This is a genomic window from Burkholderia cepacia (assembly GCF_001718835.1).
Taxonomy (GTDB): Bacteria; Pseudomonadota; Gammaproteobacteria; order Burkholderiales; family Burkholderiaceae; genus Burkholderia; species Burkholderia cepacia_F.
Genome location: NZ_CP013443.1, coordinates 1,245,596 through 1,473,572 on the forward strand (window position 1 = coordinate 1,245,596; position 227,977 = coordinate 1,473,572).

General features: G+C 67.5%; 197 protein-coding genes, 2 tRNA genes, 11 pseudogenes and 1 riboswitch (2 of these 211 cut by a window edge). Of the genes and pseudogenes, 138 read left to right on the top strand and 72 right to left on the bottom strand.

All coding sequences use genetic code 11. The annotated features are described in order from the left end of the window. The 12 genes and pseudogenes from WT26_RS09195 to WT26_RS09250 form a co-directional block, all read left to right on the top strand. Window positions 1-255, top strand: a pseudogene (locus tag WT26_RS09195) (hypothetical protein) (it extends 302 nt beyond the left edge of the window). Between the two features lie 270 nt (window positions 256-525). Continuing rightward, a complete protein-coding gene (locus WT26_RS09200) occupies window positions 526-1,215 on the top strand; it encodes an ABC transporter permease (RefSeq protein WP_021163190.1) in 690 nt (229 codons plus the stop codon). Next, the gene (locus WT26_RS09205) at window positions 1,212-1,925 is read left to right on the top strand and encodes an ABC transporter permease (RefSeq protein ID WP_011351456.1); all 714 of its coding nucleotides are present in this window, start codon (window positions 1,212-1,214) and stop codon (window positions 1,923-1,925) included. The genes WT26_RS09200 and WT26_RS09205 overlap by 4 nt, the downstream gene beginning before the upstream one ends. Before the next feature lie 19 nt (window positions 1,926-1,944). Then, entirely contained in the window at window positions 1,945-2,745 is an 801-nt protein-coding gene (locus tag WT26_RS09210; RefSeq protein WP_006488736.1) for an ABC transporter ATP-binding protein, read from the top strand. A 22-nt stretch (window positions 2,746-2,767) separates the two neighbouring features. After that, window positions 2,768-3,811 (top strand): GlxA family transcriptional regulator, encoded by a 1,044-nt coding sequence (locus tag WT26_RS09215; RefSeq protein ID WP_069272679.1) that lies wholly within the window; start codon window positions 2,768-2,770, stop codon window positions 3,809-3,811. An 814-nt stretch (window positions 3,812-4,625) separates the two neighbouring features. Next, window positions 4,626-5,858, top strand: a complete 1,233-nt coding sequence (locus WT26_RS09220) for an aspartate aminotransferase family protein (RefSeq protein WP_059527497.1) — start codon at window positions 4,626-4,628, stop codon at window positions 5,856-5,858. A 30-nt stretch (window positions 5,859-5,888) separates the two neighbouring features. Continuing rightward, a complete protein-coding gene (gene aruF / locus WT26_RS09225; protein ID WP_059498074.1) occupies window positions 5,889-6,941 on the top strand; it encodes an arginine/ornithine succinyltransferase subunit alpha in 1,053 nt (350 codons plus the stop codon). Further along, window positions 6,938-7,969: an arginine N-succinyltransferase gene (gene astA / locus WT26_RS09230; RefSeq protein ID WP_059527492.1), complete on the top strand. Its 1,032-nt coding sequence runs from the start codon at window positions 6,938-6,940 to the stop codon at window positions 7,967-7,969. Before aruF ends, astA begins: the two co-directional genes overlap by 4 nt. Before the next feature lie 7 nt (window positions 7,970-7,976). Beyond that, a complete protein-coding gene (astD, locus tag WT26_RS09235) occupies window positions 7,977-9,440 on the top strand; it encodes a succinylglutamate-semialdehyde dehydrogenase (RefSeq protein ID WP_059527490.1) in 1,464 nt (487 codons plus the stop codon). Between the two features lie 14 nt (window positions 9,441-9,454). Continuing rightward, window positions 9,455-10,795 carry an N-succinylarginine dihydrolase gene (gene astB, locus WT26_RS09240; RefSeq protein ID WP_059527487.1) on the top strand — a complete coding sequence of 447 codons (1,341 nt, stop codon included), beginning with the start codon at window positions 9,455-9,457 and terminating at the stop codon, window positions 10,793-10,795. A 7-nt stretch (window positions 10,796-10,802) separates the two neighbouring features. Further along, entirely contained in the window at window positions 10,803-11,846 is a 1,044-nt protein-coding gene (gene astE / locus WT26_RS09245; protein WP_196774795.1) for a succinylglutamate desuccinylase, read from the top strand. A gap of 264 nt (window positions 11,847-12,110) precedes the next feature. Further along, complete coding sequence (locus WT26_RS09250; RefSeq protein WP_059527482.1) at window positions 12,111-12,905, top strand: ABC transporter substrate-binding protein; 795 nt, start codon at window positions 12,111-12,113, stop codon at window positions 12,903-12,905. Window positions 12,906-13,001: 96 nt separating this feature from the next. On the opposite strand, the gene WT26_RS09255 is transcribed toward WT26_RS09250, so the two are convergent. Both WT26_RS09255 and cdpA read right to left on the bottom strand, forming a co-directional pair. Further along, the gene (locus WT26_RS09255) at window positions 13,002-14,486 is read right to left on the bottom strand and encodes an HDOD domain-containing protein (protein WP_069272681.1); all 1,485 of its coding nucleotides are present in this window, start codon (window positions 14,484-14,486) and stop codon (window positions 13,002-13,004) included. A 23-nt stretch (window positions 14,487-14,509) separates the two neighbouring features. Continuing rightward, entirely contained in the window at window positions 14,510-16,252 is a 1,743-nt protein-coding gene (gene cdpA / locus WT26_RS09260; RefSeq protein WP_196485520.1) for a cyclic di-GMP phosphodiesterase CdpA, read from the bottom strand. Window positions 16,253-16,533: 281 nt separating this feature from the next. Here cdpA and WT26_RS09265 point away from each other — a divergent pair, with 281 nt between their 5' ends. After that, window positions 16,534-17,088, top strand: coding sequence for a peroxiredoxin (locus WT26_RS09265; RefSeq protein ID WP_069273721.1), 555 nt, complete (start codon window positions 16,534-16,536; stop codon window positions 17,086-17,088). A gap of 39 nt (window positions 17,089-17,127) precedes the next feature. Here WT26_RS09265 and WT26_RS09270 read toward each other — a convergent pair. Further along, a pseudogene (locus tag WT26_RS09270) lies at window positions 17,128-17,755 on the bottom strand (NAD(P)H-binding protein). 219 nt (window positions 17,756-17,974) lie between these two features. Between WT26_RS09270 and WT26_RS09275 the strand changes: the two are divergent. After that, a complete protein-coding gene (locus WT26_RS09275) occupies window positions 17,975-19,456 on the top strand; it encodes an NYN domain-containing protein (protein WP_069272682.1) in 1,482 nt (493 codons plus the stop codon). A 48-nt stretch (window positions 19,457-19,504) separates the two neighbouring features. On the opposite strand, the gene WT26_RS09280 is transcribed toward WT26_RS09275, so the two are convergent. The 6 genes and pseudogenes from WT26_RS09280 to WT26_RS09305 all read right to left on the bottom strand — a co-directional run bounded on the left by WT26_RS09280 (window position 19,505) and on the right by WT26_RS09305 (window position 29,858). Continuing rightward, a complete protein-coding gene (locus WT26_RS09280) occupies window positions 19,505-19,888 on the bottom strand; it encodes a VOC family protein (RefSeq protein ID WP_069272683.1) in 384 nt (127 codons plus the stop codon). Window positions 19,889-19,970: 82 nt separating this feature from the next. Further along, entirely contained in the window at window positions 19,971-23,276 is a 3,306-nt protein-coding gene (locus WT26_RS09285; RefSeq protein WP_069272684.1) for an efflux RND transporter permease subunit, read from the bottom strand. A gap of 3 nt (window positions 23,277-23,279) precedes the next feature. After that, window positions 23,280-26,395: pseudogene (locus tag WT26_RS09290) on the bottom strand (MdtB/MuxB family multidrug efflux RND transporter permease subunit). Window positions 26,396-26,410: 15 nt separating this feature from the next. Beyond that, window positions 26,411-27,772: an MdtA/MuxA family multidrug efflux RND transporter periplasmic adaptor subunit gene (locus tag WT26_RS09295; protein WP_069272685.1), complete on the bottom strand. Its 1,362-nt coding sequence runs from the start codon at window positions 27,770-27,772 to the stop codon at window positions 26,411-26,413. Between the two features lie 247 nt (window positions 27,773-28,019). Then, the gene (locus tag WT26_RS09300) at window positions 28,020-28,844 is read right to left on the bottom strand and encodes an IclR family transcriptional regulator (RefSeq protein WP_069272686.1); all 825 of its coding nucleotides are present in this window, start codon (window positions 28,842-28,844) and stop codon (window positions 28,020-28,022) included. A 429-nt stretch (window positions 28,845-29,273) separates the two neighbouring features. Continuing rightward, window positions 29,274-29,858: a TetR/AcrR family transcriptional regulator gene (locus WT26_RS09305; RefSeq protein ID WP_060088455.1), complete on the bottom strand. Its 585-nt coding sequence runs from the start codon at window positions 29,856-29,858 to the stop codon at window positions 29,274-29,276. A 242-nt stretch (window positions 29,859-30,100) separates the two neighbouring features. Between WT26_RS09305 and WT26_RS09310 the strand changes: the two genes are divergently transcribed. The 3 genes from WT26_RS09310 (at window position 30,101) to WT26_RS09320 (ending at window position 32,755) form a co-directional block, all read left to right on the top strand. Further along, window positions 30,101-30,763, top strand: coding sequence for a DUF3313 domain-containing protein (locus tag WT26_RS09310; protein WP_069270022.1), 663 nt, complete (start codon window positions 30,101-30,103; stop codon window positions 30,761-30,763). Window positions 30,764-30,892: 129 nt separating this feature from the next. Continuing rightward, a complete protein-coding gene (locus WT26_RS09315; RefSeq protein WP_059624746.1) occupies window positions 30,893-31,111 on the top strand; it encodes a hypothetical protein in 219 nt (72 codons plus the stop codon). A 288-nt stretch (window positions 31,112-31,399) separates the two neighbouring features. Beyond that, a complete protein-coding gene (locus WT26_RS09320) occupies window positions 31,400-32,755 on the top strand; it encodes an intermembrane transport protein PqiB (RefSeq protein WP_080485692.1) in 1,356 nt (451 codons plus the stop codon). A gap of 60 nt (window positions 32,756-32,815) precedes the next feature. Here the strand turns inward: WT26_RS09320 and WT26_RS09325 are convergent, their stop codons facing one another. The 3 genes from WT26_RS09325 to WT26_RS09335 all read right to left on the bottom strand — a co-directional run bounded on the left by WT26_RS09325 (window position 32,816) and on the right by WT26_RS09335 (window position 36,705). Then, the gene (locus tag WT26_RS09325; RefSeq protein WP_069272687.1) at window positions 32,816-34,774 is read right to left on the bottom strand and encodes a PhoX family protein; all 1,959 of its coding nucleotides are present in this window, start codon (window positions 34,772-34,774) and stop codon (window positions 32,816-32,818) included. A gap of 159 nt (window positions 34,775-34,933) precedes the next feature. Beyond that, a complete protein-coding gene (locus WT26_RS09330; protein ID WP_059664755.1) occupies window positions 34,934-36,127 on the bottom strand; it encodes an ammonium transporter in 1,194 nt (397 codons plus the stop codon). A 242-nt stretch (window positions 36,128-36,369) separates the two neighbouring features. Further along, entirely contained in the window at window positions 36,370-36,705 is a 336-nt protein-coding gene (locus WT26_RS09335) for a hypothetical protein (RefSeq protein WP_069272688.1), read from the bottom strand. Between the two features lie 191 nt (window positions 36,706-36,896). On the opposite strand from WT26_RS09335, the gene WT26_RS09340 reads away from it, so the two are divergent. The 5 genes from WT26_RS09340 to WT26_RS09360 all read left to right on the top strand — a co-directional run bounded on the left by WT26_RS09340 (window position 36,897) and on the right by WT26_RS09360 (window position 41,877). Further along, window positions 36,897-37,301, top strand: a complete 405-nt coding sequence (locus tag WT26_RS09340; RefSeq protein ID WP_069272689.1) for a hypothetical protein — start codon at window positions 36,897-36,899, stop codon at window positions 37,299-37,301. A gap of 93 nt (window positions 37,302-37,394) precedes the next feature. Continuing rightward, entirely contained in the window at window positions 37,395-37,850 is a 456-nt protein-coding gene (locus WT26_RS09345; RefSeq protein ID WP_069272690.1) for an Rrf2 family transcriptional regulator, read from the top strand. A gap of 125 nt (window positions 37,851-37,975) precedes the next feature. After that, window positions 37,976-38,617 (top strand): NAD(P)-dependent oxidoreductase, encoded by a 642-nt coding sequence (locus WT26_RS09350; RefSeq protein WP_069272691.1) that lies wholly within the window; start codon window positions 37,976-37,978, stop codon window positions 38,615-38,617. Between the two features lie 205 nt (window positions 38,618-38,822). Next, the gene (locus WT26_RS09355; RefSeq protein ID WP_418220247.1) at window positions 38,823-41,237 is read left to right on the top strand and encodes a mechanosensitive ion channel family protein; all 2,415 of its coding nucleotides are present in this window, start codon (window positions 38,823-38,825) and stop codon (window positions 41,235-41,237) included. A 172-nt stretch (window positions 41,238-41,409) separates the two neighbouring features. Further along, entirely contained in the window at window positions 41,410-41,877 is a 468-nt protein-coding gene (locus tag WT26_RS09360) for an Lrp/AsnC family transcriptional regulator (protein WP_069272692.1), read from the top strand. Window positions 41,878-41,945: 68 nt separating this feature from the next. Here the strand turns inward: WT26_RS09360 and WT26_RS09365 are convergent, their stop codons facing one another. Genes WT26_RS09365 through WT26_RS09375 form a run of 3 tightly spaced genes read right to left on the bottom strand, consistent with a single transcriptional unit; the run spans window position 41,946 to window position 45,445 of the window. Beyond that, on the bottom strand, window positions 41,946-42,719 hold the full coding sequence (locus WT26_RS09365) for an ABC transporter ATP-binding protein (protein WP_069272693.1): 774 nt from the start codon (window positions 42,717-42,719) through the stop codon (window positions 41,946-41,948). Window positions 42,720-42,723: 4 nt separating this feature from the next. Next, window positions 42,724-44,412, bottom strand: coding sequence for an ABC transporter permease (locus WT26_RS09370; protein WP_059664760.1), 1,689 nt, complete (start codon window positions 44,410-44,412; stop codon window positions 42,724-42,726). Continuing rightward, window positions 44,402-45,445 carry a Fe(3+) ABC transporter substrate-binding protein gene (locus tag WT26_RS09375; RefSeq protein WP_069272694.1) on the bottom strand — a complete coding sequence of 348 codons (1,044 nt, stop codon included), beginning with the start codon at window positions 45,443-45,445 and terminating at the stop codon, window positions 44,402-44,404. The genes WT26_RS09370 and WT26_RS09375 overlap by 11 nt, the downstream gene beginning before the upstream one ends. A gap of 240 nt (window positions 45,446-45,685) precedes the next feature. On the opposite strand from WT26_RS09375, the gene WT26_RS37230 reads away from it, so the two are divergent. Continuing rightward, window positions 45,686-45,850 (top strand): hypothetical protein, encoded by a 165-nt coding sequence (locus WT26_RS37230; protein ID WP_155774640.1) that lies wholly within the window; start codon window positions 45,686-45,688, stop codon window positions 45,848-45,850. Between the two features lie 65 nt (window positions 45,851-45,915). Here the strand turns inward: WT26_RS37230 and WT26_RS09380 are convergent, their stop codons facing one another. Together WT26_RS09380 and WT26_RS09385 are read right to left on the bottom strand one after the other, a co-directional pair. Beyond that, a complete protein-coding gene (locus WT26_RS09380) occupies window positions 45,916-47,283 on the bottom strand; it encodes an amino acid permease (protein ID WP_069272695.1) in 1,368 nt (455 codons plus the stop codon). A gap of 241 nt (window positions 47,284-47,524) precedes the next feature. Next, the gene (locus WT26_RS09385) at window positions 47,525-49,816 is read right to left on the bottom strand and encodes an FUSC family protein (RefSeq protein WP_069272696.1); all 2,292 of its coding nucleotides are present in this window, start codon (window positions 49,814-49,816) and stop codon (window positions 47,525-47,527) included. Window positions 49,817-49,997: 181 nt separating this feature from the next. Here WT26_RS09385 and recC point away from each other — a divergent pair, with 181 nt between their 5' ends. From recC to arfB, 4 genes are read left to right on the top strand one after another with little or no spacing between them, the layout of a single operon-like run. Beyond that, window positions 49,998-53,348: an exodeoxyribonuclease V subunit gamma gene (gene recC / locus WT26_RS09390; RefSeq protein WP_069272697.1), complete on the top strand. Its 3,351-nt coding sequence runs from the start codon at window positions 49,998-50,000 to the stop codon at window positions 53,346-53,348. Continuing rightward, window positions 53,345-57,052 (top strand): exodeoxyribonuclease V subunit beta, encoded by a 3,708-nt coding sequence (gene recB, locus WT26_RS09395; protein WP_069272698.1) that lies wholly within the window; start codon window positions 53,345-53,347, stop codon window positions 57,050-57,052. Before recC ends, recB begins: the two co-directional genes overlap by 4 nt. Then, on the top strand, window positions 57,049-59,265 hold the full coding sequence (locus tag WT26_RS09400) for an AAA family ATPase (RefSeq protein ID WP_069272699.1): 2,217 nt from the start codon (window positions 57,049-57,051) through the stop codon (window positions 59,263-59,265). Before recB ends, WT26_RS09400 begins: the two co-directional genes overlap by 4 nt. After that, entirely contained in the window at window positions 59,262-59,666 is a 405-nt protein-coding gene (gene arfB / locus WT26_RS09405; protein ID WP_069272700.1) for an alternative ribosome rescue aminoacyl-tRNA hydrolase ArfB, read from the top strand. The genes WT26_RS09400 and arfB overlap by 4 nt, the downstream gene beginning before the upstream one ends. 9 nt (window positions 59,667-59,675) lie before the next feature. Here the strand turns inward: arfB and WT26_RS09410 are convergent, their stop codons facing one another. From WT26_RS09410 to thiC, 5 genes and pseudogenes are all read right to left on the bottom strand, one after another. Continuing rightward, a complete protein-coding gene (locus WT26_RS09410) occupies window positions 59,676-60,956 on the bottom strand; it encodes an EAL domain-containing protein (protein ID WP_069272701.1) in 1,281 nt (426 codons plus the stop codon). Window positions 60,957-61,294: 338 nt separating this feature from the next. Continuing rightward, the gene (locus tag WT26_RS09415) at window positions 61,295-62,209 is read right to left on the bottom strand and encodes a DMT family transporter (protein WP_069272702.1); all 915 of its coding nucleotides are present in this window, start codon (window positions 62,207-62,209) and stop codon (window positions 61,295-61,297) included. Between the two features lie 131 nt (window positions 62,210-62,340). After that, window positions 62,341-62,592, bottom strand: coding sequence for a hypothetical protein (locus WT26_RS09420; RefSeq protein WP_069272703.1), 252 nt, complete (start codon window positions 62,590-62,592; stop codon window positions 62,341-62,343). Window positions 62,593-62,879: 287 nt separating this feature from the next. Beyond that, complete coding sequence (locus WT26_RS09425) at window positions 62,880-63,092, bottom strand: glycine zipper 2TM domain-containing protein (RefSeq protein WP_011545020.1); 213 nt, start codon at window positions 63,090-63,092, stop codon at window positions 62,880-62,882. Between the two features lie 238 nt (window positions 63,093-63,330). Beyond that, window positions 63,331-65,264: pseudogene (thiC, locus tag WT26_RS09430) on the bottom strand (phosphomethylpyrimidine synthase ThiC). Between the two features lie 125 nt (window positions 65,265-65,389). After that, a riboswitch (TPP riboswitch) is annotated at window positions 65,390-65,506 on the bottom strand. Between the two features lie 257 nt (window positions 65,507-65,763). Between thiC and WT26_RS09435 the strand changes: the two are divergent. From WT26_RS09435 to WT26_RS09445, 3 genes are all read left to right on the top strand, one after another. After that, window positions 65,764-66,030 (top strand): pentapeptide MXKDX repeat protein, encoded by a 267-nt coding sequence (locus tag WT26_RS09435; protein WP_069272704.1) that lies wholly within the window; start codon window positions 65,764-65,766, stop codon window positions 66,028-66,030. Between the two features lie 105 nt (window positions 66,031-66,135). Further along, complete coding sequence (locus tag WT26_RS09440) at window positions 66,136-66,768, top strand: cytochrome b/b6 domain-containing protein (protein ID WP_069272705.1); 633 nt, start codon at window positions 66,136-66,138, stop codon at window positions 66,766-66,768. A 27-nt stretch (window positions 66,769-66,795) separates the two neighbouring features. Then, entirely contained in the window at window positions 66,796-67,584 is a 789-nt protein-coding gene (locus WT26_RS09445; protein ID WP_069272706.1) for a molybdopterin-dependent oxidoreductase, read from the top strand. A gap of 44 nt (window positions 67,585-67,628) precedes the next feature. Here the strand turns inward: WT26_RS09445 and WT26_RS09450 are convergent, their stop codons facing one another. The 3 genes from WT26_RS09450 to WT26_RS09460 form a co-directional block, all read right to left on the bottom strand. Then, window positions 67,629-69,350 carry a methyl-accepting chemotaxis protein gene (locus WT26_RS09450; RefSeq protein WP_069272707.1) on the bottom strand — a complete coding sequence of 574 codons (1,722 nt, stop codon included), beginning with the start codon at window positions 69,348-69,350 and terminating at the stop codon, window positions 67,629-67,631. Window positions 69,351-69,643: 293 nt separating this feature from the next. After that, the gene (locus WT26_RS09455) at window positions 69,644-69,925 is read right to left on the bottom strand and encodes a helix-turn-helix domain-containing protein (RefSeq protein WP_069272708.1); all 282 of its coding nucleotides are present in this window, start codon (window positions 69,923-69,925) and stop codon (window positions 69,644-69,646) included. Then, window positions 69,922-70,275 (bottom strand): type II toxin-antitoxin system RelE/ParE family toxin, encoded by a 354-nt coding sequence (locus tag WT26_RS09460; RefSeq protein WP_069272709.1) that lies wholly within the window; start codon window positions 70,273-70,275, stop codon window positions 69,922-69,924. The genes WT26_RS09455 and WT26_RS09460 overlap by 4 nt, the downstream gene beginning before the upstream one ends. Before the next feature lie 513 nt (window positions 70,276-70,788). Here WT26_RS09460 and WT26_RS09465 point away from each other — a divergent pair. Next, entirely contained in the window at window positions 70,789-71,952 is a 1,164-nt protein-coding gene (locus WT26_RS09465; protein ID WP_069272710.1) for an EamA family transporter, read from the top strand. 22 nt (window positions 71,953-71,974) lie between these two features. On the opposite strand, the gene WT26_RS09470 is transcribed toward WT26_RS09465, so the two are convergent. The 7 genes from WT26_RS09470 to WT26_RS09500 all read right to left on the bottom strand — a co-directional run bounded on the left by WT26_RS09470 (window position 71,975) and on the right by WT26_RS09500 (window position 79,199). Then, on the bottom strand, window positions 71,975-73,177 hold the full coding sequence (locus tag WT26_RS09470) for an MFS transporter (RefSeq protein ID WP_069272711.1): 1,203 nt from the start codon (window positions 73,175-73,177) through the stop codon (window positions 71,975-71,977). A 220-nt stretch (window positions 73,178-73,397) separates the two neighbouring features. Continuing rightward, window positions 73,398-74,222 (bottom strand): phosphodiesterase, encoded by an 825-nt coding sequence (locus tag WT26_RS09475; RefSeq protein ID WP_069272712.1) that lies wholly within the window; start codon window positions 74,220-74,222, stop codon window positions 73,398-73,400. A gap of 41 nt (window positions 74,223-74,263) precedes the next feature. After that, window positions 74,264-75,295, bottom strand: a complete 1,032-nt coding sequence (locus WT26_RS09480) for an ABC transporter ATP-binding protein (RefSeq protein WP_069272713.1) — start codon at window positions 75,293-75,295, stop codon at window positions 74,264-74,266. Window positions 75,296-75,317: 22 nt separating this feature from the next. Next, a complete protein-coding gene (locus WT26_RS09485; RefSeq protein ID WP_059900240.1) occupies window positions 75,318-76,208 on the bottom strand; it encodes an ABC transporter permease in 891 nt (296 codons plus the stop codon). A 10-nt stretch (window positions 76,209-76,218) separates the two neighbouring features. Further along, on the bottom strand, window positions 76,219-77,043 hold the full coding sequence (locus WT26_RS09490; protein WP_069272714.1) for an ABC transporter permease: 825 nt from the start codon (window positions 77,041-77,043) through the stop codon (window positions 76,219-76,221). A gap of 18 nt (window positions 77,044-77,061) precedes the next feature. Further along, window positions 77,062-78,099, bottom strand: coding sequence for an ABC transporter substrate-binding protein (locus tag WT26_RS09495; RefSeq protein WP_069272715.1), 1,038 nt, complete (start codon window positions 78,097-78,099; stop codon window positions 77,062-77,064). A 71-nt stretch (window positions 78,100-78,170) separates the two neighbouring features. After that, window positions 78,171-79,199: a substrate-binding domain-containing protein gene (locus tag WT26_RS09500; RefSeq protein WP_069272716.1), complete on the bottom strand. Its 1,029-nt coding sequence runs from the start codon at window positions 79,197-79,199 to the stop codon at window positions 78,171-78,173. Between the two features lie 860 nt (window positions 79,200-80,059). Between WT26_RS09500 and WT26_RS37235 the strand changes: the two genes are divergently transcribed. The 4 genes from WT26_RS37235 to WT26_RS09515 all read left to right on the top strand — a co-directional run bounded on the left by WT26_RS37235 (window position 80,060) and on the right by WT26_RS09515 (window position 82,419). Continuing rightward, window positions 80,060-80,233, top strand: coding sequence for a hypothetical protein (locus WT26_RS37235; RefSeq protein ID WP_155123089.1), 174 nt, complete (start codon window positions 80,060-80,062; stop codon window positions 80,231-80,233). 74 nt (window positions 80,234-80,307) lie between these two features. Further along, window positions 80,308-81,153 carry a M48 family metallopeptidase gene (locus WT26_RS09505; protein ID WP_059911556.1) on the top strand — a complete coding sequence of 282 codons (846 nt, stop codon included), beginning with the start codon at window positions 80,308-80,310 and terminating at the stop codon, window positions 81,151-81,153. A 217-nt stretch (window positions 81,154-81,370) separates the two neighbouring features. Then, on the top strand, window positions 81,371-81,835 hold the full coding sequence (locus WT26_RS09510) for a hypothetical protein (protein ID WP_059647270.1): 465 nt from the start codon (window positions 81,371-81,373) through the stop codon (window positions 81,833-81,835). 341 nt (window positions 81,836-82,176) lie between these two features. Further along, complete coding sequence (locus WT26_RS09515; RefSeq protein WP_080405967.1) at window positions 82,177-82,419, top strand: hypothetical protein; 243 nt, start codon at window positions 82,177-82,179, stop codon at window positions 82,417-82,419. A gap of 358 nt (window positions 82,420-82,777) precedes the next feature. Here WT26_RS09515 and WT26_RS09520 read toward each other — a convergent pair whose 3' ends face one another. Together WT26_RS09520 and WT26_RS09525 are read right to left on the bottom strand one after the other, a co-directional pair. Further along, window positions 82,778-83,419, bottom strand: a complete 642-nt coding sequence (locus WT26_RS09520; RefSeq protein ID WP_069273722.1) for an ankyrin repeat domain-containing protein — start codon at window positions 83,417-83,419, stop codon at window positions 82,778-82,780. A 97-nt stretch (window positions 83,420-83,516) separates the two neighbouring features. Continuing rightward, on the bottom strand, window positions 83,517-85,052 hold the full coding sequence (locus WT26_RS09525; RefSeq protein WP_069272717.1) for a catalase: 1,536 nt from the start codon (window positions 85,050-85,052) through the stop codon (window positions 83,517-83,519). Between the two features lie 275 nt (window positions 85,053-85,327). Here WT26_RS09525 and WT26_RS09530 point away from each other — a divergent pair, with 275 nt between their 5' ends. Further along, complete coding sequence (locus WT26_RS09530; protein WP_069270668.1) at window positions 85,328-86,896, top strand: methyl-accepting chemotaxis protein; 1,569 nt, start codon at window positions 85,328-85,330, stop codon at window positions 86,894-86,896. A gap of 60 nt (window positions 86,897-86,956) precedes the next feature. Here the strand turns inward: WT26_RS09530 and WT26_RS09535 are convergent, their stop codons facing one another. After that, window positions 86,957-87,874 (bottom strand): LysR family transcriptional regulator, encoded by a 918-nt coding sequence (locus WT26_RS09535; protein WP_069272718.1) that lies wholly within the window; start codon window positions 87,872-87,874, stop codon window positions 86,957-86,959. Between the two features lie 129 nt (window positions 87,875-88,003). On the opposite strand from WT26_RS09535, the pseudogene speB reads away from it, so the two are divergent. The 3 genes and pseudogenes from speB to WT26_RS09550 all read left to right on the top strand — a co-directional run bounded on the left by speB (window position 88,004) and on the right by WT26_RS09550 (window position 91,478). After that, window positions 88,004-88,962: pseudogene (speB, locus tag WT26_RS09540) on the top strand (agmatinase). Window positions 88,963-89,107: 145 nt separating this feature from the next. Beyond that, entirely contained in the window at window positions 89,108-89,770 is a 663-nt protein-coding gene (locus WT26_RS09545; protein WP_069272719.1) for an SOS response-associated peptidase family protein, read from the top strand. A 277-nt stretch (window positions 89,771-90,047) separates the two neighbouring features. After that, entirely contained in the window at window positions 90,048-91,478 is a 1,431-nt protein-coding gene (locus WT26_RS09550) for a purine-cytosine permease family protein (RefSeq protein ID WP_069272720.1), read from the top strand. 60 nt (window positions 91,479-91,538) lie between these two features. On the opposite strand, the gene WT26_RS09555 is transcribed toward WT26_RS09550, so the two are convergent. After that, window positions 91,539-92,744: an MFS transporter gene (locus WT26_RS09555; protein ID WP_155774641.1), complete on the bottom strand. Its 1,206-nt coding sequence runs from the start codon at window positions 92,742-92,744 to the stop codon at window positions 91,539-91,541. A 1,013-nt stretch (window positions 92,745-93,757) separates the two neighbouring features. On the opposite strand from WT26_RS09555, the gene WT26_RS38000 reads away from it, so the two are divergent. After that, a complete protein-coding gene (locus tag WT26_RS38000) occupies window positions 93,758-93,895 on the top strand; it encodes a hypothetical protein (RefSeq protein ID WP_010092727.1) in 138 nt (45 codons plus the stop codon). A 79-nt stretch (window positions 93,896-93,974) separates the two neighbouring features. Here the strand turns inward: WT26_RS38000 and WT26_RS09560 are convergent, their stop codons facing one another. Beyond that, window positions 93,975-94,874 (bottom strand): LysR family transcriptional regulator, encoded by a 900-nt coding sequence (locus WT26_RS09560; protein ID WP_059715611.1) that lies wholly within the window; start codon window positions 94,872-94,874, stop codon window positions 93,975-93,977. Window positions 94,875-95,001: 127 nt separating this feature from the next. Between WT26_RS09560 and WT26_RS09565 the strand changes: the two genes are divergently transcribed. Beyond that, window positions 95,002-95,940, top strand: a complete 939-nt coding sequence (locus WT26_RS09565; RefSeq protein ID WP_069270035.1) for a pyridoxal-phosphate dependent enzyme — start codon at window positions 95,002-95,004, stop codon at window positions 95,938-95,940. A gap of 60 nt (window positions 95,941-96,000) precedes the next feature. Here WT26_RS09565 and WT26_RS09570 read toward each other — a convergent pair whose 3' ends face one another. Both WT26_RS09570 and WT26_RS09575 read right to left on the bottom strand, forming a co-directional pair. Beyond that, entirely contained in the window at window positions 96,001-97,146 is a 1,146-nt protein-coding gene (locus WT26_RS09570; protein ID WP_069273723.1) for a DUF2242 domain-containing protein, read from the bottom strand. 174 nt (window positions 97,147-97,320) lie between these two features. Then, window positions 97,321-98,211: a LysR family transcriptional regulator gene (locus WT26_RS09575; protein WP_069272722.1), complete on the bottom strand. Its 891-nt coding sequence runs from the start codon at window positions 98,209-98,211 to the stop codon at window positions 97,321-97,323. 108 nt (window positions 98,212-98,319) lie between these two features. Here WT26_RS09575 and WT26_RS09580 point away from each other — a divergent pair, with 108 nt between their 5' ends. Both WT26_RS09580 and WT26_RS09585 read left to right on the top strand, forming a co-directional pair. Further along, a complete protein-coding gene (locus tag WT26_RS09580) occupies window positions 98,320-99,078 on the top strand; it encodes a TerC family protein (protein WP_069272723.1) in 759 nt (252 codons plus the stop codon). Window positions 99,079-99,126: 48 nt separating this feature from the next. Beyond that, window positions 99,127-99,408: a zf-TFIIB domain-containing protein gene (locus tag WT26_RS09585; RefSeq protein ID WP_069270037.1), complete on the top strand. Its 282-nt coding sequence runs from the start codon at window positions 99,127-99,129 to the stop codon at window positions 99,406-99,408. A gap of 84 nt (window positions 99,409-99,492) precedes the next feature. On the opposite strand, the gene WT26_RS09590 is transcribed toward WT26_RS09585, so the two are convergent. After that, complete coding sequence (locus WT26_RS09590; protein WP_069272724.1) at window positions 99,493-99,906, bottom strand: Hsp20/alpha crystallin family protein; 414 nt, start codon at window positions 99,904-99,906, stop codon at window positions 99,493-99,495. A gap of 16 nt (window positions 99,907-99,922) precedes the next feature. Then, window positions 99,923-100,363, bottom strand: coding sequence for an Hsp20/alpha crystallin family protein (locus WT26_RS09595; protein WP_069272725.1), 441 nt, complete (start codon window positions 100,361-100,363; stop codon window positions 99,923-99,925). A gap of 187 nt (window positions 100,364-100,550) precedes the next feature. Between WT26_RS09595 and WT26_RS09600 the strand changes: the two genes are divergently transcribed. Next, window positions 100,551-101,474, top strand: coding sequence for a 3-hydroxyacyl-CoA dehydrogenase NAD-binding domain-containing protein (locus tag WT26_RS09600; RefSeq protein WP_069272726.1), 924 nt, complete (start codon window positions 100,551-100,553; stop codon window positions 101,472-101,474). 21 nt (window positions 101,475-101,495) lie between these two features. Here WT26_RS09600 and WT26_RS09605 read toward each other — a convergent pair whose 3' ends face one another. Both WT26_RS09605 and WT26_RS09610 read right to left on the bottom strand, forming a co-directional pair. Further along, window positions 101,496-101,765 carry a DUF4148 domain-containing protein gene (locus tag WT26_RS09605; protein ID WP_069272727.1) on the bottom strand — a complete coding sequence of 90 codons (270 nt, stop codon included), beginning with the start codon at window positions 101,763-101,765 and terminating at the stop codon, window positions 101,496-101,498. Window positions 101,766-101,939: 174 nt separating this feature from the next. Then, window positions 101,940-102,788: a LysR substrate-binding domain-containing protein gene (locus WT26_RS09610; RefSeq protein WP_069272728.1), complete on the bottom strand. Its 849-nt coding sequence runs from the start codon at window positions 102,786-102,788 to the stop codon at window positions 101,940-101,942. Between the two features lie 328 nt (window positions 102,789-103,116). Between WT26_RS09610 and madL the strand changes: the two genes are divergently transcribed. From madL to WT26_RS09665, 11 genes are all read left to right on the top strand, one after another. Continuing rightward, a complete protein-coding gene (gene madL / locus WT26_RS09615; protein ID WP_034186756.1) occupies window positions 103,117-103,512 on the top strand; it encodes a malonate transporter subunit MadL in 396 nt (131 codons plus the stop codon). An 11-nt stretch (window positions 103,513-103,523) separates the two neighbouring features. Next, window positions 103,524-104,291, top strand: coding sequence for a malonate transporter subunit MadM (madM, locus tag WT26_RS09620; protein ID WP_059527278.1), 768 nt, complete (start codon window positions 103,524-103,526; stop codon window positions 104,289-104,291). A 141-nt stretch (window positions 104,292-104,432) separates the two neighbouring features. Next, a complete protein-coding gene (mdcA, locus tag WT26_RS09625; protein ID WP_231130468.1) occupies window positions 104,433-106,073 on the top strand; it encodes a malonate decarboxylase subunit alpha in 1,641 nt (546 codons plus the stop codon). A 9-nt stretch (window positions 106,074-106,082) separates the two neighbouring features. After that, entirely contained in the window at window positions 106,083-106,397 is a 315-nt protein-coding gene (mdcC, locus tag WT26_RS09630) for a malonate decarboxylase acyl carrier protein (RefSeq protein ID WP_059527272.1), read from the top strand. Continuing rightward, window positions 106,394-107,329 carry a biotin-independent malonate decarboxylase subunit beta gene (locus WT26_RS09635; RefSeq protein WP_069272729.1) on the top strand — a complete coding sequence of 312 codons (936 nt, stop codon included), beginning with the start codon at window positions 106,394-106,396 and terminating at the stop codon, window positions 107,327-107,329. Before mdcC ends, WT26_RS09635 begins: the two co-directional genes overlap by 4 nt. Next, window positions 107,316-108,023, top strand: a complete 708-nt coding sequence (gene mdcE, locus WT26_RS09640) for a biotin-independent malonate decarboxylase subunit gamma (protein WP_069272730.1) — start codon at window positions 107,316-107,318, stop codon at window positions 108,021-108,023. The genes WT26_RS09635 and mdcE overlap by 14 nt, the downstream gene beginning before the upstream one ends. Then, window positions 108,010-108,681 (top strand): malonate decarboxylase holo-[acyl-carrier-protein] synthase, encoded by a 672-nt coding sequence (gene mdcG, locus WT26_RS09645; RefSeq protein ID WP_069273724.1) that lies wholly within the window; start codon window positions 108,010-108,012, stop codon window positions 108,679-108,681. Before mdcE ends, mdcG begins: the two co-directional genes overlap by 14 nt. Further along, window positions 108,678-109,550, top strand: a complete 873-nt coding sequence (gene mdcB, locus WT26_RS09650) for a triphosphoribosyl-dephospho-CoA synthase MdcB (RefSeq protein WP_069272731.1) — start codon at window positions 108,678-108,680, stop codon at window positions 109,548-109,550. Before mdcG ends, mdcB begins: the two co-directional genes overlap by 4 nt. Then, complete coding sequence (mdcH, locus tag WT26_RS09655) at window positions 109,547-110,479, top strand: malonate decarboxylase subunit epsilon (protein WP_069272732.1); 933 nt, start codon at window positions 109,547-109,549, stop codon at window positions 110,477-110,479. Before mdcB ends, mdcH begins: the two co-directional genes overlap by 4 nt. A 93-nt stretch (window positions 110,480-110,572) precedes the next feature. Then, complete coding sequence (locus tag WT26_RS09660; protein ID WP_069272733.1) at window positions 110,573-111,094, top strand: hypothetical protein; 522 nt, start codon at window positions 110,573-110,575, stop codon at window positions 111,092-111,094. A 133-nt stretch (window positions 111,095-111,227) separates the two neighbouring features. After that, a complete protein-coding gene (locus WT26_RS09665; RefSeq protein ID WP_196774789.1) occupies window positions 111,228-111,896 on the top strand; it encodes a phosphoribosyltransferase in 669 nt (222 codons plus the stop codon). A 51-nt stretch (window positions 111,897-111,947) separates the two neighbouring features. On the opposite strand, the gene WT26_RS09670 is transcribed toward WT26_RS09665, so the two are convergent. Next, the gene (locus tag WT26_RS09670) at window positions 111,948-113,153 is read right to left on the bottom strand and encodes an esterase (protein ID WP_069272734.1); all 1,206 of its coding nucleotides are present in this window, start codon (window positions 113,151-113,153) and stop codon (window positions 111,948-111,950) included. Between the two features lie 168 nt (window positions 113,154-113,321). On the opposite strand from WT26_RS09670, the gene WT26_RS09675 reads away from it, so the two are divergent. Both WT26_RS09675 and WT26_RS09680 read left to right on the top strand, forming a co-directional pair. Beyond that, complete coding sequence (locus WT26_RS09675) at window positions 113,322-113,951, top strand: glutathione S-transferase family protein (RefSeq protein ID WP_069272735.1); 630 nt, start codon at window positions 113,322-113,324, stop codon at window positions 113,949-113,951. A 161-nt stretch (window positions 113,952-114,112) separates the two neighbouring features. Then, complete coding sequence (locus tag WT26_RS09680) at window positions 114,113-114,319, top strand: hypothetical protein (protein ID WP_069272736.1); 207 nt, start codon at window positions 114,113-114,115, stop codon at window positions 114,317-114,319. Between the two features lie 124 nt (window positions 114,320-114,443). Here the strand turns inward: WT26_RS09680 and proP are convergent, their stop codons facing one another. Then, window positions 114,444-115,934 (bottom strand): glycine betaine/L-proline transporter ProP, encoded by a 1,491-nt coding sequence (gene proP / locus WT26_RS09685; RefSeq protein ID WP_069272737.1) that lies wholly within the window; start codon window positions 115,932-115,934, stop codon window positions 114,444-114,446. A gap of 539 nt (window positions 115,935-116,473) precedes the next feature. On the opposite strand from proP, the gene WT26_RS09690 reads away from it, so the two are divergent. Further along, on the top strand, window positions 116,474-116,806 hold the full coding sequence (locus tag WT26_RS09690; RefSeq protein WP_059527239.1) for a YnfA family protein: 333 nt from the start codon (window positions 116,474-116,476) through the stop codon (window positions 116,804-116,806). A 33-nt stretch (window positions 116,807-116,839) separates the two neighbouring features. On the opposite strand, the gene dnaQ is transcribed toward WT26_RS09690, so the two are convergent. The 3 genes and pseudogenes from dnaQ to WT26_RS09705 form a co-directional block, all read right to left on the bottom strand. Further along, window positions 116,840-117,574, bottom strand: a complete 735-nt coding sequence (gene dnaQ, locus WT26_RS09695; protein WP_059527236.1) for a DNA polymerase III subunit epsilon — start codon at window positions 117,572-117,574, stop codon at window positions 116,840-116,842. A gap of 37 nt (window positions 117,575-117,611) precedes the next feature. Next, window positions 117,612-118,057: pseudogene (gene rnhA / locus WT26_RS09700) on the bottom strand (ribonuclease HI). Then, window positions 118,054-118,866, bottom strand: a complete 813-nt coding sequence (locus WT26_RS09705) for a class I SAM-dependent methyltransferase (RefSeq protein WP_027787882.1) — start codon at window positions 118,864-118,866, stop codon at window positions 118,054-118,056. The pseudogene rnhA and the gene WT26_RS09705 overlap by 4 nt, the downstream one beginning before the upstream one ends. A gap of 18 nt (window positions 118,867-118,884) precedes the next feature. Between WT26_RS09705 and gloB the strand changes: the two genes are divergently transcribed. From gloB to WT26_RS09745, 8 genes are all read left to right on the top strand, one after another. After that, on the top strand, window positions 118,885-119,706 hold the full coding sequence (gloB, locus tag WT26_RS09710) for a hydroxyacylglutathione hydrolase (RefSeq protein ID WP_069272738.1): 822 nt from the start codon (window positions 118,885-118,887) through the stop codon (window positions 119,704-119,706). Window positions 119,707-119,857: 151 nt separating this feature from the next. Continuing rightward, window positions 119,858-121,426, top strand: a complete 1,569-nt coding sequence (locus WT26_RS09715; protein WP_069272739.1) for a transglycosylase SLT domain-containing protein — start codon at window positions 119,858-119,860, stop codon at window positions 121,424-121,426. Between the two features lie 157 nt (window positions 121,427-121,583). Then, complete coding sequence (locus WT26_RS09720) at window positions 121,584-122,807, top strand: MFS transporter (RefSeq protein WP_069272740.1); 1,224 nt, start codon at window positions 121,584-121,586, stop codon at window positions 122,805-122,807. A gap of 419 nt (window positions 122,808-123,226) precedes the next feature. Beyond that, window positions 123,227-124,372 carry a glutamine-hydrolyzing carbamoyl-phosphate synthase small subunit gene (carA, locus tag WT26_RS09725; RefSeq protein WP_027787879.1) on the top strand — a complete coding sequence of 382 codons (1,146 nt, stop codon included), beginning with the start codon at window positions 123,227-123,229 and terminating at the stop codon, window positions 124,370-124,372. 36 nt (window positions 124,373-124,408) lie between these two features. Beyond that, window positions 124,409-125,071 carry a leucine efflux protein LeuE gene (leuE, locus tag WT26_RS09730; protein WP_069272741.1) on the top strand — a complete coding sequence of 221 codons (663 nt, stop codon included), beginning with the start codon at window positions 124,409-124,411 and terminating at the stop codon, window positions 125,069-125,071. A 49-nt stretch (window positions 125,072-125,120) separates the two neighbouring features. After that, window positions 125,121-128,375, top strand: coding sequence for a carbamoyl-phosphate synthase large subunit (carB, locus tag WT26_RS09735; protein ID WP_059527220.1), 3,255 nt, complete (start codon window positions 125,121-125,123; stop codon window positions 128,373-128,375). 118 nt (window positions 128,376-128,493) lie between these two features. Further along, the gene (gene greA, locus WT26_RS09740) at window positions 128,494-128,970 is read left to right on the top strand and encodes a transcription elongation factor GreA (RefSeq protein WP_021163362.1); all 477 of its coding nucleotides are present in this window, start codon (window positions 128,494-128,496) and stop codon (window positions 128,968-128,970) included. 14 nt (window positions 128,971-128,984) lie between these two features. Further along, complete coding sequence (locus tag WT26_RS09745; RefSeq protein WP_059527218.1) at window positions 128,985-129,443, top strand: DUF4149 domain-containing protein; 459 nt, start codon at window positions 128,985-128,987, stop codon at window positions 129,441-129,443. Between the two features lie 28 nt (window positions 129,444-129,471). On the opposite strand, the gene WT26_RS09750 is transcribed toward WT26_RS09745, so the two are convergent. Then, window positions 129,472-129,999, bottom strand: a complete 528-nt coding sequence (locus tag WT26_RS09750) for a YhbY family RNA-binding protein (RefSeq protein WP_059527215.1) — start codon at window positions 129,997-129,999, stop codon at window positions 129,472-129,474. 194 nt (window positions 130,000-130,193) lie between these two features. On the opposite strand from WT26_RS09750, the gene WT26_RS09755 reads away from it, so the two are divergent. The 11 genes from WT26_RS09755 (at window position 130,194) to phoR (ending at window position 142,420) form a co-directional block, all read left to right on the top strand. Beyond that, window positions 130,194-130,856, top strand: a complete 663-nt coding sequence (locus WT26_RS09755; protein ID WP_046545366.1) for an RlmE family RNA methyltransferase — start codon at window positions 130,194-130,196, stop codon at window positions 130,854-130,856. A gap of 166 nt (window positions 130,857-131,022) precedes the next feature. Further along, window positions 131,023-132,918, top strand: a complete 1,896-nt coding sequence (gene ftsH, locus WT26_RS09760) for an ATP-dependent zinc metalloprotease FtsH (RefSeq protein ID WP_069272742.1) — start codon at window positions 131,023-131,025, stop codon at window positions 132,916-132,918. A 68-nt stretch (window positions 132,919-132,986) separates the two neighbouring features. Further along, window positions 132,987-133,889: a dihydropteroate synthase gene (folP, locus tag WT26_RS09765; RefSeq protein WP_420480935.1), complete on the top strand. Its 903-nt coding sequence runs from the start codon at window positions 132,987-132,989 to the stop codon at window positions 133,887-133,889. A 24-nt stretch (window positions 133,890-133,913) separates the two neighbouring features. After that, window positions 133,914-135,269, top strand: a complete 1,356-nt coding sequence (gene glmM / locus WT26_RS09770; protein ID WP_069272743.1) for a phosphoglucosamine mutase — start codon at window positions 133,914-133,916, stop codon at window positions 135,267-135,269. Window positions 135,270-135,716: 447 nt separating this feature from the next. Next, the gene (pstS, locus tag WT26_RS09775; protein ID WP_059527204.1) at window positions 135,717-136,751 is read left to right on the top strand and encodes a phosphate ABC transporter substrate-binding protein PstS; all 1,035 of its coding nucleotides are present in this window, start codon (window positions 135,717-135,719) and stop codon (window positions 136,749-136,751) included. A 94-nt stretch (window positions 136,752-136,845) separates the two neighbouring features. Next, entirely contained in the window at window positions 136,846-137,832 is a 987-nt protein-coding gene (gene pstC, locus WT26_RS09780) for a phosphate ABC transporter permease PstC (protein WP_059527201.1), read from the top strand. After that, entirely contained in the window at window positions 137,829-138,722 is an 894-nt protein-coding gene (gene pstA, locus WT26_RS09785) for a phosphate ABC transporter permease PstA (protein WP_027787872.1), read from the top strand. Before pstC ends, pstA begins: the two co-directional genes overlap by 4 nt. A 15-nt stretch (window positions 138,723-138,737) precedes the next feature. After that, window positions 138,738-139,586, top strand: coding sequence for a phosphate ABC transporter ATP-binding protein PstB (pstB, locus tag WT26_RS09790; protein WP_059527199.1), 849 nt, complete (start codon window positions 138,738-138,740; stop codon window positions 139,584-139,586). Window positions 139,587-139,604: 18 nt separating this feature from the next. Further along, entirely contained in the window at window positions 139,605-140,309 is a 705-nt protein-coding gene (gene phoU / locus WT26_RS09795) for a phosphate signaling complex protein PhoU (protein WP_021157276.1), read from the top strand. Window positions 140,310-140,341: 32 nt separating this feature from the next. Continuing rightward, window positions 140,342-141,043 carry a phosphate regulon transcriptional regulator PhoB gene (gene phoB, locus WT26_RS09800; RefSeq protein ID WP_027787869.1) on the top strand — a complete coding sequence of 234 codons (702 nt, stop codon included), beginning with the start codon at window positions 140,342-140,344 and terminating at the stop codon, window positions 141,041-141,043. A gap of 57 nt (window positions 141,044-141,100) precedes the next feature. Beyond that, window positions 141,101-142,420 carry a phosphate regulon sensor histidine kinase PhoR gene (gene phoR, locus WT26_RS09805; protein WP_069272744.1) on the top strand — a complete coding sequence of 440 codons (1,320 nt, stop codon included), beginning with the start codon at window positions 141,101-141,103 and terminating at the stop codon, window positions 142,418-142,420. 85 nt (window positions 142,421-142,505) lie between these two features. On the opposite strand, the pseudogene ppk1 reads toward phoR, so the two are convergent. Then, window positions 142,506-144,568 (bottom strand): annotated as a pseudogene (ppk1, locus tag WT26_RS09810) (polyphosphate kinase 1). 273 nt (window positions 144,569-144,841) lie between these two features. Between ppk1 and ppx the strand changes: the two are divergent. Continuing rightward, window positions 144,842-146,356 (top strand): exopolyphosphatase, encoded by a 1,515-nt coding sequence (gene ppx / locus WT26_RS09815; RefSeq protein WP_027787866.1) that lies wholly within the window; start codon window positions 144,842-144,844, stop codon window positions 146,354-146,356. Window positions 146,357-146,395: 39 nt separating this feature from the next. Here the strand turns inward: ppx and WT26_RS09820 are convergent, their stop codons facing one another. Next, window positions 146,396-146,827 carry a hypothetical protein gene (locus WT26_RS09820; protein ID WP_069272745.1) on the bottom strand — a complete coding sequence of 144 codons (432 nt, stop codon included), beginning with the start codon at window positions 146,825-146,827 and terminating at the stop codon, window positions 146,396-146,398. A gap of 678 nt (window positions 146,828-147,505) precedes the next feature. On the opposite strand from WT26_RS09820, the gene WT26_RS09825 reads away from it, so the two are divergent. Genes WT26_RS09825 through WT26_RS09905 form a run of 17 tightly spaced genes read left to right on the top strand, consistent with a single transcriptional unit; the run spans window position 147,506 to window position 163,967 of the window. Next, window positions 147,506-148,213, top strand: a complete 708-nt coding sequence (locus tag WT26_RS09825; protein WP_069270043.1) for a beta-ketoacyl synthase chain length factor — start codon at window positions 147,506-147,508, stop codon at window positions 148,211-148,213. After that, window positions 148,197-148,991, top strand: a complete 795-nt coding sequence (locus tag WT26_RS09830) for a lysophospholipid acyltransferase family protein (protein ID WP_059715587.1) — start codon at window positions 148,197-148,199, stop codon at window positions 148,989-148,991. Before WT26_RS09825 ends, WT26_RS09830 begins: the two co-directional genes overlap by 17 nt. Next, window positions 148,966-149,265: a phosphopantetheine-binding protein gene (locus tag WT26_RS09835; RefSeq protein ID WP_029226589.1), complete on the top strand. Its 300-nt coding sequence runs from the start codon at window positions 148,966-148,968 to the stop codon at window positions 149,263-149,265. The genes WT26_RS09830 and WT26_RS09835 overlap by 26 nt, the downstream gene beginning before the upstream one ends. A gap of 3 nt (window positions 149,266-149,268) precedes the next feature. Further along, window positions 149,269-149,520 carry an acyl carrier protein gene (locus tag WT26_RS09840; RefSeq protein ID WP_010092650.1) on the top strand — a complete coding sequence of 84 codons (252 nt, stop codon included), beginning with the start codon at window positions 149,269-149,271 and terminating at the stop codon, window positions 149,518-149,520. Beyond that, on the top strand, window positions 149,517-150,152 hold the full coding sequence (locus WT26_RS09845) for a hypothetical protein (RefSeq protein WP_069270044.1): 636 nt from the start codon (window positions 149,517-149,519) through the stop codon (window positions 150,150-150,152). Before WT26_RS09840 ends, WT26_RS09845 begins: the two co-directional genes overlap by 4 nt. Then, window positions 150,149-151,858: an AMP-binding protein gene (locus tag WT26_RS09850; RefSeq protein ID WP_069270045.1), complete on the top strand. Its 1,710-nt coding sequence runs from the start codon at window positions 150,149-150,151 to the stop codon at window positions 151,856-151,858. Before WT26_RS09845 ends, WT26_RS09850 begins: the two co-directional genes overlap by 4 nt. Beyond that, entirely contained in the window at window positions 151,858-153,564 is a 1,707-nt protein-coding gene (locus WT26_RS09855; protein WP_069270046.1) for a glycosyltransferase family 2 protein, read from the top strand. Before WT26_RS09850 ends, WT26_RS09855 begins: the two co-directional genes overlap by 1 nt. Then, complete coding sequence (locus WT26_RS09860) at window positions 153,539-155,137, top strand: HAL/PAL/TAL family ammonia-lyase (RefSeq protein ID WP_415872698.1); 1,599 nt, start codon at window positions 153,539-153,541, stop codon at window positions 155,135-155,137. Before WT26_RS09855 ends, WT26_RS09860 begins: the two co-directional genes overlap by 26 nt. Next, complete coding sequence (locus tag WT26_RS09865; RefSeq protein WP_029226949.1) at window positions 155,134-155,562, top strand: acyl-CoA thioesterase; 429 nt, start codon at window positions 155,134-155,136, stop codon at window positions 155,560-155,562. Before WT26_RS09860 ends, WT26_RS09865 begins: the two co-directional genes overlap by 4 nt. Further along, window positions 155,559-156,230, top strand: coding sequence for a LolA family protein (locus WT26_RS09870; protein WP_418220169.1), 672 nt, complete (start codon window positions 155,559-155,561; stop codon window positions 156,228-156,230). Before WT26_RS09865 ends, WT26_RS09870 begins: the two co-directional genes overlap by 4 nt. Continuing rightward, window positions 156,230-158,635, top strand: coding sequence for an MMPL family transporter (locus WT26_RS09875; RefSeq protein ID WP_069270048.1), 2,406 nt, complete (start codon window positions 156,230-156,232; stop codon window positions 158,633-158,635). Before WT26_RS09870 ends, WT26_RS09875 begins: the two co-directional genes overlap by 1 nt. Further along, window positions 158,632-159,813, top strand: a complete 1,182-nt coding sequence (locus WT26_RS09880; protein ID WP_069270049.1) for a beta-ketoacyl-[acyl-carrier-protein] synthase family protein — start codon at window positions 158,632-158,634, stop codon at window positions 159,811-159,813. Before WT26_RS09875 ends, WT26_RS09880 begins: the two co-directional genes overlap by 4 nt. 1 nt (window position 159,814) lies before the next feature. Beyond that, window positions 159,815-160,318 carry a hotdog family protein gene (locus WT26_RS09885; RefSeq protein ID WP_042583623.1) on the top strand — a complete coding sequence of 168 codons (504 nt, stop codon included), beginning with the start codon at window positions 159,815-159,817 and terminating at the stop codon, window positions 160,316-160,318. Continuing rightward, complete coding sequence (locus WT26_RS09890) at window positions 160,315-161,040, top strand: 3-ketoacyl-ACP reductase FabG2 (RefSeq protein ID WP_042583624.1); 726 nt, start codon at window positions 160,315-160,317, stop codon at window positions 161,038-161,040. The genes WT26_RS09885 and WT26_RS09890 overlap by 4 nt, the downstream gene beginning before the upstream one ends. Then, a complete protein-coding gene (locus WT26_RS09895) occupies window positions 161,040-162,269 on the top strand; it encodes a beta-ketoacyl-ACP synthase (RefSeq protein ID WP_069270050.1) in 1,230 nt (409 codons plus the stop codon). Before WT26_RS09890 ends, WT26_RS09895 begins: the two co-directional genes overlap by 1 nt. Before the next feature lie 14 nt (window positions 162,270-162,283). Further along, complete coding sequence (locus tag WT26_RS09900; protein ID WP_069270051.1) at window positions 162,284-163,504, top strand: beta-ketoacyl synthase N-terminal-like domain-containing protein; 1,221 nt, start codon at window positions 162,284-162,286, stop codon at window positions 163,502-163,504. 34 nt (window positions 163,505-163,538) lie between these two features. Continuing rightward, complete coding sequence (locus WT26_RS09905; RefSeq protein WP_059953625.1) at window positions 163,539-163,967, top strand: hypothetical protein; 429 nt, start codon at window positions 163,539-163,541, stop codon at window positions 163,965-163,967. Window positions 163,968-164,035: 68 nt separating this feature from the next. Here WT26_RS09905 and WT26_RS09910 read toward each other — a convergent pair whose 3' ends face one another. Then, window positions 164,036-164,755, bottom strand: a complete 720-nt coding sequence (locus tag WT26_RS09910; protein WP_059537453.1) for a class I SAM-dependent methyltransferase — start codon at window positions 164,753-164,755, stop codon at window positions 164,036-164,038. A gap of 108 nt (window positions 164,756-164,863) precedes the next feature. On the opposite strand from WT26_RS09910, the gene WT26_RS09915 reads away from it, so the two are divergent. The 3 genes from WT26_RS09915 (at window position 164,864) to WT26_RS09925 (ending at window position 167,799) form a co-directional block, all read left to right on the top strand. Beyond that, on the top strand, window positions 164,864-166,129 hold the full coding sequence (locus WT26_RS09915) for an NAD(P)/FAD-dependent oxidoreductase (RefSeq protein ID WP_069270052.1): 1,266 nt from the start codon (window positions 164,864-164,866) through the stop codon (window positions 166,127-166,129). 65 nt (window positions 166,130-166,194) lie between these two features. Continuing rightward, window positions 166,195-167,112, top strand: a complete 918-nt coding sequence (locus tag WT26_RS38375; protein WP_231130469.1) for a hypothetical protein — start codon at window positions 166,195-166,197, stop codon at window positions 167,110-167,112. Between the two features lie 78 nt (window positions 167,113-167,190). Beyond that, entirely contained in the window at window positions 167,191-167,799 is a 609-nt protein-coding gene (locus WT26_RS09925; protein WP_060118661.1) for a hypothetical protein, read from the top strand. Between the two features lie 20 nt (window positions 167,800-167,819). Here the strand turns inward: WT26_RS09925 and WT26_RS09930 are convergent. Then, a tRNA-Pro gene (locus WT26_RS09930) sits at window positions 167,820-167,896 on the bottom strand. A gap of 103 nt (window positions 167,897-167,999) precedes the next feature. Here WT26_RS09930 and sixA point away from each other — a divergent pair. Continuing rightward, window positions 168,000-168,461, top strand: coding sequence for a phosphohistidine phosphatase SixA (sixA, locus tag WT26_RS09935; RefSeq protein ID WP_059527172.1), 462 nt, complete (start codon window positions 168,000-168,002; stop codon window positions 168,459-168,461). A 149-nt stretch (window positions 168,462-168,610) separates the two neighbouring features. Next, the gene (locus tag WT26_RS09940) at window positions 168,611-169,417 is read left to right on the top strand and encodes a GNAT family N-acetyltransferase (RefSeq protein WP_069272746.1); all 807 of its coding nucleotides are present in this window, start codon (window positions 168,611-168,613) and stop codon (window positions 169,415-169,417) included. 223 nt (window positions 169,418-169,640) lie between these two features. Here WT26_RS09940 and WT26_RS38005 read toward each other — a convergent pair whose 3' ends face one another. Continuing rightward, the gene (locus WT26_RS38005) at window positions 169,641-169,811 is read right to left on the bottom strand and encodes a hypothetical protein (RefSeq protein ID WP_196485517.1); all 171 of its coding nucleotides are present in this window, start codon (window positions 169,809-169,811) and stop codon (window positions 169,641-169,643) included. Window positions 169,812-169,949: 138 nt separating this feature from the next. Here WT26_RS38005 and WT26_RS38010 point away from each other — a divergent pair, with 138 nt between their 5' ends. Continuing rightward, entirely contained in the window at window positions 169,950-170,123 is a 174-nt protein-coding gene (locus tag WT26_RS38010; protein WP_196774790.1) for a hypothetical protein, read from the top strand. Window positions 170,124-170,126: 3 nt separating this feature from the next. Here WT26_RS38010 and WT26_RS09950 read toward each other — a convergent pair whose 3' ends face one another. From WT26_RS09950 to WT26_RS09960, 3 genes are read right to left on the bottom strand one after another with little or no spacing between them, the layout of a single operon-like run. Then, a complete protein-coding gene (locus tag WT26_RS09950; protein WP_069272747.1) occupies window positions 170,127-171,506 on the bottom strand; it encodes an MATE family efflux transporter in 1,380 nt (459 codons plus the stop codon). 10 nt (window positions 171,507-171,516) lie between these two features. Continuing rightward, window positions 171,517-171,840: a DUF2288 domain-containing protein gene (locus tag WT26_RS09955; protein ID WP_069272748.1), complete on the bottom strand. Its 324-nt coding sequence runs from the start codon at window positions 171,838-171,840 to the stop codon at window positions 171,517-171,519. Window positions 171,841-171,893: 53 nt separating this feature from the next. Next, window positions 171,894-173,513: an acyl-CoA synthetase gene (locus WT26_RS09960; protein WP_069272749.1), complete on the bottom strand. Its 1,620-nt coding sequence runs from the start codon at window positions 173,511-173,513 to the stop codon at window positions 171,894-171,896. Between the two features lie 171 nt (window positions 173,514-173,684). On the opposite strand from WT26_RS09960, the gene WT26_RS37240 reads away from it, so the two are divergent. Beyond that, window positions 173,685-173,822, top strand: coding sequence for a hypothetical protein (locus tag WT26_RS37240; protein WP_155774643.1), 138 nt, complete (start codon window positions 173,685-173,687; stop codon window positions 173,820-173,822). Window positions 173,823-173,890: 68 nt separating this feature from the next. Here WT26_RS37240 and WT26_RS09965 read toward each other — a convergent pair whose 3' ends face one another. Beyond that, on the bottom strand, window positions 173,891-174,598 hold the full coding sequence (locus WT26_RS09965; protein WP_069272750.1) for a peptidoglycan DD-metalloendopeptidase family protein: 708 nt from the start codon (window positions 174,596-174,598) through the stop codon (window positions 173,891-173,893). Window positions 174,599-174,719: 121 nt separating this feature from the next. Further along, complete coding sequence (locus tag WT26_RS09970) at window positions 174,720-175,631, bottom strand: aldose epimerase (RefSeq protein ID WP_069272751.1); 912 nt, start codon at window positions 175,629-175,631, stop codon at window positions 174,720-174,722. 496 nt (window positions 175,632-176,127) lie between these two features. Here WT26_RS09970 and WT26_RS09975 point away from each other — a divergent pair, with 496 nt between their 5' ends. The 8 genes from WT26_RS09975 (at window position 176,128) to WT26_RS10010 (ending at window position 185,069) form a co-directional block, all read left to right on the top strand. Further along, window positions 176,128-176,958 carry an undecaprenyl-diphosphate phosphatase gene (locus tag WT26_RS09975; RefSeq protein WP_021157259.1) on the top strand — a complete coding sequence of 277 codons (831 nt, stop codon included), beginning with the start codon at window positions 176,128-176,130 and terminating at the stop codon, window positions 176,956-176,958. 146 nt (window positions 176,959-177,104) lie between these two features. Continuing rightward, a tRNA-Arg gene (locus WT26_RS09980) sits at window positions 177,105-177,181 on the top strand. 944 nt (window positions 177,182-178,125) lie between these two features. Continuing rightward, window positions 178,126-178,506, top strand: coding sequence for a surface-adhesin E family protein (locus WT26_RS37245; protein WP_059624659.1), 381 nt, complete (start codon window positions 178,126-178,128; stop codon window positions 178,504-178,506). Then, entirely contained in the window at window positions 178,481-180,760 is a 2,280-nt protein-coding gene (locus WT26_RS09990) for a diguanylate cyclase domain-containing protein (RefSeq protein WP_196222151.1), read from the top strand. The genes WT26_RS37245 and WT26_RS09990 overlap by 26 nt, the downstream gene beginning before the upstream one ends. 11 nt (window positions 180,761-180,771) lie before the next feature. Then, window positions 180,772-181,788 carry a helix-turn-helix transcriptional regulator gene (locus WT26_RS09995; RefSeq protein WP_059954791.1) on the top strand — a complete coding sequence of 339 codons (1,017 nt, stop codon included), beginning with the start codon at window positions 180,772-180,774 and terminating at the stop codon, window positions 181,786-181,788. 144 nt (window positions 181,789-181,932) lie between these two features. Beyond that, window positions 181,933-182,973, top strand: coding sequence for a TRAP transporter substrate-binding protein DctP (gene dctP, locus WT26_RS10000; RefSeq protein WP_059954789.1), 1,041 nt, complete (start codon window positions 181,933-181,935; stop codon window positions 182,971-182,973). A 219-nt stretch (window positions 182,974-183,192) separates the two neighbouring features. Then, entirely contained in the window at window positions 183,193-183,936 is a 744-nt protein-coding gene (gene pxpA / locus WT26_RS10005) for a 5-oxoprolinase subunit PxpA (protein WP_059954799.1), read from the top strand. 827 nt (window positions 183,937-184,763) lie between these two features. Continuing rightward, entirely contained in the window at window positions 184,764-185,069 is a 306-nt protein-coding gene (locus WT26_RS10010; RefSeq protein WP_059856114.1) for an H-NS histone family protein, read from the top strand. Between the two features lie 733 nt (window positions 185,070-185,802). Here the strand turns inward: WT26_RS10010 and WT26_RS10015 are convergent. Together WT26_RS10015 and WT26_RS10020 are read right to left on the bottom strand one after the other, a co-directional pair. Then, window positions 185,803-186,072: pseudogene (locus WT26_RS10015) on the bottom strand (AraC family transcriptional regulator ligand-binding domain-containing protein); the annotation flags it as partial. Between the two features lie 16 nt (window positions 186,073-186,088). Further along, a complete protein-coding gene (locus WT26_RS10020; protein ID WP_069272753.1) occupies window positions 186,089-186,541 on the bottom strand; it encodes a GNAT family N-acetyltransferase in 453 nt (150 codons plus the stop codon). 451 nt (window positions 186,542-186,992) lie between these two features. On the opposite strand from WT26_RS10020, the gene WT26_RS10025 reads away from it, so the two are divergent. From WT26_RS10025 to WT26_RS39025, 4 genes and pseudogenes are all read left to right on the top strand, one after another. Further along, window positions 186,993-187,862 carry an ABC transporter permease gene (locus tag WT26_RS10025; RefSeq protein WP_069272754.1) on the top strand — a complete coding sequence of 290 codons (870 nt, stop codon included), beginning with the start codon at window positions 186,993-186,995 and terminating at the stop codon, window positions 187,860-187,862. After that, entirely contained in the window at window positions 187,849-188,700 is an 852-nt protein-coding gene (locus tag WT26_RS10030; RefSeq protein ID WP_069272755.1) for an ABC transporter permease, read from the top strand. Before WT26_RS10025 ends, WT26_RS10030 begins: the two co-directional genes overlap by 14 nt. Further along, the gene (locus tag WT26_RS10035; protein WP_059903165.1) at window positions 188,697-189,728 is read left to right on the top strand and encodes an extracellular solute-binding protein; all 1,032 of its coding nucleotides are present in this window, start codon (window positions 188,697-188,699) and stop codon (window positions 189,726-189,728) included. The genes WT26_RS10030 and WT26_RS10035 overlap by 4 nt, the downstream gene beginning before the upstream one ends. 96 nt (window positions 189,729-189,824) lie before the next feature. After that, window positions 189,825-189,896: pseudogene (locus tag WT26_RS39025) on the top strand (H-NS family nucleoid-associated regulatory protein); the annotation flags it as partial. 45 nt (window positions 189,897-189,941) lie between these two features. On the opposite strand, the gene WT26_RS10040 reads toward WT26_RS39025, so the two are convergent. Next, window positions 189,942-190,862, bottom strand: a complete 921-nt coding sequence (locus WT26_RS10040; protein ID WP_059716118.1) for a LysR family transcriptional regulator — start codon at window positions 190,860-190,862, stop codon at window positions 189,942-189,944. 164 nt (window positions 190,863-191,026) lie between these two features. Between WT26_RS10040 and WT26_RS10045 the strand changes: the two genes are divergently transcribed. The 4 genes from WT26_RS10045 (at window position 191,027) to WT26_RS10060 (ending at window position 194,981) form a co-directional block, all read left to right on the top strand. After that, window positions 191,027-192,328 carry an MFS transporter gene (locus tag WT26_RS10045; RefSeq protein WP_059950806.1) on the top strand — a complete coding sequence of 434 codons (1,302 nt, stop codon included), beginning with the start codon at window positions 191,027-191,029 and terminating at the stop codon, window positions 192,326-192,328. Continuing rightward, window positions 192,325-193,803, top strand: coding sequence for a M81 family metallopeptidase (locus WT26_RS10050; RefSeq protein WP_069270060.1), 1,479 nt, complete (start codon window positions 192,325-192,327; stop codon window positions 193,801-193,803). The genes WT26_RS10045 and WT26_RS10050 overlap by 4 nt, the downstream gene beginning before the upstream one ends. 131 nt (window positions 193,804-193,934) lie before the next feature. Then, window positions 193,935-194,240 (top strand): H-NS histone family protein, encoded by a 306-nt coding sequence (locus WT26_RS10055; RefSeq protein ID WP_059982841.1) that lies wholly within the window; start codon window positions 193,935-193,937, stop codon window positions 194,238-194,240. 135 nt (window positions 194,241-194,375) lie between these two features. Further along, complete coding sequence (locus tag WT26_RS10060) at window positions 194,376-194,981, top strand: hypothetical protein (protein WP_059954776.1); 606 nt, start codon at window positions 194,376-194,378, stop codon at window positions 194,979-194,981. Between the two features lie 281 nt (window positions 194,982-195,262). On the opposite strand, the gene WT26_RS10065 is transcribed toward WT26_RS10060, so the two are convergent. Then, a complete protein-coding gene (locus WT26_RS10065; protein ID WP_059954774.1) occupies window positions 195,263-195,907 on the bottom strand; it encodes an SGNH/GDSL hydrolase family protein in 645 nt (214 codons plus the stop codon). A 59-nt stretch (window positions 195,908-195,966) separates the two neighbouring features. Then, a complete protein-coding gene (locus tag WT26_RS10070; RefSeq protein ID WP_155774644.1) occupies window positions 195,967-196,503 on the bottom strand; it encodes a PadR family transcriptional regulator in 537 nt (178 codons plus the stop codon). Window positions 196,504-196,666: 163 nt separating this feature from the next. Between WT26_RS10070 and WT26_RS10075 the strand changes: the two genes are divergently transcribed. Both WT26_RS10075 and WT26_RS10080 read left to right on the top strand, forming a co-directional pair. Then, the gene (locus tag WT26_RS10075; protein ID WP_069272758.1) at window positions 196,667-198,688 is read left to right on the top strand and encodes an FAD-dependent oxidoreductase; all 2,022 of its coding nucleotides are present in this window, start codon (window positions 196,667-196,669) and stop codon (window positions 198,686-198,688) included. Window positions 198,689-198,736: 48 nt separating this feature from the next. Beyond that, entirely contained in the window at window positions 198,737-199,177 is a 441-nt protein-coding gene (locus WT26_RS10080) for a nuclear transport factor 2 family protein (protein ID WP_069272759.1), read from the top strand. A 90-nt stretch (window positions 199,178-199,267) separates the two neighbouring features. Here the strand turns inward: WT26_RS10080 and WT26_RS10085 are convergent. Beyond that, window positions 199,268-200,595, bottom strand: a pseudogene (locus tag WT26_RS10085) (ATP-binding protein). Then, window positions 200,596-201,321 carry a response regulator gene (locus tag WT26_RS10090; RefSeq protein ID WP_069272760.1) on the bottom strand — a complete coding sequence of 242 codons (726 nt, stop codon included), beginning with the start codon at window positions 201,319-201,321 and terminating at the stop codon, window positions 200,596-200,598. A gap of 204 nt (window positions 201,322-201,525) precedes the next feature. Between WT26_RS10090 and WT26_RS10095 the strand changes: the two genes are divergently transcribed. The 3 genes from WT26_RS10095 to WT26_RS10105 all read left to right on the top strand — a co-directional run bounded on the left by WT26_RS10095 (window position 201,526) and on the right by WT26_RS10105 (window position 203,533). Beyond that, the gene (locus tag WT26_RS10095; protein ID WP_069272761.1) at window positions 201,526-202,269 is read left to right on the top strand and encodes a MipA/OmpV family protein; all 744 of its coding nucleotides are present in this window, start codon (window positions 201,526-201,528) and stop codon (window positions 202,267-202,269) included. 263 nt (window positions 202,270-202,532) lie between these two features. Continuing rightward, complete coding sequence (locus WT26_RS10100) at window positions 202,533-202,856, top strand: hypothetical protein (protein ID WP_069270062.1); 324 nt, start codon at window positions 202,533-202,535, stop codon at window positions 202,854-202,856. Between the two features lie 191 nt (window positions 202,857-203,047). Further along, complete coding sequence (locus WT26_RS10105) at window positions 203,048-203,533, top strand: DUF3304 domain-containing protein (protein WP_069273727.1); 486 nt, start codon at window positions 203,048-203,050, stop codon at window positions 203,531-203,533. Window positions 203,534-203,667: 134 nt separating this feature from the next. On the opposite strand, the gene WT26_RS10110 is transcribed toward WT26_RS10105, so the two are convergent. Beyond that, window positions 203,668-204,822 (bottom strand): transglycosylase SLT domain-containing protein, encoded by a 1,155-nt coding sequence (locus tag WT26_RS10110; RefSeq protein WP_069272762.1) that lies wholly within the window; start codon window positions 204,820-204,822, stop codon window positions 203,668-203,670. Window positions 204,823-205,046: 224 nt separating this feature from the next. On the opposite strand from WT26_RS10110, the gene WT26_RS10115 reads away from it, so the two are divergent. The 5 genes from WT26_RS10115 to WT26_RS10135 all read left to right on the top strand — a co-directional run bounded on the left by WT26_RS10115 (window position 205,047) and on the right by WT26_RS10135 (window position 210,742). Further along, window positions 205,047-205,556 (top strand): sigma-70 family RNA polymerase sigma factor, encoded by a 510-nt coding sequence (locus tag WT26_RS10115; RefSeq protein ID WP_059527033.1) that lies wholly within the window; start codon window positions 205,047-205,049, stop codon window positions 205,554-205,556. A gap of 3 nt (window positions 205,557-205,559) precedes the next feature. Then, window positions 205,560-206,555 (top strand): FecR domain-containing protein, encoded by a 996-nt coding sequence (locus WT26_RS10120; protein WP_069272763.1) that lies wholly within the window; start codon window positions 205,560-205,562, stop codon window positions 206,553-206,555. A gap of 68 nt (window positions 206,556-206,623) precedes the next feature. Continuing rightward, window positions 206,624-209,215, top strand: coding sequence for a TonB-dependent siderophore receptor (locus WT26_RS10125; RefSeq protein ID WP_069272764.1), 2,592 nt, complete (start codon window positions 206,624-206,626; stop codon window positions 209,213-209,215). 62 nt (window positions 209,216-209,277) lie between these two features. Next, window positions 209,278-210,060, top strand: a complete 783-nt coding sequence (locus WT26_RS10130) for a hypothetical protein (protein WP_069272765.1) — start codon at window positions 209,278-209,280, stop codon at window positions 210,058-210,060. Between the two features lie 103 nt (window positions 210,061-210,163). Next, window positions 210,164-210,742, top strand: a complete 579-nt coding sequence (locus WT26_RS10135; protein WP_069272766.1) for a flavin reductase family protein — start codon at window positions 210,164-210,166, stop codon at window positions 210,740-210,742. 36 nt (window positions 210,743-210,778) lie between these two features. Here WT26_RS10135 and WT26_RS10140 read toward each other — a convergent pair. After that, window positions 210,779-210,958 (bottom strand): annotated as a pseudogene (locus WT26_RS10140) (LysR substrate-binding domain-containing protein); the annotation flags it as partial. Window positions 210,959-211,146: 188 nt separating this feature from the next. On the opposite strand from WT26_RS10140, the gene WT26_RS10145 reads away from it, so the two are divergent. Both WT26_RS10145 and WT26_RS10150 read left to right on the top strand, forming a co-directional pair. Beyond that, on the top strand, window positions 211,147-211,656 hold the full coding sequence (locus WT26_RS10145; protein ID WP_010100391.1) for a membrane protein: 510 nt from the start codon (window positions 211,147-211,149) through the stop codon (window positions 211,654-211,656). A 268-nt stretch (window positions 211,657-211,924) separates the two neighbouring features. Beyond that, window positions 211,925-212,728 carry a topoisomerase IV gene (locus WT26_RS10150; protein WP_069272767.1) on the top strand — a complete coding sequence of 268 codons (804 nt, stop codon included), beginning with the start codon at window positions 211,925-211,927 and terminating at the stop codon, window positions 212,726-212,728. 47 nt (window positions 212,729-212,775) lie between these two features. Here the strand turns inward: WT26_RS10150 and WT26_RS10155 are convergent, their stop codons facing one another. The 3 genes from WT26_RS10155 to WT26_RS35540 are packed head-to-tail and all read right to left on the bottom strand — an operon-like array spanning window position 212,776 to window position 214,710. Next, the gene (locus tag WT26_RS10155) at window positions 212,776-213,705 is read right to left on the bottom strand and encodes a phosphatidate cytidylyltransferase (RefSeq protein WP_059526992.1); all 930 of its coding nucleotides are present in this window, start codon (window positions 213,703-213,705) and stop codon (window positions 212,776-212,778) included. Window positions 213,706-213,742: 37 nt separating this feature from the next. After that, a complete protein-coding gene (locus WT26_RS10160) occupies window positions 213,743-214,375 on the bottom strand; it encodes a lysophospholipid acyltransferase family protein (protein WP_069272768.1) in 633 nt (210 codons plus the stop codon). Next, complete coding sequence (locus WT26_RS35540; protein ID WP_231130470.1) at window positions 214,372-214,710, bottom strand: hypothetical protein; 339 nt, start codon at window positions 214,708-214,710, stop codon at window positions 214,372-214,374. Before WT26_RS35540 ends, WT26_RS10160 begins: the two co-directional genes overlap by 4 nt. A gap of 101 nt (window positions 214,711-214,811) precedes the next feature. Here WT26_RS35540 and WT26_RS10165 point away from each other — a divergent pair, with 101 nt between their 5' ends. From WT26_RS10165 to WT26_RS10180, 4 genes are all read left to right on the top strand, one after another. Further along, a complete protein-coding gene (locus tag WT26_RS10165; RefSeq protein WP_069272769.1) occupies window positions 214,812-215,417 on the top strand; it encodes a CDP-alcohol phosphatidyltransferase family protein in 606 nt (201 codons plus the stop codon). 74 nt (window positions 215,418-215,491) lie between these two features. Next, on the top strand, window positions 215,492-217,261 hold the full coding sequence (locus tag WT26_RS10170) for a bifunctional alpha/beta hydrolase/class I SAM-dependent methyltransferase (RefSeq protein WP_059526983.1): 1,770 nt from the start codon (window positions 215,492-215,494) through the stop codon (window positions 217,259-217,261). Then, window positions 217,258-218,682: a phosphatase PAP2/dual specificity phosphatase family protein gene (locus WT26_RS10175; protein WP_069272770.1), complete on the top strand. Its 1,425-nt coding sequence runs from the start codon at window positions 217,258-217,260 to the stop codon at window positions 218,680-218,682. The genes WT26_RS10170 and WT26_RS10175 overlap by 4 nt, the downstream gene beginning before the upstream one ends. After that, window positions 218,682-219,158, top strand: a complete 477-nt coding sequence (locus tag WT26_RS10180) for a hypothetical protein (RefSeq protein ID WP_069273728.1) — start codon at window positions 218,682-218,684, stop codon at window positions 219,156-219,158. The genes WT26_RS10175 and WT26_RS10180 overlap by 1 nt, the downstream gene beginning before the upstream one ends. A 25-nt stretch (window positions 219,159-219,183) precedes the next feature. Here the strand turns inward: WT26_RS10180 and WT26_RS38385 are convergent, their stop codons facing one another. Next, a complete protein-coding gene (locus WT26_RS38385; RefSeq protein WP_069272771.1) occupies window positions 219,184-219,510 on the bottom strand; it encodes a diguanylate cyclase domain-containing protein in 327 nt (108 codons plus the stop codon). 505 nt (window positions 219,511-220,015) lie between these two features. On the opposite strand from WT26_RS38385, the gene bcsB reads away from it, so the two are divergent. The 4 genes in view from bcsB to bcsE are tightly spaced (at most 16 nt apart) and all read left to right on the top strand, a layout consistent with a single transcriptional unit that may run on beyond the window. Further along, window positions 220,016-222,322 carry a cellulose biosynthesis cyclic di-GMP-binding regulatory protein BcsB gene (gene bcsB / locus WT26_RS10190; RefSeq protein WP_069272772.1) on the top strand — a complete coding sequence of 769 codons (2,307 nt, stop codon included), beginning with the start codon at window positions 220,016-220,018 and terminating at the stop codon, window positions 222,320-222,322. A gap of 3 nt (window positions 222,323-222,325) precedes the next feature. After that, window positions 222,326-223,543 carry a cellulose synthase complex periplasmic endoglucanase BcsZ gene (gene bcsZ / locus WT26_RS10195; RefSeq protein WP_069272773.1) on the top strand — a complete coding sequence of 406 codons (1,218 nt, stop codon included), beginning with the start codon at window positions 222,326-222,328 and terminating at the stop codon, window positions 223,541-223,543. Next, the gene (locus WT26_RS10200; protein WP_069272774.1) at window positions 223,528-227,403 is read left to right on the top strand and encodes a cellulose synthase subunit BcsC-related outer membrane protein; all 3,876 of its coding nucleotides are present in this window, start codon (window positions 223,528-223,530) and stop codon (window positions 227,401-227,403) included. The genes bcsZ and WT26_RS10200 overlap by 16 nt, the downstream gene beginning before the upstream one ends. Window positions 227,404-227,419: 16 nt before the next feature. Beyond that, on the top strand, window positions 227,420-227,977 hold the beginning of the coding sequence (gene bcsE, locus WT26_RS10205; RefSeq protein WP_069272775.1) for a cellulose biosynthesis protein BcsE. 1,380 nt of this gene lie beyond the right edge of the window; only the first 558 of its 1,938 coding nucleotides appear in the window; it begins with the start codon at window positions 227,420-227,422; its stop codon lies off the right edge, out of view.

Here is a 227,977-nt window from a genome sequence, read left to right on the forward strand (position 1 = left end):
CCGCTACACGGGCGCGACGCAGGTGCTGACCGCCGAGAATTTCGCGAAGGTCGCCCGGGGATGAACGAGGACGAGGTGCGGCGCCTGCTCGGCAAGCCCGGCGACATCGCGCAGTATCCGCTCAAGCCCGAGACGGTCTGGAGCTGGCGCTGGCTCGAGGACGGCGTCAACACCGACGCGTTCTTCAACGTCCATTTCGGCCCGGACGGGCTCGTCTATACGACTTCGCGCTCCGACATCCTGAAAGGGCGGTAAGCGCAGCCGTCTTCGGCGCTATATCGAAAAAGCGACCGGAAAATTGCAAAAAGTCCGCTTCCCCGGCCGTTATCCGGTTGTCAGGGAGCGGCTTTTTTCCTTTTGAAACAGCGGTGTAGGCCGCGGTTGAAAATGATGGGGCGGATTGTTGCGACGCAGCAATCGTGTGCCGGGTGATTTGAGGCAATCAATTTCGCTTGCGACTATCCGCGTCAGCCCGGCGCGGGACAGGCATACGCGTCGGCATCCATTCCAACTCTGGAGACGCGCGTGTTCCTTTACGGCTTTGGCCCTGTCCTCTGGGCCGGCACCGTGCAGACCATCGAGCTGTCGGTGCTGTCGCTTGCCACTGCGGTGGCGCTGGGGCTGATCGGCGCGGTGGCGAAGCTGTCGCACAACCGGGTGCTGCGAGCGATCGCGACCGGTTATACGACGCTGATCCGCTCGGTGCCCGATCTCGTCCTGATGCTGCTGCTGTTCTACAGCATCCAGATCTGGCTGAACCAGTTCACCGACTTCGTCGGCTGGGACCAGATCGACATCGACCCGTTCGTCGCCGGCGTGCTGACGCTCGGCTTCATCTACGGCGCGTACTTCACCGAGACGTTCCGCGGCGCGTTCCTGTCGGTGCCGCGCGGCCAGCTCGAAGCCGGCGCGGCTTACGGGATGAGCGGGATGCGCGTGTTCGTGCGGATCATGTTTCCGCAGATGATGCGTTTTGCGCTGCCGGGCATCGGCAACAACTGGCAGGTGCTCGTGAAGGCCACCGCGCTGGTATCGATCATCGGCCTCGCGGACGTCGTGAAGGCCGCGCAGGACGCCGGCAAGAGCACGTTCAACATGTTCTTCTTCATCCTCGTCGCGGCGCTGATCTATCTCGCGATCACGACCGTTTCCAACCTCGTGCTGATCCAGCTCGAGAAGCGTTATTCCATGGGCGTGCGGCACGCAGAACTATGATCGAGATCCTCCAGGAATTCGGCCAGGCGTTCCTTTACTGGGACGGCCAGCGCCTCTCCGGCCTCGCGGTGACGCTGTGGCTGCTCGTCGCGTCGATTTCGCTCGGCTTCGTGTGCGCGGTGCCGCTCGCGGTCGCGCGCGTGTCGAAGAACAAGTGGGTGTCGACGCCGGTGCGGTTCTACACGTACGTGTTTCGCGGCACGCCGCTCTACGTGCAGTTGCTGCTGCTGTACACAGGCATGTACAGCCTCGAGTTCGTGCGTTCGCACTCGCTGCTCGACGCATTTTTCCGCAGCGGCTTCAACTGCGCGATTCTCGCGTTCGCGCTGAACACCTGCGCGTACACGACCGAGATCTTCGCGGGTGCGATCCGCGCGATCCCGCATGGCGAGGTCGAGGCGGCGCGTGCTTACGGGATGTCGCCGTTCACGATGTACCGCCGGGTGATCCTGCCGTCGGCGCTGCGCCGCGCGCTGCCGCTGTACAGCAACGAGGTGATCCTGATGCTGCACGCGACCACCGTCGCGTTCACGGCGACCGTGCCGGACATCCTGAAGGTCGCGCGCGATGCGAATTCCGCGACCTACATGGCGTTCCAGTCGTTCGGAATCGCCGCGCTGATCTATCTTGCGGTATCGTTCGCACTCGTCGCGGCGTTTCGCCGCGCGGAGCGCCACTGGCTCGCGTATCTCGCGGCCGCCCGTCATTGATCACTTCGAGGAGAGCCAGTTGGCCGAGATCACTCAAACGAGCGCGTCCGCTTCCGTCAAGCTTGCCGCGGTCGACATTCACAAGCGCTACGGCGACAACGAGGTGCTCAAGGGCGTATCGCTGAACGCGAAGGCCGGCGACGTCATCAGCATCATCGGCGCGAGCGGCTCGGGCAAGAGCACGTTCCTGCGTTGCATCAATTTTCTCGAGCGGCCGAATGCGGGGCAGATCGTCGTCGACGGCGAGGCCGTGCGCACGAAGACCGACCGCGCCGGTGCGCTCGAAGTCGCCGATCACAAGCAGCTTCAGCGCATCCGCACGAAGCTCGCGATGGTGTTCCAGCACTTCAACCTCTGGGCGCACATGAACGTGCTCGAGAACGTGATGGAAGCGCCGGTGCACGTGCTCGGCATTTCGAAGAAGGAAGCCGAGGAGCGCGCGCGCGAGTACCTGGAAAAGGTCGGCTTGCCGCCGCGCGTCGAGAAGCAGTATCCGTCGCATCTTTCCGGCGGCCAGCAGCAGCGCGTGGCGATTGCCCGCGCGCTGGCGATGCATCCGGACGTGATGCTGTTCGACGAGCCGACGTCGGCGCTCGACCCGGAGCTCGTGGGCGAAGTGCTGAAGGTGATGCAGAAGCTCGCCGAGGAAGGCCGCACGATGATCGTCGTCACGCACGAGATGGGTTTCGCGCGCAACGTATCGAACCACGTGATGTTCCTGCATCAGGGGCGGACCGAGGAAGAGGGCGATCCGAAGGAAGTGCTGGTACGCCCGCAGAGCGAGCGGCTGAAGCAGTTCCTGTCGGGCAGTCTCAAGTAACGCGACAGGGCGGGTTTCATACGTGGTACCGGTGTCTCGTCCCGCAGGCGCCACCCGCACGATGCAGGTGGCGATCGTTGCATTGCCGCCCGTGTCGATGTCGGGCGTGGGTCCGATCGTCGATGCGCTGAACCTCGCGAACGAGATCGACGGGCGGCTGCTGTATCGCTGGCAGGTGTGTTCGTGGGACGGGCGGCCGGTGCCGCTTGCCGGCGGAGCGCAGTGGCATGCCGATGCGGCGTTCAACGATGCTGTCGCGTGCGACTGGGTCATCGTCGTGTCGGAGCGGTTTCAGCAGTTTGCCGACTACCGGTTGTTTCTCGCGAGTCTCGCGCGGGTCGGGCAGCGCACGCCGCTCGTGACCGGGATTCATCATGGCGTGTGGTGGCTTGCGATGGCCGGGCAGCTTTCCGGGTATCGGGTGAGCGTGAACTGGGAGACCTATCAGCAGTTCGCCGAACAGTTCGAGCGGTCGATCGTCACGCAGCAGATCTTCGAGATCGATCGTGACCGCGCGACCTGTGCCGGCGGGCAGGCTACCGTGGATTTCATGCTGGCCATGATCGGCCGGGAGCACGGGCCGGAGCTGGCTGAAAGGATTGCCGATGCGCTTGGCGCGGGCACTTTGCGGAGCGGCGAAGAGCGGCAGCGGATTCCTTTTGTGACTGCGCCGGGCGAGCGGCATCCCCGGTTGAACGATGCGTTGCTGCTCATGGAAGCCAATGTCGAGGATCCGTTGACGACCGATGAGATCGCCGGGTTGGTCGGCGTGTCGCGCCGACAATTGGAGAGGCTCTTTCGACAGTATCTCGGGGCGATGCCCTCGAAGTATTACCTCAACCTCCGGTTGCTCAAGGCCCGGACTCAGCTGCAGCGGACCAGCAAGTCGGTCGTGCAGGTCAGCCTCGCCTGCGGGTTTTCTTCTGCTGCGCATTTTTCCAACGCGTACCGCGAAAGGTTCGGGGTCACGCCTCGGGAAGATCGGCGAGCGTGGCTCGAAAAGCAGACCGGCGGGGGCAGTGAACCGCGGGGTGGGGCGCTCGTCGAGCGCGTGAACAAGGACTGAGTTTGTTGGGTGGTCTGCCTGGGCTTTTCGTGAATTGCCTGTAATGCTTTCGGTCTATTAGCGTCGCCCCTGCGCGGGGCGGCGGTTACTTTTCTTTGTCTTGCCAAAGAAAAGTAACCAAAAGAAAGGCGCTCGAAATGCCCCGGGTTCCGTGCGATCGTCGTCGGAGTGGACCGCACAAAAGTGTCCGCGCCAGTCAGGAGACCGGAGTGGTTCGAGCAATGGTTCTGACGCGCCGCACCACGGAGCAGAGCGGTATACCGCCCGCAAGCTCCGCCCTCGCTTCGCTCGGCCGACAGGTCCACACCTGCTGAACAGATGATTGGTTGATTGGTTGATTGGCGTTGGCTATCGCGGGCGATGCATGTGCAGTGCGACCATGAAGTGCCCTGCAGCCGAGCGAAGCGAGGATGGAACTGATGAGTGGTATACCACTCTGCTTGGTGGTGCGACGTGTCAGAACCATTGCTCGAACCACTCCGTGTTCCTGACTGGCGCGGACACTTAGGTGCGAACCACTCTGACAACCACGGCACCGGGAAGTCATGCGTTCTCACAGCGCCTTTCTTTTGGTTACTTTTCTTTGGCAAGACAAAGAAAAGTAACCGCCGCCCCGCGCAGGGGCGACGCTAATAGACCGCAAACAAAACGGGACAGGCGAAACCCGAAGCGCACCGAAGGTAAAAAACCCCGGAACCTGCCGCAAGGCACAAAAAACATCCCGATAGAACCCGTCGCAATTCCGCAAGACGCTTGCGTCACCCTTACCTAAACTTGAACCTATTGTTCAAGACCTCTACCGAAAGGAACGACCATGACGACCTCGACCGTGACCCGCCAGACATTCGATGAAGTGATGGTGCCGGTATTTTCTCCCGCGCCGTTCGTGCCGGATCGCGCAGAGGGCTCCCGCGTGTGGGACACGGCCGGCCGCGAGTACATCGATTTCGCGTGCGGCATCGCCGTGACGTCGCTCGGCCACGGCCACCCGGAACTGCTGAAAGTCCTGGACGAACAAAGCCGCAAGCTCTGGCACATCGGCAACGGCTATACGAACGAGCCGGTGCTGCGCCTCGCAAAGCGCCTCGAATCGCTGACCTTCGCCGACCGCGCGTTCTTCGCGAACTCGGGCGCCGAAGCGAACGAAGCCGCCCTGAAACTCGCACGCCGCGTCGCGTTCGACCGCCACGGCGCCGATAAAGCAGAAATCATCTCGTTCGTGCAGTCGTTCCATGGCCGCACGTTCTTCACGGTCAGTGTCGGCGGCCAGCCGAAATACTCGGAAGGCTTCGGCCCCGTGCCGGCCGGCATCAAGCACCTGCCGTACAACGACATCGAAGCCGCAAAGGCCGCGATCGGCCCGCAAACCTGCGCCGTGATCGTCGAGCCCGTGCAAGGCGAAGGCGGCGTGATCCCGGCCGATCCGGCCTTCCTGAAGGCGCTGCGCGAAGCGTGCGACGCGAACAACGCACTGCTGATCTTCGACGAAGTGCAAACGGGCGTCGGCCGCACGGGCCAGTTCTACGCGTACATGGACACGGGCGTCACGCCGGACATCCTCACGACCGCCAAGGCGCTCGGCAACGGCTTCCCGATCGGCGCGATGCTGACGACCAACGAACTGGCCGCGCACTTCAAGGTCGGCGTGCACGGCACGACGTACGGCGGCAACCCGCTCGCATCGGCGATCGCAGACAAGGTCGTCGAACTGATCGGCGACCCGGCACTGCTCGAAGGCGTGCGCGAACGCAGCGTGCGCCTGAAGGGCGCGCTCGAGCGCATCAACGCACGCTTCGGCATCTTCAAGGACGTGCGCGGCAAGGGCCTGCTCGTCGGCGCGGAACTCACGGCCGCATTCGACGGCCGCGCGAAGGACTTCGTCACCGCAGCAGCGGAAAACGGCCTGATCATGCTGATCGCCGGCCCGAACGTGCTGCGCTTCGTCCCGTCGCTGGTGATCCCGTTCGACCTGCTCGACGAAGGCGTCAAGCGCTTCGAGAAGGCCGTCGAACAAGTGCTCGCCGCCCAGGAAGCCACCGCGCGCTGATCGGCGCCCCCATCGCAGACAGGAACGACGATGCTATTTGTTCGCCCCGGCAAACTCACGGATCTCGATGCGCTCGCGCACATGGCGCGCACCGCGCAGCCGGTCCTGCACTCGCTGCCGCACGACCGCGCGGCGCTCGAAGCGCGCGTGGCGCTCTCCGAGGATTCGTTTCGCGCGGACGTCGACTTCGCCGGCGAGGAGTTCTACCTCTTCGTGCTCGAGGATTCGTCGACGGGCAAGCTGCTCGGCACGGCGAGCATCGTGGCCGCGGCCGGCTACTCGGAACCGTTCTACGCGTTTCGCAACGACGCGTTGATCCACGCGTCGCGCGAGCTGCACGTGAACCGCAAGATCCACGCGCTCACGATGTCGCACGAGCTGACCGGCAAGAGCCGGCTCGCGGGCTTCTACGTCGATCCGTCGCTGCGCGGCGACGCGGCCGCGCACCTGATCTCGCGCGCCCGGATGATGTACATCGCCGCGAACCGCCGCCGCTTCACGCCGGAAGTGTTCACGCTGCTGCTCGGCGTGAGCGACGACACGGGCGCGTCGCCGTTCTGGGAAGCGGTGGGCCGCAAGTTCTTCGGCCGCAACTTCACCGACGTCGACATCGCGTCAGGCGGCCGCAGCCGCACCTTCATCGCGGAAGTGATGCCGGCGTATCCGCTCTACGTGCCGCTGCTGCCGGAAGCCGCGCAGCGCGTGCTCGGCGAGCCGAACGAATCGGCACTGCTCGCCTACGACATCCATCTCGAGGAAGGCTTCGAGCCCGACCGCTTCGTCGACATCTTCGACGCGGGCCCGGTGCTCACCGCGCAGGTCGACCGTACCGCATGCGTGAAGCACGGCACGGAGCGCGTCGTGCGCGAGGCCGCGCACCAGCAGGGCGACGTCGCGTACATGGTGTCGACGGGCAGCGGCGAATCGTTCCGCTGCGTGCTGGCCGACCTGCCGGGCGATGCGGCTGACGCACCGCTTGCCGGCGACGTGCGCGCGGCACTCGATGTGAAGGATGGCGATGTCGTGCGCTGCGTGCCGCTGCACCGCCGCGACGATGAAGATTTGAAGGGAGACGCAGCATGATCGTCGTTCGGGTCGTACAAACGGGCGACGTCGACGCGCTCGTGTCGCTCGCGAAGGAAACCGGGCCGGGCCTGACCACGTTCAAGCCCGACCGCGACGCGCTCGCCGCGCGCATCGAGCGCACGCGCCGCACGCTCGCGGGCGAGGCCGCGGCCGGCGAGGCCGGTTACTTCTTCGTGATGGAAGAGTCGAAGACGGGCGACATCGCGGGCGTATGCGGGATCGAATCGCAGGTCGGCCTCGAACAGCCGTTCTACAACTACCGCGTGAGCACGGTCGTGCACGCGAGCCAGGAGCTCGGCGTGTGGACGCGCATGCACGCGCTGAACATCTCGCATGACCTGACGGGCTACGCGGAAGTGTGCTCGCTGTTCCTGAGCCCGCGTTATCGCACGGGCGGCGTCGGCGGCCTGCTGTCGCGCTCGCGCTTCATGTTCATCGCACAGTTCCGCGAGCGTTTCCCGGAACGCATCTGCGCGGAACTGCGCGGCCACTTCGACGAAGACGGCACGTCGCCGTTCTGGCGCGCCGTCGGTTCGCACTTCTACCAGATCGATTTCAACGCGGCCGACTACCTGAGCTCGCACGGCCGCAAGTCGTTCCTCGCGGAACTGATGCCGCGCTACCCGGTGTACGTCGACCTGCTGCCGCAGGACGCGCAGGACGCGGTCGGCCTCACGCACCGCGACACGCTGCCGGCCCGCAAGATGCTCGAGGCGGAAGGGCTGCGCTACCAGAACCACGTCGACATCTTCGACGCGGGCCCGGTGCTCGAATGCCACGTCAACGACCTGCGCACGGTGCGCGAAAGCGTCGTCGTGCCGGTCGCGATCGGCGTGCCCGATGCACGGGACGACGCCCCCAGGTCGCTCGTGTCGAACACGTCGCTTACCGATTTCCGCGTCGGCGTCGCGCCGGGCGTGGTCGCGAACGGCTCGTTCGTGCTGTCGGCCGACGATGCCGCCGCGCTCGACGTGAAGGCCGGCGATCCGGTCCGCGTGCTGCCGCTCAAAGTCAAACAGGGATAAACGAATCATGACGGAACTCTTCATCGACGGCGCCTGGGTCGCAGGCTCGGGCCCCGTGTTCGCTTCGCGCAACCCGGGCACCGACGAGATCGCGTGGCAGGGCGAAAGCGCGTCGGCGGCCGACGTCGACCGCGCGGTCGCGAGCGCGCGTCGCGCATTCGCCGGCTGGTCGGCGCTCGACTTCGAATCGCGCTGCGCGATCGTCAAGCGTTTCGCCGCATTGCTCAACGAACGCAAGGAAGCGATCGCCACCGCGATCGGCCGCGAGACGGGCAAGCCGCTGTGGGAAGCGCGCACCGAAGTCGCGTCGATGGCCGCGAAGGTCGGCATCTCGATCCAGGCGTACCAGGAACGCACCGGCGAAAAGCGCCAGGACATGGCCGACGGCGTCGCGGTGCTGCGCCACCGCCCGCACGGCGTCGTCGCGGTGTTCGGCCCGTACAACTTCCCCGGCCACTTGCCGAACGGCCATATCGTGCCGGCGCTGATCGCGGGCAACACGGTCGTGTTCAAGCCGTCGGAACTCGCGCCGGGCGTCGCGCGCGCGACGGTCGAGGTGTGGCGGGAAGCCGGGCTGCCCGCCGGCGTGCTGAACCTCGTGCAGGGCGAAAAGGATACCGGCATCGCGCTCGCGAACCACCGCCAGATCGACGGCCTGTTCTTCACCGGCAGCTCGGACACCGGCACGCTGCTGCACCGGCAGTTCGGCGGCCGTCCGGAAATCGTGCTCGCGCTCGAGATGGGCGGCAACAATCCGCTCGTGATCGGCGAAGTCGAGGACATCGACGCGGCCGTCCATCACACGATCCAGTCGGCGTTCCTGTCGGCCGGGCAGCGCTGCACGTGCGCGCGCCGCATCTTCGTGCCGCAGGGCGCGTTCGGCGACCGCTTCCTTGCGCGTTTCGCCGACGTGACGTCGAAGATCACGGCCGACGTGTTCGACGCCGATCCGCAACCGTTCATGGGCGCGGTGATCTCGGCGCGCGCGGCCGCGAAGCTCGTCGACGCGCAGTCGCGCCTGATCGAGCAGGGCGCGAAGCCGGTCATCGCGATGACGCAGCGCGATCCGCGCCTCGGCTTCGTGAACGCGGCGATCGTCGACGTGACGGGCGTGGCGAACCTGCCCGACGAAGAACACTTCGGCCCGCTCGCGCAGATCGTCCGCTACGCGACGTTCGACGAAGCGATCGAGCGCGCGAACGACACCGCATTCGGCCTGTCCGCCGGGCTGCTCGCCGACGACGCGAAGGCATGGGAGCACTTCCGCCGCACGATTCGCGCCGGCATCGTCAACTGGAACCGTCCGACCAACGGCGCATCGTCCGCCGCGCCGTTCGGCGGCACCGGCCGCTCGGGCAACCATCGCCCGAGCGCGTACTACGCGGCCGACTATTGCGCGTATCCGATGGCGTCGGTGGAAAGCACGCAACTGACCTTGCCCGCGAGCCTGTCGCCGGGCCTGCACTTCTGATCGAGGGAACGACGATGAACGCACAAGAAGCCAATTTCGACGGGCTCGTCGGCCCGACCCACAACTACGCCGGCCTGTCGTTCGGCAACGTGGCGTCGCTCAACAACGAGAAGTCGGCCGCGAACCCGAAGGCCGCCGCGAAGCAGGGGCTGCGCAAGATGAAGCAGCTCGCGGATCTCGGCTTCGCTCAAGGCGTGCTGCCGCCGCAGGAGCGGCCGTCGCTGCGCCTGTTGCGCGAGCTCGGCTTCTCGGGCAAGGACGCGGACGTGATCGCGAAGGCCGCGAAGCAGGCGCCCGAACTGCTCGCTGCCGCGAGCTCGGCATCGGCGATGTGGACCGCGAACGCGGCCACCGTCAGCCCGTCGGCGGACACGAGCGACGGCCGCGTGCACTTCACGCCGGCGAACCTCTGCAGCAAGCTGCATCGCGCGATCGAACACGAAGCGACGCGCCGCACGCTGTCGACGCTGTTCGCCGATCCCGCGCACTTCGCGGTGCATGAAGCGCTGACCGGCACACCGGCGCTCGGCGACGAGGGCGCGGCGAACCACACGCGCTTCTGTGCCGAATACGGCAAGCCGGGCATCGAGTTCTTCGTGTACGGCCGCGCGGAATATCGCCGCGGCCCCGAGCCGAAGCGTTTCCCGGCACGCCAGACGTTCGAGGCGAGCCGCGCGGTCGCCCATCGCCACGGGCTCGCCGAAGAGGCGACGGTGTATGCGCAGCAGGACCCGGACGTGATCGACGCGGGTGTGTTCCACAACGACGTGATCTCGGTCGGCAACCGCGACACGCTGTTCACGCACGAGCGCGCGTTCGTCAACAAGCAGGCGATCTACGACACGCTGACCGCCGCGCTCGACGCACGCGGCGCGCGCCTGAACGTGATCGAGGTGCCCGAGGCGGCCGTGAGCGTGAACGACGCGGTCACGTCGTATCTGTTCAACAGCCAGCTGCTGTCGCGCGCGGACGGTTCGCAGGTGCTCGTCGTGCCGCAGGAATGCCGCGAGAACGGGAACGTCGCGGCTTATCTCGACGAACTCGCGGCCGGCAACGGCCCGATTCACGACGTGCTCGTGTTCGACCTGCGCGAAAGCATGAAGAACGGCGGTGGCCCCGCCTGCCTGCGTCTTCGCGTCGTGCTGAACGAAGCGGAACGCGCGGCCGTCACGTCGAACGTATGGATCAACGACACGCTGTTCACGTCGCTCGACACGTGGATCGACCGGCACTATCGCGATCGCCTCGCACCGGAAGACCTCGCCGATCCGGCGCTGCTCGACGAATCGCGCACGGCGCTCGACGAGCTCACGCAGATCCTGCGCGTCGGGTCGCTGTATGACTTCCAGCGCTGAGGCACGGATGCCGGCCAACGCGCTGCTCGACGACTTCCTCGCGTTCACGCTGGCCGGCGGCGCGCCGGCCGTGCGCGACGGCGTCTGCGCCGGCGGCGCGGTGCGCTGGCAGTGGCAGGGCGAGGGGCTGCTCGCGCTCGAGCCGGGTGCGGCGGACGTGGCATCGAGCCGTAGTGTGCTGGTATCTGCCGGCGTGCACGGCGACGAGACGGCGCCGATCGAGCTGCTGTCGATGCTCGTGCGCGATCTCGCATCGGGCGCGCTGCCGCTCGCGTGCCGGCTGCTCGTCGTGCTCGGCAACGTGCCGGCGATGCGGGCCGGCGAACGCTATCTCGACGACGACCTGAACCGCCTGTTCAGCGGTCGTCACGCGCAGGTGCCCGCCAGCCGCGAAGCGCCGCGCGCCGCGCAGCTCGAAGCGGCCGCCGCCGCGTTCTTCGCGGACGCGCCGGCCGGCGCCGCGCGCTGGCACATCGACATGCACACGGCGATCCGCGCGTCGGTGTTCGAGCAGTTCGCACTGCTGCCGCACACGGGCACGCCGCCGACGCGCACGATGTTCGAATGGCTCGGCGACGCGCGGATCGCGGCCGTGCTGCTGCATACCGCGAAGGGCAATACGTATTCGCATTTCACGGCCGAGCACTGCGGCGCGCTCGCATGCACGCTGGAACTCGGCAAGGTGCGCCCGTTCGGCCAGAACGACCTGACGCGCTTCGCTCCGGCCGATCGCGCGGTGCGCAAGCTCGTGTCGGGCGCGGGGGGCGCTGCCGACGCGCAGGGCGATCGTCCGCCGCTGCCGCGCGTGTTCACGGTGATCGACCAGATCACGAAGCAGAGCGATGCGCTCGAGCTGTTCGTCGCGGCCGACGTCGCGAACTTCACCGCGTTCGCACGCGGCACGGTGCTCGCGCAGGACGGCGATTACCGCTACACGGTCACGCACGACGAGGAACGGATCGTCTTTCCGAACCCGACCGTGAAGCCGGGCCTGCGCGCGGGCCTGCTCGTCGTCGACACGACCCGCGAGACGATCGCGGCGCTCGTCTGACCCGCCGGCGCGGCGGCGCCTTGCGTATTTGCGACATCGTCTTGCAAGTTCGGCGGCCGGCCCGGCCGTGCGTCGTGTGCGCACCGCAGCATCGCGCACCGACGGCTGCTTTGCCATATCGGGCCGCGCGGATTGGTACAATCGCGGCCTTGCGGCTGTTGCGCCGCATCACGACGCGGCGGCACCGTTGTCGAGGTCATTTGACCCTGCAATGATGCACGCGCCCGTCGTTCCGGAACATTCGAGTATCGAGGAGAACACCTGATGAAGTTGGATTGGCTTAAAGTGGCCGCGCATGCGGTGGTGGCGGCATCGGCCGTGGCGGCAGGCAGCACGTTTGCCGCGGATCTGAAAGAGATCCGTTTCGGCGTCGAAGCCTCGTACGCGCCGTTCGAATACAAGACGCCCGACGGCAAGCTGACCGGCTTCGACATCGACATCGGCAACGCAGTGTGCGCGAAGCTGAAGACGAAGTGCGTGTGGGTCGAGAACGACTTCGACGGCCTGATCCCGGCGCTGCAGGCGCGCAAGTTCGACGCGATCAACTCGGACATGACGATCACCGACCAGCGCAAGCATGCGATCGCGTTCACCGATCCGATCTACACGATCCCGAACCAGCTGATCGCGAAGCAGGGCAGCGGCCTGCTGCCGACCCCGCAATCGCTGAAGGGCAAGCGCGTCGGCGTGCTGCAGGGCACGATCCAGGAAGCGTACGCGAAGAAGAAGTGGGCGCCGGCGGGCGTTGAAGTCGTGCCGTACCAGACGCAGGATCTCGCCTACGCCGACCTGAAGTCGGGCCGTCTCGACGCGACGTTCCAGGACGCGGAAGCCGGTTCGAAGGGCTTCCTGACGAAGCCGCAAGGCCAGGGCTTCGCGTTCGCGGGCGGTACCGTGAGCGACGCCGAGATCCTCGGTTCGGGCGTCGGTTTCGGCCTGCGCAAGAACGACGCGGCGCTGAAGACCGCGCTCGATCAGGCGCTGAAGGACCTGAAGGCCGACGGCACGATCGACAACCTCGCGAAGAAGTACTTCAGCGTGCCCGTGACGCTCAAGTAAGCGCGCGGTCCGATCCGTCGCACAATGCAAGCCGGCCGCTGATGCGGCCGGTTTGCTTTTGGGGGAGGGGGGTTCGGTGGCGGCCCGCCGGGCCGCTCAGTGCTTGAAGAACCGCGCCAGTTCCCGTGCCATCTCGTTGAGCACGCCCATCTCCTGCTGCGTGATCTTGCGCGCGGGCTGCGCGCCGGCCCAGTCGCCGTACAGCAGCGCGACGGTCGTCGTGCCGACCCGCACGGGCAGCAGCACGAACGCGCGCGTGTCGTCGAATGCGTCGAGATACCACGCGGGCAGGCGCTTGAGCATCTTCGGCTCCTGCGCCTGCTCGATGAAGATGCCGACCGAGTTCGAGATCGCGAGATGAAACACGTCCGGCTCGAAGCGCTCGTCGAAGCGCAGCCGGTCGAGCATCGTATCGACGCCGGGGCCGAAGCCGAGGCGCGCGGCGAACATGCCGTCGTCGTGACGCACGAACATCACGGTGCGCGTGAACGCCAGGCCGGCCAGCAGGCTTTCCGACGCGAGCGCGAGTACCGGCGTCAGCACGTGCTCGGACGGCAGCGCGCGCAGGTCCGCGAGGCCGGCTTCGAGGCACGCCTCGGGCTCGGCCTGCGCGCGCGCGATCGCATCGGCGTTCGCGCGCAGCTCGACGATCTCGCGCATCATGGTGTCGCTCGCTTCCTCGCGCGCGAGCCGCTCGGCGATCTCGACGAGCGCGTCGGGTTCCATGCCGAGTTCCGTGCCGTAGTGCTGCGCGAGCGCCGCGATGCGCGCGTCGCGCTGCGGGCTCGCGGGCATCACGAGCGCGCCCGCGACGTCGGTCGAGCAGCGGCTCACCGCGCGCAGCCACGCGATTTCGCTGGCCGGGCTGTCGTCGTCGGCCGTGTCGCGCGCTTCGCCGTCGACTTCCACGAGGTCGTGGCCGTCGTCGTCGGTCATGCTCGCGCGGATCACGTCGGGCAGCCGCCAGCGCGCGGCCGCCTCGAGCCCGATCTCGTCGAAGCCGACGCCGAGCACGTCGATGCAGGCGGCCGCTTCGTCGCCGTTCAGTTCGGCCGCGCGGCGGCGGATCCGGTCCCATTCGCTGTCGAGATAGCAGACCACGAGCAGCTTGCCGACCTGGCGCATCAGCGTGCAGACGACGGCTTCCTCGCCCGCGCGCAGCTCGGCGCGTTCGGTAAGCTTGCGCGCGACGCAGCCGGACAGCAGCGCGCGGTTCAGTTCGAGCTTCGCGTCGATGCGTCGCGGCGTACTGTGGTGGAAATGGTCGACGAGCTTGAGCCCGACGACCAGGTGGCCGACGGCATCCATGCCGAGCACCATCAGTGCGCGGGTCACGGTCGTGATGTTGCCGCCGAACGCCATGTACATCGCGGAGTTCGCGAGCCGCAGCACTTTCTGCGTGAGGGCGAAGTCCGACAGCACGACGCGCACGAGCGCGGTGAAGTCGAGATCGTCGTTCTTCATCGCGGCCATCGTCGCGCGCAGCGATTCCGACAGCAGCGGGAAATCGCCCCGTTCGTTCATCCGGGCCCACAGCTTGTCGAGCAACGCGGTGCGGGGCAGGTGTTCGGTGATTGACATACATCTGTCCGGTTCGCCGCGCGTCAGGCGGCGGCGTGCAGGTGCAGCTGCTGGGCCTCGAAGCGCCGCGCAAGCTCCTCGGACGGCAGCGCCTGGCAGACGAGCCAGCCCTGGATATGGTTGCAGCCCATCTCCGTCAGCAGTTCGCGCTGCGCCTCGGTCTCGACGCCTTCCGCGACGAGCTCGAGATCGAGCGTCTGCGCGAGGCCGACCACGGCCGACACGATCGCGCGGTCGTTGCGCGAGGTCAGCAGGTTCTCGACGAAACTGCGATCGATCTTCAGCTTCGCGAGCGGGAAGCGCTGCAGATACGCGAGGCTCGAATAACCGGTACCGAAATCGTCGATCGCGAAGCGGATGCCGAGATCGGTCAGCTCCTCGAGCAGCCCCTTCGCCTGCGCGGGATCGTGCATCAGCAGGCTTTCGGTGATCTCGAGCACGATGCGGCGCGGGTCGATGCCCGTCAGCGCGATCGCCTCGCGCACGCTCTGCGTGAAGCGCGGGTCGCGGAACTGCTGCGGCGACACGTTGACCGCCACGTACTGCAGCGCGAGCCCCTGGCGATCCCACGCGACGAGCTGCATGCAAGCGGCCTTGAGCACCCAGTTGCCGAGGTAGTTGATCAGGCCGATCGATTCGGCGAGCGGAATGAAGGTCGCCGGCGGCACGAGGCCGTGCACCGGGTGGCGCCAGCGGATCAGCGCCTCGACGCCGACCACCGCGCCCGACTGGCTGCGCGTGATCGGCTGGAAATGGAGCGAAAACTCGCCGTTGCGCACGCCGTCGTACAGGTCGGCCTCGAGCTTCAGCCGTTCGGCGTCCGCCGGGTCATCGACGGGCGCGTGGAACGCGAGCGCGTTGCCGCCCGACGCCTTCGCCTGCGCGAGCGCGTGGTCGGCACGCCGCAGCAGCGGGCTGTGGTGCTGCGCGCGATGCGGTGCGGCGCGCTCGTCAGGGTAGAGCGCGATGCCGATGCTCGCGGACAGGTGCACGGTCTGCCCCTGGTACACGTAGGGCTGGCGCACCGCGGCCTGCAGCCGGCGTGCGAGTGCATCGGCGGCATTGCTCGCCTGCGTGCGGTCCGGCGCACTGAGCACGACCGCGAACTTGTCGCTCGCGACGCGCGCGAGCTGTTCGTTCGGCGTGACGAGTGCCTTCAGCCGCTGCGCGGTTTCGCGCAGCAGCGTGTCGCCCGCGTCGTAGCCGAGCGCGCGGTTGATCCGCTGGTAGTCGTCGAGGTCGAGCAGCAGCAGCGCCGCGCAGGTGCCGCCCTCGTCGGCGGCCTGCTGCGCGCGCATCAGTGCGGGCACGAGCGCGGACAGGTTGTCGAGGCCCGTCATCGGGTCGTGGTGCATCTCGTAGGTCAGGCGCGCCTCGAGCGCGCGCCACGACGACACGTCGAACGCCGCGATCGCGAACCCGTCGACCCCGTGGTGGCGGCTCTTGAACGCGCGGATCTCGACGTCCAGCGGGTAGGTCAGCGATTTCACGATGCACATCGTCGCCTTCTCGACCTGGCCGGAACGCGCGGCGCGCGCAAGCAGGCCTTCGAGCGCCGCGGTATCCTGTTCGGCGATCAGGTCGCGCAGCGTCAGCGTGTGCAGGTAGTCACGGTGGTAGCCGATGAAGCGCAGGCTTGCGTCCGACACGTACAGAAAGCGCAGTTCGCGGTCGACATGGGCGAGGAAATCCACCGTGCCAACCGTCTGTTCCAGCCAGTTGCGTACGGAGTCGTCGCGGCGCGGTGCGCCGGCGCGCGCGGGCATCAGCGCGCCGCCCGACCAGGCGAAGCGGCGCAGCGTATGCAAGGCGCTGCGCCAGGAGCCCTTGCGTGACGTCTGTTTCCTGTTGGCTTCCATGTTTCTCGCTGACGTGAAGGGCTGGAACCGGTTGTCCGCAACAAATAACGGCAAATCACGCGGAATCTTTAATTCATGCGCGGTCCGCATGGAAGCGGTTCCGCGCGACCGGATCAAGTGCAGATGTTCATCGGGCGAACATTTGCGAACACGTATCGAGGCTGACTTTATAAGAAATGAGGATGCAGATGAAGCGAAAACTGTTGCTGGGCGCCGCCGTGGCGGCGCTGGTGGCCGGTCATGCGCTGACGGCGCAGGCGGAACTGAAGCCGGGCGCCGCGGCCCCGGATTTCACGACGCAGGCGTCGCTGGGCGGCAAGACCTACACGTACGCGCTCGCGGACGCGCTGAAGCAGGGGCCGGTCGTGCTCTATTTCTACCCGGCCGCGTTCACGAAGGGCTGCACGATCGAGGCGCACGCGTTCGCGGACGCAGTCGACCGTTACAAGGCTTACGGTGCGACGGTGATCGGCGTATCGGCCGACAGGATCGACACGCTGACGAAGTTCTCGGTGAGCGAGTGCCGGAGCAAGTTCCCGGTCGCGGCCGATCCGGACGCGAAGATCATCCGGGAATACGACGCGAAACTGCCGGCAATCGACCGCGCGAACCGCGTGTCCTACGTGATTTCGCCGGAAGGGAAGATTCTCTACGAATACACGAGCATGTCGCCCGACAAGCACGTCGAGAACACGCTCGCCGCCGTGAAGGCGTGGGCGGACGCGCACCCGAAGAAGCAGTAACGACGGCGACGGCGGCCGCCGGGGCCGTGCCGACGGGCGTCACGCGCGCAGCGCCTGCTCGATCGGCACGCTGCCGCCGACGAAGCCGACGATCTTGCGCGAGATGCCGAGCTTGATCGCCTCGATCGCGGCCCACGCGACATCCTGGCGTGACACCGGCGGCGCCGTCGAACCACGCGTCGGTCAGCGCGATCTTGCCGACGCCCGGGTCGTCCGTGAGCGGGCCGGGGCGCAGGATCGCGTAGTCGACGCCCGACGCGATCACGCGATCGTCGCCTTCGCGCTTCATCTGCGAATAGTGGCGCAGCGCGTCCGGGCCGAGCTCGGGCCGGTACGCGGACAGCGAGCTGATCACCACGAGCTTCTGCGCGTTGTAGGCGAGCGCATATTCGGCCGCACGGGCGACCGCGTCGCGGTCGACCTGCTCCTCTTCGGCCGCGCCTTCCGATTCGGCCGAGCCGGCTGCATAGATCACGTGCGTGATGCCCTGGAATGCGTGCGAGAAATCGTTCGTCAGATCGGCCTCGACCACCCGCGCGCCCGCCAGCGCATAGCCGTGCCGGCGCACGAGCGCCGTGACCTCGAACTCCGGCTGCTTGAGCAGCAGATCCGCGCAGGCCTGGCCCGTTCGGCCGGTCGCGCCAATCAGCAGTACCTTCGTCGTCATGAAACCGCTCCTTGCTCGATGCGTCGTCCTCCCAGATAGGGACGGACGACCGATAACTCAAGTGTATGTCGAATTGGCCCGGCAGCGGGCGGGGAAATGGGGGCATACCGGCGTGGGCATACCGGCTTCTGCGGAAGCGACTCGCGAACCGGCTATCATGTGCGCGATGCATTGTTCGCCGCAACGCGACGACGCGTCGGCCCACCGGTTGGAGTACACATGGCATTACCCCTGGACAACGTCAGCATGGCCGTGTTCTGCGACTTCGAGAACGTCGCGCTCGGCGTGCGCGACGCGAAGTACGAGAAGTTCGACATCAAGCCCGTGCTGGAGCGCCTGCTGCTGAAGGGCAGCATCGTCGTGAAGAAGGCCTATTGCGACTGGGATCGCTACAAGGGCTTCAAGGCGTCGATGCACGAGGCGAGCTTCGAGCTGATCGAGATTCCGCACGTGCGCCAGTCGGGCAAGAATTCGGCCGACATCCGGCTCGTCGTGGACGCGCTCGACCTCTGCTACACGAAATCGCACGTCGATACGTTCGTGATCATCAGCGGCGACTCGGATTTTTCGCCGCTGGTGTCGAAGCTGCGCGAGAACGCGAAGAAGGTGATCGGCGTCGGCGTGAAGAAATCGACGTCGGACCTGCTGGTCGCGAACTGCGACGAATTCATCTTCTACGACGATCTGGTGCGCGAGCAGCAGCGCGCGCTCGCGAAGCGCGAACAGCAGCAGCGCGCCGGCAACGGCGGCGCGAAGCGGCCGGACGAGCCGTCCCGCAAGCCGGAGCTCGAAGCGCGCCGGACCGAGGCGATCGCGCTGGCCGTGGAGACGTTCGACGCGCTCGCGTCGGAGCGGGACGACGTCGGCAAGATCTGGGCGTCGGTGTTGAAGAGCGCGATCAAGCGTCGCAAGCCGGACTTCAACGAGTCGTACTACGGATTCCGCGCGTTCGGCAACCTGCTCGACGAGGCGCAGGCGCGCGGCCTGCTCGAAGTGGGGCGTGACGACAAGTCGGGCGCGTTCGTGTCGCGGGCACGCCAGTCGGCGGCCGCGGAGCCGGCGGCGCCCGTCGATGCGCCGGCGGCACAGGACGATGCACGGGCGGCCGAACCGGCGCGCGCCGAACGCGAGCGCCGCCACGGGCGGCACGGCGCGGCGCACGCGCAGGAAGCGGCGGCGCCGGTCGTGGCCGAAGCGGTCGAGCGCGACATGGCGGACGCCGCCGCGCCGGAAGCGGCGGGGCACGCGGACGCGGGCGGCCCGGCCGGTCCGGGCGAGGCGAACGACGAGAAGAAGGATGGCCGCAAGCGTGCGCGCAAGAGCGCGGCGAAGAAGACCGGCGCGAAGAAGGGCGACGCAAAGAAGGCTGACGCGAAGCCAGCCGACGTGCGGAACGGCGACGAGCAACACGGTGACGCGAAGCATGCCGACGCGAAGCACGGCGACGCGAAGCACGGCGACGGGAAGCATGCGGAGCGGACCCACGCGGATGCGCCGCAGGTCGAGATGAACTTCGTCGACAGCGCGCATGCCGACGCGACGTCGGCAGGCACGAAGGCGGCTGACGTCGCCGTCGTGGAGCCGCAACCCGAAGCGGCCGCGCCGGCCGAAGCGGTCGCCGAAGCCAAGCCGAAGAAACCGGCCCGCAAGGCGGCACCGCGCGCGCGGCGTCCGCGCAAGACCGCGCCGGCCGCCGAGTAAGCGCCGGCTGACGTGCGCCGCCGCGCACGCCGGATGCGGCGGCGCGGCCTAGCCGCCCAGCGAGTAAGGCTGCGTCATCACTTCGAGGAAGTGGCCGTCCGGATCGTCGAAATACACGCCGCAGCCGCCGTTGTGGCGGTAGATGTCATCGGGTTGCCGCTTCGCGGGATCGGCCCAGTGCGGCAGCCCGCGCTCGCGGATGCGCGTCAGCACGCGATCGAAGCCGGCTTCGTCGAGCAGGAACGCGTAGTGCTGACTCCTGATCGCGCCGTCCTGCTCGTAGAAATCGAGCGACACGCCGTTGTCGAGCGGCACGACCAGCATCGCGCCGAACGGCGTCGGCGGCGGCAGTTCCAGAAGCTCGGTGAGGAAGCGGCTCGACGCGTGCTTGTCGCGGCACCAGACGATCGTATGGTTGAGCTGGACGTTCATGGCGTGTCCCCGTGACACGCGCGCGCAAGCGCGCATGCCCACACGATAGTCGATGCTCGCCCGCGTGCAAGGCCGGGCGCCGTCAATTGCCCGCGACCGTCGCGCCGCCCGACGAACCCCGGCCGCGGCGCTTCTCGGCCCAGACGCGGAAACGGTCCATGTACAGGTAGACGACCGGCGTCGTATAGAGCGTCAGCACCTGCGACACGATCAGGCCGCCGGCGATCGCGATCCCGAGCGGCGCGCGCAGCTCGGCGCCGTCGCCGCTGCCGAACGCGAGCGGCAGCGCGCCGAACAGCGCGGCCATCGTCGTCATCATGATCGGGCGGAAGCGCAGCAGGCACGCCTCGTGGATCGCGTCGAGCGACGATTTGCCGTAGTTGCGCGTCTGGTCGATCGCGAAGTCGACCATCATGATCGCGTTCTTCTTCACGATACCGATCAGCAGGATCACGCCGATCAGCGCGATGATGCTGAACTCGGTCTTGAACAGCAGCAGCGCGAGCAGCGCACCGACGCCGGCCGACGGCAGCGTCGACAGGATCGTGATCGGGTGGATGTAGCTCTCGTACAGGATCCCGAGCACGATGTAGACGGCCAGCAGCGCCGCGAGGATCAGGATCGGCTGGTCGTTCAGCGACTGCTGGAACGCCTGCGCGGTGCCCTGGAAGCTGCCGACGATCGTCGGCGGCACGCCGACCTGCGCCATCGTCTGATAGATCACCTGCGTCGCCTGCGACAGCGATACGCCGGGCGGCAGGTTGAACGAGATCGTCGTCGCGACGAACAGCCCCTGGTGGTTGACCGACAGCGGTGTCGTGCTCGGCCCGAACGTCGCGATCGCCGACAGCGGGATCATCGTCGACTTCGACGTCGACACCGACGCCCCCGACGACGCGCTCGACTTGCCGCTCGCCGCGATCGCGTTGAGCGCCTGGTTGCGCGCGGAATCGGACGCGATCGCCGCCGCGCTCTGCGCGGCCGTGCCGGCGCTCGACGTGCCGGCCGACGTCGCGACGTAGGTGCCGGCAGCCGCGTTGGTGGTCTGCGAGCCGTTCGCGCTGCCGCCCGACGTGCTGACCCACACCTGGTTCAGCATCTCGGGGCTCTGCCAGTATTTCGGCGCGACTTCCATCACCACGTGGTACTGGTTCAGCGGGTTGTAGATCGTCGAGACCTGGCGCTGGCCGAATGCGTCGTACAGCGTATTGTCGATCTGCGCGGGCTTGATGCCGAAGCGCGCGGCCGTCGCGCGGTCGATCGTCACCATCGCCTCGAGGCCGCCTTGCTGCTGGTCCGAGTTCACGTCGGTCAGCTCGGGGCGCTTCTGCAGCGCCTCGGTCAGGATCGGCCCCCACTTGTACAGGTCGGCGCTCGAATCGCCGAGCAGCGTGAACTGGTACTGCGCGTTGCTCTGCCGGCCGCCGACGCGGATGTCCTGTGCCGCCTGCAGGAACGTGCGCGCGCCCGCGACGTTCGCCAGCGGCGGGCGCAGTTGCTGGATCACCTGGTCGGCCGACAGCTTGCGCTCGGTACGGTCCTTCAGCGTGACGAACATGAAGCCCGAGTTGGTCTGCGTGCCGCCGGTGAAGCCCGCGACGCTCTTCACGTTCGGGTTGGCCTGCACGATCCGCATCATCTCGGAGAACTTCAGCTTCATCGCCTGGAACGACGTCGACTGGTCGGCCTGGATGCCGCCGATCATCAGCCCGGTGTCCTGCTGCGGGAAGAAGCCCTTCGGCACGACGATGTACAGGTAGACGTTCAGCCCGATCGTCGCGACGAGCGTCAGCAGGATCAGCAGCGGCCGGCGCAGCGCCCACGACAGCGAGCGTTCGTAACCGCGCTGCATGCGGCTGAAACAGCGTTCCAGGAATCGCGCGAAGCGGCCTTCGCCCTGCGGTTCGTGCGACTCGGGCAGCAGGCGCGCGCACATCATCGGTGTCACGGTGAGCGATACCGCGAGCGATACCGCGATCGCGAGCGACAGCGTCAGCGCGAACTCGCGGAACAGGCGCCCGACGATGCCGCCCATCAGCAGGATCGGCAGGAACACCGCGACGAGCGAAATGCTCATCGACAGCACCGTGAAGCCGACCTCGCGCGCGCCGTCGAACGCGGCCTGCATCCGCGACTTGCCGTTCTCGATATGCCGCGAGATGTTCTCGAGCACGACGATCGCATCGTCGACGACGAAGCCGGTCGCGACGATCAGCGCCATCAGCGACAGGTTGTCGATCGAGAAGCCGAGCAGGTACATCGCGCCGAACGTGCCCACGATCGAGATCGGCACCGCGACGCTCGGGATCAGCGTCGCGCGCCAGTTGCGCAGGAACAGGAACACGACCATCACGACGAGGCTGACCGCGATCAGCAGCGTGTGCTCGGTGTCCTTCAGCGACGCGCGAATGGTGGTCGAGCGGTCGAGCACGGGCGTGACCGTGATGTCGGCCGGCAGCGATGCGGTGAGCTGCGGCAGCGCCGCGCGCACGCGGTCGATCGTATCGATGATGTTCGCGCCGGGCGAGCGGTAGAGGATCACGAGCACCGCGCGCTTGCCGTTCGACAGGCCGAGGTTGCGGAGATCCTCGACCGAATCGACGACGTCGGACAGGTCGGACAGCCGCACGGCCGCGCCGTTGCGATACGCGACGACGAGGTCGCGGTATTGCGACGCCTCGGACGCCTGGTCGTTCGTATAGAGCTGGTAGCGCTGCGGGCCGAACTCGATCGCGCCTTTCGGCGCGTTGGCGTTCGCGGAGGCGAGCGCCGCGCGCACGTCCTCGAGGCCGATCCCGTAGTGGAACAGCGCCTGCGGCTCGAGCTCGACGCGCACGGCCGGGTTCGCGGAGCCGCTCACCGACACCTGGCCGATCCCGTCGATCTGCGACAGCGACTGCTGCAGCACCGTCGACGCGGCGTCGTACAGCTTCGCGGGCGACGAGGTTTCCGACGTCAGCGACACGATCATGATCGGCGAGTCGGCCGGGTTGACCTTGCGGTAGGTCGGGTTGCTCTTCAGCGCGGCGGGCAGGTCGGCGCGCGCCGCGTTGATCGCGGCCTGCACGTCGCGGGCGGCGCCGTCGATGTCGCGGTTCAGCCCGAACTGCAGGATGATCCGGGCATTGCCGACCGTGCTCGTCGACGTCATTTCGGAGACGTCGGCGATCGAGCCGAGGTGCCGCTCCAGCGGGCTCGTCACGCTGGTCGCGACGGTCTCGGGGCTCGCGCCGGGCAGCGACGCCTGCACCGAGATGGTGGGGAAGTCGACCTGCGGCAGCGGCGACACCGGCAGCTTGACGAACGCGAACAGGCCCGCGAGCGCGACGCCGATCGCGAGCAGCGTCGTCGCGACGGGGCGGGTGATGAAGGGGCGCGACAGGTTCATCGGTCAGGCATCCGTGCGCGGGCCGGCGGCGGGGCCGTGGCGTTCGAACCAGCCGCGCACGCGGCGCGCGAGCGAGTCGAAGCCGAGGTAGATCACCGGTGTCGTGAACAGCGTCAGCACCTGCGACACGATCAGGCCGCCCGCGATCGCGACCCCGAGCGGCTGGCGCAGCTCGGAGCCCGCGCCGGCGCCGACGATCAGCGGCACCGCGCCGAGCAGCGCGGCGAGCGTCGTCATCAGGATCGGCCGGAAGCGCAGCAGGCACGCCTGGTAGATCGCCTCGCGCGGCGGCTTGCCTTCGACGCGCTCGGCCTCGAGCGCGAAGTCGATCATCATGATCGCGTTCTTCTTCACGATGCCGATCAGCAGCACGATGCCGATGATCCCGATGATGTCGAGGTCGTGCCCGGTGATCATCAGCGCGAGCAACGCGCCGACGCCGGCCGACGGCAGCGTCGACAGGATCGTGATCGGGTGGATGTAGCTCTCGTACAGCACGCCGAGCACGATGTACATCGTGACGACCGCCGCGAGGATCAGGAACAGCTGGTTCGACAGCGATGCCTGGAACGCAAGCGCCGCACCCTGGAAGCGCGTCTGGAACGACGCGGGCAGGTTGATGTCCTTCTCGGCCGCCTCGATCGCCTTGACCGCCTCTCCGAGCGACGCGCCCGCCGCGAGGTTGAACGAGACGGTGGTCGACGGGAACTGCGACAGGTGCGCGACCAGGAGCGGCGACGGCCGTTCGTGGAACGACGCGATCGACGACAGCGGTACCTGGCCGCCGCCCGCCGACGGCAGGTAGATGTCGTTCAGCGATTGCGCGTAGTGCTGCTCCTTCGGCTCGGACTCGAGAATCACGCGGTACTGGTTCGACTGCGTGAAGATCGTCGACACGATGCGCTGGCCGAATGCGTCGTACAGCGCATTGTCGACGGTCGCCGGCGTGATGCCGAAGCGCGCGGCGCTCGCGCGGTCGATCTCGATGTAGACGGACTGGCCGTTGCTCTGCAGGTCGGTCGCGACGTCGGCGAGCGACGGCTCCTGCTGCAGCCGCGCGACGAGCTTCGGCACCCAGGTCGCGAACTCTTCCGAGTTCGGGCTCGTCAGCATGAACTGGTACTGCGTCGGGCTGACGGTCGAGTCGATCGTCAGATCCTGCACCGGCTGCATGAAGAGCGAGATGCCCGGCACGTGCGACACGCGCTGGCGCAGGTCGCGGATGATTTCCGCCGCCGTCTCCTTGCGTTGGTCGCGCGCCTTCAGGTTGATCAGCATCCGGCCGCTGTTCAGCGTGATGTTGCTGCCGTCGACGCCGATGAACGACGTGAGGCTCACGACGTTCGGATCCTTCAGGATCTCGGCCGCGAGCGTCTGCTGCCGCTCGGCCATCGCGCCGTACGAGATCGACTGCGGCGCCTGCGTGATCGCCTGGATCACGCCGGTATCCTGCGCGGGGAAGAAGCCCTTCGGTATGTAGATGTACAGCAGGCCCGTCAGCGCGAGCGTCAGCAGCGCGACGACGAGCGTCGAGCGCTGGCGGTTCAGCACCCATTCGAGCGCGACCGCGTAGCGCGCGATCACCCAGTCGATCGCCTGGTGCACGCGCGCCTCGAAGCGATGGCTCTCGGGCGGTGGCGAATGGCGCAGCAGCTTCGCGCACATCATCGGCACGAGCGTGAGCGACACGATCGCCGAGATCACGATCGTCACCGCGAGCGTGATCGCGAATTCATGGAAGAGGCGCCCGACCACGTCGCCCATGAACAGCAGCGGGATCAGCACCGCGATCAGCGAGACCGTCAGCGAGATGATCGTGAAGCCGATCTGCTTCGAGCCCTTCAGCGCGGCATCGAGCCCCGATTCGCCTTCCTCGACGTAGCGCGCGATGTTCTCGATCATCACGATCGCGTCGTCGACGACGAAGCCGGTCGCGATCGTGAGCGCCATCAACGACAGGTTGTTCAGCGAGAAGCCGGCCATGTACATCACCGCGAGCGTGCCGATCAGCGACAGCGGCACCGACAGGCTCGGGATGATCGTCGCGTAGATGTTCGCGAGGAACAGGTACATCACCAGCACGACGAGCGCGACCGCGACCAGCAGTTCGAACTGCACGTCGCGCACGGCGGCGCGGATCATCGTCGTACGGTCGGTGACGATCTGCACGTCGAGCGCGGCCGGCAGCGTTTCCTGCAGCTTCGGCAGCTGCGCCTTGATCGCGTCGACCGTCTGGATCACGTTCGCGCCCGGCTGGCGCTGCACGTTCAGGATGATCGCGGGCTCCGAATTCACCCACGCGCCGAGCTTGGTGTTCTCCGAGCCGGCGACGACCGTCGCGACGTCGGTGAGCATCACCGGGCGGCCGCCCTTGTACGCGACGACCGCGCTGTTTTGTATTGATCGGCGCTCGTGAGCTGGTCGTTCGCGTTGATCGTGTACGCGCGCGTCGGGCCGTCGAAGTTGCCCTTCGGCGTGTTCACGTTCAGGTTCGAGATCGTCGTGCGCAGGTCGTCGAGGTTCATCCCGTACTGCGCGAGCGCGGTCGGGTTCGCCTGGATCCGCACGGCCGGCCGGTTGCCGCCCGACAGGCTGACGAGGCCGACGCCCGCGATCTGCGAGATCTTCATCGCGAGGCGCGTGTCGGCGAGGTCCTGCACCTGCGTGAGCGGCAGCGTCTTCGACGTGACGGCGAGCGTGATCACCGGCGCGTCGGCCGGGTTGACCTTCGCATAGATCGGCGGGGCAGGGAGGTCGGACGGCAGCAGGTTGCCGGCCGCGTTGATCGCGGCCTGCACTTCCTGTTCGGCGATGTCGAGCGGCAGGTCGAGCGAGAACTGCAGCGTGATCACGGACGAGCCGGCCGAACTCTGCGACGACATCTGGTTCAGCGACGGCATCTGCCCGAACTGCCGTTCGAGCGGCGCAGTGACCGACGAGGTCATCACTTCCGGGCTCGCGCCCGGATAGAAGGTCTGGACCTGGATCGTCGGATAGTCGACTTCCGGCAGCGCGGCGAGCGGCAGGAAGCGCAGTGCGACGAGACCGGCCAGCATGATCGCCGCCATCAGGAGGGCGGTGCCGACCGGCCGGAGAATGAAAAGGCGGGATGGATTCATCGAGCGGCCCGCGCGTTACCGTGCCGGCGCCTGCGATGCGCCGCCGCGATGCTGGCCGCGGTGTCCGCCCGTCGTGCCGGATGCGCCGGCGGCCGCGCTCGCGCCGTGCGCGCCGGATGTTCCCGACGCGCCTTTCGGCTTGTCGGCCGGGATCGAGATCTTCGCGCCTTCGCGCAGGCGGTCGGAGCCGTCGGTCACCACGCGCTCGCCGAGCGACACGCCGCTGACGATGCTCGTGCGTTCGCCGTCGACCGGGCCGATCGTGACCTTGCGCACCGTCACCGTGTTGTCGGGCTTCACGACGTAGACGAACTGGCCGATCGAGCCGGTCAGGACCGCGGAGGTCGGTACGATGATCGCGTTGCGCATCACGTCGACGAGCAGGCGCGTGTTCACGAACTGATTCGGGAACAGCATGCCTTCCTTGTTATCGAAATTCGCGCGCAGCTTGACCGTGCCCGTGCTCGTGTCGATCTGGTTGTCGAGCGTCGCGAGCGAGCCCGTCTCGAGCGGCACCGTGTTGTTGCGGTTGTACGCGGTGACCGACAGCTTCTGGCCCGCGTTCACCTGCTTGAGGATCTGCGGCAGGTTGTCTTCCGACGTCGTGAAGATCACGCTCATCGGCTGCAACTGCGTGATCACGACGATGCCGTTGGTATCGCCCGGCGTCACGTAGTTGCCGGGGTCGACCTGGCGCAGGCCGACGCGGCCCGACACCGGCGCGGTGATGCGCGCATACGTGAGGTTCAGCTTCGCGGAATCGATCGCGGCCTGGTCGGTTTTCACCGCGCCTTCGTATTGCTTGACGAGTGAAGCCTGCGTATCGACCGTCTGCGACGCGATCGAATCCTGCGACAGCAGCGTCTGGTAGCGCTTCAGGTCGAGGCGGGCCGTCGCGAGCAGCGCCGAGTCGCGCGCGTGCGTGCCTTCGGCGTTCTCGAGCGACACCTGGTACGGGCGAGGGTCGATCTGCGCGAGCACGTCGCCTTTCCTGACGATCTGGCCTTCCTGGAACGAGACCGACTGCAGGTAGCCCGACAGCTGCGTCTTGACCGTCACGTTCGCGAGCGGCGTGACGGTGCCGAGCGCGGACAGCACGATCGGCATTTCGCCCTGCGTCGCGGTCGCGACCTGCACGGGCTGCGGAATGTTCGCCATCGCGGCGGGGCCGCCTCGGCCGTGGCGGCCGCTGCCCGCGCTCGCGCCCGTGCCGGACTTGCCGGCGGGGTCGCCGCTCCACGGGTGCCACCACAGCAGGCCGCCGATGACGGCGACCGCGAGCGCCCCGGCCATCAGCGTGCGGCGCGGGCGCCGTGCGGCGGAGGAGGCGGGCGCAGGGTCGTGCGCGGGGGGCGTGGGCTTTTGTTGGTTGTCCATCGGTTCGGTCTGAAAGACGGCGTGCCGCGAGGCGGGCAGCGCATGTGCATGCGGCGTCAGGGGGAGCCGGCCGGGCTCCGTCCTGCGCGGGAAAAGAGCGGTGCGCACCGCGAAGGCGGCGCGACGATGGGCATGATCCTACGTCCCGTCCCCGTTACAGTCCAGTGGTCTATCTTTCAACGGGTTACGGTCGTTACAGACGGCGACGGACGGCGCTCGCGCGCATGACGTGCACGCGGCATGCACGTCAAGCGACGCGGCGCCGGGCCGGTGCGCCGCCGATCTCGCGGGTGATTTTCGCGATGCATTCGTGCAGCGCGGGCACCACGTGTTCGTGCAGCCATTCGGGCGGGCACTGGTGCGACGCGCCGCCGCAATTCACCGAATAGCGCTGGCCCGACGGGCCGACGAAACCGGCCGCGACGGCATTCAGGCCCTCGCGCCATTCGCCGATCGCGATCGCGTGGCCGTCGCGCATGGCGTCGTCGAGCGCGGGGGTCAGGCGCGCGGACACGTGCGGCCAGTCGTCGCCCGCCGCTGCCCGCAGCGCGTCGATCAGCCCGCGGCGTTCGTCGTCCTCGAGTGCGGCGAGATACGCACGGCCTACCGCGGTGCGCGCGATGTCCATCCGCGAGCCGATCTCGAGGCGCGTGACGAGCACGGCCGAGCGCGGCCGGATCACGTCGATCGCGACCATGTCGAGCCGGTCGCGCACCGCGAGGTGCACGGACAGCGACGTGCGTTCGGCCAGCTCGATCATGAACGGCCGCGAACGCGCGCGGATGTCGAAGTTGCGCAGGAAGCCGTGGCTCAGTTCGAGCACCGACGCGGTGAGCACGAAGCGCTCGCTGTCGGGCAACTGGAACAGGAAGCCGGCGCTGACGAGCGTCGCGGTGATGCGCGAGACGGTCGGCTTCGGGATGCCGGTCAGTTCGGTCAGCTCGCGGTTGCTGACGGGCGCGTCGGCTGCCGCGATGCGACGCAGCACGGCGAGGCCGCGGGCGAGGGCGGTGATCTCGTCGGGCGAGGATTCGCGTTCGCGGGAAGCAGGAGGATTCACGGGTGTCGACACGAGGGATTCTCTCTATTTCCGAAACTCGATTTCAATTTTGTTGGTATTGTAGGACTATTGTCAAAGGATGCATGTTCCGTAGGTGAACCGGTCATTGGATGAGATTTTACGGGTTCACCCTTGGTTTATTAGGAAAACTCCTGATCCTGTATCGCGAAAAACCGCATCGTTGGATGCAAATACCGCTTGACTTGTCGGGCGGAAACGGAAAGAATGTCTCACGTTTTCGAAACATCGTTTCAAGAGTTTAACCGGCAACGATGTTTCGCGCAGTCTCTCAGGTTCTAGCACGGCCCTCGGAATGGCTAGAACTTTTTTAGCGCCACGGTCTCCGTGGCGCTTTTTTTTTGTGCGCCCGGCAGGGCGCACTCACTTTCGACCGGCTCGATGGCAGTCACGTCGCTCGCCGGCAGAATGCCGCGCGATATCTCATTTCCGCGCCTTCCGCTTGGTGGCGGGACTCTTCCAGCTTTCGTCATCAAGCAGGCGAGCAAAAAGTCGACCCTGCATGGCGCCGCTCAGCGGCGTCAAGCCAAGCAGCACGTTGAACGCAATGCCACTTGCCGCGAAATACCGTAGCAGCGAAAGCTCGATGTCGTCCGATTCTTTCTCCAATGTCTTCAGCTTGTCGGCAGTGGCCGCTTTCCTGTCTTCCAGCAAGTCCGGACTTTCGATGATCGCCGCCAGCACAGCTCGTGCAACCGAATTCGGCTGGTTGATGGCCTCGCGATAGATGGCGATCTGTGAAGAAAGCGTCGGTTCGGCCTTCGACGCGCCCTCGTTGGCGAGGTAAGCGTGTGCGATCTCCTCGAATCGCTGCTGCTGGAACTCGAGCAATGCCTTGAGCACGCCTTGTTTGGTGCGGAATTGGTGCAGCAGGCCGCCCTTGCTGATGCCGCTTTCGCGTGACAGCGAGTCGAATGTCAGGCCGCCGACACCGTCGCGGGCAAGGATGCCGAGTGCGGCGTCAATCGCCTTCTTGCGGGAAATCTCTGAACGGGTCTGGTTGTCCATGTACTGATCGTGATGGCGTCGCGGTCTGGCCTAGACGCGCCGTGACGGTGGCAGGAGGGCGGGGCGAGCCCACCGGCGAGGCCGCGGGCTGCAGACCGCGGATTGTACCTTGCCGGTCATCTGATAAAAACAAACCGGGTAGACGGTTTACATATGAGAGGTGCAGTGCTACGCTTCGGCCACGTCAAATCTTTCGACATTTCACGACTGGTGACGCCAGGCGCCTTCTCAAGGAACCAGACATGTTCAGCACCCGATTCATTCCTTTTCTCGTATCGAGCGCCACGGCGCTCGCGTTGACGGCGTGCGCCGGCGTGCAGCCCGTTGCGTATTCCGGTCTTGCGTCGTCCTCGCAACTCACGCAGAACCGGACCAGCGATGCTGCACAGGTGCCGTACCGGTACGCGGCGCAGGTGGACTGGTCGAAATATCGGCAGGTCATTGTCGATCCGGTCGACATCTACACTGGCCGGGACAATCAGTTCGGCGACTTGAAAGCGGAGGACAAGGCCGCGCTTGCGGACTACATGCGCAAGACGTTCACTGAAAAGCTCGCAACGCGCTTTCAGATTGCACCGCAACCGTCGCCTGCTGCGCTGCGCGTCCGACTCACCCTCACCGGCGCGGAAAAGACGACGGCAGTGGTCGGGCAAGCAATGCACTTCGACATCGCCGGCAATCTCTATAACGGCGTGCAGGCAATTCGAGGGGGGAAGGGGGCGTTCAGCGGCTCGGTTTCATATGCAGTCGAGGTGTACGACAGCTCGAACGGCCGGCTTCTGACTGCATACGTGACGAAGCAATACCCGAACGCGATGAACCTGCCTGCCGCATTCGGCTCGCTAAGCGCGGCCAGGACTGGAATCGACAAGGGCGCGGATGCCCTCGTCAGTCAGTTGCAGTGACCGCCTGAGGCGTAACTTGCTCGGTGCATCAACGCACGGGGCTGCGACGCATGTCATGCAACAGACGATTCGTCATTCAGCAGGATCGTCAAGCCGGTCGCAACCGTCAACTGCCGTGGAGCCGGAAACATGCGGGAAATTGCACATCTTGTTCTGAACACGCCGCCCCCGCTCATGGTTTCGATCGTGTTCGCCGTTGCCTATCTGGTGATCGGGATTCCCGCTCACATCATCCGGGGTGCAATTGCACGGGATGTGTTCGGCACCATGGCCGGCGTGTTTGCTGCGCTCTTCTATCTGACCATCGTGCTGGGGTTCCAGGCCGATATTCGAGACTTGTCCCAATGAATTCGCGAGCTACTTCGACAAATGCATGCAAGCGATGGGAATTGCGCGTTCGGAATGGTGCCGATCACGGTGCCGTTATTTTGCGACGTGCGGTCATGACGCCACGCATCGCGGGGGGCGTGGCGGCATGACGAGCGGCATCTTGCGCCGGCTGAGGCAGCATTTGATTCGTGCCGTCAGGGTCGGGAAAGGCATTCGCGACCTCGTCACCGGGAAACTGTAGTGTGGCGCGCGTGCGGGTTGCTGGCCGCATGCTGTGCTCCGCTTGCAGCGCTGCTCGTATTCCTGATGACCGAAACAGGGACGCCGTCGGAAGCGGATGTGACAGTCAGTTTCGCCAGTGCCGAGGGGCTCGTGCCCGGCAAGACCCTCGTGCGCTACCGGGGCGTCGAAATCGGCAGACTGACTGCTCTGAACATGTCGACCGACCGGACGCGAGTGCTCGCCACCGTCCTGCTCGACATCGCTGCGGCTCGCTTCACGACTTGCGACGCGCGCTTCTGGATCGTTCGCCCGAGCGTTGAACTGACCGGCATGTCACGTCTCGACACCGCATTCTCCGGTTCGTATATCGGCGTCGACATAGGGCGCGCGTCCCGGCAATGTCGCGTCTTTGACGGACATGAGACAGCACCCGTCGTACCGTATGGCTCCAGTGGGACGCGATTCGTTCTTCACGCTGCTTCAATGGGATCGTTGGCCGCGGGATCGCCTGTCTACTTCAAGCAGATGCGAGTCGGGAGCGTGCTCGACGCCTCGCTGTCTGCACGAGGAGACGGCGTAGACCTCAGTGCCTGGATCGGCTCGCCGTTTGACCGCTATGTCACGGCGAACACGCGTTGGTGGCATGCGAGCGGCATCGACGCACGGCTCGGTTCCGGCGGCATCAGGATGGACATCGCGTCGCCGTCGGCAGTCTGGTCGGGCGGTATTGCGTTCGAGACTCCGGTTCCGTCAGGCGAGCTGTCCCACAGGTTGCCGGACCGCGAACCGTTCACGCTGTTCGCTACCCGAGCCGATGCCCTTCGCCGAGCAGATGATGGCCCCGCCGCATCGGTTCGCATGCGGTTTGCGGCGTCGGCTCAAGGTTTGTCCGTCGGCGCCCCCGTCGATTTTCATGGCGTTGAAATTGGCGAGGTCACTGCGGTCGCGGTCGAATTAGATAGGGCTCTTCAGCGCACCGACATGATCGTTACGCTCGATCTGTACCCTGCACGACTGGGCGAAACCTACCGGCGTGCATTGGGTGGCGGTGACAGTGCGGCGGGCCGGAATCTGTTGCACCAACTGGTTGCACAAGGGTTGCGCGGCCAATTGCGCATCGGAAACCAGCTGACCGCGCAGCGCTACATCGCACTCGAATTCTTTCCGCACGCGGCGCCGGCCAATGTCGACACCAGCCATGTCCTGGTCGAACTGCCCACCGTACCGAATGCACTGGAGACATTGCGGGAGCAGGTTGTCGACATCGGCGACAGGATCGGCCGCATCCCGCTTGCCGAGATCGGGCGTCGTGTCGACGAGACATCGCGGTCGGCCGACTCTTTTTTTCGGCAGGTCAATGACGAGTTGGCGCCGGCGCTCAAAAAAGGCGCGATGCCCGCCAAGGCATCGCGCGAAGGACGGCGTGGAGCCGACGAATGAACGTGATGAAGCAGGAGTCCGTGAGCGTCAAGACCGGCCGTTCCGGTCCTGACGCGGCGCTCAGGCCTTCGCGAGCTTGATGCTGGTCTGCTCGGCCGTCAGGTAACCGACGCTCGCGCCGAAGCGGTCCTTGAAGTTCGCGCGCACGAGCGGGTCGAGCGTCGGCTTGACCTTGTCGTGCAGCGGCGATTCCCAGTCGCCCGCGTGCTGGAAGTTGCTCATGATGTACGTCCAGCCGTTGATCTCGTCGACCGCGTGCAGGCCCGTCGATTCCGCGCCGGCCGGGCACGACAGCACGCGCGCGAGCGATTTCGTGTCGACGTTGTAGGCCCACAGGAAGTTGTTCACGTGCATGCCCGAGTCTTCGCCGATGAAGAGCGTGCGCAGCTTTTCGGAGAACTTCAGGTTGTCCGGGTTCGCGATCTTGTCCGGGTTCGCGAGGTTGCCGAGCCCGTCGGCCGCGGCGAGATCCTCGCCGACGAGCGCCGCCGGCGCGCCCATGTCGACCGGCACCCATTCGCTGTCGATCGCGCTGCCCGTCGTGTCGCGCTGGCTGCCCTTCAGGTTCAGCGCATAGACGGCGCCCGCGGCGATCTTCTTGTCGACCGCGACGTCGCGCGACACCGCATTGCCCTTGACCATCGACGTCTCGATCCGCGACATCGCCGTGTAGACGATCTTGTCCTTCGCGTTCACGGTCGTGCCTTCGAGCTTCGTGAAGCCCATGCTGCCGCCGAGCAGCGCCGCATAGCGGTGCGTCTCGAGGAACGCGGCCGCCTTTTCCATCCCCGGCTTCACGCGCATCCAGTTGAACTTGCCGCCGAAGTGGATCTTCGTGTAGCTCGCATCGTTCGGGTCGGTGGTCGCCAGGTCCATGATGTCCGACGCCTTCAACGTGTTCGCGAGCGCTTCGATCTCGCTGCTCGTCGCATGGCCGATCCTGATCCACGTGAGCGTCGCGGTGCCGGCGCCGGCCGACGACGTCTGCGTCCACTTCGCGACGTACAGCGTGCCGGCCGACAGGTCGGCGGCCTTGTCGGCGACGAACATGAACAGGCCGCCGTTGGTCGCGTCGTCGCCCATCATCACGGTGCGCTGGTCCGGCATCACCTGGATCAGCTCGTGCGAGATGCGGCCGAGGCAATAGTGCTTCTTCACCGTGCCCGTGCCGTCAGGATTCACGGTGATCTCGGGCAGGTGGCCGTAGTGGTAGGGGTTCGCCTTCGTCTCGTCGCCGAACGTGTTCTTGCTGAACGCCTTGAACTGCGCGTCGGTCGCGACCCTGGTCGCGTCCGGCTCGTACTCCTCGCTCGACAGGTGCGTGCCCCACGGCGACAGGCTCGCGCCGCACGTGATCCACAGGCCGTGCGCCTTCGACGTGTCGACGTTGTGGTACTTGACGACCTTCAGCGCGCCGCTGGCCGGATCCTGGTCGAGCGTCAGCACCGCGATCGGCGACGGCAGCTGGCCGTACTGCGATGCGCTCGCCTGATCGCGCGTCGTGTATTCGAATTGCACGACGGCGAACACCGTGTTGCCTTTCACGCCGGGCACGTTCGCGTTCTTCAGCGTCAGCAGCGAGCTGCCGTCCGGGCAGTCGGAGTAGAACTGGCGCTCCTTGCCGGCAACCGAGCGGTCGATGATCGGCTGGTTGTTGATGTCGTAGTAGCCGCCCGCGAGCGTCGTGCCGCCCTTGCCGTCCGGCACCATGTCGCCCGTCACGAAGAACGGCCGGTACGCCAGCTTGAAGTTGCGCGCCGAGCCGTCCGAGAACGCCACCGACAGCGTCGAGCCGACCGTCGTCGTGGCCATCGCGGCCGCGTTGTCGAGCGTGGGCGCCGCCATCGATGCGAAGCTCGCCGCGGCGAATGCCGCGGCGGCCGGTGTCGCGGCCGGATTGTCGTCGCCGCCGCAACCCGTCAGCAGGGCCGGCAGTGCGAGACCGGAAAGGGGAAGCATCGGCGCGCCGGCGAGGATCTTCAGGGCCTGACGACGGGAAGCATTGGGCAACGCGGGCATGTGGAGTCCAGTTTCAGTTGTTGGAAGCGTCGTCGCCTTCGCGTGGCTTGCGATCGCAAGCTGTACGAAGGCAAATTGAAAACTGGACGGAAGTGTAAGGACGCTCGATGAAAGTTTTTTGAATCGAAGTTGTAGGGTGGTCGAACGTTCGCTCGAATCTCAGTCGCGTTCGGGCGTCGCCGAGATGCGGTGGATCGACAGGTCCGCGCCGTCGAACTCGGCTTCGCGGTCGAGGCGCAGCCCGACGGTCGCCTTCAGCGCACCGTACACGAGCGTGCCGCCCGCGGTCGCGATCGCGATGCCGCCGAGCGTGCCGACGAGCTGCGACATGAACGACACGCCGCCGAGGCCACCGAGCGCGGGCAGGCCGAACACGCCGGCCGCGAGGCCGCCGAGCGCGCCGCACATGCCGTGCAGCGGCCACACGCCGAGCACGTCGTCGATGCGCCACTTGTTCTGCACGCAGGTGAACATCGCGACGAACAGTGCGCCGGCAGCGGCGCCCGTGACGAGTGCGCCGATCGGGTGCATCACGTCGGAGCCCGCGCACACCGCGACGAGGCCCGCGAGCGGCCCGTTGTACGTGAAGCCCGGGTCGTTGCGGCCGGCCATCCACGCGGCGAGCGTGCCGCCGACCATCGCCATCAGCGAGTTCACGGCGACGAGGCCGCTGATCTTGTCGAGCGTCTGCGCGCTCATCACGTTGAAGCCGAACCAGCCGACCGCGAGCACCCACGCACCGAGCGCGAGGAACGGGATGTTCGACGGCGGGTGCGCGGCGATCCGGCCGTCCTTCGCATAACGGCCGTGGCGCGCGCCGAGCAGCAGTACGGCCGGCAGCGCGACCCAGCCGCCGAACGCGTGCACGACGACGGAGCCCGCGAAATCGTGGAACGGCGCGCCGAACGCGTGCGTGAGCCAGGCCTGCACGCCGAAGCGTTCGTTCCACGCGATCCCTTCGAAGAACGGATAGATGAAGCCGACGATGATCAGCGTCGCGACCAGCTGCGGATTGAACTTCGCGCGCTCGGCGATACCGCCGGACACGATCGCGGGAATCGCCGCCGCGAAGGTCAGCAGAAAGAAGAAGCGTACGAGCGCGTAGCCGCTGTGCTGCGACAGCGTGCCGATGTCGTCGAAGAACTCGACGCCGTACGCGATCGTGTAGCCGATGAAGAAATATGCGAGCGTCGACACCGAGAAGTCGACCAGGATTTTCACGAGCGCGTTGACCTGGTTCTTCTTGCGGACCGTGCCGAGTTCGAGAAATGCAAAGCCCGCGTGCATCGCGAGCACCATGACGGCGCCGATCAACAGGAACAGTGAGTCGACGCCGGATTTCAGACCATCCATGCCGTGGCTTCCTTGCGCAAAAAAAGGGCGAGGAACGCAAAAATCGAGCCAAGCTGGTGAACGGCTGCGTGGAATTGGTGCGGTGCGCGCTGCCGGATGGGGCGCCGGCGCGACGTGCGCGCATCGGGGGAGCGACGGCTGCCCAGCGGGGCGCCGTCGAGCGCACGGACGTGGTGCGTGGCGTTCCGATCTGGTGCGGACGAGGTGCGCGATCGTGCGGCATCGCGCACCGGCCTGGCGCGTCAGGAGCGCCGGAAGGACAGGCGCGGGCGGCGCAGCCGCACGGCGCACGCGCACCAGTACGCCGCGACGGCCGCGAGCCCGAGCGCGGCGAACGCGAGCGCCGCGAAGCCGGCCGGGGACGCGTCGGCGCTGTCGGCGGTCAGCATTTCGCGCGCGACGATCAGCGCGGCCGTCCAGAAGCCGAGAATCCCTTGGGTGAGCAGGCGCGCGGATTCGATGCGGCGTGCGCGGCCGATTTCCGGCGGGTGGCGCGAGCACCGCGCGCGCAGACACAGGAACCAGGCGACGGCCAGCAGGGCCGCCAGGATGATGAGCCAGTCGACGAGGAAATCCATGAATTGCGGATCGCGGGCGATGCGGGTCGGAGGGACTTCACTTTAGGGCGATCGCTCGCACGATTGAATCAGACGAATCCGAAATTGAAAGCTGTTTTTAACCCGGAGTGAGCGAAATGCGGCTCGCATCGGCGGTATCATCGACGTCGGTTCAACCACGAGGCCGCGCCACGCGCGGCCGGAGATTGCAGATGAAGGTAAGTGAATGGCGAGTGAGCGGGCGCGGGCCCGCGCTGGCGGTTGTCGCCGCGTGCGCGGCGCTGCTGCTCGGCGGATGCGAGAAGTCCGGTGCGCCGGTCACGCAACCCGATACGGCCGCGAGCGCGGCCGCCGATGCCGCGAAGCACGCGACGCAGGCGATCGACCAGGTGACGAGCGCGGCGAAGGCCGGCATCGCGTCCGCGGCGTCGGCCGTGCCGCCGCTGTCCGCGAGCGGCCTCGCCTCCGCCGCGCAGGCGCAGATCGACGCGGCTGCTTCCGCGGTCGTCGCGCATGCGGCTTCCGAAGCCGGCGCGAAGATCGCCGAAGCCGGGCGCAAGCTCCAGCAATGGAGCCAGCAGGGCGCGTCCGCCACCAAGCCTGCCAGCGGCCAGTGAGCGGACGCTTGCATGATCCGCAAAATGTAATTATGATGGTTACACATGTCGCCGGCAGCCGGTTCGGGCCGGCGGCGCTCGAGTGGGCGAGGAATGAATACCAGCAGCCGCTTCGCGTTTGCCGTCCACGTGCTTGCCTTGCTGTCGATGCAGGAAGGCGTGCCGCTGTCGTCCGACATCATCGCGGGCAGCGTGAACACGAACCCGGCGCTGATCCGCCGCTTGCTGTCGATGCTGGCGGCCGCCGGGCTGACCACGTCGCAGCTGGGCGCGGGCGGCGGTGCGCTGCTGGCGCGCGAGCCCGGCGCGATCACGCTGCTCGACGTGTATCGCGCGGTCGACGATGCGCAACTGTTCGCGCTGCACCGCGAGGCGCCGAATCCCGCGTGTCTCGTCGGGCGGCACATCCAGGGCGCGCTGACCGACTACATCGGCGACGCGCAGCGCGCGATGGAAGCATCGCTTGCCACCCGCACGCTGGCCGACGTCACGGCCGACGTGCTGAATTCCGAGCAGCTTCGGCTCGATCGGGCCGGCGCCGGCGGATGAGCGAATGGTGGAGCAGTGAGCCGGCCGCGCCGCGCGTGGCCGGTGCAACGGGGTGGACCACCCCATTTTTTTCGGTCTTATCTGTAATTAACTTTGTTACATATTTTGCTTACTGGAGAATCGACATGACGCAACGCACCCTGAATATCGCGCTGTTCGGCGCCACCGGCATGATCGGCTCGCGCATCGCCGCGGAAGCCGCACGACGCGGCCATCGCGTGACCGCGCTGTCGCGCCATCCCGGCGCGGCCGGCGACGGCATCACCGCGAAGGCGGCCGACCTGTTCGACGCGGCCAGCATCGCGGCCGCGCTGCCGGGCCATGACGTCGTCGCGAGCGCGTACGGCCCGAAGCAGGACGATGCGGCGAAGGTCGTCGCGGCCGCGAAAGCGCTGGTTGCCGGCACGCGCCAGGCGGGCCTGAAGCGGCTCGTGGTGGTGGGCGGCGCCGGTTCGCTGGAAGTCGCACCCGGCAAGCAGCTCGTCGACAGCGAAGGTTTCCCGGAAGCGTACAAGGCGGTCGCGCTCGCGCACCGCGATGCGCTCACGTACCTGCGCAGCGTCGGCGATCTCGACTGGACGTTCTTCGCGCCGGCCGCGATGATCGCCCCGGGCGAGCGCACGGGCACGTTCCGCACGGGCGTCGGCAAGCTGATCGTGGATGCGCAGGGCAACAGCAAGATCTCGGCGGAAGACTACGCGGTCGCGTTCGTCGATGCGCTCGAGCAAGGCAGCTTCGTGCGCGAGATCGCGACGGTCGCGTATTGAGCGGCAGACGGCGGCGCAGCCCGTTTTGGCGGGGGCGCCGCCGGTTGACGCTACACTAGGCGATCCGTGCTTCCCCAGACAGGATCGCAATTTGCTTTCGTTATCCTTGCAATTTCTGGGCTGGGCAGTAACGGCCTGTTGCGTCGTTTTGCTGTCCTGCCTTGTCACAGTGCGCCGGCCGGTCCGGCCCCTTGTTGCGGCCCATATTGCGCCCCGTCTCACGACGGGCGCCGCCGCGCTCGGTCTCGTGTTCGGGGTCGGGTTCGCTCAGCCCGCGCCGGCCGCGACCGTGCCCGGGCTCGCGACGTTCCAAAAGCTGATCGCGCCCGCGGTTGCCGAGGCGCCCGCGTCGGCGGCCTCCGGCGCGGCGGCCGCGTCGGGCGCCGCGGCGGCTTCCGCGCCGTCGCCGGCGAGCGCCGCCGAGATCGCCCAGTCGTTCAATTCCGTGATCCGCATGCTCGACAACGATCGGCAGCGGACCGCGCTCGTGTCGCAGCTCAAGGCGTTGCGCGACGTCGCGCAGACCGCGCAGGCGGCTTCCGCCGCATCGGCCCCGTCGGCGGCGAACGCCGGCCTGTGGGGCGCGATCGCGTCCGGGATGGCGTCCGTCGAATCGAGCATGAAGCAGGGCGATTCGCCGCTGCACTACTGGGCGGGGCGCTTCACGGCGGCCGGCAACGAGTTCTATACGATCGTGAGCGGCCACGGCCCCGAATCGTTCGGCATGACCCTGCTCGATTGCGTGCTGCTGCTGGTCGGCTGGGGGGCGTGCGCGGTCGCGCTGATTGCCGTGCAGCAGCGGCTCGCCGCGCGCCTGGGCGTGGCCGTCAGGCTGAATCCGAACCCGAGCGCGCACGAGATGCTGATGTTCGCGCTGCGCCGGGTCGGCCCGTGGATCATCGCGTTCGTGCTCGTGCTGTCGATCGCGCGCAACCTGCCGGAATCGCTCGGCCGCACCGTCGCGCTCGTGATCGCGTATGCGATCGTGGCGGGCTCGGTGTTCGCGGCGCTGTGCCTGATCATGTTCGCGCTGTTCAGCGCCGGCCACCGCCGCGCGGCGGGGCGCGTGCTGATCGAGCGATCGTGGCGCCTGCTGCGCGTGATCGGCGCGTTCGGCGCGCTCGGCGACGCGGCGCTCAACTACGACGTCGCGCATCTGCTCGGCACCAATCTCGCGGGCCTGATCGCGACGGTCGCGAACATGATCGCGGCCACGCTGTGCGCGTATTTCGCGCTCGCGTTCCGGCGCCCGGTCGCGCACCTGATCCGCAACCGCAGCTACGCGCTGCGCACCGGCCATCGCGCGACGACCGAGATGGCCGAATTCGCCGCGTGGATCTGGCCGGTGCCGGTGCTGCTGCTCGCGTTCGCCGCGGTATTCGGCACGCTGGCGGGCAGCCGCACGTCGTCGAACCTGCTGCAGACGTCGATCGTCACCGCGCTCCTGCTGGTGCTCGCGTTTTTCCTGTCGGCGGTCGTGCTGCGCGTCACGCGTCCGAACCCCGCGCACCGCCGCGTGCGGCGCAACCAGTCCGCGTACGTCGCGCGGCTCGTGCGCTTCGCCGGCTCGCTGATGACGCTGTTCGTCTGGCTCGGCTACGTCGAGCTGACGTCGCGGCTGTGGGGCATCTCGATCGCGCGCGTCGTCGAGCACAGCGTGGCGGCGCGCGGCATCGCGCAGGCGATGTCCGCGATCATTATCACGTGGTTCGTGTCGTGGCTCACGTGGATCATCGTCGATACGGCGATCCTCGAGGCGCTCAATTCGGCGGCCGCGCGCCGCGGTCGCAATCCGAGCGTGCGCGCACGCACGATGCTGCCGCTCGTGCGCAACGTGGTGTTCGTCACGATCCTCACGATTGCCGCGGTCGTCACCGCGGCGAACCTCGGCATCAACGTCACGCCGCTGCTCGCGGGCGCCGGCGTGATCGGCCTCGCGGTCGGCTTCGGCGCGCAGTCGCTCGTGTCCGACCTGATCACCGGGCTCTTCATCATCGTCGAGGACACGATCTCGGTCGGCGACTGGATCGACGTCGACGGCGGCCACGCGGGCACCGTCGAGCACCTGTCGATCCGCACCGTGCGGCTGCGCGACGGGCAGGGCGCGCTGCACGCGATTCCGTTCTCGCAGATCAAGATCGTCAAGAACCTGTCGCGCGACTTCGGCTATGCGGTGTTCGAGGTGCGCGCGCCGCTGTCCGCCGATGTCGACGAGATCACGCACCTGATCCGCGACGCGGGCGCCGACCTGTGGAGCGACTTCACGGTGCGGCGCCTGATGCTCGGCGGCGTCGAGGTGTGGGGGCTCGACCGCTTCGAGCCGAACTGGCTGATCTTCAAGGGGCAGATCCGCACGCAGCCGCTGCAGCAGTCGACCGTGATGCGCGCGTTCAACGCGCGCGTGAAGGCGCGGATGGAAGCGGCAGGCATCGCGATTCCGGTGCCGCAGATGCAGGTGGTGTCGTCGTCGCCGCACGGCACGGCGGAAGACGGGACGGTCGAAGGGCCGGTCGTCGGGGCTGGCGAGGCCGGGGCGGCCAATGAACCGTTGGCGTCCGGGCCGGCAACGGCAGCGGCAACGGCAGCGGCGCGGGCCGCGCGCGACGGCGGCGGCGTGTGAGCCGCCGCGATGGGCGGGTGACTCCCGCTACGCCCTGACCGGGATTCGCGTGTACGCGCGCCGCACACGCATGTCGGTATTTATACCGGTCGACGCGGCGAGGCGGTTTTCATATTGTTCCCCCGAACGAAGTGTGCATAGAATAAATTTCTATCGACGAGGGACTGGAGAAATGGACGCCATCGATCGCAAGCTGCTGGAGCTGTTGCAGGCGGATGCCACGCTGCCGATCGCGGAACTGGCGCAGCGCGTGAACCTGTCGCAGACGCCGTGCTGGAAGCGCGTGCAGCGGCTCAAGGAAACCGGCGCGATTCGCGCGCAGGTTGCGCTGTGCGATCCGCGCAAGCTTGGGGTCGGCACGACCGTGTTCGTCGCGATCCGGACGAACCAGCACACCGAGGAATGGGCGCAGCGTTTCACGCAGGCCGTGCGCGACATGCCGGAAGTGGTCGAGGTGTACCGGATGAGCGGCGAGACCGACTACCTGCTGCGCGTCGTGGTGGCCGGCATCGACGATTATGACCGCGTGTACAAGCAGCTGATTCGTACGGTGCCGCTATTCGACGTCAGCTCGTCGTTCGCGATGGAGCAGATCAAGTATTCGACCGCGCTGCCCGTGCGTGCGGACGACGGCGCTTAGCCGCTCGCGCTGACGGCCGCGCGGGCCGCCGTGGCCCGTTGCTTCTGCGCGATCGGCCGGGCGGCGCGTCAGCAGCCGCGCGCGAGCGCGCGCCGGCGCTCGTCGGCGAGCGCGTCGTCGCGCACGAACGACGCGACGAACGCGTCGGCCGGCTCGTGACGCAGCGCATACGGCGTATCCCATTGCGCGAGCCGGCCATCCTTCATCACGCCGATCCGGTCGGCGATCGCGAACGCTTCCGCCTGGTTGTGCGTGACGAGGATCGCGGTGTGGCCCGTGCGTTTCAGGATGTCGCGCAGCTCGAACGCGAGCCGCTCGCGTGTATCGACGTCGAGGTTCGAGAACGGCTCGTCGAGCAGCAGCAGTTCCGGTGACGGCGCGAGCGCACGGGCGAGCGCGACACGCTGCTGCTGGCCGCCCGACAACTCGTGCGGATAGGCGCTGCCGGAATCGGCGAGGCCGACGAGATCGAGCATCTGCGCGACGCGCGCGCGCCGCGCGGCCTTCGGCTGCCGCCGCAGGCCGAACGCGACGTTGTCGGCCGCGCTCAGGTGCGGGAACAGCGCGTAATCCTGGAACATCATGCCGATGCGCCGCCGCTCGGGCGGCACGTCGAGCGACGGCGCCGCGACGGGCGCGCCGTCCAGCACGATGCGCCCCATGCGCACAGGTTCGAAGCCGGCGATCGCGCGCAGCACGGTGGTCTTGCCGCAGCCCGACGCGCCGAGCAGGCAGCCGATGTCGCCGCGCGGCAGCGCGAGGCTCAGGCCGTCGACCACCGTGCGGCGGCCGTGCGGCGTGTCGTAGGCGAGGCAGAGGTCATCGAGTTCGAGCAGGTTCACGGTGTCAGGCTCCGATCTTGTGGCGGGTGCGGGCGAGCAGGATCACGGGCACGAGCCCGGCCAGCACGATCGCGAGGGCGGCGACCGCGCCTTCCTCATAGGTGCCGCGCGCGGCTTCCGCATACAGCCAGGTGGCGAGCGTGTCGAAGTTCAGCGGACGCAGCAGCAGCGTCGCCGGCAATTCCTTCATGGCGTCGACGAACACCAGCAGTGCGCTCGTGGTGAGCGCGGGCCGCAGCAGCGGCAGGTGCACGCGGCGCAGCGTGCCGCCGGCCGTTTCGCCGAGCGAACGCGCCGCCTGTTCCAGCGACGGCGGGATGCGCGCGAGGCCGGCTTCGATGCTGCCGGCCGGGATCGCGAGAAAGCGCACGGTATAGGCAATCACGAGCGCGGCCGCCGAACCCATCAGCAGCAGCCCGTCGCGGCCGAGCGCCGCGCCGAACAGCCGGTCGGCCGCCGCGAACGGGATCAGCAGGCCGATCGCGAGCACGGTGCCCGGCACCGCATAACCGAGGCTCGCGATTCTCGCGCACACGCGGGCCGGGCCCGCACGTGCGCTGTCGCGTTGCGCGCGCGCGGCCCATGCGACGACGAGCCCGCACGCGAGTGTCGCGACGGTGGCGGCGGTGGCGATCGTCAGCGTGTTCGCGAGCCCCGTCATCAGTTGCGCGGACACGCCGCCGACGAGATGCAGCCGCTTGGCCGTCTCGACCGCGAGATACGCGGCCGGCGCGCCGAAGCCGAGCAGCACGGGCAGCCAGCCGAGCGCGGCGGCGCCCCATGCGGCCGTGCCCGTCAGGCGGCGCGGCGCGATCGGCCGCATGCGCCGGCCATGCGCATAGCGCTGGCGGCGGCGCCCGCAGCGTTCGAGCACGATCATGCCGACGACGATCGCGAGCATCGCGAGCGCGATCTGTGCGGCGCCGGCAAGATCGGACCGCGTGATCCATGTCGTGTAGACGGATACCGTCAGCGTCTGCACGCCGAGGAATTCCGATGCGCCGATATCGTTCAGCGTTTCGAGCAGCGCGAGGCTCACGCCGACCGCGATCGCGGGCCGCGCGAGCGGCACGACGACGCGCCAGAACGTGGCGATGCGTCCCGCGCCGAGCGTGCGCGCGGCTTCGAGCAGGCTCGCGGACTGCGTGACGAACATCGCGCGCGTGCTCAGGTAGACATAGGGATACAGCACGAAGCCGAGCACGAAGATCGCGCCGGGCAGCGAGCGCAGGTCGGGCAGGCGGAACTGGCGCGGGCCGTCGAAGCCGAGCAGCCAGCGGATCGCGCCCTGGACGGGGCCGATCGGGTGCAGCAGGTCGAGATACGCGAACGCGACGATGTAGGTGGGAACCGCGAGCGGCAGCAGCAGCGCCCACGTGAGCACGCGGCGGCCGGGAAAGTCGTATGCGGTGACGAGCCACGCGCAGCCGGTGCCGACGACCGATACGATCGTGCCGACGCCCGCGAGCAGCAGCAGCGTATTGACGAGCGCCCGCGGCAGCACGAATTCGGCGAGATGCCGCCAGTGTGCGAGATCGGCGTCGAACGCGGCGGCCACGAGCACCGCGAGCGGCGCCGCGACCGCCGCGGCGATCGCCAGCGCCGCGATCAGCCACAGGCTGCCCGCGCGTGGCTGCAGGCGCGGCCGGCCCGCCGTGCGGCGGGTGCCGGCGGTGGTTGCGTCAGTTGTCAAAACCGACCTTGTCGACGAGCTGGCTCGCCTGCTTGCGATGCTTCGCGATGTCCGTCAGCGGCAGCGGGTCGATCTTCAGCATGCCGAAGCCGGCAATCACCGGATCGAGTTTCACGTTCGCGCGCACCGGGTATTCGTAGTTCGCCTGCGCATACAGCGCCTGCGCTTCCGGCGACACGAGGTATTCGAGCAGTTTCACCGCGTTGGCCTTGTGCGGCGCGTGCTTCGCGACCGACGCGCCGCTGATGTTGACGTGCGTGCCGCCGCTCTTCGCGTTCGCGAACGTCGGCCGCACGACCTTGATCGCGTCGCCCCACTTGCGCGCGTCGCTGCCGGGCTCCGCATTCTTCATGTGGCCGACGTAGTAAGCATTCGCGAGGCCGACGTCGCAGATGCCGCCGAGGATGTCGCGTGCGACGTCGCGGTCGCCGCCGGTCGCCTTGCGCGCGAGGTTCGCCTTCACGCCGCGCAGCCACTTCTCGGTCGCGGCTTCGCCGTCGTGCGCGATCATCGCCGCGACGAGCGCCGTGTTGTACGGATGCTGGCCCGAGCGGATGCAGACCTTGCCCTTCCATTTCGGATCGGCGAGATCCTCGTAGCGGAACGCATCGACCTTCAGGTCCTTCTCGACGTACAGCACGCGATCGCGCAGCGACAGCGCGTACCAGTCGCCGTTCGCGCCGCGTAGGTTCGCGGGAATCGCGTCGTCGAGCGTCTTCGAGCGCACCGGCTGCGTGAGCCCGCCGTCGACGAGATCGAGCAGGTTGCCGACGTCGACCGTCATCAGCACGTCGGCCGGCGACTGCGCGCCTTCCGCCTTCACGCGCTCGAGCAGGCCGTCCTTCACGAACACCGTATTGACCTTGACGCCGCTCTGCTTCGTGAACGCTTCGATGAGCGGCTGGATCAGCTTCGGTTCGCGGGTGGTGTACAGGCTGACTTCCTCGGTCGCGTGGGCCAGCGGTGCGAACGCGGCGGCGGCGAAGGCGATGGCGCCGGCGAGCGGCAGCAGGCGGGTGCGCGAGTGCGACATGGGAGCTCCGTGAGGCAGGCGGACGAAGAGGGCGCGCCGGGCCGCGCCTGCCGTTCGATCGGCCCGGAATATTACAAAATGAAAGACTCGGGATTCTAGATCGAAATGGGAACCGTTATCAAATGGAAGCTTGGGCGGGGGCGGAGAAGGGAGGGCGGCGGGAGTGGGGAAATGCGCGGCAACGCGCGCGCAAGCGCGTAGAATGCCCGCTTCGACGAATTTGACGGAGTTGCCCCGACCATGAACGATCAGCGCAAGAAGAACCCAGTCCGCAACGTGAGCATCCTGATCGTCGTGGCCGTGCTGCTCGTGATCGGGACGATCCTGTACAACGCGATTTCGCAGAAGCGCGCGTACGACGACGCGCACCCGGCCGTCGCGTCGAGCGCATCGGCCGCGCACTGACGCGGCGCGGGCGCCCGCCGAAGCAGGGCGCCGCGTGTGTGCGTCAACCGTGCATCAACCGTGCGTCAACGTGACGCAGGCGCGAATTTCGGGCGGAGCCGCGTGAAGAAGACCGCCGCGAGCAGCGCGAGCCAGGCGGCGCCGACCACCAACGCGATGCGGGTGTCCTCGAACCAGCCGAGCATCACGATCACGAAGCCCATGAACGCGATCGTCAGGGCCGGCGCGACCGGCCACAACGGCACCTTGAACTTCAGCGCGGCGACTTCGGCGTTCGACAGCCGGCGGCGCATCGCAACCTGCGACAGCAGGATCATCAGCCAGACCCACACGGTCGCGAACGTCGCGATTGCCGCGACCATCAGGAACACGTCCTTCGGCATCAGGTAGTTGAGCAGCACGCCGACGAGCAGCGCGACCGCCATCACGAGCACCGTGACCCACGGCACGCCGTGCCGCGACGTCGTCATCAGCACGCGCGGTGCCTGGCCCTGGCGCGCCATCCCGAACATCATCCGGCCCGCGCCGAAGATGTCGCTGTTGATCGCGGAGATCGCCGCGCTGATCACGACCAGGTTGAGGATCGTCGCGGCCGACTTCACGCCGAGCGCCGAGAAGATCTGCACGAACGGGCTGCCGTCGCTGCCGACACCCGTCCACGGGCTGATCGACATCAGCACGACCATCGTCAGCACGTAGAACAGCAGGATGCGCGCGGGCACCGCGTTGATCGCGCGCGGAATCACGCGCTCCGGATCCTTGGCCTCGCCGGCGCTCATCCCGATCACCTCGATCCCGCCGTACGCGAAGATCACGACCGACAGCGACGCGATCAGCCCGCCGACGCCGTTCGGCAGGAAGCCGCCATGGTTCCACAGGTTCGCGAACGTCGGCACGTCGGCCGAATGGCCGAAGTGCATGCCGGTCAGCAGGATCGCCGCGCCGCCGCCGATCATCGCGACGATCGCGCCGACCTTGATGATCGACAACCAGAACTCGAGTTCGCCGAACACCTTCACGTGGCACAGGTTCAGCCCGCAGATGATCGCGACGACGCCGAGCACCCAGATCCACTGCGGGACGTCCGGAAACCAGAAGCCCATGTAGATACCGAACGCGGTGATGTCGGCGATCGCGACGATCACCATTTCGAGCGTGTAGGTCCAGCCGGTGACGAAGCCGGCAAACGGGCCGAGGTTCTCGGTCGCATAGTGGCCGAACGAGCCGGCGACGGGTTCGCGCACGGCCATCTCGCCGAGCGCGCGCATCACCATGTAGACGGCCGCGCCGCCCAGGATGTACGCCAGGATCACGGCCGGGCCCGCGAGCTGGATCGCGGACGCCGAACCGTAGAACAGGCCCGTGCCGATCGCCGAACCCAGCGCGAGAAAGCGGATGTGCCGCGCGCTCAGGTGGCGCTGCAAGTTTTTCATCGTGTCTCCGATATCGTTATGCGACGGACCGGGCGAGCGGGGCCGGTCCGGTTGCCTCAAGTTGTATATACAACTTGAATGTGAACGAATGATAACAAGCCGGGCCGGGTGACCGGAATCGGGTATTCCCTGACTGGCGTGCCGGACGGAACGGCGTGCGGCGTGCGCGCGGGGCGGGCAGGTCATGCGTGGGGCTTCGCTTTATCGGGAAACGCCGCGGGCCGGCCCGCGGCGGCAAACGTCATGCGGGCAGACGGATCACGCTCGCATCCTTGCGGATCAGCAGCGACGACGCGAGCATCTGCTTGCACTGGTGTGCGAGTACCTTCAGGTCGTGCGTGAGCTCGGCACCCACCGCATCGGATTTCTCCGCGGACACGACCATCGCGTCGAGGTCGCGCGTGATCTGCTTCGACGCGTCGAGCTGATCGGCGGGCGGCGGCTCGCCGGCCTCGGCCTTCTCGAGGTTGTCGAGGATCGCGGTGAGCCCGCGTTCGAGCGTGTCGCCGTGGCTTGCGCCCGGCCCGGCCGCGCACGCGTTGCGGATCAGCGGCGCGGCGGCCGTGATCTGCGCGCCGAGCACGTGGGTCTGCACGAGCAGGTCGTTCAGTTCCGGCACGAAGCGCTGGTGCGCCTTCGGCTCGATCATCATCCGCTGGAACGCCTGCCCGAGATTCGCGAACGCGATGTGCACGTCCTTGCGCGCGAGGCGGTAACGGTAGTCGTCGTCGAGGGTCGTGGCCGGCGCCTCGACGGCCGCGGCGACGACCGGTACGACGGCCGCGCCGTCGGCGGCCGGCACGGGCGGCGGCGACACGCCGCGCCCGGCCCGCCACACGGCCTCGAAATACTTGCGGGTCGCGGTGAGCATGTCGGCCACCTGCTTGCCCATCAGCCGGTATTCCCAGTACGGGAACAGCCGGCTCGCGGCGATCGCGATCATGCAGCCGACCACGGTGTCGATCGCGCGCTCGCCGATGATCCGCATGCTGCCCGGCGCGAGCAGGTGGAACATCAGCAGCACGTACGACGACGTGAACACGACGCTCGCCGCGTAGTTGAACAGCAGCAGGCTGTAGCTCATCACCATCGACCCGAACATGATCGCGATCAGCAGGTGAGGCTCCTTCACCGTGTAGATCAGCGCGATGCTGGCCGCGCAGCCGATCAGCGTGCCGATGATCCGCTGTGCGTTGCGCTGCTTCGTGAGCGAGTAGCCGGGCTTCAGGATGATGATGGTCGTCATCACGATCCAGTACGCGTTCGTGAGCGGCAGCAGCCGGCCGAGCCAGAACCCGACCGCCACCGCGATCGTCACGCGCAGCGCGTGGCGGAAGCTCGGCGAGCGCATGTTCAGGTTCGAGAAGATCAGGAGGGGCGACATCCGGCGGCGCTGCAGGAAGCGCGTGAGCGCCTTGTCGATCTTCAGTTCGGTTTGCTGCGGATCGGCGTGGCCCGACAGGTTGCGGCGCATCCGGTCGATCAGGCGCGTCGCGCTCCAGATGCGCCGGAACGTGGCGAGCACGGCCGCATACGCCTCCGCGTTGGTGGCCGGGAAGTTCTTCTTGCGCATCAGCTCGATCTCGTACTCGATCGCGCGCAGCTCGGCCTTCACGCTGATCCGCGAATGCGGGGCGCGGTTTTCGAGCACCGCGAGGCCGATCTCCTCGAGATCGGCGGCCGCCTTGCGGATCAGGTCGCGATAGAAGATGATCAGGTCCGAGCCGCCGAACGTGTTGCGCACCAGCGGGTAATCGGTGTGCGCGCCGACGAACAGCTCGTGCAGGTCGACGCTGTTGATGAACAGGTTGTACATCGTCGTGCGGCCGGGATCGAGCTTGCCGCGGCGCAGTTTCGGCAGGTTGCGCAGCACGATGTCGCGCGCGGTTTCCTGGGTTTCGACCGCGGTGATCTGCTTGGCGACGAGATTGCGGTAGCACTCGTCGAGATCGGCATCGAGGTCGTAGAACTGCGCGCGCGCGAGCAGGTAGTCGGCGCAGGCGAACAGGCTCTCGGCCAGCGCCTGCTGCTCGATCCGGCGTGCCTGCCATCGCGACACGAGCGTGGCCCAGTACGTGTACCAGAGGCCGCCCGCGAGAATCCAGCCGGCGTTGATGAACGCCTGCAGCGGCGTGAACTTCTCCTCGAGCGTCATCACCATCATGAACAGCGTCGCGAAGCTGATCTGCGGCCAGCGGTTGCCGTAGACGACGATCAGCGACAGCACGAAGGTGAGCGGCACGATGGTGAGCCAGAGCACGAAGATGTTCGGTGTGGCAAGGCCGGTCGCGAGCGCGGCCAGGAAGCCGATCACGCTGCACGCGAGCATTTCGTTGTGCTTGTACTTGAGCGGGCCCGGCATGTCGACGACGCAGGCGCCGAGCGCGCCGGTCGAGATCGTGAAGCCGAGCTCGCGGTTGTGAAACACGATCAGGCACAGCACGGCCGGCAGCGAGACGCCGACCGCGATCCGCAGGCCGCCGAAAAAGTACTGGCTGTAGAAAAACTTTCTGATTTCGACCGAATAGCGCATCGATGGGCTGAATGGCAGACGAAGACGCCCGGGGCGGCGTATTGACTGGCGACGAGTCTATCGTATTTCGCGGCCCGCAAAACCTGGCTTTCCGGCCGAGGTTCGCGGAGGCGGTCCATTTGCTATCCTTGGTGATCCTGTTCGCCCGGCCCTGCCGGCGCGAGGTTCCGACGCCTGCTTCATGCTCCATCTCTTCTATTCGAACCGTCACGAAACGCTGGCCGACGCGCTGCTCGAGGATCTGGCGGCGTTCCCGGCCCGCAACGGCCCGTGGGCGCCGCAACAGGTCATCGTGCCGAGCGCGGCGCTGCGCCGTCGCCTCGAGCTCGACATCGCCGCGCGCAACGGCGTCTGCGCGAACGTCGAGTTCACGTATCTCGCGCAGTGGCTGTGGGCGCAGATCGGCCGCGTGCTGACGGTGCCCGCGCGTTCGCCGTTCGCGCCCGACCGCCTCGTGTGGCGCTGCTACCGGCTGTTCGCGCAGGCGTCCGACGGTGCGCCGTGGCTCGCGTCGCCGCGGCTGGCCGCGTATCTGTCCGCGTCCGACGACGCGATGCGCTACGAGCTTGCCCACCGCGTCGCGGCCGTGCTCGACCATTACCTGACCTATCGTCCCGAGTGGCTCGCCGCATGGCAGGCCGGCGAGTCCGTGCTCGCGGGCGACGGCGCGCCGCGCGGGATCAGCGACGCCGCACGCGACGACGAGCGCTGGCAGGCCGCGCTGTGGCGCGTGCTGCTTGCCGAGCTGAGCGACAGCGGCACGCCGCCGGCGCACCGTTTCCTCGTCGAGGCGCGCCACCTCGATCCCGAAACCGTCGCGCGCGCGCGCACGCGCACGCACTGGCCGGAATCGGTCAGCGTGTTCGCGCTGCCGACGATGCCGCCGCTGCACGTCGCCTTGCTGCGCGAGCTGTCGCGCTGGATCGACGTGCGCGTCTATGCGCTGAACCCGTGCCGCGAATTCTGGTTCGACATCGTGACCGCCGCGCATGCCGAGGCGCTCGACGCGGCCGGGCGCCTCGACTACCAGGAAGTCGGCCATCCGCTGCTCGCCGAATGGGGCAGGCAGACCCAGGCACAGCTGCACATGCTGCACGAACTGACCGAAAGCGCCGCGTCGGGCGACGCGTCGCGTTTCGTCGAGAATCCCGCGCCGACGTGGCTCGCGCGCGTGCAGAACGCGATCCTCGAACTGCGGCCCGAGGCCGAAGCCGGCGATGCCCCGGCCGAGCGGGGCATCGAGGTGCACGTGTGCCACAGCCTCGCGCGCCAGCTCGAGGTGCTGCACGACCGGCTGCTCGCGTGGTTCGACGCCGACGCGAGCCTGCAACCGTCCGACGTGCTCGTCGCGGTCGCCGATCTCGCGGCGGCCGGGCCGCTGATCGATGCGGTGTTCGGCACGGCCGGCAGTGGCGGCGCACGGGTGCCTTACCGCATCACCGGCCTGCCGCCTTCGCAGGCGAACCCGGTCGCGCGCGTGCTGCTCGACTGGCTCGCGTTGCCGGAGCGGCAGGTCGGTGCGCCTGAGCTGGTCGAATGGCTGCGCGTCGACGCGGTGGCGGCACGCTACGGCATCGATGCGACGGCGCTCGAGACGGTGCAGACCTGGCTCGCGGCCGCCGGCGCGCGGCGCGGGCTGTCGCCGCTCGCGAGCGACGATGCGGCCGTGCCGTCGCCGCGTCATACGTTCTCCGATGCGCTCGCGCGGCTCTTTCTCGGTTATGCGATGCCGGAAGGCGCGGCACCGGTCGGCGCGTGGCTGCCGATCGAGGCGGCCACCGGCAGCGAGGCCGAGCTGCTCGGCCGGCTCGCACGCTTTACCGACGATCTCGACGGCTTCGCGCGGCGGCTGGCCGAATCGCATACGCCGCATGGCTGGAGCGAACTGTTCGCCGACACGCTCGCGCGTTTCTTCGATTCGGGCGCCGCGTATGCGGATGCGCTCGCGGGTGTGCGCGACGCGCTCGACGCAATGCTGGCCGCAATGACGGAGGGGGCGCCCGACGAAGCGCTGCCGGCGGCCGTCGTCCGGGCCGGGCTCGCCGCCGCACTCGACGATCCGGCGCGCGGCGGGGTGCCGTGGGGCGGCGTCACGTTCTCGTCGCTGACGAGCCTGCGCGGGCTGCCGTATCGCGTCGTCTGCCTGCTCGGGATGGACGACGGCGTGCTGCCGAGCCTCGCGCGCGCGGACGAATTCGACCTGATGGCCGTGTTGCCGAAGCTCGGCGACCGGCAGCGCCGCGACGACGAGCGCAACCTCTTTCTCGACCTGCTGCTCGCCGCACGCGACCGGTTGCTGATCGCGTACACGGGCCGCAGCATTCGTGACAACGCGCCGTTGCCGCCTGCGGCGCTCGTCGACGAGTTGCTCGATCATCTGGCGATCGTCACGGCCGGGCCCGACGCTGCACCTGGCGAGGTCGATGCCGCGCGGCGCGCGTTCATCGTCGAGCATCCGCTGCAACCGTTCGCGGCCGCGTATTTCCGGCCGGACGGGCCGCTGTTTTCCTATGACGCAGAGCGGGCGACGCTCGCGTCGCTGCTCGCCGCCGAAGCGTCGCGCGACGGCCCGCGCGAATTGCCGTTCTTCGCGCAGCCGCTGCCGGCCGAACCGGTCGAGCCTGTCGCATTCAGCGAGTTCGAACGCTTCTGGCGCCATCCGGCGCGCGCGTTGCTGCGCGGCCGGCTCGGCATCGTGCTTGCCGACGCGCAGGCCGAACTGCTCGACACCGAGCCGTTCGCGCTCGACTTCGCCGGCAGCGATGCGCTCGCCGAACGCGTGCTGCCGCTGCTGATCGAATCGGACGAGGGCGGCGTGCACGATCATGCGCTGCGCATCGCGGACGCGAGCCCCGAACTGCCGGGCGGCGCGACAGGCGCCGTGTGGCGCGACCAGGCGCTCGGCTCGATGACGCAGCTGGCATCGAACGTGCGGCAGGCGCTCGCCGACGGCGCCGAACGCCTGCCGTTCTCGATCGAGGTCGCGCCGGCGTGGCCCGCAGCGGAGCAGGCGCTGTTCGGCGCGCACGATGCGATGCTGTCGGGCGACGCGGCGAGCGCGCCGCTCGAACTGCACGGCACGCTGAATCGCGTGACGGCCGCGGGGCAGATCATCTACCGTTATGCGAGGCCGAGTGCGCGCGACTACCTGTCCGCGTGGCTTGCGCATCTCGTCTACTGCGCGATCGAGCCTGACGGCCCGCGCCGTACGCTGTGGTTCGGCAGCGGCGGCGCGTTCGAGCTGACGCCCGTCGCGGCGCCGCTCGAGCAGCTCGCGCCGCTTGCCGCGCTGTTTCGCGCGGGGCGGCGGATGCCGCTGCGGTTTTTTCCGCGCAGCGCATGGGCGCGGGTGTCCGACGGCGAGGCCAAGGCCGCGAGCGTGTGGATCAACGAGCGGGTCGTGAGCGAAGCCGACGATCCGGCCATCGCGATCGCGTGGCGCGGCGCGCACGCGTCGCTCGACGAGCCGTTCGCCACACTCGCGCGGCTCGTGTTCGATCCGCTCGTCGAGCATCTGAAGGAGGTCGCATGAGCGCCGTGTCGCAGCCGCAGCAGGCGCTCGAGCTCGACGTGTTCGCGTGTCCGCTCGATGGCGTCAACCAGATCGAGGCATCGGCCGGCACCGGCAAGACCTGGAACATCTGCGCGCTCTATGTGCGCCTGCTGCTGGAAAAGGATCTCGGTGCGGACGAGATCCTCGTCGTGACCTTCACGAAAGCGGCGACCGCGGAGCTGCACGAGCGGATTCGCGGCCGGCTCGCGCAGCTTGCGCATGCGCTCGACACGGGCGACGACGGCGGCGATCCGTTCATCGAGCGCCTGCTCGAGACGACGCTCGGCGAAGGTGGCGAGCTCGATCCCGAAACGGCCGCGAAACGGATCCGGCGCGCGCTGCGCGCGTTCGACCAGGCGGCCATCCATACGATCCACGCGTTCTGCCAGCGCGCGCTGCAGGAAGCGCCGTTCGCGGCCGCGATGCCGTTCGCGTTCGACATGGAGGCCGACGACGCGTCGCTGCGCTTCGAACTCGCGGCGGATTTCTGGCGCACGCGGGTCGAACCGGCGGCCGCGCGCTGGCCGGGTTTCGCGGCCTGGCTCGTCGAATCGGGCGCCGGCCCGGCCGCGCTCGATGCGCAGCTTGCGCGCCGGCTGAAGAAGCCGCTCGCCGCGCTGCGCTGGGACGGCGTGAGCGAGCCCGACGAATCGGCCGACGCCGCCGCGGCCGAATGCTTCGCCGAGGCCGGGCGGATGTGGGCGGCCGAGCGCGAAGCGATCGATGCGTTGCTGCGCACCGCCCAGCCCGCGCTCAACCAGCGTTCGCACAAACCCGAAGCGGTTGCCGATGCGCTCGCCGCATGGGCCGCGCATTTCGCACAGGGCAACGCAACGGCTGCACTGCCGAAGGCCGCGCTGAAGCTCACGCGCACCGCGCTCGTGAAGGCGACGAAAAAAGGCGGCGCGACGCCCGAGCATGCGTTCTTCGACGTGGCCGACGCGCTCGAGGCGGCCGTGGCGGCGGCTGAAGCCGCGCAGCGCGCGCGCTGGCTCGTGCTGATCGCCGAATGGCTCGACATGGCGCCGGGCGAGCTGGCCGAGCGCAAGCGCACGCGTCGCGTCGTGTCGTTCGACGATCTGCTGGCGAACCTGTATCACGCGCTGCATGCGCATCCGTGGCTCGCCGAGACGCTGCGCGCACGCTATCCGGCCGCGCTGATCGACGAGTTCCAGGATACCGACCCGCTGCAGTTCGCGATCTTCGACCGGATCTTCGCGCCGGGCGGCCCGCTATTCCTCGTCGGCGATCCGAAGCAGGCGATCTACAGCTTCCGCGCGGCCGATCTGCATACCTATCTGACGGCGCGCGCGCGGGCGAGCGCGTGCTACACGCTCGCGGTCAACCAGCGCTCGACGCCCGCGATCGTCGATGCGTGCAACCGCTTCTTCATGTCGAATCCGCGCGCGTTCGTGCTCGACGGGCTCGACTATTACGCGGTGCGTGCGGGCACGCGCGTGCGTGCGCCGTTCGTCGACGAGACCGATCCGGGCCCGGCCGGCGACTTCCGGGTGTGGGCGTTGCCTGGCGGTGAAGGCACGTTGCTCAAGCGCGATGCGCAGGCACAGGCCGCGCAGGCCTGTGCCGCCGAGATTGCCCGGCTGATGCGCGGCGCGCGCGAAGGGCGCGTGCGGCTCGGCGAGTCGCCGCTGTCGCCGGGCGATATCGCGGTGCTCGTGCAGACGCACCGGCAGGGCAGTCTCGTGAAGCGCGTGCTGGCCGCGTGGGGTATCGGCAGCGTGGAACTGGCGCAGGCGTCGGTGTTCTCGACCGGCGACGCGGAGCAGCTTGAACGCGTGCTGGCGGCGACCGATGCGCCGGGCGACCTGCGGCGTCTGCGCGCGGCGCTCGCATCCGACTGGTTCGGCCTCGATGCCGGCGCACTGTGGCGGATGGAGCAGGGCGACGGTGATGCGTCACGTGAAGCGTCCGCGGCCGACAGCGTCGACGCGATGAGCTGGGTCGAGCGCTTCTCGCGATACCGGCTGCTGTGGCGCGAACGCGGTTTCGCGGTGATGTGGCGCACGTTCACGCGCGAATTGCGGATCGCCGAGCGGCTGATGGCCGGCGCGGACGGCGAGCGTCGCGTGACCGACATCAACCATCTGGCCGAACTGACGCAGGCACGCGCATCCGCGCAGCCGGGCATCGCGCCGACGCTGCGCTGGCTGGCCGCGCAACGGCTCGACGGCGGCGGCGAGGAAGCGCAGTTGCGGCTCGAATCCGATCGCAACCTCGTGCAGATCGTCACCGTGCACAAGTCGAAAGGCCTCGAATACGCGATCGTGTTCTGTCCGTTCCTGAACGACGGCGGGTTGCGCGAGCCGCCCGCGTCGGCGTTGCCCGATGCGCGCGAATACCACGACGATGCGGGCGACGCGGTGCTGCATTACGGGTGCGACGACGAGGCGGCCGCGCATGCGGCGCGGCAGGCGCTGCGCGAGCAGGCCGCGGAGCGCGCGCGGCTCGTCTACGTGGCGCTCACGCGTGCGGTCTATCGCTGCTACGTCGTCGCCGGGCCGTACCTGTCGTCGCGCTCGACGCGCGAGGCGCGGCGCAGCGTGCTCAACTGGCTCGTCGCCGGCGCCGGCCAGTCGTTCGATGCATGGCTCGACGAGCCGCCCGACGAAGCCGCGCTCGATACGGCGTGGCATGCGCTCGCGGGCGGCCCCGTGAGCGTCGCGCCGCTGCCGGCGCCTGCGCGCCCCGAGCGTCTGGCGGCCGGGCACGACGCGAACGAGGCGCTGGCGGCGCGCCATGCGACGCGCGTGCTGCGCGATGCCTGGCGGATGGCCAGCTTCAGTTCGCTGACCGCGTCGATGGCGCGCGAGGAGGCGGGCGTGGCGGCCGTGCCCGATGACGAACTGCGGCCCGACCACGATGCGCTTGCCGCGCTCGCGCCGGATGACGATCCGGGCGATGCGTGGCCGGAGGCCGCGCCGCCGGACGACGACATCCTCGTGTTCCCGCGCGGCGCGGCGGCCGGCGAGTGCCTGCACCGCCTGTTCGAGCTGAGCGATTTCACCGATCCGGGATCGTGGCACGCGGCCGCGCTCGGTGCGCTGCACGACCGGCCGGTCGAGGCCGGGCCCGAACTCGCGGCACGTCTGCCGGCGATGATGGTGCAACTGGTCGATGACGTCGTGCGCACCGAGCTCGTGCCGGGCATGCGGCTCGCCGATCTCGATCCCGCGAAGCGGCTCGACGAAATGGGTTTCCTGTTCCCGGCGCCGTCGCTCGACCTGATGGCGCTACGCCGCCTGCTGGTCGCGCACGGCTACCCGGACGTTGCACTGGAGGCGGGCATGCTCGCCGGTTTCATCAAGGGTTTCATCGACATGATCGTCGAACACGACGGCCGCTTCTGGATCGTCGACTGGAAGTCGAACCATCTCGGCACGACGCCGGACGCCTATGGCCCGCGCGCGCTCGACGTCGCGATGGCCGACCACGCGTATCACCTGCAGGCGCTGCTCTATACGGTCGCGCTGCATCGCTACCTGCGCGGGCGGCTGCCCGGTTACGACTACGACACGCATGTCGCGGGCTACCTGTACCTGTTCGTGCGGGGTGTGCGGCCCGGCTGGCGCAGCGGCGGCGAGCCGGCCGGCGTGCATGCGCGGCGGCCGGCTCGCGCGCTTGTCGACGCACTCGACCGGATGATGGAAGGGGGCCGCGCATGAACGTGCAGGACGATCCGCTCGAATTCACCGGCGGCCTCGTCGCGCGGCTGCCCGAGCCCGCCGATTTCGGCATCGCGCTCGCGGAAGGTTTCGCGCGGCGAATCGGCGATCTCGCTCGCCGCGCCGGCGCGCCGGCCGCGGCCGCGCGCTGGGCGGCGCGCGCGGCGTTCGCGACGAGTCGTGCGACCGCGGGCGGCCACGTGTGCGTCGCGCTCGGCGCGCTCGCGCAGCGCTACGAAGCACCGCTCGACGAGGTTCACGCGGCGCTCGCCGCGAGCGGCGTGGTCGCGTTCGGCACGCTCGCGCGTGGCGACGAGCGGCCGCTGATCGTCGACCGCCACGATCACCTGTACCTGTCGCGCTATTTCGACTACGAACGGCGGCTCGCCGATGCGCTCGTCGCGCAGGCCGGTGCGAGCGTGCCGGACGAAGGTCTTGCGCCCGACCGGCTGCGCGACAGTCTCGCGCGCTACTTCGGGCCGGCGAACGGTGAAGTCGACTGGCAGCGCGTCGCGGCGATCGTCGCGCTGACCGGCCGCGTGACGATCGTCAGCGGTGGCCCGGGCACGGGCAAGACGACGACCGTCGTCGGCGTGCTGGCCTGTCTGCTCGATGCGCACCCGGGGCTGCGCGTCGCGCTGGCCGCGCCGACCGGCAAGGCCGCGCAGCGGATGCAGGAGGCACTGCATGCGCGGGCCGGCGACCTGCCGCAGGAACTCGCGGCGCGCCTGCCCGATACGTCGTACACGCTGCACCGGCTGCTGGGCGGCGGCGGGGCGGCCGGTTTCCGGCATCATCGCGACAATCCGCTGCCGTACGACCTGATCGTCGTCGACGAGGCATCGATGATCGACGTCGCGCTCGCCGCGCATCTGCTCGATGCGCTCGCGCCGGGCGCACGGCTCGTGCTGCTCGGCGACAAGGATCAGCTGGCCGCGGTCGAGGCGGGTGCCGTATTTGCGGAGCTGAGCGCGCGACCGGCGTTTACCGCCGCGGCGCGCACGCGCATCGCGCAGGCGCTCGGCATCGACGAGGCGGCATTCGTCGCGGCGCTGCCGACGCCGGCCGATGCGGAGCCTGACGCAGCCGCGGCGGCGGCTGCGATCGGGCGCACGCCGGTCGCGCCGCCCCCGGCCGGCCCCCGCCAGGCGTCGCTGTTCGACGATGAGCCACCCGCGGCCGTGGCGACGGACGACGAAGCCGCAGGCGACGCCGACGACGCTGACGACGCGCCCGCATGGATCGAGGCCGACGAACTGGCGTGGCTCGACGCGGCCGCGTTGCCGCCGCTCGATGCCGGGGCCGCGCAGCGCGTCGCGGCGATGATTCCCGTTGCTCCGGAGGACGTCGAGGCCGCTGAAGCGGCCACCCCGGCACCGCTCGCGGATTGCGTCGTCTGGCTCGAACGCAACTACCGCTTCGGTCTCGATTCGCCGATCGGACGGCTGTCGCTCGCGATCCGCAGCGGCGACGTGCAGGCCGCGCTCGACGCGCTGCCGGCGAGCGACGCGGCCGCCGCGTCGTTCCACGAGGATGCCGGCGACGCGCTCGCCGCGACGACCGTCGAACGGCTCGCGCGGCGCTTTTCCGCTTATCTGGACGCGTTGCGGGATGCGCTCGCCGCCGCCGTGCCGGACCCGCTGCCGCTGTTCGATGCGCTCAACCGGTTCCGGATCCTGTGCGCGACCCGCAGCGGCTTGCGCGGCGCGGAGCACGTCAATGCGCTCGTGGCCGCGCACGTGCGCCACGCGGCGCGCGTGCCGCTGGCGGTCGGCGCGCACTGGTTCACGGGGCGGCCGATCATGGTGACGCGCAACGACTATGCGCTCGGGCTGTTCAACGGCGATATCGGCATTGCGCTGCCCGACGCGCACGGCGTGCTGCGCGCGTGGTTCCGGCGTGCGGACGGCACCGCACGCGCGGTGTCGCCGGCCGCGCTGCCGCCGCACGAAACCGCATTCGCGCTGACGGTCCACAAATCGCAGGGCTCGGAATTCGACGAAGCCGCGCTCGTGCTGCCGGCATCGTTCGGCCGTGTGCTCACGCGCGAGCTCGTCTATACGGCCGTCACGCGCGCCCGCACGCGCGTGCAGGTGATCGGGCCGCGGCGCGTGCTGGCACAGGCGGTCGCGACGCGCACGCAGCGCGATTCGGGGCTCGCGGCACGCGTCGACGAGGCGCTGGCACGGCGTCGCATGGAGGCGTCGCGATGATGATCCGCAATATGCTCGATCCGGCCGAGGTCGAATGGACGGCCGTGCGCGCGCAAGGCGCCGGCGGGCAGAACGTGAACAAGGTGTCGAGTGCGATCCACCTGCGCTTCGACATCCGTGCGTCGTCGTTGCCGCCCGTCATCAAGGAGCGGCTTCTCGCGCTGTCCGACCAGCGCATCACGCGCGACGGCATCGTCGTGATCAAGTCGCAGGAATACCGCACCCAGGAGAAAAACCGCGAGGCCGCGCTGGCGCGCCTCGATGCATTGATCGCCGGCGTTGCGTTCACGCCGCGCGCACGGGTCGCCACGCGGCCGACGCGCGCGTCGAAGGAGCGGCGGCTCGAGCACAAGTCGCGCCGCAGCGTCGTGAAGTCCGGGCGGGGGAAGATCGTGGATTGACGCGCGTCGTCAGCGCATGATCGTGCCCGCGCTGTCGAGTACGAAGTCGACGCAGAACACGACGAGCCGGCTTTGCGCGCGGATCGCGACGGCGGCCGTATAGCAGTCGCGGCCTTCCGTCAGCGAGAAATGCGGGCCCATCAGCGCGACGCGTCCGGGCGCGGCGATCGCGCGCTGGAAATACGGGCGCCGCGACCAGTTGCTGTGGGTCTCCGGAAAGAGCGGCGCAAGGCGTGTAGTGGCCGGATTGCGCTCATCGGGCTGCGCGCTGATCGACGGCAGGAACTGCTCGCCGGTTTCGTCGGTGACGAACACGCGGCGGGCGGCCGGCACCGCGAACACGCGTTGCGCGGCGTCCTGCAGGTTGCCGCTCGCGGAAAACGCGGCCGCGCCGGTCAGCACGAGCCGCTCGATCGCGTCGAAGCCCGGCTGCTCGGCGCTCGTCTGCGCGTGGCGGCGGGCGATGAAGCGTTGCCACGCGGCGTCGAGCATCGCGGGTGCTGCCGCGCTGGCATGGGCGATCGATGCGTCGGGCTGGCCGAACTGGAAACCCTGCACGAAATCGATGTCGGCTTCCATCAGCGCCTGCAGCGAGTCGTCGTTCTCGACGCCCTCGGCGAGCACCATCGCGCCGGCCTGGTGCAGCATCGACACGAGGTGATGCATGATGCGGCGGTCGTCGGCCGAACCGGTCGAGCGTTCGACGAGCGAGCGATCGAGCTTGACGATGTCCGGGCGCGCACGCCACACGCGGTCGAAGTTCGAGAAGCCGGTGCCGAAATCGTCGATCGCGATCAGGAAGTCGCGATGCTGGATCATGTCGATCGTGCGGGCCAGCGCGGCTTCGTCGCGCGACGGTTGTTCGACGACTTCCAGCACGATGCGGTTCGGCGGCAGCGCGAAATGGCGGCACAGCGCCTCGACGAATTCGCGCTGCACGAGGCCCGAGTCGAGCACGCGCGGCGTGACGTTCAGGAACAGCCAGCCGTCGCCGATGCCCTGCGCGACGAAGTTGGCCGTATGCAGGCAGCGCGCGAGCCGGTCGAGCAGCAGCGCGTCGGCGTCGCCGTGCGCCTTGTCGAACAGGACGCCGGGCGACAGCGTCTCGCCGTTCGCGTCGACGACGCGCAGCAGCGCCTCGTAACCGACGACCCGCTTGTGCGTGATCGACAGCACGGGCTGGAACACGCTGCGCAGCGTCACGCCGCGATAGTCGGTCACCCAGCCGCCGGGCGTCGGTGTGAGACGGTCGAGCAGGGAGTCGAGTGAAAGGCCACGGGTCTGCGGCATGTCAGCGGCGCCCCGGGACGAGTGGCAGCGCAGTGTCGCGGCGAGCCGCCGAAGCGGCCGCGCGCGCAGGCGGGCGCGGTAGAACGAGGTCCATCTTGGCCGCCTTCTGCGGGTAAGTGTTCGGAGTGTAACGGGATACGCCCGGTTGGCGTATCAGGGTAACTCCACACGCTCTGCGCGTACAACCCGGTCCGGCGGGAAGGCGCGCGGCGGCATCGACATGGATCAGCGAAAGCCGTGATGCGGGAGCGGCGGCGCGGACGCAAAAAACGCGCCCATGCGGGCGCGTCCGGTTCGCATCCGGGCGGGCATCGCGCCCGTCGACGCCCGCGCGTTCGTCAGGTCGCCGGCCGCATGCCCGGCAGCCGCTTGATCACGCCGGTCGCGAGCGCGGTGCCGACGAGCACGATCGCGCAGCCTTCGATCATCACGGCCGACACGTGTTCGCCGAGGAACAGCGCGCCCCACAGCAGGCCGAACACCGGAATCACGAACGTCACGGTGATCGCGCGGGCGGGGCCGACATGCGCGATCAGGTAGAAGAAGATGAAATACGCGATGCCCGTGCAGGCGATACCGAGCGCGAGCACCGAGCCCCATGCGTGCGCGCTGACCGGCGCGGCCGGCCAGGTGGCGATCGCGAACGGCAGCAGCAGGACGGTCGAGCCGATCATGCTGCCGGTCGCGTTGACGAGCGGATCGACGCCGGTCAACTTGCGCTTCGTGTAATTGGCCGCGATGCCGTACAGCAGCGTCGCGCCGAGTGCCGCGGCGGCGGCGAGCGCGGTCGCGGCGGCGCCCGCTTCGCCATGCGCATTCGCGATCTGGTTCCACACGAGCGTGAGCACGCCGGCGAACCCGATCACGAGGCCGAGCGCACGCGGCAGCGACAGCTTGTCCTTCAGCCACAGGTAGGCCACGAGCGCGCCCCAGAGCGGCGTCGTCGCGTTGATCACCGACGTCAGGCCGGCCGACAGCGTCAGCTCGGCGAACGCGAACAGGCAGAACGGGATGCCCGAGTTCAGTGCGCCGACGACGAACAACGGCCATGCATGGCGGCGCAGTTGCGCGCCGAGCGTGGCGGGCGCAATGCGCGTCAGCGCGAGCCCGAGCAGGAACAGTGCGCCGATACCGACCCGCAACGCCATCAGCGGCGCCACGCCGAGATCGACGACGCCGATCCGGATAAACAGGAACGACGCCCCCCACAGGGCGGCGAGCACGGTCAGCAGGCAGGCATTTTTAGGTGACATCGGTCGTGACGCGCAGGGCAGGGAAGGGGAGTTGCATCTTACACCGCGCTTCCCGGCCGACGTTTCACGATCGGACGAAATGACAAGAAACGGTAGATCGGCGGCGGCTCGCGAGCCGTCGCGCGCGGCCGTCAGTGGTGATGATGCCAGCCGCCGCGTCCGCCGAAGCCGAAATTGAGCGATAGCGCCGGTCCCCAATAACCGCCCCATGCAGGCGCATAGGCCGGTGCCGGATAGTAATAGGCGGGCGCGGGCTCGACATACACCGGTGCGGTCTGGACGGGCGCCGCCGCGTAATAGCCGGACGGATAATAGCCGTACGGGTAGTAGCAGCCGGCGAGCGTCACGCAGGCGAGCGCCGCGGCGACGAGGGTCCTGTTCATGATGTCTCTCCGGCGAGGCAGGCGAAGCGCCGATGCTTCAGCTTACGCTGCGTGTGCGTGACAGGGTATGCAAAACGGTAACGGATCATTTCGCGTACCGGTACGGAAACCGCTGCGGGAACCGCCGCGGACATCGCATTGCGCAATGCACAAGATGCTACGTACTCCACATCGCACCGTCATCCATGCGGTCCACGCCGCCGGCGCGCATGCGAAAACGGCGCTTCCGCAAGCGGGTAGCGCCGTCCGGTCCGGCTCAGCCTGCGCGCCGCGAGGGCGCGGCGGGCTTACTTGCCGACCTGGTTGCCGATGATGCCGCCGGCCGCCGCGCCGCCGAGCGTCGACAGCGCGTTGCCGCCGATCGCCGCGCCGGCGACGCCGCCGACACCTGCACCGATTGCCGTATCGCGCTGGCGTCGCGACATCGAATCGCAGGCCGACAGGCTGGCCACCGTCGCGACGAGAAGAGCGCATACCCCAAAACGCCGAATCGAGTTCATGATCGTTGTCCTTGTGGTAGTGAACGGAGGTCGCGCGACCGATCGGTGGCCGCGCTTGAAACCAATCTACGCGCCGTCCCGTGGGGCTGCTGTAAGGACTTGTTAGAGCGTTCGCGCTTTCGTAATGATTTGTTTCCCGGATGCCGGCGGGTACGCAACGTGCGCAAAAAAGCCCGCTCGAAAGCGGGCTCGTGCAGCGCGGAGCGATCCGGCGCTTATTGGACGCTCATTGGGACGCTCATTGCCGGTGATAGATCTCGGCGCCGGTCTTGACGAACTCGACCGCCTTGACTTCCATCCCCTTCTTCAGCGCTTCGGTTTCCGACACGCCCTGCTGCGCCGCGAACTCGCGCACGTCCTGCGTGATCTTCATCGAGCAGAAGTGCGGGCCGCACATCGAGCAGAAATGCGCGACCTTCGCGGAATCCTTCGGCAGCGTTTCGTCGTGGAATTCGCGGGCCTTGTCCGGATCGAGACCGATGTTGAACTGGTCTTCCCAACGGAACTCGAAGCGCGCCTTCGACAGCGCGTTGTCGCGCACCTGCGCGCCCGGGTGGCCCTTCGCCAGATCGGCCGCGTGCGCGGCGAGCTTGTACGTGATGATCCCTTCCTTCACGTCGTCCTTGTTCGGCAGCCCGAGGTGTTCCTTCGGCGTCACGTAGCACAGCATCGCGGTGCCGAACCAGCCGATCATCGCGGCACCGATGCCGGACGTGATGTGGTCGTAGCCCGGCGCGATGTCGGTGGTCAGCGGCCCGAGCGTGTAGAACGGCGCTTCCTTGCACCAGTCGAGCTGGAGATCCATGTTCTCCTTGATCAGCTGCATCGGCACGTGGCCGGGGCCTTCGATCATCACCTGCACGTCGTGCTTCCACGCGATCTGCGTGAGTTCGCCGAGCGTCTTCAGCTCGCCGAGCTGCGCTTCGTCGTTCGCGTCGTAGATCGAGCCGGGGCGCAGGCCGTCGCCGAGCGAGAAGCTCACGTCGTACGCCTTCATGATTTCGCAGATCTCTTCGAAGTGTTCGTACAGGAAGCTTTCCTTGTGATGCGCGAGGCACCACTTCGCCATGATCGAGCCGCCGCGCGACACGATGCCCGTCATCCGGTTCGCGGTGAGCGGCACGTACTGCAGGCGCACGCCCGCGTGGATCGTGAAGTAGTCGACGCCTTGCTCGGCCTGCTCGATCAGCGTGTCGCGGAAGATTTCCCAGGTGAGATCCTCGGCCTTGCCGTTGACCTTTTCCAGCGCCTGGTAGATCGGCACCGTGCCGATCGGCACCGGGCTGTTGCGGATGATCCACTCGCGCGTTTCATGGATGTGCTTGCCGGTCGACAGGTCCATCACCGTGTCGCCGCCCCAGCGGATCGCCCACGTCATCTTGTCGACTTCCTCGCCGATCGACGACGTGACGGCCGAGTTGCCGATGTTCGCGTTGATCTTCACGAGGAAGTTGCGGCCGATGATCATCGGCTCGGATTCCGGGTGGTTGATGTTCGCGGGAATGATCGCGCGGCCGCACGCCACTTCCGAGCGCACGAACTCCGGCGTGATCTCGGCCGGTGCGTTCGCGCCGAAGGCCGCTGCGCCGAACGCCTGGCCCGGGTGCTGGCGGCCCATCATCGCCGCGAGCTTCGCGCCGTTCGGGCCGCTCGCCTTCAGGCTCTCGAGGTACTCGGCGCGGCGCTGGTTCTCGCGGATCGCGATGTATTCCATTTCCGGCGTGATGATGCCCTGGCGCGCGTAGTGCATCTGCGTGACGTTCTTGCCGGCCTGTGCGCGGCGCGGGTTGCGGTGCAGGCCCGGGAACCGCAGGTCGGCGGTGGCCGGGTCGGCCGCGCGCTCGAGGCCGTACTGGCTCGACAGGCCGCGCCGAGCACCTCGGTGTCGCCGCGTGCCTCGATCCAGCCCTGGCGCAGCGCGGCCAGGCCCGCGCGGATGTCGATCTTCGCGTCCGGATCGGTATAGGGGCCCGACGTGTCGTACACGTAGATCGGCGGATTCTTTTCGCCGCCGAAGCCGGTCGGCGTATCGGCCTGCGTGATTTCGCGCATCGGCACGCGGATGTCGGGCTGCGAGCCGGTTACATAAACCTTGCGCGAATTGGGCAGCGGGGCGACAGCGGCGGCGTCGACGTGGGCGTCGGCGGACAGAAACTTCGGATTGGCGTTCATGCAATCTCCTGTACGAGCGCCGGACAGGCGCTTCGGCGCTTGCCCGGAGCCCTTGACGAATGTGGGGCTCGAGCTAAGCAGGAGACGAGGGCTTGGTGAGGCGGCGGATTTCGTCAGAAGGATGGCGGCGAAATCCGTACGCTTCCCTGCGCTGGCATTATCCAGATCAGGTTCAAAGGGTATTTCTCACCCGCAATGCCGGTTGTTTGACCGAGCGCATTGCAGGACCCCCGCGTTAGCAGCGCACACGATACACTGGCTTCGCGGCGGTTTCAACCGGGGACAGATCCGTGCCGGATGCACGGCCGCAGCATCGCGCGGCGCGTGGCGGCGGCACGGCGCGCGCCGAGCAAGGGGGCGGCGGCCGCGCGGACACGACAGCGCAGCGCAGCATCACGCGGCTGCGCGCGTCGCAAAAAAAAATTTCGCGACGGCCTGTCATATGGCGCCGCGTCGTCCGTCTATTCGGCTCCTTAAACCCATGTTTTGGAGAGATGTCATGAAAAAAGCACTGATGGCAGCCTGCGTCGCCGGCCTTGCGTTCGCGGTGACGGGCGCTTATGCGCAGAACGATGCGATGTCGAAGGACCAGGCGCCGATGTCGAAGGACGCGATGGGCCACGACGCGATGTCGAAGGACGAAGGGATGCAGAAGGACGGCATGAAGAAGCACGCGATGAAGAAAGATGCGATGAAGAAGGACGCGATGTCGCACGACCAGATGGGCAAGCCGAAGCAGGACGACAAGATGAGCCCGTCCAACTGACGGGATGGTTCGCGCGCGGCACGTGCCGCCCGCCCGGTCATGCGTTCGCGACAGCGGGCGCCGCCCGGCCGGCGCGGCAGCCGCGCCACTGGAGGAGTCTTCACCATGCAAACCGCTCCCGCTACCGGCCGCGCGACCGCCACGCCGCCCGCGCGCCCGATTCATCCGCTGTGGGTGCGCGCGAGCCACTGGCTCAATGCGCTCGCGGCGATCCTGATGGTGCTGTCCGGCTGGCGCATCTACGACGCGTCGCCGATCTATCCGCCGTTCGTGTTTCCGCACGGCATCACGCTGGGCGGCTGGCTCGGCGGCGCGCTGCAATGGCATTTCGCGGCAATGTGGCTGCTGGTCGGCAACGGGCTGTTCTACCTCGCGATGTCGATCGCGACGGGGCGCCTCGCGCGCAAGATGCTGCCGGTCACGCCGGCGTCGATATGGCGCGACGTGCGCGCCGCGCTGGGCGGACGGCTGTCGCACGACGACCTGAGCGTCTACAACGCGGTGCAGCGTGCCGCTTACCTGACCGCGATCGTCGATCTCGTCGTGCTGGTGCTGTCGGGGCTCACGATCTGGAAATCCGTGCAATTCCCGCTGCTGCGCGAATTGTTCGGCGGCTACGACAACGCGCGTGTCGTGCACTTCTGGGCGATGTCGCTGCTCGTCGCATTCGTTGTCGTTCACGTCGCGATGGCGCTGCTGGTGCCGCGCTCGCTGCTCGCGATGCTGCGCGGTCGCTGAGCGGCCCGCGCGACCAAGGAGATCATCATGTCCGAACCCGAAGACACGCGCGCGCGAGCGCGCTGGACGCTCGACCGGAAGTCGCTCGAACTCGACGTGCGCCGCGAGCTCGAGATGCCGTCGCGGCGCCTCTTCAACCGGCGCATCCTGACGCTCGGCGGCCTGACGATGCTGACCGGCTGCACGTTGCAGGACGACGCGTCGGTCAACACGTTCCTCGAGACGGTGTCGCGCATGAACGACCGCGTGCAGGCCTGGCTGTTCAGCGGCGAACGGCTCGCACCGACCTATACCGAAGCCGACATCACGCGACCGTTCCCGTTCAACGCGTACTACGGGATCGACGACGTGCCGCACGTCGATGCGTCGACGTACCGGCTCGTGCTGTCAGGACGCGTGACGGGCAAGCGCGTGTGGACGCTCGACGAACTGTATGCGCTGCCGCACGCGGAGCAGATCACGCGACATATCTGCGTGGAAGGGTGGAGCGCGATCGGCCGCTGGGGCGGCACGCCGTTCGGCGCGTTTCTCGCACGGGCCGGCGCCGATACAAGGGCGAAGTACGTGGGCTTCAAGTGCGCGGACGATTACTACGAGAGCATCGACATGCCGACCGCGCTGCATCCGCAGACGCTGCTCGCGTTCGACTACGACGGCCGCCGGCTGCCGCCGGAATTCGGCTTCCCGATGAAGCTGCGGATGCCGACCAAGCTCGGCTACAAGAACCCGAAGCACATCATGGAGATCTTCGTGACCGATACGTATCCGGGCGGCTACTGGGTCGATCAGGGGTACAACTGGTTCGGCGGGTCGTAAGCGCCGCGCGGCGCACGGCGTGTGCCGCGCGCCACGTGCGCCGGTCAGAAGGTTTCCCAGTCGTCCGCGCCGCCTGCCGTGGCAAGCGCCGGTGCGGCTGACGAAGCCGCGGGTGCCGGCGCCGGACGGGCGGCGACGCGCCGCGCGACCGGACGCGCAGCCGCTGCGCGCGGTGCGGGAGCGTGCGCCTTGAGTGCCGCGGCCGGCGCGGCCGCGCCGCTGTCGGCGAGCTTGAACACCGCTATCGCGCGCTTCTGCTGCCCGGCCTGCTGTTCGAGCGATTGCGCGGCGGCGGACGCCTGTTCGACGAGTGCCGCGTTCTGCTGCGTGACTTCGTCCATCTGGCCGACCGCGATGTTGACCTGCTCGATCCCGCGGCTCTGCTCGTCGGACGCGGCCGAGATCTCCGCGTTGATGTCGGCGACGCGGCGAATCGCCTGCTGCACGTCGCCCATCGTGCGGCCGACCGCTTCCGCCTGCGCCGAGCCGTCGCGGACCGTCTCGACCGAGCGCTGGATCAGTTCCTTGATTTCCTTTGCCGCCGTCGACGAGCGTTGCGCGAGACTGCGCACCTCGCTCGCCACGACCGCGAAGCCGCGGCCCTGTTCGCCGGCGCGCGCGGCCTCGACCGCGGCGTTCAGCGCGAGGATGTTGGTCTGGAATGCGATGCTTTCGATCAGCCCCGTGATGTCGGCGATCTTCGACGAGCTCGCGCTGATTTCGGTCATCGTCACGAGCATTCGCTGCACGACCTCGCTGCCGTTGTCGGCGACCTCGGACGCATTGGTCGCGAGCGTCGTCGCCTGGCGCGCGTTGTCCGAGTTCTGCTTGACCGTCGCCGTCAGCTCTTCCATGCTCGCGGCGGTTTCCTGCAGCGACGCGGCCTGTTCCTCGGTGCGCGACGACAGGTCCATGTTGCCGGCCGCGATCTCGCTCGACGCGACCGAGATCGATTCGCTCGACGCCTTGATCCCGCGCACGATCTCCGCGAGATGCGTGTCCATCTGGCGCAGCGCGACCAGCAGGCGGCCGAATTCGTCGTTCGTGCGGATCTCGATCGCGTTCTCGAGATGGCCTTCGGCGATGCGCTGCGCGGTGTTCATCGCGATGCCGAGCGGTTGCGTGATCGCGCGCTGCAGGTACTGCCATGCGCCGATCGCGGCAGCCACGCCGATCGCGACGATGCCGAGCAACGCCCACAGAAGCGTGTGGAACGTGTCGTTGCCCTGGTCGGCCGAATCCTTGACCTGCTTCGCGTTGATCGCGATGTCCTCGTCGATGCTGTCGGTGACCGCGGTGCCGAGCGGGCGGATCTTGTCGATCGCCGCCGCCGTTGCGTCGGCGTTGCCCGATTCTGCCGCGCCGAGTATGGTCGACGCGAGCGCGCGGAAATCGCCGAGTTGCCCGGCGATGCGGTCCGCGAGCTTGCGCTCGTCGGCGGCCGTCACCTTCGCCGGGTAGTAGTCGTTCCACGCGGCCAGCATCTTTTTCTCGCGCTCGCGGATGCGGTCGGCGAGGTTCTTCACCTCGGCCGCGTCACGCGTCGTGACCAGCTGCGCCAAGCCGAGGCGCATCTGCAGCGCGCCCGCCTGGGTGGTCGCCAGGTCCTCGATCGGCACGGTGCTGTCGGTGTACATCGCACTCATGTCGGAACTCAGCGTGGCGAGCCCCCGTATTCCTCCTAGTCCGATTGCGATCATCACGATCACGCAAGCGCCGAATGCGATCGCGATCTTGAGCTTGATGGTGCCTGTCAGCTTGTTCATACCCAGCTACCCATGTGAGAAAAACCTGTTGCTTCCCGAGCCCGCATCGACGCATTCGTCAGGTTATTGAGCTGAAATCTCAACATGTGGGCGGGATTGATGGTCGGGTATACGGCAACGCGAATCGGTTCATTAGGAAAAGTGAACCAACAGGATCAAATATTCGATGCCGTGAGCAAACGTCAGTCAACAGCCTTTCAAAGACTGTCGAAATTACTTTCGAATGTGTAATGTCATGTCTTGGCGCACATTCGATCGAGTAAGCTGTCGACCCGGAACGCGCGCGCCGCGCGTCAAGCCGATTCGCGCACGTGCATTTCGACGCGCAGGCCGACCGCCGCCGCCATGTTGACGAGCGCGTCGAGCCCGAACAGGTTGATCTTGCCGCGCAGCAGGTCGGAGACGCGCGGCTGTGTGATGCCGAACAGCTTCGCGGCCTGTGCCTGGCTGATTTCCATCCGCGTGATGTGGTGCTTGAGTGCGATCATCAGTTCGGAGCGCAGCTTCATGTTCTCGGCTTCGGCCGGGGTGTCCTCGATCGCGTCCCAGACGCTGGAAAAGTGTTGCTTGGTCATCGCTTCAACTCCATCAACATGTCGCGGTAACGCCGGGTGGCCAATGCCACGTCTGCGTGGCGGGTTCGCTCCGTTTTCTTCTGGAAGCAGTGAAGCACATAGACGGCGTCGGCGAAGGTCGCGACGTAAATGATCCGGAATGCACCGCTCGCATCGCGCAGGCGAATCTCGCGCGCGCCGCGGCCCACCGTGGTCATCGGCTTCCAGTCGTCCGGCGCCAGGCCGCGCTGCACCTGGTCGATCTGGTGGCCGGCTTCGCGTCGCGCGGCCAATGGAAAGGCACGCAAGTCGTCGAGGGCGCTGCCGAGAAAGACGACGGGCCTGGGAGCAGGCATGAGTGGATTATACAAAATTTTGTATTGATTGAAAGCGTGGAACGAGTCGGATGAATGCCGCTCCGTCCTGAAGCAGCATCGGCGTGCGTGCGACGCGCGAGCGCACCGCATCGTGACGATAGCCTCGGCGCAGTCGATAAAGTGCGTTGTTGGCCGAAGGGGAGAGGGGCGGGTTCGACGCCCGCATCCGGCCGCCGGACGTGGCGATTCCGGCCGCAGGGGCGCCGGACGACGGTGCGTCGCGACCGAAAAAACTGTCGCGCCGAAACGTCAGTCGATTGCCTTTCAGACAGGTCCGACGATGCTTTCGAATCCTTGATGCCATAATGCCGAGCATGCGCTACCGCTGCGGTGGCGCGCGTTTTCTGTCCCTCTGCCGCCGGCCCCGCCGGCTTACTTCGTCGCCGTTCGCATCGTCATGTCGTTCCGCACGTTCGCTCTGCCTTCCCGGTCCCGCCAGGGCCGTTTGCCGGCATCGCCGGCGTCTTTCAGCGGAGCACGCGGCGCGACGTGCGGGCAGGCTGCGCAATGACGCCGCTCGACCGTCTCCTCGATTTCCTCGCCCGTTTCTCCTTCCGGATCCGCCTGCCGCAAAGCCGCGGCGGCCGCGTCGCGCTGGCGCTCGTCTTCATCTATTTCGTCTGGGGTTCGACCTACAGCGGCCTGCATTTCGCGCTGCAGTCGTTCCCGCCGCTGCTGCTGTCGGGGCTGCGCAACCTGCTCGGCGGGATCGGCCTGTTCATCTTCGCGCTGCGGCGCAAGCCCGAATGGCCGACGCCGCTCGAAATCCGCAATGCGGGGATCGTCGGCACGATGCTCGTCGCGCTGTCGTCCGGCACGATCGCGCTCGGGATCAGTTCGGTCAGCAGCGGCTCGGCCGCGGTGATGGTGGCCACGGTGCCGCTGTTCGCGACCGTGATCGCGGCGGTCGCCGGGCGGCCGGTCACAAAGGGCGAGTGGGCGGCCGTCGCGCTCGGGATGGTCGGCATCGTCGTGCTGAATTCGGGCGGTGCGGCCGCGCAGAATTCGGCGCTCGGCACGATCTGCGTGCTGGCCGGCGCGCTGTTCTGGGCCGGCGGCGCGCATCTCGCGACGCGGCTCAAGCTGCCGTCCGACCTGTTCCTGTCCACGTCGCTGCAGATCGGCCTGGGCGGCATGATTTCGACGCTCGTCGCCTGGCTGATCGGCGAGCGCATCGAGCACGTGATGGTGGGGCCGGTGTTCGCGTTCCTGTACCTGATGGTGTTCTGCACGATGGCCGCGTACGTTGCGTACGGCTACCTGATCCGCCACACGAGCCCGATCATCGCGAGCAGCTGCATGTACGTGAACCCGATCGTCGCGGTCGCGCTCGGTGCGCTGCTGCTGGGCGAGCCGGTGACGATGGCGACCGTGGTCGCGACCGTCGCGATCCTCGGCAGCGTCGGGTTGTCGTTCGTGTTCGATCCGGCGCGGCGGCGCGTGTCGCAGACGGCGTCGGCGAGCGTCTCGACGCCCGTGACCGCGTCCACCGCATCCGCACCAGAGCCCGCCACGGCGCCGGCGCCTGTAACGACGTCGACTTCAGCGCCTGCACCGACGCAGCCGACGATGCCGGCGTCCGCACCCGAGCCGACGCCGGCGGCGACCTATGCGTCAGCGCCCGCGTCGAGCATCAAGCCGGTGCCCGGCGCCCCGGCGGCCGACGCATGACGGCGACACGCGCGGCTGCGGCTTAGCCGCCGCGCTTGCCGCCCCGATGATGGCTCGCGCCGGCCAGCGCGGTGAACACCAGCCCGGTCGCGCACAGGCCGATCCAGCCGAACGCGTGCCATGCGGCCACACCGGCCGACGAGCCGAGCGCGCCGCCGATGAAATAGCACACCATGTACACCGTGTTCACGCGGCTGCGCGCCTCGGGCTTCAGCGCATAGATGCGCGACTGGTTCGAGATCTGCGCGGCCTGCACGCCGACGTCCAGCACGATCACGCCGATCACGAGCCCGACGAGGCTCGAGCCCGACAGCGCGAAGATCACGAACGACAGCGCGAGCAGCGCGATCGCGAGCGAGATGATCGCGCGCGGGCCGCGCTTGTCCGCGAAGCGGCCCGCGTAGGGCGCCGCGAGCGCGCCCGCCGCCCCGACGATCCCGAACAGGCCGGCTGCCTGCGGGCCGAGATGGAACGGCGCGCCGGCGAGCAGCAGCGTGAGCACGGGCCAGAACGCGCTGAATGCCGCGAACAGCGCGGCGCCCGTCAGGGACGCTTCGCGCAGCCCGCGCAGTTCGACCGCCAGATGCCACATCGAGCCGAGCAGCTTGCCGTACGACAGCGTCGACGTCGGCGAACTGCGCGGCAGCCGCAGCACGATCACGGCGGCGAGCGCGACGAGCGCCGCGACCGACGCGGCGAACACCGCGCGCCAGCCGAAATATTCGGCGACGAAACCGGCGGCGGTGCGCGCGAGCAGGATCCCGAGCAGCAGGCCGCTCATCACGGTGCCGACCGCGTGCCCGCGTTCGGCCGGCGGCGCGATCTCGGCGGCGAACGGCACGGCCTGTTGCGCGATCGTCGCGAGGATGCCGATCGCGAGGCTCGCGACGGCAAGCACGGCCAGCGACGGCGCGGCGGCCGCGACGATCAGCGCGACCGACAGGCCGGCGATCTGCATCAGGATCAGCCGGCGGCGGTCGAAGCGGTCGCCGAGCGGCGCGAGCAGGAACATGCCGGCCGCATAGCCGAGCTGCGTCGCGGTCGGCACCGCGCCGATCCACGAAGCGCCGTCGGGAAACGCGGAGCGGAAGCTGTCGAGCAGCGGCTGGTTGTAGTAGATGTTCGCGACGGATACGCCCGCGATCGTCGCGAGCAGCAACAGCAGGCTGCGCGAATAGTGGGGCGAGGCGGCGTCGGTCGGATGGTCGGGGGCTACGGAAGACATGGCGATACGGGGCGCTCGGGTATGACGTGACCCGCGCGGGCGCGGCGGCTGGCGCCGGCGCGCGCCGGGCATCGGTCGGGGCAGCCGATGATACCGGAGCCGTGCGAAACGTGCCGGCCGCGGCTTTGCGCGGCCGAGCGCGCGTCGGCAGGGCGGAGCGGGTGGAGTGCGAGCGGCGGTCGGGGTTGCCGCGGCACCCGAACGGCTGCCGCGGCCGTGCTCAGTCGACCAGCTCGCCCGTCGGCTCGTAGAACGGATAAGGCCCGGCGCCTTCATCGACATATACGTGATGCGTGATCACGCCGGCATCCGGCGTATGGCGATGCACGGCGAACGCCGGCGGCTCGAGCCGGAATGCGGACGGCGCGTCGGTCCGCAGGTCGAAGGCGACCTGATGCGCGGGCGACGGCACCGCGGCCGCGAGCGTGCCGCCGAAGCGCGTGAACATCGTGCGATGCACGTGGCCGCACAGTACGCGCTCGACGTTCGGATGCGCGCGCAGCAGCGCGTCGAGTTTCGCGGCGGCGGCGGGCGCGAGGCGCAGCTTGTCCATGTGGCCGATCCCCGCCGAGAACGGCGGGTGATGCAGCGCGACGATCACGGGCCGGTCGCGCGCGGCGTCGAGCTGCGCGGCGAGCCATGCGAGCCGGGCGTCGCACAGGTCGCCGTGGCTTGCACCGGGCACCTGCGAATCGAGCGCGAGCACGCGCACCGCGCCGACGTCGAACGCGTACTGCACGAATTCGCCCTCCTGCAGCTCGGCGCGATCGGCAAACGCGCGGCGCAGCCCGGCGCGGTCGTCGTGATTGCCGATCATCAGGTAGTACGGAATCTCGAGCGGTGCGAGCAGGTCGCGCAACTGCGCGTATTCGTCGTCGCGGCCGAAATCGACGAGGTCGCCGGTGACGAGCACGGCGTCGGGGCGCGGCACGAGCGCGTTCAGTCTGTCGATGCAGCGCGCGAGCGCGGCCGCCGTGTCGACGCGCCGGTACGCGAGCTGGCCCGGACGCTTGATGTGGAGATCGCTGATTTGAGCAAGCAGCATCGTCGTTCCTCGGATCGTGTTTTTGTCGTAAGTGGGGTGCGTCACGCGCCTAGCGCGATCAGCCCGTCGGCCGCGATCGCGATGCCGACGGCCGTGCCGCGCGCAAGCTCGATGCGGCCCGGCACGTCGATCACGAGGGCATCGGGGGCCGCGTGCTCGATCGTGAGCCGCGTGCGCTCGCCGAGGAACGCGCATGCGCCGACCGCGCCGCGCAGCGGCGCATGCGCGGGATCGGCGAGTTGCGCATCCTCGGGGCGGAAGAACCATTCGTCGGCCGCGTGCGGCGTGGCGAGCGCGCCGCCCGTGGTCACGAGCGCACCATTTTTCCATTCTCCCGCAATACGGTTCAGCGTGCCGATGAACTGCGCGACCGCGCGGTTCGCGGGCCGGTAGTAGATGTCGCGCGGCGTGCCGATCTGCTCGATGCGGCCCGCGCCCATCACGACGATCCGGTCGCCGAGCTCCATCGCTTCGGCCTGGTCGTGCGTCACGTAGACGGTCGTCACGCCCAGCTCGCGCAGCAGCGCGTTCATCTCGCGGCGCAGCGCGTCGCGCAGCTTCGCATCGAGCGCGGTCAGCGGCTCGTCGAGCAGCAGCACGCGCGGCCGCACTGCCAGCGCGCGGGCCAGCGCGACGCGCTGGCGCTGGCCGCCCGACAGCTGGTCGACCGGCTTCTCCGCGTGCGCGTCGAGCCGCATCATCGCGAGCAGGTCGTCGACGCGCTCGCGCAGCACGCGCGGCTCGGTCTTGCGAATCCTGAGTCCGTAGCCGACGTTGCCGCGCACCGTCAGGTTCGGAAACAGCGCGTAGTTCTGGAACACCATGCCGACCTGGCGGCGCTCGATCGGCAGCCGGGTGACGTCGTCGCCGCCGAACAGGATCGCGCCGCCCGCGTCCGGCGTGTCGAGGCCGGCGATCAGGCGCAGCGTCGTGGTCTTGCCGCAACCGGAGGGCCCGAGCAGGACGAGCGTCTCGCCCGCGCCGATCGACAGGTCGAGCGGCTCGAGCACGCGGGTGCCGCGGAAGGTCTTCGCGCAGCGGGTCAGGGTGATCGGGATCGAATCGAGTTTCATATGGGCCACGGGTTCAGCCGGTTCAACGTTTCGCGCGCTTGACCGCGCGCGTGCCGGACGGATCGACGCCGAGCCACTGCATCGCGACGAGGAGCGGCAGCGTCATCAGCAGGAACAGGATCGTGTACGCGCTGCCGATTTCGAGGCGCAGCGACGCGTAGGTGTCGGCGAGCCCGACCGGCAGCGTCTTGGTATCGGGCGTGTGCAGCATCCACGTGAGGTTGAACTCGCCGATCGACAGCGTGAGCACCGCGAGCGCGCCCGCGACGATGCCGGGCCGCAGGTTCGGCAGCACGATCGTGACGAAGCGCGTGACGAACGACGCGCCGAGACTCGCCGCGCCTTCCTCGAGCGTGCGCAGGTCGGCGCCCGCCGCGACGGCCGCGACCGCGCGCACCATGAATGGCAGCGTGAACACGACGTGGCCGGCGACGATGAACCACAGGCTCATCCGGAACGCGGTGAAGCCGCCGTAGACGACGAGCAGCGCGAGCGCGGACGCGAGCCCCGGCAGCGCGACCGGCAGCACGAGCGCTTCCTCGATCACGCGCGCGAAGCGGCCCTTGCTGCGCGCGAGCGCGTAGCCGGCCGGCACGCCGACGGCGAGCACGATCGCGAGCGTCGCGAACGCGACGACGAGCGACAGCACGACCGACCCGTGATACTGCTGCCACACCTGTTCGAGCCAGCGCAGCGTGAGGCCGCTCGACAGGCCGCGGAAGTAGTTCACGGTCAGCCCCGCGAGCACCGACATCACGACGGGGACGATCAGGAATGCGCCCAGCAGCAGCGTGACGAGCCATTGCAGCGCGGCGATCGCGCGTGCGCCGGACACGCGCGGCGCGCGCCGCGCGGCGCCGTTCGCGCGGGTGGGGGCGGGCGACGGTGCGGAGGAATCGGAAAGCGAATGCATCGAATGGACCTCAGGCGGCCGCGGCCGCGGTGTGGCCGGTGAACTGGCGCGCGAGCGCGAGCACGGCCCACGTGACGACGCCGAGCACGATCGACAGGCCGGCCGCCGTCGCGATGTTCGCGTTCAGCGTGAACTCGGTATAGATCGTCATCGGCAGCACGTTCAGGTCGGTGGCGAGCGTGAACGCCGTGCCGAACGCGCCCATCGCGGTCGCGAAGCAGATCGCGCCGGCCGCGATCAGGCCCGGCGCGAGCGCCGGCAGCACGATGTCGCACAGGATGCGCCACGGCGACGCGCCGAGCGAGCGCGCCGCTTCCTCGAGCGACGGATCGAGCTTCGACGCCGCGGCGATCACGGTGACGATCACGCGCGGAATCGAGAAGTACAGGTAGCCGACGAACAGGCCGGCGACCGAGTACGCGAACACCCACTTGTCGCCGGTGAGCTTCGCGGACAGCATGCCGATCAGCCCCTGCCGGCCGGCGAGCATGATCACCATGAAGCCGACCACGACGCCCGGAAACGCGAGCGGGAAGGTGAGCAGCGCGAGCAGCACGCGCTTGCCGGCGAACTCGCGGCGCGCGAGCAAGAGGCCTACGATCGTCGACAGCGCGAGCGTCGCGAGCGTGACGGCCGCCGACAGCGCGACCGTCTCGCCGAGACTCCTCATGTAGCGCGCGTTGCCGAGCAGCGCCGCGTATTGCGTGAAGAACGCGCCGTTGGCCGACACCTGCGCGAGCGACGCCATCGGCAGCAGCCAGAACGCGGCGAACACCGCCAGCGCCGGCGCGACGAGCGCGACGCGCCAGCGCAGCGGGAAAGTCAGGTCGAGCATCGGTTGCGTCCTGCCGCTTTACTGCATCACCTGCAGGTACTGCTGGCCGAATGCCTGCTGGCCGGCGGCCATCTTGCCGAAGTCGACGGCCTTCGCGCGCGCATAGTCGCTCGCCGGCAGGAACTTCGACGCGACGTCGGCGCTCATCGCCTGCGCGCGCACCGGGCGCAGATAGGCGTTCGCCCACAGCTTCTGGCCTTCGTCGGACAGCACGAAATCGAGCACCTTCCTGCCGTTCGCGTCGTGCGGTGCGCCCTTCACGAGACTCATCACGTACGGCACCGCGATCGTGCCTTCCTGCGGAATCACGAACTCGACGTTCGCGTGATCCTTGTACTTCGCGCGGTATGCGTCGAAGTCGTAGTCGAGCAGGATCGGGATCTCGCCCGACAGCACGCGCGCGTACGCGGTCTGCTTCGGTACGATCGGCGCGTTCGCCTTCAGCTTCCTGAACCAGTCGAGCGCCGGCTTGAAGTTGTCGAGGCTGCCGCCGAGCGCCTGGTTGACGGCGACTGCGCCCGCGTAGCCGACGAACGCACTCGACGGATCGAGATAGCCGACCATGCCCTTGTATTCCGGCTTCAGCAGGTCGGCCCACGAGCGCGGCACCGGCTTGCCGTCGAGCGCGTCCTTGTTCACGAAGAAGCCGAGCGTGCCCGAGTGGATCGCGAACCAGTAGCCTTGCGGGTCCTTCAGGTTCGCGGGAATGTCGTTCCAGTGCGCGGGCTTGTACGGCGCGATCACGCCCTTGTCCTTCGCCTGGAACGCCGACGACACGCCGAGGTAGACGACGTCGGCGACCGGGCTCTTCTGCTCGGCGATCAGCTGCGCGATCGACTGGCCCGAGTTCTTGTTGTCGAACGGCACGCGGATGCCGGTCTTCTGCTTGATCGCCGCGATCTGCGCGGCCCAGTCGGCCCATTCGGGCGGGCAGTTGTAGCAGATCGCCGTTTCGTCGGCGTGGGCGGCGGGCGCGCCGGCGATGAGCGCGGCGCAGGCGAGCGGCGCAAGCGGTTTGATCAGCGCGCGCAGCAGGGACGTCAGTCGAAATGTCACGGTGTGGTCTCCGGGTGAGCGGGTGGGGCGCGGCGGGGGCGCGTGTCGTGTGGTCGGTGCGGTCAGTGCAATCAGGCTTCGCGTGCGCGCAGGTCGGCCGGCGTGATCGTCGCGACCGTCGCGCCGTCGCGCACCACGTGCGGCAGGATCAGCGACGTACGATCGATTGCCGTGCCGCCGATGCATTCGACGAGGCGTTGCCATGCGTGGCGGCCGATGTCGCGGTTCGGCGTCGCGACGCTCGCGAGCGGCGGCGCGAGCAATTCGCCGATCGCGATCCCGTCGAAGCCGAGCACCGACAGGTCGTCGGGGATCGAGAAGCCCGCACGGCGCAGGCCGCGCATCACGACCATCGCGAGCAGGTCGTTGCTGCAGAAGAGGGCGGTCGGGCGCGTCGCATGTGCGGTGAGATGCGCGAGCACCGCGTCGGGCAGCTCGGGCGCGTTGAAGTCGACTTCGACCGGCGGCAGCGTGGCAACGCCGCTTTCCTCGAGTGCCTGCGCATAGCCGAGATGGCGCTGGCGTGCGCGATCCGACGCGGCGAGCGAGCCGGCCAGCATCAGCACGCGGCGGTGGCCGCGCGCGGTCAGCAGCCGCACGCCGTCATAGGCGGCGCTGCGGTTGTCGACCGACACCGACGGGCGGCGCTGCGTGTCGTTGTGCATCAGCACGTAGTGCGGGCCTTCGTGGTCGAGCATGTCGAGCAGCGGGTGCGTGTCCGCGTCGGCGACGGTGAGGATCAGCCCTTCGACGCGCTGCTCGCGCAGCGTCTCGATCGCGTGACGCTCGCGCGCCGCATCGTATTCGGTCGTCATCAGGATCAGCTTGAAGCCGGCCGCGGTCGCGAGCGCGTCGATGCCTTGCAGGCAGTCGGCGAACACGGGATTTGACAGCGTCGGCACGACGACGCCGACGAGCCGCGTGCGCTCGCCGCGCAGTTGCCGGCCGAGCGGGCTCGGGCGGAATTGCAGCGTGTCGATCGCGGTGCGGATGGTCTGCAGCGTGGCGGGGCTGACGGTATGCGGTGCGTTGATCGCGCGCGAGACGGTGGCGATCGAGAAGCCCGCGAGGGCAGCGACATCCTTGATGGTCGAGGTCATGAAATAACGCGATGTAAACGTTTTCGGCCGGAAAATTATCGAAAACGTTTATGACCGTCCGATGACGCATGATTGGGGGCGAATCGGCGGGCGCGCGTGCGCAATCGTGTGAAGGATGCGGCGTGGGGCAGCGCACGTATTGTATCGGCGGATGGCGTTGTTCGCGCTGGAGCGGATGCACTCGACGGGGTCAAATGCGGACCGCGCGCGCGAGCAGTGGTAGAATCGCGTCCGCCCTCTTGCCGGGGTGATGAAATTGGTAAACATAGCGGACTTAAACGATTGAGTGCCCGGCCGGAAACGGTCGGTGCAGAACCCTTCAAATTCGGCGAAACCCCTGATGCACGCATCGAGGCAACGCCGAGCCAAGCCTCGCGGCATCCGCGAGGAAGGTGTAGAGACTAGACGGGGGGCGCCTAAGGCGCACGGGCAGCAGGCACGCCCGCGCGCGACGGTGAAGGCATAGTCCAGCGCACGAACGGCATCGCGTCCGCGACGCCGGCTTTGAAAGAAGCAGTGTGACGAAAATCCGCCGCCTTAACTGGCTTGCCGGTTCGAGTCCGGTCCCCGGCACCACAGATTTATCTCGCTGCATCTCGTGCAATCTCAGAACCCCGCTCAGAACCTTGTCCTGGCGGGGTTTTTCGTTTCATGGCGTTTCGTTGGTGCGCATTGCATCCCGACGTCGACAAGGGCGAATGGCGGTATCTCGTCACGAAAACGAGGACTGGGCATCGGGTGCCGCATCTCGAGGCAAGCGATCGCAATCTTGCGCGAGCTACACGCGCTGCTTGATCTGCTGGAACACCTTGCGGCGGACTCGGCAATCTTTATGAAACCGTCTCTAAAGGAGATGAGCGATGAAGCCGAGTAGAATAACGGACGCCCTGCATCTGTTGGCGTGGGGTGTTGTCTTTATGCGTGCAAGTTGTCTTTACGCCGCGGAAATTCCCGAAGAGGCGCAATCGCTCGTGCAGTCGAAAACCGACGCGCGGCACACGTTGATGCCGCCGATCATCAACACTGATATATGAGCATGTGTGTGCGGCTGAAAATCGAGCATCAATAAAGTCTGAAAACGAAACGTCAAAAAAAGGGGGGCGGGTTCATGAACGTTAGAGAGCTTCAAAACAAAAAGGAGCGTGTGTATCACTGGCTCATGGTTGTAATTGGAGTCGTTCTCTGGGTGGTGATTGCGAAATTGGTGGGGGACTACTGGGAGCACCCGAAATTCGGCGGGACGATTCATATGTACGTTGGATACGCTGTCGCGTTTATAGCGTTCCGTTGGATTGCCGGGGTGATGTACCGCGCGATCGCATTTGGAAACATGGTGCTGCTTGGCCCGTCCCAGTTTCCTCAGATCCATGCGATGGTGGTGGCCGCAGCGAAGGAGGTTGGTCTCAGTGAGCCGCCGAAAACGTTCATATACAACTCAAATGGGTTGTTCAATGCATTTGCCCGACGTATCTTGGGTGGTCGCTATGTCTTTCTGACATCGGCGCTCGTCCAGGCAAATAACGATGCCCAGGTGCGTTTCGTGATCGGGCACGAAATTGGGCATCATGCAGCCGGGCATCTGAACCCATGGATGAATTTCGTCAAACTCCCGGCGCACATCGTTCCATTTTTGGGCAAGGCGTACTCGCGGGCGAGAGAGTACACCTGCGACAGCATCGGGGCGTACCTGTCGAAAGATGCCCATGCATCCCGAAGTGCGTTGCAAATGCTTGGATGCGGGTGTCAAAGGCTGAATGAATCCATGAATTGCGAGGTGTTCGCTGCGCAAGAGGACAGCGTACCTCCGATTTCCGGATTTCTTGTCGAGATTTGCAGGACTCATCCGCGTCTGACGCGACGTGTTTCGGCAATCGATGCGTGGTCAAGATATGCGGGTGACGTGGGCGATGGAGAGCCGACCTTCAATTTGGAAAAACCCGCAATTCAGCAGTAGTTGCAGGCGTTTGAGCTCGAGAAAGCCTCGACCGAGCTTGTTGACGACTTGTTGAAGCGTGCATGAAACCCGCGAACGGTCGACGTCTCGCGGGTTTTTTGTTTTTGTGGCGTTTCACCGTTCAAACGTTCTTCCCGTAACGGGAAGCGGACGTCTGCCTCATTCATCGGATCGCGGCCGTGCCTTAGCCTTGGTGCTCACACCAACGGAGGCAATCATGACCGCTGCAGAAGAAGCTTCAAAGGAACTCCTGTTCATCCTCAAGGCGCTCGGTTCAAGAAGTTGTACCGTCATGGACGCCGATGACATTCCCGAAATCAAGGGGGCCGGCGCATATACGCTTTGGCTCCGGCTCAATTCCGGCGGCGAGATGGTGCCGACATACGTCGGATGTACCACCCGATCGATCGGCCAGCGATTGAACGAGCACGTGTCGTTCGAAAAAGGCAAAATCCGTGAGCTGTTATCCGGCGTCACGTTGGAGCATGGCTTCCCCAAGGGCGCAAAGAGCCTGGATGGCGTTCACGTCGAGTACATCGAGACAGATCGACTGGCCGCGGCGATGGTCGAAGCCATCCTGCTCGACTCGTTCGATTTTGCCCAGAATACCGCCGGAAATGGACCGAGTCGCGTCATCGGGGATTTCTGCATTTCGTTGGATGGTGCGGTGGGGCGTCATTAGGCTTTCCCCGCACGTTCCCGGCGACCCGCCGGCCGATGAGGCCATCCCGCGCTTCTGCTTTTGAGCAGACCGCCAGATCATCACGTCGTTTCATCTATCTGCTCAATCGACGCCGCCGGTAACGTTTTCAGTTCAGGGCATCTACCTAGGACGCGACGCACCATATTCATTACTCGCGAGATAGAATATTTATTCCGCGCCTGCATTGAGTTTCCGTGAGAGATAGTCGGAATCTGCCCGATTTGCGCGGATGGCGTCGATCTGGGCGGCGGTGTGTGGATGTTGCGATTTGTCGTATTGCTGCAAACACGGAAACGTAGGAGTGCGATGCGTCAGCGCAAATGCAAATGTCCAGGCTGTTTCAATGCAAGGATCCTGTGCTCACCATGCTAAGTCCGCACGAAATCACCACATTGTTGATGGTCAGGAATGCGCCGGACCAGATCGGCTCCGACCGTGAGGAGCTTCTGACGCTACTGGAGCGTCAACTGATCGCCATCGATCCGATGGATTCGAATATTCGGCGGATTCAGGTGACCGCCGAGGGGCACGCAGTCCTGAACGCGGTCTCGCGAATTCGCTAGGCGAAGCGGGCAGTTCGGCAAGGCCGGCTTCGGTTATTCGAGGAGGTGAGCGTCGATCGTCGCCTGGATTGGACGCAATGACGGAGGCAACCATGGACGGATCATGGGTCGGGATTGTGGTCGGAACGTTCGTGCTGGCTCTCGTGGCGAGTGCCGCGGCGAACCACTATCGCCGCGCGCATCGTCGCGCGGAATTGCTCAGGAATCTGGATCACCACGACTGGTGCCGATGGACACACGCCCATCGGGGGAGTTCAAGGGCAGTGAAACGATGAAGCGGTAGACGCTCGCCACAGGATTCAACGCGTAAAAGCCCCCGCACGATCGCGCGGCGGGCGCAGCACGCATGCGCCGGCCATCAAGGCCGCATCCGCAACGTCACGTCGGCGTTCGGTGTCGCGCCAACCTTTTCCAGTGCGGCAACCGCGGCATCGTTGCCTTGCAGGATCGCGTTCTGCAGCGCGGTGCGGCCGAGCGCGTCGACGTGATCCGGGTTCGCGCCGTGTGCGACGAGCACCGGCAGCATGTCGAGGCGGCCGAACAGCGCGGCGAACGACAGCGCCGTTTCGCCGGCGTGATTGGTCTGGTCGATCGGGCAGCGCGTATCGGCCAGCCGCTTCGCGATCGCGGTCTCGCCCTTGAACAGCGCGCCCATCAGGGCCGTGTTGCCGTGACGATCGCCGATACACGGGTTCGCGCCGTTGCGCAGCAGGTAGTCGAGCGTCTGCGGCTGGTCGCGATAGGCGGCGAGGATGACCGCCGTATAGCCTTCGCGTGTCGTCGCGTCGATCGGATAGCGCGCGTCGACGAGCGCCTGCAGGATGTCGACGCGGCCGAGGCGTGCGGCGGCGAACCATGCGTCGTCGTAGCGGCGCAGGTCGGCGTGCGCGTCGGGGTGCGGCACGGCCGCGGGCGGCGCGGTCTGCGCGCACGCGGCGAGCACGGCGGTGCACGCGATCGCGAGCGCGCGGGAGAGGGCGGTTCGGAGTCGATTCTTCATCAGCAGTCGGCGCCGCGTGTCGCCACGCGGCGCGATCGGACGGATTGGAAAGCGAAGGCCGCATTGCGGCCCTCGCTGCTTCACGTCGATCAGTCGATCAGTTCTCGACGAGTTTGTCGGCGAGCGATTTCACGCGGGCCGGGTCGGCGTGCGTGGCGCGCGCCAGGCGCGTCCCGTAGTCCGCATCGGCCTTGTAGAAGTACGACAGCATCGCGTACTTGTTCGCGTCGTTCGTCACGTGGTTCAGGTCACCAGACAACGCGGTCACGAGGTCCTGCCGCGCTTGCGCGGGCAGCATGCGGTAATACTCGCCCGCTTGCCGGAAGTTCAGCGTCTTGCGGATCGCGGCTTGTTGCGTCGTGCCGGCAAGCGGCGTCTGGACCGACTTGTCACGCGGGTTCTGCGCGAGTTCGTTCAGCGTCGACGGCTCGTAGTTCACTTCACCCTTGCGGTCGCCGAAGTTCATCGCGCCGTCCTGGTTGTTGTTCGTGACGGGCACGCGCGGACGGTTGATCGGCAGCTGGTTGAAGTTCGCGCCGAGGCGGTACATCTGCGTATCGGCGTACGAGAACATCCGGCCCTGCAGCATCCGGTCTTCCGACGGCTCGATGCCCGGCACCATCCGCGACGGTGCAAAGGCGGATTCTTCGGTCGACTCGAAGTAGTTGTCCGGCACACGGTTCAGCGTCAGCGTGCCGATCTTGCGCTCCGCAACACCGGCCCACACCTTCGTATCGTCGAGCGGGTTGAAGTCGAACGCGTCGAGTTCGGACGGCTTCAACACCTGAATGTAGAGGTCCCACTTCGGCGCGTCGCCGGCCTTCAGTGCGCCATACAGATCGTTCGTCATCAGGTTCCAGTCGGCGCCGATCGAACCGGGAATGTCCTTCGGACGCAGCCCGTGCATCCCTTGTGCGCTCTTCCAGTGGAACTTCACGTACGTGTACTTGCCGTCGGCGTTGACGAACTTGAATGCGTGCACGCCGTAGCCGTCCATGTGCCGGTACGAATCGGGCATGCCTTCGATCGAGTACAGCCGGGTCAGCATGCTGGTTGCTTCGGGCGCGTGCGCGAAGAAATCGAACGCGAGGTTCGCGTCCTGCACGCCGGTGACGGCGCTGGGCTTGTTCGCATGAACGAAGTCGGGGAACTTGATCGCGTCGCGGATGAAGAAGATCGGCAGGTTGATTCCGACCAGATCCCAGTTGCCTTGTTCGGTGTAGAACTTCACGGCGAAACCGCGCGGATCGCGTGCCTGCTCGGGCGAGCCGCGATAACCCATCACCGTCGAGAAGCGAACGAACACGGGCGTCTTCGTGCCGGGCGTGAAGACCTTGGCCGTCGTCAGGTCGCTGATGTCGGCGCTCGGCACGAATTCGCCGAACGCGCCGGTGCCGCGGGCATGCACGACACGCTCGGGGATGCGTTCGCGATCGAAGCGCTGGAGTTTTTCGATGAGATGCGAGTCTTGCAGGAGCACCGGGCCGTTCGGCCCGGCTGTCTGCGAATTCTGGTTGTCGCCGACGGGCGAGCCGTTGTCGCGCGTCAGTTCGGCGGCGTACGGGGAGGCGCTCAGCGCGACGCAGGTCGCGGCGATCACGCCATGCAGAAGCCGGTTCGCGGTGTGTGACATGTCGTTGATGTTCCTTGACTGGGGTGGGTTGCGAAGCAACGCCGCCAATGTAAAAGGTTCGTCAGACGATTCGCCAATTGAATCTCGTTAAGGACGCGATAGGCAAAAGTCGCAATCGGGCAGAACGGCGTCGCATCCGCAATGCAGGCACGCGACCAGACGACCGATAGCCCTGTTGACGGCGTGCCTTGGCACGACCGGTCATCGAGTCTGTTCCGATTCCTCTTGAGACGCTTCGCGCGCGCCGATGCCGCGCGCGAGCCTGATTGGCGAACATGTTCAGAAACGTCACGATTCGCGGCGGACTCGCCGCCACCATTGCCGGCTGCACGTTCCTGCTGATGTCGGTCATTGCGGCAGCCGTGCTGGCGCTCGTCACCAGCAACGCGGCGATCGACGCGATGTACCGCGACGACACGGCCGCCGTCGTGCACCTGAAGACGAGCTCCGAGCGCTTGCTGATGTTCCGGGTGGGCATGGCCGACGTCGAGCAGCTGATCAGCGCGGGCAAGCCGGCCGCCGCCGAGATCAAGCGGCTCCACGCGCTGCTCGACGCGAGCAACCGCGAGCTGGCGGCATACCGGTCGCTTCACGAGCCGGACGCGCCGGAGCGCGAGCTGCTCGATGCGCTGGCCGGCAAGCGCGACCGGCTGTTGTCGCAGGCGTTCGCGAAAGGCCTCGGGCAGCTCGACAACGAGAACCTCGTCGATTTCCTGAGCACCCAGCGCGAGATGCCGGCCGCGTGGTTCGACGAGTATCAGCAGGCCCTGACCGCGCTCGAGGAATTCCAGGTGCAGCGCCAGCGCGCGCGTTTCGAGCACGCGGCCGATCGGTTTCACATGACGCTGTGGGCGTTCGGCGCGGCCGGGCTGATCGCGCTGGTCGCGGGCATCTTCGCCCATCGCGCGCTGACGCGGGCGATCGTGACGCCGATCGATGCCGCCGTCGCGTCGTTCGCGAAGATCGCGGCGGGCGATCTCACCGGGCGGGCCGCGGCCGGGGGCGGCAACGAGATGGATCGCCTGCTCGATGCGCTGAACGAGATGCGGCAGGGACTCGTGGCGGTGGTGCGTCAGGTCAGGACCGGAACCGACGCGATCAGGCTCGATGCGCGCGCGATCGCGCACGGCAACCGCGACCTGTCGATGCGCGCCGGCGATCAGGCCGAGTCGTTGCAGCAGGCCGCCGCGAGCATCGAGCAACTGACGGCGACCGTGCGCCAGAACGCGGACAACGCGCACGATGCGACCACGCTGGCGACGCGCGCGTCGGACATCGCGACGCGCGGCGGCGACGTCGTGCGTCAGGTTATCCGGACGATGGACGCGATCGCCGACAGCTCGATGCGCGTCGTCGGCATCGTCGGCGTGATCGAGAGCATCGCGTTCCAGACCAACATCCTGGCGCTGAATGCGGCGGTGGAAGCCGCCCGCGCGGGCGAGGAGGGCAGGGGCTTCGCGGTGGTCGCGAGCGAAGTGCGGCTGCTCGCGCAGCGCTCGGCCGCCGCGGCGAAGGAAATCAAGGAGCTGATCGCCGCGTCGACCCGCAATGTCCACGACGGAAGCGAACTGGTCGTGCGCGCCGGCACGACGATGGACGAGATCCTGAAAGCGGTGGCCAGCGTGAACGCGATCATGGCCGACATCAGTCTCGCGTCGCGCGAGCAGACGACCGGCATCGAACTGGTGAACGCGAGCGTCACGCAGATGGAGGCGACGACCCATCACAATGCCGCGCTCGTCGAGTCGGCGTCGACGGCGGCCGCGTCGCTCGAAACGCAAAGCGAGCGCCTGTACGCGGCCGTGTCGCTGTTCCGCGTCGATGACGCCGTGCCCGCCGGCTGACGGCGACCGTCGTCGACGAATGGGGCAGGCTGAGCGACTCGATGCGTGCCGGCGCGTGCGCTATCTCGACGCCCGCCTCGCCGGCGTCCGGAACTGATCGGCCAGCTCGCGCCGGAACACGTCGAGCACCTCGTTGTCGTCGGCATTCTTCGACGTCGCGAGCTGGAACTCGATCGCGTAGCTCATCCTGTTCGCGAGCAGCCTGCGCATCTTTCCGGCCGCCTCCCACGGCGCCGCGATATGGTCGGGAAGAAAGCCGAGATGCGCGCCGGACAGCACGAACACGACGTCGGCGTCGACGTTCTCCGAGAACGCGGTGGGCGGCCGCCCGCGCAGCCGCGAGGCCGGCGTGCTCATCCGGTACAGGCGCGCGACGGTGCTCGCCTGTGCGATGTCGTCGATGCCGACCGTCGGCTTCGTGAAGAGCGGATGCGCGGCGCCGCAGAACAGCGCCTGCTGCTCGGCGAACAGCGGCGCGTAGTTCAGCCCGGCGTGGCGTCCCGAGAAATAGCCGATCGCGAGCTGGACCTCGTCCTTGACCAGCTTGCCTTCGAGCTCGTCGGGCGGTACCGCGACCATCTCGATCAGCACGTCCGGCGCCCGCTCGCGAAAGCGGCCGACGCCGGCCGCGATCGATTCGACGATGTCCGGCGCCAGTCGCTCGGACAGCCCGATGCGCAACTCGCCGAGCAGCGTGTCGGACACCTCCTGCGTATCGCGCGTGAAGGTGTCCAGCGCCTGCAGGAGCCGCCGCGTCGACTGCAGCACGCGTTCGCCCTTCGGCGTCAGCCGGAAGCCGCGCTTGCCGCGATCGCACAGCCGGAACCCGAGACGCGTCTCGAGCTTCGCCATCTGCGTGCTGATCGTCGAAGGCGCCATGCCGAGCGTGCCCTGCGCGGCGCTGAAGCCGCCGCTTTCGGCGATCGTCACGAACAGCCTGAGCAACTGCAGGTCCATGTCTCTCAATTGGGTGAGCATGGTGATACATCGCGATTCGTTAAAGTCAACTTATGATAGTTCATGTTTTTCGTTGGATGGCGGCGCTGCAGAATCCGGGTTGACGTCGCATGCGCGACCCGCCTCCGTCTGATGAAAGGAACCCGCCCGATGAGCAGCAACGATCTCGCCTTTACCCGTTCGAGCCTGTACGGCACCCAGGTCGAAGCCAATTTCGCGGGCGCGACGAGCTTCATGCGCCGGCGATTCAGCCGCGATCTCGACGGCGTCGACCTCGCAATCACGGGCGTGCCGTTCGATTCCGCCGCATCGCACCGGCCCGGCACGCGCTTTGGCCCGCGCGGGTTGCGGATCGCGTCGACGGGCATCGCGTGGGAGCGCCCGTGGCCGTGGTCGTTCGATCCGTTCGACGTGCTGGCCGCGGTCGACTACGGCGATTGCGCGTTCGATCTCGGCCAGCCCGAATCGGTGCCGGGCGCGATCGAGCGGCATGCCGACGGGATCCTCGCGCGCGGCTGCGCGATGCTGACGCTCGGCGGCGATCACTTCATCACGTATCCGCTGCTGAAGGCGCATGCGAGAGTGCACGGGCCGCTGTCGCTCGTGCACTTCGATGCGCATACCGACACGTGGCCCGATCGCGACGTCAAGCGCATCGATCACGGGACGATGTTCTTCCACGCGGCCAACGAGGGCCTGGTGGTGCCCGGACGGTCGGCGCAGGTCGGCATCCGGACGACCAACGACGCGCCGATGGGCTTCGACATCCAGGATGCGCGCCACGTGCATGCGCGACGCCCGCCGCGGTCGCCGCGCGCATTCGCGAACGGGTCGGCGATCATCCCGTCTACCTGACGTTCGACATCGACTGCCTCGATCCGGCGTTCGCGCCGGGCACGGGCACGCCGGTCTCCGGCGGGCTGTCGAGCCATCAGGCGTTCGAGATCCTGCGTCACCTGGAGGGCATCAACCTGGTCGGCATGGATGTGGTCGAAGTGTCGCCGCCGTACGATCATGCGGAAATCACGTCGCTGGCCGGCGCGACGATCGCGCTGGAGATGGTGTGTCTCCATGCGTGGCGGCATCGGCACGCGCGACCGCAAGGTTGAGGGCTGAGGCAATCCGGACAGGCGGCCCGGGATGTCCCGGGCCGCGCTTCCTGAAGCAGGCCGCATATGACGAAAGACGGGGCGCGACGGCCGGCGCGCGGCGTCCTAAGATGAATGCATTCCCCTTCCGCGACAGGCCCCTTCCGTGTGCACCCACTACCGCGCTCCCGATGAAGACCCGGGCATCAGCGAGCTGAAGATCGGAATCGGCGACCTGTTCCGCCGTGACCCCTGGGCAGCCGACGTGTATCCCGACTACGCGGCGCCGGTCGCGCGCGCCGATGGCGACGGCCTCGAGGTCGTCGCGGCCGTGTTCGGTTTCTGGCCGAAATTCATGCAGCCCGAGCGGGTCGACGACGACGGCCGCAAGCAGAAGAAGCTCGATACGGTGAACGCACGGGCGGAAACGGTCGGCTCGTCGCGGCTCTACGGCACGGCGTGGCGCAACGGCCAGCGCTGCCTGATTCCGGCGCGCTGGATCGTCGAGCCGTGTTACGAAACCGGCCGCAACGTGTGGCACCGGATCGGCGTCGGCGGCTGGCAACCGTGCTGCGTCGCCGGCATCTGGCGGCGCTATGCGCGCGACGACGGCCAGCCGGTGATCGGCATGGCGATGCTCACGGTCAACGCCGACGCGCACCCGCTGTTCGCACGGATGCATCGGCCCGGCGAAGAGAAGCGGGGCGTCGTGATCCTGCGCCGCGACGATTACGACGAATGGCTGCACACGACGAACGCCGACGCCGCGCGCCTGATGCTGCAACTGCTGCCGGCCGGCGAGATGGCGGCGGAGCCGAATCCGAAATAGCGGCGGCGTTCTCGAGGTCCGTTCGGACGATTTCGATATTTGGCCGATCTCGGGTAATTCCTGATTCCCCACGAGTTGTATATACAAGATCATCCGCTGGCAATATCGGCACGCGTGCGTGTCGACGCGCCAGCGTGCTGACCGTGCGTGCGTGGCGCATGCCGGCGATCCACGGCGTTCGACCAAGTTCCACCGCGACGAGTCGTTAAGGGCGGCTCGGCAGGTGCGTTGTTTAGATGGATGTGTTTGCGATCCTGAGCAATTTGGAGATAACTCCGTGTCAACCCATTCCAGCGGGAAAGCCGGCGGCCTGATCGAAGTCCGTTCGATCGACTTCATTCCCGACGCCGAGCGCCACGGCGGCCTGCTGAGCCAGTTCACCCTGTGGCTGTCGGCCAACCTGCAGATCACGGCCATCGTCACGGGCGCGCTCGCCGTCGTGCTCGGCGGCGACGTGTTCTGGTCGCTGGTCGCGCTGCTGCTCGGCCAGTTCATCGGCGGCGCGGTGATGGCGCTGCATGGCGCGCAGGGGCCGCAGCTCGGGTTGCCGCAGATGATCTCGAGCCGTGTGCAGTTCGGCGTCTATGGCGCGATGATCCCGATCGTGCTCGTGTGCCTGATGTACATCGGCTTTTCCGCCAGCGGCTCGGTGCTGGCCGGGCAGGCCGTCGCGCAGCTGCTGCACGTCGACGACGCGGCCGGCATCCTGCTGTTCGCGGCCGTGATCGTCGTGCTGACCGTGTTCGGCTATCGCGCGATCCACGCCGTCGGCCGGGTCGCGAGCGTGATCGGCATCGCCGCGTTCGTCTACATGTTCACGCAGCTGTTCGCGAACCACGACATCGGCACGCTGCTCGCGAACCGGCATTTCTCGCTCGCGAGCTTCCTGCTGTCGATGTCGCTGTCCGCGTCGTGGCAGATCGCGTTCGGTCCGTACGTCGCCGACTATTCGCGCTACCTGCCGCGCTCGACGTCGTCGGTCGCGACGTTTCTCGCGGTCGGCCTGGGCTCGGTGATCGGCGCGCAGGCGGCGATGGTGTTCGGCGTGTTCGCGGCCGCACTGGCCGGCAGCCAGTTCGCGCACCACGAGGTGGCGTATATCGTCGGCCTCGGCTCGACCGGCGCCGTGGCCGCACTGCTGTACTTCAGCATCGCGTTCGGCAAGGTGACGGTGACGGCGCTCAACGCCTACGGCAGCTTCATGTCGATGGCGACGATCATCAGCGGCTTTCGCGGCAAGGGCGCCGTGTCGTCTAAGAGCCGCCTCGTCTACATCTTCGGGATGATCTGCGTATCCACGCTCATCGCGCTCGCGGGCCGCCATGCGTTCCTGAAGGAATTCACCGCGTTCATCCTGTTCCTGCTCGCGTTCTTCACGCCGTGGAGCGCGATCAACCTGGTCGACTACTACTGCTTCACGCGCTCGCGCTACGACGTGCCGGCGCTGTCCGATCCGGACGGCCGCTACGGCCGCTGGAACGTGATGGCGATCACGATCTACGTGGTCGGCATCCTCGTGCAGTTGCCGTTCATGTCGACGCACATCTACACGGGCCCGCTGGTCGATGCGCTCGGCGGCACCGACATCTCGTGGATCCTCGGCCTGATCGTGCCGGCCGTGCTGTATTACATCGGCGCGCGCGCGTCGCGCCGCAGCATTCCCGAGCGCCTGATCCTGCCGCTCGAACGCGGCGAGATCCAGCACTGATTGGGAAGGGGAAGGGCGTCCGGCCGGGACGGAGCCGGGCGCTGCGATGCGTGTTGCGTGTTACGCGTTCGTCGCGAGCGACGCGCGCCGACGTTGCACGACCTGCAGCGCGACGAGCGCAAGCCCGGCGAGCGCGATCAGCGAGCCGGCCACCGGCACGGCCGCATACCCGAAGCCCGCCGAGATCGCCGCGCCGCCGGCGGCCGCGCCGAGTGCGTTGCCGAGGTTGAACGCGCCGATGTTGACGGCCGACGCAAGGCCCGGCGCCTCGTGGGCCGCCCGCATCACGCGCATCTGCAGCGGCGGCACGACCGCGAACGTCGCGATCCCCCACACGAGCAGCGTGACGGCGGCGCCGGCATGCGTGCTGGCGAGTACCGGGAACGCGACCATCGTGGCGATCAGCAGCAGCAGGAAACCGATCAGCGTGCCGTCGAGCGAACGGTCCGCCAGACGCCCGCCCGCGATGTTGCCGACCGAGAAGCCGACGCCGATCAGCACCAGCATCGCGGTCACGAAGCCGGGCGTGGCACCGGTCAGGTGCTCGAGCGTCGGTGCGACATACGTGTAGAGCGTGAACATCGCGCCGGCGCCGAGCACGGTCGTCCCGAGCGCGCCGAGCACGACGGGGCGCGTCAGCACCGAGAGTTCGGCACGCAGGTCGGGCATCTTGCCGGCTTCGCCCTTCGGCAGCGCGGCGAACAGCCCGGCGATCGCGATCAGGCCGAGGCCCGCGGTCGCCGCGAACGACATGCGCCAGCCGATGATCTGGCCGAGCCAGGTCGCGGCCGGCACGCCGCCGACGTTCGCGATCGTGAGACCCATGAACATCGTCGCGACCGCGCTGGCCTGCTTTTCGCGCGGCACGAGGCTGGCTGCGACCACCGAGCCGAGCCCGAAGAAGGCGCCGTGGTTGAGGCTCGTCACGAGGCGGGCGAGCAGCAGCGTCGTATAGCCGGGCGCGAACGCCGACAGCAGGTTGCCGATCGTGAAGATCGACATCAGCGCGATCAGCGCCGAGCGGCGCGACCAGCGCGCGAGCAGCAGCGTCATCAGCGGCGCGCCGACCATCACGCCGATCGCGTAGGCGCTGATCAGCATGCCGGCTTGCGGAATCGATACGTGCACGCCGTCGGCGATCACGGGCAGCAGGCCCATCGGCGAGAACTCGGTCGTGCCGATGCCGAACGCACCGGCGGCGAGTGCCAGCAGCGGCAGCGCGGCGCTGCCGGACGTGCGTGACGTAGAGGAGGTTGGGGGATTCACGTAAGGGGCTCCGGGGGGGCGGGCGGCAGCGGGGGCGGGCATCGCCGGGGCCGGCCGGCCGTTGATGGCAGGACGGAGTGTGCCCGTTTTACTTTTGCGGAAAAAGCCGCGTTCGATCGAAATTGTTTTGATTCTGAATCAACAATGAAGGCCGGGCCCGCGCCCATAAAAAAGCCTCGGAAACGGGCGGACCGTGACCGAGGCGTCAAGGCATCCTCTCTTTGGCACGAGGGTTGGATGCGCGCGAAGTATATTTCGAGATATAACAATTGGAAATAGCGCGCGATGGCCGATTTTCGAGGAATATTTCAAATTCCCGACAACCCGGTTGCCGGCGTCGTGAAACTGCAAATCGGACGATATCGCGGCGGCCGTCGCCTGACCGGATCGATCCGCGTCGAGTAGGTTCCGGACGACCAGGCCGGATGGTGCCAACTCGGCATGCGACGCGCCCGCCGCGCCTGCGCGTTTCGTTTTTGAAACATTCCGGCGGCGCAGCGGGCGGTTGGCAGCACTGCGCCGAACCGTAGGAAAAATGTCGGCTTCGTCGGCTTGGCGCGGTGCCAGGCCGGGCGGGACGAACGCGCGACGCGGACGGCAGCGTGGCGTCTTTTTCGCCTCTTTCGAGCGTGCGCCTGTTTCATCCCCGTAACCGATCGTATGGGCCGCCTGCGCACGGCGGCGCTGTGCGCGTCCACGGCGCATGCGGCATGCGGTTGCCGATCCGGTGGCATGGAATGTGCTCCCTCATCGAGCGTAACGACAGGTACCGAACGGAGGACCGCAACGGATCGGCATCCCGGCGACGACCGGCTTCCGGCGACGCGAACACGGAGGCAGGCGAACGACGGGCGCGAACATGAACGGGGTGCCGTCGGAACGGCCATCCGCCCGCGAGAGGCGATGCCGTGCGACGGCGGGTGATCGATCAACGCGCAATTCCTGCGCTCGGGGCGGGTGCGGCGGCGACGTGCTGTCGTGCAGCGCGTCGTCCGGCCGGTGGGAGAAAAACAATGAGGGATTTCGTGGTCGCAGTGCTGTGGCTTGGCCCGTTGTCGGTGCTGCTTTACCTGTCGGACGTCGACGTCCGGCAGGTCGTTGCGCAGATCCCGGACTACCTGCGTCATCTGGTGGCGATGTTCTTCAGCTGACGAAGGGCCGGACGGATCGGCCGTGGGCCGGACGGTGCCGCGGCGCACGGGTGGTCCGCGCGCCGCGGCACCGTTGCGTTCACGCGCCGGCCGTCGCATGCAGCGCCGCGAGGAACTGCCGCACGACCGGCGAGACCGCATGGCCGTCGTACACGAATTCGACGTCGAAGCGCTCGGCGAGCGTGTCGAGCGCGACCAGCCGCACGGTGCCCGGGCACGACGGAGCCGCGCTCTCCGGCACGAACGCGCAGCCCATCCCGGCCGCGACGAGCCCGATCAGCGTCGGGACGTCGCTGCCGACCTGCGCGATCCGCGGTGTGAAGCCCGCCCGCCGGCACCGTTCGATCAGGAACCGGTGATGCGCGGCGGACCGTTGCGGATCGAACCACACAAACGGCGCGTCGGCGAGCTCGGCCAGCCGGGCAGGCGCGCGCACGCGGCGCCCCGGCGTGGACGGCATCGCGAGCACGAACCGGTCGCTCAGCAGCCGCACGCCCGCCAGTTGCGGCGCTTCGTCCCGGCGCCACGCCATGATCCCGCCGTCGAGCTCGCCGCGCGCGATCGCGGCCGCCTGTTCGGCCGACAGCATCGGCGCGATCGACAGCTTCACGTGCGGGCATGCATCCCGGAACGCCTTGAGCACGTTCGACACCACCGGCAGCGGGAAATAGTTCGGCAGCACGCCGAGCCGCAGCTCGCCGAGTTCGCCGGCCGCGCTGCGCAGCGCGCGCTCGCGGCTGTCGCGCAGGTCGGCGAGCAGGCGCGTCGCATCCCGCAGAAAACTTGCGCCGGCCGCCGTGAGCGAGACGCCGGTCGCGCGGCGGACCAGCAGCGGGGTGCCGATCGCGTCCTCGAGCTCGCGGATCTGCCGGGACAGCGCGGGCTGCACGATCCCGACCGCGCGGGCGCCCGCCATCACGCTGCCGGCTTCCGCGACCGCGACGAAGTAGCGGAGATGGCGTAATTCGACTTGTCGCATGCGGCTCCTGTCCGTCGATGAAGATATGCCTGCCAAGCATAGCAGTCGGCATTCGATGGTATTGGAAAGCATGATGCGCGCGACGTAGCATGGACGGCGTCATTTCACTCGTGCGCGCCTCATTCCCATGCCGCTTCATGTCCAGACCCCCTATCTTCGATCGCATGCCGCATCCCGCCGGCTCGGCAAGGACGTGCTGCTCAAGATCGAGGCGATGCAGCCGTGCGGCTCGTTCAAGCTGCGCGGCGTCGGCGCGGTCTGCGACGCGCGGCGTGCCGCCGGCGCCCGGCGGTTCGTGTCGTCGTCGGGCGGTAACGCAGGCATCGCGGTCGCGTATGCGGGCCGCGAACTCGGCGTGTCCGTGCTCGTGGTGGTGCCGGAAAGCACGTCCGCGCGCGCACGCGAGCTGATCCGCGTCGAAGGCGCGGAGCTGGTCGTGCGCGGTGCGTCCTGGGCGGAGGCGAATGCGTTCGCGCAGTCCGTGCTCGGCCCGCACGACGCGTTCGTGCACCCGTTCGACGATCCGGTGCTGTGGCAGGGCCACGCGACGATGATCGACGAGATGGCCGCGGCCGGGCCGAAGCCCGACGCGGTCGTGCTGGCGGTCGGCGGCGGCGGGCTGCTGTGCGGCGTGCTGGAGGGGCTCGCGCGCAACGGCTGGGGCGACGTGCCGGTCGTCGCGGTTCAGACCGAAGGCGCGGACTGCTATGCGCGCTCGGTTGCGCTGGGGCGGCCCGTCGAATTGCCGGAAATCACCAGCGTCGCGACGTCGCTCGGCGCGAAGCGGCCCTGCGACGCCGCGCTCGCGTGGGCGGCGCGGCATGCGATCGACACCGTCGTCGTGTCCGATGCGGCAGCGGTGGCCGCGTCGCTACGGTTCCTCGACGAGCACCGGATCGTGGTGGAGCCGGCTTGCGGCGCCGCGCTGGCCGCGCTCGACACGGCAACGCCCGCGCTGGTCGCCGCGTCGCGCATCGCGGTGATCGTCTGCGGCGGGGTGACGGCGACGGTCGAGCACCTGCACGTGTTGAACAGCCGGGGGCGCGAAACGGAAAGGGGGCGGTGAAGGGCGTTTGCGTGACGCCGCGCCGCACGTGCGGCGGCGCGGGCGTCGACCGGACGTGACTCAGCTTGCGCGGCGCGCGCTCGACGACACCGGCGCAGCGGCCTCGATGGTCATGACGGGCGAGGGGGCGGGCGCCTTGTCGGCCGGCGTGGTCGAGACCGGCGCGGGGACGGGGGCCCGAGCGGGCGCCGAGGTGGGAGCGGACGCAGGAGCGGCAGCCGATGCCGGAGCCGGAGCTGGCGTGGACGCCGGTGCGGCCGCGGATGCGGGAGCCGGCGCGGACGCTGGTGCGGAAGCCGGCTTGGACGCAGACGTGGCCGCCGATGCGGAAGAGGAGGCCGACGCGGGCACGGCCGTCGCCGCCGGTGCGGAAACCGGGGCCGACGCGGGCGAGCCGGCAGAGGCCGGCGCGACTGCCGAAGCCGCCGCGGCCGCCGCACCGGATGCCTGCCCCGGAGCGGCCGCCCGCATCGCCGGAACCGCCGCCGCGGCACCCGGCGCGCCGGACGCCGGCGCGGCAGCGGACGCCGGCACCGGCGCCGCGGGCGGCGTCGGCACGGCCGGGGTCGTCATCTTCATCGGCTCGCCCTGCGGCGTCGGCGCGGGTTCGGGCAGCGGCGTGACGGGTTCCTTCTCGGCGGCCTTGACGGTCGCGCGGTCGCGGCGGGCCGGGTCGATCTTCAGGAAATGCTCGACGAGATTGAAGAAGCGCTCATAGAACACGCCGGCGGGAATCGTCTCGCTGGCGGTCTTGACGAGCGCGTCGTCGCTCGACCCGATCGGCAGCGACAGCGAGCCGAACACGCTGAGCCCGACGCTGGCCGACGTATTCGACTTCTTCAGCGTGTAACGATCCTGCACCGCGTTGACGTACGCGATGCTCGACGAGCCGTCCGCGTTCGCGTCCGCGCACACGACGTGAAACTCGATCACGACGTGCATGTCGTTGTTCGGCTGGAAATTCTTGCTGCCGTCGACCGCATCGTTGCGCGACGACGACACCACATAACCCTGGCTCAGCAGCGCGCGCCGCGCGGCCTCGCAGGCCGCGTCGGATTTCGAATGGAACGTATGCGCATACGGGCTGCTCGTCGCGTCGAACTGTTCCTGCTGGTAGATCGGCTTGGGCGGCGACGAGCACGCCGCCAGCACGGTCGCGGCCGCGAGCGCGCACGAAACGGTAAACAGGCGAAATCGGTTGTGCATGGCGTCTTTCAGAAGGCTCGGCCGGTTGCCGCGCCGGGACTGCGCGCGCATGGCGCGAAGGTCGGATGGTTGCCGGGCGCGCTGGTGCGCAGCCGGCAGAAGCTGTCAGGCAGGCGCGCGGCAATCTCGTAAGGCCGGGGCGCCATTATAGTTTCGTTTGATGTCGCGCTTGCGTCAGGGCCGCGCATCGCGCGCAACGGCCAGCAATTGCGACGTCAGCGGATGGTGTTCGCCGCGCCGCGAGCGGATCGCGTGGATCTCCTCGGTCACGTCGCCCGCGCGCCCGAGCCGCCGCAACCCGCGCAGCAGCGACGCATCGTTCGCGCCGAGTTCGCTCAGCGGAAACACGCCGAGGCCGCGCGCCGCGAACACGGCCATCAGCGCGCTGTCCTCGAATTCCCCGGCCACGCGGGGCACGATCCGCTCACCTTCCAGCCACAGGTCGAGGCGCGCGCGCAGCGCCGAATGCGCGGTCGGCAGCAGCACGGGCAGCTCGGCGAGGCACTGCGGAAAGTGCTCCCGTGCGGCCGGCGTGACGAGTGCCGCGGAGCCGTACCAGTCGACCGGCGACGCGACGAGCCGCTCGCTCGTCACACGCAGGTTCGAACCGGACGGCGCGCCCTGGCCGGCCAGCACGAGATCGAGATGATGCAGCGCGAGCTCCGCGAGCAGCGCGTCGTGCTCGCCCTCGTGGCACAGCAGCCGCAGCGTGGGCGTATCCAGCACGGGTGCCAGGATCGCGTGCGCGGCAAGCTTGGAGATGCCGTCCGCGAGGCCGACCGCGAGCCGCACGGTCGGCCGGCTGGCTGCCGCACGCACTTCGTCGGGGATCAGCCGTCCCATCTCGAAGATCGCCTCCGCGCGCGCAAACGCGGCCTGGCCGGCGTCGGTCATCGCGACGCCGCGCCCGGCCGGGCGCAGCAACTGGTGCCCGAGCGCTTTCTCGAGTTCGCGCACCTGCGCACTGATGGTCTGCACGGCCATGTCGAGCCGACCGGCCGCGCGCGCAAAGCCGCCTTCCTTCACGACGACCCAGAAGTAGTACAGATGTCGGAAATTGAGCATCGGATCGTAATTTCGGAAAAACCGAACCAAAAATCAGATTCTCTCTGATTTTTCCGAAGCATGCGGATGCCGATAATCGGGTTTTCCACCTTCGTTTTCCTGAACCTCATGGACTACCTGCTGACGCTTGCCGCCGACCCTGCCGTCTGGGCGGCGCTTCTGACGCTCGTCGTGATGGAAGTCGTGCTCGGCATCGACAACCTGATCTTCATCTCGATCCTCAGCAACAAGCTGCCCGAGGCGCAGCGCGCCCGCACGCAGCGCCTCGGCATCGCGCTCGCGCTGGTGATGCGCCTCGCGCTGCTCGGCAGCGTCGCGTGGATCGCGAGCCTCACCGAACCGGTGTTCACGCTGTTCGACCATGCGTTCTCGTGGCGCGACATGATCCTGCTGTCGGGCGGCCTGTTCCTCGTCTGGAAGGCGACCACCGAGATCCATCACCACGTGTCGCACGACGGTGACGGCGCCGCCGGCGCGTCGAACGGCGCGCCCGGCCTGACGATGTGGGCCGCGATCGGCCAGATCGTGATGCTCGACATCGTGTTCTCGATCGACAGCATCGTGACCGCGATCGGCATGACCGAACACGTGCCGATCATGTTCGTCGCGGTGATCGTCGCCGTCGCCGTGATGCTGTTCGCTGCGCAGCCGCTCGCACGCTTCATCGACCGCAACCCGACCATCGTGATGCTCGCGCTGTCGTTCCTGGTGGTGATCGGCATGACGCTGATCGCCGAAGGTTTCGGCTCGCATGTGCCGAAGGGTTACATCTACGCGGCGATGGCGTTCTCGGCTTTCGTCGAGGGCATGAACATGCTGGCGCGGCGCGCGAAGGCGAAGCGCGCGGCGCAGGCGTCCGGGCGCTGAGCGCGCGGCGCCATCCCGATTCCTCACCCGTCCGACAGGAGACGCATCGTGAAATGCCCGGTCTGCAAGACACCCGACCTGCTGATTGCCGAACGCCAGTCGATCGAGATCGACTATTGCCCCGCATGCCGTGGCGTGTGGCTCGATCGCGGCGAGCTCGACAAGCTGATCGCGCGCGGCGACGGCGACGCGCCCGTGCACCGCGACGCACGCGCGCAGCGCGACCACGACGATGCGTGGCGCCGCGACCGGCGAGCGCGCGACGACGACCGCCGCCACGAGCCGCACCGTCGCAAGAAATCGGTGTTCGACATCTTCGATTTCGATTGAGCGCGCGCCGGCCCCGCGATGAAAAAAATGCCCCGTCAGGCCGTGTGCCTGACGGGGCATGTCACATGCGGGCCGCGTGCGGCGTCACGCGTTGCCGGCCGTCACGTCGATGCGGCGCGGACGCGTTTCCTCGCGGCGCGGAATCGTCAGCGTCAGCACGCCGTCGCGCAGGTTCGCGTCGATCCTCGACGTGTCGAGGTCGGGGCTCAGCGTGAACGCGCGCGCAAAGCGCGGCGCACGCAGTTCGGCGTGCCGGACCCGCAGCTCGGTGGGCAGATCGATGTGCACCTGCGCGTCGATCGTCAGCGTGTTGTCGTGCACCTTCACGTCGAGGTTCTCGCGCGGCACGCCGGGCAGGTCGGCCCGCAGCGTGACGCCGAGATGATTCTCGACGATGTCGACGGCCGGCGTGATCGCGGGCGCACGCGCGGCCGTGGCCGCGGCTCCGGGTTGGGCGTTGGCCGATTGACGTTCGGTGACGGGCTGGCTGATGTTCATTTCGCTCTCCTCGTGATCAGTGGACCGCGATCGCGCGCGGCTTCGATGCCTCGCGCCGGCCGACGCGAATCAGCAGGCAGCCGTTTTCATAGCGGGCGCTGACCTGGTCGGGATCCGCATCACGCGGCAGCTCGACGACGCGGCGGAACGCACCGTGAAAGCGCTCCTGCGCATAGGTGCGCAGGTCGTCGCCTGCGCCGCCTGGCGCCGGCTTGCGCTCGCCGCTGATCGTCAGCAGGTCCTTGTCGATCGATACGTCGAAGTCGGCCGCGGCCATGCCTGGCGCGAACGCGACGATCTCGATCGCGCTGTCGGTCGCACCGACGTTGAGCGCGGGGAACGCGCCTTGCCGCGCCGCGCGGATGCTGGACGGCGATTCGCCGAACAGGTCCGTCATCTGGCGCTGCATGCGGGCCAGTTCATTGAAGATGTCGTTGCCGAATGGGAAACCGCTCATGTTCGTGTCCTCCGTAACAGACGGGCTTCATGCCTTCGAAATGCGCCGCGCAGGGTGCGCGATTGCGCTCACGGCACGTAATTAGTGGCCGCCACAGCGCATTTCAAGTGGCCGGCGTCAGGTGCGCGCGCACGATTCGATGCGACAATCGCCGCGCCATCCAACGAGACAAAGGGGCCGAAGCAACATGAACAAGAACATCGGACGCATCGCGATCGTCGGCGCCGGCGTGATCGGCGCCAGCTGGGCCGCTTTCTACCTGACGCAGGGCTTCGACGTCGTCGCGACCGATCCGGCGCCGCAAGCCGACGCGCGGCTGCGCGACGCACTGGCCGCGTTTCTCGGCGACGAGGCCGCAGCGCTGACGCAGCGGCTCACGTTCGACGCGGACCTGGCGCGCGCGCTCGACGGCGTCGACTTCGTGCAGGAGAACGGCCCGGAGCGGCTCGACCTGAAGCGTGCGCTGTACCGGCAGATGGACGACGTGCTGCCCGCGCGCGTGCCGATCGCGTCGAGTTCGTCGGGCCTGAAAATGTCGGACATCCAGACCGCGTGCGAAAAGCATCCGGAACGGTGCCTGATCGCGCATCCGTTCAATCCGCCGCACCTGATTCCGCTCGTCGAGCTGGTCGGCGGCGAGGCCACCGGCCAGGACGTGATCGCGCGCGTGAAGGCTTTCTACGATGCGCTCGGCAAGCAGACGATCGTCCTCAACAAGGAGATGACCGGCCACGTCGCGAACCGGCTCGCGGCCGCGCTGTTCCGCGAGGTGTATCACCTCGTCGGCGAAGGCGTCGTGAGCGTTGCCGATGCGGACAAGGCCGTCGCATGGGGGCCCGGCCTGCGCTGGGGGCTGATGGGGCAGTGCCTGACCTATCACCTCGGTGGCGGCGCGGGCGGAATCGCGCACTTTCTCGAACACCTGTCGGGGCCGATCACGAGCTGGTGGGACGACCTCGGCACGCCGTCGTTCGACCCGGACGTCGATCGCAAGCTGAACGACGAATTGCGCGCGATCCAGGGCGAGCGCTCGATGCAGGAACTGGCGGCCGAACGCGACCGCCTGCTCGTCGAGCTGATCGACGCGCGCCGCCGCAGCTTCCTGCCCTGAGCGGTTGCCGCGCGCGCGGCGCTACTGCTGCGACGCCGGCTGCTGCGCCTGCATCGCCCACGCGGGCCGCACCGCGTCGAGCCGTTCGCGGTTGCGCGCGCGCGTCGCGGCGCTCGGCGGGTAGTTGCCGTCGTTCGTCGGCAGTTCGCCGTCGAGATAGGCCTGCTTGAGCTGGGCGATGACTTCCGCGCGTGTCAGGCCCGGTGCGGGCGCGGCGGCATCGGTCTGGGCGAAGGCGGGGGAAAGCAGGGCGGCGGCGGCGGTCGCGACGGCGAATCGCATGAGGTTCATGGGGCGCTCCGAAAGAGGGGACGGGACAACGGACGGGCGGCGCGGGGCCGTGCGTTCCGATGGGTTCCATTGTCGTGAGCGGGTGCTGCGCGGACGATGACGTGTTCCGGGCAGGATTGTCAGCGGGCGGCGGACGTGGAGCGGGCCGCCCGGCCGGCGCGTTGCGCCCCTGCGTTACAGCCCGGCCGCGGCGGCGACCAGCGTTGCCTCGAGCGCGAGCGTGGATCGCGACGCGGCCGCCGGGCGGTCGATCACGTATTCGAGTTCGCCGAGTTCGGGCAGCCCCGCGTCGAGCCGCGCGAGCCCGGCCGGGATCACGTAGCCCGCGAACGCGCTGACGCCGAGCCCCGCGCTCGCAGCGGCGCGCAGCACCGCGACGCTGCTGCTGACTACCGCGATCCGGTACGGCCGCCCGACGGCTTCGAGCGATTCGAGCACGCGGCGGCGCGACACGCTCGGCTCCGGATGCATCGCGAGCGGCAGCACGGTCTCGTGGCCGGTGATCCGCGAATCGGGGCCCGTGCACCAGTACAGCGGCTCGCTGCGGATCACGCGGCCGCGCCGGCTGCCCGCGATGCGCTTCGCGAACACGAGATCGTGCCGCCCTTCGTCGAGCGCGTCGAACAGGTCGCCCGACAGCCCGGTCGAGATCGCGAGCTCGACTTCCGGATTGCGCTGCACGAAGCTCGCGAGCGCGGCCGTCAGGTGCGCCGACGCGAAATCCTCCGACATCGCGAGCCGCACCTTGCCCGACAGCGGCGGCCCGCACACCGACGTGACGGCTTCGTCCATCAGTTCGAGGATGCGCACCGCGTAGCGGAACAGCGCGTCGCCGTGCTGCGACAGGTGCACGTTGCGCGTGTCGCGCTCGAACAGCGGCCGGTCGAGCAGCTCCTCGAGGCGGCGGATATGCTGGCTGACGGTCGACTGCGACAGGCTCACGCGCTCGGACGCGGCGGTGAAGCTGCCGGACTGGGCGACGGCGACGAAGCTGCGCAGCAGTTCGGGCGGTAACGGGCGCATTGCTAAATCCACTGAATCGGTTTCGACAACTTCATAAATGGCCGGATATTGCGGCGCTAGTATCGGATCACGCGCCGGTGCGTGCCCGCAACGGGATGCACCGGACGCGCAGCCCGCGTCGTGCCGGCGGCTGCATCGGTCAGTCTACGGCATCCGGCGTCCGGCCCGAAACCGCATCATCCCATCGACCGCCCGAGAACGCGCCCGCACGACGGGCCGCCGGGCCGCGGCGCACCGCCGCAGGAGACGAGTCCGCGCACGGGATCGGCGTGCGGGGCCGGTTCCTGCATGCGTCCGGCGCCCGTCACGAAGAGACTGGAGACGACTCATGATCATCTACGGAACCGCGCTGCTGGCGTTCTGCCACCTGGCCGGACTGTTCCTCGGCGACCTGCTCGGCAGCGCGATCGGCGTGAAGACCAACGTCGGCGGCGTCGGCATCGCGATGCTGCTGCTGATCTGCCTGCGCCTGTGGCTGCACCGGCGCGGCTGGCTGCCGAAGGAAACCGAGGCCGGCGTCGGTTTCTGGGGCGCGATGTACATCCCCGTCGTCGTCGCGATGGCCGCGAACCAGAACGTCGTCGCCGCGCTGAAGGGCGGGCCCGTCGCGCTGCTGGCCGCCGTCGGCGCGGTCGCGATCTGCGCATGCTGCATCGCGGTGCTCGTGCGCACCGGGCGCGACGACACGGCCTTCGCGGGCGTGCCGCAATTCGAAGAACAGTGACGGAGGCCGCCATGCTGCAGATGCTCGAAAAAACCGTCGCCCACAACGGGCTCGTCGCGTCGTTCGCGCTGGTCGGCCTGATCATGTGGCTGTCGTCGATCGCGTCGCGCAAGCTCACGTTCGGCCGCGTGCACGGCTCGGCGATCGCGATCGTCATCGGTCTCGTGCTGGCCTATGTCGGCGGCGCGTTTACCGGCGGTGAGAAGGGGCTGGCCGACGTCAAGCTGTTCGCCGGCATCGGCCTGATGGGCGGCGCGATGCTGCGCGATTTCGCGATCGTCGCGACCGCGTTCGAAGTGCAGCCGACCGAGGCACGCAAGGCCGGGCTCGTCGGCGTCGTGTCGCTGCTGCTCGGCACCGTGCTGCCGTTCATCGTCGGCGCGTGCATCGCGCGCGCATTCGGCTACACCGACGCGGTCAGCATGACGACCATCGGCGCGGGCGCCGTCACCTACATCGTCGGCCCCGTGACGGGCGCGGCGATCGGCGCGAGTTCCGACGTGATCGCGCTGAGCATCGCGACGGGGCTCGTGAAGGCGATCATCGTGATGGTCGGCACGCCGGTCGCGGCCGGCTTCATGGGCCTGAAGACGCCGCGTTCCGCGATGATCTTCGGCGGCCTGGCCGGCACCGTCAGCGGCGTGAGCGCGGGGCTCGCCGCGACCGACCGCCGGCTCGTCCCGTACGGCGCGCTGGTCGCGACTTTCCATACGGGCGTCGGCTGCCTGCTCGGGCCCTCGGTGCTGTTCTTCACGACGCGCGCGCTGGTCGGCGCATAGGCCGCACGATGGGCGGCCCGTGCGCGGGCCGCACCCATCGCGGCGCCCTCTGAGTCGCATTCGTCAACATCATCAATCGGCGGCGGCGCCAGGCTTAGAATGCCGCTGAACCATCGAAGCGGGAGAACTGTTCATGACGGGATGGAATCACGCGCGGCAGGCGCGCGATGCACGCCTCGCGGCCGGCGCGGCTTATACGCGCAGGGCAAGCGGGTCGACGCGCGCGACACCGTCGCGTTGCTCGAAGCGGTGCTGCGGCCCGGCGACCGAGTCTGCCTCGAAGGCGACAACCAGAAGCAGGCCGACCTGCTCGCGACGGCGCTCGCCGACGTCGACAGCGCGAAGATCCACGACCTGCACATGGTGCAGTCGGGCGTCGTGCTGCCCGAGCATCTCGACGTGTTCGAGCGCGGCATCGCGAAGCGTCTCGACTTCGCGTATTCGGGCCCGCAGTCGCAGCGCATCGCGAAGCTGCTGTTCGGCGGCAAGATCGCGCTCGGCGCGGTGCACACGTATCTCGAGCTGTTCGCCCGCTACTTCATCGACCTCACGCCGCAGGTCGCGCTGATCGCGGCCGTGAGCGCCGATCGCGACGGCAACCTGTACACCGGCCCGAACACCGAGGACACGCCGACCGTCGTCGAGGCCACCGCGTTCAAGGACGGCATCGTGATCGCGCAGGTCGACCGCATCGTCGACAAGGTGCCGCGCGTCGACATCCCCGGCGACCGCGTGCATTTCGTCGTCGAGGCCGGCCGGCCGTTCTACGTCGAACCGCTGTTCACGCGCGATCCGGCCGCGATCACCGAAACCCAGATCCTGACCGCGATGCTCGCGATCAAGGGCATCTACGAACCGTACGGGATCAAGCGCCTGAACCACGGGATCGGCTTCAACACGGCCGCGATCGAACTGCTGCTGCCGACCTACGGCGAGAAGCTCGGGCTGAAGGGCAAGGTCTGCTCGCACTGGGCGCTCAATCCGCACCCGACGCTGATTCCCGCGATCGAATCGGGCTGGGTCGAGCAGATCCACTGCTTCGGCTCGGAGGTCGGGATGGACGACTACATCCGCGCGCGTTCCGACATATGGTTCACCGGCCCCGACGGGTCGCTGCGCTCGAACCGCGCGTTCTGCCAGACGGCCGGCCTCTACGCGTGCGACATGTTCATCGGCTCGACGCTGCAGATCGACCTGTCCGGCCATTCGTCGACGGTCACCGCCGAGCGCATCGCCGGTTTCGGCGGCGCGCCGAACATGGGCAGCGACGCGCGCGGCCGGCGTCACCCGAGCGAGCCGTGGCTGAAGGCCGGCGCGGAAGCCGACCCGGACACGCCGGCGGCACTCAGGCGCGGCCGCAAGCTCGTCGTGCAGATCGGCGAGACGTTCGGCGACAAGAACGTGCCGATGTTCGTCGAGAAACTCGACGCGCTGAAGCTCGCCGACAAGCTGCAGCTCGACCTCGCGCCGATCATGGTCTACGGCGACGACGTCACGCACATCGTCACCGAGGAAGGGATCGCGAACCTGCTGATGTGCCGTGACAAGGACGAACGCGAGCATGCGATCCGCGGCGTCGCCGGCTATACGGAGATCGGCCGCGGCCGCGACCGGAAGATGGTCGAGCGGCTGCGCGAGCGCGGCGTGATCCGCCGTCCGGAGGATCTCGGCATCGATCCGCTCGACGCCGATCGCCGCTGGCTCGCCGCGCGCTCGATCAAGGATCTCGTGCACTGGTCGGGCGGGCTCTATGCGCCGCCGGCCCGGTTCCGCAACTGGTGAGGAAGAGGGCTGGAACAGTTGAACTATCGCTTCACCGCGCGCGAGCGCGCGAAGGGCGAGCAGGCCGCGGCGCTCGTCGGCGTGGTCGCATCCGGCAATCTCGAAGTGCTCGTCGAGCGCGTGCTGCCGGGCAACGAATGCGAGATCGACATCCGCACCGCGGCGGTCGGTTTCGGCGCGGTGTGGCAGGCCGTCGTCGCGGATTTCGTCGAGCGGCGCACGCCGGGCGGCCTGAAGCTGTCGGTCAACGACGGCGGCGCGCGGCCCGACATGGTGTCGCTGCGGCTCGCGCAGGCCGTGCGCGCGATCGAGGGGGACGCATGACGAACGACGCGATCCACGACACGCCCGCGTTCGTCGCGAATGAGGCGAGCTGGTACGAAGCGTCGGCGCGGCAGCGCGTCGACGGGCTGCTCGACGCGGGCAGCTTCAGCGAATTCCTCGGGCCGGCCGAACGCGTGACGAGCCCGCACTTGCCGCTGTTCGACCTGCCGCAGCAGTTCGACGACGGAATGGTGGTCGGCCACGGCCGGCTCGACGGGCAGCCGGTGTTCGTCGCCGCGCAGGAAGGCCGCTTCATGGGCGGTGCGTTCGGCGAAGTGCACGGCGCGAAGCTCACCGGGCTGCTGCGCGCCGCGCGCGAAGTCGGCAAGCCGGTGCTGATCCTGTTCGATACGGGCGGCGTGCGGCTGCAGGAGGCGAACGCGGGCGAACTCGCGATTGCCGAGATCATGCGCGCGCTCGTCGAAGCGCGTGCGGCCGGCGTGCCGGTGATCGGGCTGATCGGCGGGCGCGCGGGCTGCTATGGCGGCGGCGGGTTGCTCGCCGCGTGCTGTTCGGCGCTCGCGGTGTCGGAGCAGGGCCGTATCAGCGTGTCGGGCCCCGAGGTGATCGAAACCAATCGCGGCGTCGAGGCGTTCGACGCGAAGGACCGCGCGCTGATCTGGCGCACGATGGGCGGCAAGCACCGGCGGCTGATCGGCGGCGCGGATCGCTACGTGGCCGACACGCCGGCCGCATTCCGCGCGGCGGCGCTCGAGCTGATCGGGCGTGCGCCGACATTCGATGCGGCGATGCTGCGTGCCGAGCAGGCGCGTCTCGAGGCGCGTGTCGAACGGTTCGGCGCATGCGACGATGCGCTCGACGTTTGGCGCACGCTCGGCGCGAGCGCGCCGGAGGACATTCCGGGCATGCCGGACGACGCGTTCGCCGCGCTTGCCGACCAACTCCAGGAGCCCTCGCATGACGCTCGATGAAGTCCTCATGTCGCTGTTTCCGCACGGTCACGCGATCGTGCGCGACGGCGGCCTGCTGTCCGGCCACGCGGAACTGGCCGGCACACGCGTCGACGTGATCGGCGTCGCCGACCGTCTGCCGTTCGGCATCGACGAGGCGCTGACGCTCGCGGCGCGCGTGCTCGACACGATCGCGCGCGGCGGCGACACGCCGATCCTCGTGCTCGTCGACAGCGACAGCCAGCGGATGAGCAAGCGCGACGAACTGCTCGGCCTGAACGAGGGGCTGTCGCATCTCGCGAAGTGCCTGATGCACGCGGAGCTCGCCGGGCACCGGACGATCGGCGTGCTGTACGGCCACACGGCCGCCGGCGCGTTCATCGCGACCGCGCTCGCGACGCGCACGCTGCTTGCGGTGCCGGGCGCCGAGCCGGAAGTGATGGACCTGCCGTCGATGTCGCGCGTGACCAAGCTGCCGATCGACGTGCTGAAGGAGATGGCGCGCTCGACGCCGGTGTTCGCGCCGGGGCTCGACAATCTCGTGAAGATGGGCGCCGTCGACGCCGTGCTCGATCCGGCCCGCGCGCTCGACGCGCAGGTCGGCGAATGGCTCGGCAAGCCGGCCGAGCGCGTCGACGGGCGCGCCGCGCGCGGCCGGCCGGTGGCCGCCGATGTCGCGCGGCGCGTCGAGGCGCTCGCGCGTGCCGCGCAGTGACGCGCCGCTGCGCCGCCACACGCTCGTCACGTTGACGGCGGCGGGGTGGGCGGCGCTGTTCGCGCGCGACGCGGCGCTCGCCGCCGACGCGCCCGTGCGCCGATGGGCGGAACGCGGCTGGCCGCTCGTCGTGCGTCGCGCGCTGCCCGGTGAGACGCGTGAATTCGGCGTGCCGCTCGGCCTGCCGCTGCCGCCGTCCGCGGGCAAGCGGCGCATTGCGGTCAGCGTCGGCGCGGATGCGCTCGCATCGGTCGGCGCGCCGCCGGCGATTGCGGCGGTGCTCGGCGCCGCGCCCGCCGCGTGGCGGCAGCCGCTGCTCGACCTGGAGGCGCTCGGCGCGCGCTGCGGCGTGCAGGGCCGCGTGTTCGGCAGCCTCGCATGGCAGGCGCTGACGGGCGAGCCGTACCTGACCGGCGCATCGGATCTCGACGTGTTCTTCCCGCTGCCGGGCGCCGCGCACGCCGCGACGCTGCTCGACGGCCTCGCGGCGATCGACGCGCGCGCGCCGATGCGCATCGACGGCGAATTGCTGCGCGACGACGGCGCGGGCGCCAACTGGCGCGAACTGCACGCCGGCTTGCCGGACGTCGCGATCAAGACGGCCGGCGGCGTTATGCTCGGTCCGGCCGCCGCCTTCCTCGCCGGGAGCGCGCAATGAGCGCCGTGGCGCTGCCGCGCACGCTGCCGGGGGCGCAATCCGATGCCGAGCGCATCGCGGCGCTCGCCGAGCGCAGCCTCGTGCTCGAGATCGAGACCTATCCGAAGCCAGGGCTCGTCAGTCACGTCGATGCCGGCAGCCATGCGGACATGGACGCGTCGACGTTCGCCCGCAGCGCCGCCGTGCTGCGGCCTTACTTCGCGGAACTGGCCGATGCAGGCGCGCGCGACGCGGACATGGCCGTGCTGCGCAAGATCGGCCTGCGTGCCGAGCACGCGATGCTCGCCGCGACGGGCGGCGTCAACACGCATCGCGGCGCGATCTTCGGGCTCGGGCTGCTGTGTGCGGCGGCGGGCCGTCGCGGCCGGCGGGGCGCCGCGCCGCTGGGCCTGACGCTCGGCGCGTCGGTCGCGCGCCGCTGGGGCGCGGATATCCTCGGCGGCCCGCGCCTGCCCGACAGCCACGGCGAACGCGCGAGCCGCCGCTACGGCGTCGGCGGCGCGCGCCGCGAGGCGGCCGGCGGGTTCGACAGCGTGTATCGCGTCGGGCTGCCCGCGCTGCGCCGTGCGCAGCGCGACCTGCCCGGCGACCCGGAGGCGGCGCGCGTCGACGCGTGCTTCGCGCTGATCGCCGCACTCGACGATACGAACCTGCTGCACCGGGGCGGGCAGGACGGCCTCGAATTCGCGCAAGCGGCCGCACGCGCGTTCGTCGCACGCGGCGGCGTGCGGGCGCGCGACTGGCGGCTGCGCGCGGCCGCCGCGCATCGTGCGTTCGTCGCGCGCCGGCTCAGCCCGGGCGGCGCGGCCGACCTGCTCGCGATGAGCGTCTTCGTCGATGCGCTGGAGCGCGACGAGGCGGCGCGATGACGCTCGCGATCCTGTGTTCCGGGCAAGGCGGCCAGCGCGCCGACATGTTCGACCTGACCGGCACCGCGCCGCAGGCCGACGCGCTGTTCGCGCACGCCGGCCGGCTGCTCGGCGACGATCCGCGCGCGTGGGTGCGCGACGCCGCCCCGTTTGCGCTGCACGAAAACCGTGCCGCGCAGATCCTCTGCACGGTCCAGGCGCTCGCGGCCGCCGCGTTGCTCGACGCGGTGTGGCCGCGCCGGCGCTGCGTCGCCGGCTACAGCGTCGGCGAAGTCGCGTCGTGGAGCGTCGCGGGGATGATCGAGCCGGACGCCGCGCTCGACCTGGCCGATGCGCGTGCGCGTGCAATGGATGCCGCGAGCGGCGGCGACGAGCGGATGGTGTTCGTGCGCGGCCTGACGCGCGACCATCTCGCGCGCTTGTGCGCGGACCACCGCGCGGCGATCGCGATCGCGAACCCGGGCGACGCGTTCGTGGTCGCCGGCCGGCGCGACGACGTCGATGCGGCGGCCGCGGATGCGCTGCGCGACGGTGCACTGCGCGTCGCGCCCGTCTGCGTGCGGATCGCGTCGCACACGCGCCGGCTCGCGGCGGCCGTGCCGGTGTTTCGCGCGTCGCTCGCCGCGGCTCGCGTGCGGCGGCCGCTGCCCGGCACGCGGCTCTTGTCGGGCATCGACGGCGCGTCGGTGCTCGACGTCGACGCGGGGCTCGACAAGCTGGCCCGGCAGATCGCGGAGCCGGTCGAATGGGCGGCCTGTCTCGCCGCGTGCGTGGAGGCCGGTGCGACCGCGTTCCTCGAGCTCGGCCCCGGCCGCGCGCTGGCCGAGATGGCCGGTAGCGCATATCCCGCGCTGCCGGCGCGCAGCCTTGCGGATTTCCGTTCCGTCGACGGCGTGGCGAGCTGGCTTTCGCGCGTCGCGGCGGGCTGAGCGCGCCTGCGCGCGCCCGCTCACGGCGGGCCGTGTTGCGCCGGCGCAGCAGCCTTGCAGCCGGCGCTTGCCACACGAATTGGCGTCGCTAAAATGGCGCCCGCCATGAGACCAGCCGCCTTCCTTCTCGCCGCGCTCTGCTGCGCGGCGAGCGCCCACGCCAGCCAGATTCCGTCCGACGCCGCATCGGTCGGCACATACTTTTCGTATGACAATGCGGCGGCCGACGCGACCGTCGACCTGATCGCGCAGGCGCAGCGCCGCGTGTTGCTGGCCGGTTACGCGTACGTGCCGCCTGCGGTGGCCGGCGCGTTGCACGACGCGCGCGGGCGCGGGATCGAGGTGCGTGTCGTGCTCGTGCGCTCGCCGCGTGCGGGCCGGTACAGCGGCGCGGGCTTCCTGAAGGGCGCGGGCATCGACGTCGCGATCGACATGCGGCGCGACGCGCCGGCGCCGCGCTTCGTGATCGTCGACGACAGCGTCGCGCTGACGACGCTGTCCGAAGGGGCGGCTGCGCACGCGGAAACGGTGAACGTGTTCCAGCGCGCGCCCGAGCTCGCGCAATCCTACGCGCAGTCGTTCTGGCGGCTGTACCGGCGCGCGGGCGGGCTCTGACACGGCGCCGCCGCGTATCCCCGTCGGCGCGCTTGAATTGGCGGATCGCATGCACCATGCTCATTGACGTAACGTCGGTGTGATCACTGCGCATGCGCGACCGGGCGCCGGCGAACGAAAGGGGCGGATCGTGATGGATCGTTTTCTCGATCGCGCCGATGCCGGCTGCCAGCTGGCCGGCGCATTGCGCGATTACGCGGGGCGCAGCAATGTCGTCGTGCTCGCGTTGCCGCGCGGCGGCGTGCCCGTCGCGTATCCGGTCGCCTGCGCGCTGCACGCGCCGCTCGACGTGCTGGTCGTACGCAAGCTCGGCGTGCCGTCCGATCCCGAGCTCGCGATGGGCGCGATCGCGACGGGCGGTGCGATTCATCTGCAGCGTTCGGTGCTCCGCTCGATGAGCGTGTCCGGCGCGCAGCTCGCCGAAGTGATCGCGCGCGAGACGGTCGAACTGCATCGCCGCGAGGCGCTGTATCGCGGTGCCGCGCCGCCGCTGCCGGTCGAGGGGCGCATCGCGATCGTCGTCGACGACGGCGTCGCGACCGGCGCGTCGATGCGCGTCGCGCTGCAGACGCTGCGCGAGCGCCACCCGGCGCGCATCGTCGCGGCTGCGCCGGTCGCGCCGGCCGGCGTGCAGCGCAAGTTCGACGATCTGGCCGACGCGTTCGTCACGGTGTTGCAGCCGCTGCCGTTCTTCGGGATCAGCCAGTTCTACGCGCGCTTCGAGCAGACGAGCGACGACGAGGTACGCGCGTTGCTCGACGCGGCGCGCCGCGCGCCGGAAGGCGGGGTGGCGTCTGATTGATGTCGGCTTGGTGCCCGCTTGGTGCGGGCTCAGTGCCGGCTCAGTGCCGGCTCAGTGCCGCGTCGCGCGCGGCTTCTCGGCCTGCGCGAACACGGCCTGCAGCGCCGGATGCACATCGTCGAGCCAGCGCGCGCCCGTGAACAGCCCGTAGTGATCGCATCCGTCGACGTCGAGCCGATGCCGCTCGCCCGGCGCGAGACTTCGGCAGAGCGCATGCGCGGCATGCGTCTGGCCGGCGCCCGTGACCGCGTCGCGGGTGCCTTCGACCGTCAGCAGCGTCGTGGCGCGCAGCGCGGCCGGGTCAACGGGGACGTCGTGCACGCGCCAGGTGCGCTGCGCGAGGCACGCGCGCTGGAACACGATGTCGACCGTATCGAGGAAGTACTCGGCCGGCATGTCGAGCAGCGCCGTGTATTCGAGCAGCGCGCGCCTCGCTTCCGTCATCGCGCGCACATCCAGGCGCCACGCCGCCTGCGTGTAGCGGTCGAGCAGCGACAGGAAGCGCTGCGGGTACACGAGCGCGATCTCGCCCTGCTGCAGATAGGTGGGAAACACGTGGCGGCCATGCCCCGCGAAACCCGGCGGCACGACGTCGATCAGGTGACGGCGGCACCAGCCCAGCGAATGGGCCGCGGCGGCGGTGCCGAGCGCACTCGGATTCCGGCGCGCGTCGAGCGGGCCGCCGATCAGCGTGACGCTCGCGGGCGGCGCGAGACCGCGCTGCGCGCGCAGCGCGAGCGCGCCGAGCACCGGCACGGTTGCCTGGCACACGGCGACGACATGCAGCGGCCGGTCGTCGTGCGTGAGCCCGTCGACGAACGCATCGAGCATCGCCACGTATTCGTCGAGCCCGAAGCGGCCCGCCGCGAGCGGCACGTCGCGCGCATTGCGCCAGTCGGTCACGCAGACGTCGCCGTCCGCGAGCAGCGTCTCGACGGTTTCCCGCATCATCACCGCCGCATGCCCGGCAAGCGGCGCGCACAGCAGCACGGCGCGCGCCGCCTGCCGGTCGTGCGAAAAGCGGCGCAGGCCGCAGAACGGCGTCTGGGCGACGAGGCGCTCGGCGACGTCGCCCGCCCCGAAAGCGAATGGCGGCGGTTCGGCCGGCGGCCCGAGCAGCGGCTCGAACAGGTCGTCGTAGCACGACGATGCGGCGTGCGGCAGCGTCGCCGCGGGCCACGCGTCGAACGCATGCCGCGTGGCCGCGCGCCAGGCGCGCATCCATTCCCGCTGCTGCTCGACGAGGGCGTACCACATGGCGAACCTTCCGGTGGCGATGGGCGAATCTGCATTATGGTCACTGTTCGCGCGCCGCGGGGGGCGCGTTTGTACCGGGTTCGCGTTGCACGGCCGGCGCCGGCCTATGCGCATGCACCGCACGCTGCTACAGTCGTTGATCCCATTCCCTCAAGCGGAGCGTTTGCGATGAAGCTGATCGGCATGCTGGATTCCCCGTTCGTGCGCCGTGTCGCCATTTCGGCGAAGCTGCTCGACCTCCCGTTCGAACACGAGTCGATCTCGGTGTTCAGGCAATTCGACACGTTCAAGACGATCAACCCGGTCGTCAAGGCGCCGACGCTCGTGACCGACGACGGTGCGACGCTGATGGATTCGTCGCTGATCGTCGATTATCTCGATCATCGGGTCGCGCCCGGGCGGCGGCTGCTGCCCGAGGCGCCCGACGCGCGGCTGCGCGCGCTCGTGCCCGTCGGTTTCGCGCTGGCGGCCGCCGAGAAGACCGTGCAGGTCGTCTACGAGCAGGCGCTGCGTCCGGCCGACAAGCAGCACGCGCCGTGGCTCGACCGCGTGCTCGGCCAGCTCGAGGCGGCGTACGGCGAGCTCGAAAAGCAGGTCGCGAGCGTGGGCGGCTGGTTCGGCGGCGCGCGCCTGCTGCAGTCCGACGTGACGGTGGCGGTCGCGTGGCGCTTCACGCAATTCATGGCTGGCGACTATCCGGTGCTCGCGCGGATCGATCCGGCCCGTTATCCGGCGCTCGCCGCGCATTCCGCGCGGGCGGAAGCGCTGCCGGCATTCGTCGAAACGCCGCTCGCCTAGTGCGCGCATGTTGGGGGGAGCATGGTTCCCCCGCCGCGCGGCTGATCCGGCGATGGTCACGCCGATTGTTTCCCGCAGCCGACAAGTGACTTCGTTTTCAGGCGATTTATCCGGACCTCGGCCGTCCCTAGAATTCACTCCATCCGATGCCGCATTGCCTGATGGAGTTGACGATGAAAGCCCTGATCGAATCGAGCCTGTACCACCCGTCCGTCGTGTTGCCGCTTGCCGCGCTGACGCAGTTGATGGTCGAGCGCGATTTCAATCTCGGTCAGGTCGGGCTGATCGTCGCGACGCGCGGCGCACAGGCGGCTGTGGCGCGGTCGCGCGCGCTGCTGTTCTGCCGTCATTGCGACGCGCACGCATGAGCGCGGCGGCGCGGCAAGCATGAAAAAGCCCGGCCGGCGCAAGCCGGTCGGGCGTTCGGGCCGGGCGACCGGCCGTTCGATCGGGCCCCGGCAATGCCGGGGCCCGTCGTTTTGGGCAACGCGCTTACGCGCGGGCGGTGGCGGCCACGCTGTACAGGCCCGCGTCGTCTTCGTCCTCGCGCATCTGGCGCACGAGCTGGTGGGCTTCGCGGCGCGTCGCGACGGCCGGCGGCGAGCCCTTGAGCGGCTGGCGCGCGGTTTCGGCGAGCGCGACGACCGACACGATGCCGATCACCGCGGCGCCCATCATGTAGTACGCGGGCATCATCAGGTTGCCGGTGACGTCGACGAGCCACGCGGTGACGAGCGGCGTCGTGCCGCCGAACAGCGACACCGACACGTTGAAGCCGATCGCGAGCGCGCCGTAGCGGATCTCGGTCGGGAACAGCGCCGGCAGCGCCGACGGCATCACGCCGGTAAAGCACGACAGCAGCACGCCGAGGATCAGCAGGCCGCCGAACACCGATGCGGTGGTGCCGGCATGGATCAGCATCATCGACGGGATCGACAGCGCGAGCAGGCCGACGCAGCCGGCGAGCATCACGGGCTTGCGGCCGATCCGGTCGGACAGGCGGCCGGCGGCGAGCGTCATCGGCATCATCAGCACCATCACGAGCAGCACGAGCACCAGGCTGTGCGATTCGTCGAAATGCAGCGTCGACGACATGAAGCTCGGCAGGTACGACAGCACCATGTAGTCGGTCACGTTGAAGATCAGCACGAGGCCGACGCACAGCAGCAGCGCACGCCAGTTGCGCATCAGCGTCTCGCGGAAGCGCGCCTTCGGCACGGCCTTGTCCTGCGCTTCGCGCTCCTCGGCCTGGCGCTTGAACGCCGGCGTTTCCTCGAGCTTCATCCGGATGTAGAGGCCGATCAGGCCGAGCGGGCCGGCGATCAGGAACGGCACGCGCCAGCCCCACGACAGCAGCGCCTCCTGCGACAGCGACGCGGTGAGCAGCGCGACGACACCGGCACCCATCACATAGCCGATCAGCGTGCCGAATTCGAGGAAGCTGCCCATGAAGCCGCGGCGCTTGTCGGTCGAGAACTCGGCGATGAAGGTGGCCGCGCCGCCGTATTCGCCGCCGGTCGAGAAACCCTGCACGAGGCGCGCGACGAGCAGCAGCACGGGGGCCATGATGCCGATCGACGCGTAGCTGGGGATCAGGCCGATCGCGAAGGTGCCGACGGCCATCATGATCATCGTGGCGGCGAGCACGCGCTGGCGGCCGATGCGGTCGCCGAGCGGGCCGAACACCATGCCGCCGAGCGGGCGCACGAGGAACGCGGCCGCGAACGTGCCGAAGGTCGCGAGCAGCTGCGCGGACGGGCTGCTGGACGGGAAGAACACCTTGCCGAGCGTGACGGCGATGTAGCTGTAGACGCCGAAGTCGAACCATTCCATCGCGTTGCCGATGGCCATCGCGCTGACGGCGCGCTTGAGCAGGCTCTGGTCGACGACGGTGATGTCGTCCGCGACGAGCGGGGCTTCGCCGGACGACGAAGCGGAGGAAGAAGCAGCGGTCGGGCTGACGTGTGTTGCGGTCAAGGTCATGCACTCCTTTGACTGCGCCGAACGGGCGGGCCGTCCGACACGGTTTGCCGGCGAGCGCGGTGTCGTGTGCGGCGCGTCGGGGCAGGCCATTAAGCATTTACTGCACAAGCGGCGGTAAAGGGCCGTAAGGGGCTGCTTCGACGCGGGCCCGATGGGCCGTCGCGACAGTGCGCTCATGAAGAATGGGCCGCGTGATGCAGGCGGCAGATGCCGGTGCGGACGATGTCCGGCGTTCCGGCAAGCGCCCCGGAGGGGCAACGAAACGAGAAAAGCGGGCCTGTCGGGCGGGCTTTCCTGTGGGTGCAATTTCGGTCGAAGGGCCGGCCCGCAACGCGCGGACGGACTTCTCTCGAAATCGAATAGACAGAGATTGAATGTTGAAACAGGCGACATGATAGCACGATGACGGATGATCGTGCAAATTGCCGGGAAGCGCCCGTCTGGCGGGGCGTCCGGCTGGGGCGGCTCGGGTATGATCGGCGGCGCGCGGCGGGGCCGTGCCGCCTTCCGGTGACGGGGGCGAATTCGCGAGGAACCGGATGACCGAACTGATGAGGATCGCGGCGCTGTTCGCCGCCACCGCGCTGGCCGAAATCGTCGGCTGTTACCTGCCGTGGCTCGTGCTGAAGGAGGGGCGGCCGGTGTGGCTGCTGCTGCCGGCCGCGTTGTCGCTCGCGTTGTTCGCGTGGCTGCTGACGCTGCACCCGAGTGCGGCGGGGCGCACCTATGCCGCGTACGGCGGCGTGTACATCGCGGTGGCGCTGGTCTGGCTGCGGGTGGTCGACGGCGTCGCACTGACCCGCTGGGACGTGGCCGGCGCGGCGCTCGCGCTCGGCGGAATGGCGGTCATCGCGCTGCAGCCGCGCGCGTGAGCGCGGCCGCGGCGCGTGCCGTGTGCCGCTGTTTCAGGCCGCTTCGGCGGCACCCGCGTCGGCGGACTTGCGCCATACGCAGGTGCCCTTGACCGACTTGTCGAGCTCGTCGAGCTGCGCCTGGTGCGCGGCGAGCTCGTCGTCGCTCGCGGCCACCACGACCAGGTCGAGCGCGGCGAGCGACACGCGCTGGCCGTTTGCCGCGCCGCCGTCGGCGCCCGCGTCGTCGAGCATGTCGATCACGAGGCTGTCCTGGCCGCGCGTCATCGCGAGATAGACCTCGGCGAGCAGTTCCGAGTCGAGCAGTGCGCCGTGCAGCGTACGGTGCGCGTTGCTGATGCCGAAGCGGTCGCACAGCGCGTCGAGCGAGTTGCGCTTGCCGGGGAACATCTGCTTGGCCTGCACCAGCGTGTCGATCACGCCGCCGCAGTGCTCGGTGAACGGCGGCAGGCCGAGCCGCGCGAATTCGGCATCGAGGAAGCCAAGGTCGAACGGTGCGTTGTGGATGATCAGCTCGGCGTCCTTCACGAAGTCGCGAATCTGGTCGGCGACTTCCGCGAATTTCGGCTTGTCGCTGAGGAATTCGGTCGTGAGGCCGTGCACCGCCAGCGCGCCCGGATCGCTGTCGCGCTCGGGGTTCACGTAGAAGTGCAGGTTGTTGCCGGTGAGCCGCCGGTTCAGCAGCTCGACGCAGCCGATTTCGATGAGGCGGTCGCCCGTGCGGGCGTTCAGGCCGGTGGTTTCGGTATCGAGAATGATCTGGCGCATGTCGGGGAAAACGTAGGAAACAGGGGGCGGCCCGCGTTCAGGCCATGAGCGATTCGACGCCGCGATTCGCGAGCGCGTCCGCGCGCTCGTTTTCGGGATGGCCCGCGTGGCCCTTGACCCAGCGCCACTCGACCTCGTGCTGCGCGACGAGCGCGTCGAGCCGCTTCCACAGGTCGGCGTTCTTCACGGGCGTCTTCGCCGCGGTGACCCAGCCTTTCTTCTTCCAGCCGTGGATCCACTCGCTGATGCCTTTCTGCACGTATTGCGAATCGGTGTGCACGATCACCTGGCACGGCGCCGCTTCAGCGCTTCGAGCGCGGCGATCACGCCCATCAGCTCCATGCGGTTGTTGGTCGTGTTCGGCTCGCCGCCGAACAGCTCCTTTTCCTTGTCGCCATAGCGCATCAATGCGCCCCAGCCGCCGGGGCCGGGGTTGCCCTTGCAGGCGCCGTCGGTATAGATGTCGATCGTATCGATTGTCATGAATGTTCTTGATGGGTGGTCGGGGAGGCCGCCGGCGTCAGGCCCGGTGCGAGCACGGGTTTCTTCATCCGGATCTGGCCGACGAGGCGCATGCCGCGCACGCGCTTGACGGCCGTCACCATGTAGACGGCGCCGAAGATCGGCCACCAGCGGTCGCCGGCGGCTTCCATGAAGCCGTAGCGGGCCAGCCACTTGTCGGTGACGAGCGGCGGCCGGTAGCAGCCGAAGCGGCCGCGTTCGAGGTCGAAGCCGAGCAGCTTGATCCAGTCCTTGAGCCGGATGAACGCGATCTGGTCGCGCGTGGCCGGCACGAACGGACGGTTCGCCATGCGCCCGAACGATTGCCGCATGCCCCACAGGCTGAGCGAATTGAAGCCGGTGATCACGAGCTGGCCTTCCGGCATCAGCACGCGCTCGGCCTCGCGCAGCAGGCGGTGCGGATCGGACGTGAATTCGAGCGTGTGCGGCATCACGATCAGGTCGACGCTCTGCGACTCGAACGGCAGGTCGAGCAGGTCGCACCAGGTCGTGCTGCGATCGGCGGGCGCATGCTCGGGCGAATGGGCTTCGCGGGCCCACGGATATTGATAGGGCGCGCTCGCGCCGCTCGCCGGATCGAGCACGAGGCCGCGATACGGCATGCGGTTCTCGCGCAGCGCGTCGAGCTGCGGCAGGCCGAGCTGCAGCGCGTGGAACCCGAAGACGTCGGACACGATCCGGTCGAGCTGCGCTTGCTCCCAGCCCAGCACGTAGCGGCCGGGAGGCGAGTCGGTCCAGGCGGGCCAGTCTATAATTTGACGGTCAGACATAACGATGATTGCGCGCCCATGAACGAGCTGGAATACGTGCCGGTTCCGGCATTCGATGACAACTATATCTGGCTCGTCTCGGACGGCCGCGATGCGATCGCCGTCGATCCGGGTGAAGCCGCGCCGGTGCGCCGGGTTCTTGCCGAACGAGGCTGGCGGTTGACCGCTATTTTACTCACGCACCATCACGCCGACCACGTCGGCGGTGTCACCGACCTGATCGGTGGCCGGCCGGACGATGCGCCGCTTGCCGTTTACGGCCCGGCCGGCGAGGAAATCGGCGTCGTCACGCACCCGCTGCGCGGCGGCGATCGCGTGACGCTCGACGCGCCGGCCGTCGCATTCGACGTGCTCGACGTGCCCGGCCACACGCGCGGCCACATCGCCTATTTCCAGCAGGCAGGGAAAGGCGCGGCCGGCCAAGGTGCTGCGGCGCCGCACGTGTTCTGCGGCGACACGCTGTTCTCGTGCGGCTGCGGCCGCCTGTTCGAGGGCACGCCCGCGCAGATGCTCGCGTCGCTCGACGCGCTCGCCGCGCTGCCGGGCGACACGCGCGTGCATTGTGCACACGAATACACGCTGTCCAATATCCGCTTCGCGCTCGCGTGCGAGCCCGGCAACGCGGCGCTCGCCGCGTGGCGCGACGAAGCGCAGGCGCTGCGCGCGCGCGGCGTGCCGACGCTGCCGACTACGATTGCTCACGAGCGTGCCGTTAACCCGTTCATGCGGGCGGACAGCGCGGCGATTCATGCGACGCTCGAAGCGCAGCTGCATGAAACGGTGCCGGATCGTCTGACGGCGTTCACGCTGATGCGCGAATGGAAAAACCGGTTCCGATGACGATTTCCGGAGGACTCCAAAGCTCAAGCGGTGTCTGTAAAAATTGCTCCAAATGTAGGATTTCGCTGAGTTTTCGGTGTTTTTATTGACGTGAAGCACGCACTTCCGTAGTATCGCCTGCAATTTCCAGCCGTCGGAAGCCGAGATTTTCATGCGACTTATATTGAGTGCGATGGTGGTCCTGCTGCTCGCCGCGTGTGCGAGCCAGGCGCCTGTCGCCAACAACGCCGCCGATTCGCAGGCGACGTCCAACTACCTCCGTAAATCAGCCACCGCCAAAGAAACTGTCGACGTCGACAAGCAATCCGTCGGCGACCTGACCAGCGCAGACTCCGATCTCTGGGGGCGCATCCGCCGCGGTTTCCAGATGCCCGACCTGCAGAGCGACCTCGTCGACATGCAGACGACCTGGTATACGCAGCGGCCCGACTACGTGCAGCGCATGACCGAGCGCTCGCAGAAGTACCTGTATCACATCGTCGAGGAGCTCGAGGCGCGTCACATGCCGACCGAGCTCGCGCTGCTGCCGTTCATCGAGTCCGCGTACAACCCGCAGGCGCTGTCGGTCGCGAAGGCGGCCGGCATGTGGCAGTTCATGCCCGGCACGGGCCGTACCTACAACCTGAAGCGCAACATGTGGCAGGACGAGCGCCGCGACGTGCTCGCGTCGACGAGCGCCGCGCTCGACTACCTGTCGCGCCTGCATGACATGTTCGGCGACTGGTATCTCGCGCTGGCCGCGTACAACTGGGGCGAGGGCAACGTGCAGCGCGCGATCGCGCGCAACCAGGCGGCCGGCCTGCCGACCGACTACCAGAGCCTGCGGATGCCGAACGAGACGCGCAACTACGTGCCGAAGCTGCAGGCGGTGAAGAACATCATCGCGAGCCCGCAGCAGTATGGCCTGACGCTGCCGGACATCCCGAACCACCCGTATTTCGTGACGGTCACGACGTCGCGCGACATCGACGTGGCGGTGGCCGCGAAGCTCGCGAACCTGTCGCTCGACGAATTCCGCTCGCTGAACCCGTCGTTCTCGAAGCCGGTGATCCTCGGCGCGACCGAGCCGCAGATCCTGCTGCCGTTCGACAATGCGTCGGCGTTCGAGAAGAACCTGAAAGCCTACAGCGGCCAGCTTTCGTCGTGGACCACCTACACGGTCAGCGAACGCGCACGGCCGGCCGCGATCGCCGAGAAGATCGGCGTGGACGCCGATACGCTGATGTCGATCAACAAGATTCCGGCCGGCATGCGCCTGAAGCCGGGCTCGACGATCGTCGTGCCGCGCGGCGACGACGACGACGAGGACATCAGCGCCGACGTCGCCGAAAACGGCGCGCTCGCGATGGAACCGGACGTACCCGACACGCGCAAGATGCTGATCCGCGTGCGCCGCAAGCAGTCGATGGCGGCGATCGCCGGCCGCTACGGCGTGTCGGTCGGCCAGCTCAAGGCGTGGAACCGCACGCACCGCGATCTCGTGATGCCGGGCCAGGCGCTCGTGCTGCACGTGCCGGTCGGCCGTTCGGTGCCGGCGGAGCCCGGTCCGGAGCGGATCGCGACGTCGGCCGCCGGTGCGCACATCGAGCGCGCGAGCCTGGCGGTGGGCAGCAAGTCGCACGGCGCGAAGCGCGGCGCGGCGAAGCCGACGGCCAAATCGGCGAAAGCGGCGAAAGCGGCGCCGGCCAAGGCCGCAGCGCACAAGGGCAAGAAGAAGTAACGCCGTCGCGAGCGCATCGCGCGGCCGGCCCGGTTCGTGCGATTGCGTTATCATCCGACGAAATGCGACGAAACGCCGTCACCGAGGTGACGGCGTTTTCGTTTGTGCGCGGCGCGGGGGTGCCGCCTCGAATGCCTTCATATGACAAGGGGGAGCGATGTCGTCGGTGCAGGTGAGGGTGCTCGCGCTGTTTTCGGTCGGGTATTTCGTGTCGTATGTGTTTCGCGGCGTCAATCTGGGCTTCGCGCCGTTCGTCACGCACGAGCTCGGGTTGTCGGCCGCCGATCTCGGCCTGCTCACCAGTCTCTATTTCCTCGGCTTCGCGGGCGCGCAGATCCCGGCCGGCGTGATGCTCGATCACTTCGGCCCGCGCCGCGTGACGGCCGGCATGCTGCTGTTCGCGGCCGCCGGTGCGGCCGTGTTCGGCGCCGCGCACGGCCTCGGCACGATGATGGTCGGCCGGCTGCTGATCGGCGTCGGCGTGTCGGTGTGTCTCGGCGCGGCGTTCAAGGCGCTCGCGCAGCATTTCCCGGTCGGCCGGCTGCCGCTCGTGAACGGTCTCGTGATGGCCGTGGGCGGCCTCGGCGGCGTGATGGTCGGCTCGCCGCTGACCTGGCTGCTCGGCTGGACGAGCTGGCGCGCGATCTGTTTCGGCCTCGCGGTGCTGACGGTGGCCGTCGCGGCGTCGATCGGCCTGGGCGCGCCGGAGGCGAAGCAGGTGCGTCACCAGGGCGGGCTCGTCAGCCAGTTCAAGGGCGCGTGGCATATCCTGAGCAGCCGTGCGTTCTGGAAGATCTCGTCGTTCTCCGTCGTCACGCAGGGCGTGTTCTATGCGATGCAGTCGCTGTGGGTCGGGCCGTACCTGCGCGACGTCGCGGGGTTCGATGCGCCGCATGCGGCGCGCCTCGTGTCGGTGCTCGGCTTCGCGATGATGGCCGGCTGCGTTGGCTTCGGCGCCGCGGCGCGCGTGCTCGAGCGGCGCGGGGTGTCCGTGTACGCGTTCTGCGGCATCGGCATGGCCTTGTTCGTCGCGACGCAGGCTGCGATCGTGGTGCGCGCGCCGTTGCCGCCGGCCGTTCTGTGGGGCGCGTACGGGATGTTCGGCGGCGTCGGCATCCTGACCTATGCGGTGATGGCCGGGCATTTTCCCGCGCATCTGATCGGCCGCGCGAACACGACGCTCACGCTCGTGATCTTCCTGCTGATCTTTGCGTTCCAGATCGGTGTCGGCGCGGTGCTGTCGCACTGGCCGGCGGTCGACGGACGTTATCCTGCCGCCGCGCACTTCACCGCATGGGGTGTGCTGCTCGCGCTGCAGCTCGCGAGCGCAGTCTGGTACGTATGGCCCGCACCGATCGCCTCTGGTCAAGCGAGCCGATAGAGGGGTACGCTGGAGCGTGGCGCGGTTCCGCAATCGGGGCCGCAGCGCGCGTGACGGGCGCCGGAGGCCCGGGCCATTGAAAAAGAAAAAGGGCGCGTGATCGGTCCGCCGAGCCGCATTGCGGATTGCCATGCCATGGAATCGGCGGCCAGCGGCGTTGAAAACAGGTCCATTTTCAGGCTATAATTTGAAAGTTTGTGCTGATCAACCTCGCACCCTAGCGCCTACCTCATTCATCCCGTTCATCCGCCGCACGCCGCCTGCCGGGCGATGCCGCGAAGCCTCGTGCGCTGCGCGCCGGTTTCGCGACTCGACACCGCCGGGTGCGTGATGCAAGCCAACGCGCGCGCCCACGCAGCGCGGCGCTCGCGCGGCAGGGTAAACAGGTCGGCAGCAGGGTGTTCCCCAAGGAGCCTCCCGTGTTGCCGTCTTTTACTCCCGCCTTGCTTGCACTCGCCGACGGCACGGTCTTTCGTGGTTATTCGATCGGGGCCGAAGGCCACACGATCGGCGAAGTCGTGTTCAATACCGCGATCACCGGCTATCAGGAAATCCTGACCGATCCGAGCTACTCGCGCCAGATCGTCACGCTCACCTATCCGCATATCGGCAACGTCGGCGTGAACGCCGAAGACGTCGAAGCCACGAAAGTCCATGCCGCCGGCCTGATCATCCGTGATCTGCCCACGCTCGCATCGAACTTCCGCATGGACCGCACGCTCGGCGACTACCTGCGCGACGAAGGCGTCGTCGCGATCGCCGGCATCGACACCCGCAAGCTGACCCGCATCCTGCGCGACAAGGGCGCGCAGAACGGCTGCATCCTGACGGGTTCGGACGACGAAGCGAAGGCGATCGAGCTCGCGCGCTCGTTCCCGGGCCTCGCGGGCATGGATCTCGCGAAGGTCGTGTCGACCACGAAGCCGTTCGAGTGGAAGCAGACCGAATGGCGCCTCGAAGGCGGCTACGGCATGCAGGAAGCGCCGAAGTACCGTGTCGTCGCGTACGATTTCGGCGTCAAGTACAACATCCTGCGCATGCTCGCGGAACGCGGCTGCCACGTGACGGTGCTGCCGGCCGAGGCGAGCGCGGAAGATGCGCTCGCGCTGAATCCGGACGGCATCTTCCTGTCGAACGGCCCCGGCGATCCGGAGCCGTGCGACTACGCGATCGCGGCCACGAAGCAATTCATCGAGCGCGGCGTGCCGACCTTCGGCATCTGCCTCGGCCACCAGATCATGGGCCTCGCGGTCGGCGCGAAGACACTGAAGATGAAGACGGGGCACCACGGCGCGAACCACCCGGTGAAGGATCTCGGCGACGGCCGCGTGGTGATCACGTCGCAGAACCACGGCTTCGCCGTCGATGCGGATTCGCTGCCGGCCAACGCGCGCGTGACGCACGTGTCGCTGTTCGACGGCACGCTGCAGGGCTTCGAGCTGACCGACAAGCCGGCATTCTGCTTCCAGGGCCACCCGGAAGCGTCGCCCGGCCCGCACGACATCGGCTATCTGTTCGACCGCTTCACCGCGCTGATGGACGCGGCGAAGCAGCGCAACGCCTGAGTCACTGACGCAACCGAAGAACGGGAGATTCGCATCATGTTCGGCCACGCACTCGGCATCACGGATATCTGGACCTACGTGTTCGGCGTGATCTTCATCATCCTGCTGCCGGGGCCGAACTCGATGTACGTGCTGTCGCTCGCGGCGCAGCGCGGCGTGAAGGCCGGCTATCGCGCGGCCTGCGGCGTGTTCGTCGGCGACACGGTGCTGATGGTGCTGTCCGCCGCGGGCGTCGCGTCGCTGCTGAAGGCGAACCCGCTGCTGTTCTCCGTCGTCAAGTACGGCGGCGCCGCGTATCTGCTCTACATCGGCTCCGGCATGCTGCGCAGCGCGTGGCAGAAGCTGCGCGCGCGCGCCGATGCGCCGGCCGATGCGCCGCCCGCGGTCGACGGCGAGCGTCGTCCGTTCCGCAAGGCGCTGATCGTGAGCCTGCTGAATCCGAAGGCGATCCTGTTCTTCATCTCGTTCTTCATCCAGTTCGTCGACCCGGCATTCCCGCATCCCGCGCTGTCGTTCGTCGTGCTCGGGGCGATCGCGCAATGCGCGAGCTTCCTGTACCTGAGCACGCTGATCTTCGCGGGGGCGCGGCTCGCCGAGCACTTCCGCCGCCGCCGCAAGCTTGCAGCAGGCGCGGCGAGCAGCGTGGGCGGCCTGTTCATCGGTTTCTCGGTGAAGCTCGCGCTCGCCACGATGAGCTGAGCGCAGCCGGCCGACCCACGACAACGATTACTTATTGAATTCACAAGCCATGCCAAAACGCACAGACATCAAGAGCATCCTCATCATCGGCGCCGGCCCGATCATCATCGGCCAGGCGTGCGAGTTCGACTATTCGGGCGCGCAGGCTTGCAAGGCGTTGCGTGAGGAGGGCTACAAGGTCGTTCTCGTCAACAGCAACCCGGCGACGATCATGACCGACCCGAACACGGCCGACGTGACCTACATCGAGCCGATCACGTGGGAAGTCGTCGCGCGCATCATCGAGAAGGAGCGCCCGGACGCGATCCTGCCGACGATGGGCGGCCAGACCGCGCTGAACTGCGCGCTCGACCTGCACCACCACGGCGTGCTCGAGAAGTTCGGCGTGGAACTGATCGGCGCGTCGCCGGAAGCGATCGACAAGGCGGAAGACCGCCAGAAGTTCAAGGAAGCGATGACCAAGATCGGTCTCGGTTCCGCGAAGTCGGGCATCGCGCACTCGATGGAAGAAGCGACCCAGGTGCACGCCGAGATCATGGCCGGCACCGGCGGCAGCGGCTATCCGGTCGTGATCCGTCCGTCGTTCACGCTCGGCGGCTCGGGCGGCGGCATCGCGTACAACCGCGAGGAGTTCGAGGAGATCTGCAAGCGCGGCCTCGATCTCTCGCCCACGCGCGAGCTGCTGATCGAAGAGTCGCTGCTCGGCTGGAAGGAATACGAGATGGAAGTCGTGCGCGACCGCGCCGACAACTGCATCATCGTCTGCTCGATCGAGAACCTCGACCCGATGGGCGTGCACACCGGCGATTCGATCACGGTCGCGCCGGCGCAGACGCTCACCGACAAGGAATACCAGATCCTGCGTAACGCATCGCTCGCGGTGCTGCGCGAGATCGGCGTCGACACGGGCGGCTCGAACGTGCAGTTCTCGATCAACCCGAAGGACGGCCGCATGGTCGTCATCGAAATGAACCCGCGCGTGTCGCGTTCGTCGGCGCTCGCATCGAAGGCGACCGGCTTCCCGATCGCGAAGGTCGCGGCGAAGCTGGCCGTCGGCTACACGCTCGACGAGCTGAAGAACGAAATCACCGGCGGCCAGACGCCGGCGTCGTTCGAGCCGACGATCGACTACGTCGTCACGAAGATCCCGCGTTTCGCGTTCGAGAAGTTCCGTGAGGCCGATTCGCGCCTGACCACGCAGATGAAGTCGGTCGGCGAAGTGATGGCGATCGGCCGCACGTTCCAGGAATCGTTCCAGAAGGCGCTGCGCGGCCTCGAAGTCGGCGTCGACGGTCTCGACGAGAAGTCGACCGACCGCGACGAGATCGCGATCGAGATCCACGAGCCGGGCCCGGACCGCATCTGGTACGTCGGCGATGCGTTCCGCATCGGCATGACGGCCGAGGAAATCTTCGCGGAAACCGCGATCGACCCGTGGTTCCTCGAACAGATCGAGCAGATCATCCTGAAGGAAAAGGCGCTCGCGGGCCGCACGCTCGCGTCGCTGACGTTCGACGAGCTGCGCTACCTGAAGCAGAGTGGCTTCTCCGACCGCCGCCTCGCGAAGCTGCTCGGCGCGACGCCGGAAGATGTCCGCAAGCGCCGCATCGAACTCAACGTGCGCCCGGTCTACAAGCGCGTCGACACGTGCGCGGCCGAGTTCGCGACGAAAACCGCGTACATGTACTCGACCTACGAGGAAGAGTGCGAGGCGCAGCCGACCACCAACAAGAAGATCATGGTGCTGGGCGGCGGCCCGAACCGGATCGGCCAGGGTATCGAGTTCGACTATTGCTGCGTGCACGCGGCGCTCGCGATGCGCGAGGACGGCTACGAAACGATCATGGTCAACTGCAACCCGGAAACGGTGTCGACCGACTACGACACGTCCGACCGCCTGTACTTCGAGCCGCTGACGCTGGAAGACGTGCTCGAGATCGTCGACAAGGAAAAGCCGGTCGGCGTGATCGTCCAGTACGGCGGCCAGACGCCGCTGAAGCTCGCGCTCGACCTCGAGGCGCACGGCGTGCCGATCGTCGGCACGTCGCCGGACATGATCGACGCGGCCGAAGACCGCGAACGCTTCCAGAAGCTGCTGCAGGACCTCGGCCTGCGCCAGCCGCCGAACCGCACCGCGCGCGCCGAAGACGAAGCGCTCGCGCTGGCGGCCGAAATCGGCTACCCGCTGGTCGTGCGCCCGTCGTACGTGCTCGGCGGCCGCGCGATGGAAATCGTCCACGAGCCGCGCGACCTCGAGCGCTACATGCGCGAGGCCGTGAAGGTGTCGAACGATTCGCCGGTGCTGCTCGACCGCTTCCTGAACGATGCGATCGAGTGCGACGTCGACTGCATCTGCGACGGCGATGCGGTGTTCATCGGCGGCGTGATGGAGCACATCGAGCAGGCGGGTGTCCACTCGGGCGACTCGGCATGCTCGCTGCCGCCGTACTCGCTGTCGAAGGAAACCGTGGCCGAGCTGAAGCGCCAGACGGGCGCGATGGCGAAGGCGCTGAACGTGGTCGGCCTGATGAACGTGCAGTTCGCGATCCAGCAGGTGCCGCAGGCGGACGGTTCGAAGCAGGACATCATCTACGTGCTGGAAGTGAACCCGCGCGCATCGCGCACGGTGCCGTACGTGTCGAAGGCGACCAGCCTGCCGCTCGCGAAGATCGCGGCGCGCGCGATGGTCGGCCAGACGCTCGCGCAGCAGGGCGTGACGAAGGAAGTCGAGCCGCCGTACTTCAGCGTGAAGGAAGCGGTGTTCCCGTTCGTCAAGTTCCCGACCGTCGATCCGGTTCTCGGGCCTGAAATGCGCTCGACCGGCGAAGTGATGGGCGTCGGCCAGACGTTCGGCGAAGCGCTGTTCAAGTCGCAGCTCGCGGCCGGTTCGCGCCTGCCGGAGTCAGGCACGGTGCTGCTGACCGTGATGGATGCGGACAAGCCGAAGGCGGTCGAAGTCGCGCGCATGCTGCACGACCTCGGCTACCCGATCGTCGCGACGAAGGGCACGGCTGCCGCGATCGAAGCGGCCGGCGTGCCGGTGAAGGTCGTGAACAAGGTGAAGGACGGCCGTCCGCACATCGTCGACATGATCAAGAACGGCGAGATCGCACTCGTGTTCACGACGGTCGACGAAACGCGCCAGGCGATCGCCGATTCGCGTTCGATCCGCATGAGTGCGCAGGCGCACAAGGTCACGTACTACACGACGATGTCGGGCGCGCGCGCGGCGGTCGAAGGCTTGCGCTACCTGAAGGATCTGGAAGTCTATGATTTACAAGGTCTTCACGCTCGCCTAAACTAAGCAGTCAGTTACCTGTCGAAGCAACACGTGCCGCGATTAGGCGGTGTTTCCAGTGCATCGGAAACGCGCTTAATCGCGGTGATTTTTTTTATAGCCGTTTTTAGCGATTGAGCCGTTTATGAGCACCATTCCGTTGACAAAGCGTGGCGCAGAGCAACTGCGCGATGAATTGCAGCGCCTCAAGTCCGTCGAGCGGCCGGCCGTGATCAACGCGATCGCGGAGGCCCGCGCACAGGGCGACCTGTCCGAAAACGCCGAATACGATGCCGCGAAGGAAAAGCAGGGCTTCATCGAGGGTCGTATCGCGGAAATCGAATCGAAACTGTCGGCCGCGCAGGTCATCGATCCGACCGTGCTCGACGCCGAAGGCCGCGTGGTTTTCGCATCGACCGTCGAACTCGAGGATCTCGAGTCGGGCGACACCGTCAAGTACCAGATCGTCGGTGACGACGAAGCCGATATCGATCACGGCCTGATCTCGGTCAGCTCGCCGATCGCGCGTGCACTGATCGGCAAGTCCGAAGGCGACGTCGCGGCCGTGCAGGCGCCGAGCGGCGTGCGCGAGTACGAAATCATCTCGGTCAGCTACATCTGAAGCGGGGCGACACGATGCCGCATCGCGTGTTCCGTCTGCTGTCGGCCGTGTGGGTCGGCAGCCTGCTGACGATCGGGTATGCGGTCGCGCCCGTGCTGTTCAGGACGCTGGAGCGGATGACGGCCGGTTCGGTCGCCGCCCAGCTGTTCCGTATCGAGGCGATCCTCGGTGTCGTGTGCGGCGTGCTGCTGCTCGCGCTGTCGAACCAGCAGGTTCGGCGCGGCAGCAGCGAATATCGCCGCGTGCGCTGGGTCGTCGCCGCGATGGTCGTATGCGTGCTGGTCGGGTATTTTGCGCTGCAGCCGTTCATGAACGCGCTGCGGGTCGCCGCGATGGACGCGGGCACCGATATCGCGAATTCGCCGTATGCGAGCCGCTTCGGGATGCTGCACGGCGTCTCGAGCGTGTTCTACCTCGTCGAGAGCGTGCTGGGGCTGATGCTGATCTGGCGTCTGCCGGCGCGCGACGCGTAAGCGTCGCGGGCCGGGCGCCCGGGCGGGCTTACTTGTCCTGGAACGGACGCTTCGTGCTGGCCTGACGCTTCTTGGCGCGCTTCACGCTACCGCCCGCCGTCACGCGCTCGTTGCCGCGCACCGTGACCTTCACCGGTCGCGGACGGCGCACAGGGCTCGCGTTCGGCGACACCTTGACGACCTTGACGGTGCGCGGTGCACGGCCTTTCTTGTCGTCGACGGCTTCGGCCGCGCTCGGCAGCGTGCCGGCACGACGGCCGCGGGCCGGGGCCGCTACGGCGGCTTCGGGCTTCCAGATCACCAGCAGCTTGCCGATGTGCTGGATCGGCGCCGCGCTCAGGCGATCGCAGATCTCGTCGTAGATCGCGATGCGTTCGTCGCGCTCGTCGCCGAACACGCGGATCTTGATCAGCTGGTGCGCGTCGAGGTGCACCTTGATTTCCTTCAGCACGGCGTCGGTCAGCCCTTCGGCGCCGATCAGCACGACGGGCTTGAGCGCATGGGCCTGGGAGCGCAGCGCGGAGCGCTCGGCGGGAGAAAGCGAAAGGGCGGGCATGGAAATGTCGAAATCTAAATAAGGGCGCGCTGACTGAAAAGCGATCGCGGGTAGTTACCGCGTCAGCCGTGCGCCGAAACCACGTAAAATCGCGGCTTGGGCCCGAAAAAGGGGCCGCAGCCGCGCGAAGAAGACGCGTATTATCCGCTAAAAGCGCGGCTTCACGAAGCAATTGGCAGCAATCTCTCTTTCGAATGGCAAAAAACCGCTTCAACCAGCACTGGCTGCACGACCACATCAACGACCCGTACGTCAAAATGGCGCAGCGGGAGGGCTATCGCGCGCGCGCCGCGTACAAGCTGAAGGAAATCGACGAGCAGGACAAGCTGATCCGTCCGGGCCAGGTGATCGTCGATCTCGGCGCGACGCCGGGCAGCTGGAGCCAGTATGCCCGCAACAAGCTCGCGCAGGGCAAGAAGCGTGACGCGGAGCGCGAAGGCGGCATCGACGGCACGATCGTCGCGCTCGACATCCTGCCGATGGAGCCGATCGCCGACGTCCATTTCCTCCAGGGCGACTTCCGCGAGGATGAAGTCCTTCACCAGCTCGAAGAAGTGCTCGAAGGCCGCGCGGTCGACCTTGTTATTTCCGACATGGCCCCCAACCTCTCGGGCGTGGCCTCGGCGGACGCGGCGCGCATCGAGCATCTCTGCGATCTGGCGCTCGAATTCGCGCAGAACCATCTGAAGCCGGATGGTGCGTTGCTCGTGAAATGTTTTCACGGCAGCGGCTACAGCCAGATCGTCGAGAAATTCAAACAGCAGTTTAAGACCGTCGCGCCGCGCAAGCCGAAGGCGTCCCGCGACAAATCGTCCGAAACGTTCATTTTGGGTCGGCATCTGAAACGTCCGCGCTGATGCGCGGCGGGGTGCCGCAAACGGGCTCCGGCCCTTGCCAGACAAGCGAAGCGCTATCGCGGCGGTTGTCAATGCTTATGGCGAGGGTGGTCGGACTGGATTAGAATGACCGAGGGGCGCCGCAAGGAAAATGTAGGCGCTCGTCTACGAGTGAAGGAGTGGTGCTTTGAACAACAATATGTTTTCGAAGGCAGCGGTGTGGCTGGTGATCGCACTGGTGCTGTTTACGGTGTTCAAGCAGTTCGACAAGCCCCGCGTCCAGGAAGGCGTGTCCTATTCGCAGTTCATGGACGACGCCAAGAACGGCAAGGTCAAGAACGTCATCGTTCAGGGGCGCAACCTCACCGTCACTCCGGCTGATGGCCAGAAATACCAGATCGTGTCGCCCGGCGACATCTGGATGGTTGGCGATCTGATGAAGTACGGCGTGCAGGTCAGCGGCAAGGCCGACGACGAGCCGAACGCGCTGATGTCCGCGCTGTACTACCTCGGGCCGACGATCCTGATCATCGTGTTCTGGTTCTACATGATGCGGCAGATGCAGGGAGGCGGCAAAGGCGGCGCGTTCTCGTTCGGCAAATCCCGCGCGCGGCTGATCGACGAGAACAACAACGCGGTGAACTTCTCCGACGTCGCGGGCTGCGACGAAGCGAAGGAAGAAGTGTCCGAGCTCGTCGACTTCCTGCGCGATCCGCAGAAATTCCAGAAGCTGGGCGGCCGCATTCCGCGCGGCGTGCTGCTCGTCGGCCCTCCGGGTACCGGCAAGACGCTGCTGGCCCGCGCGATCGCGGGTGAAGCGAAAGTGCCGTTCTTCAGCATCTCGGGTTCGGACTTCGTCGAAATGTTCGTCGGCGTCGGCGCGGCCCGTGTGCGCGACATGTTCGAGCAGGCGAAGAAGCATGCGCCGTGCATCGTGTTCATCGACGAAATCGACGCGGTCGGCCGTCATCGCGGCGCCGGCATGGGCGGCGGCAACGACGAGCGCGAACAGACGCTGAACCAGATGCTCGTCGAGATGGACGGCTTCGAGGCGAACTCGGGCGTGATCGTGATCGCCGCCACCAACCGTTCCGACGTGCTCGACAAGGCGCTGCTGCGTCCGGGCCGTTTCGACCGCCAGGTCTACGTCGGCCTGCCGGACATCCGCGGCCGCGAACAGATCATGCGCGTGCACCTGCGCAAGGTGCCGATCGCGAACGACGTCGATGCGGCAGTCATCGCGCGCGGCACGCCGGGCTTCTCGGGCGCCGATCTCGCGAACCTCGTGAACGAGGCGGCGCTGTTCGCCGCACGCCGCGGCAAGCGCATCGTCGAGATGCAGGATTTCGAAGACGCGAAGGACAAGATCTTCATGGGTCCGGAGCGCAAGTCGGCCGTGATCCGCGAGGAAGCGAAGCGTGCGACCGCTTATCACGAGTCGGGCCACGCGGTGATCGCGAAGCTGCTGCCGAAGGCCGACCCCGTGCACAAGGTCACGATCATTCCGCGCGGTCGCGCGCTGGGTGTCACGTGGCAGTTGCCGGAGCACGACAACGAAACGTACTCGAAGGACTACCTGCTGGACCGCCTCGCGATCCTGTTCGGTGGCCGGGTGGCGGAAGAGCTGTTCATGAACCTCGTCAGCACCGGCGCATCGGACGACTTCAACAAGGCAACCCAGACAGCGCGTGCGATGGTGGCTCGTTTCGGCATGACCGATGCGCTCGGGCCGATGGTCTACGTCGACGACGAGAACGATGCATCGCCGTTCGGCCGTGGCTTCACGCGCACGATCTCGGAAGCGACGCAGCAGAAGGTCGATTCGGAAATCCGCCGCGTGCTCGACGAACAGTACGGCCTTGCGCGCCGCCTGCTCGAAGAGAACCGCGACAAGGTCGAAGCGATGACCGCCGCGCTGATGGAGTGGGAGACGATCGATGCCGATCAGATCAACGACATCATGGAAGGCCGTCCGCCGCGCTCCCCGAAGAGCTCGCCGGCTGTCGGCGGCGATGCATCGTCGGGCGGCACCGGCGCCGAGGTCAAGCCGGGCAACGCGCCGGCGCCCGCGTCGCCGGCCTGATTCCCGCTGTCGTACCGTTCACGGGCTGGTGTGTCTTCACACCGGCCCGTTTTGCATTCATTCCACGTTTGTCGCTCGTGTCCGATCCCGCCTCCCCCTCATTCATTCCGGCGCCGCTGCAGTGCGGCCGCTTCACGCTGACGTTCGAACGCCCGCTCGTGATGGGCATCCTCAACGCCACGCCCGATTCGTTCTCCGATGGCGGCCGCTTCCTCGCGCGCGACGCTGCGCTGCGCCAGGCCGAGCGGATGATTGCCGAAGGCGTCGATCTCCTCGATATCGGCGGCGAATCGACGCGCCCCGGCGCGCCGCCGGTGCCGCTCGACGAGGAGCTCGCGCGCGTGATCCCGCTCGTCGAAGCGCTGCGCCCGTTGAACGTGCCGCTGTCGATCGATACCTACAAGCCGGCCGTGATGCGCGCGGCGCTGGCCGCGGGCGCCGACCTGATCAACGACATCTGGGGGTTCCGCCAGCCGGGCGCGATCGACGCGGTGCGCGACGGCAATTGCGGGCTGTGTGCGATGCACATGCTCGGTGAGCCGCAGACGATGCAGGTGCACGAGCCTGACTATCTAGACGTGGTCGCCGACGTGCGCGAATTCCTCGCCGAGCGTGCGCAAGCGTTGATGGACGCCGGCGTCGCGGCGGAACGCATCTGCGTCGATCCGGGTTTCGGGTTCGGCAAGGCGGTCGTCGACGACAACTATGCACTCCTGGCCGCGCTGCCGGAAACGGCACCCGCGCGACCCGACGGCCGGCCTTACCCGATTCTTGCCGGGATGTCGCGCAAGTCGATGCTCGGTGCGGTGATCGGCGGCAAGCCGCCGATGGAGCGCGTCGCGGCAAGCGTGGCGGCCGCATTGTGCGCGGTCGAGCGCGGGGCGGCGATCGTGCGCGTGCACGATGTCGCGGCGACGGTCGATGCATTGAAAATCTGGAATGCCGTGCGCGAAGCCGCGCGGCAACGATAAGTCAAAACAGGAGGAACATTCATTATGGGACGTCGATATTTCGGCACGGACGGCATTCGCGGCACGGTGGGCGAGGCGCCCATCACGCCGGATTTCGTGTTGCGTCTCGGCTACGCGGCCGGCAAGGTACTGGCCAGCTCGGCCGAAGGCGCGGCAGGCTCGCGGCCGACCGTGCTGATCGGCAAGGACACGCGCGTGTCGGGCTACATGCTCGAAGCTGCGCTCGAGGCAGGGTTCTCGGCGGCGGGTGTCGACGTGATGCTGGCCGGCCCGATGCCGACGCCGGGGGTCGCCTACCTGACACGCGCGCTGCGCCTGTCGGCGGGCGTCGTGATCAGCGCATCGCACAATCCGTATCGCGACAACGGGATCAAGTTTTTCTCCGCTGACGGCAACAAGCTGCCGGACGACACCGAAGCCGCGATCGAAGCGTGGCTCGACAAGCCGCTCGAATGCGCATCGTCCGACGGACTCGGCAAGGCGCGCCGCCTCGACGATGCGGCCGGCCGCTACATCGAGTTCTGCAAGAGCACGTTCCCGGCCGCGTTCGACCTGCGCGGGCTGAAGCTCGTGATCGACTGCGCACACGGTGCCGCGTACCAGATCGCGCCGCACGTGTTCCACGAACTCGGCGCGGACGTGATCCCGATCGGCGTCGCGCCGAACGGCTTCAACATCAACGACGGCGTCGGCGCGACCGCGCCGGACGCGCTGGTGCGCGCGGTGCGCGCGAACCACGCCGATCTCGGCATTGCGCTCGACGGCGATGCAGACCGTCTGCAGGTCGTCGACGCGACCGGTCGCCTGTACAACGGCGACGAGCTGCTCTACGTGCTCGTGAAGGACCGGATCGCGACCGACGGCAAGGTCGAAGGCGCGGTCGGCACGCTGATGACGAATCTCGCCGTCGAAGTCGCGCTGCAGCGCGAGGGCGTGAAGTTCGTTCGGGCGGCGGTCGGCGATCGCTACGTGCTCGAGCAGTTGCGCGAGCACGGCTGGCAGCTCGGCGCGGAAGGCTCGGGGCACATCCTGTCGCTCGATCGCCACTCGACCGGCGACGGCATCGTGTCGGCGCTGCTCGTGCTGGCCGCGCTGAAGCGCAGCGGCCGAACCCTCGCGCAGATGCTCGACGGCGTCACGCTGTTCCCGCAGAAGCTGATCAACGTGCGGATGAAGCCGGGCGCCGACTGGAAGGGCAGCGCGTCGATTCGCGCTGCGATCGACGCAGCCGAAGCCGCGCTCGCCGGCAGCGGCCGCGTGCTGATCCGCGCATCGGGTACCGAGCCCGTGCTGCGCGTGATGGTCGAAGCGCAGCAAGCGGCCGACGCAGTCCGCCACGCGGAGACGATCGCGGACGCGGTGCGCGCCGCGACTGCCTGAATCCGGCCGGCGGCCGGCGCATGTGCGTATGGCCGCCGGTTGCCTGTCGGCCATGCGGTGCAGGCCGCCCACGGTTCGGCCCCTCCATCCGGCGGCGCCATGAGCCCGACGTCACGTCGAAGTCCGCTTCCGACCCCTGAATCCCCGGGCGCGGCGTGTCCGGTCCGGACGTACCGCGCGCGAGTGCGAATGGGGTACAATCCGCCCGCCTGATCGACCGCTGTCGAAGCGGGACCGGACGCACATTTTCCGCCTTTCCCTTCCCGGCATTTATTGCCTATTCTCCCGGTGCCGGCGCTGCCCGCGCCCGTCCGTCTCACCCTCCTGTGCTGCCTTTCAAGTAGTCATGTTACTGTCACGCCAGTTTCATCGATTGTCACATTACCGTCATGAGGAGCCCCTAACCTTCGCGGTGCCGTAGTCATCCGCTCACACACTGGAGGTCTCATGAAATTGATGCAAACCGCGATTGCCGGCCTGGCTGGCGCGCTTTTCGCCGTCGCCGCCCACGCTGCCGACATCACGGGCGCAGGCAGCACGTTCGCGATGCCGATCTATACGAAATGGGCTGCTGACTACCAGCAGACCGGCGGCGCGAAGGTCAACTATCAAGGTATCGGGTCGTCGGGCGGCCTGAAGCAGATTATCGCGAAGACGGTCGATTTTGCCGGTTCGGATGCTCCGCTGAAGGATGAAGAACTCACGAAGGAAGGCCTGTTCCAGTTCCCGACGGTGGTCGGCGGCGTGGTGCCGGTCGTCAACGTGCCGGGCGTGAAGGCCGGCGAACTGACGCTGTCGGGCCCGGTGCTCGGCGACATCTACCTCGGCAAGATCAAGAAGTGGAACGACCCGGCGATCGCCGCGCTGAACCCGAAGGTCAAGCTGCCGGACACGGACATCGCCGTGGTTCGCCGTGCTGACGGCTCGGGCACGAGCTTCATCTGGACGAACTACCTGTCGAAGGTCAACGACGAGTGGAAGTCGAAGATCGGCGAAGGCACGACGGTCAACTGGCCGACGGGCACGGGCGGCAAGGGCAACGACGGCGTCGCGGCCTTCGTGCAACGTCTGCCGGGCGCGATCGGCTACGTCGAATGGGCGTACGCGAAGAAGAACAACATGGTCTACACGGCCCTGAAGAACTCGACGGGCACGGTGGTCGAGCCGAAGACGGAGACGTTCAAGGCCGCTGCGGCAGGCGCGAACTGGTCGAAGTCGTTCTACCAGATCCTGACGAACCAGCCGGGCAAGGAAGCATGGCCGGTCGTCGGCGCGACGTTCGTGCTGTTGCACGCGAAGCAGGAAAAGCCGGAGCAGGGCGCGGAAACGCTGAAGTTCTTCAGCTGGGCGTTCAAGAACGGCGAGAAGGCTGCCGACAGCCTCGACTACATCTCGCTGCCGCCGGCAGTCGAAGCGGAAATCCGCAAGCAGTGGAAGGTCAAGGTGACGGACGCTTCGGGCAAGCCGGTCGCCGCCGAGTAAGCATTGCAGCGGTTCGCTGCCCGGCCGTGCCGGTCGGGCAGTGTGTGCGGTAAAGCCGGGCGTTACGGCGCCCGGCGATCAAAAGCAGGCACCCATGTCTGATATTTCCTATACGTCCTCACGGTCCGCCGACGTTGCGCAGCAACACGCGCCGAGCCGCCTCGGGGACGTCGTATTCGGCGGTCTTGCACGGCTCGCCGCCATCGTGACCCTGCTGCTGCTCGGCGGGATCATCGTTTCCCTGATCATCGCGTCGATGCCGACCATCCAGAAGTTCGGCCTCGGCTTCCTGTGGCAATCCGAGTGGGATCCCAACTCGGACATCTATGGCGCGCTCGTGCCGATCTACGGCACGATCGTGACGTCGATCATCGCGCTCGTCATCGCCGTGCCGGTCAGCTTCGGCATCGCGCTGTTCCTCACCGAGCTGTCGCCCGTGTGGCTGCGCCGCCCGCTCGGCATCGCGATCGAGCTGCTCGCCGCGATTCCGTCGATCGTGTACGGCATGTGGGGCCTGCTCGTGTTCGCGCCGATCTTCGCGGAGTATTTCCAGAAGCCGATCGGCCGCCTGTTCAAGGACGTCTGGATTCTCGGCCCGCTGACCGCCGGCCCGCCGATCGGTATCGGCATCCTGGCAGCCGGCGTGATCCTCGCGATCATGATCATCCCGTACATCGCATCGGTGATGCGCGACGTGTTCGAAGTCACGCCCGTGCTGCTGAAGGAATCGGCGTACGGGATCGGCTGCACGACCTGGGAAGTGATGTGGAAGGTCGTGCTGCCCTATACGAAGACCGGCGTGATCGGCGGCGTGATGCTCGGCCTCGGCCGCGCGCTCGGCGAGACGATGGCCGTGACCTTCGTGATCGGCAACACGAACCTGCTCGACAGCGTGTCGCTGTTCGCACCGGGCAACAGCATCACGTCGGCGCTGGCCAACGAATTCGCGGAAGCGCAGCCGGGCCTGCATACGTCCGCGCTGATGGAACTGGGCCTGATCCTGTTCGTGATCACGTTCATCGTGCTGTCCATCTCCAAACTGCTGCTGCTTCGTCTCGAGAAGGGAGAGGGCAAGAAATGAGCGAGCCCATCATGAATTTCCCGGGGCCGGACGGCGCCGTGCTCGACGCGATGCGCAACCGCCTGCAGCGCAAGCGCAAGGCCGTCAACGCGATCGCGCTGGCCGCGTCGCTCGGCGCGATGGCCTTCGGCCTGCTGTGGCTCGTGTGGATTCTCTACACGACGGTGCATCTCGGCGTCAGCGGCCTGTCGCTGCAACTGTTCACGGAATCGACGCCGGCACCGAACACGGAAGGCGGCGGCCTCGCCAACGCGATCGTCGGCAGCCTGCTGTTGTGCGGTTTCGGCACGCTGGTCGGCACGCCGATCGGCATCCTCGCGGGCGTCTATCTCGCCGAGTACGGCCAGAAGAACCTGCTGGCGAGCACGATCCGCTTCATCAACGACATCCTGCTGTCGGCGCCGTCGATCGTCATCGGCCTGTTCGTGTATGCGATCGTCGTCGCGAAGTCGGGGCGCTTCTCGGGCTGGGCCGGCGTGATCGCGCTTGCGCTGCTGCAGATTCCGATCGTGATCCGCACGACCGAGAACATGCTGAAGCTCGTGCCGAACGCGCTGCGCGAAGCGGCCTTCGCGCTCGGCACGCCGAAGTGGCGCATGGTGCTGAAGATCACGCTGCGCGCATCGGTCGGCGGGATCGTGACGGGCGTGCTGCTCGCGGTTGCGCGGATCGCCGGCGAAACGGCGCCGCTGCTGTTCACCGCGCTGTCGAACCAGTTCTTCTCGTGGGACATGAGCCAGCCGATGGCGAACCTGCCCGTCACGATCTACAAGTTCGCGATGAGCCCGTTCGCGGAATGGCAGGCGCTCGCATGGGCGGGTGTGTTCCTGATTACGCTCGGTGTGCTCGGACTCAATATCCTGGCGCGCACGATCTTCTCGAAAAAGTAACGGCGGAGCAATCCGATGAATATGGCAGAAAGCCACCTGAATCCTGTCGAGCGCACCGCTGCGCCGGCCGGCACGCACGAAGCGGCGCACGGCCGTCCGCTCGAGCCGCTGAACGCGAAGATCGAGGTCAACAACCTCAACTTCTTCTACAACAAGTTCCATGCGCTGAAGAACATCAACCTGAGCATTCCCGAAGGGAAGGTGACGGCGTTCATCGGCCCGTCGGGCTGCGGCAAGTCGACGCTGCTGCGCACGTTCAACAAGATGTTCGCGCTCTATCCGGAGCAGCGCGCCGAAGGCGAAATCCTGATGGACGGCGAGAACCTGCTGACGACGAAGCGCGACATCTCGCTGCTGCGCGCGCGTATCGGCATGGTGTTCCAGAAGCCGACCCCGTTCCCGATGTCGATCTACGACAACATCGCGTTCGGCGTGAAGATGTTCGAGAAGCTCACGCGCTCGGAAATGGACGACCGCGTCGAGTGGGCGCTCACGAAGGCCGCGCTGTGGAACGAAGTGAAGGACAAGCTGAACCAGAGCGGCTACGGCCTCTCGGGTGGCCAGCAGCAGCGTCTGTGCATCGCGCGCGGGATCGCGATCCGTCCGGAAGTGCTGCTGCTCGACGAACCGTGCTCGGCGCTCGACCCGATCTCGACCGGCCGCATCGAGGAGCTGATCGCGGAGCTGAAGAGCGACTACACGGTCGTGATCGTCACGCACAACATGCAGCAGGCCGCGCGCTGCTCGGATTTCACGGCCTACATGTACCTGGGCGAGCTGATCGAATTCGGCGAGACCGAAAAGATCTTCATCAAGCCGGTGCGCAAGGAAACGGAAGACTACATCACCGGCCGTTTCGGCTGATGACGGAGAACAACAGCCATGTCGGATAAACATCTGTCGAGCCAGTTCGACGCGGACCTCAACGCCGTGTCGTCGAAAGTGCTGGAAATGGGCGGGCTCGTCGAGTCGCAGATCGTCGGCGCGATGCACGCGCTGAACGAGTTCGATCGCGATACGGCCGAAAAGGTGATCGCGGCCGAGGAAACGCTGAACGCGATGGAAGTCGACATCGACCAGGAGTGCGGCAACATCATCGCGCGGAGGCAGCCTGCCGCGCGTGACCTGCGCCTTTTGATGTCGATTTCGAAAACGATTACGAACCTCGAGCGCGCAGGCGACGAGGCCGAGAAGATCGCGAAACGCGTGCGCCGCCTGGTCGACGAGCCGGCCGCGCGTGCGGTCAACATCGCCGAGATCAAGGTGTCGGGCGAGATGGCCGTGACGATCCTGCGCCGCGCGCTCGACGCGTTCGCGCGTCTGGATACGGTGGCCGCCGCGCAGATCGTCAAGGACGACAAGGAGATCGACCAGGAATTCCGTGCGTTCGTGCGCAAGCTCGTGTCGTACATGCAGGAAGATCCGCGCACGATCTCGGTCGGCCTCGAGTACCTGTTCATCGCGAAGGCGATCGAGCGGATCGGCGACCACGCGAAGAACATCGCCGAATTCATCATCTACATCGTGAAGGGCACGGACGTGCGGCACCAGCCGCGCGACACGCTCGATCGCGAAGCCAACAGTTAATCGACTCCGTACAGGGAAAAACAGAGGTGCCGATGCCCAGCAACATTCTCGTCGTTGAAGATGAGCCCGCGATTTCCGAACTGATCTCGGTGAATCTCCAGCACGCCGGTCACTGCCCGATTCGTGCGTACAACGCCGAACAGGCGCAGAACCTGATCAGCGACGTGCTGCCCGATCTCGTGCTGCTCGACTGGATGCTGCCGGGCAAATCCGGTATCGCGTTCGCGCGCGACCTGCGCAACAACGAACGGACCAAACACATCCCGATCATCATGCTCACCGCCCGCGGCGACGAGCAGGACAAGGTGCTCGGCCTCGAAATCGGCGCGGACGACTACGTGACGAAGCCGTTTTCGCCGAAGGAACTGATGGCGCGGATCAAGGCCGTGCTGCGCCGCCGTGCGCCGCAGCTGACCGAGGACGTCGTGTCGATCAACGGGCTGCGCCTCGATCCGGCCACGCATCGGGTCGCCGCGCATGCGGAAGGCAGCGAGATCAAGCTCGATCTCGGCCCGACCGAGTTCCGCCTGCTGCATTTCTTCATGACGCATCCGGAGCGTGTGCACAGCCGTACGCAACTGCTCGACCAGGTGTGGGGCGACCACGTGTTCGTCGAGGAGCGTACCGTCGACGTGCACATCAAACGATTGCGCGCGGCCTTGAAACCGGCCGGTTGCGATGCGATGATCGAGACCGTGCGCGGCAGCGGCTACCGGCTCGCCAAGCACGCGTAACGTATCCGGGCCTGCCGTGTGCCACGGCAAGTCGTTCATTCTTTCGGGCGCTGAATCATGAACATCATCTGGGCGCGCTTTCTGGTGTCGCTCGTGCTGCTCGTGCTGATCGGCGTATTGGTCGGCGTTTTCGCCGGCCCGACCGCGGGCCTCGTGTTCGTGGTCGTGATGCTGGTCGCGCAGGGTTTTTTCAGCACCTTTCACACGCAGCGTCTGTGGCGGCTGCTCGATGCGCCGGTCTATGGTGAGGTGCCGAGCGCGCCGGGCATCTGGGGCGAGATCTACTATCGTCTGCACAAGCTCGCGAAGCAGTGGCATGCGCAGGTGCGGCAGGTGGAGCAACAGCACTCGCGCTTCATCCAGGCGATCCAGGCGTCGCCGAACGGCGTCGCGATGCTCGACGATCACGACCAGATCGAATGGTGCAACGCGATCGCCGAGGTCCATTTCGGCCTGGACGCGAAGCGCGACCTGCGCCAGCACATCACCAACCTGGTACGCCATCCCGATTTCGTCCGCTACCTGAACGCGCAGCATTACGACGAGACGCTCGTGATGCGCGGCATGGGCGACTCGCGGCAGAACGTGCTGGAAGTGCAGGTGTTTCCGTACGGCGAGAACCGCAAGCTGCTGCTCACGCAGGACATCACCGAGCTCGAGCGGACCGACGCGATGCGGCGCGACTTCGTCGCGAACGTGTCGCACGAACTGAAGACGCCGCTCACCGTGCTGTCGGGCTTTCTCGAGACGATGCGCGAGCTGCCGCTGAACGAGGAAGACCGCGCGCGCTATCTCGAGATGATGGAGCAGCAGGCATCGCGGATGCGGCACATCGTGACCGACCTGCTGGTGCTCGCGAAGCTGGAGGGCGAAAGCAAGCCGCCGGTCGATCGCGCGATCGACATGCGCGCCGTGTTCGACCATTTGAAGGAAGACGCGCAGACGCTGTCGAACGGGCATCACGACATCGCGTTCTCGATCGACGAGACGCTGGGCGTCACCGGCGCGCAGACGGAGCTGTTCAGCGCATTCGCGAATCTCGTGATCAACGCGATCCGCTATACGCCGGAAGGCGGGAAGATCGTCGTGACGTGGCGGCGCGAAGGCGCGCAAGGCGTGTTTTCGGTCACCGACAGCGGCTTCGGCATTCCGGCCGCCGACCTGCCGCGGCTCACCGAGCGCTTCTATCGCGTCGACCGTAGCCGTTCGCGCGACACGGGCGGCACGGGGCTCGGGCTCGCGATCGTCAAGCACGTGCTGCAGCGGCACGACGCGCACCTGTACGTGCAGAGCGAGGAAGGGCGCGGCAGCACGTTCACCGCGCGCTTTCCGGCGCTGCGAACCGTTACCGTGAGGCCGGCGGCGTTCGAGGCCTGATCCGGCGGAGATGAAAAAAACCGCAGCCCGTTTCCAGGCTGCGGTTTTTTTCATGCTCGCGTGGCGCGAGGCCGCGCGCCGCGTGTCATGGGCAGAACTTCGCGAGCAGCCCGAGCTGCGCGTTGCGGATCGTCTTGCCGGCGCGGCGCCGGCGGTAATGGCCGTCGCTGTGCATCTGCCATGCCGACTGGTTGTCGCCGAGGCACACCGACAGCCCTTCGGCGATCACGCGCCGCTTGAGCTTGCGATCGCGGACCGGGAACGCGACCTCGACGCGGCGGAACAGGTTGCGGTCCATCCAGTCGGCGCTCGACAGATAGACGTCCTCGGCGCCGTTCGCATGGAAATAGTAGATCCGGTGGTGCTCGAGGAAGCGGCCGACGATCGAGCGCACGGTGATGTTTTCCGACAGCCCCGGCACGCCGGGCTTCAGCGCGCAGACGCCGCGCACGATCAGGTCGACCTTGACGCCGGCCTGCGACGCTTCATACAGCGCGGCGATCACCGTCGGTTCCAGCAACGCGTTCATCTTCGCGACGACCCGCGCGCGCTTGCCGGCACGCGCATTGTCGATCTCCGCGCGGATCGCGTCGATGATGCGCGGATGCAGCGTGAACGGCGACTGCCACAGCTCGTGCAGCGTGAGTTCGCCGCCGATGCCGGTCAGTTGCTGGAACACGTGATGGACGTCCTCGCAGATTTTCTGGTCGGCCGTCATCAGCCCGAAGTCGGTGTAGAGGCGCGCCGTGCGCGGGTGGTAGTTGCCGGTGCCGAGGTGCACGTAGCGGCGCAGCGACGCCTTGCCGTCCTGCACGACGCGCCGCACGATCAGCATCATCTTCGCGTGGCACTTGTGGCCGACCACGCCGTACACGACATGCGCGCCGACGGCCTCGAGCTGTGACGCCCAGTTGATGTTGGTTTCCTCGTCGAAGCGCGCGAGCAGTTCGACGACGACGGTCACTTCCTTGCCGTTGCGCGCGGCTTCCATCAGCGCGTCCATCAGCGGCGAATCGGTGCCGGTGCGGTAGATCGTCTGCTTGATCGCGACGACGCTCGGATCCTTCGCGGCCTGCTGCAGCAGTTCGAGCACCGGCTGGAAGCTTTCGTACGGGTGGTGCAGCAGGATGTCGCCGTTGTCGATCGCGTCGAACATCGTCGGCGCGTTCGTGACGCGACGGGCGTCGACGCGGTGAACGGCGTGAACTTCAGGTCGGGGCGGTCGACGAGATCGGGAATCTGCATCAGCCGCACGAGGTTCACCGATCCGGCGACGCGATAGCAGTCCTTGTCGCCGAGTTCGCTTTCGTCGAGCAGGCGCCGCACGATGTGCGTCGGCGTGTCGGCCGACACCTCGAGGCGCACCGCGTTGCCGAGGTGGCGCGCGGGCAGTTCGCCCTGCAGCGCGACGCGCAGGTTCGTGATTTCGTCTTCGTCGACGAACAGTTCGCTGTTGCGCGTGATGCGGAACTGGTTGCAGCTCTTCACGACGAGTTGCGGGAAGAGTTCGCCGACGAAGCGCTGCATGAACGAGCTCAGCAGCACGAAGCCGTGCTCGAAGCCCGACAGCGCGTGCGGCATGCGGACGACGCGCGGCAGCGCGCGCGGCGCCTGCACGATGCCCATCACGGCCTGGCGGCCGAATGCGTCGCGGCCTTCGAGCTCGACGACGAAGTTCAGGCTCTTGTTCAGCACGCGCGGGAACGGGTGGGCGGGATCGAGGCCGATCGGCGTCAGCACGGGCAGCAGCTCGTCGAGGAAGTAGTGCCGCGCCCATTCGAGCTGCTCGTCGTTCCACGTGTCGCTCGCATGGAAGTAGATGCCCTCCTGCTCGAGCGCGGGCAGCACGGTTTCGTGCAGCATCGTGTACTGTCGATGGACGAGCCGCTGCGCGCGTTCGACCACGAGATCGTAAGCATGTTGTAACGACATGCCGTCGGGCGTCAGGGCGCCGGGGTTGTCGCGAATCTGCTCCTGCAGGCCGGCCATCCGGACTTCGAAGAATTCGTCGAGGTTGCTGCTGGTGATGCAGATGAAGCGGAGGCGCTCGAGCAACGGGACTTGCGGATCGGCTGCCTGGGCCAGCACGCGCTCGTTGAAACCGAGGATGCCGAGTTCACGATTGAGAAGCGGATAACGGACGGACATCGGCAGAGTAGGGGGGGATTCGGGCGATGATTCGAAAGGACGCTCGGAAACTCTCACGGTACGATGACGTGCAGATGACACGGGTCGTTAGGTATCGGCAAATTCTACGCCGGAAACCTTTCGTCTCATAAATGTTTCACCTATATACAATGCTGCGGGGCGCATGCCCGGCGAACGTGACACCGGCAAGCGTTCCACGCTTAAAATGTCGCCTTTGAATCACTGCATCGCGGCGGCGGTTGCCGCCGGCGCATGCGCACGGAGCCCCTTCTGATGGTTACAACCCCCCACTTGCTGGCTGCCGTGGATCTCGGCTCGAACAGCTTCCGGCTGATCGTCGGTCGCGTCGAGGAAACGCCGGCGGGCAGCCAGATCTATCCGGTCGATGCGCTGCGCGAGCCCGTCCGGCTGGCCGCGGGCCTGTCGAGCGACAAGATGCTCGATCGCGCGTCGCAGGAGCGTGGCTGGGAGGCGCTCAAGCGGTTCGGCGAGCGCCTGCGCGATTTCCATCCCGATCACGTGCGCGCGGTGGCCACCAACACGCTGCGGGTCGCGAAGAACGCGGGCGAGTTTCTCGGCGAGGCCGAAGCGGCGCTCGGTTTTCCGATCGAAGTGATTGCGGGCCGTGAAGAAGCGCGCCTGATCTACGCGGGCGCCGCGCACTCGGTGCCGGCGAGCGCCGGCAAGCGGCTCGTCGTCGACATCGGCGGCGGCTCGACCGAATTCATCATCGGCTCGCACTACACGCCGATCGTGATGGAGAGCCTCTATATCGGCTGCGTGAGCCACAGCCGAGCGTTCTTCCCCGCCGGCAACGTCGACGAATACACGATGCGGCAGGCCGAACTCGCGGCCAAGCGCGAGATCCAGATCATTTCGAGCGAGTACAAGAAGGCCGGCTGGGACCAGGCGATCGGTTCGTCCGGCACCGCGCGTGCGCTCGCGGAACTCGTCGAGGCGAACGGCTTCAACGATCCGGGCATCACGCACGGCATTTCGCGCGGCGGCCTCGAGCGCCTGAAGCGTGCGCTGATCAAGTCGGAGAACGTCAACCGGCTGAAGCTGATCGCGCTGAAGCCCGACCGCGTGCCGGTGCTCGCGGGCGGCCTCGCGATCATGCTTGCCGTGTTCGAGGAACTCGGTGTCGACTACGTCGATACGACCGACGGCGCGCTGCGCCTCGGGGTGCTGTACGACCTGCTCGGCCGGACGCAGCACGAGGACATGCGCGCGGTGACCGTCGAGGGCTTCACGCGTCGCTACGGCGTCGATCGTGCGCAGGCCGAGCGGATCGGCGCGCTGGCGGGGCGTTTCTACGACGAACTCGAGGAAGCCGACGACGAAGCGCGCGAGGAAGGACGGATGTTCCTCGGCTGGGCGGCCGCGTTGCACGAGATCGGCCTGTCGATCTCGCACAGTGCGTATCACAAGCATTCGGCCTATATCGCGAGCAACGCGGACATGCCGGGTTTTTCGCGCACCGACCAGGCGCGGCTCGCCGCGCTCGTGCTCGGTCATGCGGGCAAGCTCGGCAAGCTGTCGCAGGCGCGCGAAGTCGAGTGGCCGCTGCTGTTCTGCCTGCGGCTCGCGGCGCTGCTGTGCCGACGCCGAACCGATGCGGGGCTGCCCGACATTTCCGTTTCGCAGATGAAGAAGGGCGGGTATGAAGTGCGCCTGCCGAGCGCGTGGGTCGAGCAGAACCCGCTGACCGACTACAGCCTCAGCCAGGAGGCGGCGGAATGGGAGAAGGTCGGGATCCCGTATCGCGTGGTGTATACCGGCGCGTGACGCGGGCGGCGGGGTCCGGGGCAGCTGCGTCGGGTGCGTTCAGTCCGACGAGCAGACGATTGCGGTCAGGAACGGAAACGCCTGCTTGACGGTCGCGTCGCTGCCGGCCTTGCGCACGGCTTCCTCCACCGAGCTTTTCGTGCCGCGCACCACGACGCCATAGGCCCAGTCGCCGATCGGCGTGCCGTCGCCCGTGCGGAAAATCGGGTCGTTCGCCTGGTAGCCGAGCACGACGTAGACGCCGAAGCCGTATGCGGTCAGCGAGTGGCTCGTGCGGAATGCGTTGACCGAGTTCGATTCGACGTGCATCGGCTCCGACTGGATATCGCCGGCGGCGAGTAGCGGCGCGACGAACTTGTGGCCGTTGGAATGACAGTCGAGCGCATCGTCGAGCGATTTGGCGGACGCGATGCCCGGTGCCGCCAGCGTCAGCAGCGCGCCGAAGAGGGTAGTCTGAACGAGGTATTTCATGCGATTGGGTCGGTTGTTGCCGGCTATTATCGCGTGATCCCGCGCATGGCGTGGCCGGGTTCCCGGTGCGGACCGGGCGGGAGGCCGTGAAAGGATTCGAGCCGGCGCCTCCGTGATCGAAATCCGTTTCCTTTGCAAACCTTTTGCTTTCGAAATAATTCCAATTTCCTTTCGCTCCTGTCGAATCGGAAGATAATCCTGCGCCGGCTTTGGAACGCCGCATCCGGCGCGGACTTGCCGGATTTCATCAGACAATTAAAGCGCGCCGAAATCTGGATCGCTGCAGACTTCAGAAATACGCAGGCCCGCCGTAAAAGCGTTAAGGCGATTTGGAGCATCGGGAGTTCGGTGCGATTCGAATTTGATAAATCGCTTTAACAATTCGCCGTGAAATGGATGCCGATCGTTGTTTTTTCGGGGGAATTCTGCTAAAGTCCTCGCCGCGCGGAGGCCGGCGTATTAGGTGTGCGAAGTAAATAATCCTGATAAACCGGTTGTTGATATCAACCCGGTATTTTCGGTGGCCCGGTTCCCATTGACGGGGGACGGACGGGCGCATCGGGATACGGTCGATTCATCCTGCCCGACGTACCCGCGACGAAGCGCCGTGCGCTTTCCTGAGCGGGGCGGTCGATACAAGAAACGCCTTCCGAGAAACAAGCCTCAACGAGAACAACAATGGCCGATTTGCATTGGACCATGCCAATCGCCAGATGGACGTCGATTTCGACCACGGGGGTGCCGGGTGTCGAATTTATCGATCCGATGGTGCGCCGCCGATTGAGCCGCTTGTCCCGGCTCGCGTTGCAATCCGCTCACGATTGCACGGTTGAACATCGCGCATTGCGCGTCGTGTTCGCGTCCCGTCACGGCGAATTGGCGCGCACGACGGGCATTCTCGAAAGCATCCAGGCCGCCGAGCCCGTTTCCCCGACCGCCTTCAGTCTTTCCGTCCTCAACGCCGTCACGGGCGTGTTCGGCATCGCGCGCGGCGACCGGTCCGCCGCCAGCGCGATCGCGGCCGGGCCGGAGACGCTCGGCTACGCGTTGCTCGAAGCGTTCGCGCAATACGAATCCGACGCGTCGTCGCCGGTGCTGCTCGTCTACGCGCACGAACCTGCCGATCCCGTCTATGGCGATGTCGACGACGATCCCGAAAGCGAAGCGCTCGCGATCCTGCTCGATCGACGTTCGGCGCTCGGCCATTTGACCTGCGACGTGACGGCGCGCGCCGACAGCGCCGGCGAGGAGGGCACCGACGCCACGCAAAGCGCGGCGGTCCGGCGCTGCCTGTCCGGCCAGAGCGGGCAGGCCGGACACGCGGACGCGACGTGGCAGCACGGCGACTCGGTCTGGCGATGGAGCTGGCATGCGCACGCGGCTTGACTACGGCTGGCGGCTGTTCGCGACCGGCGCGTGCCTGGGCTTCTTCGCGCTGTGCGGCTCCGCGTTCTCGCTGCTGGCGATCGTCGCGGGCACGCTCTGGCCGCACCGGCGCTCGCGGCAACGGGGCGTGACGCTCGTCATCCATCACTTCTTCCGCATGCTGGTCGCCGTGCTGCAGCGCATCGGCGTGATGACGCTCGAGGTGTCCGGCTCGGCGCGATTGCGCGAAGGCGGGCCGTCGATCGTCGTCGCCAACCACCCGACCTGGCTCGACGTGATGGTGTTGCTGTCGCTGACGCCGAAGGCCTGCTGCGTGGTCAAGCGCGGCCATTGGGGCAACCCGTGTTTCTGGGGCATCGTGCGCGCGGCCGAGTACGTGAGCAATGCCGATGCGGTCGAACTGGTCGATGCCGGCGCGCGCCAACTGGCGGCCGGCTACACGATGATCATTTTTCCCGAAGGCACGCGCAGCCCGGGCGCCAATCGCCTGCATGCGTTTTCGCGCGGCTTCGCGCACATGGCGCTTCAATCGCGCAGCCGGATCCAGCCGGTCCTGATCGATTGCGATCCGCCGGTATTCACGAAGGCGCTGCGCTGGTATCACGTGCCGTCGCGGGCGTTCCGCATGCGGATCACGGTGCTCGAGGCGATCGACATGGACCGGCTGATCCCCGAGGACAAGTCGCCGTCGATCGCGGCGCGCAACATCGCGCACGCGGTGGAATCGCATATCACCCAACACCTGTTCCAGCATGGATACTTTAAAACTGCAAATTAAGCAGCTGCTGATCGAGATGCTCGATCTCAACGACATGACGGTCGACGACATCGACGACGATGCGCCGCTGTTCTCGACGGACGGCGTCGGGCTCGACTCGGTCGACGCGCTCGAAGTCGGCATCATGCTGCGCAAGAAATTCCAACTGACGATCGCCGCGAACGACGAGCGCACGAAAGCGCATTTCCGCTCGATCAATACGCTGGCCGCGTTCATCGCGAGCCAGCAGGCGCATCAGCAATCGAACCAGGCCGTTCCGGCAACCGGGGAGTGACACGTGACCGACGCAGAAATCCTTGAGCGCATCCGCGCGATCTTCAACGAGAATTTCGCGATCGAGCCGGAGCGCGTGACGCCCGACACGCATCTGTTCGAGGAACTCGATCTCGACAGCATCGACGCCGTCGACCTGGCCATCAAGCTGCAGGAGATGACCGGCCAGCGCATCAAGCCGGAAGAATTCAAGTCGGTGCGCACCGTCGGCGACGTGATCGCCGCGGTTCACGCGCTGCTCGCCCGCAAGCAATGACGCCGGCGGCGCGCATGCGTGCGACCGGCCCCGTGCTGCCGCGCTATGCCGGCGCCGTGGCGCGGGCGGCGCTGGCGATCGCTTATCCGCTCGCGATCCTGTGCGCGTGGCACGGGCTGGCGCCGCGCTACGTCGGCTGCCTGCTGCTCGCGCTGCTGTGGCTGCAGCGCACGGTCGGGAGGGGGCCGTTCGCCGCCGCGCTCAACCGGCTCGCGACGCTCGACTGGTGCGTCGCGGCGGCACTGACCGGCATGTCGGCCGCGATTGCCGTGACCGACAGCGCGCGGCTGCTGCATCTGTATCCGGCCTGCGTGAGCGCCGGCCTGCTCGCCGCGTTCGGCGCGACGCTGTGGCGCGGCCCGTCGATGATCGAAAAGTTCGCACGGCTGAGCCATCCCGATCCCGCGCCGGCCGTCGTGCACTACACGCGGCGCGTCACGCAGGTCTGGTGCGCGTTCTTCGTGCTGAACGGCGCTTTCTCCGTCTATACGGCGCTGTACTGGAGCCATGCCGCATGGGCCCTCTACAACGGTGCGATCGCCTATGTGCTGATCGGCGCGCTGATCGCCGGCGAATGGGTCTGGCGCCGGCTGTTCGTGACGGCCCGGCAGGCCGGGGCGGGGGCCGCATGATCGCGCTGCACGACCTCCTGTCCGCCGATGCCGACGCCGATGCCGATGCCGATGCAAGCACGGTCGTCTGCCGCGACGGCGACGCGCGCATCACGCTGGCCGAGCTTCGCGCCCGCGCGGACGCGATCGCGCGCGTGGTCGAGTTCTCGGGCGCGCGCCGCGTCGCGATCTCGACCGACGATCCCTACGAATTTGCCTGTGCGCTGTTCGCCGTCGCGGCGACGGGACGCGAAGCGGTGATCCCGGCGAGCGCGGCGCCCGGTTATCTCCGCGATCTCGCGCATGCCTACGACATGCTGCTCGACGACGACGCACTTGCGGCGTGCGCGCCCGGCCGCGCGGAGCACGGCGCGCCGGTTCCGTCGCGCGCGATCGACGCGGATGCCGCCATCACGCTGTACACGTCGGGCAGCAGCGGCCAGGCGAAGGCGCTGCGCAAGTCGCTCGCCCAGTTCGACGCGGAAGTGCGCACCCTGCAGCGGGAATGGGCCGAGCGGGTCGGCACGGCGGTGACGCTGTCGAGCGTCCCGCATCACCACATCTACGGGCTGCTGTTCAGGATCATGTGGCCGCTGGCGGCGGGCCGCGCGTTCGACCGCGCGCTGTCGCTCGACCCGCAGCAGCTGCAGCGGCGGCTGGCCGCATACGGCGACGGCATCGTGGTGTCGACGCCGTCGCATTTGATGCGCTGGCCCGCGCTGCCGGGATTCCCGATGCCGGGCATCGCGCCGCGCGTGTTCTTTTCGTCGGGCGGCCCGTTGCCGGCCGATGCGGCGTCGGTGTACGCAGCGGCGTTCGGCGCCGCGCCGCTCGAGATCTTCGGCAGCACCGAGACGGGCGGCATCGCATGGCGGCGCCAGGACCGCACGCAGGCATGGCAGCCGATGCCGGGCATCGACGTGCGTTGCGACGACGACGGCGCATTGTGCGTTCGCTCCGCGCATCTCGGCCACGACCGCTGGCACCGCACAGACGATGCGGCGCGCTTCGACGCGCATGGCCGCTTCGAGCTGACGGGCCGCCGCGATCGCGTGGTCAAGCTCGACGGCAAGCGCGTGTCGCTGCCCGAGCTCGAGGCGCGCATCGTCCGGCACGACTTCGTCGAGCAGGCGGCCGCGACGGTCGTCGAGGGCGCGTCGCGCGCGCGCGTCGGCGTGGTCGCGGTATTGAGCGAAGCGGGGCGGCATGCGTTGCGCGCGGACGGCCGCGTCGCGGTCGCCGCCGCGTTGCGCCATGCGCTCGGCGCGTACTTCGACGCCGCCGCGTTGCCGCGGCACTGGCGTTTCCGGCGCGCGATGCCGTTCGACGCGCGCGGCAAGCTGCCGGCCGCGGCGATCGCCGCCGCGTTCGCGCCGACGCCGGAGGGCTTCGAGCTGCTCGCCGAACGGCACGACGACGACGGATGGCACTACGAATTGCGCGTGCCCGCCACGCTCGCGCACTTCGACGGCCATTTTCCGGGCATGCCGATCTTGCCCGGCGTCGTGCAGATCGATTGGGCGGTGCGGCTCGCGCGCCGCGAGGTCGCGGCGCTGCGCACGGTCCGCTCGATCGATCATCTGAAATTCAAGGCTCCGGTGCCGCCGGGCGCGGTGCTCGCGCTGCGCATCGCGCACGATGAGGCGCGCGGCTGCGTGAAGTTCGCATTCCGGCGCGGCGAGCGCGAGTGCACGTCCGGCACGATCGTGTACGGAGCGAGCGCGTGATGATCGACGTCTGCATCGTCATACCGATCTACAACCATCGCGACGCGATCGGCGGGACGCTCGCGCGGCTCGCCGTGCACGGGCTGCCGATCATCGTGGTCGACGACGGCAGCGATGCAGCGACGCGGCGTACGCTCGCCGCACTCGCCGCGCAATACGCGGGATGCATGACGCTGTTGAGCCTGCCCGTCAACGGCGGCAAGGGGGCCGCGGTGATGGCCGGGCTGCGCGCGGCGCGCGCGCAAGGCCATACGCATGCGATCCAGATCGACGCGGACGGCCAGCACGATGCCGCCGACGTGCCGGCGTTCGTCGCCGCCGCGCAGGCCGCGCCGGACGCGGTGATCCTCGGCCGTCCGCGCTTCGACCACAGCGTTCCGAAGGCGCGCTTGTACGGCCGCTACCTGACGCACGTCTGGGTCTGGATCGAGACGCTGTCGCTCGACATTCCCGATGCGATGTGCGGGTTCCGGCTCTATCCGCTCGACGCCGTGTGCCGGCTGATCGATGCGGTGTCGATGCCGACCCGCATGGACTTCGACAGCGAGATCCTGGTGAGGCTTCACTGGCGCGGCCTCGCGTTCCGCACGATTCCGACGCGGGTCGTCTATCCGGCCGACGGCGTGTCGCATTTCGACGTGCTGTGGGACAACGTGCGCATCAGCGCGAGTCATACGCGGCTGGTGGCCGGGATGCTGGTGCGCGCACCGTGGCTGCTGGCGCGCCGGTGCGCGCGGCCGGGCGTTGCCGCCGGCGGCCGCGCGCGATCGTGGTGGCGCACGCCGGAGCGCGGCAGTCGCGCCGGCATGGCGTTGCTGGCGTGGAGCTGCCGCTGGTTCGGCACGCGCTTCACGTCGCTCTGGCTGTACCCGATCGTCGGCTATTTCGCATTGACGAACCGCGCGGCGCGCGCCGCGTCGCACGCCTATTTCGCGCGTCTGCGCGACGCGAGCCCGGCCGTGGCGGCGCCGAAGCCGGGCTGGCGCACCGCGTATCGGCACATGCTCGCGTTCGCGCAATCGGGATTCGACAAGTTCGTCGCGTGGTCCGGCCGGCTCGATCGTCTCGCGGTGCGGTTCGACGATGCGGCGGCGTTCGACGCGCTCGCGGCGAGCGGACGCGGCGCGCTCGTGATCGGCGCGCATCTCGGCAACCTGGAGATGACGCGGGCGCTGGCGCTGCGCGACGCGCACGCGAAAGTGACCGCGATCGTCTACACGAGCCACGCGAAGCGCTTCAACAGCGTGCTCGCGCAGGCGAACGCGGCGTTCGGCGAGCAGCTCGTCGAGGTGGCGGATTTCGGTCCCGACACCGCGATGATGATGCAGGCGCGCATCGACGCGGGCGAACTGCTCGTGATCGTCGGCGACCGCGTGCCGCCGCACGACGCGGGCAAGACCGTCGACGCGCGCTTTCTCGACGAGCACGCGCCGTTCGCGCAGGGGCCGTACATCCTCGCGCACGCGCTCGGCTGCCCGGTCTATCTGTTCTTCTGCCTGAAGGAAGGGCGCGAATACCGTCTGTACTTCGAACCGTTCGCCGAACGCATCGAGCTGCCGCGCCGCGAACGGGCCGCGCAGGTCGCCGTCTGGGCGCAGCGCTATGCGGCGCGGCTCGAACACTATTGCCGCAAGGCGCCGTATCAATGGTTCAACTTCTTCGATTTCTGGGCGCGGCCCGATGGAGGGCCGCGTGGCCGAGCATGATGTGAATGACGCAATTCGGGCGGCCCGACGCGAAGCAGGCCGCTCGGCCGTCGTGATCGGCGGCCGGCACCTGACGATCGAGGACGTGATCGCGATCGCACGCGACGGCGCGAGCGTCGCGCTCAATGCGGACCCCGCGTGGCAGGCGCGCATCGAGCGCGGCGCGGCGTGGCTGCGCGACCATCTCGCGAACGGCGGGACCGTCTACGGCGTGACGACCGGGTATGGCGACGCATGCGTCGTCGACGTGCCCGCGGCGCTCGTCGACGCGCTGCCGCTGCAACTCACGCGCTATCACGGCTGCGGGATGGGCGCGTGGTTCGATGCGCAGCAGACGCTCGCGATCGTCGCCGCGCGGCTCAATTCGCTCGCCTACGGTTACTCCGGCGTGCGCCTGATGCTGCTCGAGCGCCTGGCCGACCTGGTGAATCACCGGATCCTGCCGCGCATTCCGTCGGAAGGGTCGGTCGGCGCGAGCGGCGACCTGACGCCGCTGTCGTACGTCGCCGCCGCGCTGGCCGGCGAACGCACGGTGATCCACGACGGCGGCGAGCGCGACGCGCGGGCCGTGTGGCGCGCGCTCGGCCGCGAGCCGCTGACGCTCGCGCCGAAGGAAGGGCTCGCGCTGATGAACGGCACCGCCGTGATGACGGGCCTCGCGTGTCTCGCGTTCGCGCGGGCCGACTACCTGACGCGGATCGCCGCGCGCCTCACCGCGCTGACGACCGTCGCGCTCGACGGGCGCGCGGCCCATTTCGACGCGCTGCTGTTCGACGCGAAGCCGCACGTCGGGCAGGCCGAGGCGGCCGCGTGGATTCGCGCGGATCTCGCGGGACGCGACGAATCGCCCGCCCGCCGGCTGCAGGATCGCTACTCGGTGCGCTGTGCGCCGCACGTGATCGGCGTCGTGCGCGACGCGCTGAGCTGGGTGCGCCGCGACGTCGAGAACGAGCTCAACAGCGCGAACGACAATCCGCTGGTCGATCCGGACGACGGCCGCGTGCTGCACGGCGGCAACTTCTATGGCGGGCACATTGCGTTCGCGATGGATGCGCTGAAGACCGCGGTCGCGAATCTCGCCGACCTGATGGACCGCCAGCTTGCACTGCTCGTCGACGACAAGTTCAGCAACGGCCTGCCGCGCAACCTGACGGGCGCGGCGCCGGATCGCGCGCCGATCAACCACGGCTTCAAGGCCGTGCAGATCTCCGCGTCGGCGTGGACCGCGGAAGCGCTCAAGCACACGATGCCGGCGAGCGTGTTCTCGCGCTCGACCGAGTCGCACAACCAGGACAAGGTCAGCATGGGCACGATCGCCGCGCGCGACTGCCTGCGCGTGCTGGAGCTGACCGAGCAGGTCGCGGCCGCGCACGTGCTCGCGACCGTCCAGGCGGTGCGGCTGCGGATGCGGGAGGATGCCGGCACGCATCTGTCGGCGCCGTTGCGCGCGTTCGTCGACGACGTGAACCGGGGCTCGCCGCTCGTCGTCGAAGACCGGCCGCTCGAAGCCGAGCTGCGCGCGCTGACCGCGCGGCTCGCCGCGTGCGACGCGATCGGCGGGGAGGGCGCATGAGCGCGCCGCGCCCCCCGTTGACGGCGACGGCCGCCGTCGAAGTGCCGTTCCACGACGTCGACGCGATGAACGTCTGCTGGCACGGCCATTACCTGAAGTATTTCGAGGCCGGACGCGCGGCGCTGCTGCGCGCGATCGACTACGACTATCCGGCGATGCAGGCATCCGGCTATCTGTGGCCGGTCGTCGAAGCGCACCTGAAGTACGTGCGGCCCGCAGTCTATGGCCAGCGCGTCGAGGTGCGCGCGACGCTGCTCGAATTCGAGAACCGGCTGAAGATCGGTTATGAAATCGTCGACGCGCAATCGGGCGAGCGCCTGACGAGGGGGCATACGGTGCAGCTCGCGATCGACGGCAAGACGCACGAAACGCAGTTCGTGTCGCCGGCGGCGCTGATCGAACGAGTGGAGGCGCGATGGAAATGAGCGCGCGACTTCGCGGCCTGTGCGCCGTGGCCGGGATGGTCGTCGCCTGCGCGGCCGCCGCGCAGGCCGGCGCACAAGCACCCGCGCCAGCGCCGGCCGCCACGCAGCGCCAGGCGAACGCCGCGCTCGTGGCCGACATCGCCGCGCGGCTGACCCGGGTCGGCGCCATTCGCGCCGACTTCACGCAGACCCAGACGCTCGCGGCGATGAAGCAGCCGCTCGTCAGCACGGGATCGATGCTGTTCGACCGCGCGTCCGGCGTCGTGTGGCGGATCGACACGCCGTACAAGGCGACCTACGTGATCACCGACGGCGGCATGCGCGAGGTGGGTGCGGACGGACGGCTCGTCGCGGCGGGCGGGAGCGGTCGCGGCGTCGCCCAGGTGTCGCGGATGATGCGCGACATGCTCGGCGGCGACCTGTCGGCGCTCTATGCGCAGTTCGACGTCGACGCGACCGGCACGCGCGAGCGCTGGCGGATGACGCTGCGGCCGAACCAGCCGCAGCTCGCGCAGGCGATCCGCGTGCTGGAGATGAGCGGCGGCGCGTATCTGGGCGCGCTCAGCATGACGTTCGCGAACGGCAACGTGACGAAACTCGAATTCGCGCGCGCGACGCCGGTGGACGCGCCGGCGCCGGCCGAGCGCGCGTGGCTCGGGGCGCGCTGATGAGCACGACGCGCGACGCGATCGACGTGCCGGCCGGGCGCGCCCGGCGGCTGGCGCTGCGCGCCGCGTGGCTGCTCGTCGCGCTCGTCGCCGGGCTCTATTGCCTGTGGCGCTTCACCGGAGCGTCGCCGCTGCAGACGAACCTGCTGGCGCTGTTGCCCGCGACCGAGGCGAATCCGGTTGCCGAGCAGGCGGTCGACCGGTTGTCGGCGGCGCTCGGCGAGCGCACCGTCTATCTCGTGACCGACCGCGACGCGGCGCGCGCGAAGGCCGCCGCGAAGCAGTTCGGCGCACTGCTCGCGAAGAGCGGCGCGTTTCGCTCGGTCACGGTCGAGGTGCCGCCGTTCGATCCGTCGCAGATCGCGGCGACCTATCTGCCGGCCCGCTTCGGCTTGCTGACGGATGCCGACCGCGCGTCGCTCGAGCGCGGTGACGCCGCGCTCGCCGATGCGTTGACGCGGCGGCTCTACAGCCCGCCCGTCGACGGCCTGCCGACCGCCGTGTCGGACGATCCGTTCGGCTGGCTCCAGCACTGGCTGGCGGACCTGCCGCTGGCGACCTCCCGCCTCGCGCTGGAGGACGGCATGCTGGTCTCGCATCGCGACGGCGCGACGAGCGTGCTCGTGATGACGTCGCTCGCCGGCTCGGCCTACGAGTCGACGATCCAGCAGGCCGTGCGCGGCGCGACGGCCGCGTCGGAACGGTCGCTCGCCGCCGCGTATCCGGACGTGCGGATCGCCCGTACCGGGGCCGTGTTCTATGCGCAGGCCGCGCGCGCGAGCGCGGAGCGCGACGTGCACGTGATCGGCGCGGTGTCGCTGGGCGGCATCGCGCTGCTGCTGCTGAGCGTGTTCCGCACGCCGCGCCTGCTGGTGCTCGCGTTCGCGTCGACCGCGTTCGGCATCGTCTGCGCGCTCGCGGCCACGCTTGCCGTGTTCGGCAAGCTGCATCTGCTGACGCTGGTGTTCGGCGTGAGCCTGATCGGCGAGGCGGTCGATTATTCGATCCAGTACTTCGTCGTGTACCTGTCGTCGGGCGCGCAATGGGATGCGCGACGCGGCGCGGCCGCTGTGCGGCCGGCGCTCGCCGTCGCGCTGGCGACGAGCCTGCTCGGCTACGCGATCCTGACGTGGGTGCCGTTCCCGGCTCTGAAGCAGATCGCGTGCTTCGCGATCGTCGGCATCGCGGCGGCGTTCGCGGCCGTGACGGGCTTCCTGCCGCTGATGCTGACCCGGCCGCCGAAGCGCACGCCGTCACGCGTATTCGCGTGCGCCGCGCGTGCGCTCGCGCGCTGGCAGGCTGCGCTGTCGGGCCGGCGCGCGCTGGCCGCGGCGTTCGGCGTCGCGCTGGTCGCGGCGCCCGGCTGGTTCTTGCTGACGAGCGACGACGACGTCCATCTGCTCGCCCAGCGCGATCCGGATCTCGCGCGCCAGGAGCGCGAGATCCGCGATGCGATCGGGCTGGCGAACACCGCGCAGTTCTTCGTGATCCAGGGCAGCACGCCCGAGGACGTGCTCGAACGCTCCGAAGCGCTGGTGACGGCGCTGGATGCGCAACGCGTCGGCCGCGTGCAGTCGCTCGCGACGTTCGTGCCGTCGGCGAAGCGGCAGGCGCAGAGTCGCGCGGCGCTGGCCGCACGCGTGTTCGCCGAGCCGGCGGCACTGCGCGCGACGCTCGCGCGCGCGGGATTCCGCGACGACGTCGCGCAGGCGTGGGTCGATGCGTTCGCGCGCGATGCGCACGTGACGCTCGACGTCGAGCGCTGGCTGGCCGCGCGCTGGTCGGCGCCGTTCCGGCACTTGTGGCTCGGCAGCGTCGGCGCGGGCGCGCCGGAATACGCGGCGCTGGCGATTCCCGAGCAGGTCGACGCGGCGGATACGGCGGCGCTCGACGCGCTCGCGCATCGGCTGCCCGGCGTCACATACGTCGACAAGGCGGCGGGAGTATCGAAGCTGTTCGGCGCGAATCGCGTCGACAGCGGCTGGTGGCTGGGCGGCGCGCTCGCCGTGGTCGCGGCGCTGCTGATGTGGCGCTACGGCGTGCGCGGCGGGATCGCGACGACGCTGCCGATCGTGCTCGCGATCGGCCTGACGCTGGCGGTATTCGGTTATCTGCGCATCCCGCTCACGTTGTTCAACTGGCTCGCGCTGATGCTCGTGCTCGGCGTCGGCGCGAACTATGCGGTCTTCCTGCGCGAAGGCTGCATCCGGGAAGCCGCGAACCTGGGCGCGGTGTGGACCGGCGTGCTGCTCTCCGCCGCGACGACGCTGCTGTCGTTCGGCATGCTGGGTGCGAGCGCGATGCCCGCGTTGCGCGGCTTCGGCACGACCCTCGCGATGGGGATCGTGTTCTCGGTGCTGTTCGCGCCGCTCGCCATGCCCTCCCGGAAGGAAACCACCGCATGAAACACGCGCACGTCTATCTGCATGCGCTCGGCATGGTCAATGCGCTCGGCGGCACCGTCGACGCGGTCGACCTCGCATTGCGCGCCGGCGTTTCGCCCGGCATGGGGCCGTGCGCGGAAGCGCCCGGCGGCGCATGGGCCGGGCGCGTCGGCGCGCCGCTCGACGTCGCGCCGCCCGAGCCGCTCGCGCATTTCGATTGCCGCAACAACCGGCTGCTGCTCGCCGCGCTCGCGCAGATCGCGCCGGCCGTCGATGCGGCGGTGGCGCGCTACGGGCCGCGCCGCATCGGCGTCGTGATCGGCACGAGCACGTCCGGCATCCGTGCGGCCGAGGAGGCGTTCGCGCAGCGCGCCGCATCGGGTGCGATGCCGCCGGCGTTCGATTACCGGCAGATGGAAATCGGCACGGCGGCGCCGTTCGTGCGCGCGGCGCTCGGCGTCGCCGGGCCGGCGTATACGTTGTCGACCGCGTGCACGTCGAGCGCGAAGGCGTTCGCGGCCGCGCGCCGGCTGCTGCGCCTGCGCCTGTGCGACGCGGTCGTCGTCGGGGGTGCGGATTCGCTGTGCGCGCTGACGATGCAGGGCTTCGCGTCGCTCGAGTCGGTCAGCCTCGCGCGCACGAACCCGATGAGCGCCAATCGCTGCGGGATCAACATCGGCGAAGGCGCGGCCGTGTTCGTGATGAGCCGCGACGACGGGGAGATCCGGCTGGCCGGCGTCGGCGAATCGAGCGATGCGCATCACATCTCCGCGCCGGACCCGGAGGGGCGCGGCGCGGAGGACGCGCTGCGGCAGGCGCTCGCGGATGCGGGCGTGAGTCCGTCGGCGCTCGGCTACGTGAACCTGCACGCGACGGCGACGCGCCTGAACGACGAGATGGAAGCGCGCGTGATGGCGCGCGTGTTTCCCGGCGGCGTGCCCGCGAGCGGCACGAAGCCGCTGACCGGACACATGCTCGGCGCGGCGGGCGCGACGGAGCTGGCGTTCACGTGGCTGGCGCTCGCGCGCGGGACGCCGCTGCCGGTTCACGTGTGGGACGGCGTGCCGGACCCCGCGCTGCCGGCGCTGGATCTCGTGCAGGAAGAGCGCCGGCTCGCCGGCCACACCGGAAGCCAGTACGTGATGAGCAATTCGTTCGCATTCGGCGGCAGCAATGCCAGCCTGATCCTGGGGCGCTGACATGCAGACCGGTTCGTTGATGGAAACCTTGCACGACGGCGCGGAGATCGCCGTGTGCGACGTGCGGGACGTGCTGCCGCATCGCGGCACGATGCTGTTGCTCGACACGATCGAGCGCTGTTCCGAAACCGCGATCGAGGTGAGTGCGACCGCGCGCCGCGACGCGTGGTACGCGGACGATGACGGCGCGATGCCCGCGTGGATCGGCATCGAGCTGATGGCGCAGGCGATCGCCGCGCACGTCGGGCTGCTGGCGCGGCACGCGGGCGGCCGCGCGAAGCCGGGCGTGCTGCTCGGCGCGAACCGCTACAGCGCGCATCGGGCCGCGTTCGATGCGGGGGCGACGCTGCGGATCGCGGCGCGCGAACTGCTGCGCGGCGACGAAGGGCACGGCGCGTACGAATGCGCGATCCATGCCGACGGCCAATGCTGCGCGGAAGCGATCGTCAAGGTGTACCAGCCGGACGATTTTCAGTCTTTTATCGAAGGGAGCTTCAATTCATGACTCGGCGAGTTCTCGTGACCGGCGCGAGCCGCGGCATTGGCCGGGCCGTCGCGCTGCGACTGGCGGCGGACGGCTTCGCGGTGACGGTGCATTGCCGCAGCGGCCGCGACGCGGCGCAAGCCGTGGCCGCCACGATCCGCGAACAGGGCGGCGCGGCCGATGTGCTGCAGTTCGACGTGCGTGACCGCGCGGCCTGCCGGCAACTGCTCGAGGCCGACGTGGCCGCGCACGGCGCGTACTACGGGATCGTCTGCAGCGCGGGCGTGACGCGCGACGGCGCGTTTCCGGCGCTGTCCGACGAGGACTGGGACGTCGTGATCGAGACCGGGCTCGACGGCTTCTACAACGTCGTCCATCCGCTGACGATGCCGATGGTGCGGCTGCGCAAAGGCGGCCGCATCGTGACGATCGCGTCGGTGTCCGGCGTGATGGGCAATCGCGGGCAGGTCAACTACAGCGCGGCGAAGGCCGGGTTGATCGGCGCGACGAAGGCGCTCGCGGTCGAGCTCGCGTCGCGCAACATCACGGTCAACTGCGTCGCGCCCGGTCTCGTCGATACCGGGATGCTCGACGACGTGCCGCTCGAGCACGCGTTGAAGACGGTGCCGATGGGGCGCGTCGGGCAACCCGACGAAGTCGCGTCGGTGGTCGGCTTCCTGATGTCGGACGGCGCGTCGTACGTCACCCGGCAGGTGATCGGCATCAACGGCGGGATGATCTGATGAAGCGGGTGGTCGTGACGGGAATGGGCGGCGTGACCGCGTTCGGCGACACGTGGCCGGAGATCGACGCGCGCCTGAAGGGCGCAGCCAACGCCGTGCGGCGCATCGCGGCGTGGGATTGCTACGAGTCGCTGCACACGCGGCTCGCGTGCCCGCTGCCGGGCTTCGTGCAGCCCGCGCATTATCCGCGCAAGAAGACGCGCTCGATGGGGCCGGTGTCGATGTATGCGGTGCGGGCGAGCGAGCTCGCGCTCGCCGACGCCGGTCTCGCGGACGATCCGTCGATCAAGGACGGCAGGATGGGCGTCGCGTACGGGTCGTCGTCGGGCTCGGTCGAGCCGATCCGCGCGTTCGGCGCGATGCTCGAAACGGGTTCGATGCGCGACGTGACGTCGAACAGCTACGTGCAGATGATGCCGCACACGACGGCCGTCAACGTCAGCCTGTTCTGGGACCTGAAAGGCCGGATCGTGCCGACGTCGTCCGCGTGCGCGTCGGGCAGCCAGGCGATCGGCTACGCGTACGAAGCGATCGCGACCGGCAAGCAGACGCTGATGCTCGCGGGCGGCGCGGAGGAGCTGTCGGGCCCGGCGGTCGCGGTGTTCGACACGCTGTACGCGACCAGCACGCGCAATGACGAGGCCGGGCTGACGCCGCGCCCGTTCGACGTCGATCGCGACGGGCTCGTGGTCGGCGAGGGGGCGGCTACGCTCGTGCTCGAGGAATACGAGCACGCGCTCGCGCGCGGCGCGACGATTCACGCGGAGGTGGTCGGCTTCGGCTGCAATTCCGACGGCGCGCACATCACGCAGCCGACGGCCGAGACGATGGCGATCGCGATGCGGCTCGCGCTGCGCGACGCCGGGCTCGATCCGGCGGCGATCGCGTATGTGAACGCGCACGGCACGTCGACCGATCGCGGCGACGTCGCCGAGAGTCATGCGACCGCGTCGGTGTTCGGCGAGCGCATGCCGATCAGCTCGCTGAAGAGCTACGTCGGCCACACGCTCGGCGCCTGCGGCGCGCTCGAGGCGTGGTGGACGATCGAGATGATGAAGCGCAACGCGTATGCGCCGACGCTGAACCTGGAGAACGTCGATCCCGCGTGCGCGGCGCTCGACTACATCGTCGGCGCGGCGCGCGCGATCGATGCCGAGTTCGTGATGAGCAACAACTTCGCGTTCGGCGGGATCAACACGTCGTTGATCTTCCGGCGCATCGCCGCGTGACGGCCGCCCGCCCGATGCCTGCGCGCGTCGTCGTCACGGGGCTCGGCATCGTGTCGTGCCTCGGCAATTCGCTCGACGGCGTGTCGGCGGCGCTGCGCACGGGCCGCTCGGCGCTCGCGCGCGTCGATGCATGGCGCGCGAGGGGGTTCCGCAGCCAAGTCGCGGGCGTCGCCAGTGTCGCGGCGGAGCCGCCGTTCGCGCGCAAGCACGAGCGCTTCATGGGCGACACCGCGCGCTTCGCCGCGCATGCGGCGGCGAAGGCGATCGACGACGCGGCGCTCGATCCCGTGCGATTGCGTTCGCCGCGCGCGGGCGCGATCGTCGGCTCCGGCATCGGCTCGATGGCCGCCTATGACGACGCGATGGCGATTGCCGCGCAGCGCGGCATCGACAAGACGCCGCCTTACGTCGTGCCCAAGGCGATGAGCAGCACCGCGTCGGCCTGCGTCGCCCAGCTGTTCGGCATCGAAGGCATCGCGTATTCGCCGTCGTCCGCGTGCACGAGCTCGGCGCTCGCGATCGGGCAGGCGATGCAGTTGATCCGGTCCGGCTGCCAGGACGTCGTGCTGGCGGGCGGCAGCGACGCGCTGCACGACAACATGACGCTGATGTTCGATGCGATGGGCGTGTTGTCCGGTCGATTCAACGACACGCCCGACCAGGCGTCGAGACCTTACGGCATCGGCCGCGACGGCTTCGTGATCGCGTCGGGCGCGGGCATCCTCGTGCTCGAATCGCTCGAGCACGCACGCTCGCGCGGCGCGCGGATCCATGCGGAGCTGGTCGGCTTCGGCCAGTGCACCGACAACGCGGGCATGGCGGCGCCGCATGCGCCGGGGATCGCGCGGGCGATGCGGATGGCGCTGGAGGGCGACGCGCGGCGTCCCGACTACGTGAACACGCACGCGCCGTCGACGCCGCTCGGCGACGTCGAGGAACTGGCGGCGCTCGCGGACGTGTTCGGCGACGACGTGCCCGCGTTCTCGTCGACGAAGGGGATGACCGGCCATCCGCTCGGCGCGAGCGGCGCGCACGAGGCGATCTACACGATCCTGATGATGCGCGATGGCTTTATCGCGGGCACGTCCGTCGACGGGACGCCCGATCCCGCGGTCGGCCGCATGCCGCTCGTGCGTACCGCGCGCGACGCGCGGATCGAGCGGGCGCTGTCGGTCTCGTTCGGATTCGGCGGCAGTTGCGCGAGCCTGTTGTTGGACGCCTGGAAAGGCGATTGAGGTTGAACGTTACTGAGCGATGAGGACAAGCACGATGAAGCATACGAGACATCTGGCCGGCATGTTGATCGCGGCGGCCCTGCTGGCGGGCTGCGGCGGCACGGTCGTCCGCACGCTGCCGCTGCCGGCGGAAGCGACCGCGCACGACGCGACCGGCGTGAAGCTGTATTTCGGCGCGCAGCCGCATCCGGCGGTGAAGACGGCCATCGGATCGCGCTCGGAATCGGTGCGCGTGACGCGCGGGACTGGAGCCGAGCAGCCGACGTGCGATCAGGCGCTCGCCGAAGCGCTGGGCCGCCTGCGCACGTATGCGAAGAACCACGGCGGGAATGCGGTCGTCAACGTGACGACGCGCTTTCACGAGCAGCGTTCCGATTCGGTGGCCCGGTACACGTGCGGCGTGAGCCCCAGCGCCGGGTCGCTCGCGGTGACGGGCGACGTCGTGGTGCTCGATGCGCGGTAACGCGCGCGGGGCAGGGCGATGCTGACGACGCCCTGCGGTGCATGCGCCCGCCCGGAGGCGGGCGGCTGTCACGCGGGCTTGCGCGCGACCACGTTGACGAGCGTTTCGCGGCGCTTGCCGGGCTTGGGGGTGTAGAGGCCGATGCGCTCGAGCAGGCCGAAGTCCTTCGCGCGGCTCCACCACAGGTACGGCAGCGATACGTTCCGCTCGTCGAACGAGAAGCCGCCGTCGCGCAGCATCGCGAGATAGCCGTCCGCGCTCTTCTGCACGTGCATCGGGTGCCGGAACAGCAGCCGGATGACCCACGACTTGATGTAGGCGTCGGTCGATTCGGCGAACAGCAGCAGGCCGTTCGGCTTCAGCACGCGGCGAAACTCGGCCAGCGCGCGCTCCTGCTCGACGAGGTGGTGGAAGGTCTGGTGACAGAACACGATGTCGACGCTCGCGTCGGCCAGCGGCAGCTGCGCGCAGTCCGCGCGGTGCAGGTCGACGGCGGCGCCGCAGTGCCGGGCCGCTTCCGTCGCATGGGCGAGCGATTCGTCGTGGCATTCGATGCCGACGATCTTGCGCGGCGAGAACGCATCGTTCAGGAGCCTGAACGACTTGCCCTGGCCGCAGCCCGCGTCGAGGATGACCGGGGCGGCCGGCAGCGGCGTCGTAATGAGCCGCTTCAGGTCGTTGATGGCCACCCGCAGCACGTGATGTTCCCAGGTGTGCGTGCGCAGGAACCAGACGCCGAAGGCCGTTTCGGGAACGTAAGCTGCAGCGTGCGGGCGGGATGACGACATGAACCCCTCGTTCGTATGTGTTTTTTCGGGCGTTCATTGTAATTGGCATTACGGACGTGCGGCGCGCAAAGCCGTCACGTCCCATCGATTCAAACGGGCAGGCAACACATGAATGAGATGAAATCGGAGCAATTGAACGTCGACGTCGCGATCATCGGCGCGGGGCCTTCCGGCGCGGTGGCCGCGGGGCTGTTGCGCAAGGCGGGACGGTCGGTGCTCGTGCTGGAGCGCCAGCATTTTCCGCGCTTTTCGATCGGCGAGAGCCTGTTGCCGCAGAGCATGCATTACCTCGACGAGGCGGGCATGCTGCAGGCCGTCGTGGAGGCGGGCTTCCAGTTCAAGAACGGCGCATATTTCGTGCATCGCGATCGCATGTCGGCGTTCGATTTCCGCGAGAAGACGACGCCGGGCTGGGGCACCGCGTACCAGGTGGAGCGCGCGGCATTCGACGACCTGCTGATCCGCTGCGCGGCGCAGCAGGGCGCCGACGTGCGGTTCGGCCATACGGTGCGTGCGTTCATGCCGGGCGACCGGCCGCAGCTCGACGTCGTCGACGAAGCGGGGCGCGACTATCGCGTGCACGCGTCGTTCGTGCTGGACGCGAGCGGCTTCGGCCGCGTGCTGCCGCGGCTGCTCGATCTCGAGGCGCCCACCCGCATGCCGACGCGCGCGGCGCTGTTCTCGCACGTCGAGGATCGCCTGCCGGCGGGGGCGACCGATCGCGACAAGATCTGCATCGCGGTGCATCCGGAGCGGCGCGACGTGTGGTTCTGGATGATTCCATTGACGAACGGCCGCTCGTCGGTCGGCTGCGTCGCCGAAGCGGCGTTCCTCGACGTGCCGGAAGCGCGGCGCGAAGCGCTGTTGCGCGAGCTGTTGCAGACCGAGCCGACGCTTGCCCGTCTCGTCGGCGAGAAGCCGTTCGTGATGCCGGTGCGCCATATCGGCGGCTATGCGGCCAACGTCGAGCGGCTGCACGGCCCCGGCTATGCGCTGCTCGGCAATGCCGGCGAGTTTCTCGATCCGATCTTCTCGTCGGGCGTCACGATCGCGATGCGCTCGTCGCATCTGGCGGTGCAGGCGCTCGAACGGCAGTGGCGCGGCGAAGCGGTGGACTGGCAGCGGGATTACGACGTCGCGCTGCGCAAGGGCATCGATACGTTCCGTGCGTTCGTCGAGAAATGGTATTCGGGCGACCTGCAGGACATTGTCTTCCACGACGACAAGGCGCCGGAAGTGAAGCGCATGGTCTGCGCGATCCTCGCCGGCTATGCATGGGACGAGTCGAATCCGTTCGTGCGCGATCCGGTTCGGCGTCTCGAGGTGCTGGCGGAAATCTGCCGTCCGGCCCCGCATGGCGACGCGACGCCCTGAGCATGCGTGAGCCGGGCATCATGATCCCGGGTCATCCGACAGACACACAATTCATCAAGCTAGCTATGAAGCGCCTTTTCCTCATCGGCCTGTGCCTCTCAACCAGTTCCGCTTTCGCGGCAAGCCAGATCCTGCTCGAAACCCCGGTGACCTACGCGCCGGATGCCGGTGTCGTCCAGCGGGTCAAGGACGAATGCCACATCGAAGACATGCTGACGCGCCACGTCGGCGACGTACTTCGCAAGATCAACAGAGGCGGCGACGGCACCGTGGCGTCGCAGGCCGATGCAGGGGATGCCAAGGTTCTCAGGCTGCAGATCACCCACGTACTGGGCGTCGGCGGTGGCGCATGGAGCGGACCCAAGGCCACGACCGTCACTGCGGATCTGATCGAGGGCGGCAAGGTCACCCGCCATACCAAGATCAACCGTTGGTCGGTGGGTGGCGTGTGGGGCGCGTTCAAGGGAACGTGCTCGATTCTCGAACGGACGACCGTCGTGATCGGCAGGGACCTCGGCCGCTGGGCGCGCAACCCGTCCTATGAGATCAAGGAGGAGGCGCCGCCCCAAGTCGCTGACGAGCCGGGTGCGGGCAAGGATTTCTGCACGCCGGGCGAAAGCATGCCGAATGCGTCCGGCAGTTCGCTTACGCTATGCGTGAAGAAAGGGCATTTTGCTCACGACCAGTATGAAGTGAAGGTCGATGGGGCGGTTGTCGTGAAGGGCATCGACGACGAGACGACCGGCGGGGTCAATGGCTCCTATGGCGGGAGGCCGGTCAACCTGACGTGCGCACCCGTTCTGTCGGCGCCGGAGGAAGTCACCGAATCCCAGATCGAGTCGATGCGAAGCATGGACCCGCAAGCGACGCGTGAGCAGTTGAAGCAGCGCTATCTGAGTCTCAATACGGTGGAGACCGCACGTCACTGCGTCGTTCGTGTTGATTCAAAGAATGTGCTGTCGACCGACATTCACTTCGAGTGATGTCGTTGGGAGGGGGCGGTGGAGGGTGTTCCATCGGCTTCGATTCGTGAAGCACGGATTTCGATGGGCCAAGGAGTCATGCGTCGGGACACCAACATCAATTTCGGTCCGGCTTTCTTAAAGCGGATCAACTTTCACGCATTTCTTTCGCGAATATTGTTGATGATGAAGTTATCCAAGCTCGCCGCATGCGCACTGATCTTCACCGGCACCCTCACCAACGTGGCGCATTCCCGCGATTTGGACAAGAGCGACCCGGACCGCGCCCATATACTGGCAGCTGTTCACCAACTGAACGACCGCGAGCCGGACCTGAAGGACTATCGCTATTTTGTGGTCGATCTGGTCAAAGACCACGATGCCGCATTCTTATGCGTTGCATTGGCGGATAAGGACGGCGAGTTGGTGGTGACGGACGACCAGGCCGGGATCATGACGTTCGCGCTGGAGAAGCGCAACCTGCAATGGGTAGCGACCAAACTTGGTGGTGTGGGATTTGCTGTTGGCGCAAAGCCGGTGCAGTCGGATTGCAAGGTAGGCGGCCGTATCGTCAGCACACGCGACGATATCAATGCTGCGTTGAAGGCGACGGGACATAAGCCATTGGCAACCGGCCAAGATTCTGGTCCGTTGGGGGCAATGTTGGGAGCAAGAATCCAGAAATGGAAAAGGGGTTACGGCAATTAACCGTAACCCCTTGATTCCTTTGGTCGGAGCGAAAGGATTCGAACCTTCGACCCTCTGATCCCAAATCAGATGCGCTACCAGGCTGCGCTACGCTCCGACGAGCCAAAGATTCTATCTTTGAATAGCGTGCCAGGTCAATCGCACGATGCATGTTCGAGTGCCGTGGTGGTGCAAACCCGTCACGCACCGCGGAGAAAACCATGATGAACCTGATCCTGTGGCGCCACGCCGAAGCCGAAGACTACGCGACGAGCGATCTCGCGCGGCAGTTGACCGCCCGCGGCCGCAAGGACGCGCAGGCGATGGCCAAGTGGCTGCGTGGCCGGCTCGAGACGAACACCGTGATCCTCGCGAGCCCGGCGGCCCGCACCGTGCAGACCGTCGAGGCGCTGACCGACCAGTACCGGACGGTCGATGCGCTCGCGCCGGGCGGCAGCGTCGACGACGTGCTGGCGGCAGCCGGCTGGCCGGACGGCATCGCGCCGACGGTCGTGATCGTCGGCCACCAGCCGACGCTCGGCAGCGTCGCCGCGCAACTGATCGCCGGCGGCGACGACAGCTGGAGCGTCAAGAAGGGCGGAATCGTGTGGCTCGCGAGCCGCACGCGTGACGGCAGCCGGCAGGCCGTGCTGCGGGCCGTCCTGACGCCCGATCTGGTTTGAAGGGTTTCGTCATACGGTTTCGCAAGCTTTCTGCTAAAGTCAATTCGGCGACACGTCATTGAAAGGACACGGTCGTGCCACATAACGGTCACGGCCGATTACTACATTGGCGGGCATGTCGTCCTATTCCTTACGATCAGGAAAGCCTAATGCGAGAACTGCCGACGCCTACGCTCCCTTTTGCCTCGCTGCCCCTCGACACGTCGCGGCGCCACCTGCCGCGCGCTGCTGAAACCGTCACATCGGAGTATCGCCTGCGCGCCGCGTGGGCGCGTACGGAAGACGAACTGCGCGAAGCCCAGCGCCTGCGTTACAGCGTGTTCGCCGAAGAGATGGGCGCGCAGGTCAGCGGCCCCTCCGGTCTCGACGTCGATCCGTTCGATGCGTACTGCGACCACCTGCTGGTTCGCGATCTCGACACCCTGAAGGTCGTCGGCACGTATCGCGTGCTGCCGCCGCACCAGGCGGCGCGTGTCGGCCGCCTGTACGCCGAGGGCGAATTCGACCTGTCGCGTCTTACGCACCTGCGCGGCAAGATGGTCGAGGTCGGCCGCTCGTGCGTGCACAGCGACTACCGCAGCGGTGCCGTCATCATGGCGCTGTGGGGCGGCCTTGGCACGTACATGATGCAGAACGGTTACGAGACGATGCTCGGCTGCGCGAGCGTGTCGATGGCCGACGGCGGTCACTATGCGGCGAACCTGTACCAGTCGCTGCCGGCCAGCGCACTGACCGACCCCGAGTATCGTGCGTTCCCGCATACGGCCCTGCCGGTCGACGAATTGCAGACGGGCACCGTCGTGGCGCCGCCGCCGCTGATCAAGGGTTACCTGCGTCTCGGCGCGAAGATCTGCGGTGCGCCGGCCTGGGATCCCGACTTCAACTGCGCGGATTTCCTGACGCTGTTCCGTTTGTCCGACATCAACGCGCGCTACGCCCGCCACTTCCTGGGCTGAGCATCGATCGACGTGCGCCCGCGCGGCGGGCGCACGCATGAACGCCGCCGGCGGCAGACCGCACGGCGGCGTTCGTTTGTCCGCTTGTTCTTTCAGCGAAAGTGACGGCGAGTCCGGCTCCCCATCGTTTGGCGCGACACAGCGCACCCTCCATGCCCAAACGGCACGGTGCAGGACGACCTCGCTTGCGCGCAGGTCGAGACGGGAACGGCGGCGGGACGGCTTAGTGCTTGCGCCGCCAGTCGAGCAGGTGGTGTTCGGCCATCCAGTGATGGATGATCCCTTCGCCGCCATGGCTGCGCTTGTATTCGCGCGACTCGAAGAACGACAGGGCGGCAAACACCATCAGGCCGATGAACAGACCGATCAGGCCGGCAATTTCCTCAGACGACATGGCAGCCTCCTTTCCACGGCACAGCGCCATGCGTACATAGTAGGACATGCGCGTCGCCACTTCGAAGGCGGAAATCCGTTAGACTCGGCCCGACCCGAGCGCGCCGCAGGCGCGCGTTCCTTTCCGGAGCAAGACCTGATGACCCGTTTCATGCTGGCCGTGCTGGCCGCATCGATCCTCGCCGGCTGCGCGAGCGACCCCCGCCAGGCCCGCCGCGGCCACCCGCCGGAAGATCCGGCCGACTATCACGGCGTGCCGACCGACATGACGCCGCCGACGATGCTGGCCGAGCCGCCGTCCGCCACGCAGTAACGCCTATGCGGCGGATGTCGGCGCCGCCCGCGCGTCGCCGCCGATCCGCGCCGACAAGCCGGGCAGGTAGCGTGCCAGCGTCGCGCCGCGCGCGGCCATGAACAGCAGCAGCGCGAACCAGAGGCCGTGATTGCCGAACGGGCCGACGAGGGTGAGCGCGGCGGCCGCGAACACCGCGAACGACACGACCATCGCGCGCAGCAGCGCGCGGGTCTGCGTCGCGCCGATGAAGACGCCGTCGAGCAGGAAGCCCCAGACCGACACGATCGGCGAAATCGCGGCCCACGGCAGGTAGCGATCCGCAACCGCGCGGATCGTCGCCTGGTCGGTCAGGCGCGCGACGATCCAGCCGCCGGCGGCCCAGTACACGAGCGCGAACAGCAGCGCGCCGAGCGCCGACCAGAGCAGGGTCACGCGCACGGCCTGCCGGAAGGCGCCGCGGTCGCGTGCGCCGGCCGCCGCGCCGACGAGTGCCTCGGCCGCATGCGCGAAACCGTCGAGGCCGTACGCCATGAACGTCTGGAAATTCAGCAGCAGCGCGTTTGCCGCGAGCGTCGCATCGCCTTGTTTCGCACCGAGGTGCGCGAACCAGCCGAATGCGCCGAGCAGGCACAAAGTGCGCAGGAAGATGTCGCGATTCAATGCGACGAGGCGCATGAGCGCGGCGCGATCGACGAGCGCGCGCGCCGCGAGCGCCGGCAGGCCGCGCGGCCGTAGCCGCCACAGCATCCATGCGCCGAGCGCGAAGCCGCATGCGTCGGCCGTGGCCGTCGCGGCGCCGATGCCGGCAATGCCCCAGCCGAAGCCGTACACGTAGAGCAGCACGGCGCCGATGTTGACCGCATTGATGAACACCTGCGCGACGAGCGCGAGCCGCACGCGCTGCATACCGAGCAGGTAGCCGAGCACCACGTAGTTCGCGAGCGCGAACGGTGCGCTCCAGATCCGCGCGTGGCTGTAGGACAGCGCCGTCGCCCGGACGGCCTCGCTGCCGCCGAGCGCCGACAGCGCGAACGACAGCAGCGGCACCTGCAGCGCCAGCACCGTGGCGCCGAGCGCGAACGCGACGATCAGCGCGCGCAGTACGTTCAGGCGGATCCCGGCGGCGTCGCCGGCCCCGTGCGCCTGCGCGACGAGACCGGTCGTCCCCATCCGCAGGAAACCGAATCCCCAGAACACGAAATTGAAGAACAGCCCGCCGAGCGCGACGCCGCCGAGATACTGCGCGCCGTCGAGGTGGCCGGCGACGGCCGTGTCGACGGCGCCGAGGATCGGCTGCGTCAGGTTCGCCAGGACGATCGGAAACGCGAGCGCGAGGACGCGCTGATGCGACACATCGGTCGGGTGCGCGCCGGCCGCGGGCGACAAGGCGGATTCGGACATGGGGGACGCGTCAGGCGCGTTCCTGCACGCAGACCCACGGCGAGACGACGACCGCCCACAGCTCCGGGTTGCGCGCCGCGTAGTCCTGTGCGGTGTCCGCCTCCATGCGGGCGACGTGGCCGGCGGCAAGCCAGCGGGTGACCTGTTCCTTGTCGTCGCTGGCGATCGCCTCGGCGACGCTGACGAGATCGAGGTCGCGCGCTACGGATAGCAGCTTGCCCTGTGCGAAGAAGCGTTCGAGATCGCACCAGTCGATCTTGGCGGTTTCGCCGAGGAGTTTGGCGTAGAGCGGGCTGTGCGACGCGCCCGCAGCGGATTCGTGTTCGGAGGACATGGATTTCTGCAAAAAACTGCGTGTGCGCCACTATAAACCATCCGGTCGCGGGCTCACGCGTCGCGCAGCGCGCGGCGCACGATCTTGCCGGTCGCGGTCATCGGCAGGTTGTCGACGAATGCGATCGCGCGTGGATACTCGTGCGCGGCGAGGCGCGTGCGCACGTGCGCCTGCAGCGCCTGCACGAGCGCGTCGCCCCCCGTGTGACCGGGATTCAGCACGACGAACGCCTTGACGATCTCGGTGCGCGTCGCGTCGGGTACGCCGACCACGGCCGCCATCCGCACCGCCGGATGCGTGAGCAGGCAGTCCTCGATCGGGCCCGGGCCGATCCGGTAGCCGGCGCTCGTGATCACGTCGTCGTCGCGGCCGACGAAGCGGACGAAACCGTCGGCGTCGATCGTGCCTGTATCGCCGGTGAGCAGGTAGTCGCCCGCGAACTTGTCGCGGGTCGCGTCGGCGTTGCGCCAGTATCCGAGGAACATCACCGGATCGGGGCGGCGCACCGCGATGCGCCCTTCGACGCCGGGCGGCAGCGGCGTGCCGTCGGCGTCGACGATCGCGACCGCATGGCCGGGTACCGCCTTGCCGATTGCGCCAGGCTGCGCATCGAACAGCGCCGCGCACGACGACAGCACCATGTTGCACTCGGTTTGCCCGTAGAACTCGTTGATCGTCACGCCGAGCGCGTCGCGTCCCCAGGCCGTCAGTTCGGTGCCGAGCGTCTCTCCGCCGCTCGCGACCGATTTCAGCGACAGCGTGTAGCGTTCGCGCGGCGCCGGGACGGTGCGCATCAGCTTCAGCGCGGTAGGCGGCAGGAACGCGTGGGTGACGCCGTGCCGGGCCATCAGCGCGAACGCGGCGTCGCCGTCGAATTTCTCGAAGCGGCGGGCGAGCACGGGCACGCCGTGATGCCATGACGGCAGCAGCACGTCGAGCAGGCCGCCGATCCATGCCCAGTCGGCGGGTGTCCAGAACAGGCGCGCGTCGCGCGGGAAGCACTGCTGCGACATTTCGACGCCCGGCAGGTGGCCCGGCAGCACGCGATGGGCATGCAGCGCGCCTTTCGGCTTGCCCGTCGTGCCGGACGTATAGATGATGAGCGCCGGATCGTCGGCGGCCGTATCGGCCGGCACGAAATCGGGCGTTTCGGCGGCGAGCGCCGCGTCGTAGCGCAGCACGCAGGGAGACTCGGGCGCATCGTCGCCGATGCAGTAGAGCGTCCGCAGTGCCGGCAGCTGCGCGCGCAGCGGGGCGATTTTCGCGTAGCCGGGCGCATCGGTAACGAGCGCGGCCGCCTCGCTGTTCGCGAGCCGGTATTCGAGCGCATCGGCGCCGAACAACGTGAACAGCGGCACCGCGATGGCGCCGAGCTTGTACGCGGCGAGGTGCGCGATGGCCGTTTCCGGGCCCTGCGCGAGAAAGATGCCGATGCGGTCGCCGCGCCGCAGGCCGGCGCGCACGAAGCTGTTCGCGAGCCGGTTAGAGGCATCCCTCAGGTCGTCGAACGTGATGCGGGACACGTCGCCTTGCGCCGTTTCGTGGATCAGCGCGAGGCGTCCGCTGCCGTCCGCCCATTTGTCGCAGACGTCCACACCGATGTTGTAGCGGGCCGGAACGTCCCACGCGAAGCGGGAGAGCAGGTCGTCGTAGCGGTCGGTGGCGGGCAGCATCGCGGTGTCTCCGTGGCGCGGATCGTGACGGCCGGGGGGCGGACTTGCACCGGCCTTCATGCGTCCTGGATCACACTGTAAGCGATCTTCGGGACGATGCCGATTCGCCCGGCATGCGCAGCTCAGTGCACGATTCCGCAATGACGCATAAGATCGCTGCTGATACTTGTCATGACCATGGATTTGCTTCTGATAGCTGCGGGGTTCAGCCTGATCGGAATCGGCGTGCTGGTAGCGTTCGCTCGTCGCGTCGATCCGTTGTCCGGCCACTTGTCCGGTCGCGTGTTCGACCGGCTGCGCAAGCGCTGATTCGTCCCTTCCCGAACATGCACGTGCCCGACCGCACCTGATGCGCGCCGGCGCTGGCGGTCGCGCCGTCAGCGCGCCGGCAGGTAGCGTGACGGGTCGATCGACCGGCCGCCGTAGCGCAACTCGAAATGCAGCGCGACGCGATCGCTGTCGCTGTTGCCCATCTCGGCGATCGATTGCCCCTGCGTGACCGACTGGCCTTCCTTCACCAGCAGCGCACGGTTGTGTGCGTAGGCGGTCAGGTAGTCGGCATTGTGCTTGAGGATGATCAGGTTGCCGTAGCCGCGCAGCCCGTTACCCGCGTAAACCACCACACCCGGCGCGGCCGCGACCACCGGCGTGCCCGGCGAGTTCGCGATGTCGATACCCTTCGATTTCGAGCCGTCGAACGTGCGGACCACGTTGCCGGCCGCGGGCCAGACCAGCGCGATGCTCGTGGCCGGCTTCACGGCCGATTGGGCCGGTGCGGACGGTGCGGACGGTGCAGGGCGGCTGCGTCCCGCGCTGCCGGTGCCGACGCTCGCCGACGACGATGTCGTCGTGCCGGGCGGCGGCGCGACGCGCAGCACCTGGCCGACTTCGATTGCATCGGGGTTCGTCATCTGGTTCCAGCGCACGATGTTCGATACCGACGTGCGGTTGTCGCGCGCGATCTTGTAGAGCGTATCGCCGCGCTCGACGCGATAGAACCCGGGGCCGACGGGCGCGGAGCCGCACGCGACGAGCAGGGCGGCGCAGGCGGCTGCGAAGAGTCGCTTCGTTGTTGTTCCGAACATTGAACCTCGCAAGACCCTGCCGCTCATGATGCGGCAGGCAACACAAAACGTCCGATTTTAACGGGTTCGACCCGCGCACCGCAGTTTGGCGCCGCCGGGCATCCGTTCGGTGCGCGAAATGTCAGGCCGCAAGCGGGCTGACGCGAATCCGCAGCGTGGCCGTTTCGGTCGCGCCCGGCGCGAGCATGCGCAGCCCGAGGCCGTTGTGGATCGCGTCCGGCAGGCCGAGCCACGGTTCGACGCAATAGAAGTCGGAATCCGGCTTTTCGGTCCAGGTCGTGACCGCGTACCACGGGATCGAGCCCGGCACGTCGAGCACGATCTCGATCGTGCGGCGCCGGCCCGGCATCACGATGCGCACCGGCGTGGCCGGCACGCCGTCGAGGCAGTGGAAGCGGTCGTGAATGCGCGCGTCGTCGAGCGCGTAGCGCGCTTCGCCGGGCTCTGGCGCGCTGATGGCGCCGTCGGGGCGCTGTTCGCGCCGATGCGTGGGCGGCAGTTCGAGCGTGGTTTCGGCGCGCTCGCCATGCGGCAGCGCGAAATAGAAATGGTGACCGGCGTAGTAGGGCAGCGGCGTGTCGCCGCGATTGGTCGTCGTCAGCGCGACTTCGAGCGTGTGCGAGTCGGCCAGCCGGTAGGTCGTTTCGAACCGGAAATCGAACGGGTAGCCCGCCTTGAGCGCGTCGGTCGCGCCGAGCGTCATCGATAACGCGGCGCCGTCGGCCGACGGTTGCGCGGCGAACGGCAGGTCGCGCGCGAAGCCGTGCATCGGCAGGTCGCGCACCACACCGGCGGCGTCGCGCCAGCGGCCGAGCTCGCCGTCGACGCGGTGACGGCCGAGGAACGGGAACAGCAGCGGGTTGCCGCCGCGCACGCGCGCGAGGTTGCTCCAGTCGGCCGTTTCCGGCCAGAAGATGACCGGTTCGCCGTCGACATCCCATGACAGCAGGCGGCCGCCGAATTGCGGAGCGACCCGGACGAGCGACGGGCCGGCGTGAAGTTCGTGAATGTCGTGTTGCTGGAAGGTCGGCATGGCGAATCGGGAGTGGACGGGGTTGGAAGACGGCCTGCCGCAGGGCGGCGCGCTCCATTATCGGGCCGTGGCGGCTCGGGGAAAACCCTTCTCGGGAAATCGCGAGCTTTGCAATTTGTAATGCGTCTGGATAATGGCCTGAACCGGTCAGGTTGCCGGGTCATGACACTTCGTGGAGGGGGCCATGGATCTGGCAATGGCAATGGGACTCGCACTGTTCGGCATGTTCACGGGCAGCACGGTATTATTTTTCTATCAGCTCGGCCGCTGACGGCAATTCCTGCCGAAATCGAAAGGCCCGCCATGCAAATGGCGGGCTTTTTGCTTTCTGCACGCTTACAGGTTGCAAGCGTTTGTGTGCATGGCCGCAATATCCCGCCAAATGCCTTGGCGCAGTAATCCGGGCTCGGCATAATCGGGGCCGCGCTTCCGGGCGGCCCACCGCGTCGTCCGGAATTCCTTTCCGCTTTTGATCTGTTTTTTAGAGGACCGACGCGTGAGTCTCTGGTTTCTGGTATTCCTGAGCGTCCTGCAGGGCGTCACCGAACTCTTTCCCGTCAGCAGCCTTGGCCATACGCTGCTCGTGCCGGCGCTGTTCGGCATGCACATCGACAAGCACGCACCGCAACTGCTGCCGTTCCTCGTTGCGCTCCACCTCGGCACCGCACTGGCGCTGCTGTGGTATTTCCGCGCACGCTGGATCGCGCTGATCGGCGGCTTCTTCGCGCAGCTCGGCGGCCGCAAGAACGACGACGGGCACCTGATGTGGGCGCTCATCATCGGTACGATCCCGACCGGCATCGTCGGGCTGCTCCTCGAGAAGCGCATCGAACGCGTGTTCCACGACCTGCGGATCGTCGCGATCGCGCTGATCGTGAACGGCGTGCTGCTGTGGCTCGGCGATCGCATCCAGCGTAGCCGCGCGCATCAGGCGCCCGAAAAGATGACGTTCAAGCAGGCGTTCTTCGTGGGTCTCGCGCAGATCGGCGCGCTGATTCCGGGTTTCTCGCGCAGCGGGCTGACGATGATCGCCGGCAATGCGGCGGGGCTGACGGCGGAGAAGGCCGCGGAATTCTCGTTCCTGCTCGGTACGCCGATCATCTTCGCGGCGGGTGTGCTCGAATTGCCGAAGCTGTTCCATGCGCGCGACCAGCTCGCCGATGCGCTGCTCGGCGGCGTGCTGACGGCGATCGCCGCGTACCTGAGCGTGCGGTTCCTGATGCGCTATTTCGAAGGGCGTGGCCGGCTGGCTTCGTTCGGCGTGTATTGCGTGATCGCCGGCGTGTTCTGCCTCGGCTGGTTCATGCTGCATCCGCAGCCGGTGTGACGCGGTGGGGCGATCCTTCATGACTTTCATGGGGATCGGGTATAATTTCGGGCTCGGCTTCATGCCGGGCCCGTTTTGTTGTCGAGGGTGCTTTTTTCCTCTCTTGCGCGGGCTGCCAGCGTTGAACCCGTGTCTTCTTCCCCAGACCGCCCTTAGCTCAGCTGGATAGAGCAACGGCCTTCTAAGCCGTAGGTCACACGTTCGAGTCGTGTAGGGCGGGCCAGAATTTCCTGAAAGTCAACGAGTTGTGAATCGAGCAAACTGCTCGGTTGCATGCCGGTCGGCGTGCGCAATTTCACTCACCGTACTCAGAGTGTGTTCGCATTCTAGCGATCATCCCTGCTTCCACCTACGCGATGACTCATGCACGAGAGATGGCGGGATAGACCCACACGTGCTGCTCGCTCGACGTTTTCGAAGTAGATGCCGGCGGCGACTCGTCCGCGAGCAGCACACCTGTTGCAGGGTGGCTTGACGGAGGGCGTCGACCAGCGATTGAAGCTGCATGCCGGACTTGCTCACCCAGGCTCCCAGCATGGATTTCGGGATGACCAGGGCGGTTCATCGCGGATTAGTCGCTTAGTAATAGCGATGCAGTGATTTATCAATATTTTGATCTAGTGCGCCTTTTCAGGAATTTCCGAGTGCGCGGCATCGGCGTGAAAATGCTTTTCAAATTTCCTGTCGAATTGGTGTGGGTTGCCTAAAGCGGCGAGGATGTTGGTCTCATAGTTCCCGGTAATAGAGTGCCATTCTGTAGCCACAGCTGCCTCTGATCCATTTAAGAAATGTCGAACGTCGTACTATCTCGACCTGCAAAGATTTGCGTCGGGCGGCGCCGCGCGTTACGCGTCGGAGCGCGCACGGCGACACCGATGCTTCCCGGTAACCGGGAGCGCTTTGGAGGTTGCGAATTCCTGAATAATATTGTTCATTATCTTTGTTGTTTGCGGAAATGCATTCTGCATAGCAACGGAATGTCGAATTATTTCGATAAATGTCGCGTAATTCGGTGAGGATGATTGGTAAAAACCCATAAGCACAAAATGTCTTGTAGTATCTGCCTGCCAACAATTCTACAGCCGATCGACGATTGCTGATCGAGTGACTATCGCTTGTTGAGCTGCGTGAAAAAATCGGCTACGCAAATACTCTTTCGAGGGAAAGATGAGACTTCGCGTCTTCTTATGCCTGTTGTTGTTCACCGCAAGCGTGAACGCCCAACTGCTGCTCATGATCTCGAATGACGCTGATCGAGAGTTGTATCTGGAAAAGCAGTCGGTTCGTCCCATGAATGATGGTCAGGTTGCATTCACCCTACGGTCTGTATTCAAGGAGGGGCGCAGGCCCGTCGGAGCGACCGAAATCGTCGGGATTGCCGAAACCGATTACACAATAGATTGCGGTCGGCGGGCCATTCAGGAGGCGCAGACGCAGTATGTGTCTGACGAGGCCAAGACCGTCGGATATGCTCCGCACAGAATCCACGGATGGTCGACGATCCGTCACGGGAGCGACTTCGATGCGATTCGCAAAAAGCTCTGTTAAGAGCGCGGCCGTCGAGGACGGTGCCGTGCTGGCGCAGACTGTGTCTCCGAATCGTGTCCCCGGCGTGACTCTGGCGACCTTCTCCATCATCGTTACCTTCGTTCTCGTTTCGCTCTTCGTTTGTATCTTTGTCGATCGAACGATGCGTGACGCGAAAGCGGCTGCGGACTCGGCTGCATTCACCAGGGCGACTTTGGTTGCAAAATCCTACGCCTCCTATCTTTCCGAGCGTGCTTCATCGGTCGACCTCCTGGCACGAACGGTGGCCTTTGAGTTTGAGAAGACAAACGGAACGCTAGACCTGAATCATCTCGTCAACGAAGGGTTGATCGTTCCCTCCGAGGAGACGTTGGTAACCTTGGTAGATGCACAGGGACTCGTTACCAAGTCATGGCCGACGCCGGCGATCCGCCGGGTACACCTGAGCGATCGTGAGCACTTCGTGGTACAGAAGAACAGCCCTCGTGACGACCTCTTCATTAGTGCCCCGGTGCTAGGGCGAGTCTCAAAGAAAACGACGATTCAGTTCACCCGAAAGCTCACTTTGCAAAGCGAGACTTTTGCGGGGATCGTCGTCGTATCACAACCGCCGTCCTTCTTTACCAAGACTTTCGCGAACCACGCGAACCTCGGCGCGGATGGGGAGTTGCTTGTCTTCCGGTCGGATGGAACTCGGTTGGTCAGTGCAACGGCCGATGGGACGGTCACCAGTATTGGCCTGCCACTGTCGCTCTATCCAGAAAGCACCCGGTCACATTTGCTTTATCGCGATCCACTTGACCAACATACTCGGCTGTACATTCGCCAGCCGGTGCCCGGACTCCCCTTAATTGCAGTTATTGCGCTGTCGGCCAATGACTTTTACACGGACTACAAGCAACGTCGAGTTGCTTACTGGGGCTGGGCTGCGCTACTTGTATTTTCGATGGCGGTGGTCGCGTATCTTGCAATTTTCGCGACGCGGAGGGTGTTGACCGAACGCGCTCGAATGCAGGGACTCGCCGAGACCGATGCATTGACAGGGTTGGGAAATCGCCGGGCTCTTGATCGTTACTTGCGGGTCGCGGCCTCCGACTCAAGGAACCAGGTCGCCTTGGTGCTCGTGGACATCCGCGGGTTTGCGGCGCTGGATACAAAGCATGGCGCGGACGCAAGCGACGACTTGCTGACGATGGTAGCCGTTCGCCTGCGCGGTCTCGCGCTTCCGGGCGAACTGGTTTCGCGAATTCGCGATCAGCATTTCACGATTGCGTTCAGCGGTCGCGAGGTCGAGGCCCGAGCGCTCGCGTTCGTTCGATCCGCGATCGAAGCCTTCGGCCGTCCCGTTCAGTTTCATGGAAACAGCGAGGTCGTCAAGTTCTCCTTTGGCGTTGCGACTTCTGGTAGCGAACTGGCGCAGACCGGCGAACTTCAGGCAAAAGCTGAATGTGCGCTTGACTTGGCCAACCAGGTTGCAACGAACACGGGCGGTACCGAGTATCGTGTCTATGAGCAATGGATGCTCGATCTCCAAGGCGCCAATACCGAATTTGAGTTTGATCTCGACAATGCGGTTCGGCAACGCGAAGGAATCGCGCCCGGCTATTCACCGATCGCGTCGGTCTCGAAAAATTGCATCACCGGCTCGATGGTCGACCCGGTATGGAGCCGCGCCGACAATCAGCGGCTCTCGGCCGAAGAGTTCATGCCTGCTGCGGTAAAGCTTGGCCTGTCCCAATTCATATGGCTTCAAACGATCGAGGCAGCCACCAGATCGATTGGCGAACACGCCGCGCAAGATCTTCGGATCACGATTCGGGTCCCAGCAAAATTCATTACGGATGCCGATGCAATACGCCTGATTACGTCCGACGTTGTCGCATCAACCCGGATCGGCCTGGCACTCACCGGTGTCGAGGATCACGCGAGCCAGAGCAGCGTTTTTGCGCAAGCACAGAGTCTTCGCTCGCTCGGCGTATCGATTTACCTCGTGATCGACACAAGTCATTGCATCCCGATCCACGTGCTGACCAAGCTGGCGATCGATGGCATCGTTATCGAAGGCGCGATGCTTGACTCGTTGACTACCACCGACACAGCGCCGGCATTCATCGCTGCGTTGTTGTCGACCGCCGATGAGCTGGGATGGAAGGTCATTGTTGGACCGGTCGAGCAGAAAGCACAATGGGAGTGGTTGACGAGGCATCCGGGCGACATTGAAGCTTGGGGGACATGCGTCGGAGAAACCTCTGCCGTTGCCCCGACGATTCAGTAGGGGCGTGCGCCATGACCACCGCCTGGGACACTGTCGACCTTCCGTTGGACACGCTGCGCGTATTACCTATTCCGCTCCCGAACGGACAGGTGTTACTGAGCGTGCGCGGCACGGCGCGCGCCGGCTATGTCCTCGAGCGCCGAAGGATGTTCAGAGGAGCGCACCAGTCCATCCAACGGCTGTTCATCGACAGCCAAACCGACGCCATTGGTTCGTTCACTGCAAACGAACCCGTTATTCCCGCGCCACGCCAACGTTACGCGCATGTTCTGGACGCCATGCGTGGCACTTCAGTCCACGCGGACCGAGAGAATTTGCCGCCAATCGATTCAAGCACGGATGCAATTCAACTCTTGAGCCGGGTTCGCATGGAGTGTGCCCAAATTGGCGTGCGCGAATCGCTTTACCATGTGCTCATACTCGACGGGGACAACGACAAGGTCGTTGTTCACGATACGTTGATCATCGGCTCGGCTGCGGCCGCCTGGTCGCAGCTCTACGCAAATAATGCGTGGTTCCGCACCGACCCTGTGGTTCAACAGGCGCGACGGCACAATTATCAACCGGTTCTGGCGTCCCAAAACAGCAGCCTGCCGCCTGAGCACTGGTTTCATCGCATCGGCGAAATTCCGGGTTTTGAAAGCAGCGTGGCGTTCCTGGCCCGCCACGAGAATGCCATCGGCGTACTCCACGTCGCATCGGCGCTCCCCGCCAATCTCGCGGAACCTGCGCTGCTCGTCCATCGCCAACTGCTTACTTCGCTGACCACCGACATACTCGTCAAATACACGTCATTACATCGCGCAGAAACGGCCTCAAAGGTTCCGTTCGATCCGGTCGAGCAGAAAATTGCCGGGCTGTTAGCGAAGGGGCTCAAAGCCACGGAGATTGAGCAACGCCTCCAGATCTCACATTCCGCATTCAGGAGCGCATGCCGCTCCATCAACGGCAAGATGGGGTTGCATGACATCCGACTCAGCATCAAGTCCGCAAAGGCGCGCGGTTTGATCGGTTCGTCTTATGACTAGATGAAATGGGAGGGTATGCCTTAATTGGCATTTTATCTAAAGAAAGTGTGGGTCGGCAGTAAGTAAGCTTCGTCTCAAGGTAGGCGCGCGCACTATCGGATATTCCTTAAAGGTCATGCGCGAGTCGGTTTCTTCGGGGAGAAAATGAAGCTTACGGACATTGTGATGATGTGCTTTCTTGCCGGCGCTGCGATCGGCACGGCGAGCGCACATGACTCGATCGCGAATAGAACTGTTCCCGAAACTTGGGGCGTCGCTACGTCATATCCGGGCGACACGGTGTCGGGGCATGCTGCTGCCGACTTCGCACGCTTTCTGAATGCGGCGACACATTCGCAACACCATGCGGCGCCGATCTTCAACACGAAGACCTTGCCGGCCTCCCTGATTTCGGCATCCAATTCCGTTCCATTTGCCTTGCTGTTTGCCAGCGACCTCTCGAATGACGAACGCATCCTTGCGCTATCCATTCGCCCGTATGAGGTGAAATCGATCGATGAAGCACTGGAAATGGCGCGCTTGGCGAAACCTGCCTATCGTGTTGCCCTCGAACATCACGACCTCGTGTTGCTGGCCGTGATTCCATGGCCTCCAACGGGTCTGTGGTCTCGCGCTCAGATATCGTCCCCAGAGAGCTTCGCCGGCATGCGAATTCGTACCTATGACCAGTCCTCCAAACGGGTGATGGAAGCACTCGGCGCGGAGGTCGTTTCCCTACCGATCCAGGAAGCCTTCGATCAGATCAACCGAGGTGCCCTGGATGCAGTGATGTCGTCAGGAGATGGTGCAGCCGGTCGCGCGTATGCGGAATCACTTCGCAACTTTACCGCTCTTCAATACGCGTTTCCTGTTTCCTTTCTCGTCGCACGAAAATCATTCCTGGACAGCTTGGCGGCGTCGGAACGTCGCGCAGTCTTCGACGCCGGCATACAGACCGAACGCCTGGCATGGCAGCGCTTGCCCGACCGCGTGCGCCAGAACTATCGGGAGATGGACGACCTCGGTGTCAACGTCAAGGATCCGGTGCCGAAACCCGTCCTCGACGCTGTCCAACGCGCCGCGCGCTACGACGCGGAAGCGGCTTCGATCGACGACGTGACGGCACAGGCGCTTGCCGAGTTCCGCAACTGCGCCCCTTCGTCTCGACGTATCTGCCCGTCAGCGCCCCGGGAGGAAAGCCAATGAGCCGCGCGCGTCGGTGGATTGGACTTGCCACGGTTTTGGTCTTTTATCTCCTTCTATTGACGATCGCGGAGATCCGCTCAGGAGCGGCCGATGCTACGTCGCGAACCCTGAGCGTCGACGGCGTCGATGCGTCATGCACTGTGGAGAGCGTTTACATCGGGGATGGCGCGATTCAAGGAAGCCGTGTGTGTCGAGACTCAAAACGAGGGCATTAACCGAATGAGACCGATCGATCTGAACGTTGATCTCGGAGAGGGTTGTGCAAACGATGCGGAACTACTCGCCTATGCAACATCCGTCAACGTCGCCTGCGGCTGGCATGCGGGCGACGCAGTAACGATGATGCGTACGTCTGCGGCCGCGCTTGAGAAGTCAGTGCGTGTCGGCGCACACCCAAGTTACCCCGACCGGGAGAACTTCGGCCGCGAATCAATGCAGTTGTCGCCCGACGAAATCTATGCCGGTGTGCTTTACCAAGTGGGCTCGCTGAATGGCATCGTGCGTGCACTGGGCGGACGGCTTTCTCATGTGAAGCCTCACGGCGCGCTCTACAATGATGCCGAGCGGCACTACGACACCGCAGAAGCCATCGTCTCGGCCGTGCGAGACACTGATTCGAGCATCGAAATCTACGGACTCGCCGGCGGCCAGCTCGTTCGCGTTGCACGCCAGGCCGGGCTCACCGCCAGAGACGAAGGGTTCGCTGATCGTGGCTACTCGTCGCGAGGTCAGCTGGTTCCCCGTGGTACTCCAGCTGCCCTCGTTGAAGACGCCGGAGAGGCCGCCAACCGTGCGGCGGAAATGGCGGCACATGGACGGGTGCGCGCCGTTGACGGCGAATGGGTCTCGATTCCCGTGGAAACAATCTGCCTTCATGGAGACGGGCCAAACGCAGTGGCGTTCGCGAAGCAGATCAAGTCGGTCCTGGAGTCGCTCGCGACCGATTCGCGCAGCGCATTGTGAAGCGACAATCGCCAGAAAGAGCTATAGAGGAAGCCCGTCAATATGGTGCTGACAACTACCTGCTCAATCTATTCAGGGATGAAAGCGAGAAGCGGAGTGATCCGGGCGACGATCTGCAATGGGAACACGCAGCCAGACCAAAGCCACATCGAGCAAACGAATCGACGGAATCGGAAGACCTGGCGTTATTTGGAAGACGCCTCGCTGCATTTGCAGGTCCCGCCAAAAGGATAAGTGTTGAGACGGAGCGGCCGCAGGCGATGCTGCGAACATCGCCTGCGGCCTGACCTTGGCGTACACATTGAGAGACCACCATGGCTAATCGTATTCTACGACAACGTCAATCTATCGGCATGTATTGCGTAAGCGCGCCGTTATGCCCGTCGGCGCGAATCGCCGTTCGCGGTCGTTTCCGACTGCAACGATCGAATAGATGGTTGCGGACATCGCATCCTTCGGACATCGGGACCTTGGCCCGCGCACCGGTTGTGTCTTTGCCAACTTTCCAGCTGCGCAAGCCGGGAAGGACGTCCAGAGCACACATCCGTAACGTCTGTGCGCTCGATAAGCGGCAGGGTCATCGAACCGCAAGCAGATCGGTCTTTTCCTGCAAGAACAATTAGCCTCTGTCGCCGGTCCCGCCTGTCTTCGGCGACCCGTTAGCTCTCAGTGCAGGCGGTTCGCGATCTCCCTCTCGATCGCACTTTTTATTCCGCGTGGTCACCGCATTCGCTCAATTAAAGACAATAAGCATTGCGAAATTAGATGAATTGCAGTGGCCGAATGTCAACTAGCCAAAGAACATCGCACAATACAAAGGAGCCGAGATGCCTACCTACCTGGACCTGAAAGCCGAGATCCGTACACTTCAAGCTCAGGCGGAACTTGCGCGCAAGAAGGAAATGGAGAACGCCGTAAAAGACGTTCAGAAAATAATCGCCGAGTTCGATCTAAGGCCCGAGGACTTGTTTGCTGGGATTCGGCGTATGTCCGGTCGGATTAGACGTCGCGCACCGGCGATCGCGAAATATCGGGACCCTGCGTCCGGCGCTGTCTGGAGTGGCCGTGGACGGACCCCTCGCTGGATTGCAGGACAAGATCGGGAGAAGTTTTTGATCCGCGCGTCGACATAGAGGCATACAGGCTTCGGTGCATCTGAACCGTTGGATCGCCGGATGCTTCGCTGCTCGGGCGTTTCCGGCGTCAGTTCCTTACATGGATCTATGCCATGCGAACAAGAAGCGGGCGCATACCGCTTTTCGCTCAACCATGTCCCCACGTCCCTGGATTGTTCGTATCGGCGCCGTCATAGGTCTCGTTCGCGCAGCTATCCATGCCTTCGTTCCTGGCCGGGTTCGGGGGCAAAGATGCCTGCGAGCGTCTAACGAATTGATCGCCTCGCACGCTGTCAGTACGTCCCTCGTCGACGCCGCTCGCGCAGAAGCATGCGTCGCAGAATTGGAGAAGTTGGCAGCGCGGTATTCGACGCAGGCACCTGCACACTTCCCGAGCACCCGCGCTCGCATGGAACTGCTCGGCTCCCGTGTGCGGAAAGCGCAGTTGCACGCTCAGCGTGCTCGCGCCCATGCCGATACAGCTGTCGTGATCCTTCGGGGGCGAAGCGATGCCCGATTCGACTCCACGTTTGGCCGTCTCATGCACCACGCTGACCTCGCGAAGCAATCGCGCCTGCTCGCTGTCGATCTCCTCGAGATCTCGCTCGCTTCGGATAGGCGCAAGAAATCACGTGATCGTGTCGTTCCAATGCGGCGGAATGGTAACCGATGATCGGTGCGGTTCAGAATTCTCCAAGGAAAATGTCATGGTTGGAATTGCTGCATGTTTCGCAATTCATAATTTTCACTTCCCCAGCAACGGATGCTCGAAGCCCAGGCGCAGCGCGTCGCCCAACGTCGGGCACACCAGCATCGCGTGAGTTCGCAGGCCGTACGATGTAACCGGAATCGCGTCTCCGATATGAAGCCCGATCGCGGTGTTGCCGGTCGCCTCGAGTGCATTCGCAAACAACGCTATTTCCTGTGCATGCGTCACCATTGCGTTGGGGCGCTCGACGTCCGGGGGAGAGACTCCCGTGCCTTTCAGCAAGACGTCGACCGGCACACCCATACGCTTCATTCGACTCCCTGGATATCTAATTCCCTAGCGACTTCGTAAATACGACCTGACACCCGTACTCGTCCAATTCGCCGCGCTTCCACCCAAGACGCTGGTAAAAGCCATCGGCCCGCGAGCCTGGATCGGTCACGAGCGTGACTTGCGCCACGTCCTTCTCCTTCAGCCATGCAAGCGCACGGGCAAGCAGCTCGCGGCCGATGCCGACACCATGGAACGATGGTTTCACAAACAACGCGGTGATGAACGGCGTCTCGGTGATGACTGGCAGACAGACCCCGGCGACCTCGTCGCCACATTCACAGATCCAGCCACCTCCCTGCCTGATTTTCTCGATCAGGAGGTTGCGGTTCAGAAGATGAACCTGGTGGGGATGGATTCTATTCTCGCTCACGGAGAATCGCACATCATAAAAAGCGCCGACGTCGCGCTCAGTCATCGGTCGGTATTCTAGCTTTTCAGCAGTGGCCATATTCGTTACGTCTCTCATCTCTTTATATGAAATATACGTGGTGTGACGTAGGCAACTATCTCACGATTTTTTTAAATCCGCCAACGATCATAACGCCACGGAGCAGGCGGCCCATCAGCGAAGCCGCTTGGCGCCACATGGGGCGCTGGCCGGGCGTCGGTGCGCGGCGCGGTACCCCTGTGACCGTTCATTGCGACTTGGTGATTGGTCAACGTTTAAATATCCCTGTATCGATCAAAATGGCGCGAATTCGATAATTTCTGTAATTGCAATGGTTTAATAAAAAATGACGCTCGCCAAACTTATAATGCCATTGGCGCGAACGGCACGGGCAACCCCTATAAATGGCGCAGTCGATTTGGTACGCTTCTTGCCAATCGAACTGACTGATTTGAGGTAGTTGGCAGTGCGCCGAGTCCCCATACTCAATCTGCTGAAATCATGGCCGAAGATGTATAACCCGGCGGTGCTTGTCGTGGCCGCAGGTGTGGTTCTTCCGATGATCGTCCTGGCAGTGGTCTCGCTCAGTGCACCGCGCGACTTCGGCGGCGTCTCGTGGGGCGACTTCACTGCCGGCGCATACGAGCGGATTGTCTTCGATCGGGACTGGGACGGGGTACGCGTCCTTCAGCACGGCTACATCGACATTTTTGCCCGGTCGGTGGTCATGGCTCTGCTGACCACCGCGGGATGTCTGCTGATCGGGCTCCCGACGGCGCTGTTCATGGCGACGCGCCCCCTGAAGTGGAAGGCCACGTTGCTGATCCTGATCACGATCCCGTTCTGGACCTGCGTCGTCGTCCAGATGTACGGATTGATCATCGTCATTGCAGACAACGGCTTGCTGAACCAGATATTGAGCCGGGCGGGTCTCATGCAGGGGACGCTCGGCCTGCTCTACACCGATCTCGCGACGCTGATCGGTCTCGTCTATGCATTCACGCCGTTCATGGTCCTGCCGATCTTCGCTGCGCTCGACGACTTCGACTGGCGGCTGGCCGAAGCGGCCTACGATCTGGGGGCACACAAGCCGGCGGTACTGCTCCATGTCGTCGTACCGTGTTGCCGTCCGGGCATCATGGCAGGAATCGGGCTCGTCTTTGTTCCGGCGCTGGGTTCCTATACGATCCCGGGTCTGCTCGGCGGTAACCACGCTTTCATGATCGGCAATCTGATCGACTTCCAGTTTGCCGGCGGACGGGATTGGCCTTTGGGCGCCGCGATGTCGTTCGCGTTGCTCGCCGCTGTGCTTCTGGCGATGCTCGCGTCTCGACTGGGTTCGCTCTTCCAGCGGCAGGAGCGCGTTCATGATTTCGCCTGAACTGCGCCGGTTTCCGCTGACCGCGGCAATTGCGATCGCCGTGCTGGTGTTCCTCTATCTGCCACTGCTGACGGTGATGGCGATGAGCTTCAACGTCGGCCCGTCGGCCCTCATATGGGACGGGTTTGGCATTCGAGGTTACGTCGAGGCTTGGTCCGATCCGACGCTGGTCCGCGCTGCGAAGAATTCACTGTTGCTGGCGCTGGCGTCGACGGTGCTCTCCACCATGCTCGCGACGAGCGCGGCGGTCGCTTGGTGGTCGAGAAGCGATCGGCACGGTCTCGACCCGGCAGGACTCGTCATTGCGCTTCCGCTCGCGATACCCGAAATCGTACTGGCGATCGCGACCATGATGCTGTTCTCGATGTTCGAGTCAGAGCTTGGATTCGGCGCCGTTCTGTTTGCTCATGTGGTGTTCAGTGTGCCGCTTGCCTATCTGCCGATCAAAGCCAGGCTCAAGACGATCGATCGCACGCTGCTCGAGGCGGCCGCGGACCTGTCGGCCACGCCATGGGCGGCATTTCGACAAATTACCGCGCCTTTGGCTCTACCCGGCATCGTCGCAGGGGCTTTGCTGGCATTCGTCGCGTCGATGAATGATTACGTCACCAGCTACTTTCTCGCCGGCGCCGGCATGACGACATTGCCGATGTATATCTTCGGTGCATTGAAGATCGGCATCACACCCAAGGTCAGCGCCGTGTCGACCGTCGTCATCGGCCTCTCGACAATACAACTGACGGTAGTCTGGATCATCGGTGCTCGAGGTAAAAGAAGATCCAGGGCCGAGCAGTCCGAGATACACCACGCCAATCTCCACGCAATAGGAACAGCATGAAAAAAACAATCGGTGCGATGTTGCTTCTTGCCGCCGTCACGACCCAGGCCGCCGAGCTCCATATCGGAAGCTGGCCGAACATCCTGCCTGTCAACTTGCTCAAGAAGTTCCAGGCTGATACCGGCATCGAGACGACACTCGACACCTATGCGAGCGATGCGGCGCTGACCCAGAAACTGCAGGCAGGAGGAGGGGGGTACGACGTTGTGGTCGCCGGAGACTACTACGTGCCGGTGCTCGTGAAGTCCGGCCTTCTGCTCAAGCTCGACAAGCGCAAGTTGCCCAATGTCGCCAACATCAAGCCCGAGTACCGTCATCCGTCGTTCGATCCCCAGCGGGACTACGCGATGCCTTTCACGGTCGTCCTGACCGGGTTTGCTTACGACAGCGCGCGTGTGCCGGGCGGCCGCCTCGACGATAGCTGGAAGTCGTTCTTCGAGCCGCCCGCGGCACTTCGCGGCGAGGTCGGCGATCTGGACGTCGAGGAGGAACTGTACATGGCGGCGAGCTGGTATCTGGGACAGGATGAATGCACCGAGCGCCCCGACGATGCGAAACGCGTCCTCGACGTACTGCAGAAGCAGAAACCATTCGTGAAGACATATAGCAACGACGGAACGGTCGATCGTCTCGCGTCCAGGCAAATCATCGTTCAGCACGTCTGGAACGGTGCCGCCGCGCGAGCACAGGATCGCTTGCCGACTATCCGGTTCGTGTATCCGAAAGAGGGCGTCCGACTGTTCATGGACAGCCTGCTAGTTCCGGCAAAGGCGCGAAATGTCGAATCGGCCTACAAGTTCATCGACTGGATGATGCGACCCGAGAACATCGCGCTGGTGACGAACGCACTACGGTACAGCAACGAGATTGTCGGATCGGAGCGCTACATTGACCCTGCGCTGCATGACAATCCTGCGATCAAGACGCCGGAGCAGTATAAGGATCGGCTCAAGCCTTACAAGATGTGTTCACCTGCTGCGATTCAACTGCGTAACAAGGTCTGGCTGAAGCTGAAGGGAAATCAATGAGACGCGCTCGAGCTTGCTGACTTCCTGAACGAAGCCTCGCTGCAAGTTGCAGAAATCGGGCGGCGAGGCGTCGGCAGTTGAAATTCGAGACGAAGCGGCCGTGGACGGACACCTCGTTGGATTGCCGGACAAGATCGGGAGAGGTTTTTGATTCACACGTTGGCGTAGAGAAATACCGGCTTCGGTGTGTGCGAACCATTTGACCGTCGGAAGTCACGCATCACCCATCTCGAAGATTGCCATCCGGCTCTCGACGCATTGCAGAAGCACCTGCGCCGCATGGGGCAACGTCCGATCGGCTTTCACCAGCAGCTGGACACTCTGGCGCCCGAGGAGCGGGTGGTCGATGCGCTTGCCGACCAGTCGGCCTTCGGCCACTTCCGTCGCGATCGAATAATCCGTCAGAAATGCGACGCCCATCCCCGCCAGCGCGAACCGGCGCAGCATGTCGAGCGTATTGCCGACCAGGCGCGGCTGAAAGCGCATGGTCTCTCCGCGAGCCAGCATGTCGATCGTGCTGCCCAGTCCATACATCGGCGGCATGGTGGCGAACGGATACGAGATCGCCCGTCCGAACGTGATCGGCCCGGGGTGCGAAGCCAACGGGTGATCCGGTCGCACCGCGGCAACGACATGATGAATGACGCTGCGATGAACCAGGATGCCCTCGGAAGTCGGCGGATTATAGGCGATGCCGATATGCGCAATGTCCTTGCGCACCTCGTCCACGATTTCCCCGGTCGCGCGAATATTCAATGAAAGGCGCACGGCCGGATAGCGCCGCCCGAATTCCCACAGAATTTCATTCGTCAGCGCAGGAATCACGCCTTCGCTGGCGGAAATCGCGACGTATCCCGTCGTGAGCGAACGCAGCGCATCCAGTTCGCTTTGCAGCACTTCGTAAGTCGCTTCGCATCCCCGATGGTAGCGAAGCAGGCATTCCGCCTGTTCCGTCGCGACGACGCCCGAGATATGGCGGTCGAAAAGGTGCAAGCCGGTCTCGTTTTCGAGGCGCTGAATCTGACGGCTCACTTCGGACGGCGCAACCTGCAGTTTGTCCGCCGCCTTGCGAAAGGATCGTTCAGCCATGACCGCTTCGAAATACAGCAATTGGCGTTGGGTCGGGATCTCCATTCCGATGCTCAAAAAAACAACTGTCAATAACGACAGGTGTTGAGATAAAGCGCAACACCCCGGTACGCAGGATGATATCCAATCCAATATCATTTGCCGGTACAGTTTGAATACAACCAGTTGTCACTGGCATAGAGAAGCGCTCAAACCTTCCGAGGGAATTAATGTCAATCGCGTTCGACGCCGCTGACGGCGTGCAATCCGCATACCGGAAAATAGATCGCCGGGTACTCGCGTTCCTCGCCGTCGGCTATTCCATCGCGTACATCGATCGCGTCAACATCGGCTTCGCGAAAATTCAGATGCAGCAGGATCTCGGGCTGGGAGACGCCGCCTACGGGTTTGGCGCGGGCCTGTTTTTTCTCGGCTACATGCTGTTCGAGATTCCGAGCAACCAGCTGTTGACCCGGATCGGCGCGCGCAAAACGCTGAGCCGCATCATGCTGCTGTGGGGCATCGCGTCGATGTCGATGCTGGTCGTCACCGACGCCACCTCGTTCTACGTCATCCGGTTTCTGCTCGGCATGTGCGAGGCCGGGTTCGCGCCCGGCATGCTTTTCTACCTGGCGCGCTGGTACCCGCGCGAGCGGCTCAGCCGGGCGACGGCGCTGTTGCTCGGCGCCGCGCCGATCGGCGGCATCGTGGCCGGCCCGGTCTCGGGGTGGCTGCTCGAACACCTGACGGACGTCGCCGGCCTCGCCGGCTGGCAATGGATGTTCCTGATCGAAGGCATTCCCGCCGTTCTGCTCGGCGTGATCGCGCTCACCTGGTTGAGCGATTCGCCAAACGATGCGCAATGGCTGACGGCCGACGAAAAGCGGATGGTCATCGAACGGCTGGACGCCGCGTCGTCGAGTCGCGAAGGGTGGCAATCCCTGAAGGCCGTGCTGGGTGACGCCGGCATCTATCGCCTGTCGGCGATCTACTTCTGCTTGATCTGCGGGGTCTACGTCGTCGGCTTCTGGCTTCCGTCGATCCTGAAAGCGGGCGGCGTGAAGAGCGTCGCCGAGATCGGCTGGTATTCCGCGATTCCGTATGCGGCAGCCGTGGCGGCGATGTATTTGCTGGCACGACGTTCCGATCGATTGCTCGAGCGGCGCCTGCATGCCGGCGTCGCAACCGCGGCGGCCGCCGTGGCGCTCGCGGTCGCCGCGATCTTCGTCGACCGTTTCGGCATCGCGATCGTCGCGATCACGATTGCGACCGCGCTGACGTTCGCGGGTTACGCGGTGTTCTGGGCGATTCCGTCGGAATATCTCCCGGCCTCGATCTCGGCGAGCGGCATCGCGTTCGTCAATACCGTCGGCCTGTTCGGCGGGTTTCTCAGCCCGACGATCATCGGCACGTTGAAATCGGCGACGGGCAGCACCGCCGCCGGATTGTTCGTGATCGTCGGATTGCTCGCGCTCGGCGCGGTGCTGCTGCTGGTGCGTCCCGTCGCGTCTTCGGAGGGCGCGCGCGCATGAAGTTCTACGTTGCCGGGTTGCTTCACGAAACCAACACCTTTGTGGCATCGCGCGCCCGCTACTGCGACTTCACGAGCGGTGCGAATGGTCCGATCGTCAGGGGCGACGCCATGCTCGCGCTGCGGGACGCGAATCTTGCGATCGGCGGCTTCATCGGCGCGCTCGATCCCGCTACGGACGTCGTGGTCCCCGGCGTGTGGGCGCATGCGACGCCGTCGGGCCCGGTCACGCGAGACGCGTTCGAGCGCATCGTCGGCGAGATCGTCGAAGGGGCGCGAACCGCGAAGGCGGACGCGGTGTTTCTCGATCTTCACGGGGCGATGGTTGCCGAGCACGTCGACGACGGCGAAGGGGAACTCCTGACGCGGGTTCGCGAAGCCGTGGGGCATGGCGTGACCATCGTTGCCGCGCTGGACCTGCACGCGAACGTGACGGCCCAGATGTTCCGCAGCGCCGACGGCCTCGTCGCATATCGCACCTATCCTCATGTCGACATGTCCGACACCGGCGCGCGCGCGGCCCGCCTGATCAAGAAGCTCGCGCGGGAGCGCGAGAGCCATCACCGCGGCATCCGGCGCGGGCCGTTCCTCGTGCCGATCGAAGCGATGGCGACGTCGCGCCCGCCGGCGGCGGACCTGTATGCGACGCTGGCGACGCTCGAAGCCGATCTCGGCGTCGACTTGTCGATTGCGCTGGGCTTCCCGGCCGCGGACATCGCCGAGTGCGGCCCGACGATCTGGGGATACGGCATCAGTCAAACCGCGCTGAACGAAGCGCTGGATCGCCTTTACCGTCAATTCGTGTGCCGCGAGAACGACTGGCAAGCCACCTGCCTGTCGCCCGACGAGGCCGTGAAGACCGCCGTCGCGCTCGCGGCGAACGCGACGCGTCCGGTCGTGATCGCAGACACGCACGACAATCCGGGCGCCGGCGCAGACTCGAACACGACCGAAATGCTCGCGGCGCTGGTGTTCCACGGCGTGACGCGCGCGGCGCTGGGGGTCCTCTGCGATCCGCTCGCGGCGGCGGCGGCCCATGCCGCAGGCGTCGGATCAGTCATTGCGCTGACCCTGGCGGAGGGCACGCCGCGCGCGTTTCGCGCGACCTTCGTCGTCGACGCGCTCTCCGACGGCGAATGCCGGCTGGAAGGGCCGATGATGCGCAATGTCACGTTGCGTCTCGGGCCGTGCGCGTGCCTGCGCATCGACGGCGTGCGCGTGGTCGTGAGCAGCGTGAAAACCCAGTTGCTGGATCGCAACCTCTATCGGATGGTCGGCATCCAGCCGGAAGCGATGGCGATTCTGGTGAACAAGAGCTCGGTTCATTTCCGTGCCGCGTTCGAGCCGATCGCCGAGGCGGTGCTGGTCGCGCGAACCGTGGACGGCATCGTCACCGATCCCGCCAGGCTGCCGTGGCGAAAACTGAACCCTTCCGTGCGGATCGCTCCCGGATACGAAGGGCAGGGCCGGATTTGACCGGGAGGGAAAATACGCTAGACGGCAATTGCACGTTTCGTTCAATATCATGCGCACTCCAGATCTTATTGAACCGTGGCTGACATGACGCGATACGCCCACGACATTCCTCTTCATCGGGAAGACACGATATGCCAACCTATCGGGACTTGAAAGCCCAGATTCGTACTCTCCAGGCTCAGGCGGAGCTCGCACGCAAGCGGGAAATCTCGGTCGCGCTCGAGAAGATTCGAGAATTGATCGCCGAATTCGATCTGAAACCCGAGGACCTGTTTGCCGATATCCAGCGAAAGTCACGTCGGATCAGGCGGCGCGCGCCCGCTACGGCAAAGTATCGCGATCCTGCATCGGGCGCGCTCTGGAGCGGGCGCGGGAAGGAGCCTCGGTGGATCGCCGGTCGTGATCGCGACATGTACCTGATCCCGACGTCGGCATAGACGGGCGCAACCTTCGAGCTGTCCTGAATAATCAACCCCACATGATTCGCCCGTACTGCTGCTCGACATCTCGCGATGCAAGTGACCTTGCGTCGCGCGAGCATCACGTACGCACACTCTGCTTCACGCAATCCCATGTCCAAGACCGCTTGGGAAGAACGAGTCAGTGCCGCCATTGGCGTCGTGTGCGCGGGCGTTCGTGCGTGCATCCCCGCCCGGTATCGGAAACACGCGGACCGTCGAGAGTCGGGGGAGCATGTCACGGACTCGATCGCCGCCGATTCCGTTCAGGCGGCGATCGTCGACGCCGCCGAAGCCGAAGCGTGCGCTGCGGAACTCGAGAAACTGGAAGGGCGGTATGCGATGTCGGCAATCGCATGCTTTTCAAGCGCTCACGCCCGGATTGAACTGCTGCGGTTCCGTGTGAGGAAGGCACGGCTGCACGCGAAGCGCGCACGGGTCCATGCCGATACCGCCGTACTGATTTTCCGGAGCGGAATCGATGGCGGACTCGACGCCACTTTGCAAACACTCAGGCACCATGCCGATCTCGCGAAGCAAGCGCGCCTGCTTGCCGGCGAACTCCTCGACATTTCGCTCGCGTCGGAAGCGCGCGAGACGTCCCGCTTTTCGAGGTGCGGGCGGTCACGGTGGCCGCGCCCGAGCCGCCGCCCGGGCTGGTTGCGGCTGGCGCCGCCGCCGACGTCGCGCGATGCGCGGGAGCCGGAAGCTTTCGACTGAGATCCGGAACGTAGTCGGCCCGGCCTCAGCCGCCGAGCCTGTCGGCGACGCTGCCAAGGAACAGGCGCAGCGCGAGACGCTGTATCGCGTTGCCGTAGGACGGGTGAAACGACTCGATCGGGACCATGGTCGCGATGTTTCATGGCGCGTATTGCCAGTCGTGCGCGGGCGGGCGGACGCAGCCGATCGTCACCTATCTCGCGCCGGCCCGGCAACTCATTCCCGATTGGCTCGATGGCCCGCGTTGAAATCGCGGGGCGCGTCGCGCGTCACCGGTCTCGCTATTGGAGCTGCTGCAGGAATGCCGCGAGCTTCCGGCCGAGCACGCGATGGTGATCGGCCGAAAAATGGACGCCGTCCACCGGGCTGACTTCGACGATCTCGCCGACGTCGAGGAAATGCGCGCCGGCATCCCGGGCTATCCGCGCGTACAGGCTCGCGAGCTGGCGAGACTTCGCCGCGCCGCCCGCGAAGATCTCGCCGAGGAACCCGACCTCGACGATCGGGGCGGGCGCCATCAGCACCACCTGCGGCGTCGTGCCCGCGGGGCCCGCGCGGCACGCCTCCAGTTCGGCGAGCAATACGCCGGCCGAGACCGCGATGTCGGCGGGCGTGACCGAGAAGCGCGCCTTCAGGTCGTTCGTGCCGAGCATCAGCACGACGACGTTGACCGGCAAATGACTTTCCAGGCACGGTCGCAGATACGACAGGCCGTTCTTGTGCCGGCCTTCGATCGGGTCGTCATGGACGGTCGTGCGAGCGGGCAACCCTTCTTCGACGACTCGCCAGCCTGCGCCCAGCGCTTGCGCGAGCACACCCGTCCAGCGGTCGTCGCGATCGAAGCGCTCCAGCACGCCGGGGCGCGTCATCGGGCGCGTGCCGTGGGTGTTCGAGTCGCCGTAGCAGAGCACGGTCTTCTGCGCCATTTTCGTCTCCTTGATTGTTCGATCATTGCGTCGCGCATCTGAGCGGGTTCGCGCGACGGTCATTCCTTCGGCAGGCGCAGGACGTCGAGCGCATGCTGCGAGAACTCGACCCAGAACCGCTCGTTCGCGATGCCGGCCTGCAGCACCAGGTGCTGCAGGCGCTTCGCGCGGGAGGCGGTGTCCGTCGGGAAATCGCGCGCCTCGATCTGCAGATACAGGTCGAGCTTTTCCTGGTGAAGCGCCATGTGTCGCCTGATCTCTTTTTCCAGTCCCGCGGGGCCGAGCACCGCTTCCGCGCGCAGGCGCACCATCAACGCTTCGCGCAGCGGCGTCGGATCTTCCGGTTCGGCGATCCAGCGCCGCAGTTCCTTCTTGCCGGCCGGCAGGATCCGGTACGCGCGCTTGCGGCCGCGCCCCGATTCGGCGGGCAGCGACTCGATCCAGCCCGTTTCCTCGAGGCGCCCCAGCTCGCGATAGATCTGCTGGTGCGTGGCCTGCCAGAAATAGCCGATCGAGCGATCGAAACGGTCGGCGAGCTCGGACCCCGAACCGGGGCGTTCGGCGAGCGCGGTGAGGAGTGCGTGAGGCAGGGACATGTCGAGTCGAGGGAAGCCATGGGATGCGTCGCATCTTGCCATATCGGCGATACGGGGTAACCGAGAGGGTAACCGGGGTGGCTTCGTTTATGCAACATGTTGCATAAACGAAAATCACGGACTAGTATCAATGCAACTTGTTGCATAGACACGGAGACGATCGATGACCCGCTATCCCCACCTGACCGCGCCGCTCGAGCTGGGCTTCACGTCGCTCAGGAACCGCGTACTGATGGGGTCGATGCACGTCGGTCTCGAGGAAGCGCCGCACGGCTTCGAGCGGATGGCGGCGTTCTATGCGGAGCGCGCGCGAGGCGAGGCCGGCCTGATCGTCACGGGGGGCTTCGCGCCGAACGAGCGCGGCCGTCCGGCGCCGGGCGGTGCGATGCTGACGACCGAAGCGGAAGCCGAACGCCATCGCGTCGTGACGCGCGCGGTGCAGGCGGCGGGCGGCAGGATCGCGCTGCAGATCCTCCACTTCGGGCGCTATGCCTATCACCCGGCGCTCGCCGCGCCCAGTGCGCTGAAAGCGCCGATCAACCCGTTCACGCCGCATGCGCTGAGTGGCGACGAAGTCGACGAGACGATCGCAGACTTCGTACGATGCGCGGCGCTTGCGCAGCACGCGGGCTACGACGGCGTCGAGATCATGGGCTCCGAGGGTTACCTGATCAACGAATTCATCGCCGCGCGCACGAACCATCGCGACGACGCGTGGGGCGGCGCCTACGAGAACCGCATCCGGTTCGCGGTCGAGATCGTGCGGCGCGTGCGCGAACGGGTGGGCACGAACTTCATCGTCATCTACCGGCTGTCGATGCTCGATCTCGTCGAAGGCGGCTCGACGCTCGACGAGGTGATCCGGCTCGCGCAGGCGATCGAGGCGGCCGGTGCGACGATCCTCAATACCGGCATCGGCTGGCACGAGGCGCGCATTCCGACCATCGCGACCAAGGTGCCGCGCGCGGCGTACGCATGGGTCACGCGGCAATTGATGGGCAAGGTCGGCATCCCGCTCGTGGCGACCAACCGGATCAACACGCCGGAAGTCGCGGAACAGCTGCTCGCCGACGGTTATTGCGACATGGTGTCGATGGCGCGGCCGTTCCTCGCCGACGCCGAATTCGTGCGCAAGGCGCGGGAAGGGCGCGCAGACGAGATCAACACGTGCATCGGCTGCAACCAGGCGTGCCTCGACCATACGTTCAGCGGCAGGATCACGTCCTGCCTCGTGAATCCGCGCGCCTGTCACGAAACCGAGCTCGTGATCCGCCCCGCACGGAAGCGCAAGCGCATCGCGGTGGTCGGCGCCGGTCCGGCGGGCCTCGGTTGCGCGGTCACGGCAGCCGAGCGCGGTCACGCGGTGACGCTGTATGAAGCGGGCGCCGAGATCGGCGGCCAGTTCAACCTCGCGAAGAAGGTGCCCGGCAAGGAAGAGTTCAACGAAACGCTTCGTTATTTCCGCCGGCAGATCGAGTTGCGCGGCGTCGACCTTCGCCTCGATACGCGCGCCACCGCCGAGATGCTGCTGCAGGGCGAATTCGACGAGGTGGTGATCGCGACGGGCATCGTGCCGCGCACGCCGCCGATCGACGGCGTCGGGCATCCGAAGACGCTCGGCTATCTCGACGTGCTGCGCGACGACAAGGCCGTGGGCCGCAGCGTCGCGATCGTCGGCGCCGGCGGCATCGGCTTTGACGTGGCCGAGTACCTGACGCACAGCGGCGACGGCGCGAGCCTGAATCCCGAGCGGTTTTTGGCCGAATGGGGCGTCGATCCCGCGTACGGGGATGCCGGCGGCCTGCGCGAGCCGCAGCCTGAACAGGCGCCGCGGCAGGTGCAGTTGCTGCAGCGCAAGACGTCCAGGGTCGGCGACCAGTTGGGCAAGACCACCGGGTGGATCCACCGCACCGCGCTGAAGGCGCGCGGCGTCGGCATGTCGTCGGCGGTGACGTACCGGCGCATCGACGACGAAGGCTTGCACGTGACGATCGACGGCGTCGAACAGACGCTGCCGGTGGACCACGTGGTGATCTGCGCGGGGCAGGAGCCGTCGCGCGAACTGGCCGAACAGTTGCGGGCCGCGGGGCGCGCGATCCATCTGATCGGCGGCGCATACGAGGCCGCCGAACTCGATGCGAAGCGCGCGATTCATCAGGGTACGACGCTCGCGGCGACCCTTTGATACCCGCCTCACGCCCATTCATTCACGCCGACGAAACAGGAGCACTCGATGACGCAAGCACCGACGCATCTCCATCCCGCCGTCGCGAAATCGCTCGACGCGTGGCATGCGCTGGTCGAACGCAAGGACCTGGGCACGCTGGACGCGATCGTCCATCCGGACGCCGTGTTCCGTTCGCCGATGGCGTTCAAGCCGTACGGGCCGGCGCCCGCGCTGTTGATGGCGCTGCGCACGGTGATCACGATCCTCGAGAACTTCACCTATTACCGCCAGTTCGTCACCGATGACGGCCTGAGCGTGGTGCTGGAATTCAGCGCGAGCGTCGGCGACAAGGCGTTGAAGGGGATCGACATGATCCGCTTCGACGACGAAGGGCGGATCGTGGAATTCGAAGTGATGATCAGGCCGTTCAATGGACTGCAGGCGCTCGGTGCGGAAATGGGCGCACGGCTCGGGCAGGTTCTGCCTGCGTTCAAGTTCAACGGCTGAACCCGCCGCCGCGGAGCATCACGTCGCCGGGCCCGGCGACGCCGAACCGGCGGGCGCTTGCGGCCGGGTGCGAAGCGTCGCGGCGACGCGTCAGGCCGTTGCCTTCACCGCGCCGCACGCCTGATCCACCACTCGCGCCGGCAGCGTGATCACGAAGCGTGCGCCGCCGAGCGGTGAATCCTCGAGCCGCACGTCGCCGCCGTGCACCTGCGCGACGCGCCTCACGATCGCGAGCCCGAGCCCGAAGCCGCCGGTCTGCCGGTCGCGGCTAGAGTCGAGCCGCTGGAACGGTTCGAACACGCGGGCGCGCTCGGCGGCCGGAATGCCGGGGCCGTCGTCGTCGACGCTCAGCACCAGCGCACCGTCGGCGCGGGCCGTCGCGGCAAGCGCGACCGTCTTCGCCGCATAGCGCAGGCCGTTGCGGATCAGGTTCAGCAACGCGCGGGCGACCAGCTTCGGGTCGCACACGTGGGTCGCGGGGGCGCCGAGCGTCGATACGTCGAACGCGAGCCCGCGGTCGGCGACGTCGTTCGCGATGCTGCCGGCGATGCTGTCGATCAGGTCCGCCACGGCGACCCGCATCGGCGCGAGTTCGCTTCGTCCCTGTTCGAGCCGGCCGATCGTCAGCAGCTCGGTGACGAGTTCGTCGAGTTCGCGCACGTCGCGGCGCAGCGCATCGCGGCGTTCGCGCATCCGTCCCGTTTCGTCGGGCTCCGCGAGCAGCGCGAGCCCGAACTCGAGCCGCGCGAGCGGCGTCTTCAGTTCGTGCGAGATGCCGTGCATCATTTCGCGCTGCTGCTTGATCGACGCCTCGATGCGCTCGGCCATGTCGTTGAACTGTTGCGACAGTTCGTAGATGTTCGACTTGCCGGACAGCTTCACGCGCGTCGACAGCATGCCGGCGCCGAACGCGCGGGCGGCATCCTGCAGCTTGCGCAGGTCGCGCCAGTGATAGTGAATCCACAGCACCACTGCGAACAGCGTGCCGAGCGCGAGCAGCAGGTACGCATAGATGCGGATGTCCAGATCCGGCGCCTCGGCCGGACGGGCGTGCACCACGGAGCCGTCCGCGAGCGGCATGTAATAGTCGCGGCCGTCGTAGCTGATCGCGATCTTGCCGCTGTCGAGGTCGCGCAGCGGTATGCCGCTCAGTCGCGCGCGGGCGTCGGCCATCGATATGAAGCCGAAGCCGGTGGCGCCGTGCCGCGCCAGTTCGCGCAGCGCGAGTGTGCGCTGCCCGCCCGGATGGCGTTCGAGGTAGTCGTTGAGCACGAACGCATAGGTTGTCAGCGAGTCGCGCTGCGCCTGTGCGCTGCGTTCGTAGAAGATCCGGTCGAACGACAGCTGGATGAACAGGATCCCGACGCGGCGACGAACAGGATCACGACGAGGTACAGCCTGATCAACGGGCGCAGCATTTATTCGTCCCACGCAGAAGGGCTGAACAGGTAGCCGCGGCCCCAGATCGTCTTGATCTTGTGCGGCTCCGACGACGCATCCTCGAAGCGGCGGCGCAGCTTCGAGATACCGGAATCGACCGAGCGGTCGAGCCCGTCGAACTCGATCCCGCGCAGCTGCTTCAGGATGTCGTCACGGCTCAGCACGGTGCCGGCCGCGCGCGCGAGGATCAGCAGCAGGTTGAATTCGGCAGTCTTGAGGTCGACCGGCTCGCCGCGCCAGGTCACGGTGCGGTTCGGCGGCGAGATCGCCAGCTCGCCGAACACGAGCGATTCCGGCGCCGCGCCGGCGGCCGCCGGGCTCGCGGGCTGCGCACGGCGCAGCAGCGCGCGGGCGCGTGCAACCAGCACGCGCGGCTCGATCGGCTTCGTCACGTAGTCGTCGGCGCCCGTCTCGAGGCCCGCGACCTGGTCGTAGACGTCCGCGCGGGCGGTCAGGATCAGCACGGGCACGTTGGTGAACGCGCGGATGCGCCGGCAGACTTCCATCCCGTCGAGGTTCGGCAGCATCAGGTCGAGTATCACGAGGGCCGGCTGGTGCTCGCGCACCGCCGCGACGGCGAGATCGCCGCGCCGGACGACCGTCACCGCGAATTCATAGCTGTCGAGGTATTCGCGGACGAGCTGCGCGAGGCGGTCGTCGTCCTCGATCAGCAGTACGCGGTATTTGAGCGGATCTTCGTTCATGGTCTCCTCAGGATGCACGCGGATTTTATCCGGCGCGCCGGCGGCCGGGGCGCGACCGCGACACTCCACGACAATCGAACACAATTGAGCACAGATTTGCTTCAGTTTCCGGACAGTTTCGGCGCGCGGCGGCTTCTAGACTTCGGACTCCCTGACTTTGATCCGAATATTGTGCACACTACCCTTCGTCGTTACCGATACTGCATGCCGCTCGCCGGCCTGACCCTTGCCGCCGCTGCTCATGCGGAGAACCAATACACGATCTCGCTCGGCGGGGGCGTCGCGCCGCGCTACCCGGGCAGCAACCAGTATCGCGGCGTCGTTGCGCCGGGGTTCTCCGCGACGTTCGACAACGGGCTGTTCCTCGGCGAGGACGGCATCGGTTACCGGATGAACCTGCCGCACGGCGTGTTCCTGTCGGCGGCCGTGAGCTACGACGCGGGCCGCGCCGACGAGAACCGCTTCGACCTGCCGGGCTCCGACTACCTGAAGGGCATGGGCCGGATTCCGGGCTCGGTGCTGGTGGGCGTGCGCGCGGGCGTGAAACTCTACGGCAATGCGGTGCTGAGCGTGACGCTCGATACGCCCGTCACGCACACGTCGCGCGGCGTGTCGGGGCACGTGGATCTCGCGGTGCCGGTGTTCAAGGCGGCCAAGGACGAGATCGTCGTGACGGGAACCGTACACGCGGGTTCGGGGCGCTATACGCAGACGTTCTACGGCGTGACCGACGCGCAGGCCGCGTCGAGCCGGTTCCGGCCGTATTCGACGAGCGGCGGGATCGACAGCGTGTCGATGTCGGCCGTGTGGACGCATGCGGTGTCGCAGCACTGGTCGATCCTCGCGACGGCGGGCGTGTCGCGGCTGGTCGGCCGCTACGGCGACAGCCCGATCGTCCAGTCGCGCACCAACTACCACGGGATGGCAGGCGTGAGCTACCGGTTCTGAGGGCGACGGGGCGGCCGAAGCGGGGCGCTGCGCGCTACTCCGGCGGGTGCGCGTCACGCGTGCCCCGCGTGCTTCGCTGAAAGCCGTCCTCCTGTAAGATTCGACCCGTCCCGCGCGTCCGTCATGCCGAGAACGTTCGCGTGGAATCCGCATGAGCGGCATCATGCGCGATGATGGCGGCCGGTTTCGATCGGCTGCGCCGCCGCGGAGAAACGCGCACCGGTGAGCATTGCACCGTTCACGCACCGGAAAGGGAGACCCTCATGAAAAACCTGATCTCGATTGTGGCCGCGATGGTTGCAGGCGCATCGATTGCCGGGTGTACGAACACCAGCCGGAACACGAATGAGAACGCGATGCCGAACCGTGGCGGTTCCGAAGCGGCAGTTGCCTGCAAGGCCGACGCCGCGCCTGACGATGCATTGGTCGACAAGTCGGAAGCGGAAGCGGCCGCGATGCTCGGCGGTTGCGCGTGGCGCGTCGGCGAGCGTGACGGCCGATCGTTGCCGGGAACGATGGATTACCGGGAAGATCGGCGCAACCTCGGCATCAAGGCCGGCAAGGTGATATGGGTGCGTCGCGGTTGACTGCCGGACGTGGTGCGTACAGTCGCCCGCCGAAATGAAGGGAAAGGCATTTGCGCGGATGGACACGCTGCTCGCCGTCGACCTGACCGAGCAGTCATGCGAGCGTAGGGCATCTGCGGCGGCCGCGCGAAATCGCTGCGATCTGCCGTCACCGGTGCCGCAGGACGAGGATGCAGGTTTGCGAGGTATCGATGAAGTTCAGTCAGGGATGGCGCGCGCTGGCGCTGGCGGGGCTCGGCGTGCTGGCGGCGTGCGGCAGGCACGTCGGCGCGCAAGCAGTGGCGGCGGGGCCGCATGCGATATGTGTCACGGGGTACAACGAGTACGGCCGTAAGCTGCACGAATTCTGGCTCGACAACGAGCACAAGTCCGGGTGCTTCGGCAATCCGGCGGCGCGCGAGGACGGCGAGGCATTCGGCGGCGGCGGCGGCTTCGCGTGTGGCTGCAAGGTGACGCCGGGGCAGAAGGTGAAGCTGTACTGGGAATTCGCGCAACCGCTGGCCGACATTCAGCGCGGCATCCAGCCGGAGCGCAAGACGATCGACGTGACCATTCCGCAGCCGGAATCGCCGACGTCGCGCTATCTGCGCGTGTATTTCCGCAAGAACGGTACCGCCGAGCTGCAGTGGGTCGACGACATGAACGCACCCGAGCTCAAGCCGACCCAGGAGAAGTGAGCGCCATGGCCGAGATCGACATCGACGCCGTGTACAGCCATTTCGTCGCCGATGCGTGCCACGCGCTGCTGCCGTCGGGCGCTGCGGCGCCCGCGGTCCGCTAGCGGTCCGCTAGCGTTCCGCACGCGAGCGGATTACTTCGAGATATACCAAAGCGCGTCCGTGCTGACGCGCGTGGGCTTCGCGGCAGGCGCCGTGGCAGCCGCCGGCGCCGAGACGGCGGCCGTCGACGGAGTGGCAGCCGCAACCGGCACGGCCGCGGGCAACGGCGTCGGGGCTGCCGACGACTTGGTCACGTACCAGAGGGCGTCGGCCGACGCGTTGCTCCGGGCCGTCTCCGCAGTTCTTTGGGCCGGCGGCGGCGCGCTCGCGGCCGCCGTCGCGGCCGTGCGCGGCGCGGCTGCGCCGGCCGGCATCAGCGGGCCCGGCGTCCCCCGCTGCGCGCGCGCCTCATAGGCCCCGAGCTGGAAGATCAACGTTTGCGCCGGACGCGTCAGGACGGCATACGGGAACTGCAGCTCCCACGACATCAGCACGCGGCCCGACGACGTTTCGGTGAAGATCGCCGGCAGGTGCTTCATGTCGCTGAACTGCACGTAGACCCGTGCGCCGTCGTCGAACACCTGGGTCGGCTTGGCCTGGTCCGCTCCGGTGACCGTCCAGCCGAAGTTGTACGTGCCGGCCGGGCCGGAGGGGGCGGCGGCCGGCGCCGCGGCGCGCGCTCGCGTGGCCTGCGGCGCCGTGACGCTCAGGCTCGCGAACGGGTTGTACGCCTGGGCCTGTTGCGGCGGCGTAAAGGACGGTGGAAGGATGGGCATGGGAGTATCCGGCGAATCCGGCATGGTCCGGATTGCATCATAGACCTTGCGCGCATACGCGAGGCGCTTGTCGGGCGACGCGGAGTTGTACGCGCCGATCGCATTCCAGTTGGCGCCGAGCTGACGGATGTTCTGCGACAGGATCCACGCGCCGACATACGCGTTCGTGCACGCATCGAACAGGCTCTCCCGCGTGATGCCTTCGCGCGCGAGCGTCGGCAGCCAGGTGCTGTTGATCTGCATCAGCCCGATGTCGACCGTGCCGTTCGTGTTGGTGTTGACGGCGTTCGGGTTCATGCCCGACTCGACCTGCGCGATGCCGCGCATCAGGCTGACGCTCACGTGCTGGAACGCGGCCGCGTCGTCGAGACAGTCGGCGCGGGCAATGCCGGGCATCACGAGCGAAATCGCGATGATCGTTGCGATTTTCAGCGTTGCGCTGCGGATCGAAGGGTAAGTCTGACGCGGCATGGCAGGATGGGGCGGAATCCGGGCGCCCGGTGCAAGGAAATTACGCGAGACGCGAAGTGTGCCATAGCGAGCAGGCAAATGGCTCGCGTCAAACTTTCCTTTGCATTTGCCCGCCTGCGATCCCGACCCCGCCATCGTCGCACGCCGGGCAGTGCTGCGCATTTGCGTATAATAATCATTCTCATTTGCAAATGTGATCGCGCGCCCGCGCCCGGAACCCGGCCATGTCTGCTGACCAGCTGTCTCTCCATCGAGAAATCGACGCCCTCTATACCGGCCACCACGCGTGGCTGCGCGGCTGGTTGAGCCGGAAGCTCGGTTGCGCGCACCGCGCGGCCGACCTGGCGCACGACACCTTCCTGCGCCTGCTCGCACGCGACGAGCCGATCGGCGCCGACGAGCCACGTGCGTTCCTGACCACGGTCGCGCAGCGCGTGCTGAGCAACCACTGGCGGCGCGAGCAGATCGAGCGCGCGTATCTCGATGCGCTTGCGCAGCGCCCCGAAGCGTATGCGCCGTCGCCGGAGGAGCGGGCCGTCGTGCTCGAGACGCTGCTCGAAATCGACCGGCTGCTCGACGGCCTGCCGCTCGCGGCGAAGCGTGCGTTCCTGCTCGCGCAACTCGACGGGCTCAAGCAGGCCGAGATCGCGCGCGAACTCGGCGTGTCGCTCGCGACGGTGAAGCGCTATCTCGTGAAAGCCGGCACGCAGTGCTTCTTCGCGATGGCGGCCTGACCGATGGCTGCCCCGGGAGCGCCGGCGGTGCCGCCGCAGGTTGCGCGTCGCGCGGTCGAATGGTGGGTCGACCGGCAGGCCGGCAACACGGACGACGCGTTCGCGACCGACCTCGCGCGGTGGCGCGCGGCGGACGCGAGCCACGACGCCGCATGGCGCCACATCGAGGCCGTGCACGGCCGGCTGAACCGGCTGGCCGGCGGCCTCGACCCGCAGGCCGCGCACGCGGCGCTGCTGTCGCCGCGTGCGGGCCGCCGCCGCGCGGCCGCGAAGGCGCTGGCCGTGCTGCTGTTCGCGGGCGGCGCCGCATGGATGGCCGATCCGTATCGACACTGGGGGCACTGGGCGGTCCGGCACGCCGACCTGCGCACCGCTGTCGGCGAGCGGCGCACGGTGACGCTCGCCGACCGCACGGTCGTCGTCCTCGATACCGACACGGCGCTCGACGTGCGCTTCGACGCCGCCGCGCGCCGCCTGCGCCTGCTGCGCGGCACGATCATGGTGACGAGCGGCCACGACGATCGCGTGCCCGCGCGGCCGCTCGTCGTCGCGACCGACGAGGGCGAACTTCGGCCGCTCGGCACACGCTTCGCGGTGCGGCAGCGCGATGGCGCGAGTCGCATCGAGGTGTTTGCCGGCGCGGTGCGCGTGCAGCCGTACGGCGCGTCGGTCGGCGCGCGCGTGATCGCGGCCGGAGAGGGCGCCGATTTCACGCGCGATGCGATCGGCGCGAGCGCGCCGCTCGACGCGTATGCGTCCGCGTGGACGGGCGGCATGCTGGTCGCGTCGCGCATGCGGCTGGCCGACCTCGTCGCCGAGCTCGACCGCCATCGCCGCGGCAGCCTGCGCTGCGACGCGTCCGTCGCGGACTTGCGGGTGTCCGGCACGTTTCCGGTCGACGACGCCGATCGCGTGCTCGATACGCTGAAGGCGACATTGCCGATCGACGTCGCGTATGCGACCCGCTACTGGGCGACCGTCGTGCGGGCTGGTTCGTGAGCCGCCCGGAAAAAACGCGCTGAAGAAATTTTCCGCCGACCTGAGCTGTTTCTCGATGTTCGCGTGACATGGGTAATGAAAGCAGCACTGGCCCATTGCCTATCCACACCTCGATCATGCCTTCCACTCGTCGTCTTGCCCGCCGCCGACCGGCAGCCCTCCGCTCCCAGCCGCCGCGCCCGCGTGCGGCCGCCATTGCCGCATCCGCCGCATCCGCCGCACCCGCCGCATCCACTATGCCGCGCAGCCTCGTTCGCCGGCTGGCCGGTGCCGTCCTGATGTCCGCGCTGCTGCCGCTGCCCGCGCTGGCCGACACCGCGCCCGCAACCGCGCAGAACGCATCGCGCCGGCCATTCGACGTGCCGGCCGGGCCGCTCGAGGCGGCGCTGAACCGGTTCGGCCGCGACGCGGGCATCCTGCTCGCGTTTCCGGCCGAGCTGACGGCCGGCCTGACGAGCGGCGGCGTGCAGGGCCGCTTCGACGCCGACGGTGCGCTCGACCGCCTGCTGGCGGGCACGGGCCTCGTCGCGTTGCGGCAGCCCGGCGGCGGCTACACGCTGCAGCGCGCGGGCAAGGCGGCCGCCCAGCCGGCTGCCGACGGCGCGGAACTGCCGACGATCGCGGTGCGCAGCAGCGCGATCCGCGCGGAAAGCTATCGCGCGCCGAAGGAGGCGGGCGTACTGCGCTCCGACATCCCGCTGCTCGACACCGCACAGGCCGTCAACATCGTGCCGGCGCAGGTGCTGCGCGACCAGCGTCCGCGCAATCTGGACGACGCGCTCGGCAACGTCAGCGGCATCACGCAGGGCAACACGCTCGCGGGCACGCAGGACACGATCATGAAGCGCGGCTTCGGCGGCAATCGCGACGGCTCGGTCATGCAGAACGGGATGCCGCTCGTGCAGGGGCGCGCGTTCAACGCGGCGGTCGACAGCGTCGAGGTGCTGAAGGGGCCGACTTCGCTGCTGTACGGGCTGATGGACCCCGGCGGCGTGGTCAACGTCGTCACCAAGCAGCCGCAGCTCACGCGCTACAGCGCGGTGTCGGTCGGCGGCGCAACCTACGGTCACGGCAAGAACGGCGGCAGCGCGACTTTCGATTCGACGGGGCCGGTCGGCGATTCGCGGCTCGCGTACCGGCTGATCGTCGACCAGTCGAACGAGCAGTACTGGCGCAACTTCGGCGAATACCGGCAGACCTTCGTCGCGCCGTCGCTCGCGTGGTACGGCCGCGATACGCAGGTCGCGGTGTCCTACCAGTACCGCAGCTTCCATTCGCCGTTCGATCGCGGCACGGCGCTCGACCCGCGTACCAACGCGCCGCTCGACATTCCCGCGCGGCGGCGCCTCGACGAGCCGTTCAACAACATGGACGGCGAATCGCACGTCGCGCAGCTGAGCGTCGATCACCAGTTCAACGCGGACTGGAGCGCGCATGTCGGCTACAGCTACAACCGCGAGACCTACGACGCGAACCAGTTGCGCACGACGGGCGTCGATCCGGTGAAGGGCACGCTGTCGCGCAGCAACGATGCGACGCACGGCTCGCTCAGCACCGACAGCTACGGGATCGGCTACGTGAACGGCAGGCTGACGCTCGGCGGGATGCGGCACGACGTGCAGGTCGGCTTCGATACCGAATACCGTCGCATCTACCGCAAGGACATGCTGCGGCAGGCCGTGAAGACGCCGTTCAGCTATGTCGATCCCGTCTACGGGCTGCTGCCGCCGTCGAGCACGGTGTCCGCGAGCGACAGCGACCAGACCGACACGCTGCACGATGCGTCCGCATTCGTGCAGGACACGATCCACCTGACCGACAAGTGGATCGTGTCGGGCGGGCTGCGCTACATCACGTACAACCAGGTCGCGGGGCGCGGCCGGCCGTTCACCGCGAACACCGATCTCAGCGGCTCGAAGTGGCTGCCGCGCGCGGGCGTCGTCTACAAGTGGACCGATACGTTCTCGCTGTACGGCAGCTATTCGCAATCGCTGAAGCCGTCTTCGTCGATCGCGCCGATGACGGGTTACATCATCGACGGCGCGACGCCGCCCGAGGAAGCGACCGCGTGGGAAGTGGGCGGCAAGCTCGACCTGCCGGGCGGGATGACGGGCACGCTGGCATTCTTCAACATCGACAAGAAGAACGTGCTCGTGTCGCAATACAACGACGCGACCAAGCTGACCGACTGGCGCACATCGGGCAGGGCGCGCTCGCGGGGGATCGAGCTCGACGTGTCGGGCCGGATCGGCGAGCGCGTGAACGTGATCGCGAGCTACGCGTACATCGACGCGAAGACGACCGAGGATCCGCTTTATGCGGGCAACCAGCTGTGGAACGTCGCGCGCCATACGGCGTCGCTCGCGGCCGTCTACGATTTCGGCACGCTGGCCGGCGGCGACGACCTGCGCATCGGCGCGGACGTGCGCTACGTCGGCGCGCGGCCGGGCGATTCGGCGAACAGCTTCACGCTGCCGTCGTACGTGCTCGCCGACGCGTTCGCGACGTACGACACGCGGATCGGCAAGCAGAAGCTGTCGTTCCAGCTCAACGTGAAGAACCTCTTCAATCGCACCTATTACCCGTCGAGCGCGAACCGCTATTTCGTCGCGATCGGCGATGCGCGACAGGTGTCGCTGCTCACCACGCTGCAGTTCTGATTCCGGACGACGTATGACCGATTTGCCGCGCGGTTTGTCGCGCGGAACTGGAGAACATCGCAATGAACACGAACCTGAAGAACGAATCGATGCGCGGCCCGTCGCGTGCACGGCGCGGCGCACTTCGTGCGCTCGCGAGCGGCGTGCTCGCGCTGGGGATGAGCGTCGCGGGCATTGCGCCGGCCACCGCGGCCACCGCGACCGCCGCGGCCGACACGCAGGCCGCCGTCACGCGCGTCGCGATGCTCGTGCAGCTGCGCGGCCCGAACCTGAAGGTCGACGAGCGCGTCGGCGCGCATCTGGAAACGCGCGGCTACGCGGTGCGCCTGATCGACGAATCCTCGACGCCCGACGCGGCGCGCGACGCCGACCTCGTCGTGATCTCGTCGACGGTGTCGTCGAAGAACGTGCGGCCCGGCTGGCGCACGCTCGACAAGCCGCTCGTCACGTGGGAAAACGACCTGCTCGACGATCTCGCGATGACGGGCAAGCGTCACGACGTCGACTTCGGCGAAACGGGCAAGGAGCGTTACCTGTGGCTCGTCAACGCGCCGCACCCGATCTCGGCCGGGTTGCCGGCCGGCGCGACCAACGTGTACGGCAAGCAGGCACCGATGAGCTGGGGCAGGCCGGGGCTCGGCGCGATCACGATCGCGACCGTGTACGGCCAACCCGACAAGGCCGCGATCTTCGCGTACGAGAAGGGCGCGACGATGGACTACGAAGCGCTCGCGCCGGCGCGCCGCGTGATGTTCTTCCTCGACAACGACACGTTCGCGAACCTGTCGCCGGCCGGTGTCGCGCTGTTCGATGCGGCGGTCGACTGGGCCGCCGGGCGGCGCTGACACCGAGAGCGAATACACGCGAAGCAAGCAGGTGGATTCGATCCGCCGAGTCCATTGGGTGCGAGAATGCGGGCGTTCACCGCATCGCTTCGAGAGAATCCGTATGGACAGTCACATCGCTCCGGTGGAGCTGAAGAAAGCCTACCGTCTCCTCAACCACGGCCCGACCGTGCTGGTGTCGGCCCGCCACGACGGCGTCGACAACGTGATGGCCGCCGCGTGGGCGTGCGCGCTGGACTTCCTGCCGCCGAAGCTGACGGTCGTGCTCGACAAGTCCGCGAAGACGCGCGAGCTCGTCGAGCGCAGCGGCACGTTCGTGATCCAGGTGCCGACGGCCGCCCAGATCCGGCTCACGCATGCGGTCGGCAACCACAGTCTCGCGGAGCGGCCGGACAAGCTGCGCGAGGCGGGCGTCACGCTGTTCGACGTCGACGGCCACGACCTGCCGTTCGTCGCCGGCTGCTCGGGCTGGCTCGCGTGCCGGCTGGTTCCCGAGCCGCACAACCAGCAGACCTACGACCTGTTCATCGGCGAGGTGGTCGCGGCGTGGTCCGACACGCGCGTGTTCCGCGACGGTCACTGGTATTTCGAATCGGCCGATCCGGCACTGCGCAGCCTGCATTACATCGCGGGCGGCAATTTCTACGCGATCGGCGAGGCGCTGTCGGTCGACGCGCAATGACGCAGCGGGCCGGCTGACGCCGACACCTTACTCACTTCAATTCCCGCAACACCGCAATATCAACGCGACGAACGCTTCCGCGACACGCGGCAGCGTGCGTCCGCGTTTGCGGATCAACGCGATCGGCCGCACGAACGCGGGATCGTCGATCGGCTTCGCGACGAGCGCCGGTTCGGTCAGCACCTCGCGTGCCGTCGCGGGCAGGATCGTCACGCCGCGCTCCGACCCCGTCATCGAGCGAAACGGCGATCGTACCGCTGCTGGCCGGATTGACGAGGACCGCCGCGGGCAGGGATAGCGACTAATATGAAAGGACCGCGGCCCGCGGTAGCGCATGCTCCGGCGTGGCGCGCCGTGACGCATGTGTCGCGGCCGTTCGCGGGCATGGGAAGGAGGGGCGGGAAATGCGAAGAATCTACGTGTTGTTGCCCAACGCGAAGAGTGCGACGCGGATCATCGACGAGTTATTGCTCAAACGAGTCGAATGGCGGCATGTCCATGTGCTGGCGGCGCCGGGCGTGAAAACCGACAACCTGCCGCCGGCTACACTCGCGCAGCGCAGCGACCTGCTGCCGGCGCTCGGGCGCGGCACGCTGGTCGGCTGGCTGGTGGGGATGGTGGTCGGGCTCGCCGCGCTGGTGTTTCATCCGGAAGGGCTGAAGTTCGGCGCGGGCGCCGTCGTGCTGATCACGCTGCTCAGCGCCGGGTTCGGCGCGTGGACCGCGACGATGATCGGCGTCGACGTGCCGAATACGCGCCTGAAGCGCTTTGAAGGCGCGGTCGAGAAGGGCGAGCTGCTGCTGATGGTGGACGTCAAGACCGATCGCGTCGACGAAATCGAGGCGCTGATCAAGAAGCACCATCCGGAAGCGGACGTCGAAGGACACGACCCGACGATCCCGGCGTTTCCTTGAGCCACAGGGCGGCGCGCTCGATGGCGCGCCTAATTGCGCGATGACGCGGCGTGGCGGCGCGCGTGCCGACCGCGCCGCTTTTGCGCGCGCCGGCGCCTGACCGGCGCGCGATCGGCCGCCGCATGCGTGTGCGCCAGCCCGAGTGACTACCCATCGCGCCCGTCGATCCGGCACGCCACCCTGATAAGCTATCGCGATTCCGGGATGGCACTGCCGACGGCTGCGCCAACAGAAAGAACAACGACACTCCGACGGGCCCGCTTTTCAGATGACCTCGACTTTCCGCCGCGTCAGCCGACTGCTGACGATTGCCGGCTGCGGCCTGTGCGCCGCACTGCCGGCCGAAGCCGCGCATGCGGCCGACGCTACGCCCCCCGACCGCTTGCTGAAGGGCTTCATCAGCGACACCTACGGCAAGTGGCGAGCCGATCGCAAGGGCTGGCAGCCCGTCGACGGCGACAACGTCTACCAGCCGTGCGCGTCGCTGCGCGTGAGCACGCCGGACGGCCCGCGCTATCTGCTCGCGATGTGCGGCGCAACCTCCGCCAGCATGCAGAACGGCACGCCGCGCACGGATTCCCAGGGCGATGCGGGTGCGGTCGACCTGTACGTGCTGAAGCCCGTGCGGGACGGCAATGCGCTGGCGCCGGTGATCGCGAAGACCGACATCGCGTCGGGCAACTACGGCGAGCCGGGCGTAGTGAGCATCCAGCGTCTCGGGCCGCATCTGTTCGGCTTCGTCCTGAACGACGGCGTCACGCTGCAGGGCTATACGATGAGCATGCGCAGCATCTGGCTGCCGGTCGGCAACGCGATCGTCGAGGCGGCGCCGCGCATCGACGAAGCGCTCGACAATTCAGCGTCGAACGACTGCGCGAATGCGAAGGCGCATTGCGAGGCGCGGCGCTTCGAGATCACGCCCGATACGAGCAGCAGCGACGACGTCTATCCGTTGACGGTGACGGAAACGGGCTCGCGCGGCGACAAGGAGATCCGCGCGCGCTACACGGTGAAGTTCGACGCGGCGCGCGGCCGCTACGTGGTGCCGAAGGCGTTGCAGGAAGGGTATTGAGCCGGGTGTGCGCGTCACGCGAGGCGGCACGTCGTGCCGCCCGAGCGTCACACGTACAGATACCGCACGAGGTGGAAGAACACCGGCGCGGCGAAGCAGATCGAGTCGACGCGATCGAGCATCCCGCCGTGGCCGGCGATCATCGAGCCCCAGTCCTTGGTGCCGAGCGAGCGCTTGACGGCCGACAGCACGAGGCCGCCGACGAAGCCCGCGATCACGATCGCGAGCGAGATCCCGAACGCGGCGCCGAAACTGAACGGCGTCACGCGATACAGCGACGCGCCGCACAGCGTCGCGAGCAGCCCGCCGCCGACGAAACCCTCGATCGTCTTGGACGGCGACAGCTGCGGCGCGATCTTGCGGCGCCCGAACAGCTTGCCGACGACATACTGCAGCACGTCGCTGATCTGCACGACGAACAGGAAGAAGAACAGCAGCAGCGCGTTCTGTCCCGTGTAGCGCGGAATGTCGAGGATCAGCACGGCCGGCGCGTGGCTCAGCCCGTACACGCACACCATCAGCGCCCAGTTGATCTTCGCGTTGCGGCTCAGGAATTCGCGCGTGTCCTGCGTGAGCGCCGACACGAGCGACATCGCGAAGAACAGGTGCACGGGCACGAAGATCGAATACATCCCGTACCAGTCGATCCCGAGCAGCAGGTATTGCACGGGGATCGCGACGAAGAACGCGATGAACAGCGTCGTGTGGTCGCTCGCGGTCGTCGGCGTGAGCGTGATGAATTCGCGCAGCGTCAGGTAGGACAGCACCGCGAACACGAGATACGTGACGTTGTTGCCGAGGCTGATCGCGATGACCATGATCGCGATCATCGCCCACCACGCACGGATGCGCTGGTTCAGGTTGACGATGGTCGCGCTCGTGCCGCCGCTGCGCGCGCCGAGGATCGCGCCGATCACGGTGGCGATGACGAGCACGCCCGTGACGCCCGCGACCAGTTCCCAGAAGAGAGTTCGCATGGGGGATATCCGGAGAAGGGAAAGGAGGGGGCCGTGTTCAGCCGGCCGGCCGCTGCGGCGGCGCGAGCGCGACGACCGCGTCGCGCATGCGGGCGAGGAACGTCGGCTTGTCTTCCTGGGCGCCGAGCGCATCGTTCGCGCCGAAGTGCACCTTGCAGATCAGCGGCACCGGCCAGATCGCACCCTTCGGCATGATCCGCTGCAGGTTCTCGAGATAGACGGGCGCGAGCGCGACGTCCGGAAACTCGGTCGCGAGGTGGAACAGTCCGCTCTTGAACGGTTGCGGCAGGACCTCGGCGCCGCGCGTGCCTTCCGGGAAGATGATGATCGAATGGCCTTGCCGGAGCGCGTCGCGCACGGGGTCGAGCGGGTCGCCGCCGGATTCCCGGTGGCGATCGATCAGCACGACGTTCAGCAGCTTCTGCGCGATGTGGCGCTTCGCGTCGCTGCTGTCCCAGTAGTCGCGCGCGGCGACGGGCCGCACGACCGCGCGCACGTCGCGCGGCAGCGCGGCGAGGATCGCGAGCGTGTCGATGTGGCTCGTGTGGTTCGAGAAGTAGATCTTCTGCGTGGGGGACGGCGGCGCCTGATGCCAGACCGGATACGCGCCGGCGACGAGCCGCACGATGGACAGCAGGAAGTCGCGTTGGCAAGCATGCAGGATGTTCATCGGCGCCGCGCCTCCTGTTCGCATGCCTGCCGCGCCGCATCGCTGCGGCGGGCAGGTTCCCGGAATGCCGGCGCGCTGCGTGGCGCGCCGGACGGCCCTTGTTTAAATTTTTTCAAATTCGTGGCTGCCTGTCGCAGGTTCGCGATGATCGGCGGAGGCCGCGATGAACGGCGTGAATGACCGCTATTGGACAGGTGCGCGAATGCGGCGGGCACGAGGTGGCGCGGCATTCGGGCCAGCGGATTATCGCGAGTTTCCACGAAAAACACCAGAATGCCGCGCCGCGGCCCGCGGCGTCGGGCGTCGCGCGACACCGTTCGGGATGCTTGACGCACGATGGCCGCTCGGCGACGATTAGGGCCGTCCATTGATGCGACCTCTCCGCCGTCCGGGGCACGACCGGCGAAGACGTCCCGCAAGCCGTGCGAATAAAACGATGAGCCTCTACGCACTCAAACCCAAATTCCAGAATCGTCTGCGCCCGTTCGCGAACTCGCTCGCCGAGCGCGGCGTCACGGCCAACCAGGTCACGCTGTTCGCGGCCGGCGGCTCGATCGTCGTCGGCGCGCTCGCCGGCCTTGGCGTATTTGCCCGCGCGCTGTTCCTGCTGATCCCGCTGTGGCTGTTCGTGCGGATGGCGCTCAATGCGATTGACGGGATGCTCGCGCGCGAGCACAACCAGAAGAGCACGCTCGGCGCGTACCTGAACGAACTCGGCGACGTCGTGTCCGATGTCGCGCTGGTGCTGCCGTTTCTCGCGATTCCGGCGTTCGCTCCGGCAGACGTCTGGCTGTTCGCGCTGACGGCGGTGATCGTCGAATGCGCGGGGCTGATCGGCCCGCTGGTCGGCGTGAGCCGCCGCTACGACGGCCCGTTCGGCAAGAGCGACCGCGCGCTCGCCCTCGGCGCGTTCGCGCTGTGGATCGGGCTCGGGTTTCCGGTCGGCGGCGTCGCCGCATGGCTGTGGCGGCTGCTGATCGTGCTGTCGATCGTGACCGTGGTGCGGCGCGTGCAGGCCGGCGTCGCCGAAGCGGGCGGCTGACCCGGGCAGCGCCGGGGAGCGGCGTCGGAGGGCGGCGCCGAATTGATTCGAATAACGAAACGAGAGAAAAATACATGAGCGCACGCACGGCACGTGAGGCCGACTTCATCACGCACGACGGCGAAACGCTGTTCTATCGTCACTGGCCCGCAACGGGCCCGCGCTGCCGCGGCGCCATCGTGCTGCTGCATCGCGGCCACGAACATTCGGCGCGCGTCGCGCATCTCGTCGACGAGCTCGACCTGCCGGATTTCGCGTTCTTCGCGTGGGATGCGCGCGGCCACGGCCGCTCGCCCGGCGCGCGCGGCTACAGCCCGAGCGCGGCCGCGTCGGTACGCGACCTGCAGACCTTCGTCGAACATATCCGCGACACGCACGGCATCGCGATCGAGGACATGGCCGTGGTCGGCCAGAGCGTCGGCGCGGTGCTCGCGGCCACCTGGGTGCACGACTACGCGCCGCCGATCCGCGCGCTCGTCGTCGCGTCGCCGGCATTTCACATCAAGCTCTACGTGCCGTTCGCGCGGCCGGGCCTGCGGCTGATGCACAAGCTGCGCGGGCTGTTCTACGTGAACAGCTACGTGAAGCCGAAATTCCTCACGCACGATCCCGAGCGGATCGCGAGTTATGCGTCCGATCCGCTGATCACGCGGCCGATCGCGGTCAACATGCTGCTCGACCTGCACGACACCGCGCAGCGGATCGTCGCCGATGCGGCCGCGATCACCGTGCCGACGCAGCTGCTGATCTCGGGCGCCGACTGGGTCGTGCATCGCGGCCCGCAGGACCGCTTCTTCGAACGCCTCGGCGCCGCGCGCAAGGAGCGCATCGTGTTGCCGGGCTTCTATCACGACACGCTCGGCGAACGCGATCGCGCGCAGGCGCTTGCGCCGCTGCGCGCGTTCGTGCTGCGCGAATTCGATGCGCCGAGCCCGCGCGTGTCGCTCGCCGATGCCGACCGGCGCGGCGCGTTCCACGACGAATACGCGGCGCTCGGCCGCCCGCCCGCGAACGCGTTCGCGCGTGCGTACTGGGCGCTCACGCGGGCCGGCCTGAAGGCCGGCGGCGCGCTGTCGGACGGTATCGCGCTCGGGCTGCGGCTCGGTTTCGATTCGGGCTCGACGCTCGATTACGTGTACCGCAACCGCGCGCAGGGGCGGCTCGGCGTCGGCGCGCTGATCGACCGCACGTATCTCGATTCGCCGGGCTGGGTCGGCATCCGCCAGCGCAAGGTGCATCTGCAGGAGCTGATCGGCGCGGCGATCGGCCGCCTGCGCGGCCACGGCACGCCGGTGCGGATCGTCGACATCGCCGCCGGGCACGGGCGCTACGTGCTCGACGCGATCGCATCGGCCGCCGAGCGCGACGGCGCGGCGCCCGACGACATCACGCTGCGCGACTACAGCCCGCCGAACGTCGAGGCCGGGCGCGTGCTGATCGCGCAGCGCGGCCTCGAGCCGATCGCGCGCTTCGAGCGCGGCGACGCATTCGACGAGGCATCGCTCGCGGCACTCGAGCCGCGTCCGACGCTCGCGATCGTGTCGGGCCTCTATGAACTGTTCGGCGAGAACGCGCTGATCGAGCGTTCGCTGCGCGGGCTCGCGCAGGCCGTGCCGCCGGGCGGTTATCTCGTCTATACGGGGCAGCCGTGGCATCCGCAGCTCGAATTCATCGCGCGCGCGCTGAACAATCACCGCGGCGAGGCGACCTGGGTGATGCGCCGCCGCTCGCAGGCCGAGATGGACGAACTCGTCGCGCGCGCGGGGTTCCGCAAGCTCGACCAGCGGATCGACGAAATGGGCATCTTCACGGTCAGCCTCGCGCAGCGGGTCGACGCGTCATGAGCGAATTCGGCGGCGACGACGCGCGCGGCCTGGCGGCGCAGGCGTCGGCGGCCGGCGCACGCGACGCGTCGTTCGCGCTGCGTCTCGGCTGGCTCGCGGTGATGGGCGCCGTGTTCTTCTCGACCTACGGCTTCGCGAACTGGCTCGCCGCGCGCCGCGCGGCCGTACCGACCTTCGCGTTCGGCTGGGAGCACGCGATCCCGTTCGTGCCGTGGACGATCGTGCCGTACTGGTCGATCGACCTGCTGTATGCGCTGTCGTTCTTGTTCTGGACGCGCCGCGCCGACCTGCTCGATCACGTGAAACGGCTGTTGACCGTGCAACTGGTATCGGTTGCGTGCTTCATCGCGTGGCCGCTGCGCTTCGGGTTCGAGCGGCCCGACGCGGGCGGCGCGGCCGGTGCGCTGTTCACGCTGCTGATGGGGTTCGACAAGCCGTTCAACCAGGCGCCGTCGCTGCACATCGGGCTGCTCGTCGTGCTGTGGGCCGTTTATGCGAAGCACGTGCGCGGCACGCTCGCGCGTGTCGTGCTGCACCTGTGGTTCGCGGCGATCGGCGTGTCGGTGCTGACGACCTACCAGCATCACGCGATCGACGTGCCGACCGGCGTGGCCGTCGGCTGCCTCGCGCTGTTCCTGTTTCCGCTGCGCGATGCCGCAGGCCGGCTGCCGGGCGCCGATGCGGCGCCTTCCACGGCACCCTCGGCGGCGAGCCGCGCGCTCGCGCGTCGTTATGCGCTCGGCGCGGGCGCCGTCGCGCTGCTCGCGCTCGCCTGCATCGCGCGCGCGCCCGGCTGGGCGCTGGCGGCAGGGTGGGTCGCGCTCGCGCTCGCGTGTGTCGCGTGGATCTACCGGCGCGGCGCGCCCGGTGCGTTCCAGAAGGACGCCGACGGCCGGTTCCCGCCGTTCATGCAAGGGCTGCTCGCGCCGACGATCGCCGGCGCATTCGTCAATTCCCGGCTGTGGACGTTCCGGCAGCCGGCGCCGGTGCGGATCGACGAACGCGTGTCGATCGGCCGCACGCCGACCACGCGCGAGCTGCGGCGGCACGGCTTTACCGGCGTCGTCGACCTGACGGCCGAAATGCCGCGCTGGGCCGCGACGGACGCGTCGTGCGCGTATGCGACGGTGCCGCAGCTCGACCTCGTCGCGCCGACGGCCGCGCAACTCGCGCAGGCCGTCGCGGCACTCGAACGCCTGCACGGGGAAGGGCGCGACGTGCTGGTCTGCTGTGCGCTCGGCTACGGGCGCAGCGTGCTGTGCGCGGCCGCGTGGCTGGCAACGCGACGCGGGTTCGGCGATGCGCGCGACGCGCTGGCCGCGGTGCGCGCGGTGCGGCCGCATGCGGTGTGGTCGGACGACGGCGTGGCCGTGCTGCAGCACTGGATCGATCGCCGGGCAGCGGAGAAGGAGGGCGCATGATGCGCGACCCGTCCGCGCCATTCAGGATCGCCGCCGCGCGCGGCGCGCTCGATGCGGGCGCGTGGGCGGTCGCCGTTGCACTCGTGGCGGCCGGCGCGGGCTGGTGGATCGCGTCGGGCTGGAGCGCCGCACCGTTCGCGCAGGCGCTGCTCGCGACCGTCAGCACCGGGTCGGGGATCGCGGCGCTGTGGGTGGCGGTGCGGATCGAGATCGACCGCCGGCTGTTCGCCGCGCTGGCCGATGCAGTGTCGGCAGCGGCGGCGCCGGAGCCCGCCGGCGGCGATGCGCTGGCCGCCCTCGACCGCGCGCTCGCCGATCTCGGCTGGATCGACGCATCGAAGGCCGGCCGTGCGCTCGACGCACGCGTGCGCGGCGCGGTCGGGCTGTGCCGGACCGGCGTATGGATCGCGGTCGTCCAGTGGCTCGTCGTCGGGGCCGCGATCGCGGCGTCGGGGATCTGGCGCGTGCTGGCCTGACGGGCGCCGCCACGCAGTCAGCCCGTCACGCCGTCACATCATCGCGCTGCGCGCGATGCGGCCGCGACCGCTTCACCTCATACATCGCCCGGTCCGCATGCTCGATCAGCGCGGTCATGTCGGTGCCGTCGTCGGGCAGCAGCGCGATCCCGACGCTGACGCCGAGCGCGAGCGGCCGGCCTTCGAACTCGAACGGCGCGCCGGCCGCCCGCGTGAGGCGCGGCATCAGGTCGGCCACGTATGCCATCACGCTGCCGAGGTCGAGGCCGAGCTTCGCGATCTCGGTCTGGGCGGCAATGATGCGCAGCAGGGTTTCCGGGGGCGGGTTGGCGATGTCTGAGGATTGATACAAGTTTGATTTTCCACGAAGAAAACGCGGCGGGCGGCTGCGGAATGCGGTAGCATACGCGCCGCTTGCGCGGAGGCGCGCGGCCTGCAACGGGTTCGCCGCCGCCGTCTCGCCTGCCGGACCAGGGCCCGCGCAAGACGTTCCGCGCCACCAGCGTCCGGCATTGTGCCGTTTGGCGACTTCAGCAGCAACGACGCAATTCATACCTCTTATGCACGGCGTGCAGAATTTCTGACCGGAATCGGGGCTTTCATGCAGTGCATGTTCGAACTGGGGTAATTTTTAATCTATTTTTGAGATAGTGTGACGAATCGGATCTGCGCGGGTGCCGGTGCCAGGCATGCGCGCAGCGGCGCGGGGGCGCTGTCGTGGTCAGCCACGCCGTTTCGATCACCACGATCAGGACCTGGATTCAAGGGGAAGCATTGGGGATGTGCATTCGCCTGCCCGGCTGCGCCGCGTGCGTCGCTTTCGACACTGTCGACCATCACATGAAGCGGGGCCGCGCATGAAGCCGGCCGCGTCGCTGTTCGTCTCGATCGCGGCCGCGGCCGGCACGTTCTACGCGGCTTGCCTGCCGGCCGCCACGCCGACGGCGCCCGGCGCGGCCGGGGCCGGAGCCGTTCCGGCGCCGGTCACAGCCCAGGCGGCGGTTCCGACGGCCCCGGCGAGCGCGCCGTCCGCCGTCCGGGGCGCGACCACCGTGCGCCTACCGTTCTCGTCGCTCGGAGCGTTCGATCCGCTGCGCCTGCGCGGCGCCGACGACGCGCGCACGATCAACGCGGGCGTGCGGCTCGACCGCGTGGTCACCGGCGCGCGGCTGCGCCTGACCTATGCCTATTCGCCGTCGCTGGTGTTCCCGATGTCGCACCTGAAGGTGTCGGTGAACGGCGAGGTGATCGCGACCGTTCCGTTCGACGCCGCGCAGGCGGGCCGTACGGTCACGCAGGACATCCCGATCGATCCGCGCTATTTCTCGGATTTCAACCAGATCGGCCTGCGCCTGATCGCGCACTACACGCTCGACCATTGCGAGGATCCGTCGAACTCGGCGCTGTGGGCCGACGTGAGCCCGAAGAGCGAGCTGATCCTCGACGAGTCGCCGGTGCGCCTGCCGAACGATCTCGCGCTGCTGCCCGCGCCGTTCTTCGACCGGCGCGACAACGGCCGCGTGCGGTTGCCGTTCGTGCTGCCGGCGTCGCCGGATTCGGCGACGCTGCGCAGCGCGGGCGTGCTCGCGTCGTGGTTCGGCGCGCTGGCCGACTACCGGCATGCGCGGTTCCCGGTGTCGTCCGGGCTGCCGACGGACGACCAGGCGGTGGTGATCGGCACGGCCGCGACGCTGCCGGCCGGCCTCGCGCTGCCGTCGATCAACGGCCCGCTGCTCGCGGTGGCCGACAACCCGGCCGCGCCGGGGCGCAAGCTGCTCGTCGTCACGGGCCGCACGGCGGCCGAGGTCGACGATGCGGTCGCGACGCTCGTGCTGGGCCGGGCCGCGCTGTCGGGGCCGGCGGCGACGGTCGCGCACGTCGATCCCGGCGCGCCGCGCAAGCCGTACGACGCGCCGCGCTGGCTGCCCGTGAACCGGCCGATCGCGTTCCGCGAACTGGTGCCGGACCCGCGCGCGCTGGAAGTGCGCGGCACGACGCCCGACGCCATCCGCCTGAACCTGCGCGTGCCGGCCGACCTGCATTCGTGGAACGGCGCGGGCGTGCCGATCACGCTGCGTTACCGCTACACGGCGCCGACCGTGCAGGACAACTCGACGCTCGCCGTCGAGATCAACGAGCAGCTCGTGAAGTCGTACCGGCTCGGGCCGGCCCATGCCGAGGACGCGCACGGCCGCATGCAGCTGCCGCTGCTGTCGGTGCCCGAAGGGCGCGTGACGAGCGACGTCGACATCCCGGCGTTCCGGGTCGGCAGCGGCAACCAGCTGCAGTTCCGCTTCACGCTCGACTCGCAGAAGACGGGCCTGTGCTCGAGCACGGCGACCGAGCCGCAGCGCGCGGCGATCGATCCCGATTCGACGATCGACTTCTCGCACTTCGTCCATTACGCGCAATTGCCGAACCTCGCGTTCTTCGCGAACAGCGGCTTCCCGTTCACGCGCTTCGCCGACCTGTCGCAGACGGCCGTCGTGATGCCCGACCGGCCGTCGCCGCAGGAGCTCGAGGCCTACCTGACGATGCTCGGCCACATGGGCGAATGGACCGGGTTTCCGGCCCTGCGCGTGCAGGTCGCGCGGCCCGGCGACGTCGCCGCGCTGCGCGACAAGGACCTGCTCGTGATCGACGGCTCGCCCGCGTCGCCGCTGCTCGCGCACTGGCGCTCGGCGCTGCCGCTCGTGATCGGCGAGCAGGGCAGCGCGGGAGGCGCCGCGCGCATCGCGTTCTCGGTGAAGGAGCGCTGGCGCAACGGCGTCGGCCTGGCCGAAGGCGGCGCGCACATCGAGCAGACGGGCTCGCTCGCGGCGCTTGCCGGGTTCGAGCTGCCGGGCAGCCGGGGGCGCAGCGTGGTCGCGCTGGCGGCGACCGACCAGCCGCGCCTCGGCGATCTGCTCGATGTGTTCGAGAACGCCGGGCTCGTGTCGCAGCTGCAGGGCGACCTCGCGCTGGTGCGGCCGGGGCAGGTCGACAGCCTGCGCGTCGGCGAGCCTTACGTGGTCGGCTTCGTGCCGTGGTATGCGCGCGTGTGGACGCAGGCGGCGCGGCATCCGGTCGTGCTCGGCGCGGTCGGCGTGGTCGCGGGGCTGCTGCTCGCGCTCGGCGTGTTCAGCGTGCTGCAGAGAATCGCCGCGCGTCGACGGGGGATGTAACGGATGGCGCAGGCAACGGCAAGGCGGCGGGCGAGCCGGACGGCGTGGCGCGCCGGCGCGGCGCTGGCGCTGGCGGTGTCGACGGCCGGCATGGCCGCGAGCGCGCCGGCCGCGGGCAAGGACGCAGCCGGCGCGGCCGATGGCGCATGCGCGGCCGCGTGGCCGCGCTGGGACGCGTTCAAGCGCGATTTCATCTCGGCCGACGGCCGCGTGATCGACGTCGGCTCGGCCGATTCACGCACGGTGTCGGAGGGGCAGGCGTATGGACTCTTCTTCGCGCTGGTCGCGAACGACCGGCGCATGTTCGACACGATCCTCGCATGGACCGAGAACAACCTCGCGCAGGGCGACCTGAGCGCGCACCTGCCGGCGTGGCTGTGGGGCCGTGCGCCCGACGGCGCGTGGCGCGTGCTCGACGCGAATGCGGCGTCGGACGCCGACCTGTGGATCGCGTATGCACTCGTCGAGGCCGGGCGGCTGTGGCACGAGCGCAGCTACACGGCGCGCGGCGCGCTGCTCGCGAAGCGCGTGCTCGACGACGAGACCGCGACCGTGCCGGGCCTCGGCCTCACGCTGCTGCCGGGGCCGACTGGGTTCAAGCTGGCCGACGGCCAGTGGCGCGTGAACCCGAGCTATTCGCCGCCGCAGGTGATCCGCGCGCTCGGCGCGCGCCTGCCCGACGACCGGCGCTGGGCCGCGCTCGCCGCCAGCACCGGCCGCGTGCTGCTCGACACGGCGCCGAAAGGCTTTTCGCCCGACTGGGCGCTGTTCCGCACGGGCTCGGGCTTCGCGCCCGATCCGGCCACGCAAGCGCAGAGCGCGTACAACGCGATCCGCGTGTATCTGTGGGCCGGCATGCTCGACCGCGCCGATCCGCTCGCCGCGCCGCTGCTCGCACGCTTTGCGCCGTTCGCCGACGCCATCGCCGCGCGTGGCGCACCGCCCGAGAAGGTCGATACGACGACGGGCGTCGCGGGGCCGAACGATGGCAACGGCGGGTTTTCGGCGGCCGCCGTGCCGTTCCTCGACGCGCGCGGCCAGCGTGCGCTCGCCGATGCGCAGGCGGCGCGTGTCGATACGCTCGCGCGCCAGTCGGCGCCCGGCTACTACACGAGCGTGCTGACGCTGTTCGGGCTCGGCTGGCGCGACGGACGCTACCGGTTCGGCGCGGACGGCACGCTGGACGTGCGCTGGGGGGATCGCCGATGCGCCGCCCGCTGAAGCGCGCCGCACCGCACGTCGCGGGATTCGCGTGGCTCGCGTCGTCGGTATGCGCGGCGGTGGCCGCGCCGGCCGCGCCTGCGTCGGCCGCGCCGGACGCCGCAGACGCGCGGCGGCTGCTGGCGACCGCGCGGATGTGGGGCGTCAAGCATCGCGACGACCTCGCGCGCGATGCGCTGCGCAAGGGGCTGCTGATCGCGCCGGGCGATCCCGAGCTGCTGGCCGAACAGGTTCGCGTGCTGTTGCGCCTGGGCGATGCGCGGGGCGCGCAGGCGGCGCTGGCGCGCCTGAAGGCGCAGGCGGGCGGCGCGCCCGCCACGCGGCGGGCCGCCGACGAATATCGCGTTGCCACGAGCGGGCGCGGCGAGATGGCGCAGATCCGTCTGCTCGCGCGCAGCGGCCGCGCCGACGAGGCGGCCCGGCGGATCGTCGCGCTGTTTCCGAACGGTGCGCCCGAGGGCGCGCTCGGCGCCGAGTACTACCAGATCGTGTCGAATGCGCCGGGCGGGCGCGAGCCGGCGATCGCCGCGCTGCGCCGCGCGGTCGCGGCCGATCCGGACGACGTCGACGCGGCGCTCGGGCTCGCGAAACTGCTGAACCAGCGCGCCGATACGCGGCCGGAGGCGAACCGGCTCGCGTGGGCGCTCGCGAAGCGCGCCGATGCCGACCATACGGAGGCGATGGCGCAGTGGCGGCGCGTGCTGCAGTCGGCCGATGCGGACCCGGCCTACCTCGACGCGATGCGCGCGTATCTCGCGCTCGTGCCGGACGACACCGAATTCCGCGACAAGGTCGCGGGGCTGGAGCGGCAGCGCGACGCGCAGCTGCGCCTCGAACGCGACCCGAACTACATCGCGCAGCAGCGCGGCCTGCAGGCGCTCGCGCGCGGCGACCTGGCCGGCGCCGATCCGCTGCTGACGCGCGCCGCGCGCGCACGCGCGGACGACGCCGACGCAGTCGGCGGGCTCGGCCTGCTGCGCCTGCGCGAGGGGCGGCACGACGAGGCGCGCGCGCTGTTCACGCGCGCCGCGACGCTCGCGACCGACCAGCGCGGCAAATGGCAGGGCCTCGCGCGCACCGCGCAGTTCTGGGGGCTGCTCGCGCAAGGCCGCGCGGCCGCCGCCGCGGGACGTCCGCAGGACGCGGAGCGCGCGGCGCGTGCGGCGCTCGCGATGCAGCCGGGCAGCCCGGACGCGAAGCTGCAGCTGGCCGACGCGTTGCTCGCACAGCGCGACTGGGCGCGCGCGGAGCCGTTGCTGCGCGAGCTGCTGGCCGCGCGTTCGCCGAGCCTCTCGGCCGTGCGCGATACGGCCACGCTGTATCAGAACACCGGCCGCGCGGACCGGATCGGCCCGCTGCTCGACGCGTTGCGAGGCCGCGTGACGGGCCGCGATGACGGGCGCGCGCTCGACGGCCTGCGTGCCGACCTGCTCGCCGACCAGGCGCGCGCGCTGGCGGACAAGGGCGAACGCGGGCCCGCCGCGCAGCGCTACGAGGCGGCCGTGCGCGCGGCGCCCGACGCGCCGTGGACGCGCTTCGCGCTCGCGCGCCTGTATCGCGACATGGGGCTGCCGCAGCTCGGCCGCACGGTGATGGACGACGGGCTCGCGCAATCCGACGAGCCGGAGATGCATTACGCGACCGCGCTGTATCGCAATTCGCTCGACGATATCGCGGGCGCGCAAGCCGCGCTCGCGCCGGTCGACGATGCGCACCGCACGGACGGGATGCGCGCGCTGGCGCGCAAGCTCGACGCCGAAGGCACGCTGGCCGACGCGCGCGGCGCGCTGGTGCGCGGCGACAGGGCGGCGTTCGCGGCGTCGCTCGCGCATGCACAGGCCAGCGCGCCGGACGATCCCGACATGCTCGCCGCGATCGGCGCGCAGTGGATCGACGCGGGCGAACCCGAGCGCGGCCTCGCGCCGTTGCGCGGCTGGATCGACGCGCATCCGCGCGAAGCCGATGCGGACGTGCGGCTGCGCTACGGCGACCTGCTCGGCAGCGCGGGGCGCGACGACGCGCTCGCCGCGTGGCTTGACGCGCTGCGCCACGAACCGTCGCTGACGGCCGCACAGACCGCGCGCCTCGAAGACCAGTCGCTGCGGCTGATCCTGCGCCGAGCCGACGACGCGATCGCGCAACAGGACTACGCCGCGGCGCGCCGACTGCTCGATCGCGTGAGCCCGGCGGCCAAGGCGGACCCGCGCTACGCGCTCGAGCGGGCCGATCTCGAACGCGCGCAGGGTCGTTACGACGCGGCGCGCGATGCGCTCGCGCCGATCGTCGCGCATACGCCGGACGATGCCGATACGCAGCTCGCGCTGGCTCGCATCGACGAGGACAGCGGCAACCGTGCCGCCGCGCTGGCGCGCGTGCAGGCGGTGCTCGCGCGCACGCCGGACGACGACGTCGACACGCAACTGTCGGCCGTGCGCCGGCTGAACGCGCTGCGCCGCGCGGACGAAGCCGCGCAGGTGACCGACCGGCTGCATGCCGCGTATCCGGCGCGCGCCGACGTGACGGTCGCGGCCGGGCGCGTGGCCGAGGCGCAGGGCCGCTATGACGACGCGGCGTCGCTGTACCGGTTGTCGCAGTCGCAGGAGCGTTCGACCGGCGTGAGCCCGGGCCGTGACGGCCTGACGCCCGCGCAGGCCGCGTTCGCGGAGCTCGAGCAGCGGCGCAATCCCGAGATCGAGACCGGCTGGACGCCCGCCTACAAGTCGGGCGACGAAGGCATCTCGTCGTATCGCGCGCAGCAGGTGCCGATCTACCTGCAGATGCCGGTTCGCTACGACGGGCACGTGTTCGCGCAGATCGACACCGTGCATCTCGACCCGGGCACGCTCGATACGAGCGACTCGAATGCGTATTCGCTCAAGACGTTCGGCACGTTCGCGGCGCTCAGGCAGTCGAGCCTGCCCGGGACGAATCCGGCGCTCGACGCGTTCCTTGCCAATCCGCCGGGCTCGCTGCACCAGTCGGTGACGGGCGTCGCGCTCGGCGCCGGCTATCTGTCGGACGCATGGCGCTTCGATCTCGGCACGTCGCCGCTCGGTTTTCCCGTGCATTACCTCGTCGGCGGCGTGCGTTATCGCTTCGACGCGGGCCCGGCCAGCTTCTCGGTGAACGCGTCGCGGCGGCCGGAAACGAGCAGCGTGCTGTCGTACTCGGGGATGCGCGACCCGTGGACGGGCGCGGTCTGGGGCGGTGTGCGCCGCGACGGCGTGAACCTGCGCGCGTCGGTCGACGTCGGCCGCACGAACCTGTTCGCGGAACTCGGCGCGGGCGTGCTGTCCGGCCGCAACGTCGAGCGCAACGCGGAAGTCACGCTGCGCACCGGCTTCACGGTGCCCGTGTACGAGCGCGCGACGATGAAGGTCAGCACGGGGCTCGTCGGCAACGCGTGGCACTACGCGCAGAACCTGCGCTACTACACGTACGGGCAGGGCGGTTACTACAGCCCGCAGCGCTACCTGTCGCTCGGCGTGCCGATCGAATGGGCGGGGCGGCACGACGCACTGTCGTGGGACCTGACCGTCACGGGCGGGATCTCGAACAGCTACGAGAAGGATTCGCTGTATTACCCGACGTTCCCGGACCAGCGGGCCAAGCAGGAGCGCGCGGGCTTAGTCTATTCGGGCAGCTCGACGCGCGGCGTGTCGTTCTCGTACGGCGTGAACGGGATCGTCGAGTATCGCGTGAACCCGCACCTGAGCGTCGGCGCGCAACTGCATGTCGACCGGTCGCACGACTACGCGCCGAGTTCGGCGCTCGTGTACCTGCGCTATGCGTTCGACGCACGCGCGCAACGCAGCTGGCTCGTCACGCCGACGCCCGTGCGGCTTTATTCGGATTTTTAGCAGAGGATGCATTAGCGTGAACACCGACTTCGAAGCCACCCGTCCCGCGCCCGGCGCCGCCGGCGTGTTCGCTCGCCTGCGCGCGCTGCTGCGCATGGGGCCGGCCGACGGCCGCGTGTCCACGTTGAGCCGGCTCGCGATCGACGGCTTGCCCGACGCGTGGACACAGCTGGAAGCCGGCGGCCTGTACGCGATCTACGCGGCCGGCGGCACGCCGGCCTGCGATGCGCTCGTGTGGGAGAGCGCGCGGCAGGCGCGCACGCGCGACGTGACGGTCGTGCTCGCGCGCGACCACGCGAGCGTCGCCGCGCAGCTGAGCGAGCGGGGCTTCGCGGGCGCCGCGCTCGCGCCCGGCTGGCCGCGCAACCTGAACGTGCTGGCGATGCCGCCGGCCGCCGCCGACGCGCAGCCGGACGCCGCGCATGCCGCGCCGGGCCCGTTCGCGCGGCTGACCGGCGGCCTGCGCGCGATGAAGCGTTACGGCTTTCGCGCACGCTCGCTGTATTTCGTCGAGGGCGCGCAGCGCTGGTTCAGCTGGAACGATCCCGCCGCGCTGGCGGAAGAAGGGCGTGCG

Excerpts from the sequence above, each read along its gene's own strand:
- WT26_RS09205 (WP_011351456.1), top strand. The coding sequence starts at position 1,212 with ATGATCGAGATCCTCCAGGAATTCGGCCAGGCGTTCCTTTACTGGGAC.
- WT26_RS09220 (WP_059527497.1), top strand. The coding sequence starts at position 4,626 with ATGACGACCTCGACCGTGACCCGCCAGACATTCGATGAAGTGATGGTG.
- aruF (WP_059498074.1), top strand. The coding sequence starts at position 5,889 with ATGCTATTTGTTCGCCCCGGCAAACTCACGGATCTCGATGCGCTCGCG.
- astA (WP_059527492.1), top strand. The coding sequence starts at position 6,938 with ATGATCGTCGTTCGGGTCGTACAAACGGGCGACGTCGACGCGCTCGTG.
- astD (WP_059527490.1), top strand. The coding sequence starts at position 7,977 with ATGACGGAACTCTTCATCGACGGCGCCTGGGTCGCAGGCTCGGGCCCC.
- astB (WP_059527487.1), top strand. The coding sequence starts at position 9,455 with ATGAACGCACAAGAAGCCAATTTCGACGGGCTCGTCGGCCCGACCCAC.
- astE (WP_196774795.1), top strand. The coding sequence starts at position 10,803 with ATGCCGGCCAACGCGCTGCTCGACGACTTCCTCGCGTTCACGCTGGCC.
- WT26_RS09250 (WP_059527482.1), top strand. The coding sequence starts at position 12,111 with ATGAAGTTGGATTGGCTTAAAGTGGCCGCGCATGCGGTGGTGGCGGCA.
- WT26_RS09255 (WP_069272681.1), bottom strand. The coding sequence starts at position 14,486 with ATGTCAATCACCGAACACCTGCCCCGCACCGCGTTGCTCGACAAGCTG.
- cdpA (WP_196485520.1), bottom strand. The coding sequence starts at position 16,252 with ATGCCCGCGCGCGCCGGCGCACCGCGCCGCGACGACTCCGTACGCAAC.
- WT26_RS09265 (WP_069273721.1), top strand. The coding sequence starts at position 16,534 with ATGAAGCGAAAACTGTTGCTGGGCGCCGCCGTGGCGGCGCTGGTGGCC.
- WT26_RS09275 (WP_069272682.1), top strand. The coding sequence starts at position 17,975 with ATGGCATTACCCCTGGACAACGTCAGCATGGCCGTGTTCTGCGACTTC.
- WT26_RS09280 (WP_069272683.1), bottom strand. The coding sequence starts at position 19,888 with ATGAACGTCCAGCTCAACCATACGATCGTCTGGTGCCGCGACAAGCAC.
- WT26_RS09285 (WP_069272684.1), bottom strand. The coding sequence starts at position 23,276 with ATGAACCTGTCGCGCCCCTTCATCACCCGCCCCGTCGCGACGACGCTG.
- WT26_RS09295 (WP_069272685.1), bottom strand. The coding sequence starts at position 27,772 with ATGGACAACCAACAAAAGCCCACGCCCCCCGCGCACGACCCTGCGCCC.
- WT26_RS09305 (WP_060088455.1), bottom strand. The coding sequence starts at position 29,858 with ATGGACAACCAGACCCGTTCAGAGATTTCCCGCAAGAAGGCGATTGAC.
- WT26_RS09310 (WP_069270022.1), top strand. The coding sequence starts at position 30,101 with ATGTTCAGCACCCGATTCATTCCTTTTCTCGTATCGAGCGCCACGGCG.
- WT26_RS09315 (WP_059624746.1), top strand. The coding sequence starts at position 30,893 with ATGCGGGAAATTGCACATCTTGTTCTGAACACGCCGCCCCCGCTCATG.
- WT26_RS09320 (WP_080485692.1), top strand. The coding sequence starts at position 31,400 with ATGACCGAAACAGGGACGCCGTCGGAAGCGGATGTGACAGTCAGTTTC.
- WT26_RS09325 (WP_069272687.1), bottom strand. The coding sequence starts at position 34,774 with ATGCCCGCGTTGCCCAATGCTTCCCGTCGTCAGGCCCTGAAGATCCTC.
- WT26_RS09330 (WP_059664755.1), bottom strand. The coding sequence starts at position 36,127 with ATGGATGGTCTGAAATCCGGCGTCGACTCACTGTTCCTGTTGATCGGC.
- WT26_RS09335 (WP_069272688.1), bottom strand. The coding sequence starts at position 36,705 with ATGGATTTCCTCGTCGACTGGCTCATCATCCTGGCGGCCCTGCTGGCC.
- WT26_RS09340 (WP_069272689.1), top strand. The coding sequence starts at position 36,897 with ATGAAGGTAAGTGAATGGCGAGTGAGCGGGCGCGGGCCCGCGCTGGCG.
- WT26_RS09345 (WP_069272690.1), top strand. The coding sequence starts at position 37,395 with ATGAATACCAGCAGCCGCTTCGCGTTTGCCGTCCACGTGCTTGCCTTG.
- WT26_RS09350 (WP_069272691.1), top strand. The coding sequence starts at position 37,976 with ATGACGCAACGCACCCTGAATATCGCGCTGTTCGGCGCCACCGGCATG.
- WT26_RS09360 (WP_069272692.1), top strand. The coding sequence starts at position 41,410 with ATGGACGCCATCGATCGCAAGCTGCTGGAGCTGTTGCAGGCGGATGCC.
- WT26_RS09375 (WP_069272694.1), bottom strand. The coding sequence starts at position 45,445 with ATGTCGCACTCGCGCACCCGCCTGCTGCCGCTCGCCGGCGCCATCGCC.
- WT26_RS37230 (WP_155774640.1), top strand. The coding sequence starts at position 45,686 with ATGAACGATCAGCGCAAGAAGAACCCAGTCCGCAACGTGAGCATCCTG.
- WT26_RS09380 (WP_069272695.1), bottom strand. The coding sequence starts at position 47,283 with ATGAAAAACTTGCAGCGCCACCTGAGCGCGCGGCACATCCGCTTTCTC.
- WT26_RS09385 (WP_069272696.1), bottom strand. The coding sequence starts at position 49,816 with ATGCGCTATTCGGTCGAAATCAGAAAGTTTTTCTACAGCCAGTACTTT.
- recC (WP_069272697.1), top strand. The coding sequence starts at position 49,998 with ATGCTCCATCTCTTCTATTCGAACCGTCACGAAACGCTGGCCGACGCG.
- recB (WP_069272698.1), top strand. The coding sequence starts at position 53,345 with ATGAGCGCCGTGTCGCAGCCGCAGCAGGCGCTCGAGCTCGACGTGTTC.
- WT26_RS09400 (WP_069272699.1), top strand. The coding sequence starts at position 57,049 with ATGAACGTGCAGGACGATCCGCTCGAATTCACCGGCGGCCTCGTCGCG.
- arfB (WP_069272700.1), top strand. The coding sequence starts at position 59,262 with ATGATGATCCGCAATATGCTCGATCCGGCCGAGGTCGAATGGACGGCC.
- WT26_RS09410 (WP_069272701.1), bottom strand. The coding sequence starts at position 60,956 with ATGCCGCAGACCCGTGGCCTTTCACTCGACTCCCTGCTCGACCGTCTC.
- WT26_RS09415 (WP_069272702.1), bottom strand. The coding sequence starts at position 62,209 with ATGTCACCTAAAAATGCCTGCCTGCTGACCGTGCTCGCCGCCCTGTGG.
- WT26_RS09420 (WP_069272703.1), bottom strand. The coding sequence starts at position 62,592 with ATGAACAGGACCCTCGTCGCCGCGGCGCTCGCCTGCGTGACGCTCGCC.
- WT26_RS09425 (WP_011545020.1), bottom strand. The coding sequence starts at position 63,092 with ATGAACTCGATTCGGCGTTTTGGGGTATGCGCTCTTCTCGTCGCGACG.
- WT26_RS09435 (WP_069272704.1), top strand. The coding sequence starts at position 65,764 with ATGAAAAAAGCACTGATGGCAGCCTGCGTCGCCGGCCTTGCGTTCGCG.
- WT26_RS09440 (WP_069272705.1), top strand. The coding sequence starts at position 66,136 with ATGCAAACCGCTCCCGCTACCGGCCGCGCGACCGCCACGCCGCCCGCG.
- WT26_RS09445 (WP_069272706.1), top strand. The coding sequence starts at position 66,796 with ATGTCCGAACCCGAAGACACGCGCGCGCGAGCGCGCTGGACGCTCGAC.
- WT26_RS09450 (WP_069272707.1), bottom strand. The coding sequence starts at position 69,350 with ATGAACAAGCTGACAGGCACCATCAAGCTCAAGATCGCGATCGCATTC.
- WT26_RS09455 (WP_069272708.1), bottom strand. The coding sequence starts at position 69,925 with ATGACCAAGCAACACTTTTCCAGCGTCTGGGACGCGATCGAGGACACC.
- WT26_RS09465 (WP_069272710.1), top strand. The coding sequence starts at position 70,789 with ATGACGCCGCTCGACCGTCTCCTCGATTTCCTCGCCCGTTTCTCCTTC.
- WT26_RS09470 (WP_069272711.1), bottom strand. The coding sequence starts at position 73,177 with ATGTCTTCCGTAGCCCCCGACCATCCGACCGACGCCGCCTCGCCCCAC.
- WT26_RS09475 (WP_069272712.1), bottom strand. The coding sequence starts at position 74,222 with ATGCTGCTTGCTCAAATCAGCGATCTCCACATCAAGCGTCCGGGCCAG.
- WT26_RS09480 (WP_069272713.1), bottom strand. The coding sequence starts at position 75,295 with ATGAAACTCGATTCGATCCCGATCACCCTGACCCGCTGCGCGAAGACC.
- WT26_RS09485 (WP_059900240.1), bottom strand. The coding sequence starts at position 76,208 with ATGCATTCGCTTTCCGATTCCTCCGCACCGTCGCCCGCCCCCACCCGC.
- WT26_RS09490 (WP_069272714.1), bottom strand. The coding sequence starts at position 77,043 with ATGCTCGACCTGACTTTCCCGCTGCGCTGGCGCGTCGCGCTCGTCGCG.
- WT26_RS09500 (WP_069272716.1), bottom strand. The coding sequence starts at position 79,199 with ATGACCTCGACCATCAAGGATGTCGCTGCCCTCGCGGGCTTCTCGATC.
- WT26_RS37235 (WP_155123089.1), top strand. The coding sequence starts at position 80,060 with ATGAAGCCGAGTAGAATAACGGACGCCCTGCATCTGTTGGCGTGGGGT.
- WT26_RS09505 (WP_059911556.1), top strand. The coding sequence starts at position 80,308 with ATGAACGTTAGAGAGCTTCAAAACAAAAAGGAGCGTGTGTATCACTGG.
- WT26_RS09510 (WP_059647270.1), top strand. The coding sequence starts at position 81,371 with ATGACCGCTGCAGAAGAAGCTTCAAAGGAACTCCTGTTCATCCTCAAG.
- WT26_RS09515 (WP_080405967.1), top strand. The coding sequence starts at position 82,177 with ATGCAAATGTCCAGGCTGTTTCAATGCAAGGATCCTGTGCTCACCATG.
- WT26_RS09520 (WP_069273722.1), bottom strand. The coding sequence starts at position 83,419 with ATGAAGAATCGACTCCGAACCGCCCTCTCCCGCGCGCTCGCGATCGCG.
- WT26_RS09525 (WP_069272717.1), bottom strand. The coding sequence starts at position 85,052 with ATGTCACACACCGCGAACCGGCTTCTGCATGGCGTGATCGCCGCGACC.
- WT26_RS09530 (WP_069270668.1), top strand. The coding sequence starts at position 85,328 with ATGTTCAGAAACGTCACGATTCGCGGCGGACTCGCCGCCACCATTGCC.
- WT26_RS09535 (WP_069272718.1), bottom strand. The coding sequence starts at position 87,874 with ATGCTCACCCAATTGAGAGACATGGACCTGCAGTTGCTCAGGCTGTTC.
- WT26_RS38000 (WP_010092727.1), top strand. The coding sequence starts at position 93,758 with ATGAGGGATTTCGTGGTCGCAGTGCTGTGGCTTGGCCCGTTGTCGGTG.
- WT26_RS09560 (WP_059715611.1), bottom strand. The coding sequence starts at position 94,874 with ATGCGACAAGTCGAATTACGCCATCTCCGCTACTTCGTCGCGGTCGCG.
- WT26_RS09565 (WP_069270035.1), top strand. The coding sequence starts at position 95,002 with ATGCCGCTTCATGTCCAGACCCCCTATCTTCGATCGCATGCCGCATCC.
- WT26_RS09570 (WP_069273723.1), bottom strand. The coding sequence starts at position 97,146 with ATGCACAACCGATTTCGCCTGTTTACCGTTTCGTGCGCGCTCGCGGCC.
- WT26_RS09575 (WP_069272722.1), bottom strand. The coding sequence starts at position 98,211 with ATGCTCAATTTCCGACATCTGTACTACTTCTGGGTCGTCGTGAAGGAA.
- WT26_RS09580 (WP_069272723.1), top strand. The coding sequence starts at position 98,320 with ATGGACTACCTGCTGACGCTTGCCGCCGACCCTGCCGTCTGGGCGGCG.
- WT26_RS09590 (WP_069272724.1), bottom strand. The coding sequence starts at position 99,906 with ATGAACATCAGCCAGCCCGTCACCGAACGTCAATCGGCCAACGCCCAA.
- WT26_RS09595 (WP_069272725.1), bottom strand. The coding sequence starts at position 100,363 with ATGAGCGGTTTCCCATTCGGCAACGACATCTTCAATGAACTGGCCCGC.
- WT26_RS09600 (WP_069272726.1), top strand. The coding sequence starts at position 100,551 with ATGAACAAGAACATCGGACGCATCGCGATCGTCGGCGCCGGCGTGATC.
- WT26_RS09605 (WP_069272727.1), bottom strand. The coding sequence starts at position 101,765 with ATGAACCTCATGCGATTCGCCGTCGCGACCGCCGCCGCCGCCCTGCTT.
- WT26_RS09610 (WP_069272728.1), bottom strand. The coding sequence starts at position 102,788 with ATGCGCCCGTTACCGCCCGAACTGCTGCGCAGCTTCGTCGCCGTCGCC.
- madL (WP_034186756.1), top strand. The coding sequence starts at position 103,117 with ATGATCATCTACGGAACCGCGCTGCTGGCGTTCTGCCACCTGGCCGGA.
- madM (WP_059527278.1), top strand. The coding sequence starts at position 103,524 with ATGCTGCAGATGCTCGAAAAAACCGTCGCCCACAACGGGCTCGTCGCG.
- mdcA (WP_231130468.1), top strand. The coding sequence starts at position 104,433 with ATGGAATCACGCGCGGCAGGCGCGCGATGCACGCCTCGCGGCCGGCGC.
- WT26_RS09635 (WP_069272729.1), top strand. The coding sequence starts at position 106,394 with ATGACGAACGACGCGATCCACGACACGCCCGCGTTCGTCGCGAATGAG.
- mdcE (WP_069272730.1), top strand. The coding sequence starts at position 107,316 with ATGACGCTCGATGAAGTCCTCATGTCGCTGTTTCCGCACGGTCACGCG.
- mdcB (WP_069272731.1), top strand. The coding sequence starts at position 108,678 with ATGAGCGCCGTGGCGCTGCCGCGCACGCTGCCGGGGGCGCAATCCGAT.
- mdcH (WP_069272732.1), top strand. The coding sequence starts at position 109,547 with ATGACGCTCGCGATCCTGTGTTCCGGGCAAGGCGGCCAGCGCGCCGAC.
- WT26_RS09660 (WP_069272733.1), top strand. The coding sequence starts at position 110,573 with ATGGCGCCCGCCATGAGACCAGCCGCCTTCCTTCTCGCCGCGCTCTGC.
- WT26_RS09665 (WP_196774789.1), top strand. The coding sequence starts at position 111,228 with ATGGATCGTTTTCTCGATCGCGCCGATGCCGGCTGCCAGCTGGCCGGC.
- WT26_RS09670 (WP_069272734.1), bottom strand. The coding sequence starts at position 113,153 with ATGTGGTACGCCCTCGTCGAGCAGCAGCGGGAATGGATGCGCGCCTGG.
- WT26_RS09675 (WP_069272735.1), top strand. The coding sequence starts at position 113,322 with ATGAAGCTGATCGGCATGCTGGATTCCCCGTTCGTGCGCCGTGTCGCC.
- WT26_RS09680 (WP_069272736.1), top strand. The coding sequence starts at position 114,113 with ATGGAGTTGACGATGAAAGCCCTGATCGAATCGAGCCTGTACCACCCG.
- proP (WP_069272737.1), bottom strand. The coding sequence starts at position 115,934 with ATGACCTTGACCGCAACACACGTCAGCCCGACCGCTGCTTCTTCCTCC.
- WT26_RS09690 (WP_059527239.1), top strand. The coding sequence starts at position 116,474 with ATGACCGAACTGATGAGGATCGCGGCGCTGTTCGCCGCCACCGCGCTG.
- dnaQ (WP_059527236.1), bottom strand. The coding sequence starts at position 117,574 with ATGCGCCAGATCATTCTCGATACCGAAACCACCGGCCTGAACGCCCGC.
- WT26_RS09705 (WP_027787882.1), bottom strand. The coding sequence starts at position 118,866 with ATGTCTGACCGTCAAATTATAGACTGGCCCGCCTGGACCGACTCGCCT.
- gloB (WP_069272738.1), top strand. The coding sequence starts at position 118,885 with ATGAACGAGCTGGAATACGTGCCGGTTCCGGCATTCGATGACAACTAT.
- WT26_RS09715 (WP_069272739.1), top strand. The coding sequence starts at position 119,858 with ATGCGACTTATATTGAGTGCGATGGTGGTCCTGCTGCTCGCCGCGTGT.
- WT26_RS09720 (WP_069272740.1), top strand. The coding sequence starts at position 121,584 with ATGTCGTCGGTGCAGGTGAGGGTGCTCGCGCTGTTTTCGGTCGGGTAT.
- leuE (WP_069272741.1), top strand. The coding sequence starts at position 124,409 with ATGTTCGGCCACGCACTCGGCATCACGGATATCTGGACCTACGTGTTC.
- carB (WP_059527220.1), top strand. The coding sequence starts at position 125,121 with ATGCCAAAACGCACAGACATCAAGAGCATCCTCATCATCGGCGCCGGC.
- greA (WP_021163362.1), top strand. The coding sequence starts at position 128,494 with ATGAGCACCATTCCGTTGACAAAGCGTGGCGCAGAGCAACTGCGCGAT.
- WT26_RS09745 (WP_059527218.1), top strand. The coding sequence starts at position 128,985 with ATGCCGCATCGCGTGTTCCGTCTGCTGTCGGCCGTGTGGGTCGGCAGC.
- WT26_RS09750 (WP_059527215.1), bottom strand. The coding sequence starts at position 129,999 with ATGCCCGCCCTTTCGCTTTCTCCCGCCGAGCGCTCCGCGCTGCGCTCC.
- WT26_RS09755 (WP_046545366.1), top strand. The coding sequence starts at position 130,194 with ATGGCAAAAAACCGCTTCAACCAGCACTGGCTGCACGACCACATCAAC.
- glmM (WP_069272743.1), top strand. The coding sequence starts at position 133,914 with ATGGGACGTCGATATTTCGGCACGGACGGCATTCGCGGCACGGTGGGC.
- pstS (WP_059527204.1), top strand. The coding sequence starts at position 135,717 with ATGAAATTGATGCAAACCGCGATTGCCGGCCTGGCTGGCGCGCTTTTC.
- pstC (WP_059527201.1), top strand. The coding sequence starts at position 136,846 with ATGTCTGATATTTCCTATACGTCCTCACGGTCCGCCGACGTTGCGCAG.
- pstA (WP_027787872.1), top strand. The coding sequence starts at position 137,829 with ATGAGCGAGCCCATCATGAATTTCCCGGGGCCGGACGGCGCCGTGCTC.
- pstB (WP_059527199.1), top strand. The coding sequence starts at position 138,738 with ATGAATATGGCAGAAAGCCACCTGAATCCTGTCGAGCGCACCGCTGCG.
- phoU (WP_021157276.1), top strand. The coding sequence starts at position 139,605 with ATGTCGGATAAACATCTGTCGAGCCAGTTCGACGCGGACCTCAACGCC.
- phoB (WP_027787869.1), top strand. The coding sequence starts at position 140,342 with ATGCCCAGCAACATTCTCGTCGTTGAAGATGAGCCCGCGATTTCCGAA.
- phoR (WP_069272744.1), top strand. The coding sequence starts at position 141,101 with ATGAACATCATCTGGGCGCGCTTTCTGGTGTCGCTCGTGCTGCTCGTG.
- ppx (WP_027787866.1), top strand. The coding sequence starts at position 144,842 with ATGGTTACAACCCCCCACTTGCTGGCTGCCGTGGATCTCGGCTCGAAC.
- WT26_RS09820 (WP_069272745.1), bottom strand. The coding sequence starts at position 146,827 with ATGAAATACCTCGTTCAGACTACCCTCTTCGGCGCGCTGCTGACGCTG.
- WT26_RS09825 (WP_069270043.1), top strand. The coding sequence starts at position 147,506 with ATGGCCGATTTGCATTGGACCATGCCAATCGCCAGATGGACGTCGATT.
- WT26_RS09830 (WP_059715587.1), top strand. The coding sequence starts at position 148,197 with ATGCGCACGCGGCTTGACTACGGCTGGCGGCTGTTCGCGACCGGCGCG.
- WT26_RS09835 (WP_029226589.1), top strand. The coding sequence starts at position 148,966 with ATGGATACTTTAAAACTGCAAATTAAGCAGCTGCTGATCGAGATGCTC.
- WT26_RS09845 (WP_069270044.1), top strand. The coding sequence starts at position 149,517 with ATGACGCCGGCGGCGCGCATGCGTGCGACCGGCCCCGTGCTGCCGCGC.
- WT26_RS09850 (WP_069270045.1), top strand. The coding sequence starts at position 150,149 with ATGATCGCGCTGCACGACCTCCTGTCCGCCGATGCCGACGCCGATGCC.
- WT26_RS09855 (WP_069270046.1), top strand. The coding sequence starts at position 151,858 with ATGATCGACGTCTGCATCGTCATACCGATCTACAACCATCGCGACGCG.
- WT26_RS09860 (WP_415872698.1), top strand. The coding sequence starts at position 153,539 with ATGGAGGGCCGCGTGGCCGAGCATGATGTGAATGACGCAATTCGGGCG.
- WT26_RS09865 (WP_029226949.1), top strand. The coding sequence starts at position 155,134 with ATGAGCGCGCCGCGCCCCCCGTTGACGGCGACGGCCGCCGTCGAAGTG.
- WT26_RS09870 (WP_418220169.1), top strand. The coding sequence starts at position 155,559 with ATGAGCGCGCGACTTCGCGGCCTGTGCGCCGTGGCCGGGATGGTCGTC.
- WT26_RS09875 (WP_069270048.1), top strand. The coding sequence starts at position 156,230 with ATGAGCACGACGCGCGACGCGATCGACGTGCCGGCCGGGCGCGCCCGG.
- WT26_RS09880 (WP_069270049.1), top strand. The coding sequence starts at position 158,632 with ATGAAACACGCGCACGTCTATCTGCATGCGCTCGGCATGGTCAATGCG.
- WT26_RS09885 (WP_042583623.1), top strand. The coding sequence starts at position 159,815 with ATGCAGACCGGTTCGTTGATGGAAACCTTGCACGACGGCGCGGAGATC.
- WT26_RS09890 (WP_042583624.1), top strand. The coding sequence starts at position 160,315 with ATGACTCGGCGAGTTCTCGTGACCGGCGCGAGCCGCGGCATTGGCCGG.
- WT26_RS09895 (WP_069270050.1), top strand. The coding sequence starts at position 161,040 with ATGAAGCGGGTGGTCGTGACGGGAATGGGCGGCGTGACCGCGTTCGGC.
- WT26_RS09900 (WP_069270051.1), top strand. The coding sequence starts at position 162,284 with ATGCCTGCGCGCGTCGTCGTCACGGGGCTCGGCATCGTGTCGTGCCTC.
- WT26_RS09905 (WP_059953625.1), top strand. The coding sequence starts at position 163,539 with ATGAAGCATACGAGACATCTGGCCGGCATGTTGATCGCGGCGGCCCTG.
- WT26_RS09910 (WP_059537453.1), bottom strand. The coding sequence starts at position 164,755 with ATGTCGTCATCCCGCCCGCACGCTGCAGCTTACGTTCCCGAAACGGCC.
- WT26_RS09915 (WP_069270052.1), top strand. The coding sequence starts at position 164,864 with ATGAATGAGATGAAATCGGAGCAATTGAACGTCGACGTCGCGATCATC.
- WT26_RS38375 (WP_231130469.1), top strand. The coding sequence starts at position 166,195 with ATGAAGCGCCTTTTCCTCATCGGCCTGTGCCTCTCAACCAGTTCCGCT.
- WT26_RS09925 (WP_060118661.1), top strand. The coding sequence starts at position 167,191 with ATGCGTCGGGACACCAACATCAATTTCGGTCCGGCTTTCTTAAAGCGG.
- sixA (WP_059527172.1), top strand. The coding sequence starts at position 168,000 with ATGATGAACCTGATCCTGTGGCGCCACGCCGAAGCCGAAGACTACGCG.
- WT26_RS09940 (WP_069272746.1), top strand. The coding sequence starts at position 168,611 with ATGCGAGAACTGCCGACGCCTACGCTCCCTTTTGCCTCGCTGCCCCTC.
- WT26_RS38005 (WP_196485517.1), bottom strand. The coding sequence starts at position 169,811 with ATGTCGTCTGAGGAAATTGCCGGCCTGATCGGTCTGTTCATCGGCCTG.
- WT26_RS38010 (WP_196774790.1), top strand. The coding sequence starts at position 169,950 with ATGACCCGTTTCATGCTGGCCGTGCTGGCCGCATCGATCCTCGCCGGC.
- WT26_RS09950 (WP_069272747.1), bottom strand. The coding sequence starts at position 171,506 with ATGTCCGAATCCGCCTTGTCGCCCGCGGCCGGCGCGCACCCGACCGAT.
- WT26_RS09955 (WP_069272748.1), bottom strand. The coding sequence starts at position 171,840 with ATGTCCTCCGAACACGAATCCGCTGCGGGCGCGTCGCACAGCCCGCTC.
- WT26_RS09960 (WP_069272749.1), bottom strand. The coding sequence starts at position 173,513 with ATGCTGCCCGCCACCGACCGCTACGACGACCTGCTCTCCCGCTTCGCG.
- WT26_RS37240 (WP_155774643.1), top strand. The coding sequence starts at position 173,685 with ATGACCATGGATTTGCTTCTGATAGCTGCGGGGTTCAGCCTGATCGGA.
- WT26_RS09965 (WP_069272750.1), bottom strand. The coding sequence starts at position 174,598 with ATGTTCGGAACAACAACGAAGCGACTCTTCGCAGCCGCCTGCGCCGCC.
- WT26_RS09970 (WP_069272751.1), bottom strand. The coding sequence starts at position 175,631 with ATGCCGACCTTCCAGCAACACGACATTCACGAACTTCACGCCGGCCCG.
- WT26_RS37245 (WP_059624659.1), top strand. The coding sequence starts at position 178,126 with ATGAGACTTCGCGTCTTCTTATGCCTGTTGTTGTTCACCGCAAGCGTG.
- WT26_RS09990 (WP_196222151.1), top strand. The coding sequence starts at position 178,481 with ATGCGATTCGCAAAAAGCTCTGTTAAGAGCGCGGCCGTCGAGGACGGT.
- WT26_RS09995 (WP_059954791.1), top strand. The coding sequence starts at position 180,772 with ATGACCACCGCCTGGGACACTGTCGACCTTCCGTTGGACACGCTGCGC.
- dctP (WP_059954789.1), top strand. The coding sequence starts at position 181,933 with ATGAAGCTTACGGACATTGTGATGATGTGCTTTCTTGCCGGCGCTGCG.
- pxpA (WP_059954799.1), top strand. The coding sequence starts at position 183,193 with ATGAGACCGATCGATCTGAACGTTGATCTCGGAGAGGGTTGTGCAAAC.
- WT26_RS10010 (WP_059856114.1), top strand. The coding sequence starts at position 184,764 with ATGCCTACCTACCTGGACCTGAAAGCCGAGATCCGTACACTTCAAGCT.
- WT26_RS10020 (WP_069272753.1), bottom strand. The coding sequence starts at position 186,541 with ATGGCCACTGCTGAAAAGCTAGAATACCGACCGATGACTGAGCGCGAC.
- WT26_RS10025 (WP_069272754.1), top strand. The coding sequence starts at position 186,993 with ATGTATAACCCGGCGGTGCTTGTCGTGGCCGCAGGTGTGGTTCTTCCG.
- WT26_RS10030 (WP_069272755.1), top strand. The coding sequence starts at position 187,849 with ATGATTTCGCCTGAACTGCGCCGGTTTCCGCTGACCGCGGCAATTGCG.
- WT26_RS10035 (WP_059903165.1), top strand. The coding sequence starts at position 188,697 with ATGAAAAAAACAATCGGTGCGATGTTGCTTCTTGCCGCCGTCACGACC.
- WT26_RS10040 (WP_059716118.1), bottom strand. The coding sequence starts at position 190,862 with ATGGAGATCCCGACCCAACGCCAATTGCTGTATTTCGAAGCGGTCATG.
- WT26_RS10045 (WP_059950806.1), top strand. The coding sequence starts at position 191,027 with ATGTCAATCGCGTTCGACGCCGCTGACGGCGTGCAATCCGCATACCGG.
- WT26_RS10050 (WP_069270060.1), top strand. The coding sequence starts at position 192,325 with ATGAAGTTCTACGTTGCCGGGTTGCTTCACGAAACCAACACCTTTGTG.
- WT26_RS10055 (WP_059982841.1), top strand. The coding sequence starts at position 193,935 with ATGCCAACCTATCGGGACTTGAAAGCCCAGATTCGTACTCTCCAGGCT.
- WT26_RS10060 (WP_059954776.1), top strand. The coding sequence starts at position 194,376 with ATGTCCAAGACCGCTTGGGAAGAACGAGTCAGTGCCGCCATTGGCGTC.
- WT26_RS10065 (WP_059954774.1), bottom strand. The coding sequence starts at position 195,907 with ATGGCGCAGAAGACCGTGCTCTGCTACGGCGACTCGAACACCCACGGC.
- WT26_RS10070 (WP_155774644.1), bottom strand. The coding sequence starts at position 196,503 with ATGTCCCTGCCTCACGCACTCCTCACCGCGCTCGCCGAACGCCCCGGT.
- WT26_RS10075 (WP_069272758.1), top strand. The coding sequence starts at position 196,667 with ATGACCCGCTATCCCCACCTGACCGCGCCGCTCGAGCTGGGCTTCACG.
- WT26_RS10080 (WP_069272759.1), top strand. The coding sequence starts at position 198,737 with ATGACGCAAGCACCGACGCATCTCCATCCCGCCGTCGCGAAATCGCTC.
- WT26_RS10090 (WP_069272760.1), bottom strand. The coding sequence starts at position 201,321 with ATGAACGAAGATCCGCTCAAATACCGCGTACTGCTGATCGAGGACGAC.
- WT26_RS10095 (WP_069272761.1), top strand. The coding sequence starts at position 201,526 with ATGCCGCTCGCCGGCCTGACCCTTGCCGCCGCTGCTCATGCGGAGAAC.
- WT26_RS10100 (WP_069270062.1), top strand. The coding sequence starts at position 202,533 with ATGAAAAACCTGATCTCGATTGTGGCCGCGATGGTTGCAGGCGCATCG.
- WT26_RS10105 (WP_069273727.1), top strand. The coding sequence starts at position 203,048 with ATGAAGTTCAGTCAGGGATGGCGCGCGCTGGCGCTGGCGGGGCTCGGC.
- WT26_RS10110 (WP_069272762.1), bottom strand. The coding sequence starts at position 204,822 with ATGCCGCGTCAGACTTACCCTTCGATCCGCAGCGCAACGCTGAAAATC.
- WT26_RS10115 (WP_059527033.1), top strand. The coding sequence starts at position 205,047 with ATGTCTGCTGACCAGCTGTCTCTCCATCGAGAAATCGACGCCCTCTAT.
- WT26_RS10120 (WP_069272763.1), top strand. The coding sequence starts at position 205,560 with ATGGCTGCCCCGGGAGCGCCGGCGGTGCCGCCGCAGGTTGCGCGTCGC.
- WT26_RS10125 (WP_069272764.1), top strand. The coding sequence starts at position 206,624 with ATGGGTAATGAAAGCAGCACTGGCCCATTGCCTATCCACACCTCGATC.
- WT26_RS10130 (WP_069272765.1), top strand. The coding sequence starts at position 209,278 with ATGAACACGAACCTGAAGAACGAATCGATGCGCGGCCCGTCGCGTGCA.
- WT26_RS10135 (WP_069272766.1), top strand. The coding sequence starts at position 210,164 with ATGGACAGTCACATCGCTCCGGTGGAGCTGAAGAAAGCCTACCGTCTC.
- WT26_RS10145 (WP_010100391.1), top strand. The coding sequence starts at position 211,147 with ATGCGAAGAATCTACGTGTTGTTGCCCAACGCGAAGAGTGCGACGCGG.
- WT26_RS10150 (WP_069272767.1), top strand. The coding sequence starts at position 211,925 with ATGACCTCGACTTTCCGCCGCGTCAGCCGACTGCTGACGATTGCCGGC.
- WT26_RS10155 (WP_059526992.1), bottom strand. The coding sequence starts at position 213,705 with ATGCGAACTCTCTTCTGGGAACTGGTCGCGGGCGTCACGGGCGTGCTC.
- WT26_RS10160 (WP_069272768.1), bottom strand. The coding sequence starts at position 214,375 with ATGAACATCCTGCATGCTTGCCAACGCGACTTCCTGCTGTCCATCGTG.
- WT26_RS10165 (WP_069272769.1), top strand. The coding sequence starts at position 214,812 with ATGAGCCTCTACGCACTCAAACCCAAATTCCAGAATCGTCTGCGCCCG.
- WT26_RS10170 (WP_059526983.1), top strand. The coding sequence starts at position 215,492 with ATGAGCGCACGCACGGCACGTGAGGCCGACTTCATCACGCACGACGGC.
- WT26_RS10175 (WP_069272770.1), top strand. The coding sequence starts at position 217,258 with ATGAGCGAATTCGGCGGCGACGACGCGCGCGGCCTGGCGGCGCAGGCG.
- WT26_RS10180 (WP_069273728.1), top strand. The coding sequence starts at position 218,682 with ATGCGCGACCCGTCCGCGCCATTCAGGATCGCCGCCGCGCGCGGCGCG.
- bcsB (WP_069272772.1), top strand. The coding sequence starts at position 220,016 with ATGAAGCCGGCCGCGTCGCTGTTCGTCTCGATCGCGGCCGCGGCCGGC.
- bcsZ (WP_069272773.1), top strand. The coding sequence starts at position 222,326 with ATGGCGCAGGCAACGGCAAGGCGGCGGGCGAGCCGGACGGCGTGGCGC.
- WT26_RS10200 (WP_069272774.1), top strand. The coding sequence starts at position 223,528 with ATGCGCCGCCCGCTGAAGCGCGCCGCACCGCACGTCGCGGGATTCGCG.